The organism is Paenibacillus sp. SAFN-054 (genome assembly GCF_051966755.1).
Classification (GTDB): domain Bacteria; phylum Bacillota; class Bacilli; order Paenibacillales; family Paenibacillaceae; genus Paenibacillus_AQ.
Map to the genome: position 1 here is coordinate 346,028 of NZ_JBQCKS010000002.1, position 230,686 is coordinate 576,713.

A 230,686-nucleotide genomic window follows, 5' to 3' on the forward strand; every position below is an offset into this window, starting at 1 on the left:
TCTTCCGATTCGGACAAAATTTCGAGCTCGTCGATCGTCTCGATGTCTTCGCGCCGGACTTCAGTATGACGGGATTGGGGTACATAGAACACCTCGTCAAAACCGCGAAGCAGCTTGACATTCTGCTGATTCAGCGTGTGCGGGAACACGCCGAAGCATTTTTTCGCCAGATCCCATTTCGGTACTCCGAAGTGATGGTACAGTCCTGCCTGCGAGGCCCAACAGATATGCAGCGTCGAGGTGACGTTCGTCTTGGACCAGTTCATGATTTCCTGCAGCTCATCCCAGTAGTTCACGTCTTCAAAATCCATCTGCTCCACGGGTGCCCCCGTGATAATCATGCCGTCAAAACGGCGGTGCCTTACCTCGTCAAAGGTTTTGTAGAACGCCTCCAAATGCTCTTGGGACGTATTCTTGGACGTATGCGAACGCGGATGCAGCAGCGTGATTTCGACCTGCAGCGGCGAATTGCCGAGGAGCCGCAGCAGCTGCGTTTCCGTCGTTTCCTTGGTCGGCATAATGTTGAGGATGGCGATTCGCAGCGGGCGGATGTCCTGGTGATAGGCCTTGCTGTCATCCATTACGAAAATGTTCTCTCCGCCCAAAATCTCTTTTGCCGGAAGGGCGTCCGGAATTTTAATCGGCATGATTCAACACTCCTTTGTTTGAGGTGCGATAATCATTCGGGGAGCAAGGTGTATATAACAAAAAATGACCTTCTCCAGCATAGAGAAAGGTCATCACGTGTATTCATACGCCTCTCTCATCTGTCAGGATACAGCTGCATTGTGCCACAGCATGTTCCTGCAAGAATTAGCACCGTGCGTGTATACGCCGGTTGCCGGGTTTCATCGGGCTAGTCCCTCCACCTGCTCTTGATAAGATTTCGCAATATTTAGTTTTGTTGATCTTGTTCATTACTTTAAAGCATAATCCCATCCCTCGTCAAGAAGTACCGGGGCGATCCTTAACATATTTTTTCTCACGCATTTCCAGCCTTTGTCATACGCTGTAAGCGAGTAGATCCAGGCGCCATTTTCTTCTTGAAAGGTCCATGGCCCGGCGTTATACTAGACAAGTGTTTAAACCCGATATGACAGAGGTGACATGAAAGATGGAAGGCGACCCGAGCCCGAAGCTGAGTGCAAATGAACACAACTGCATAGCAACGAAATCAGCTTGCCGGCACAGGGAAGTTTTCATTGCGATTGTCTCCGAGGCCACCCGCTAATCCCCGCATTTACGACCGGTGAAGCTGATTTCTTTCCTATGCGCTTATCAAGCATATCCCTGAGCATGCCTCCCGCATGAAGGGACGGAGGAGTGAAATCATATGAAAATCCGGTTGGTGAACGACGGCGTTTTCAGCCCGATCGACGACATTCAAACCACACTGACTGCCCCGCCCGCAGGATTCTACTGGATCGATGCGGATGTAGACGACCTTGCGCTGCTGCAGCCTTTATTTTCCCTGCATGATTTGGCGGTTGAAGACTGCCTGAGCGACGAGGAGCAGCGTCCCAAGATTGAAATCTACGAAAGCCATTATTTTATCGTTGTGAACTCGATCCGTTTCGATGACGAGGAAATTTTCCTGCGTTCACTCAACATCTTCTTAGGCCGCCACTATATCATCACGGTCACGAAGCAAAAAATTCACGAACTGCGTTCGCTCAAGCCAATTTTGTGGGAACAGGAAGTCAGCACGCCCGACCGCTTTTTGTACCTGCTGATCGACCTTGTCGTAGACAATTACTTTACTGTAGGCGACCGGATCGAAGCCAAGATCGAAAAGCTGGAAGAGGACATTCTGATGCACACGAAGAAATCCCATCTGAACGAGATTATCGGTTTGCGAAGCGAGATTTTATGGTTGAAGAAGGTGCTGGGGCCGCAAAAAGAGCTCATCAACACCTTGAATAAAAGAGACCTCCGGCTGATTGATGATCAGCTGCAAAAATATTTCAGCGACATTTATGAAAATGCCGTAAAAATTTCCGAAACCTTTGACACATTCCGCGACCTGATGGGCAACCTTCGCGAGGCTTACCAATCCAGTATCGCGAACCGGGCCAACGAAATCATGCGCGTGTTCACCGCCATTACGACGATATTCATGCCGCTGACGGTCATTACCGGAATATACGGCATGAACTTTGATTATATTCCCGAAATGCATTGGAAATATGGTTATTACGCGATTATCGGCGTCATGGTGCTGCTGGGCATCAGCATGGTGCTCATATTCCGGAAAAAAGACTGGATCTGAGAGAACCGCGGGTCCGGATACAAAGGACGAAGGTGCGATTGCCCCAGGCTATCCCCCTCGTCCTTTTTGCGCTGCTCTCTCCCTTGGATTGGCTTCCCTTTCTCCGCAATCGCATGCTCTTAGATTAACTGCAGCTCCTCAATCTACCCCGCATTCCTACGGCTCTCTGCCTCCCTGCGAAAGCGCATCCGGATCAACCGGAGGCGTTCATACCGCTGCTCCATCACGGGACCAGCTGCTGGTTCCTGGCCGTATACCCGGTGAAGAATGGGCTTCAGCAGCGCATCCCCGAGCTCTTCGAAAGCGTTCCATACCTCCTCCTGCTCCGCCTTCGGCATATCCTGAAGCTCGCCGGCGATGAGAAGCTCCGCATCATAACCGTCCTTCTCCAGCTGCTCCAGCGATTCCACCAGCTCACGCCGCGTCAGACTGCTTTCCTGCTCCAGCTGTTCCAGCCGCTTCCCTTCAATAATGCCTCGAAGCAGCATCTGCCGGGTCCGGTATTTATCCAGATCCTGCTTGTATTTCGCTTCCTTCTGCTTGTACATCCAGGACTCATAGGCTTGTCCATCCAGTACATCCTGCACCCAATCCAGCGGGAAAGCATGGCTTCGCTCCGCGCCAGCCGTCATCGCAAGCACGTCCGCCCCATATTCGGCAGCTTTATTATCGCCGACGCCGGGAAGCTGCATCAGCTCCTCCAAAGTTACCGGTACAAACGTGCTGATCAGCCGCAGAAGCCTGTTGGTTGCGATAAAATAAGGTGCTTTCCGCTCTGAAGCCGCCCTTTTACGCCTCCAGGCACACAGCTCGTTGTACAGCTCTTCATTGGCGTTCAGCTCGCTGTAGCAGTAGAGCTTCTGGATGCGCTGCGCCCCTCCCTTGTGCTCTTCTTCTTCATGCAAAATGCCGTCGATCAGCGGCCGGAAGCCTTCCCCGAGCTTAACGGCAAGCTCATGCCGGTAAATATAAAGCATCTCGTTCCAGGAGCTGCCTTCGTACCAGGTGCTTTCGCCGATACCGCCGCCTTCATACATATCCCGCCATCCGAGCCTCCAGGCACCTTCCTCCTCGCCAATCCAGACTTCAGCCATGCTTTCGGCGCCTTCGATTTCTTTGACCAGACGATTCATGAATACGATCTGCATCCCTTAATAACCTCCACCACATAAATCAGCACAACAAAAAGCACCTCCCTTGATATGCAAGAGAGGTGCTTCCCCGAATAAGATTATGCTGTTACTCAAGATCATACCATATCACCGGAAATGGTCAATGATAATCTTTAAGTTTTCCTTTATAATATCAGGAAGAACCAATCGACAATCAAGGAGTGATGGGACAGCATGCCTCGAGATGGAGAACTGGATTTTTTAGCAGACAGCACGGAGCAGACGTCCACCCGATTCGTTACCTTTTTGGGTCCTTCCCTCAAGCGTTTCGATCTCGCCGTAACGACGACCGCGCTGTTTTACGGCAAAAGCCTGGTAGCCGATTTGCAGCAGGGAATCAGCGCCATCATCGGTGCCGATGATGTGGAGGAACCGGGATTTCTTGAATCGGCGTTCCGGCTTGGAGAAGCCGAGGCTGCCGAGCTGAGGGAATTTCTCGGCATGGTCGTCGGCATGCCGTATTTTACGGATTAAGGGACGTCTTTGAAAATAATGAAACCCAGTCCAGCACAGAGGTGCCGAACTGGGTTTCGATATTTTTTGAGCCTATCCCAAACCTGCGTTAAACCGCTGCTGCCAGCGCTTTCTTGGCCAAAGCAAGTGCGCCGCACAAGCCGGCATTGTCTCCAAGCTGCGGAGATACGATATACTCGGCAATGTTCTCGTTAATGGCAGGCAGCTGGACGTATCCGCTCAGCAGCTCCTGCAGCTTGCTGTGGATGAGCGGGAACAACTGCTGCTGCTTCATGACGCCGCCGCCCATCACGATTTTTTGCGGGGACAGAATCAAGATGTAGTTCATCAATGCCTGCGCCAGATAGTAGGCTTCCATCTCCCAAGCCGGGTGATCCGGCGTCAAATCCGCACCGGGAACTCCCCATCTCTTCGACAGCGAAGGACCTGCGGCAACGCCTTCAAGGCAGTCGCCATGATACGGGCAGAAGCCTTCGAATTTGTCTTCCGGATGACGGCGGACAAGAATATGGCCCATTTCCGGATGGGACAATCCGTGAATCAGTTCTCCGCCAACGACGGCGCCAGCCCCGATGCCAGTACCGACCGTAATATAGAGGCAGCTATCGTAACCTTGAGCCGCACCCCAGGTATATTCCCCAAGCGCTGCCCCGTTAACGTCCGTATCGAATTCGATCGGTACTTGAAAGTGCGAGCCCAAATGCCCCACGATATCAAAGTTGCTCCAATAAGGCTTCGGTGTCGTCGTAATACGCCCATATGTAGGACTTCCTTTAACGGGATCGATCGGTCCGAACGAACCTACCCCGATCGCCTCCACGCCTTTATTTTGGAAGAAAGCGACGACCTGTGCCATTGTCTCTTCCGGTGTTGTCGTCGGGAAGCTGACCCGTTCAAGCACGGTTCCGTCTTCCTTGCCGATTCCGCATACAAATTTCGTTCCTCCGGCTTCAATTGCTCCCAGAATACTCATCGTTTGTAACCCCTCCTGCACCATTCTCATTGTCTGTTCTTCATGAGGTTTCCAGTATGAATCCTATCCTTAACCACGGGCATTATAGCCCAGTTCATTCAAAAATGTCAATTCGTCAGCGCACTCTGCAGGTTCCCGAACCTGTAGCTGCATTATCACTTAAAAAAAGGATGCCGGCGTGATGCCAGCATCCCCAGCGCTTGAATCATACGGCCTGGAACGCCATTTAGACGACAACTCCGAGCAGATGGCAGAGGCTCTTCATTTCAAGCTCCTCAAATTTGTCTGCTACCGACCGTTCATCCAGCGACAGCTCACAAATGTCCAGCTCGCACGCTACAGGCACGCAGCAGTGGATTTCCGCTAATTGGCGGGACAGATGAAGCATATCGATATCCGCTTCGATCTTGGCGCGTATGCTATTCGATACCTGATCGAGATTGTCCAGAATGCCATCCACCGACCCGAATTCCTGGATGAGCTTATGGGCAGTCTTCTCACCAATGCCGCGGACGCCTGGGTAGTTATCGCTGGCATCGCCCATCAAGGCTTTGACATCGATAATCTGACGCGGATGAAGCTGCTTTTCCTCATACAAAGAATCCGGCGTATACACCTTGTAGTTGCCGTGGCCTTTTTTCATAATAATGACGGTCGTCTTGTCGCTGACGAGCTGCAGCAGATCATGGTCGCCGGACAGGATCATGACTTCCATGTCCTTACTGTACTGCGCAGCGAGCGTGCCAATGCAGTCGTCGGCCTCATAGCCCTCGGCGCCGATATTCGGTACCCCCATGCTGTCCATAACATCACGGATGATGGAAAACTGAGGCACCAGATCATCCGGAGCTTCCGGACGGTTGCCTTTATATGCTGAGAACTGCTGTCCCCGGAAGGTTTTGCCTCCAAGATCCCAGCAGCAAATGACATGGGTTGGATCAAAATTTTGAACGGCATCCCAAAAATAACGGATGAAGCCATAAATGGCATTGGTCGGAATGCCTGATTTCGTACGGCGGATATACCCGCTTGTCGCGGTCGCATAGTAAGCTCTGAATAATAATGCCATACCGTCGACCAGCATGACAGATGGGCGTTTATCATTAGGTATCAATCTTTGTTTCTCCCCTTGTCTGCCCTATTCCCTATTCAGGGTGGCAATTCTGCCTCTAGTATAACACAACTGAGGGGAGCATTTGGGCTCTTTCCTGTTATCCCCAAACGGATTCGTATTGATCTTCTTTGAAGCCGACCGTTACTTGATTGCCGTCTGTTACGATCGGGCGTTTGATCAGCATGCCGCTCGAAGACAACAGCTGGATTTGCTCTTGTTCGCTCATGCCGGGCAGCTTGTCCTTCAGTCCGAGCTGCTTGTAAACTTCGCCGCTCGTATTAAAGAACTTCTTGAGCGGAAGTCCGCTCCGCTGGACCAGCTCTGCCAGAACCTCCGGCTTGGGAGGTGACTCTGCAATGTGATGCAGCTCGAGTTCATGTCCATGGGCCTGAAGCCATTTGACGGCGCTGCGGCAGGTGCCGCATTTGGGATACTGATAGATTTCCAGTTTACTCATTTCAGTCAGCTCTCTCTTTGTTGGTATTTAGTCTTGAAGATGACGCAGGCCTCAAGCTTCCAGCTTGTCCCACAGCTTCTGCATATCCTCTGGCATCGATGACTGAAAGGTCATCTTCTCATGCGTCACCGGATGCTCGAAAGACAGCTCGAAGGCATGCAGAGCCTGGCGTTGGATAGAGTTATCCAGCGCTATAATATCAGAGGTGTCTTCCGAAAGATGGTGCGGCTCTTGGTCCGGCGAAAGCGAAGAAAGTTCAGGTTTCTCTCCCGCCTTCTCATAGACGACGTGGCGATACAGCTTATCCCCGATCAGCGGGTTGCCGATGCTTGTCATATGCACGCGGATTTGATGCGTTCTGCCGGTCTCCAGCTTCAACTGCACTAACGCCCCCTTCTCCCGGCTCTCCAGCACTTCGTATTTCGTCAGCGAGGAATAGCCGTCAGGCGTGACGATCCGGCGGTGAGGCTCATCGGGATCACGGTCGATGGGACCATCAATCTCGCCTCGGGGCGGATTCGGTGTTCCGTGAACGATGGCCAGATACCTTTTATCCACGGTTCCTGCGATCATCTGCTCCGAAATATGCTGGTGGACGTATGGATTCTTGGCGATCGCCAGCACGCCTGTCGTCTCCTGGTCCAAGCGGTGCACGGCGCGGAAGCGGAAGGATTCTCCTTTTTGAAGCCAGTAATCCACAACGCCGTTGGCAAGCGTGCCCGTGTAATGCCCGTGCGTCGGATGAACGATCATCCCCGCTTCTTTGTTCACGATCAGGATGTGCTCATCTTCATATATCGTCTCAAAAGGAATCGGCTGTGGCAAAATATCGTCCGAGGTTTCCTTTTCCATTCGGATCTCCACCACATCTCCCGCCTGAACCTGCACGCTGATATAGACCCTTTGGCCGTTCAACGTAATGCCCTCTTCCGTCAGTTTCAGGCGCGACTGCAGCTTGCGGGATACATGCATCCGCTTCGCCAGGATGGTTTTGAGAAGCCAGCCATCCTCGGCTGCGGGTATGGTATATGTTATTGGCGGATAGTAGGATGTCATTTCTTGTTGCCGAACACCTTTTTACTGCGGATGTATTCGATGTCGGACACCTTGCTGCGGGCATTGGCCGTGCGGGCAATCACGAAGAAATAATCGGACAGCCGGTTCAGGTAACGACGTACTTCCGGATTGATCTCCTTCTCTTGCCCCAGCGTAACCACCCGGCGTTCCGCCCGGCGGCATACCGTTCTGCACACGTGCAGGGTAGCCGACAGCATAGTTCCGCCCGGCAGAATGAACCGCTCCAGTTCCGGATTCTCTTCCTCGTAAGCATCCATCCATTGTTCCAGCCGCTCCACCATTTCGGCATTCACTTTATATCTGCTTTCGCTTAATTTCACGAAGGCCAGATCCGACCCGCAATCAAACAGCTCATGCTGGATTTCCAGCAGGTTCTGCCGCAAGTCTTCAAATGCCTCCCCTTCCATCAGGCTGACGGCCTGTCCCACGTAGCTGTTCAGCTCATCGATGGTGCCGTAAGCCTCTACCTGCAGATCATCCTTGAGCACACGTCCGCCGATAACTGACGTTTGGCCCTCGTCGCCCGTTCTTGTATATACTTTCATGATTCAAAAACCTCCCTCATCCGGATACGTCCTCATTATTCGGTCATGGCTTTGAGCGCTTTCAAAGCGTCGTCAATATGTTCCGAAGAGATCGGAATGGTCACGAACAGCTTTTCCGGCGTATACTTCAAATCCTTGAAGACCTTAAGGTCCTTCACCGGGATTCCGTATAAATGCTCGGTTTTATCGATCGTTTTGTCTTCTTTTTCCTCCTGGCTGGCAAATACGCCTTCCGGATAGTCCTTCGCATCGAAATGGTCATCGAGCACGACGTGGCCGCCGAGTTTTCCGTAATTCTTCATGTCGTCTTCAGGTAAAATCATGATATCATTTCCGCCTGCCGCGTATTCAACCATCAGCTTTTGCGGATTGTACATCGGACTTGCGACGACTTCTACCTTGATGTCTTCTCCAAGCTTGTCCTGAAGCGCCTTTTCCAGCGGCTCGGTAACCTGTGTCGGATCCGAATTTTGATCGATCATGAATACCTTCACGCCCGGTTTATCTTCTTTACCGCATCCAGCTAGCACAAATACAGCCAGCATAACTACCAGCATCCATTTCCCGTATGCCTTCAATCTCTGCTCCCCCTCTTTTTTCCCCAATAGGTTCAATATATCATACCTGGATGAGACAAAAAAGAAGAGTCCCGGCAACGAATGCCAGGACTCCGGTTTCAGCAAGATTCAGAGCGGATACGCTTTAAGAGCGAGCCTTACTGATTGGCTTCTCGGATCCGCTGAAGCTGGCGGATATGAGTCGATTCGTGAATCGCAATAAAATGCGCCCACTGCGCCGCATTCAGCTCAAACCCGAATGGATGCGTATATACGAGCTCGTTCGTATTCCGCTTGACCAGCTCGGGAATGAGCGTTTTCGTCGCGGCACGCACCTCGTCAAGCTTACGGAGCGCCTCCTCGTATGTCAGCGTCCCCGTAGGACGAGTCGGGGCAGGCGCCTCGATTTTTACGCCGATAATGCCGCTGTTCTTAAGAATATCCATAACGTCCGTTTTCTTTTCATCCAAAGGCTCCGAAGGAAGGACAGGGTCTGTGCGCAGCATTTGCTTGATCTGGTATTGAATGACGCCTTCAAGCTTGCCCAGATGCTCAACCACTTCCGTCACGTTCCAGCCGTCTGCCACCTCCCGTATTCCCTTTTCTTCCGGACCGAAAGAATTCAGTACTTGGTTTAACTGTGCGCGAACTTGATCCATATAAGGAACAATATCTTCAAATTTCACCATTTACGGTTGCCTCCCAGCTAAAAGCCATGTCATGTTGTACCTAAATCGTCTTTGGCCCTTATATTGTATCATGAAACTTATCCGCAATTCGACTGAATAGACACAACAAATCCCTTCGGCTGCAGGGACAAATTCACCAGTTGAGGTGCTCGCTGCTTTTATCCAAAGGGATTATTAGTCCATATGTATTTCATGCTTTATTTTTCTTGGGGCAAAGCTTCATATATTCGTTAATCTTCAGGTCCAGCAAACTGCTAATTTCGATGACAATCTCCGAAGTAAAGGACTGTTCCTGCAGAAAAATCTGTTCCATCTTCTTACGGAGCATCAAAATTTCATCTTCCAAGGAAATATTCCTTATAGAATCCGTCGTTTTGGTTGACCAGTCACCGCGCTGATCGCCTTCGGCAGTGTAGTCACCGCGATATGATGGTAAATCATATTCAGCACAAAACAAAGGTAATCCCTCCCTGGTTAGTCTTTTCTTGCTCCTAAAGCAAAATTATAACATACAAATCAATAAAATAAAGTGAATTTTTTGTTAAAAAATACAAAAAACAGAATAAACTCTAAAAGAATGAACGAACTGGAGCTCGTAACCCTGGCTCCAGTTCGTTTGGTTATATTATGATTCCTGTTTAAGCTTATAAAGAAACTCTCCGATCCGGTCCAAAGCCTCGGTCAACTGGGCGACGGATGTAGCGTAGGAACAACGGAGAAAGCCTTCACCGCCTGCGCCAAACGCCGTCCCCGGCACTGCAGCGACCTTCGCTTCAAGGAGAAGCCGCTGGGCAAACTCATCAGAGCTCAGTCCTGTCGAAGTGATGCTCGGGAAAGCATAAAAAGCACCTTGAGGCTCGTGGCACTGGAGTCCGATATCCTGAAATCCCTGCACGATCAACCGTCTGCGCTGGTTATAGGATTCAACCATGCGGTCTTTTTCCTCCATCCCGTTCTTCAGCGCCTCCAGAGCAGCAACCTGCCCCATAACTGGAGCACACATGACGGTATACTGGTGGATCTTCAGCATCGCTGCGATAATATCGGCATGCGCACAAACATATCCCATTCGCCAGCCGGTCATCGCGAATGCCTTGGAAAAGCCGCTGACAAGAATGGTGCGGTCCATCATGCCCGGAACAGCTGCAAAACTGACATGCTTCTGGTTGTAAGTCAGTTCGGCGTAGATTTCGTCGGAAATGACGATCAGATCATGCTTTTCCACGACTTTCGCGATCGGCAGCCAATCCTCGTAGGTCATCGTTGCTCCCGTCGGATTGCTCGGGTAACACAGAATCAGCACTTTCGATTTCGGCGTAATTTGCGCCTCCAGCGCTTCAGCTGTCAGCTTGAAGTTATCCTTGGCGTAAGTCTCAATGCCTACCGGCACGCCTCCGCCGATCGAAGTGATCGGTGAATAGGATACGTAGCACGGCTCCGGAATCAGAATTTCGTCGCCGGGCTCGATAAGCGCACGGAGTGCCAGGTCAATGGCTTCGCTGCCGCCAACCGTGACAATAATTTGGTTCTGCGGATCATACCCTACCTGAAAGCTTTCGTGCAAATAATTTGATATCGCCTCACGCAGCTCGATCATGCCCGCGTTGGACGTGTAAGCGGTAACCCCCCGTTCAAGGGAATACACGCAGGCTTCCCGGACATGCCACGGAGTCGTGAAGTCGGGTTCACCCACACCGAGTGTGATGATATCCTTGCTGCCATTCGCGAGGTCAAAGAATTTGCGGATCCCGGATGGCGGGATATCCCTGACCAGCGGCGCAAGATAAGAATTCATCGATTTGACTTGCTGCTGTTTGGTATCTTCATTCACGATCATGACAACATCTTCCTTTACGGTGAGACCATGAGACGGTGATCTTCCTCACGGTCTTCAAAAATAATTCCGTCTTGTTTATATTTTTTCAGAATAAAGTTGGTTTTCGTCGATAATACGGAGTCGATTGGCGAGAGTTTCTCGGATACGAAATTCGCCACTTCCCTCAGGTTGCGGCCTTCAACCTCGACAAGCAGGTCATAAGCGCCAGACATCAGATATACGGATTTCACCTGCGGATACAAATAGATCCGTTCGGCAATGCCTTCAAAGCCTCTCCCGCGTTCTGGAGTAATCTGCACCTCAATCAATGCCGTAACCGTTTCTTCCTCAATTTTGCTCCAGTTCACCACGGCCGCGTATTTTACGATGACATGGTCCGCTTCAAGCTCCGCAATCGCCTCCTTCACCGCTTCCTCATCCACGCCAATCAGCGTCGATAGAAGCAGGGGAGACCGTCTCGCGTCCTCGTTAAGCAGGTCGAGCACTTTCAATTTCAGTTCAGTCAGTTCTTTCATACAGTATCCTCCAGCTTTCGTTTCACGGGTTGCTTACAGCGTATGTGATACCCGGGAAAGAGATTAATACTAATATTACAATAATTTATGATGCATGCAAAGAAAAACCGTCTCCGCGGCGTGGGCCGAATTAGAGACGGTAAAAATGTGCCATGCTTCACCGCAGCATGCTGCGGGTTACTTTAATATAAAGGCAGTTAGGTGTCTGGAATACGGAAACCGCCCTGTTACATGTAATACGGATTCTGAATGTTCGGCTGATGAAGTGGAACATTCGGTGCCTGATTGTACGAGCCCATGCCGGACGTTTTTTGCTGAACGAACTGTCGGCACTTTTGCTGCGTGCTGTGCGCGCTCTGAATCTGCTTGTCCAATTCCTGACGGAGTGCTTTGGAAGCGGTGGAATACATATTGTTCTGTTTCATCAAATTGAATAATTCGCCCTGCAGGCGGAGCGTATCGCTAGTTAAATGATTGAACATCTGGCGTACGGAAGGGCACGAGGATTCGGTTGCTGCTGTCGTGTATTCTCTGACGGTTCTTTTCAGGTCGGCCAAAATCGTGTACAGCAGATCTTCCTCTTGCATAAATGCCGATGAGTTTTGGTTCTGGTACATGGTATGCATTCTCCTTTGCTGGTTTATTGTTGCGGCTGGGTGGGAGCGAGCGGCTGATGCTGCTGCAAAGCCTGGACGAGCGTATCCAGGTGGTGGTCCATCGAACGGATGTATTGATGGAGCGCCTGCTGAACAGCCGGGTTCTGCGTTACGGAAGCCGTAGCCGCACACTGCTTGATCAGCAGATCTTCATTGGAGATCGAATCGACAATGTACTCGAGCTCTTTGCTCGTGATGGGCTGCATTTGACCGGATTGCATATGTTTTGCCTCCTCTGGGATGTTAACCTCATTGCATATTATGTCCAGGGCATTTTTTTCTATGTGCTTACCTATAAACGGCTTTTCATTTGCGAATACTGAAATGTGGAATGAAGAAAAGGAGCGAAAAGCGATGATTTTGAACAGCGGAAATTTAGCCTGGCCTCGCATGCTTCATCCCGTTCCCGAATACCCTGCGCTGAACGAGAATCTACAATGCGACGTTCTTGTCGTTGGCGGCGGTATGAGCGGGGCAATCATGGCCCACAAGCTGACGGAACAGAATCTAAATACCGTTCTGATTGAAAAGAGAAAAATAGCGGAAGGCAGCTCGTCGGCCAACACCGGCCTACTGCAATTTTCCAACGATAAAACCCTGACCTCAATGATCCATACCTTCGGGGAGGACGTCGGCGTCGCCTTCTATAAATTGAGTGTACAGGCGATGCATAATCTGATCGCTCTTGCCGGCAGCCTGAATGACGATATTCAGCTCATCCCCAGAAAGAGTCTGTATTATGCAAGCCACGACAAAGACGTGACCATGCTTCAAGAGGAGCATGAAACGCTCCGCAAATATGGTTTTCACGTCGAATACTGGGACAGGGACCACATCGAGAGGCATATGCCCTTTTCCAAACCGGCCGCTCTCTATACTCATGGCGATGCCGAGGTGAACCCGCTCCGGATGGTGCATGCGTTGGTGAAAGAGGCTGCACGGCATGGGGCCCGCGTATTCGAAAATACGGAAGCCGTTCACTTCGATTACGACGAGGATGGCGTGACCTGCATCACCAGAACGCATACAATCCGTGCCAAAAAGGTCATTTTCAGCATGGGCTACGAAACCCAGGATATGAAAAAGGATCGGAATGCCGTGCTTAAGGTTTCTTACGCGCTCATGACCAGCCCGGTGAACGATTTGTCGAATTGGTATGAACGCTGCATGATATGGGAAACGGCAAGGCCTTACCTGTACATGCGAACCACGCCGGAAAACCGCATTGTCGTGGGAGGACTGGATGAGCATCCGCCGGCACCCGAGGATCGTGAAAGCCGTGCCCTCCATCAGAGCCAGGTGCTTCTGAGTGAAGTGCGCAAGCTGTTTCCAAACTACACGAATCTAACGGCCGATTATGCATGGGCCTCGATCTTCGGATCCACCCATGACGGGCTGCCGATGATTGGTACGCACCCGGACTATCCACATAGTTATTTTATTGAAGCATACGGTGGCAACGGAACGGTATACTGCATGATAGCGGCGGAAATGCTCGGCGACATCCTCGCTGGTAAGCAGCGTCCGGATATGGACATGTTCTCGCTGCTGCGGACCAGCAAACCGTCGCCGCATGCGCCTTTGACGCGGACTTGATCTCGAGCGGCCAAACGATTGGCCATGGCATATCACTTACACATTGATGAAAAAAACAGGCACCGTCCTTAGTGACGGTGCCTGCTTTATATACCATGCCAATCCAAATTCACCACTTTAAGCGTGGAGCTGCTTATGCGGATTTTTCACTCAACAGTCTTCTTACAAAAAACCAGCTTAAAACCGGCGAGGCGCCAAGCACCAGCATCACGATCGTGATCGTCAGGGGCGTTTTGCTCACCATCACGACGATAATGAACACAAACGCGCCAATCAGACGTCCCACCATCAGGCTCAGCTCGCGAAGCACGACAAGCTCGACCCGCTTTTCCACCGTTTCGTCGCTTAATCCCATCAGGTCGAACCCCGACGCAATCATCGGCAAAATGTAGAGCGGCATAAATATGGCGGAACCAATTCCAAGTATAAGCAGCGGGCCATACCCTGTTCTCCAGAACAGCGGAAGAATGACAATCCACAGCAATACCGCCCCGGCAAGCATGCCTGCGCTTCTGTACCTGGGCTTGTACCATTTCCCTGCGATCCAGTAGGTCAGCAGCGATATGGCGGACGTAATCAGCGAAAACTGTCCGAGCTTGGCCTCCTGCTTTGTAGCCACGAACACGAGCAGTCCAATCAAAAAAGCAAACACGCCTTCCCGGATCCCCTGAGCGGCCAGGCCCGGCGCCATGAGACGCCACGGACTTCCCTTGGCACGGAGCTGAGCAACCGGCTCCATCCAGTGATAGTTACTGCCTCGATCCCTTTTTTTGAGAAAGAAACTGAGGACGACGGCCAGGGCGTAGATCACCAAAGAAATCGTGAATATAAGCCGGTATCCTTTATCCCCTTTGAGCCACGTGATGAGCAGCCCCGAAAACCAAGGCCCGATAATTCCGGTAATCGACCCCAGCAGTCCAACCCATCCATTAAACAAATCACGGTTTTCCCGATTCGTCACTTCAAAATAAACGACATTGAACGCCAGCCAGAAAATCCCGATCGACACGCCGAGCAGAATGCCCAGCGGCCAAATCCAATGCACGACGTCCGTTCCGATCCATAATACAACGAGGTAAAACAAGCCCGACAGGACGATGCCTGCGCGCAGGGCGTTCATCTTGTTGTATTCCTTCACCCATTTGCCGCCTATCCAGAAAGTTAAACCCACAGCGATCTGCTGGGCCACGGTAAACCAGCCGATCATGACGTAATCCTGCTTGCTCTTCCATAAATACACATTCAAAAATGTGCCTGAAAGGGCTGCCGCCAAAACGATCAACCCATTTACGGCCAGCAAAAGCTGGGATTGGCGGTCTAAATGTGCCGTCGTTTTCATAAATACCCCCTTGCTTACCGGACATGTTCTGTCTTAACATGCCCGAAACAAAGGAATATCATTTTGAACAACAAACGTTTTCTATGGATCCGGGTCCGGAAGTTTAAGCTTTTTCCCGGCTCAAATGGTCGACCATCCGCAGACGGTCTTCCTCTGTCAAGTTGGTTTCCACATGGAAACAGCCCGTGCAAATATACATGTTGACGCGGAAAGGCGGCTGAATGACCGGAGCCTTTAAGGCGCTGAAGCGGGTCGGCACAAAGCCCTGGCCCGAAATTTCCTGCGTCCCGGCAAGGACCATATAATCGCGGCATTTCGGACATTCGGGAACTTCATCCTGCTCGTCCAGAATCTTCTCCACGCTCTCCTCGTAATTCATTAAATCATGGCTTTCCTCGAATTTGTCGAGCGTGCGGATGGAAGGTGGGAGTTGATGCTGCATATCCTCCTGTGCCCAGAACGATGATGCTGCACCTTCTTCGTCTTCAAGGCCCTCCTCTTCCCAATCCATCTGTTCTTCGGAGCCTTCCTCTTCCTCATCGCCAAGCTGAATACTGAGCGTCCGGTATCCTTTCAGCTCATTTTGGCAGTAAGGACAATTCTCCTCTGGCCCGATTTCCTCATCCCAGACGATCTCTGTCTGGCACCATGGGCATACGGTGGTTTCCATTACCCTTCATCTCCTCAATGTTTCATTAAATAAACGATGCCGACTGCAAAAAAAATGACAGCGGCCACGAATAGTATTCTGGTAAGATTTTTCATGCCTTCCTCCTGGAAAAAATCTTATCTAAAAAATACAAGCTCCTATCACATAAGACAGCGAAACCGAAATCAGCAGGGAAATGATCCCCACCGCCCGGTTGTCCTTCCGGATTTCTGCGTCGACCGAAAAGACGGGCGTCAAAAATTCAAACAGCAGATAGGCTGCGAACAGCAGGATGAAGCCGAAGAAAGCCCATTTCATCGTATCGTAAATGGAGGTTTCCGCCTCGATGCTGTACCTCAGCACGTTGCAGATGGCGAAAATTTTGCCGCCTGTCGCCAGGGAAGCCGCGACATTTCCGCGGCCGATCTCCTCCCAGCAGTTATATCTGGCAACCAGCTCGAACAAATATAAAAATACGATCAAGCCCAAGATGGCCACCGAAAAATAACCGATCAGCGTTCCCAGCGGATGGGTCAGCATCTGATCAACCCAGTTTTGCATATTGCCGCCTCCTTCGGGTCTGCCTGAGGCCTATTCGCAGCTTATTTCAGTTCGGCTACGGTTACGCCTGTACCACCTTCGCCGTAATTGCCCAGACGGAAGCTTTTTATATGCTTATGCTTGCGCAGGTATTCCGTAATACCATTGCGGAGTATTCCCGTGCCCTTGCCATGAATCAGGTAAACTTGGCCCAAATTTCCCAGAAACGCTTCGTCAATGAAACGGTCCACCTCAATGAGGGCTTCCTCAAGGTTGGCCCCCCGCAAGTCGAGCTCGCTTCGGACATTGTCGTCACGGGTCCGTTTCACCGTCGTAGCATGGCGCTGGGCCTGCTTGGCGACGGCTTCATGAGTTTGAACGAGCTCGAGATCGTCCAGGCTGACCTTCATCTTCATAATGCCCAGCTGGACAACCGCTTCCTTGGAGCCCGCAAGCTCGACCACGTTCCCCTTCTGGTTCAGGCTGTATACCATCACTTCATCGCCAGCTTCGATTTTGCGCGGCGTCTTCGCCTTGCTTCTAGCCGGCGTTTTCTTCTTCTGCTGCGGTTCCGCTTCATCCAGCATTCTGCGCGCGGCTATCAGCTTGTGCTCCTTCACCGATGCCCCTTCTTCTTTCGCAAGCTGGCGAAGATCGCTGATAATGTCCTCGGCCTCGCGCTTGGCTTTGGCAATCACCTCTTTGGCCTCAGCCTGAGCCTTCTCGATCAACCGGTCACGCTGCTGCTCAAGCTTCTCCAGCTCCTGCTGGTGGCGGCTTCGCAGCTGTTCCATTTCCTGTCGAAGCTTCTCGGCGTGTTCCCGCTCCACCTCGGCACCGAGGCGGTTCTCTTCAAGGGAGGCGATCATATGCTCGACGCGCTGATCCTCCTCATTGACCTCTCCGCGGGCAAAATCCAATATTTTATTCGGCAGTCCGAGCCGCTCGGCAATCGCAAACGCGTTGCTTCGACCCGGTACCCCTACAAGCAGCCGGTAGGTCGGGCTTAGCGTATTCACGTCAAACTCCATGCTTGCATTAATGACAGCTTTGCGTTCGTAGGCATATGCTTTCAGTTCGCTGTAATGGGTCGTCGCCACCATGCGGCAGCCCGTCTGATGAATATGCTCCAGAATGGAGATTGCGAGCGCCGAACCCTCCGCCGGATCCGTGCCTGCGCCCACTTCATCCAGAAGCACAAGGCTTTTCGGCGTCATGTTCTTCAGAATTCGAATGATGTTGGTCATATGGCTCGAGAACGTACTCAGGCTTTGCTCAATGCTCTGCTCGTCGCCGATGTCCGCATAAATGGCATCAAATACGCACAGCTGGCTGCCTTCCTCCGCAGGCACGAACAAGCCCGACATCGCCATCAGGCTTAACAGACCGATAGTTTTAAGCGTTACCGTTTTACCGCCGGTATTCGGGCCGGTCACGATAATGGAGGTATACGAATTGCCGAGCTCCACATCAATGGGAACGACCTTCTCCAGCTCGATAAGTGGATGTCGTCCCTTCTTGAGCTTGAGATACCCACGATCATTCATTCTTGGCAGCGTCGCCTTCATGACATGGGCTAAACGGGCTTTGGCAAATATAAAATCCAGCTGGCCCACCAAATCCAGATCGAACATCAACAGGTCCGTCTGATCTCCCACCAAAGCCGTAAGCTTTTGCAGAATCACTTCGATCTCGCGCTCTTCCTTCATCCGGGTCTCGCGCAGCTTGTTGTTCATTGCAACAATCGATTCCGGCTCGATGAACAAAGTAGCCCCGGAGCCGGACTGGTCATGCACGATGCCGCCGAAATAGGAACGGTATTCGGCTTTAACCGGAATGACGAACCGGTCGCCGCGAATCGTGACGAGCTGATCCTGCAGCATTTTGGCTACTGAAGAAGAACGGATCATGTTATCGAGCTTTTCGCGGATGCGAACTTCGCCGGAGCGCAGCTCGCGCCGAACCTGGGCAAGGCCCGGACTGGCCGAGTCCAACACTTCCGCTTCGTCGGATATGCACGCCTTGATTGCATCCTCCAGCGGTTTTTGTTCCGATATATTTTCGCTGATGCTTGTCAGCAGCTTCAGCGGCTCATCATCATTCATTTGGGCAATAAAGCGCTTGATGCGTCTTGCGCCGTTAGCCGTATTGCCAATTGCCAAAAGCTCATGCGGGCTTAGCGTGCCACCGATCTTGGCACGTTTCAGAGCACCTGAAACATCGGTGATGCCGCCAAAGGAAGGCGTTCCCTTCAGTCGGTCCACCGTATACGCCTCATCCGTTGCCTGAAGAAGGCGTTTGACCGATTCGAGATCGGTGTCCGGTTTCAGGTTCTCCGTGATTTGCTTGCCCATAGAGGTCTGGGTATAGCTGGCACATTTATTTAAAATCTTGCGGTATTCTAGTGTGTGCAAAATTTTATCGTCCAAAAATTTCACTGCTCCTCTCATACAATGCCTTTATTATATACGAAACCGCCGCGCCTTCGCCATTTGCGAAACTATTCCGCTAAAAACCGTCAAGCCCATACATAAGTTTTCTCAAATTGAATACAATAAACGTTGCATATAGAATCCATCATAATGATAAAGGCCAACGCATTAGGATGGATATAGAATCCATCCTAATGATAAAGGCCAACGCATTATGAAGGATATAAGAAGACGCATGATAAAGTGATGGATTAACGATCTTATTAGCAAAGGAGGCCGATTGCATGCATTTTCTAGGTCATGTCGTTCGATTTATCGTTTCTGCGATTGTGCTTATGATCGTCGGCTGGATCGTTCCCCAATTCTCTGTTGGCGGATTTTGGAGCGCTCTGCTGCTGGCCCTTGTCATTGCTTTGCTGGGCTGGGTTATTGAAGGAATATTCGGCAAAAAAGTATCGCCGTTCGGTCGAGGCATTGTCGGATTCATCGTCAGCGCACTGGTCATATACGTTGCCCAATTTATTGTGGGCGGGGTCGAAGTCACGCTTCTTGGTGCCGTACTCGCGGCTCTCGTGATTGGTATTATCGACCTGTTCATTCCGGTTTCGGCATTCAACGCCGGTAAAGACCATAAATAAAGCTTCCAGTGCACCGGAAAGCCAACTCTTCACAAACGCCCCCTGTTCCGCGGAACAGGGGGCGTTCACATGGTGAGACTGTCTTTTCGGATCTAGATCGAAGCGACCTTGCCTTCAAGCGATGGCTCCAGGTCTGCCGCCGAAGCCGTCACGACTTTGTTTTTGCCTGTTCGCTTCGCATGATATAGCGCGCTATCCGCCTTCCGGAATAAGGACTCCTTGTCATCCCCAGGCTGGTAATCACTTAATCCGATGCTGACGGTAACCGCCTTTCCCTTCAAATTCGAATGTTCCGCTCTCGAGATGCCTTGGCGAAGCTCCTCCGTAATCGATTGCGCCTCTTCCAGTGTCTTATCTGCAAAAATGACGGCAAATTCCTCTCCGCCATATCGGGCGGCAAAATCATTCGGCATCATGATGGACGTAATGGTCGAGGCCACCGTTTTCAGCACTAGATCGCCTACCCAGTGTCCATACGTATCGTTAACCTTTTTGAATCCGTCGATATCAATAATGGCCAGCTGCAGCGGAAGATGGTACTTTTCCGAATGCTCCAGCAGGGCATCGAGATACTCATGAAATGTTTTATGGTTGTATAGTCCGGTTAACGCATCCATTTTCAAAAGCTTGTCCGAGATCGTTTTCTCCACAAGCAGCTGCTGCTCGGACTTCATCACGGATTGCAGATAGCCGATGAATTCCTTGACACGGACCAGAATCGTACGGCCGATAACCAGACTGACAATGAACACACTTTCGATTTGAATAAATTCAGGGACAGGCTTGCCGTACCAAGGACGCTCGACCTGAAAATAAAGCATGCCGTACATGAATATGTTGAATACGCCAAAACCGTAAAGCATTTTGCGGTCAAAATAGACGATCGAGATCAGGACGGGAAGAAGCAGGGCCATCTGAGCCCCGTCGACCGTCGGTTCAATGATGAAATAAATCATATACGATAACAGAAATCCGCAGCCGGCTATAGCCTTTTTATGATGCACCTTCCAAACCTTCAGCCACACTTCGGTTGCTATCAGCAGCAGAAGCGACAAGGCGTTAGAGCCTGCCAGCCGGAGCCATGAATCCTCTTCCATTCCTCGGATATCGGGAAACATCCCGCCGGACACCAAAAAAACGGCTTGTGCCGTGAGGAACATAAACATGACGATCCAGTAAGCATTCAAAATATTGCGGTGCCACCGATCCTCCAAAATCACATTTTTGTTGTCCATTGAAATGTCAATCCCCTACTCTAGGAAAGATAAAGTTGCACTAGCAAGACGCCATGAACTGTGATTCTCATTATATCTTAATGAAAAGACAAATACATCCTTTTACATAAAATGATTGAAAGAAATGGAAAACAGAACGTCCGTATTCCGTAGGGAAACAAGTTGCTCCAAGTTCACCAATTATTCAAAACAGGCGTGTTCCGCAAATCCCTTTTTGGGGTATGATGACTACTAGAATCGTCACAAAAAATTAGTTTTTGAGGAGGATTACATTGAAAAAGAGCCTTGCGTTCATCCTTTCCTGTATGCTTCTCCTGGCACTTACCGCCTGCGGGGAGAAAAATAAGGAAGACGCTTCGACCGCGAGCAGCGGTGTCAGCGACACCGGCGTCGCCCCGAGCGAGGAGCTGGTCATCACAGCGACGAATTATGCTTTTGATAAACAAGAATACCACCTGAAAAAAGGTGTTCCCGTAAAAATTACGTTTGACAACAAGGAAGGCAACCACGGCGTGCTCATTCCGGGACTGGAACTGCAGCTCGATAACAAAAATAAATCCCAGGTCGTCACCCCCCAAAAAGCGGGCACCTTCGAAATGACCTGCTCCGTATTCTGCGGATCGGGACATACCGCCATGCTGGCCAAGGTCATCGTAGACGAATAGACCCTTGCCAGGCAAAACAGCGAATCCCCTCGAGCACTTTAGCGGGAACATGATCAACATGTTCCTCCCTAAGGTCTGCGAGGGGATTTGTTCTGTCAGACACCATCAGGTCTGATCCTGTTCAATCAATTCGATCCATTCGTTGTACTCCGTTTGCAGCTTGGCGTATTCATCCTGCAGCTGGCTGTGCTCTTCCTGCAACTTATCCGTCTTCTCCTGCTGCAGCTCAAGCTCGGCTTGCAGCAGCCGATATTGGTTGGCCATCAGCTCGAAGTTTTCGCCGACTTCACGAAGCTCTGCCGAAGCTTTCTCCTTCTCGCTTTGCAGCTTGCCCAGCTGATCTTCGCCAGCCGCGATTTGAAGCTGCCATTCCTCCAGCTCTTCCCTTAGCTCTTGTTCCCTGCTGTTCCAGTTTTGCTGGCGATCCATCATTTCTTCCAGCTGTTCCTGGTAGGACTGGATCGATAGCTCGCTGCTGCGAAGCAGCTCACGCTGTTCACTTTCTTTGCTTGCAGCCTCATCCAGCAACCGGGTAAGCTCGGTTACCTTACGCAGCGCCTGATCCTTCTCTTCCAGAACCAACAGGTACTCGATTTCGGCATCCTCCTGCTGGCGTTCCATTTCGGTGCCCTTTTGCTGAAGGTCGGCGTACTGCTTTTGCAAACCCTGATATTGCTGCTTCAACTGCTCGTAATGGGTCAGCTGTTCCCGATAGATTCGTTCCATCTCCGCATTCTTCTCTGCGGTTTCCTTGGACTGACGCTCTGCTTCACGATAGGCTTGTTCAAGTTCTGCCAGTTCCTCGCGAAGCTTGTCGCATTGCTGATTGCTCTTCTCCAGCGTGCCGAGCATTTCTTCATGCTCCAGCTGATGCATGTCGTACTGATCTTTCAGCACTTCATGCTGCTGCAGCATTTCGCCATGCAGGCGCTGAAGCTTCTTGTACTGCTCTTCTCTGTCTTCCATGGATTGCTGCAGCTTCAACAGCTGCGCTTCCTTGTTCTCGGCTGCCTGCATCAGCTCCAAGCATTGGTTCTCGGTCGTCTCCAGCGACTTCTGCAGCTCCGAGCATTGGGTTTCAGTCGTCTCCAGCGATTGCTGTAGCTTCACGGCACGGCCTTCGCTTGCTTCCAGCTCCTGTCTCGTCTCCTGAAGCTGAGATTTGCTTGATTCGATGGCTTGCTGAAGCTTAATCAAACGGGCTTCTCCCGATTCGAACGCCTGCTCGAGCTCCCGGTATTGCGCCGAGGCCGCCTCAAGCGACTGCTTAAGCTCCGACGTTTCGAGCTCATACATTTCAAGCTCGCTCTCAAGCAGCTTATGCCGATTGCCCTGCTCCTCCATTGACTGCTGTAGCTGCTGTATGAGCTGCTCATGGGATACAAGCTTGGCCTGCTGCTGTTGAAGCTGCTGCTCTTTCTCGGCCAGAAGCTCTCTCTGCTCTTCCATGGAAAGCTCCTGAAGCTGGAGAGTTTCGTCCATGTCTTTTAGTTTCTCATTTAACGAGGCAATCGTCTCTTGCTTGTTGCCCAAATCCTGCTCCAGATGGCCCGCTTTCTCCTCCGCAGCAGCAGCCTTCCTCGATTCCTCTTCCGCCTGTTCCTTCCACACGCTCAGCTCGTCGTGAAGCGACTTCATGCCGGCTTCAAGCGTATCATTCTGCTCACCCGCTTCTAGAACGCGCAGCTCAAGCTCGCCGATTTCTTCCTTCTGCTTGTCCACCTGGCTGCGCCAGGAAGCCGCTTCGGCCGCAAGCTTCTCCAGATCGGCCATTTGTTTGTCCGAAGAAGTGCTGTACTCTTCAAGCAGCTTTTGCATCCGGCGCTGTTCTTCTTCGGAGTGAACAGCTTCTTCCTTCAAACGGTTGATCTGTCCATTCAGGCGCACCTGCTGTTCCCGCAGCGTCTTTAGCTCGGTTTGGGAAACTTCCTCTTTCTTCAGAGCTTCCTGATGCTGCTCCTGCAGCTTGGCATAGGCATTCTTCGCTTGCTGCAGCTCTTCCTGCAGGCTTCGCAGCTTGCCTTGAAGCTGGGAGCTTCCGCCTCTCAGCTCATCCAGCTGTTTGTTAAGCCCGTCCAAGGCTGTTTTATGCTTGTGCTCCGCTTCCTGAAGCGCCGTCTCATGCTCCTTCTCGGACGCTTGGAGCACGGACTGATGCTTATCCTCGGCCGCTTTCAACAGCTCCTGCTGCTTCTTACGGGCAGACTCAAGCGCGGCGGCATGCAAGCGTTCAAGCTCCTGAAGCGCCGTTTTGTGCTTCGCCTCCTGAGCCTGCTTGTCGCGCAGCTGCTGCTCGGCATTTTGCTTTTCTTTGCGCTGCAGAGACTCCTTCATTTCCGTTTCCTTCTTCAGTGAAGCCCGGGTATCTTCGAGCTCCTTCCCAAGGGAAGTCCTGGTCTTCTGCAGTTCACCTGTCAACGAAGCCTTCGTGTCCTCCAGCTGCTTCAAGAGCCGGGTCTTCTCGGCCTCCAGCTGTTTCCGGAGTTCCTCCTTCTCCTTCAATCCTGCAGCATGCTCTTCCTTCAGCTTGGCGAGCAGTTCCTGCTGCTCCTTCAACCCTGCGGCATGCTCTTCCTTCAGCTTGGCGAGATGCTCCTGCTGCTCCGTCCGTGCGGCCTGCAGCATGGCCAGCTCGCTCCGAAGCTCGCTTCGCTCGCCGGTGAGCATTTTGACCTCGTTCTGAATTTCCTGCATCTGGATCGCTTCCTCAGCCATATGTACGGCAGCCAAGACGGCCAGCTTCGGCGTATCCAGCCGGGAATGGCTCTTGGAAATGATGTTCATCCGCTCATCGACATAAGTGGCAACCTTTTTCATATAGTCGGCACTGCTGCCTACCAGTTTATAAGTAGTCCCGTAAATTTCCACGGTGACACGTGTACGATCAGGTGTAGTCACAGTTGTGCCCTCCTTCATATGTGTGTTGACTCTGAGATGTCTGTTATTCTGCAAAAAAGCCACATCGAATCTTTATGTACATGGATTCGATGTGACTTCATTCAATTCCTGCTATTTTCTCAATTCCGCATGAAAAGTTTGCTCAAGCTGGCTGACAACGGCTGCATGTGCCGCGGAAACCTCTTCATCCGTGAGCGTGCGCTCATGGTGGCGATACACCGTGGAAATCGCGACGCTCTTCTTGCCTTCGCCCAGCTTGCTGCCTGTGAACACATCGAATACTTGTACGGACTGCAGCAATTCTCCCGCAGCCTCGCGAATGACGGACAGCATGGCTCCGGCTTCCACGGTTTCGTCAACGACAACGGCGATGTCGCGCTCGGAAGCCGGGAAACGAGGGAGCTCACGGTACCGGATGTCCCCGCTCGCATAATCATAGAGCGGTTGAAGCAGAATTTCTGCCGTATATACGTCGCCAAGATCGCGCTCTTGCTGAAGCTGCGGATGCACTTGACCGAGCGTACCAATCAGCAGCTGCTCCCCTCCTCCGTTCGTCAGATATATGGAAGCGGAACGGCCCGGATGATAGCCTTCGGGCTTGTTGGCCACGTAGCTCACAGACTCCTGCAGTCCGAGATATTCGAACAAGGTTTCGAGCGTTCCCTTCAGGTCGAAGAAATCGACCTTCTCAGGCGTTTGATTCCACTGCTTTTGCCCGCGGCTGCCGCACAGCAGCAAAGCCAGCACCGGGAGCTCCTTCGGCTGCGCCGTCAACTGCTCCTCTTGGCTGTAGAATACGTTGCCCATCTCGAACATCGCAAGATCATGCTGCTTGCGGTTCGCATTGTAGGCAGCGACGTCGAGCAACTGCGGAATAATACTGGTGCGGAGCACGCTGCGTTCCTCGCTCATCGGCATGGCCAGCTTAATCGCATGGCTGCCTTCCGTCAGGGCTGGGAAGAGAGCCGTCAGATCCGGATGCGTGAACGAGTAGCTAATCACTTCCTGCCATCCGCCATGCGTGAACAGTTTCCGGACATCGCGGCGCATAGCCTGCGGCTTCGTGTAAGCTCCCGGGGTCGTCGGTCCCTCGATTGCGGTCGTCGGAATGTTGTCATAACCGTACAGACGGGCGATCTCTTCAATGAGATCCACGTCGCTCGTAATATCGCCGCGGCGGGTCGGCACCTTCACTTCGAGAATGCCCTGCGCGGTATCTGCGCAGCTGAAATGCAGGCGGCTGAAAATCGTTTTGACTTCAAGCATCGACAGCTCGGTGCCGAGGAAGCGGTTGAGCTTCTCGAAAGAAAGCACAATCACCTTGTCTTCCGCAGAAGCCGATTCCGATTCCACGATTCCTTTATGAACGGCACCTGCCGCGTAACGGGAAATCAGCGCTGCCGCGCGGTTCAGTGCCGGAATGACGGCACCCGGGTCCACTTCCTTCTCGAAGCGAAGGCTCGCTTCGGAGCGGAGGCCGAGCTGTTTCGAGGTTTTGCGGACGGTTCCGCCGTCGAATTTGGCGGATTCCAGCAAAATGTTCACGGTGCTGTCCGTCACTTCGGAGCTCAGCCCGCCCATTACGCCTGCGAGTCCGACAGGCTTCGCGCCATCAGTAATCAGCAGCATGTGCGGCTCGAGCTTCCGCTCCTGGCCGTCAAGCGTCACGAGCGTTTCGCCTTCCTTGGCCAGGCGGACATCGACCGTTCCGTTCGTAAGCTGATCGGCGTCAAACGCGTGCAGCGGCTGACCGTACTCCAGCATGACGTAGTTCGTGATATCGACGATGTTGTTGATCGGGCGCACGCCTGCCGCCATGAGGCGATTCTGCATCCAGAGCGGCGACGGGCCGATGTGGACGCCTGTGATATATCTGGCAGCATAATGGCTGCACTGCTCCGGAGAGCTGATCTTCACGGAGATATGGTCTGCGGCTGCATCGACCACTTCCACCAATTCCTTCTCCGGATCAGGCAGCTTCACGTCACGGCCAAGAATAGCTCCGACCTCATAAGCCGCACCGATCATGCTCAGGCAATCCGAACGGTTCGGCGTCAAGTCGAATTCAAGCACTTCGTCGTCAAGTCCGAGCACCTGGCCGATCGGCGTTCCGATTTGCGTCGATTCGGGCAGCACGAGAATGCCTTCCTGCTGCTCTTTCGGCAGCAGCTTGTCGTTCATGCCAAGCTCCTTGGCCGAGCAGATCATGCCCTGCGAAAGCGCGCCCCGCAGCTTGGCTTTCTTAATTTCGAGTCCCCCGGGCAGCTTCGCTCCCACCAGAGCTACCGGCACCTTCTGGCCTGCATCGACGTTTTTCGCGCCGCAGACGATTTGGAGCTCTTCTTCCTGCCCTGCGTCCACGATGCAGATGTTCAGCTTATCCGCATCCGGATGCTTCTCTTTGCTTTTGACGTAACCGACGACGACTTTCGTAATCCCTTTGTTGCGGTTTTCGATCTCGTCGATTTCGATTCCCGCACGTGTAATTTTTTCAGCCAGATCCTCGGCCGTTACATTTTCAAGCGAAACATAGTCCGCCAACCATTCCGTAGATACCTTCATACCGGGTCCCTTCCTTCTTTCCTTTTTCGCTTATCCACTTCTCGCCTACATGCGGGCAAACTGCTTCAAAAATGCCAAGTCACTGCTATAGAAATGACGGATATCGTCAATGCCGTACTTCAGGATCGCGATGCGCTCCACGCCCATGCCAAAAGCGAAGCCGCTGTATTTCTCCGGATCGTAGCCGCCCATCTCGAGCACCTTCGGATGCACCATGCCGCAGCCCAGAATTTCCAGCCATCCGGTATGCTTGCACATCCGGCAGCCGCTGCCGCCGCACTTCACGCAGGTTACATCCACTTCCGCGCTCGGTTCGGTGAACGGGAAGAAGCTTGGACGTAGACGGATTTGGGTATTGGGACCGAACATCTCCTGAACGAACTGCAGCAGCGTGCCTTTCAGGTCGCTCATGCGGATGTTCTCGCCAATGACCAGGCCTTCAATCTGGTTGAACTGGAAGGAATGCGTGGCGTCGTCGTCATCGCGGCGGTAAACCTTGCCCGGGCAGATGACTTTGACAGGTACTTCGCCCTGCATTTTTTCCATCGTGCGGATTTGCACCGGCGACGTCTGCGTGCGCATCAGCAGCTCTTCCGTGATATAGAACGTATCCTGCATATCGCGGGCCGGGTGGTTCTTCGGAAGGTTGAGCGCTTCAAAGTTATAGTAGTCCGTCTCCACTTCAGGACCTTCCGCGATATGGTAGCCCATGCCGATGAAAATCTCTTCGATCTCCTCCACGACCTTGTTCAGCGGGTGAATGCCGCCCTGCGCCATTTTGCGCCCCGGGAGCGTGACGTCGATCTTCTCTGCCTGCAGGCGCTTCTCGGTTTCAGCCTTTTGAAACGCCTCCTGCTTGGATTCGATCACGGTCTCGATTGCTCCGCGCACGTCGTTTGCGACCTGGCCGATGACCGGACGTTCCTCCGCGCTTAAGGAACCCATGCCCCGCAGAATTTCGGTCAGCGCCCCTTTTTTGCCCAGATATTTGACGCGCAGGTCATTGAGCTGCTGTACATCCTCCACTCCCTGCAGCTGGTCCAGTGCCTCCTGCCGCAGCGCTTCGAGTTTTTCCTTCATCTTTACCTGCCTCCTTTTCAAAATAAAACGTACCGCCATCGTCTCCCTTGCACCGCCATATGCGAACTGCACGGGCACCTGCAAGCGATAAAGCTTCCGCGGAAAACAAAAAAGGCCTTTTCTCCCGAAAAAGGGACGAAAAGACCGTGGTACCACCCTTGTTAGAGCCGCATAGCTGCCCGATACGGGCACACAAAGCTTGCTCTCACTTCAGTCGTTGTAACGGCACGAGGACCGGTATCCCCTACGCACCTTTGGCGGGACTTGCCTGACCAAGGGTTCAAGGAACTGCTCCGGAGGGAATTTCGGCAGCCTGTAACTGTAGAAACGCTCTCAATCTGCGGCGTTTCCTCCCTGTAAAGTGGCACTGCTTACTTGTCTCCATCATGGCATTTCGAATTGTTGTTGAACATCATCTTATGACGTTATATTCATGATGCACACTATAGTCAACTATTATAAGTAAAAAAGGCGGCTCTGGCAAGTCACCCCGTGGTATGGGGGCCGGATGGGCGCAGGTCCTCCAGTTCCTTCCTCAGCAAACGGATTTGCTGTATCCGCTCCTGGCCGCCTTCCGGGTCCTCGATTTCCATCAGCCTGGCAATTTCCCATTCCAGCGCCAATCTCCGGTTTCCCTGCTCCGGATCTTCTTGAAGCATGCCGTGGTGCCTTGACAGCCGTTCCTCCTCTTCCTCCACCGTACCTTCGAATAGCTCCGGTTCCAAGCCGGGCGCGAGCGTCAGAAGGCGGTTAGCCAGCTTGCGGACGAGCATCCGGTCATGCGATACCGCAATTAAAGCCCCCGGATAGGCCGATAGCGCTTCCTCCACCACTTCACGCGTGTGAATGTCCAGATAGTTCGTCGGTTCGTCGAGAACAAGCAGATTCGCGCCGCTAAAATACAGCTGCACGAAGGCCGCACGGCATTTCTCGCCCATGCTGAGGTCTCCGATTCGCTTGAATACATCTTCCCTGGAGAACAGGAAACAGCCCAGAATCGTGCGGGCGTTCGTCTCCGTCATCTCCGGCAGACGAAGCAGGCTGTCAAGCAGCGTCTCATCCTCGCGCAGGCCTTCAAGCTCCTGCGAGAAGTACCCTATGCTGACGCCCGGGTGCACCCATACCCTGCCGCTTTCCGGCTCCAGCTCCCCGAGAACCAGCTTAAGGAGGGTGGACTTTCCGCTTCCGTTCGGTCCCCTGACCGCCAGCCGGTCGCCGCGGGACAGGAGGAGATTCAAGTTGTCGAAGAGCCGTTTTTCCTCATAACCGAAGGAGAGATGCTCAAGCCGCAGCAGTATGCGGGCCGCAAAGCCGCCTTCGCCAAGCTGCATGTTCACCTTGAGCGCGTCCTTCGGCTTCTGTACGCTGTCCCGTTCAAGCCGCTCCAGCTCTTTCTGTTTGGCGTGGTATCTGGAAATGTTTTTCTTGGCTTTCGCCTTGTAATAGGGTGTAGCGGCTTTGGTCTCCGTATTTTTATCGGCTGATTTTTCCGCATGGTGGAACCATTCCTGGTATCTGCGGATTGAATCCTCCAGTGCTTCCCTTGCCTGTTTTTGCTTCTTGTAGAGCGCCTCCTGCTCCCGCAGCTCGCGCTCCTTCTCCCGTTTATAATCGGAATATCCACCCTTGTAACGCTTGACGCCCTCAGCCGATAATTCGCAAATTCCCGTCGCGACATGGTCCAGGAAGGTCCGGTCATGGGATACAAACAATACAGTACCTTCATAGCGGTTCAGCCATTCTTCAAGCCAAGCCATGCTGTCCCCGTCGAGATGGTTGGTAGGCTCATCCAGCAGCAGGAACGCCGGGCGTTTGACTAGCAGCGCCGCCAGCCGGACCCTCGTCTTCTGCCCGCCGCTGAGTTCGGCAAATGGGATCTGCCACAGCTCGTGTCCGATGTTCAGCATCGTGAGCACCTTTTCGACTTCGACTTCCCACTGGAAGCCGCCGAGCTGTTCGTAGCGCTCCAGCGTGTGGCCGTAGCGTTCCAGAAGATGAGCGTCTTCGGAGGCTGCAGGCTCCGACAAGTCCTTCTCCAGCTGCCGCAGATCCTGCCGGACCTTCCACAGCTCTCCGCTTTCATATCCGGCGGCCTCGAGCGTCGCCAAGGACATCAGAGACTCGGAGCCCTGCTCCATCATGCCCCACTCCGATAGCGGCAAGCCCCGCTCCACAGAACCGCGGTCCGGCATCAGCTGTCCGGTCAGCACTTTGAGCAGCGTCGTTTTCCCCGCTCCGTTGGCTCCGAACAGGGCCAGTCTTTCACCTTCATAGATTTCAAAATCGACGTTTTCGAAGATGGCCTTGCCTTTGAATTCCTTGGTTATATGTTTCGTCTTCACGATATTTATCATAAACGCATCACCCTTTTTGAGAAGAAATTAGAAAAACCGCAGGCGGATAGCGCCTACGGCAGGGTTGAAGAATTTAGATGTCTAACTTGAAACAGCAGACCTGCGGCAAATGTAAATCCGGACGTCAGAGTCCGGCACAAACCGCAAATAAATGCCTGAAAACGCAAATAAAAGCATTTTCCACATCCCTAGAAAGGTCCACGAGTTTCCTGAAATAGACATAACAATCCTCTTCTTCCCTGCGCGAAGCGCAGAAACTGCCTGGTTGCAACATATGAATGTTGGCATGCAGATTAAAGAGAACAGTCATGTGTATCCATCGGTTATGTGGTTACCTCTTTTTCTTTAGGATGAAATGCTTGAGGCCATTCTAACAAATTATCCGTTAAAAGTGAAGCCCGGTTTTGGTTCCGCAACCAAATGCTGATTTCCTTGTCGCGTAATAAGCTGCGCATAGCCCTGACGGAGGGTCCGATATGAAAAAAAGGCATCCCTGCTGCAGCAGGGATGCCTTTATGTTGTGACCGCAACCTTCAAAGGTCACGCCTCTTCCAAAATCATGACGCCGCGGCCCGGAACTATCGCTGTGCCTTTAACGGTATTGCCCGTCAGAAGGTCGCAAAGTGCTGCTTCGCCGATATTAACGCTTGTATCTTCGGCATTGTGGTTCAAGAGAAACAGGAAGGAGCGTCCTCCCTTCACTCGTTTGGCGGCTTCGATTCCGCCCGGAATTTCCTTCAACAAAGGCTGGATTCCCTGATCCTCGCACAGCTTCGCTAGGAACGGCTGCAGAAATTCAGGACTGGCGCTTGTTGCCACATAATAAGCTTGACCTTTTCCGAAAGCATTGACCGTCAGCGCGGGCATGCCCTTGTAGAAGTCCGAGCCGTATTCGGCCAGCACTTCGGCGCTCTCCGCGTGGATCAGATCAAAAAGAAGCTCACAGTTATAGGCGCCCTCCAGGCTGCCGACAGGCTTTTTCATCACGATTTGGTTAAACTGGCCGGCAGGCAGCGCATCGATTTCCTCAGCCCAGATTCCGAGCAGATTGCGGAGTTCGCCCGGATATCCGCCGAGCGTCACGAGATCATTCTCGTTGACGATGCCGCTGAAGAACGTCGTCACGAAGGTGCCGCCTGCAGCCGTGAATTCCTCCACCTTTTGGGCAAAGCCCGTTTTAACCATATACATAACCGGTGCAATCACGATGTCGTAGCCGCTATAATCGGCCTCCACGCTGACCATGTCGGCCTGAATGCCCTGCTTGAACAGAGCGTCATAGTACTTATGCACTTCACCCGCGTATTGAAGTTCCACGGTGGGTCCGCTCGACAGCTCGATGGCCCAGCGATTCTCCCAATCGTATACGATCGCTACCTTGGCTTCCGTTCGGGCATCCAGCAGCGTATCTCCGAGCTTCTCCAGCTCCCGGCCGAGCCCGGCCACCTCGCGGAATACCCGCGTATTCTCGTGGCCCGCATGCTCGATAACGGCTCCATGATATTTCTCGCATGCCCCGATGGAGCGGCGCATCTGAAAGAACATCACCGTATCCGCGCCGCGTGCCACGGCCTGGTAGCTCCACAAACGCATGACGCCCGGGCGTTTCAGAGAATTGTAGGCCTGCCAGTTCTGCTGGCTCGGCGTCTGCTCCATCAGCATGAACGGATCGCCGTTTTTGAGTCCGCGCATCAGGTCGTGTACCATCGCCGTTTCGCTCACGGGCGTCGTCAGAGAAGGATAATTGTCCCACGAAATAATATCCATTTCTTTGGCCCAGTCAAAATAATTCAGCTGCGGGAACGTCCCCATCAGATTCGTCGTGACCGGCACGTCCTTGCTGTGCTCGCGGATGGCATCGCGTTCGATTTTATAGCAGTCCAGCAGGCTGTCTGACATAAAACGGCGGAAGTCCAGGGAGATTCCTTGAAACGCGCTGACATTGCCTTCGCCTTCCTCGCTCAGCCCGTTTGGGAGCACGATCTCGTCCCAATCGTAAAACGTATGCCCCCAAAAGCGCGTGTTCCACGCCTTGTTGACCGCATCCAGCGTACCGTAACGCTCCTGAAGCCAGACGCGGAAAGCCGCGGCGCAGTTATCACAGTAGCAGTATCCGCCGTATTCATTCGATACATGCCACAGCAGCAGCGCAGGATGATCCTTGTACCGCTCGGCCAGCTTGCCGGCGATCCGCCCGGAATAGGTCCGGTATGTCCCGCTGTTCGGGCAGGAATTATGCCGGCCCCCGAAGGTTCGCTTTCTTCCATAAAAGTCCACACGGGTTACGTCCGGATGACGCTTCGCCATCCAGGCGGGATGCGCGGCCGTGCTGGTCGCGAGCACGACGCCGAGTCCCTCGGCATGAAGCCGGTCCATCGTTTCGTCGAGCCAGGCAAAATCGTACGTATTCTCGCCTGGCTGATTCAGCGCCCACGAAAACACGTTGATCGTGACCACGTCAATGCCGGCCAGCTTGAACATGCGGTGATCCTCTTTCCATTCCTCCGGCCCCCACTGCTCGGGATTATAATCTCCTCCGTACCACATTTTGGGCAGTTTCTTATTGATCAAACTTCAGCACTTCCTTTCGCATATTCTGCAGCCGTTACCGGCCTGATAATGAACCGTTCTCCGGGCTCTGTCTCGAAACCGGCCGGGGCCGGTATGACGGTGCCGTCCGGCCGCTCCACCGTGAATCGTTCAGCGTTCAGAATGCGGCACGGCCGTCCATACATCGACGTAATGCTGGCTTGGATCAGCCTTCCCTCACCCCAGCTCAAATCGACTTTAAAGCCTCCCCTTGCGATGAGTCCTGCAGCTTCTCCGGTATTCCAGTCCTCAGGCAGCGCGGGCAGCAGCCTCAAACTGCCGCCATGGCTCTGCAGCAGCATTTCGGCGATGCCTGCGGCAGTCCCGAAATTGCCGTCGATCTGGAACGGCGGGTGGTTGCCGAACAGATTCGGGAGGCTCGAATCGGTCAGAATCAGGCGGATGCAGCGGTAAGCCTCCTGTCCGTCACCCAATCTTGCATAGAGGTTAATCAGCCAAGCAGCGCTCCATCCCGTATGACCGCTGCCTGATTCCAGTCTGGATGACAGCGAACGCGCAGCCGCCTCTGCAAGCTGTGGTGCATTCACCGGATCAATGGAGCTACCCGGATACAAGCCGTACAAATGGGAGACATGTCGATGTCCGGGCTCATGCTCGGCGGTATCCCCGCTCCATTCCCGCAGCCGGCCGTCGGGTGCGATACCCGGATGCGCCAGCCGTCCCCTTCTTGCGTTCAGTTCTTCTCGGAATTCCGAGTCTAAGCCCAGGACTTCAGAGGCTTCCATGCAGTGTCCGAACAGCTCATCGATCAGCGCCATATCCATGGCAGATCCTGAGCTTATGCTGCAGGGCTCGTCTCCGTCTGCTTCATACTGGTTCTCCGGCGATGTCGATAACGGCGTCGTCCACAGCCCGTCCGGCCCAAGAACAAGCCAATCCAGACAAAACAGCGCCGCTCCCTTTAGAATCGGATAGGCGGTATCCCTCAAAAACTTTTCATCCGGACGGAACACATACCGTTCCCATAAGTGCCGGGACAGCCACACACCGCCCATCGGCCAGAACGCCCACATGGCGCGTCCATCCGCCGGCGTCGACATCCGCCACAGGTCCGTGTTGTGATGCGCCGCCCATCCCCTGCAGCCGTAATGAATGGCCGCCGTACGGGAGCCGCTGATGCTGAGCTCTCCGATGAGGTCCAGCAGCGGCTCGTGGCATTCTCCCAGGCCGCAGACTTCCGCCGGCCAATAGTTCATTTCCGCATTGATATTCGTCGTATAGTTGCTGTTCCATGGCGGCTGAATATGCGGATTCCAGATCCCCTGCAGATTCAAGGCCTGGGTGCCCGGCCGGGAGCCGGCGATCATCAGATAGCGCCCGTAATGAAAGAGCAGGCTCTCAAGCGCCGGATCGGAAGCGCCACCGCCATATGCTTTCAACCGTTCATCCGTCGGGAGCTCCGTTCCGCGCTCAACCGCATGGTCTGCACCCAGAACGAGATCGCACCGGTCAAACAACTCCCGGTGATCAGCCACATGCCGTGTCCGCACCTCGGCGTAGTCGGTCGGTGCTTGCCGCAAAATGCGCGAGCAGATAGACGCCGGCTGAATGCCGTCTTCACCGGGCATGACGTCGTAACCGGCGAAATCGGTGGCAGCTGTCAGGAACAATGTCACAGCCGCAGCCTGCCGGACAGTCAAGCGTCCGTTGTCGAATGACGTGGCGCCCCCTTCCGCATGGACCTTCAGAAGGGCGGAGAAGCTCAGCCCCCATTCATCCTCATACAAGACGGAATAGGGATGGTCGCCTCCGTAATTATCGGCCACATGCGAAGGCGCTCGACCGGTCAGGATGAGCGCGGCATCTTGAACCGGGTCTACCCTGAAGGGATGCGGAGAAGACAGCCATGCCTCCATATCCGGAACGGGTGCCGGACCGCTTCCGTCGGTTTTCTCGGCACGGATATGGATTGCGATCAGGTCGTCGGGATGGCTGGCCAGAACTTCACGGATCAGGCGAATGCCCCCCGCCTCGAAACTGACGCTCGCGACGGCGTCCCCGAGCTTGAGATTACGGTAATAATTCGTGATCTCCCCGTCCACATGCCATGTGATATGAAGGTCTCCCAGCGGCTGATACGACTCGCTGCGCCGTCCGAGCATATGCGTTTCGACCAGCTTCTCGGCCTCCCGGAACCTTCCCTGTGCCGCCAGCTTTTTGGCCGGGGCAAGATACCGGACCGCTTCATAATTCATCGTATCGCGGGGAAATCCGGACCAAAGCGTATCCTCGTTCAGCTGGATGGTCTCTTCGCAGGCTCCCCCGAAGATCATCCCTCCCAATCTGCCGTTCCCGACAGGCAGCGCCTCTTCCCAAACTTCCGCGGGACGTGTATACCAAAGACTTTTCCTGTTCATGTTGTTCTCCTTCCTATGCGATTCACAAGCCCTGGTTCATCCCAGAGGTCCCAGAGGTTTTCCATAGGAGCTGAAGGTACTCTCCCCCGTTACAGAGGTGTTCTATTAAATGATCTACGCTTTGCCGATTGGACTAGTACGGTATCGTGAGTTCCGTAATTCCCGCCTGCGGAATAATACGCAGTCCCTGCTCCGTACGCTCTGTTTCAGCACCCTCTACCATCACTTCTTGTTTGGTGCCGCGAAGGAGCACCTTCCAAGCTGCGGTCTCCGATCCTTCCACCTTAATGGAGAGCTTGCCGCCTTCCAGCAGAGCAGTCACCGTCATTGCTGCCTGACCTTTCATATCAGGCACAACCACCTGCATGCGTTTTCCTTCTTCAGGCGCAAACACCTGAAGTTCAACGCCAGCAGCAAAATCGTAGTCCGGTCTGTCATCCACGGCACCGACCGGAATAATGCTTCCCGGACGCACATACAGCGGCAGGCTCATGAAGCCGTGCTGCTCAGATAGCCAGCGTCCTCCTTGAACGGCTTCGCCTGTCAGGAACGAGGTCCATGTACCGGCCGGCAGGTAAAAATCCACTTGCCCGTCTTCGCTGAACACCGGTGCAACCAGCAAGGAATCGCCGAGCATGTACTGGCGGTCCAGCGTATGGCAGCCAGGATCTTCAGGGAACTCGAGCACCATCGCGCGCATCGCAGGCAAGCCTAGAACGGATGCATCGACCGCGGTACCGAACAAATAAGGCATCAACCGGCATTTGAGCTTCGTGAAGAAACGCATGACATCCACGGCCTCTTCGCCGAACAGCCACGGAACGCGGTACGATTGATTGCCGTGCAGACGGCTGTGGCTGGACAGCAGGCCGAAAGCAGCCCAGCGCATGTATACATCCGCAGGTGCGGTACTCTCAAAGCCGCCGATGTCATGGCTCCAGAAGCCGAAGCCCGACAAGCCCAGGGAAAGTCCGCCGCGCAAGCTCTCCGCCATGGAATCATAATTGGCCGTGCAGTCTCCGCCCCAGTGAACCGGGAACTGCTGCCCGCCCGCAGTCGCGGATCTGGCAAACAGGGCCGCTTCGCCTTTGCCCAGCTTCTCTTCCAGCACTTCAAACACGACCTGGTTATACAGCTGGGTGTAATAGTTATGCATCCGGTGCGGATCCGAACCGTCGAAGTAAACGGCATCCGTCGGAATCCGTTCGCCGAAATCCGTCTTGAACGAGTCCACGCCGATATCGATGAGCTCGCGCAAATAGTCACCGTACCAGCGGCAAGCCTCGGGATTGGTAAAATCGACGATGGCCATGCCCGGCTGCCAGCGGTCCCACTGCCATACCCCGCCATCCTGCTTTTTAAGGAAGTAGCCATGCTTCTCCCCTTCGTCGAACAGCCGGGATTGCTCACTGATGTACGGATTGATCCAGACGCAAATTTTGAGCCCTTTCTCCTTCAATCGGCTCAACATGCCCTCTGGATCCGGGAACACCGCTTCGTCCCATTCGAAATCCGTCCAATGGAGCGCCTTCATCCAGAAGCAGTCGAAGTGGAATACATGCAGCGGCAGATCGCGTTCCTTCATGCCGTCCACGAAGCTCATGACCGTCTCCTCGTCATAATTCGTCGTGAAGGAGGTTGTCAGCCACAATCCGAAGGTCCAGGCGGGAGGAAGCGCCGGTTTGCCGGTCAGAGCCGTATAATTCTGAAGCACATGCCGCAGCGTTTCGCCGCCGATGATGAAGTACTCCAGCTTCTCGCCTTCGACGCTGAACTGCACCTTCGATACCTTTTCGGAACCGACCTCGAAAGATACGAGTCCCGGATTATTCACGAATACGCCGTAACCCTTGCTTGACAGGTAAAAAGGAATATTTTTATAGGCCTGCTCCGTTCCCGTTCCGCCGTCACGGTTCCAAATTTCGAGTGACTGGCCGTTTTTAACGAACGGCGTGAACCGCTCTCCAAGCCCGTAAATTTGCTCTCCGACGCCGAGGTCGAGCTGATCGCGCATGAACGTCTGGCCGTCCTCCCGCGTGATGTAACCCATGGACTTCAGTCCGCTGCCCGTCACCCGCTTGCCTTTTTGGTAAAAGGAAATGCCCCAGTCGCCTCCGCGTTCGATGCTTGCCTTCAATTGGCCGCTTTGGAGCCACAGCTCTTCCTCATCCAGTCCGGTTACAACGCTGACGCCTTCCTCCTCATGAATGCTGAATTCAGGCTTTAACGGCGCTCCGCCTTTATGATGATGCACGGAAACACGAATAACGTCCTGCATGGGTGAAGACAGCCGGACCGTCAACAGCGGCACATCGAGCATCGCCCAACGAGGCGTCAAATCCCGTGGGGATGCGTACACGCATATTTCCTTTTCCTTCGCCCGTGGATCATAGGCCTGCACAGGGCTCATAATTTCGAATCCGGGTAGGGTTAACCAGTTGCCGTCGCTGAATTTCATCGTCAAGTCTCCTCTAGTAATGAGCGGGAAGCTCCGGCGCCAAGCGCCAAAACTTCCCGCCATGTTTTTTTTATATCGTTCTTACGTCTAAAGCTTGAATGGTTATTCGTTCCACAGCTTCACGCGCTGCTTCACCAGTTCCTCGCGCATGGATTCCACTTTGGTTACGCCTGCTTTGTCCAGCTCTTTCATGTAAGAATCCCATACTTTATCGAAATCGGCCGGTTTCGCAAGAATGGCCTCAGGGATTCTCTTCCATGTGATGTCTTTCAGCTTGTTGTCCAGAACAACGATTTCACTGTCGCCCGGAACGTTGATATTCCATGCTGCGCCCCAAGGTCTGACCTTGAACTCGTCTTCTTTCGGGAACAACTCTCTCCAGGTCTTTACGTTGTAAGCTGCCAGCGTCTTCTTCTCGACATCATTGAATTCCGTCACGATTTGTTCAGGGTAGTTCGTGGTGTAGTAGTTACCTGTCGAATCCTTCACGCCATCGCCATAATGAACGCCCAGTGTTTGGTATAAGCCGATGCCTGTTTCTTTCGTGAAATTGGTCGCATCGTTTACTTTGCGATCAAGAATTTCTTGCGGAATGACGCGTTTGCCGTTTTCAACCTTGTAGTCCTTTCCTTCTACGCCCCAGTTCATCAGCACTTGAGCTTCGTCGGAAGCGAGGTAATCCAGGAACTTGATCGCGCGGACAGGGTCTTTGCAATCCTTGCTGATGCCGATGCCGTATCCAGCCATGAAGCCTGTAGGCCAGAATGAGGTTTCTTTATATTCCTTGGACAATGTAACCGGATAATGACCGTAGCCCTGATCGAATTTCTTCGCCGTCTTCAGCGCCTTCTCGGCATCTCCGTACGCCCAGTCCTGATCAATAAGGCCGATGACGCGGCCGGTGGCAATTTTAGCTTTGTACTGGTCATACTTTTGCACAAAGCTTTCCGGGTCAAGAAGACCGATATCGTTCATATGGTTCAGCCAGCGGAAGTATTCCTTCTCCACAGGGCGTTTGAAGTGATACGTTACCTTTTGCGTATCCACGTCGATAGCGTATTCGCCGTCATCCGGGGATCCGGTTGTATAGAAGGCCGGGTTCGTGACCGTAATGTACATGTACCAATCATCGGCGTTCAGGGTCAAACCGATGTTTTTGTTGCCGTTTTCGTCCGTTGGATGCTTCTCAATGTAGGATTTGATAACGTTCTCATAATCCTGCACGGTTTTGATTTCCGGATACCCGGCTTCGGCAACCGCACGATGCTGAAGCTCGAATCCGCCGCTGACCTTAAAGTTCTGCATATCCACGCCCGCATAAGTCGGGATCGCATAAATCGCATGGTCTTCGTCGCTGTAGCGGGCGCGCTTGATTTCGTCGCCCAGCACTTTTTTGATGTTCGGAGCATACTGGTCGATCAAGTCCGTCAGATCCAGCATGGCGCCAGCGTCGACGAGCTTATTGAGATCGTTCTTGGCGCTGATGAGATCCGGATATTGACCGCTCGAGGCAATCAAGGCTACCTTTTGCTGCGGATCGCCGACAGCGAATTCGGCATCCAGCGTGACGCCTGTTTTTTCGGTAATGATCTTGCCGATTTGGTCCTTCATGCCGGTCCAGTTCGGGCTCGGGTCGGCGCTGAAAAAGGATAATGTCATCGGCGATTTATCGTCTGCTGCCGTTTGGGCTGTTCCGCTTGCTCCTTTATCCTTTCCCGCCGTTTCATTGCCGCTTCCCCCGCAGCCGGCAAGCATGCCGACAAACAGTGCGGATACGAGCAGTAAAGCGGAGGCTTTCATCTTTCTTCTTCTCTTGCTTTCCATAACTTACACCCCTCCTGATGGATGATTCGTTCTCTTGATTCCCTCTACTACATTTTTCTATTTGTATAACAGGGGCCTCAAGAAAGCGCCCCTGGCAATACCGTTAGCTTTCGTGCAGCAATCAGCTTTTCACCGCTCCCAGCGTCATGCCTTTGACGAAATACTTCTGCAGGAACGGATATATCAGCAGAATCGGCACGGTCACGATAATCGTGATGGCCATTTTGATCGATTCCGGCGAGACCTGATTTATCGTTGAATTGACGAGATTGGTTCGATAGTCTCCTCCGCTGCCGGCGGTCGTGCTCTGAAGCACCTTCATCAGTTCGTATTGAAGCGTCGTGAGCGATTCACTTGATCCATTATACAGGTACGTATCGAACCAGGCATTCCACTGTCCCACCGCCAGGAAGAGCGAAATCGTCGCCAGTGCCGGCTTGGTCAGGGGTAAAATCACGCGCCAGTATATCGTAAAATCGTTCGCCCCGTCCAGTTTAGCCGATTCCTGCAGTGCATACGGGATACCATCGATGAAGGAACGGATGACGAACACGTTGAATGCGCTGACAATGCCGGGCAAAACGTACACCGCGAACGTGTTCATGAGGCCCAGGTCCTTCATCAGTATATAGGTCGGGATCATTCCCCCGGATACGTACATGGTCAAAGCGAGAAACGTGGATATGAATTTGCGGCCCTGAAAGTCTTCACGGCTGATCGTGAAAGCCAGCATTGATGCGCTGAGCAGTCCGAGCAGTGTTCCGATAATCGTCCGGAGCGCAGAAATTTTAAAGCCTGTAATCAAACCGCTGAATGTAAATATCTTAACGTAATTGTCCCAGGTAAATTTCCGGGGAAAAATGGTGATGCCGCCGCGCACGCTGTCGATCGAATCATTGAGCGAAATGGCGAGCACGTTCAGGAACGGATAGACGGTGATCACAACAACGAGCAGGATGGTCAAGTACACCAGCGTATCAAAGATCCGGTCGGACCAGGATTTGCCGTGCGCTAACGCTGTTTTGCCCACAATCACGTTCCCCCCTTTCCATGAATGTTGGTTCGTAGAAGCTGCAGGGATGCTGCCATCCCTTTACAGTAGACTCTCTTTGGTCGTGCGCTTGAATATGCCGTTAATGGTGAACAAGAGCGCTACACTGATCACCGAGTTGAAAATGTTGATCGCTGTACCGAAGGAATAACGTGCCATGCCGAGACCGTATTTCAAAGAGTACAGATCCAGCACCTGCGAGTAATCCGTGACGAGATTGTTGCCGAGCAGGAACTGCTTCTCGAAGCCGATGTTCAACAGGTTGCCGACGGACATGATGAGCAGGACGATGATGGTCGGCCGGATTCCCGGAAGGGTAATATGCCACATTTGACGCAGGCGGCTTGCGCCGTCCACGCGGGCTGCCTCATACAGCTCAGGTCCGATCCCCGCGATGGCTGCGAGATAAATAATGGCGTTCCATCCGGTTTCCTTCCACACATCCGACAAGGTGACGATGCCCCAGAACAGATGGCCTTGAGCCATAAACTGTATCGGCTGATCAATAAAGCCGAGGCCCAGGAGCAGATCATTGACAAGACCGTTATCGGTCGACAGCATCTTGGTTACGATGCCCGCTGCCACGACCCAGGACACGAAGTGAGGCAAATACGAAATCGTTTGTGCAAAACGTTTAAAAAAGCTGACCCGAACCTCGTTCAAAAGGATGGCGAACAGAATCGGGAAAACAAACCCTGCGATCAGTCCCATCGTGCTCATCGCCAGCGTGTTGCGCAGGGACAATAAAAACTGGTCATCGTGGAAAAGGGTTTTGAAATGATCGAATCCCACCCATTCCTGTTCAAAAAAGCTGCGTGCCGGCTTATATTTTTGAAATGCCATCGTCCATCCCCAAAGGGGAAGGTAATTGAACACAAACGCCCAAATGACGAACGGGAGTGACATCAAATACAAGTATTTCTGATTTTTAAAAGTTCTCCAAAAACGTTTTCGGGTATCGAGTGGCTTTCCGGGCTTATCTCTGTTGTCCGGAGCGCTGTCTAGTTTGTTTGTTGCCGCTTTCAATGGTAATGCCCTCCTCTCTATGCCCTTATTTTAAATTGTTGTAAGCGATTGCAGTACCCTCAAAATTAGATATAAAATCATATAAAAATTAGACATTTTACAGGGTGAATCAGCGCATAATCCCCTAAAAATCAGAAAAACCCCTTACCGTCATTTTCCCTTACGGTAAGAGGTTGGGGACACCCCGACATATTTGCGAAATTTCATATTAAAATAATCCGGGGTCACGTAACCGACCCTTTCAGCCACTTCGTATACCTTCATGCCCTGCTCCAGCAGCTCCTTCGCCTTCCCGATCCGCAGCTTGTCCAGATAGGTGTTAAAATACTCTCCCGTCGTATTCTTGAACATCTTTCCGAGGTATGCGCTGTTGTAATTGAACAGCTCGGCCAGCGTTTCTAGCTTCAGGTTTTCGTTATACCTGCGGTGGATGAGGTCAATCAACTTCTGTATGTCGTTCCCGCGGTGCCTCCGATTGATTTCATCGGAAATTCCCCTTAAATAGGACAGGATCTGTTCCGTTAGATCGTTGATATGATCGCTCTGGTATACCGCCCCTAAAGGCGCGGCATGTGCCGCCAGGAACGGGCGCAGTTCCGGATGCGAGGACTCCAGCCTTGCGAGAATGCTGCCCACAAGCCGGATCCAATGTTCCTTTAGCTTCAGCTCATCCATCCGTTTCGTTGCCATATGGCTGCAGATGGACGCAACCAGCTCCTCGAGCCTGAAGTCATTACCGGTTTCGACCATGAGCGTCAGCCGGTTCTCCGCTTCGGAGTAATCCATCTCCGGCGGTCCCTCCACGCCCCCGACTTCGTTCGATTGGCGGATCAAGGCTCCCTTCGGCATGAAAAAGCTCGATTGCAGTGCAGCGCAGGCCTCTGCCAACGACAGGTAGGCCAGCTCCACTCCGCCTACGGTTCCGCCTGTGGCTGCACTGAATTGAAGCTGCTCCTGCCGGAAGATTGCCTCAAGGCATTCATACAGCTTCCGTTCCCCCTCCTCACCCGGCATAGGCCTGGTGAGAAGCAGACCGATATGAGGAGGATACTGAAAAACGATTCCGAGCCCTTTCCGGCTTAGCATGTCCTGCAGCGTCTCCCGTAAGGCCGATGTATGCTCATCGCTGATCGTATCCATGCGTTTTAGCTTCAGCAGCACGACCTCGCAGGGGCCTTCGGGAATGCCGAGGGATGCCGCATAGCTTCTGAGCTTCGCGGCATCGGCATTAGCTGCGTCAGGCTGAAGCAGCTCCTTCAGCGTCGCCTCCCTGTTGCGGGACGGCTCCTCTTCCTTCCACTGGCTGAAACTCTGTTCTTTTACGATCGTGTCCTTCAGTTCATCGAGATAAGACATCATCTCATCCTCGTCCACCGGCTTCAACAAATATCCGTCAATATGATAGGAGATCGCCCGCTTGGCATATTCAAAATCGGCATAGCCGCTTAGGATAAGCACATGGCTGTCCGCTCCGCGGCTGCGGAGCTCCTGGATCAGTTCAAGGCCGTCCATGCCGGGCATCCGGATGTCTGCAATGATCAGCTCCGGTTTATGCACATCATATTTATCCAGAGCCTCATGGCCATTCGCCGCGGTATCCACCACCTCGTAGCCTTTTTCATTCCAAGGGATCAGACTTCGCAAGCCTTCGCGGAGCTTGGGTTCATCATCCACAATCAGCACTTTAATCATCCGGTATTTCCCCCTCCAGCGGAATGGTGAAGGAGATGTTCGTCCCCTGGCCGGGCCTGCTGTCGATGGACAAGCCGTGCATTTCACCATATGTGAGCTTCAATCTAACATGAACGTTGCGCAGGCCAATCCGTTCGCCGTCCCTTTCCTCCGGATCCTCCAGCGTATTCATGACTTTATTTAACCTTTCGGCTGTGATACCGATGCCGTTATCTGTAATGACAAACTTGACTTCACTGCCCGCCTGAATCACTTCGACCCTGACGAGAGCTCCTTCCGCGTTGTTGTCGAGACCGTGCACGACCGCGTTTTCCACCAGCGGCTGAATGATGAGCGGCGGGAGGTGGAGGCATTCCGTTGCCGGATCGACCTTGAACTCGTACCGGAGACGCTCTTCATAACGGAACTTCTGGATATCCAGGTAGCAGCGCACCATTTCCAGCTCCTGCTTCAGCGGAATTTTGTTGTTCCCCACTTCGAGGTTGTTGCGCATCATTTTACCAAGCAGACGGACGACCCGGGCAATCTCGGTTTGTCCCTTCATATGGGCCTCCATGCGAATCGACTCGAGCGCGTTAAACAGGAAATGCGGGTTAATCTGGCTGGCGAGCATTTTGAACCGGATCTCGCTTTGCTTTTGCTCCATCAGCCTGTTTTGTTCATTGGACTGGGTCACTTCTTCCATCAAGTCATGGATGCTTCGGACCATTGAGTTGAACTGCCTTGATAACAAACCGATTTCATCCTTGCCGTCGATCTGCAGCGTGGTATCGAAATCTCCGAGCCCCACCCGGTTAATGTGTCTGCTGAGCCGCAGCATCCGCCGCGAGAAGAGGGACGAAACGCCATAAATAAGTAAAAATGCCAAGACGATGCTGATCACAATGACCGTCAGCGCAAGTCCGATGACCCTGTTCGGCTCCTTCATGATGCTGTCAATCGAGAACATGGAGATGATTCGCACGCCATTTTCGCTGGAAACCGGCTTCACCTCGTCGATCAGGACTTTGGAAGACACCCCGTTGAGCGTAGCCTCGAACGTTCCGCTTTTCTGGGTCCGCATGTTGTTGCCGAGGGAGATGTCGGACAGTTTCTTGTCGTTCCAGTCCCCACGGTTGGCTGCGATAATATAATCCTGATCGTCCACGATCATCGTATCGAACGTTTCCTGGTTCAGGATTGAATTCAGCATATTACTGTTCACGTTCAGGACCAGAACACCGTATTTTTTGAGACTCTCCAGCTCAATGGTCCGGACCAGGCTCAAATATTTCTTGTGATCGCGCTCATCCTCGATGTACCGCCAGCTGACCATTCCCTCATTCTTGAGGGCGTCCTGGTACCAATCGCTTGCTTTGATCTCGTCCGACGCATTGATCAGCTCCCAGTTGTTCAAGAGGGTCGCGTTGTCCGTATACAGACGGATGTTGGTGATCTCCTTGTACAGACGCAGATACTCCCGCATATCCGGATAGTCGCGGTAGGCTTCGACCACATCATAAACGCTTTCATATTGCCGGTTGGCCAGCTTTTTCAGTCTGGCATCGTTGGAAAGGCGGTACGATATGTCCAAGGAGACGCGAATGACCTCTTCCGTTCTTTTCTTGATCCGGTCCACGTTCGTCGAGGCCTGTTCCATGGCATTATGAAACGCCATTTGCTTCATTTCGTTCGTAAGATATAAGCCGACCAGCAGAACCGGCAGCAGGGCCGCCAGCAGGAAAGATAGCAGCAGCTTGTTGCGTATTTTAATGTCATTCAGCAGCATTACGATCCGATGCCACATATCGATCTTCCCCCAGAGGCCTTATTCAGCCGGACAACAATCTGTAACCAGTGGATCACTCAGGCCCTATACATGGAACGAAGGAGAGTGAAGCACTATCTCAACTTTATATCTTATTTGCGGAAAGCTGCAAGTCTTTCGTTCATACCCCGGGTTTGAACATACACGTCCTGATAGATGGCAAACAAGGCAGAGTATGCTTTTGCCTGCTCCGGATTCGGTGAATAGGTCTTGGCTGGACGGATGAACACTTCGGCACATGCTGCCAGTGAAGAGAACCAGCCACAGCCGTAAGCGGCCAGCATGGCAGCTCCCATGGCGGGTCCCTGCTCGCTCTGCAGCTTGACGATCTTGGCTCCAAAAATATCCGCCTGCATTTGCAGCCACACCTCATTCTGCGCTCCGCCGCCGATCGCCGTCACTTCTGTAATCTCCTTGCCCGACTGGCGGATGATATCGATGGATTCTCTCAGCGAAAAGGTGATGCCTTCAAGCACCGACCGCGCGAAATGCTTCAGCGTGTGACCGGCGTCCATGCCGATGAAGCTGCCCCGGATATCCGCATCAGGATGAGGTGTCCGCTCGCCGGAGATGTAAGGCGTAAACAGCAGACCGCCGCTACCTGCCGGAACAGACTGTATGCCTTCGAGCAGGCTGTCAAAGCTCAGCTCTTTCGCAAAGGTATCCTTGAACCAGGAGAGGCTGTGTCCTGCCGCAAGCGTGACGCCCATGACATAGAACGCATTTTCTTCGCCATGGTTGAAGAAATGCACTTTTCCCTGCGGATTGATATCCTTCCGGCTCTCGTAGGATAGGACGACACCGGACGTTCCGATGCTGCACATCGTTTTGCCTTCACCGAGAATGCCCGCGCCGATCGCGCCACAGGCATTATCTGCTCCGCCTGCGAACACCTTCGTCGACGGCAGCAGTCCGGCGGCTTCCGCCACATCAGGCAGCAGCGTGCCTGTCAGCTCGGAGGACTCCACCAGCTTAGGGCACAACGACAGCGGCAAGTCAAAGGCGTCCGCGATTTCGGCACTCCATGCTTTTCCCGCTACATCCAGCAGCAGCGTGCCTGCCGCATCGGAATAATCCATCGCCAAGTTCCCGGTCAGACGGTATCTGACGTAATCCTTCGGCAGAAGGAACACCTCCGCCTGCGACAGTACCTCAGGTTCATGCTCCTGCACCCACAGAATCTTCGGAAGCGTAAATCCTTCAAGTGCACGGTTCCTTGCGATGTCGAGCAGCTTGCTGCCAAGCTTATTTTCGATGCGGCGGCACTGCGCAGTCGTGCGCGTATCGTTCCACAAAATGGCCGGACGCAGCACGCTCCCCTGTCCGTCCATCAGCACCAATCCGTGCATTTGCCCGGAAAAGCTGAGACCTTCCACTTCCGCGGGATCGGCCTTCGACTTCTCCATTAGCCGGCGCAAGCTGGTTATGGTCCGCTCTGCCCAATCCTCCGGATTCTGTTCGCTCCAGCCCGGTTCGGGCCTGTGCAGCGGATAGCTCTCCGAATGCTCGCACACGACTTGACCTTCCGCAGACACCAACACCGATTTTACCGCGCTCGTACCGATATCTATTCCAATAACATATTTCATATTTTGCCTCCTAAGGCTTAAGATCTGGTGCAGTCCACTTCCATTTGACCCTAAAAGGTCCCCTGGAACAAGCAAAGGCTGCCGAAGAACGCTGTCTTCAGGCAACCTCCGCTGCATGTGTTTGATGCGATGTTATTTTAGTCAGCCAAAATGTATTGGTTCAGCAGCGCTTTCAGCATTTCCTGGCGTCCGGATTCGTTCTTGCGCGGCTGTTGGTTATTCAGTGCATACTCAGCAAGGGAAGAGAGTGTCGCTTTGCCGGATACGATATCAGCGCCAATACCCTCCTTGAAGCTGCTGTAACGCTTATCCACAAAGTCGTCGAAGACGCGGTCCTCGATCAGTTTCGCTGCAACCTTCAATCCCTTGGCATACGTGTCCATACCCGCGATATGGGCGTGGAACAGATCCTCCGGCTCGAAGGATTGACGGCGTACTTTGGCATCGAAGTTGATGCCGCCTTTGCCTAGGCCGTCGTTTTTGAGCACTTCATACAACGTCAGGGTAGCGTCATAAATATCCAGCGGGAATTCGTCCGTGTCCCATCCGAGCAGCATGTCGCCTTGGTTCGCATCCAAGGAGCCCAGCATGCCGTTGATCCGTGCCACGCGCAGCTCGTGATTGAACGTGTGGCCCGCCAATGTCGCATGGTTGGCTTCCAGATTCAGCTTGAAGTGTTTATCCAAGTTGTATTTTTGCAGGAACGAGATGGTCGTAGCCGCATCGAAATCATACTGGTGTTTGGTCGGCTCCTTCGGTTTAGGCTCGATCAGGAACTGGGCCTCGAATCCGATTTCCTTCGCATAATCCACCGCCATGGAGAACAGGCGGGCCATATTGTCCATTTCCAGCTTCATGTCTGTGTTCAGCAGCGTTTCATAGCCCTCGCGGCCGCCCCAGAATACATAGTTTTCCGCTCCAAGCCGTTTGCCGACTTCAAGGCCTTTCTTGATTTGAGCTGCGGCATGCGCGTACACATCAGCGTTGCAGGTCGATCCGGCACCATGCATATAACGCGGATTCGTGAACATGTTCGCCGTGTTCCACAGCAGTTTTTTGCCGGAAGATTTCATGCCCTGCTCGATCAGGTCCACGATCGTATCGATGTTGCTGTAGAATTCGCTTAGGCTGCTGCCTTCTGGTGCGATATCCACGTCATGGAAGCAAAAATAAGCAAGATTCATTTTATCCATGAATTCGAATGCTGCTTCGACACGCGCCTTCGCCTTGTCCATGCCGCTGAGATGGTCCCAGCCGCGAACGGCTGTATCCGTACCGAACGGATCGCTGCCTCCGGCCGTCAGCGTATGCCAGTAAGCCATGGCAAAACGAAGATGCTCCTCCATGGTTTTGCCGGCTACCTTTTCCTCGGGATTGTAGTGTTTGAACGCAAAAGGGTTGGTAGAACGGCTGCCCTCGTAATTGATTTTACCGACGTTTTCAAAATATGCCATGTGTATGCTCCTCCTTCAAAATACCTTGATCGCAAACGTTTACAACAACATCCTAACACAACAATCCAACTTTGTATATTGGTTAAACAAAGTTTTTATTTTCCTTTTACTCCGTTCTTTCCCCTACCGGTCCTGCGAATGGCCGCCCGACAGCTCTGTATTGCATTTTACCCGAGAAGCCACTAGACTAGGGGGCATATGCAAAAATCGAATCGTTCTTGAAGGATGTGTTGTACGTGAATGTCACCGGGGATCAGGCGCTTGTTAAAAAAATCAACAAGTCTTTAATCCTGCATACGATCCGCAAGCACGCCGAGCTGTCCCGTGCCCGGATATCGGAAATGACAGGCTTAAACAAAGCGACGGTCTCCAATCTGGTAGCCGAGCTGTTGGAGGATCATCTCGTGCTGGAGGCCGGGCCGGGCGAATCGAGCGGCGGGCGCAAGCCGCTTATTCTGAATTTTCATGCCATGGCCGGCTGCGTGATCGGCATGGAGCTGCGCGTGAAGCAGCTCACGGCGGTTCTCTGCGATTTGAACGGATGCGTCCTGGGTGAAAGCGAGACCTCCCTGCTGCGGCATGATTATGAATATGTGCTTGGAGAAATGAAAACGGTGATAACCGGTCTGATCAGCCAAGCCCCTCCCACCCATTACGGCGTCGTCGGCATCGGAATCGGCGTTCCCGGCATGGTGGATGAACACGGCGTGGTGCTGTTCGCACCCAACCTGGCCTGGGAGAGGGCCCCGCTGCGCCAGCAGCTGGAAGAGGCGTTCTCCATGCCGGTCATTATCGACAATGAAGCCAACAGCGGAGCACTTGGCGAGCTTAACTTCGGAAGAGGCGAAGACGTGCGGCATCTGCTTTATGTCAGCGCCGGTTCGGGGATCGGCTCGGGAATCATCATCGGCGGCGAGCTCTATAAAGGATCCAGAGGTTATGCCGGCGAGACCGGGCATATGTGCATCGAAGCGGAGGGTACGCCCTGCAGCTGCGGCAGCCAGGGCTGCTGGGAGCTGTATGCGTCGGAAAAGGCCTATGACCTGACCTCGGTGGCCCTGCCGGCCTATCATACCCGGGATCTCATCGGCTTCGCAGCCGACGGGAATGCCGCGGCGCTCCAGCAATTTTCCGTGATGGGCACCTATCTTGGCATCGGCTTGACGAATTTGATCAACAGCTTTAATCCCGAGCTTATCGTGATTGGAGGCGCGCTTTCCGAAGCCAGGGAATGGCTCGAGAAGACGATGCAGCAGGTCGTGGCAAAGAGAACGCTGCCTTATCACAAGCAGCAGCTGGAAATTGCCTTTTCCACGCTTGGCAGCCGTGCGGCGATGATCGGTGCCGGATTCTCCGCAGCGATGCATTTTCTCGGACACACGCGGGTCATGGTCTGAATATGAAAAGGCCGGTGGATCATCAATCCACCGGCCTTTTCTGCGCGGGTTCTCTTCCGCACGTCCGCCCAACAAAAAAACGCCTTTCGGCGTTTGCTTTTTTTGTTAATGGAGCGGGTGATGGGAATACTCAACATCCGATTTAAAGGCGAGCCTGCGGCTCGCGGATAGAGGTGATGTTGACGCGCGTCCTCGGCGGGTTCAGACCTTGATGCTGGCTCGGACGGTCGCACCCACGCTGCGTGGGCCCTCTCCCCACGTCCGCCTAACAAAAAAACGCCTTTCGGCGTTTGCGTTTTATGTATGGAGCGGGTGATGGGAATCGAACCCACGCTATCAGCTTGGAAGGCTGAAGTTCTACCATTGAACTACACCCGCAATATGAAAATCGGGACGACACGATTTGAACATGCGACCCCCTGGTCCCAAACCAGGTGCTCTACCAAGCTGAGCTACGTCCCGCTGTTACTCACGACTTCATGGTAGTGAAGACAAGAAATAATATATCATGAGCAGGCGGGATTTGCAACTCTTTTTTTCGTTTGGCATTTGAGGTCGCGATTAATGAAGCAAAAATGTTTTTTCGAATACCTCCGGCAGGATCGGTTTACTGAAATAATAGCCTTGTCCTTCGTGGCAGCGCTGCTCCCTCAGGAAATGAAGCTGCTCCTCGTTCTCCACCCCTTCGGCGGTCACTTTAAGCTGCAGATGGTGTGCCATCGAAGCGATCGTGGACACGATAGCCGCATCGTTATGATCACTCATGACCTCATGCACGAAGGAACGGTCGATCTTAAGTCTGTCGATCGGCATGTTCTTCAGATAGTGAAGCGAGCTGTACCCCGTACCGAAGTCATCAATGCTGATAAAGACGCCCAGCTCCTTCAGGCGGTGAAGCTGCTCAAAGGCCGTCTCTTTGTCAAATGTCATGCTTTCCGTAATTTCCAGCTCCACATACTTAGGGTCCAGTCCGATCTCATCCAGGATGTGACCGATCTGTTCTGCCAGCTGCGGCTGCAGAAACTGGCGCATGGATAGATTGACGGACACGCAGATCGGCTTGTAACCGGCCTCCTGCCACTGTTTATTCTGCCGGCAGGCCGTGCGCAGCACCCACTCTCCAAGGGGGACAATCATTCCGCTTTCTTCTGCCAGCGGAATGAATTCCTGTGGGGAGACATTTCCCCGTTTGGGATGCTTCCAACGCAGGAGTGCCTCCATTCCGACGATTTCCGTCGTTTCCAGATGCACGAGCGGCTGATACTCCAAATAAAATTCGTCGAGTTCCAGCGCCTTGCGAAGATCATTTTCCAGCTTCAGTCTTTCTTTCGCCTTGCGCTGCATCGATGGAACGAAATGGCGCACATCGATTCCGTAATCTTTTGCGTGATGAACCGCCGTGTCCGCATGCTGGATCAACTGCTCGGCCGTGTCTCCGTCTTCAGGGTACACAGCCATGCCGGCGCATAGCGAAATATGATAGTCGTAATCATCGATCGTAACCGGCTTTTCGAACAGCTCCAGCATTTCTCGGATCCGTTTCATGGCGGACTCCACGCTGGCCAGGCTCGGAATAATCAGGGCAAACTCGTCTCCGCCCATACTGAAAATTTCTTCCTTTGGCAGCGAATTCCGCTTCAGCCTGTCGCCCACAAGCTGCAACAGCCGGTCCCCTGCCTGATGTCCCAGCGAATCGTTGATATTCTTGAAGCGATTGACGTTAAACACCACAATGCCCGGCGTGTCCTTGTCCCGTGTTTGCATCAGCTTGTCCAGGCGCTGTGTCAGTCTGCGCTTGTTGGGCAGGCCCGTCAAATCATCATGAAAAGCCAAATAGTTCATCTTGGCCTCGACCCGCTGCTGCTCCCGGAACGGATCCTCAATCGTCAGCCGGTAAACGCCTTTAAGCATCAGGTAGTAGGATATGCTGCCGCAAACGACTCCAAGCAAATAAGTGATATCATATGTATTCCGGGCGCTAAGGATCAACCCCTGCCCAATGGCTATGTAGAGCAAGGCACGGATAATAATGAGCAAAGATGGAGCCCGCTCCTTCCGTCCCCGGTAAACGATCGAAGCCATGCCGCCCAAGGAAAGTGCTACAATACCCAGCCCCATTAGCTTCATAAGGGGACTCAGTTTATCCTGGTTGGCCATTGGTGGTAAAAGGGGATGCCATAATGCAAAAACGGCCACAGACAAAACGATCAGCAGGCTTGTTCCCATGAAGACGATGCTTTTATGGGTAAGCGAAACCATCGAATCTTTCAGGCTGTAAATGCATAAAATGCCGCCTGCAAGCAAAAGCTTCGACAGGAGAAGCAGCCACAGGGCGTCATTCTGCGTCAGTGAAAAGCTATAAACAGGCACACCTACGAGACTGATGGTCTGCACAAGATCAATGACTGCCACACATAAAAACAATGCAGCCGTATAAAGTCTAAATCGGGACAGCTTGTGCGAAAACAACATCCACCCCTGCGAAAAGATGGCAAAGCTCACCGCTGCACAGCAGCAGCTCAGGAGAATCATTACTGTTCTTGATGCATCTTTATCCATGAATTGCAAATTAAAGACCGATTGGGCCCATTGGATGGCCGCAAATAATACGATCCCCCACAGGGCTGCTTTGATCGTTCGCTTCTCCTCTATCCTTGTACGCATAAAGCCATCTGACCCCCGGGTTATCAAAAATAAATGAAGATGGTTTCATGCTAAATAATTCCACGTATCTCCTTCTTTTCCTGCTAGGAAAAGACAATAATTTTCGTGCTCTGCCATACTTCGACAGCAGCCGTGGGTGCGTAAATATTTGAATCCTTTTGCATATTTAATCGTAAAATAAGTAATCACGGGAAGGAGTGTATGTGAATGATCATTACGACGACAGAAAATATACGCAATCATGAGGTTGTAGAAGTGCTGGGCACCACTTTCGGCGTTGTTGTTCGCGCGCGGGGAATCGGCGGGGACATTATGGCTTCGTTGAAAGGGCTGGTCGGCGGGGAGGTCAAGCAGTATACGCAAATGATCGAGGATGCCCGGCGGCAGGCGATGGACCGGATGGTGCAGAATGCCCACGCCATGGGCGGGGACGCCATCGTGATGATGCGGTTCGACAGCGGGGACATCGGTAATAACATGAGCGAAATCGTCGCTTATGGAACCGTCGTCAGAACAAGACCTGTCGGTTAACGGGGATCGACATGGGAGCGATCGTGACCGTCATTTTCGTGTATGGACTGCAAATCGTCGTCTTTCTGCTGCTGCTCTGGTTCAGCTGGCGTTATTTTGACCGCAGATATAAGCGAAAGGGTACGGATGACGTGCAGAGGGATCTGTTAAGCGGCAAATTCTCCCCTACCCCGGAGATCTTCGTAGACCCGCGCGACGGCTGCAAGTATCAGGTGTATTATAATAAGGAAACCGGCGAACGGGAGTACATACGTATATCATAGGAAAAAGGAAAAGCTTGGCCGCCTCCATCGCGGTCAAGCTTTTTGGTGTAGCTGTCTGCTCCATGGGAGCACAACATTAATTCGTATCGAAGTTTACTTCCGGCGTCGTCAGTTTATCATAAAATTCCACGTACTTATCCTTATCCTTCGATGCGCGCTGTGCCATCGCCGAACGCGGATGCTCGCCGAGCGTGCCTGTTACCATGTAAGGAATCAGGTAGCCCCACTCTTCCTTTTCGCGAAGCGGAATCATATAGCGCTCGATGATATCCAGCACCGGACGCAGCGTATAATGCGTATTTTTCAAATGCGTGACGAGCAGCTCGGTCGGGCAGTTGCCCGCAGCACGCCCCATGCCGTATACGGAAGCATCCAGCAGTTCGACGCCATACTCAGCCGCGATCAGGGTATTTGAGAACGCCAGCTGCATGTTGTTGTGCGTATGTACGCCAAGCCGCTTGTTAGGCAGATGGGCCTTGAACTTCTCAACCAGGTATTCGACATCCCTATGATCCAGGCTTCCGTAGGAGTCCACAATGTACACCACATCAACCACGCTGTCCTTGATCATCTCAAAGGCTTCCACCAGCTCATTCTCCATCACGTTAGACAGTGCCATAATATTCAGCGTCGTCTCATATCCCCGGTCATGGAACGTTTGGATCAGCTCAAGCGCCTTGTCCACATCCTTGATGTAGCAGGCCACGCGGATCAAATCGAGCATGCTTTCCTCGCGCGGCAAAATATCGTCCACGTCAACGCGTCCGATGTCCACCAGTGCGGACAGCTTGGTCTTCCCCTTTTGCGGAATCACTTGACGGAGGAAATCATCGTTCAGAAAACGCCAAGGCCCCGCTTGATCAGCGCCTTTAAGCAGCTTCGGAGAGTTTTTGTAGCCGATCTCCATATAATCAACGCCAGCCTCATTCAGACCGGCATACAGGTTCTGCACAAACTCAACGCTGAAGTCCCAATTGTTCACCAGTCCACCGTCACGAATTGTACAATCCACGATCTTGCAGGGATTTGTCTTCAACAAAAACTTCTCCTTCCGATATAAAATGAACTGAATTAGTCCAATTTATAGAGTTAAAATTTATTATCCAATCATACTTGATTTACAGTGCTAAAGTAAAGATGATTATATTATCAACCCAAGAAAAAGGCAGCGCCCGCGGTTTGAAGGAACCCGGCACTGCCCTTTCTTTATTTCCCATATGCTTCCTGGGCGAGGACCCACTCTGTAATCGTACGTACCATCACCCCCGTCGCCCCTTTCGGATTGACGCCTCGCTCTTTATTCAGAAACGCCGTTCCTGCGATGTCCAGGTGAATCCAGGGCAGGCCTTCCGCAAAAGTCCCGATAAAGAGCCCTGCCGTGATCGCTGCGCCCCTTGCACCGGTACTGTTGCTTAGATCCGCGACGTCGCTTTTCAACATATCCCAGAATTCCTTGTAGGCGGGCAAGGGCCATACCTTCTCACCAGAGCGCTTGGAAGCCAGAATGAACTCCTCCAGCATCGTATCATCATTCGTGACCGCGCCCGTCGCGACGTCCCCAAGGGCCGACAGCACGGCTCCCGTTAGCGTAGCCACGTCGATGAGCTTGACGGCACCCTGCTGCCTCGCATAGGTCATCCCGTCCGCGAGCACGACCCTGCCTTCCGCGTCGGTATTTAAAACCTCGATCGTCCTGCCGCTTAAGCTCCTGATGACGTCCCCGGGCTTAAAGGCATTGCCCCCGGGCATATTTTCAGCTGTAGGAATTACCATGACGACGTTGACGGCCGGCCGGAGAATCCCGAGCGCATTCATGACGCCGAGCACAGCTGCCGCGCCCCCCATATCGCTGATCATTTCCTCCATCCCAAGCCGCTTTTTCAGCGATATACCACCCGTATCGAACGTGATTCCTTTGCCGACAAGGCCGATCACGTCATCCCATTCGGCTTTTCCTTGGTACTTGATCATGATGAGCCGAGGCGGATGGACACTGCCCTGCCCGACGGCGATCAGTCCGCCCATACCGAGTTCTTCCAGCTGCTTTTCATTAAGCACGGTCGACTCCAGGCCGTGCTTTGCCGCGATGCCGACAGCTGCGGCCGCCAAATCCTCGGGCACCAGATAGTTCCCCGGTAAATTGGTCAGATCCCTTGCCAGACAGGTGGATTCGGCATACGCCCTGCCGCGCTGAATGCCACGCTCCCAATCCGCTAATTCAGCAGCCGAAACCTTGCCTTTACGCACAAAGGTCAGCTGTTCAATTCCCTTGTAGGAGGGGGCATTCTTTTTATACTGCTTATGTCGGTATGCGCCTAGAATCATCCCTTCCGTTAACGCCTGTGCCGCGATGGAGGCATTCTGTTCGGCGGTGAAAGCGACGAGAGGGGAGCTGAGCTCCCAGGCCAGCTTGTGGGCCCTCATTTTATATGCTGCCCGGGCAACTTGCGCTGACGCAATCCTCAGATCCTCAGACGTCAGAGGACGCTCGCCTGCGCCCACGAAGATCACCGTACGGTATTCTCCCCTGCCTTGAAGGGGAACCGCATAGGTTTGAAACGGTGCAGCCTGGAACAGGTTACTCTCCATCAAGGGCAAAAGCAGCGAAGTCCAGGCATGGCGCATGCTTCCATCCTGAATCCCCTGGGGTGATACCAACACAACGAACGCATCCACATCATAGTCTGCCGCGTTCAATTCCTCTTTCCAATCGATTGATATCTGTATATGTTCGGGACCGGAATGTCCATTCATGGGCGATCTTCCTTTGTCTTGAAGTTTTTCGGACGGTTAATCATATATATTATTCCACGTTTGTCCAAAGCAACTCCCAAGACGGGTTCTTTTGCCCAAAAAACGAAAGCTACGTCATTTCCACGATCGGAAGCGAAATGACGAATTCGGTCCCTTTGCCGACTGTGCTGTTTACAGCGATATATCCCTTATGATTCTTAATGATTCTGTAGCTTACGGACAAGCCGAGGCCTGTCCCGCTTTCCTTCGTCGTAAAAAAAGGATCGAAAAGATGGGATAACGTATTATGGTCCATCCCCTTGCCATTGTCCGAAATGCAAATATGTACGTTCTTGTTGTCGCGGTGCGTTTGGATTTCGATGAGCCCCCCGTTCTCTCCGCTCAAATGATCGATGGCATCCATGGCATTTTTGACCATATTCAAAATCACCTGCTTGATCTGCTTCACATCGACGGAAATATGCAGAGGCAGCGCATCATCGTGCAGCGTCACCTGGCAGCCCTTCATCAGCGCCTCGCTCTCGGTAAGCAGCACAACCTCTTTGAGCAGGGATGACACCGGTATAATCGTCGTCTGCGGTGCTGAAGGCTTAGAGGAATTCAGAAACTCATAAATGATGTCGTTGGCCCTGTCGATTTCCATCAAAATAATGCGGGCGTATTCGTCTTTTCCCAGCTTGATCAGATGGGGGCGCAGCAGCTGGATGAAGCCCCGGATGGCTGTAAGCGGGTTTCGGATCTCGTGCGCGATAGAGGCGGATATTTTCCCGAGCATGGCCAGCTTGTCATTCCGATAGGCCGTTTGTTCAATTTGCTTGAAGTCTGACACATCTTTGACGCTGAACAAGTAGTCTCCGTCCATCTGGTCACCGTACGTTACCGTAAGCAGCCACTGCCTTCCGGATTCATCCGTCAGCTCATGGTATTTTTTGCAGTGGAAAATCGTTTCGCGGTAAATCCGCAAAATTTTCTTGCGCTTGAATTTGCTGAGCTGCGGATGGCGCAAGATTTGCAGCAGCGTGCATCCGGTAAGGGATTTGCGGGAAACCTCCAGCAGCCGGGCCATCTGCACATTAATAAATGTCAATACGCCCTCGCTGTCGAACAACATGACACCGCTATCCAAATGCTCCAGAATATTCTCGTACTTGTTCTTTACCATCTGCGTGGATTGAAAAGCCTCAAGGGACTGTAACAGCGTCTCTTGGATATCGCTCAACACGATACTCCCCCTTTTCAAGAAAATGAAAGACTTATCCTCTCCCCCATCTCCTATATTCATCTATACAAAGTGAACGAAACTCTATCGTGTTTTCATGCAGATTTACGTTATCCTTCCATAGGTTCATTTTGTATTCATAGACAAAGAATAGAAAAGATAGTTTTATCATAGACAAGGTGACTGGAAAACTCAATCAGAGAAACTGTCGAAAAAACAAAATTACGGTTATTTTTCCTAAGAAGATAGCACTAAAGTTTCCCATTAGAGAAGAAACGTGTTTTTTTGCCATTGAAAAACTGCCTAAATGATTAAAACAAAAGCACCAAATACATGAATTCACATGTACTGATGCTTTATTAAAACCTATTCTGTCTAGGACAAACTTCCTAGTCTAGCCATCATACTTATGCCTTGTGCTGCAAACGCAGCCGCCGCTGGCTCATGACGGCCAATCTCTTCTTCAATTCGCCCTCCCATTTCTCGTCCTGCATCTGTTTCGCTACGGTCAACAAGTCCAGCGCCATATCGATTTGGCTTTGCACGATGTCCTTGGGATCCTCCTTTTCGCAATTGACGACATTCTCGAATATAGCCTCGTCATCCTCCACGACATAGTCCTGGAAGTCAATTTCCCCAGCTCCGTCACCATGCGCATATTCAGCTAAAATTTCATATTCGTTCTCAACCTTGTAATGAACTTCAACCCGGTGGCACACGGGACAGAACAGCAGGGGAACGTTGTGGACCTGGGTGCGGTAATGCTTAAGTGTTCCCTTTGTTCCAACCATACTCGCTCCGCAGCAATAACTCATTCCAGTTCACCCTCCTCTTGATTCCACCGTATTCTTCATAATGTATTCGCTTTATTTGGTGTCAATTCCTTTTTGAGTTTGGCCTTTCAGGATAAATTTCCTATACGTTCTTCTGGTTATATTTCAACGCAATTCGCTCGGCTTAAACGTATAATCCAAGGCTTGTCCTCAAGGTGTAAAAAGCCCCCGTTACCGGGAGAACAAAACATTCTCGTTCCCGGCAAAGGGGGCTTGTCCATATGAATAAAAATTAAGCAAGCAGGTTTTTGTCGCCTGGTTTCCAGTTCATGGCGCACAGTCCGCCGGATTGCAGAGCTTGAAGCACGCGAAGCGTTTCTTCTACGCTGCGTCCGATATCATTGTGGTTGACCACTTGATATTTCAGTTCGCCTTCTGGGTTAATGATGAAGAGACCGCGCAGAGCCACGCCTTCTTCTTCGATGTAGATGCCATAGTCTTTGGAAACGGTTCTAGTGATGTCCGAAGCCAGCGGGAAGTTGATTTTTCCCAGACCGTTCGCATCAACTGGCGTATTGATCCAAGCTTTGTGGCTGTGGATCGAGTCTGTGCTTACGCCCAGAATTTCAGCATCAAGAGCTTTGAACTGGCTAGCAGCTTCGCTCAGCGCCGTAATTTCAGTTGGGCACACAAATGTGAAGTCCAAAGGATAGAAGAAGAATACGAGCCATTTGCCGCGGTAGTCGGTCAGGCTTGCTTTACTGAAGTCGGAACCGTCACCCAATACGGTTTCCATTGTAAAATCCGGAGCTGGTTTACCTACTAAACGTTCTGCCATGTTAAAAAATCCTCCTTTAAGATATCTATAGAACGGACAAAAAAGAAGCTCTATTAGATCCGTTCTACATGAAAGAAAAACAGAAGTTTTTCTTGTTTCTGTGTACATTCGATCCCGGTGGAATCTACATTTAAGATGGTATCATTCGTCCATTTCAAAGTCAAGACTATAAAGGTTATTTATTTATAATAATTATAAATAGAGCATATTTGTGAACAAAAGCTTCCTATTTAAATATATAGCTCTCTAGATCAAATGAACGAAAGCTTTATATGCACCTTTCCCCAGCACTACAATCAGAAAGCGGGCACCCCATGATTGGTGGCACCCGCTTAAGACGAAAACGATGATCCGTCCGATTAATTCTTGATCGCAGCCACGATCAGATCGCCCATCTCGCGCGTTCCGATCGCCTTGCTCTTATCCACCGCGATGTCGCTGGTCCGGTGTCCATCGTTCAGCACCTGTGCTACGGCTGCTTCAATCGCATCCGCTGCATCGGCATAGCCGAAGGTCAGGCGAAGCATCATAGCCAGCGACAAGATCGTTGCGATCGGGTTCGCCAGGTTCTGTCCGGCGATATCCGGTGCGGAGCCGTGTACCGGCTCATACAATCCGAATGCGCCTTCACCCATGGAAGCCGACGCCAGCATACCGATCGAACCGGTCAGCATTGCGGCTTCATCGCTGAGAATGTCTCCGAACATATTCTCCGTTACGATGACATCGAAGCTGGCCGGACGGCGGAGCAGCTGCATCGCACAGTTGTCCACGAGTACATGCTCAAGCTCGACATCCGGATAGTCGGCCGCGACTCGAATCACGACCTCGCGCCACAACCGCGACGTTTCAAGCACGTTGGCTTTGTCTACGGATGCAAGCTTCTTGCGGCGCTTCTGAGCAATATCGAAAGCCTGACGAACGATCCGTTCGACCTCGGCCACGTTGTAAACGCAGGTGTCAACCGCTTCTTCCCCATGCTCGCCTTGGCGTCTGAACTTGTCTCCGAAGTAAATGCCGCCGGTCAATTCGCGAACAACCATCAGATCCGTTCCTTCAAGCACTTCCGGTTTCAATGTCGAAGCATCCTTCAGACAGTCGAACACGTTGGCAGGACGCAAGTTGGAGAATAACCCCAGTGCCTTGCGGATCCCCAGCAGGCCTGTTTCCGGGCGCAGCTCCTTCGGGTTGCTGTCCCACTTCGGGCCGCCTACAGCGCCAAGCAGGACCGCATCGGCGCTTTTGCAAACAGACAATGTCTCTTCCGGCAGCGGAGTACCCTTTTCGTCAATCGCGATTCCGCCGAAGAGAGCATGCTCTGTTTCAAATGCGTATCCGAACAGCTCTTCGGTGCGTTTAAGCACCTTCTCGGCTTCTGCCACGACTTCCGGTCCGATTCCGTCCCCACTGATTACGGCAATTTTCTTCACTTCTGGCATGTTTTCCGTCACTCCTTATGGTTACTTCTCTCACTGATCTAATTCTCTATCTACTGTTGTATCATATTCCAAAGGCGGTTGACCAAGATATAGAATCTATCACCTTTATAGCATTTTCCTATAAGAGGTTGTTCAAAGGTCTGCTTTTGAAATCGCGCTATAAACTGCTGCTGAAAGCAACCTTCTCGCCCCGAATCGTAATTTCTCACATTCCTATTCCCCTCTTCTCCGGTTAAAATGGTATTGTATGGATCCAAATCTGCGCTGAAGGAGTGAACGAATTTGCAATACACCTATCTCGGTAAATCAGGTCTCAAGGTCAGCCGCTTGTGCCTCGGCACGATGAATTTCGGCCCGGCAACGGATGAAAAGGAAGCGTTCCGCATTATGGATGCCGCTTTGGATGCAGGAGTGCAATTTTTTGATACCGCTAACATTTACGGCTGGGGCCAAAACTCCGGTCTTACGGAAACCATTATCGGCCGCTGGTTCGCCCAAGGCGGTGGCCGGCGCGACAAGGTCGTGCTTGCCACTAAAGTTCATGGCAACATGCATGATCCGGCAGACGGACCCAACAGTACGGAAGGATTGTCCTCCTACAAAATCCGCCGCCACCTGGAGGGCTCGCTGAAGCGCCTTCAGACCGATCATATCGAGCTGTACCAAATGCATCACGTGGACCGCAATGTATCCTGGGACGAGCTGTGGGGATCTTTCGAGCTCGCCGTGTCACAGGGCAAGATCGGATACGTCGGCTCCAGCAACTTTGCGGGCTGGCAAATCGCGCAGGCGCAGGGCGAGGCACAGAAGCGCCATTTTCTCGGTCTCGTCGCCGAACAGCATAAATATAATCTGAACTGCCGCCTGCCTGAGCTTGAAGTTCTGCCTGCAGCCAAAGCTATGGGTCTCGGGGTCATTCCTTGGAGCCCGCTCGACGGTGGCATGCTTGGCCGCAATGCGCTGAAGAAGCTCGAAGGCACGCGCAGCGGGAAGAACCCGAACAAGATCGAGAAGCACCGGACACAGCTGGAAGCTTTTGCCGAGCTCTGCAACGAACTGGGCGAGCCTCAGGATAACGTTGCTTTAGCCTGGCTGCTCACGCACCCTTCCGTTACGGCTCCCATCATCGGCCCGCGGACGCTTGAGCAATTCGAGTCGTCGCTGCGCGTCGTCGATATCAAGCTGGATGAAGCCGTACTCAAGAGATTGGACGAGATCTTCCCTGGTCCTAGGGGCGAAGCTCCCGAAGCTTACGCCTGGTAACGGGAATCACTGGTTTGACTGATATAAGCCGCATAAACAACGCAAAGGCAGGCCGCATTAAAGCGGTCTGCCTTAGTTGTCTGTACTGTTTCCGGTATTATTCAAGTTTTACAAACTTGCTTTTTCCCTTTTGCCAAAGGTTTTGCGTTTCTCGATCAACTGGTTCAGCGCATCCACGTATGCTCGTGCGCTGGCTTCCAGAATGTCCGTGCTGAGTCCGCGGCCCTGAGCGGAGACGTCGTTCTGGGTCAGAACGACATGCACTTCGCCTTGGGCATCCTTGCCGCGCGAAACGGATTTGATCGAGTAGTCGGACAAGGTGACTTCCTCTCGGGTCGCTTTATCGATCGCATTATAAATTGCGTCTACCGAACCGTTACCCTCCGCTTCCTCTTCGAGCTCCTGCTCCTGCTCCTTGATGATCCGCACCTGGGCCGTAGGCACAGAACGGTTTCCGTAGGTGACGTAGATCGTCTCAAGCTGATAAACTTCCGGCGTATCGACCAGTTTCTCTTCGACCAGCGCCATGATGTCATCATCCGACACTTCCTTCTTTTTGTCCGCCAGCACTTTGAACCTTGCGAATGCCTGATTCAGCTGCTGCTCATCCAGCTCGTATCCCATATCCATCAGTTTTTCGCGGAACGCATGGCGTCCGGAATGCTTGCCGAGCACCAGCTTGCTTTCCTTAAGGCCGATCGTTTCCGGTGTCATGATTTCATACGTCGTTTTCTCTTTCAGCATGCCGTCCTGGTGAATGCCGGACTCATGGGCAAAAGCGTTCGCTCCCACAATCGCTTTGTTGCCGGGAACGACCATGCCGGTCAGCTTGCTGACCAAACGGCTTGTGCGGGATATTTCGGAAAGATTCAGTGAGGTCTTCGCACCGAAGAATTCATTCCGGGTCTCAAGCGCCATGGCGATCTCTTCAATCGCGGTGTTACCTGCACGCTCGCCGATACCGTTAATCGTTCCTTCGATTTGGTCTGCTCCGTTCTGAATGGCTGCCAGCGTATTGGCCGTTGCCATCCCGAGGTCGTTATGACAGTGCGCGCTCAGTTGTACCTTCTCAATATCTTTAACATTCTCTTTCAGGTGTCTGAAAATCGCCCCGTATTCGGCCGGGTTCAAATAACCCACCGTGTCCGGAATGTTCACGACCTTGACGCCTTCATTGACCGCCATGGATACCATTTCCACCATGAAGTCCAGCTCGGTGCGGCCGGCATCCTCCAAGGAAAACTCAATTTTGGAAAAATACTTCTTCGCATAACGCAGTGCAGACTGCGCGGTTTCCAGCACCTGGTGTTTTTCCATCCGCAGCTTATGTTTCCGGTGAATCGGCGATGTGGCCAGGAAAATATGAATGCATGGGTCCTGCGCGCCGATGAGCGCCTCCCGGACCGCGTCGATATCCTGCTCCCTCGAGCGGGACAAGCCAATGACCGTTACGTTCTTCACGGCTTTCGCTACCGCATTCACGGCTGCCAAGTCTCCAGGGGATGCCGCCGGGAAGCCGGCTTCCATCCGGTCAATGCCCAGTTTCTCTAGCTGATAAGCGATTTCAAGCTTCTCGCGGGTGTTCAAGTTTACGCCAGGGGACTGCTCTCCGTCACGCAATGTTGTGTCAAATACATAAATTTTCCGCAAGTCCAAGGCACCTCCTTCATCGATCAAAGCCTTGCAAGTGCTCACTTCCCAAGCTTTGCAAGGTTTATAAATTTTACAGCTTCATAAATTGAACTAGAGAAAGGGAAAGCACTTCGCCTGTATTCCAGCTTGAAAACCTGGAGAAACGAAGTCAAACTTTAGTCCATTTTATATCCCTAAAGTTCTGATGCGGCTCACGCATATGCACGGCCGCATCAAAAAGGATCAATATCGTATAAATATAATTATTTCTTATTTTTTAATCCAATGCATCATTTCGCGAAGCTGCGCACCTACAACTTCAATCGGATGATTGGCTTCGTTGCGGCGTGTCGCATTCAGGAATGCGCGGTTCGACTGGTTCTCCAGGATAAAGTCGCGAGCGAATTTACCTTGTTGAATGTCGGAAAGAACTTCCTTCATCGCTTTCTTCGTTTCTTCGGTTACGACGCGCGGTCCAGTGACATAATCGCCATACTCAGCCGTATTGGAGATAGAGTCACGCATGTTAGCCATACCGCCTTCATAGATCATGTCGACGATCAGCTTCATTTCATGCAGGCACTCGAAGTATGCCATTTCTGGAGCATATCCTGCTTCTACCAGTGTTTCGAATCCGGCTTTGATCAGCGCCGTTACGCCGCCGCAAAGAACTGCCTGCTCACCGAACAGGTCGGTTTCGGTTTCTTCACGGAAGGAAGTTTCGATAACCCCTGCACGAGTACAACCGATACCTTTAGCATAAGCCAGGCCGAGTTGTTTGGCTTGTCCAGTCGCGTCCTGCTCAATGGCGATCAGTCCAGGTACGCCGAATCCTTCAACGTAAGTACGGCGAACCATGTGTCCTGGGGACTTTGGAGCTACCAGAAGGACGTCTGCGTCTTTAGGTGCCACGATTTGTCCGAAGTGGATGTTGAATCCGTGGGAGAACATCAAAGCTGCGCCTTTTTTCAGGTTTGGTTCGATGTCATTTTTGTACACGGAAGCTTGCGTTTCGTCCGGCATCAGGATTTGTACGACATCTGCTTTGCTTGTCGCTTCGGCAACGGAGAGAACTTCGAAGCCGTCGTTTTTCGCTTTATCAAAAGATTTGCCTTCACGAAGGCCGATAATCACTTTTACACCGCTGTCACGCAAGTTTTGTGCTTGGGCATGCCCTTGGCTGCCGTAACCGATGACGGCTACTGTTTTGCCTTTCAATACGCTGAGTTCTGCATCCTGTTCGTAATAAGTCGTTACTGCCATGTTATAAATCCTCCTTTGATTTTAAAAAAGAACCCTCATGAAGAGCGGGTGTTTCAAGAGACCCCTGCCCGTCTATAAAAAATGGTCTGATCTCCTCAAACCCCCGCTCTTTGCGGGTGTTTTCATTAATGCGTTTTCATTGCATGTTTATACATTTCCGCGAATCATCGCTGTGACACCGGTCCGGGAAAGCTCCCGGATACCGTATGGCTTCAGCAGCTCAATCATGGCATCAATCTTGGTCGTATCTCCCACAACCTGCACCATCAGGTTATGACTGCCGATATCTACGACGGATGCGCGGAACGTTTCAACGACTCCCATGATTTCCGGGCGTTCTGCCGGCTCGGCATTGACTTTGATGAGCGCGAGTTCCCTGCCTACCATAGGACTTACGCTGAGATTAATGACTTTGATGACATCGATCAGCTTATACAGCTGCTTCTCGATCTGCTCGAGCGTCTGCTCGTCGCCGATGGTGACGATGACCATCCGCGAAAGACCCGCTTCTTCCGATTGTCCGACGGTGATGCTTTCAATATTGAAACCACGGCGTCCGAAGAGGCCGGATACTCTTTGCAAAACGCCTGGCTGGTCATTCACTAAAACGGCAATGGTATGTCTCGTACTCATATTTATGCATCTCCCAACAACATTTGATCAATGGTCGAGCCTTGAGTTACCATCGGGTACACGTTTTCACCCTTGCTTACCACGAACTCGACAACGACAGGTCCCGGTGTTTCAAGCGCTTCCGCCCAAGCTTTGTGAGCCTCTTCCTTGTTCGTCGCCCGAAGCCCTTTGACACCGTAAGCCTCCGCCAGTTTCACAAAATCAGGACTACCCTCAAGATCGATATGGCTGTAGCGGTTGTCGTAGATCAGCTCCTGCCACTGCCGAACCATGCCGAGTACCTGATTGTTGATGATCACGATCTTGACCGGAATGTTGTTGATCGCGCAGATGGCCAGCTCTTGCGAGCACATCTGCATGCCGCCGTCACCATTGATCGAGATGACGAGGCGTTCCGGATGCGCCATTTGGGCACCGATTGCGGAAGGCAATCCAAAGCCCATCGTTCCAAGGCCGCCGGATGTGATCCACGAACGCGGCTGGTTGAATTTGTAATACTGGGCTGCCCACATTTGGTGTTGGCCGACATCCGTCGTAACGATCGCTTCGCCTTTGGTCGTTTCGTTCAGCATTTCGATAACCCACTGCGGTTTGAGCACGCTATCCGAATCCTGGTAGCGGAATGGCTGTTCCATTTTCAGCTGCTGGATTCGCGTTCTCCATGCGTCCGCTTTGGCTGCGCGTTTGACTTCCGGATTCAGCATTTCCAGAACCGTTTTTACATCACCGACGATCGGGATGTCCGTCGGAACGTTCTTGCCGATTTCCGCCGGATCGATGTCGATATGCACGATTTTGGCATGAGGGGCAAATCCGTTCAGATTGCCTGTAACCCGGTCATCGAAGCGGGCCCCGATGTTGATCAGCAGATCCGATTCCTGGATCGCAATGTTCGACGTATACGTTCCGTGCATGCCCGGCATTCCCGTCCAAAGCTCATGCCCGCTCGGGAAAGCGCCAAGTCCGAGCAGCGTCGTGGTGATCGGAATCTCGGTCCGTTTCACGAACTCATAAAGAGCCTCATGTCCGCCGGAATAAATGACTCCTCCTCCTGCCAGAATCATCGGACGCTCGGCATCTTCAATCGCCTGCACCAATTTGTCCAGCTGGAGTTTGTTTGGCACCATCCGCGGGTTATAGCCGCGAAGGTTTACCGCGTTGCTGCTGGGCTCAAACAAAGTCAATGCTGCCGAAACATCCTTCGGAATGTCGATTAACACCGGACCTTTGCGACCGGTCGAAGCGATGTGGAATGCTTCATGAATCACCCGCGGCAAATCCTTCACGTCTCTTACCAGATAGCTGTGCTTCGTAATCGGCATCGTGATGCCGGTAATATCCGCTTCCTGGAAAGCATCGGTTCCGATCAAGGTTGTGGCTACGTTGCCGGTAATGACAACCAGAGGAACGGAATCCATGTAAGCTGTGGCAATTCCTGTGACCAGGTTTGTCGCCCCCGGTCCCGACGTTGCTATACATACGCCGACTTTGCCGCTAGCTCTCGCATAGCCGTCTGCCGCATGGATTGCTCCCTGCTCATGACGAGTCAGCACATGCTTGAAATCCTCAAATCCATACATCGCATCGTAAATATAAAGCACTGCCCCGCCTGGATATCCGAAAACACACTCGACGCCTTCAAGTAAAAGGCTGCGAAGCAATATTTCCGAGCCGGTAATGACTTCCGGCTTCATCCATTTCTCACGTAGTTGTTCTGTAGACCGCACTTCAGGAATTTGCGCGCTCATCAGTCATCCTCCTCCTCATAATTTACATACATGTAACATGCTAAGAAAACAAAAAACCTTCCGTCCTCCGCGCAGAAATATTCTGTGCGAGGGACGAAAGGTTGTGCTTCCGTGGTACCACCCATATTTGCCATACATCTCACGATGCGAGGCCTCACCAGGTATAGAGATAAGGAGCGACTGTCGAAGCATCCGCTATTTCCCATACCCAAAGTCCGTAACGTGGACTTGACGATTCTCCCTAATAGGCTTTAACGCGTTTCAGGAGAACAGCTCCGAGGTGAGCTCGTATAAAAGGGATTTTGGTGGAGGTTGCAGCAGTTCCTCACACTCTCTGAGCAAAAGGGCCCTTTAAACTTCGTCCTCTTCATTGCCGATCACGATATATTCGTTAAAATGTTTAGACACATTATATGATCCATCGAACTTAAAAGTCAATACCCATATTTTTAAATCCACAATTTCGTCCTGGCACCGGACCACACACCGTCTCTCCCCCTCGCTCATATGATGTCAGTAAAAATATTTGATGAAGCCCATCTTGAAGGGAGGACAGACGTCATGATCAGGTACCGGAGGCCCAAACAAGACGACGCGTTCATTTTTCAATTAATCGATTCCCAGCTTGTCCCGCTTTCGCATTTAAACACAGTCCAGTTGGAAGCCGTCCGTAAGGATATTCCCAAAAGATTGGGACGCGGCATCACGCTGATTTCCTGCCAGAATTACGAGGATAATCCGCTTGGCTTTGTTCATTTCATGCTGCATGGCGACCTGCTGTATATCGATATGCTGGCCGTTGCACCCGAATCACAACGCAAAAGATGGGGCAATACGCTGATGGTTCACGCGGAAAAATTTGCGGCGTCACGCGGGTGCAAACGGTCCAAAGTGATGGTTGATGCCGGTAACGCCAGCGGCTTATCTTTTTATAAAAAGCTGGGTTATGTGACAGTGCGATATCACACGCAAAATCAATGTTATGAGCTGGAAAAAAACTTATGAAGCGGTGTTAGAAAAATCCGAATCCACCCGGATATCCAGGGTATCCGCCGCCGTATCCGATTCCCGGAGCGCCGTATGGATAAGGTCCGAGGCCATGACCAGGGCCGAATCCGGGACCATAGAAGCCGCCGGCATATGGAGCCGTGCCAATCGCAAGCAAGTCGAACAAGACGAGAGGAATGATCGCCTTGGTTTGTACGCTTTTCCCTTTGGAACGTTGAAGAATCAGGCGATTGCCGGAGATGCGAACCAGTTTGCCGGTAACGAGATTGCCGTCCTTCTTGACCGCCACGATCTGCTGACCTATCAGCTTTTGCGCTTGTTTGCGGGTTACAGTCTGTTGCATGAAATCCCTCCTCCAAGTATGTTCAATGACAGTCTATTCCGCAAATTACCGATGCGCTTGTTCCATAGCCCGGTGTACCTTCAAGTTGGGTGCCTAGCTCTCTATCGCAACAAAAAAGGCTGCATCCCAAATTGATGGAATGCAGCCTCTTTGACATGGATATATGTGATTTTCTACCGTTTGCCCGGATCGTACGGTTCCCCGAGTGCGGCAGGCGCGGAAGATTTCCCGACGGCAGCCACAAGCACGATGACCGTAAGCACGTAAGGCAGCATGTAAATGAATTCCTGCGGAATGTCTTTGGACCAGTCGAACAACTGGAAGTAGTTGCCAATGGCCTGGGAGAAGCCGAAAAACACAGCTGCACCAAAGGCTCCGACCGGATTCCATTTACCGAATATCATTGCCGCGATCGCGATAAAGCCCTGCCCGGAAATCGTATTATGAGAGAACGTATTGGTTGTGGTCAGTGTGATTGTTGCACCGCCCAGAGCCGCTAGCGCGCCGCTCAAAATAACGCCGATATAGCGCATGCGCAGCACCTTGACGCCCACCGTATCCGCAGCGCTCGGATGTTCGCCGACCGCGCGGAGACGAAGACCGAACGAGGTCTTGTACAGCACGTAGAAAGATACCAGCACTAAAATAATCGCCAGATACGTGGTCGGGTAGTTGTTAAAGATGCCTTCCCCGATAATCGGAATTTCCGACAGAAACGGAATTGCCCACTTTTCCAGACCAAAATTCAGAAGCGTTGTCTCACCAGCGCCGTCGAACAGCAGTTTAACCATGTAAAGCGTGCTGCCTGCCGCCAGGAAGTTGATCACGACGCCGCTGATTACCTGATCGGCCTTGAATGTGATGGACGCGACGGCATGAATCAGTGACGCAATAATCCCCATGACCAAAGCAGCCAGTAATCCGATATATGGTGAGGCTGAACCCATGCCCGCATCTTCAGCATAAAAGGACGCTACACCTGCAGCGAATGCGCCAAAGGTCATCAGACCCTCGATGCCGATATTGGTCACACCGGAACGTTCAGAGAAGATGCCGCCCATGGCAGCAAAGATGAGCGCCGTAGAAAATACGAGCGTCGTATTCATCAGCTGGCCGATTGTTGTCATCCAATCCATTTACAACACCTTCTCTTTCTTGCGCTTAAGATACAGGGGTTTGAGAACCCAGCGCACAATGCCTTGCGCAGCGATGAAGAATATGATCGAACCGATGACGATTCGAATGATTTCCGGAGGAACGTCCGCACCAAAGCTCATGCCTGCGGAGCCATAAGTCAGCACGCCGAACAGCGACGCCGACAGCAAAATACCGAACGGATGGTTCATGCCGATCAGTGCAACCGCGATGCCGTCAAAGCCAACACCAGGTGAACCTGTGAAGACCGCCTGATAATGGAAAACGCCCAGCACCTGGAATGCGCCGCCCAGGCCCGCAAAGACACCACTGATAAACATGGCTTTAACGATGTTTTTCTTCACGTTCATGCCCGCATATTTAGCCGCATCGCCATTATGCCCTACCGCTCTCAGCTCGTAGCCCTGCTTGCTTTTCCACATATAGATAAAGAAGAAGACCGCAGCCAAAATAGCAATGATCGTACCCCAGTGCATCCGTGCATTATCGAATGCCTCGGACAGCCAGCCAATGGAAATGGACGCAGTGTCCTTGATTTCTTCGGATTTTTGCTGACCTTCTTGAAGCAGGAATGTATTAACGATGTAGTTACTCAAATACAAACCGGTCCAGTTTAACATAATCGAAATGATAACTTCGTTAACGCCGCGTTTGGCTTTCAGGTAACCGGTAATTCCGGCCCAAATGCCGCCCGCAAGACCGCCGGCAATAATCGCCACAAGCGCATGCACGACGATCGGAAGACCTGTCAGCTTAATACCGACGGCTGTTGCCGCTGTCATCCCTACGATGTATTGACCTTCCGCACCAATGTTAAACAAACCTGCGCGGAATGCAAACGCAACCGCCAGACCCGTCATAATCAGCGGTGTAATTTCGCGAATTGCTTCTCCAAAATCATACGTATTGCCAAACACCGTTGAAAACAGGGAGCTGTATGCCAGCAGCGGGTCATAACCGCCAACCAGCATGATAATTGCACCAACGATAAGGCCGAGAATGATAGCTACGACAGGCACCAGGAGGTTGTTCACAGAAAAGATTTTGAATACTTTGCTCATCATGCCTTCCCTCCTGCGATTTTACTGCCTGCCATCATCAGACCGAGTTCCTGATCATTGGTTTGCTCCGGCAGTACCTCGCCGACGATTTGTCCTTCATAAATGACGGCAATCCGGTCGGATACGTTAATAATTTCATCCAGCTCAAAAGATATGAGCAGAACAGCCTTGCCTTGGTCCCTCTGTGCTACGAGCTGCTTCTGCACGAACTCGATCGCACCGACGTCCAGACCGCGCGTCGGCTGGGCAGCAATGAGCAGATCCGGATTTTTGTCTATTTCCCGGGCTATAATCGCCTTCTGCTGATTACCCCCAGACAGAGAACGGGCTTTCGTCTCAATGCTTGGCGTTCTGACGTCGAAATGCTCGATCAAACGCTTAGCCTGCTTGTCAATGGCGCTCTTGTTCAAGAACCCAGACCGATTGTAAGGCGCTTGATAATAGGTTTCCAGAACCATGTTTTCGCTCATGGAGAAATCCAGGACAAGTCCATGCTTATGCCGGTCCTCCGGTATATGGGAAACGCCGCTTTCCGTAATATGGCGTGGACTTTTATTGGTGATGTCCTTGCCGTTCAGTTCAATCATGCCGCCATCGACATGGGAAAGGCCCGTCAACGCCTCAATCAGCTCACTTTGGCCGTTGCCGTCAACTCCTGCTATTCCCAGAATTTCACCCGCGCGGACTTTCAGGTTCAGATTGTTCAATACGGCGATGCCGTCCTTGTTCTTGGAGGTCAATCCTTTCACCTCAAGCACCGTCTCTTTCGGCGCCGCAGGCTTCTTGTCCACTTTGAAGGAGACGCTGCGTCCGACCATTTTCTCCGCCAATTCATTTGGATTGGTTTCTGCCGTCTTCAAGGTATCGATCACCTTGCCCCGGCGAATGATCGTAACAGTATCCGAGATTTGCATGATCTCTTTCAGCTTATGCGTGATGAGAATAATTGACTTGCCTTCCTCGACGAGACGTTTCATGATTCCCATCAACTCGCTAATTTCCTGGGGTGTCAGCACAGCGGTTGGCTCATCAAAAATAAGAATGTCCGCTCCGCGGTAAAGCGTCTTCAAAATCTCGACGCGCTGCTGCATGCCAACCGAGATATCCTGGATCTTGGCATTCGGATTAACCTTTAAGCCATACTGATCGGATAACTTTTTGATTCTGGCAACCGATGTCTTGTAATCGACTTGGATTCCCATTTTCTTCGGCTCCATGCCCAGCACGATATTTTCGGTTACGGTAAAAGGCTGAACGAGCTTGAAATGCTGATGCACCATGCCGATCCCGAGCTCGATCGCCTTGTTCGGGCTATCGATGAGAACAGGCTTGCCGTTTATCTCAATGCTTCCTTCATCAGGCTGGTACAATCCGAAAACAATATTCATCAAGGTGGACTTCCCTGCACCATTCTCTCCGAGCAGTGCATGGATTTCGCCCTTATGCAGCTTCAAGCTGATAGAGTCGTTGGCAACGATGCCGGGAAAGCGTTTGGTTATTTGCTTTAACTCAACGACAGGGGTTGCTGCAGCCATGAGATCACCCTTATATCATTATTTTTGCTAAAGAACGTAAGACAAGGCTAGTTATATCAACCAGCCTTGCCGTTTAATAAACACATGAAATTCAGTGGATGAACAGAGCGAGAAATATTATTTCTCAGGAACTTTGATTTCGCCGCTGATGATTTTTTGTTTGTAATCTTCTACTTCTTTCAGTACGTCAGCAGGAACGTTTTTAGTTGAAGTTTCAGCCAGACCTACGCCGTTTTCTTTCAGACCCAGCATTTCGGATCCGCCTTTGAACGTACCGTCGATCACTTCTTTTGTCACTTTGTCAACAGCAGTCGTTACGCCTTTAACCATCGAGGTCAGCGTTACGTCATCGCCGAATTCCAAGGATTGGTCCTTGTCCACGCCGATAACCCAAACTTTGCTGCCGCCTGCTTTGTTGCGCGATTTAGCTTCGTTGAACACGCCTGTGCCGGTCGCACCGGAAGCGTGGAAAATGATGTCTACGCCGTCATTATACATCGTAGATGCAGCCGCTTTACCTTGGTCAGGCTTGTCGAATGCGCCAGTGTAGTTGATTGAGATTTTGGCATCCTTGTTGGCTGCTTTTACACCAGCTTTGAAGCCTGCTTCAAAGCGTTCGATAACTGGAATCTTCGAACCGCCGACAAAGCCGACTTTACCTGTTTTCGTCATTTTACCAGCAACGACGCCTACCAGGAAAGCACCTTCATTCTCGGCAAACGTGACAGAACGAACATTAGGAGAGTCTACAACAGCATCGATGATCGCCAGATGTGCTTCCGGATTTTGGTCAGCAACGGTTTTCATGTCCGCGCCAAGGTCAAAACCGATTCCCCAAGTGAGGTCGTATTTGCCCTTCACGTATTTGTTCAGGTTGGTTACATATTCTTCTTTAGACTTACTTTGCAGATATTGAGCATCAATGCCTTTGTCTTTCTTCAAACCTTCGAGAGCTTCCCAAGCGGATTGGTTAAAGGATTTATCATTAACCCCGCCCACGTCGGTTACCAGACCTACTTTAACAGCCGACTTTGCAGTTCCTGCGGAATCTCCACCGGATGCGCCTGTCTCTTCTTTCTTCTTGCCGCAACCAGCGAGTACCACTGAAAATGCAAGCAGCATGATCAGCGACAACTTGAACATCTTTTTCATTGAATTTTGTCCCCCTAGAATGAATTCTTTCCTCTCATTCGCACGAACTCTTCAGCAATTGATCTATGGTCAATTAATTGCAGTAATGAGCTTGTACAAATGTTGGACTTTTCACATTTCAGATTATACCTGCTCGAATCGTCAAAATCCAGCATATTTATATCACATTTGAAAACTTTTTTTGAATAAAAACGAAAGAAAGCGCTTTATTTCGTAAAATACTTACAGGGAAAGTGACTTACATGTCACCTATTGTAACAATATCCATTCATACTTTACTAGACTACCGCAGTATTACGGTACTAAACGCATTAATTCAGACGAAAAGAAGTATTTGATGTCAGTTTTTTTGGCATCAAACAGCGCCGGTCAGTTCGGGCGTTTTTACTCCAAAAAAAAACCGCCGGTTAAGGCGGTTTTTTCTATACGTTCACGCAATATTAAGCGTTGATTTTTTCTTTGGCAACGGTAGCGATGGAGTTGAATGCGTTGATGTCATTCACCGCAAGATCAGCCAGCATTTTGCGGTTGATGTCCACGCCAGCCAGTTTCAAACCATGCATCATTTTGTTGTAAGACAATCCGTTCATGCGGGCAGCCGCATTGATACGAACGATCCACAATCTGCGCATGTTGCGTTTTGTTGCGCGACGGTCACGGTATGCATATACCAGGGACTTCATCACTTGTTCGTTAGCTGTTTTAAAAATGCGGTGTTTGGAACCGAAATAACCTTTTGCAAGTTTCAATACTTTCTTATGTCTACGACGAACAACGAATCCGCCCTTTACTCTTGCCATAATAATAAACCTCCCAAAAATGTGTTGTTAACTATTTCAAGTTAGCCAAGCCTTGTTTCAAGCGTCTTACATCCCCCGGAGCCATTTCTGGGTTACCAGCGAGCACGCGTTTAGCGCGTTTGGATTTGTGGGAAAGCAAATGGTTTCTGTAAGCTTTGTAACGAGTTACTTTACCGGAACCAGTTACTTTGAAGCGGCCTTTCAGGCTGCTATGTGTTTTCATTTTAGGCATTGTACTTCCTCCTCAGGACTATTGGGCTTTTGGAGCCAGAATCATGATCATACTGCGGCCTTCCAATTTCGGTTGGCGTTCAACTGCGGAAATCTCGGCGACCTCTGCTTTGACGCGTTCCAGAATCTTTTGGCCAATGTTGGCGTGTGTGATCTCACGTCCGCGGAAACGGACGGAGCATTTCACCTTGTCGCCCTCTTTCAAAAACTTGACGACATTGCGAAGCTTGGTTTGGTAATCATGCTCCTCAATGTTAGCTCGGAACCATACTTCTTTGATATCAACGATTTTCTGATTCTTACGGGCTTCTTTTTCTTTTTTCTGCTGCTCATAACGGAACTTGCCGTAATCCATGATGCGGCATACCGGTGGTTTCGCCTGAGGCGCCACATTCACCAAGTCAAGATTCAGGTCAATCGCCATTTGAAGTGCTTCCCGAATCGGTTTGATACCGATCTGTTCGCCTTCCGCGCCGACCAAACGAACTTCCTTCGCCCGAATTTCGTCATTAATCATATGATCCTTACTGATAACCGTCCACCTCCATGTTCATATGGGTGATTCTCAAGAAAAAGCAAAATTAAAAGGGATACCGGTGTCAACTACCAGCATCCCTATGATCAATTCTTCATGAAATTTCGCATTCATAAATCATCGGATCAATAACCCGCCAACCTTCGTCAGTCAGGTGAGAAGCTGGTGCTTCTGCTTGAAAATCCATTTTGTTGTAACGTACTTGAATACAATATCACAGAAGCGCATTCGTTGTCAACCTAATTTTAAAGTTAACCCTGCTTGCTCTGCACTTCCTCCAAACGTACCACCCGAGTGTGCTCGGTATGGCTCCACTGCTTGTTGTTTTGCGTAAAGAAGGCATAGAACGTAATTGGATACCAGGAAATCAGGTAGATTGGGAAGAGTATCAGATAGAGATACACCTTCTTGTAAGTAACCTTTTCCAGGAACATGGCGGCCAGGAAGGTAAACACGTTGGCAGCTATGGCTGTAAAGCTGAGCCATACCGGCAGATATCCGTACAGGTTCGCAATATGCGGACCTTGGAAGAACGTGCTGTCCACCCACATCACGGCCGTCATCAGGAAAGTCAGGAGCACGATGTATACGTTCGCTCCATACAAGGCAAGGTCCAGTTTGACCAGGCTGCGTTCCTTGATGCTCTGCCACAGCAGCGGGAAGAAATAACGCCGTGCCACCGTGAAGTGTCCCTGCATCCAGCGCAGACGCTGTCTGGCGGAAGCCTTGAACGTCAGCGGCTTCTCATCGAATACTTTGGCGTCGTAGTTAAACTTCGGATACACACCGCGCTTAACGCTGCGCATCGTAAACTCCAGATCCTCAACCAGGCTTGTCGCGCCCCAGCCGATTTCCTTCAGCAGGTTCGTTTCAAAGCACATCCCCGTGCCTCCGAGAAAGTTGGCCATATTCATGTTATGGCGCGAAAGCTGCCATAGGCGGTTGATGTACCAGTAAGAAATACCGTAAGCGGCGGTGATCCAGGAATCCTCGGGATTCTTGGTATCGATGTAGCCTTGAATGACGCGTGCGCCGGAGCACAGATCGTCGTTCATTTCCTTCAGGAAGTTCACGTCCGCCAGGTTGTCGGCATCAAACATGACGACGGCGTCGTATTGGCGAGGCATCGCCCAGAGCTCTTTGAGCATCCATTCGATGGCATAGCCTTTGCCGCGAAGATTGTTATTCGTGCGGACGCAGGCGTTCATGCCGTGCTCGCGGACGATCTTCGCCGTATTGTCCGTGCAGTTGTCGCAAATCACGAAAACGTCATACAGCTCCTTCGGATAATCCAGCTGTTTCAGGTTCTCCATCAATGCTCCGACGACCTGCTCCTCATTGTGGGCGGCCACCAGCACTGCAAAGGACTTTGTTGCCGGGAAATGCTGTTTTTTCTTTTTTCTGTACAGACCCAATATCGAGAATACAAACTGGTATACACCGATCGCGGCAAGAACGACCTGCAGCGCGACGAAAATGGCGTCTAACATGTTTCTCGGAACCCCCCTTTTTTACCCCTCATAATCGATTTTTCTCTCTGTAGATTACGGATTCTTTTTTACGGTTCTTTTTCTATGACCCTTTAAACCCTTGACATTCGAACGTTTGATTATTGGTATGTCTTCGAACGACATATCGATTTTCCACGGTTTTCGGCTTTTTGTCAAAAGCTCAATAACTGCCCTTGCACCTAAAAAGCGGAAAAGAAGCGTTATCCTGACAGCCTGAGAGGCTTCAAGCTTATATTCATGACCGTTAGTTCTTATTTTCAGCTATTTACCTGTTTTTTATTTCTTAAGTCCCCCCTTTTTTTAATCATCATTTCACTTATCCAATGACATCATAACCGTATTCCATATTTATAAACGAAATAAGTACAAGAAAAGTTAAACGATAAGCTGCCTGTTCACAAATAAAAAAGCGATAGTTGCGAATTTAAGACTTTATGAACTCTTAAACGCAAAGCCGCTGTTTGAATCATTGTAAAGGTTCTGTAAAGTGAAGTCAAAAATACCTCATCTTTACTCGGAATTCAGGACTTTCGCCTTGAAAAAGACGCCGATAGAAAATATGATTAATTGAAAGTAGAAAGGCCGGTTCCGCCGAAAGTACAAATACAGCCTTGGACAGCCAAGGCATGAAAGCGGAGGAATGGTATGAGACGTTTGCTCACGAGATTCATACAACTGGACAGGATGCTGTTTCAATATATTAACGGACGTCTCCATAACCGGTTTCTTAATTTCTGGCTCTATTATATTACGCACCTGGGGGGCGCTACCTTCGCGATTGCCGCGAGCGTGCTGATCTGGTACTTCGGATCGCCGTCCTGGAGCAGGTCCGGTGCGCAGGCTGCCGTATCCCTGGCCGTGAGCCATATTCCGGTCGCTGCCGCCAAGAAGCTCTACCCGAGGCTGCGGCCCCATCTGGCACTTCCGGGAACACGGACCTTCCGCAATCCGCTTAAGGACCATTCGTTTCCATCCGGCCACACGACTGCCGCCTTTTCCGTGGCCATCCCTCTCATCATAGGACATCCGGAGTGGATATATTTAATCCTTCCTCTGAGTCTTATGGTAGGGGTTTCCCGAATCTATTTGGGACTTCATTACCCTTCCGACGTGCTTGCCGGTGCGATCATAGGCACATCTGTCGCTGCAGGAACAGTTGCATTGTGGCCCTAAAGCCGATAATGTTGGATTGTAGGAAAAACAAGCAGGAACAGGTGAACAGAGCGTGATAAAAAAAAGAGTATTGTTGTTATCTGAAGGCTTTGGGGCTGGACATACTCGGGCTGCGTACGCACTCTCAAGCAGTCTACGCAAACTCTCACCGAATGTTCAGACGAAAGTCCTTGAACTTGGAAGTTTTCTGAATCCGAAGGTTGCGCCTTTAATCATCACAGCCTATAAAAAAACCGTTTTATCCCAGCCAAAACTGGTCGGCATGATGTACCGCCATCAATATAACAAGTCGCTGAACCGTTTTACGACGCTTGCATTGCACCGCATTTTTTACACACATACGAAGAATGTCGTCAACCAGCTCAGGCCGGATATCGTCGTTTGCACGCATCCGATCCCGAGTGCCGTCATTTCGCGTCTAAAGCGCCTGGGAGAAAAAATATTGCTCTGCACGGTCATTACCGATTATGATGCACACGGCACATGGATCAGCCCGGAGGTCGACAGATATCTCGTTTCCACGCAAGAGGTGCGGGACAAAATGATCCAGCAGGGCGTTCCGCCTTCCAGAATCAGGGTGACCGGCATTCCGGTTCATCCCAGCTTTTGGGAGCATCCTGAAAAGGAAGAAATTCTTGAAAAATTCAGGCTAAAGGATATGCCGACCGTCATGGTCATGGGGGGCGGCTGGGGCATTATGAGCGATGAGGTCATCAATGATTTCCTGACCCGTTGGAGAGACGACGTCCAGTTTCTATTTTGCCTTGGAAACAACGAAAAGGCTCTTAAGAAGCTGGAGCAGGATCCGCGCTACAATCATCCCAACATCCGCCTGATCGGCTTTACGCTTGAAGTGGATAAGCTGATGGAGGTATCCGACCTGCTTGTCACCAAGCCGGGAGGCATGACGTGCACCGAGGGCTTGGCTAAGGGCATCCCCATGCTTTTCCATCATCCTCTGCCAGGTCAAGAGGAAGAAAACTGCCAATACTTTACATCCCAGGGACTGGGCGAGCCCATTTCCTCCCTTGAGGTCATCGTCAAATGGATGAACAAGCTGGGCACCGAGCTGGATGCCATCCGCCAACGCAGGGAAGAGCAGCTTAAGAGCATTGCCCGTTACCGTCCGATGGAAAGCGCGCAAAGCATCATTGATATGCTGGAATCAAAGAAGGTGCCTTCCTAGGAAGGCACCTTCTTTTTCTCATATAAAATCGTACAAATATTAACTCTAGAACTCTACTATTCCTGATCGTCCTGAGTTTGGTCCAGTGATTCACTATCGGTCCCGGACTTCTCTTGCATGCGGTAATGATCGAGGCGGTGTGCGTTGTAACGAAGCAGCGCCTCTTCCCCTACGATTGCCTCGCAGCGGTGAATATTGACGCCTTGCCCGAAAAACTTCGTTTCGTATTCCGTCATGACATGCGCTTCATTCGCTCCGTCCCGGTGCAGATGAAGCGAAATATTCGTCATCTGAAGACCATAATCGGCGAACGCATTCAAAGAGAATTCAAATAAGGTCTGCGAATCGGTTTTCAGGTGGATTTCTCCGTTTGAATTCAACAAACGACGGTATTTGTCCAAAAACCGCGGATGTGTCAGACGACGGCGTGCATGCTTCGCTTTGGGCCAAGGATCACTGAAATTCAAGAAAATCCGCTCGATTTCCCCCTCTTCAAACACTTCCTCCAAAAACTCGACATTGGCCAAAGCCAGGCGCAAATTCGGAGGAACTTCGACATTCCGCTCCGACCAAGCAATCCGCGCCTTCTCGCTCGCCCGGCGGATCAGTTCGTCATACATGTCGATCCCTATGAAATTGACGCCCGGATTCCGATAGCTCATCTGACTGATAAACTGGCCCTTGCCCATGCCAAGCTCCACGTAAATCGGATGGTCATTGCCGAACAGCGTATGCCATTTTCCTTTATACGACCGGGGATCGAGAATGACGAAGCCTTCCTGCTCCTCCAGACTCTCCCGGATTCCTTTTCTGCCGCGTAAACGCATGTTATACCTCCGCTTTCTACTGAACTGGATAAATTGAACTAAAGAAAAACGAAGGCTCTTCATCTGTTTCCGGATGGAATCAAGAAAACGCAAGGCTAGACTCTAGTTCATTTTATATAGCTACTGCAATATTGTGCCGAAGATGCGGCCAAATGTAAAGGGTCAATAAAAAGAAAAAGAATTCCGGCCTCCCTGCAAACAGAGGGGCGCAGAATTCCTTTTCCAAATCTATTTGGAATTGGGGTCCAACGAATTCATTGTTGCTAGTCTAACCTATCTTGGTACTGAAAATCAAATGTCTTTTCGAAGGCTTTCCGAATTTTGCGGCGTGCCTCCGCCTTGACTTCCGGATTCCCGTTGAATTTCACGCCGGTCAGCGCCAGCGCTTCCTCGGGAGTCAGTTCCACAGCGATTTTACCCTTCTCTGAAGCTTCCTTTGTTAAAGAATTCATCCTTATCACCTCACGGATCATATGGTTACCGAGACGTCATGCTTTTATGAATTCTGTAATGTAATTACCCAATCTGAGAGCGTTTGACGCTAAATTAAATATAACATTTCATGTAAGTTATTTCAATAAAGCATATGCCCGTTTTTGGCCGATCATGACTCATTCTTTCCCTTTCATACCCTTCGATGATTTTTTTTGCTACAATAGAGCAAGCGTAAAAGCACACCAAGGTTTAACCTTGCCGATATGCCATAAAGGAGTACCTGAAATGAACTTACAGACGGCTGATTCTCCGCTTTTATGGGGAGACAAAAGATTTCATACCTGGAATACCGAAATGCGTGCCGAGTTTAACGAAAAGGTTTTTAAAGTGATGCTCGACGCCGGCTTTACGTGCCCGAACCGCGACGGCACGATCGCCCGGGGCGGATGCACCTTCTGCAGTGCAAGAGGATCGGGCGACTTTGCCGGCAAACGGCGTGACGACCTTGTCACCCAATTTAACGATATCCGGGACAAGCAGCATTTGAAATGGCCGAACGCCAAATATATCGGTTATTTCCAAGCCTACACCAACACGTACGCGCCGGTGGAAGTGCTGCGGGAATATTATGAGACGATTCTGCAGCAGCCGGGCGTGGTCGGCCTGTCGATCGCGACCCGTCCCGACTGCCTCCCGGACGATGTCATCGAATATTTGGCCGAACTGAACAAACGGACTTATCTATGGGTGGAGATGGGACTGCAAACCGTCCATGATTCCACTTCCGAGCTGATTAACCGGGCGCATGATACCCAATGCTTCGTCGATGCCGTAGCGAAGCTGCGCAAGCACGGCATCCGGGTATGCGCGCACATTATCTATGGCCTCCCGCAGGAAACCCATGAAATGATGCTCGAAACCGGACGCGCCGTAGCCCAAATGGATGTGCAGGGCATCAAAATTCATCTCCTTCACCTCATGAAGGGCACGCCGATGGTGCGTCAATATGAAGCCGGCCTGCTGCGCTTCCTCGAACAGGACGAGTATATCAAGCTGATCGTCGACACGCTGGAAATGCTGCCGCCGGACATGATCGTTCACCGTCTCACCGGCGATGCGCCGCGGAAGCTCTTGATCGGCCCGACGTGGAGCATGAAGAAATGGGAAGTGCTGAATGGAATCGATGCGGAACTGAAATCACGGGGCACTTGGCAGGGTAAGTATTGGAGGAGAGCTTAACATGGGCTTTTTATCGGTACTCAGCTTTGCCCACAAGCAGATCGGAGAACGCCTCCGGGCCGGGGAAGCGGCGATCGACGCCACGGTCGGAACCGGAGCCGATACGGTATTTCTCGCGAAAGCGGCTGGCGCCAAAGGACGCGTCTATGGCTTCGACATTCAGGAACAAGCGCTTTCGCTTGCCGAAGAGCGTCTTTCCCGCGAGCCTGCCGGCAGCCTCGCTTCCATTTCCCTGTTCCTCCAAAGCCATGCCTTGATGAAGGACTGCATCCCGCCGGAAGAACATGGAAGCATCGGCGCCGTGATGTTCAACCTTGGGTATCTGCCGGCGCAGCTTGCCGACAAGCACATCATCACCGAGACGGAAAGCACCCTGCAGGCATTGGACTCGGCGCTATCGCTGCTCCGTCCCAAAGGCATCGTCACCGTCGTTCTCTACCCTGGCCATGCCGGTGGGGAAGCAGAAGCCCGCGCTGTCACGGCTTGGGCGGCAGAACTGCCCCAGGATTATCAGTCGGTTGTCTACCGGCAGCTCCAGCGCAGCGATGCACCCTACGTCATTGCCGTAGAAAAAAAGCGTTAACCGCAGTGCTACATACTTCATGTGCACCTTCACATATATAGATTACGCGGTTTGTTTCACCATCAGATTCTGGACCATGAAAGGAAGATGCAGCTATGACACAACCGTATCCATTACAATTTCAGCCTGAATTCAAAGAACGCGTGTGGGGCGGCCGAGCCCTCGAGCAATTTGGCCTAACCCCTCCAGAGGGACATATCGGCGAAGGCTGGATGATCGCCGACCATCCGAACGGTACAACCACAGTCGTTAACGGCGAGCTTGCCGGGCAAGGCCTGGATCAGATCCGCGAAAAGCTGGGCAAGGAATGGTTCGGCAGCAAAGGCTTCTCTGAGAAGAACGGACGCTTTCCACTCCTGATCAAGCTGCTGGACTGCAATGACAATCTGTCCGTACAGGTGCATCCGACCGATGACTACCAAGGACTTCCCCAAGGCGAGCTCGGCAAAACCGAGATGTGGTACGTGCTCGACGCCAAACCGGGGGCTACAATCATATATGGACTGAAGGACGGCGTAACCCGCGAAAGCATGAAGCAAGCTTTGGAGAATGGAACCGTAATGGACACGCTGCGCGAGGTACCCGTCGAAGCAGGAGATACCTTCTACATTCCTGCAGGTACCGTTCATGCCCTTTGTGCGGGAGTTGTCGTGGCGGAAATCCAGCAGAACTCGGACACGACTTACCGTATTTACGATTACGACCGTCCGGGGCTTGACGGCAAGCCACGCGAGCTTCACATCGAGGATTCGCTAAACGTAACCGCATTCGAAGGATCGGGCGCAACGACGATGAAGACGGACGGCCTTGCTTCCGGGCAGTGGCTGCAGCTTGCAAAATCCCCTTATTTCATCGTTGAAAAAGGGATTGTTGAGGGCAGCTGGGACCTCGGTACGACGCCTGAAAGCTTCACCATCCTTGTGGTCTGCGATGGCAGCGGCACGTTGAGCTGGAGCGGCGGGTCCCTGGAATACAAAGCCGGTCAGTGCTTCCTGCTTCCAGCCAACCTGGGCTCTTATACGCTGGGTGGCCAGGCAACGGTACTTCGTTCTTACCTGCCGGAATAATCCTCTGATTAAATGAAGCATAGATTGAACTATCCAAGTCACGAATGATGATGGGGAGTGAATGAAGCATGCTTGAGCAAACCTTTACGCTTTCTGGTCCGCACGGAGTGGAAATTCACGTATATGAGTGGCTCCCCGCTCCGGGAACCGACGTCAAGGCGGTCTTGCAAATTGCACACGGCATGTGCGAAACGGCAGAACGCTATCGGCGATTCGCCGAAGCCCTGACACAGGCTGGATATGCCATCTACGCTCCGGACCAGCGTGGACACGGGCTCACGGCAGGTTCACCAGAGAAGCTTGGCCATGTCGGGGAGAGCGGTTTTCAGTTGATGGTTCAAGATCTGGTCCAGCTCGGCATTCAGGCGAGGACCAATCATCCCGGCGTTCCCCTTTTTCTGATGGGACACAGCATGGGATCCTTCCTGGTCCAAAAGGTCATCCTGTCAAAATCCGAAGGTTTCGACGGCTTCATCTTATCGGGTACCAACGGCCCACGGGGCATGCTACGGGCAGGCAGAACCCTCGCTTCGCTGCAGAGCAAGCTCCTCGGGGAAGCTCATCGGAGCGTGATGATGAATGCGGTCGTCTTCGGCGGCTTCAACCGGTCCGTTCCGAAGCCCCGTACGCCTTTCGACTGGCTGTCCCGGGACCCGAACGAAGTGGACCGGTACATTGAGGACCCATTCTGCGGCGCGATTTGCACGGCATCCTTCTTCCGCGATTTCTTCGGGCTGCTTCAGGATATCCAGCAGCCCGCTGCTTATGAAGGCATTCCCAAGCATAAGCCTATCTATCTGTTCAGCGGTGCAAACGATCCGGTCGGGATGAATGGCCAAGGCGTCCGGCGCCTGGAAGCCGTGTATCGCAAACTCGGCCTTTCAGACGTGGAGTGCCGTCTCTATCCCGAGGGGCGCCACGAGATGCTGAACGAGACGAACCGCGATGAAGTGACGAGCGACGTGCTGGACTGGCTGGAACGCCATGTTCCACCCGAGGGTCCTTCCCAGTCTTCCGAATAATTTAAATGACTTTATCTGTGTTTCATGCAAAAACGCTCCCGGTCCAGCGGAGGATCATCCCCCACTGGCCAAGAGCGTTTTTGTATTCTCTAATGCATATCCTTCCGCGATACTTACACGGAAGCGGAATCCTTCGCAGCTAAATCCATCGTGTAGTATACCGGCTGTTCGCTTTCATCCTGTTGATAGAGCACCATAAGAAGCTGCTGCGCGCGCTCCTCTCCATCCCCCGCATCCCCCGTGCCGCCTGCCAGCACGTTCTCCAGCGAGAACGGAAGCACCTCCAGCACGGCATGCTTTTGCAGCTCGCGTTCACTGAGACGAAGCTCGGCAAAGCTGCCGGATACCGCCTCAGGATGTTCCAGAACCGTCCGCATGAACGAGCTCCAGTCATCCTTGCTGATCGGTGAATTCCACCAGATTTTACGCGGCTTGTATTTATGGTTCAGGAAGTAGTCCAGCTTCATCAGCCCCAGCACCACATCCATCCGCTTTACGCCGCGATCTGTAAGGAAGGCCGAAAGCCGCATGAACAGATCCTCCAGCTGATGGCCGATCTTCTGCCACCCCTGCCCTTCCCAGTAATCCCCGAACTCTTGGAAGAAGTCAAAAGGCGACTCGAACTCATGCTTCATCAAATAATTCAGGGTATGGTCGAGCCGGTGGGCGTTCCAGTACTTCTCCAGCACATCCTCGAGCCGCTTCAAGCGCACAATATCCCCAAAGGGCAGCTTATGGCTTCCGAGGATCTCGTAAGGCGCTTGATCCATATAGGTGTAATCGTATTTGTCCGCGTTCAGCCGGAGTCCGGTCCCCCGCAGCATCTTCAGAAATCCAAGCTGCAGCTCTTCCGGACGGAGTGCGAACACGTCGTTAAAGGTTTTGCGGAACGTATCGTAATCCTCCTCCGGCAGGCCGGCAATCAAATCCAGATGCTGTGCGATGCGGCCGCTGTTCTTGATGATATTCACGGTCCGGGACAGCTTCTCGAAATTCTGCCGGCGCTTCACCAGTACGTTCGTCGGATCATTCGTGGATTGTACGCCGATCTCGAAACGGAAAATGCCTTCCGGCGCGTTGTCCGCCAGAAATTGCAGCACCTCCGGCCGCATAATGTCGGCTGTAATCTCGAACTGGAAAATACAGCCGCGGTTGTTCTCGATCAGGAACTTGAACATTTCCATGGCGTACGTATGATTAATGTTGAAGGTACGGTCCAGGAACTTAATGACTTTGGCACCGTTGTCGATCAAATACGTGATATCCGCCTTTACCCGCTCGATATCGTAATAGCGTACGCCGTTTTCGATGCTAGACAAGCAGAACTGACATTGGAACGGGCAGCCGCGGCTCGTTTCGAAGTATACGATTCGCTTGCCCAGGTTAGGTATGTCCTCCTGGAAACGGTGCGGAGACGGGAGCGAGTCCAGCTCGCTTTTCGGGCGGGGAGGATTGATGATCACCTCTTCCCCTTTCCGGTAGGCGACGCCGTACACGAAATGGTACTTCTGGTCGCCTTCGATCACCTGCAGCAGATGATGCAGCGTCTCCTCGCCTTCGCCCATAACGATAAAATCGACGCCCCGGGCACGCTCCATCCAATAGCCCGTATCATAGGAAACTTCCGGCCCCCCGAGAATAATCTTCACCTCAGGCATGACCTTTCTCACGATATCGATAACCCGGAGGGTCTCTTCGATATTCCAGATGTAACAGGAGAAGCCGATCACGTCCGGTTTTCGCTGAAACAGGTCCGAGACGATGTTCATCACCGGATCCTTGATGGTGTATTCGGTCAGTTCAATATCAAACTCATGCTCGCTGTAAGCCTTCAGCAGGCGGATCGCCAGCGAGGTATGAATGAATTTGGCGTTCAGGGTCGTTAAAATGACTTTCATGGATTCACGTTCCTTCTGTTATTCATAATCGCTGTCATCACGGCCCTCGCCTTGCTCCTTGAAAAAATCAAGAAACGGCTTGCCGTATTTACGGAATTTCACTTCGCCGACGCCTTTGACGTTCAGCATTTCATTTTCTGTCTGCGGACATACCACGCTCATCTCCCGCAGCGTCGCATCATTGAAAATAATATAGGATGGGACATGCTCCTTGCCTGCGAGCTCACGCCGGATCAGGCGAAGCTGCTCGAATACCGTTTCGTTGACGGCCGACTGCGAATGGTCGTGACTGCGGGACCGGCTTGATCGGCCGCCGGTGGCTTCCGCCGCTCCTTTGGCGGGCATGCGCTGCATTACGCTGCGCTGTCCTTTCAGGACCTCCGCTGCCAGCGGCTGGAGCTTTAACACCGGATACTGTCCTTCGGACAGGAGCAGGTATCCTTCCGAAGCCAACACGTTGATGATCTCCGAAATCTCTTTTTCTGTCCGGTCCGACATGGCTCCATAGGTCGAGAGATCGTCAAATCCATATTGGAGCACCTTCTTGTTGCGGGAGCCCTTCAAGACCGACGCCACCATGGACACGCCGAAGCGCTCGCGCATGCGGTGGATGCAGGAAAAGATTTTCTGGGCATCAACCGTCATGTCGACCTGTTCCCGCTCATCCGTGCAGGAGCTGCAGATGCCGCAGGGCTGGTCCGCATGCTCCTCGCCGAAATAGTCCAGCATGGCGTTACGCAGGCATCTCGTCGTATAGCAATAATCAACCATCTGCTGCAGCTTGCGGTAATCGTTATGCTTGCGATCCCCGTCTTGGGGATTCTGTTCGATCAGGAATTTCTGCGTCATGATGTCCTGCGCGCTGAAGAGCAGGATGCATTGGCTCGGTTCGCCGTCCCGCCCCGCACGTCCGGCCTCCTGAATGTAAGCCTCCATATTCTTCGGCATATTGAAGTGGATCACGTAGCGCACGTTCGATTTGTCGATTCCCATCCCGAATGCGTTGGTAGCTACCATCACCCGGATATCATCGTACAGGAAAGCTTCCTGGCTCGCAGCCCGCTCATCGTCCGTCATCCCCGCATGGTAGCGGCCTGCCGAAATGCCGGCGCTTCCCAGCCGTTCATATAGATCGTCCACGTCTTTGCGGGTGGCCGCATAAATAATGCCCGGCTCATGTGCATGTCCTGCAGCGTACTTCAGCACGAAGTCACGCTTGTTCTCCCCGCGCAGCACCGACATGGCCAGATTATCGCGGCCGAGCCCCGTGACGAACACCTCCGGTTCCTCCAGACGCAGCAGGCGGACCATATCCCCTGTGACCTCAGGTGTGGCTGTCGCGGTAAAGGCCGCGACGATCGGGCGCTGCGGCAGGTCCTGCACGAACGGGGCAACGGACAGGTAGCTCGTCCGGAAATCATGTCCCCACTGGGACACGCAGTGAGCTTCGTCGACCGCAACGCAGGAGATGGACAAAGCGCTCATCTCATCCCTGAACCAGTCCACCTCAAGCCGCTCCGGCGCCACGTATAAAAGCTTCAACTCCCCGCGTTTCGCCGCCCGGATCCGTTCATTTACCTCTTTCCCGCTCAGCGTGCTGTTAATGTACGCCGCCGGGATGCCCATGGTCGTCAGCGCATCCACCTGATCCTTCATTAACGAGATGAGCGGCGAGACGACCAGCGTCAGACCCGGCAGCATCAGTGCGGGAATCTGGTAACAGATCGACTTGCCGCCGCCTGTCGGCATGATGCCGAGTGTATCGTTTCCTTCCAGCAGACTGAGGACGATTCTTTTCTGGCCCTCCCGAAAATCCGGATAACCATAGTAGGTTTGCAGCAGCTGCTGAGCCTGCTCCAACGTCATCATTTCTACACTCATGGATAATAGAACTCCTAACGAAATCTATGATTTATAGAGGTATGAACTCGCACTTTCATTCCAAATTTGCCGTTAATGATGCACGTTCGCTCCCTTTAAGTTTAACGGGCTTTACAGGAATGAGCAACCGCATGTACATTTTTTGGAAAATGGAATCCAAGCCGCAAAAAGCCGGCATGCGCAATATAAAATGAACTGAAGTTCAGCCTCGCTTCCCTTGATCCCATCCGGAATACAGACGAAGTGGTTTTCTCTTTCTTTAGTCCATTTATATAGCTGCCGGCTGCTTTCCGGTATGGCGAATCTATGCCTCTTCCTCAGGCAGACCGCGAACATCCCAGCGGCTGCGGTATTTCTCAAGCTGCGGATGCACATGCTCCGGCTTGTCCGCCAGAATGAGCCGCAGCTTTACGATCCAATCGGCAAACGAGGCATACGAAGCAAATAAATTGGCCGTCTCTGCAGTGAGGTAAAGGAAATGCGGAGAGGGAAACTTATCGGTCAAATGGCGAAGGGCCGTATCAAGCGGTGTATACTTTTTGCGCTTGGCTTCGAATCCCTCGATGACGGCTGCAGAGCCGCGATCCTGCTTCCAGCTTGCAAGCTGCTTCTCGCGCTTATACAAAGCCTGGACCGGCTGCTTGAGCATCCGTTTGGCCGTCTCTTCATGCAGCGGATACAACACGAATCGCGAAAAGCTGCGTTCCTCCGCGGTCTTTTCCGCCGCATCCAGCTCCTGATCGGTCGTATGTTCAAAAGTATCGTAGTAAATCAGCGTGCCTCTATGCGACTCTTCCGGCGGCTCGTAGCCAAAGGGTACGCTTGCCACGGTATGCTTCATTCTTCCGCATCTCCCAGGTGCTCGCGGCAAAACGTCTCAATCACCTGTACCTCATCGTCTTCCAGATCGAAGTCCAGGTACTGATCCGTCGTCTTTTCGTACAAATCGTATTTCACAAGGCTCCCGCCTTCTTCCTGATCGCTATAGATCGCCCGGACGTACAGTCCATTCTCGGAATGCAACTCGTCATCCTCCGGCACCTCGATATCCAATCGGTATTCATAACGCTTGCCTGTCAAAATGCGGAACGGGTCTTTAATATGCTCCACCTGAAATTCTGTGATCGTCAGCATGTTGTCATCCTTTCCTACTCGGTTCATTTATATATTATATCCATTGATGTACAGGCTATCGAATGCCATTACCTTTATTCTAACAGACAATGGGTGGAACATTCACGTATTTGGGCATCTGCGGCATATATTAACCTCAAAAAGATCAGACGGGAGCGCTTGAAATGATATACGCAGTCATGCAGCTGATCGGCGGGATGATCATGGCCGTGGCCTGGATTCCGCAGATTGTTCAGATTTTACGTACCAAATCCGTGAAGGATCTCAACAACAAAACGTTCTTATTTCTAGTGACCGGCATCGCCTTAATGGAGGTCTACGCCGTGCATATGGCTTGGGGCGGGGTGGGTTACGCCTTTCTCATCACCAATTCGGTTTCACTTCTCATCATGCTGATGATCCTGGGCTGCATTCTCCGGTTCCGATCATGAGGAATGGCACAGCGCACCTTCCCTTCCCGCAGGTATGATCAATAACAGATATAGGCGTCAGACTGTGGGAGGGATGCATCATGAAAAGAAAATGGATGGCGGGAGCCGCTGCACTGATCATCATCGTGGCCGTTGGCTCGATCATGTTGAACAGGGACAGCCTTGCGTTTCTTTCAGCTGACGATCAGCAGGTCAAGGCTGAGGCAAAAGTGACGGAGCCCGTCACGGAGACTTATATTATTTTCGACACCGTCGTGAACGTAAAGCTGTACGGAGAGCATGCCAAGCCGGAGCATCTCGAGCATATCAAGGATATGCTGGGGGACATGGACCATAAACTGAGCAGGACGCTAGAAGGAAGCGAGATTTCCAAGGTCAACCAAGAGGCAGGAAAAGCAGCCGTTCCCGTGTCGCAGGATACGTTCGACGTGGTCAAAAAGGCGCTCGATTACGCGGTGGATACAGGGGGCTTGTACGATCCTTCCGTCGGACCTTTGGTCAGCCTGTGGAATATCGGAAATGAAGGGGCGCATGTTCCGGCGAAGTCCGAGCTTGCAGAGGTGATGAACCGGATCGGCTATAAGGATGTGATCCTAAATGCAGAGAAGCGCACCATCCAGCTGGCACGGAAAGGCATGGCGCTTGATCTTGGAGGAATCGGCAAGGGATACGCCGCCGACCGCGTAGCCGACTATTTGAAGTCAGAGCAGGTGGACAGCGCGATCATCAATCTTGGCGGCAGCAGCATCATTGCGCTCGGGAGCAAGCCAGGGGGACAGGAATGGAATATCGGCCTGCAGGATCCCGATCAGACCCGCGGCACGTCGCTCGGAAATGTCCAGCTCATCAACAAAACGATCGATTCATCCGGCGTTTATGAACGCTTTTTCATGGAAAACGGGGTCAAATACCATCACATTCTGGACCCGCGGACAGGCTATCCAAGCCAAAGCGGGCTTAAAAGCGTGACCATTATCTCCGATTCGGCAACGGATGCCGACGCGCTTTCGACTGCCGTATTCATTATGGGGCTGGATGCCGGCCTCAAGTATATCGAGAAACAGCCCGGAGTCGAAGCCTTCTTCATTACGAGTGACAACCGCATTTACGAAACGTCAGGGCTTAAGGGCCTGATCCGCTTTAGCAACCCGGAATATACAGTTCGTTCCGAGTAGACCGGCATCAGGATATCCACCCGACCATGAGCGGCAGCAGAATAAACGAGGCCAATGTCGTCCATAAAATGCAGCGCGTGACCACTCTCGGCGCAGCATCAAACTGCTCGGCAAGGATGACCGCATTCACGGCAGCAGGCATCGAGCTGAGTACCAGAATGACGTTAAACAAGGTGCCCTGGACTCCCAAAATAAGAAGCAGCAGCGTGGACGCGAGCGGGGATATGACAAGCCGGAGCGACATGCCGGCGAAGAACGCCTTCTGAAGCGGCGCCGAATAGGACGCCTTCGTCCCGGCTCCCGTGTTCACGCTGACCATCTGCGCTCCCAGAATGAACAACGCGACAGAAGAATAAGCGCCTGATACCAGCGACACGCCTTCTTCGAGGCTCTGCGGCAGCGGCAGTCCCCCCGAACGGAGGATGACCGCCAAAGCGGCTGCATAAACCGACGGGAGCTTGAAGATGGAGAGCACGGCTTGCTTCATGGAGAAATGGGATCGTGCCGCGAAATAAACGCCGATCGTGTTGACGATCAGAATCTGCAATATCACGTAAATGGATGCCTTATCCATTCCGGCCTGCCCAAACGCCAACAGGACAAGCGGCAAGCCGTAGTTCACGCAGTTCGTGAACAAAGCCACCAGCGTAAGACCCGCGCGTTCCGCAGCGGGCAGGATCAACAGCTTGCCGAGTCCGGCCGCAATCCCCCACAGCAGCAGCATGTTCATCACCGTAAACAGAACGGTTTGGGTCACATCGCCATAGGAAATCTCCGCATGCATCAGCGTCTCGAAAATGAGCGCAGGACTGAGCAGATACAGCGACAGCGTGGATAGCGGTCTGGTTTCGATTCTTTTAAACCGTTTAATGAGCGCACCGCCGATCACCGGCAGTGATATGGGTAGAAACACTTCATAAATCGTATGTACAAACGCAGCCAGCATGATGACACACCTCCGGAGCAGAACTCATCAGCAAAGCGCTGAAGGGCTGCTACCATACTACAAAACCTCCTCCCTTTCGTCCAACAGTTAATTTCTATAAGCTTAATAGGCATAGGCAAAAAAGGTTCCTTGACCCATTTTGCATCACATTCCCTGGCAAAGAGCAGACTCAGTAGTGAACCGCGACTCCTCATTTTCGTCGATGTCTGCCAACTGGTCTGCATTTCGGCAGTCGGACGGTTGGCCATCCTTCCTTATCACCCTCAGTCAAAAACCGGAATGCGCTCCGGATGGCGTAGCAGCTCGAACATCATCCTGACCTGTTTCTCCGTATTGCGGGCCTCGGACAGCTGCGGCAGTTCGTCTTCCCCGAAAAACTGTACGCCGTTCGTCTCGAGGCCCTCCTTCGCTCCGCCCCCGGTAATGTCGCAGTGAATGAACAACTTATAGGCATGGTAGGGAGCGGGAGGATTATGCTTATGATTGTCCAGCACGGCCAGCAGCCTCAGCGCTCTCACCTCGAAGCCAGACTCCTCCCTGACTTCCTTCACCGCAATTTCCGATGGAGACAGCAGCAGATCGGCCCAGCCTCCGGGCAGCGACCATTCCCCTTCTTTCTTTTCCCTGACGAGCAGAATTTTCCCCTCTTGCACCACGACGCCGCGAATGTCCACTTTGGGTGTGGCATAACCATATTCACCTGCGAAAAGCTCCGCCAGCTTGCTGCTCTCCACTTCTGTATACTGCTCCATGATCTCCAGGCTAAGCATGCGCAGCTGTTCATATCGTTCCTTATCATATACATCCTTGCTATAGGCCAGACCTGTCTGTGCGATGCCTTGCATTTGCTTGGCCCAGTTCAGCCATTTCAGTGGTGCATCCATGGTATGCATGCTCCTTTCCAAAAAATTTTCACAATTTATACTGAGAAAGATTATCATTGAGAATCAGTTTGTGGTACAATGTTTCTCAGATAAGCAATTTACACCAACGGTTAAGGAGTCGACGAGCATGGTGAATATATCGGCGCAATGCGCAGAGATGCGAATTGATGATTATCTGGATCTTCTGAATCTCGCAAAAGAGCTCAAGGACATCAGATGGCAAAAAGAGATTATCCGCAAGCTGGAACGGCTGAACGATAGACTGCAAAGCCCTGCCCTGAACTAACAGAAATCGTCCCCCTTCATATATAATACAATGTATGCTCTTTTGAAAAGGCGGCTCCCTAAAGGTCGTCTTTTTTGCTGTGTTACGGTGCGGAATAAAGTCGACTGCTGACGCATGCTGTGATACCGTGTGTTGATTTTTTTTAAGAGAATACTATAGAATAGTCATATACGTTAAGAAAATATTGTAAATTCATGTCCGGAAGCTTGACTATCATACCCCCAAACAGGAGATGTAGATGGAAAATCAAGGGCCTCAGAGGCTTACCCGCCCACGCAAAAGAAAGAAAAAGAAACGCAAAGGAACCTGGCTGCTTGTTGCGCTTATCTGCCTATTGCTTATCGCCGGCGCTGGGTATCTGTTTAGAAAACAGGTCGTTTTATTCGCTTTTGACACCTTCATGAAAGAAAGCATAGCGGATACGCTCGATGAGTCTTACCAGGAAATTGACGAGGACGAGAACCAGAACGAACCTGAAGCCGTAAAGCCGGACAAGGTTCAGGATCCCTTCTCCATCCTCCTGCTCGGTACCGATGAGCGAAAAGATGAGCCCGGCCGTTCCGACACGATCATCTACGCCGTTGTACGCCCGGAGGACGGGAAAATTCTGCTGATCTCCATCCCACGCGATACATACACCGAAATTGCCGAAGAGAACAAGAAGAGCAAGGTCAATGCCGCCTATGCGCGCGGCGGGATCAAGCGAAGCGTGGATACGGTGGAGAATCTGGTCGGCAACAATATCGATTTTTATGCCACCATCAATTTTCAAGGTCTCAAGGATGTCGTCGATAAGCTTGGCGGCGTTCACCTGCCCATCACCAAAGTCATCGAGAACAAGCAAAAGATTCACGAGAAGCTGAGAATCGAACCGAACAAGCCCATATACAACGGTGAAGATGCGCTCAGCTATGCCCGGTACCGCGAGGATTCCGACTTCAACCGGACGATGCGGCACCGCGTTCTGATTGACGCCGTCATGGCGAGGGCGCTGGAGATCAAGAACATGACGAAAATACCTGATTTGATGAAGGTGGCCGGAAGTAATTTCAAAACGAACATGAACTCCTCGTTTATCATCGATCTTGCTAAATCCTTTTACGAAGGCAGCATGCCTGTCTTCAGCAACTATATGCTCAAAGGCGAAGGTGTCATGCGCGGCTCTGTCTGGTATTATGACCCGGACCCCAAGGATGTCGAGTATATTTCCAATTTGATTGCCAACTGGCATGATCCCCTTACGTCGTCAGACCAGCTGATGCAGCCAGCGATGGACGATGGCGCGAAGGCCGGCCAATAATGACATGAACTCATGATACATGAAAAGGCATCCCTCACCTCGACAGAGACGTGGGATGCCTTTTCATGTATCTATCTGACACGCTTGCCTGACCAGGAAGATATCCCCCCCATCAGGTTGTTGACTTCCGGATAACCGCTCTTCAGCAACATTTTCGCCGCCTGCTTGCTCCGCATGCCGCTCTGGCAGTATAGGAAGACATCGCTATCTTTTGGAATTTCCGCCAAACGGCCGCCGATTTGAGAGAGCGGAATATTCACGGCGCCGGGGATATGACCCGATTTGAACTCATGAGGCTCCCTCACATCAATCAGCCGCTTGCGCTTGGACTTCTCCATTTGTTGACGGAAGGGCTCGTCCCGCAGCTGCACAAGTCCCTTGACAGGCGCGAACATCCGGTAAAGCATCCAAACGACGAAAACCGCCAATATCACATAAAAAATCGTTGATGAATTCATTGGTTATCCCCTTTTCTCGGTTAGCTGTCAAAGCTGTTGTCTTCTCGCCAATACCCCCATGGGTATACAAGAAGGATAATGCAGATCCGATGAAAAGTCAATGAATATAACGAATGATGATAAAGCACAAAAAAGACCAGTCCGCAGTAACGCGGCCTGGCCTTGTGTTAAATATATCAGTGCGCTTGATTAGCCTTCAAGCAGCAAGGATTCCGGATCTTCCAAAAGCTCTTTCACGGTCACAAGGAAGCGGACTGCTTCGCTGCCGTCAACGATACGGTGGTCATACGACAAGGCGATGTACATCATCGGACGGTTCTCCGAGCGTTCTGCATCGATGGCAACCGGACGGAGCTGGATTTTGTGCATGCCCAGGATACCTACCTGAGGGGCGTTCAGAATTGGCGTGGACAACAGCGAACCGAATGTTCCGCCGTTGGTAATCGTGAACGTGCCGCCTTGCAGCTCGGACAATGCGAGGGAATTGCTGCGCGCTTTCGAAGCTAGCGAAGCGATTTCCTTCTCGATCTCGGCGAAGCCCAGACGGTCTGCATCGCGCACGACAGGAACGACCAAGCCTTCCTTGGCGGATACCGCAATGCCGATATCATAGTACTTCTTCACGATAATATCTTCACCGTCAATTTCCGCATTCAGATGCGGGAACTTCTTCAGAGCGCCGACAACAGCCTTCGTAAAGAAGGACATGAATCCGAGGCCGATCTCATGCTTCTCTTTGAAAGCATCCTTGCGGCGTTTGCGGACGTCCATGATGGCGGTCATATCCACTTCATTAAAGGTCGTCAGCATCGCAGCCGTGTGCTGTGCTTCCACAAGACGCTTGGCAATCGTCGCCCGGCGGCGGGACATGCGCGTGCGTTCTGCCGGCTTGCCCGGCTGGCTTACTTCAGCAGGCGCAGCGGCAGGAGCCGGAGCAGTCGGACGCGGAGCCGGGGCTTCCGTGTGGTTCTTTACGTTATCCTGGAAGATGCGGCCCTTCGGATCACGGTTCACTTGTTCCAAATCGATGCCTTGCTCGCGAGCCAGCTTGCGTGCTGCTGGCGAAGCGGCGAGGTAGGATTCGCCTTCCTTCGCAGGCTCGGCCGGAGCAGGAGCACTTGGCGCCGGCGCTGCCGGAGCTGCTTTTTCAGGAGCCTTCGCCTCTTCCTTCGCCGGAGCGCTTGGTGCTGCTTCGCCGCCCACGGACAATCTTCCGATTACTTCGCCGATTTGAACGTTGTCGCCGTCGTTTCTCAGAATTTTCTCAATCACGCCGGATTCCTCGGCGCTGATTTCAATATTGACTTTGTCGGTTTCAAGCTCCAAGAGTACATCCCCTTGGCTTACTGCGTCCCCTTCTTTGACATGCCACTTGAATATCGTTCCTTCTGTGATGGACTCACCCATTGCCGGTACTGTAATTTCGCTCACAGCCTGCTACCTCCCCAGTGCGATGTTATGCTTAATAGATTTTTGGTTCAATGCCGTAGATACGATTTGTTGTTGTTCAAAGCTGTGCACCTGTTGGAAGCCGCTGGCGGTACTCGAACGTTCAGGACGGCCGTTGTAATTGACAGGCACGCCTTGAGGCGCCACTTTGCGGAGATGAGGCTCGATGTAGCGCCAAGCACCCATATTTTCCGGTTCTTCCTGCACCCACAGGATTTCTTTGACATTCGCATAGCGTGCGATAATCTCGCGAATTTCCTGTTCAGGGAACGGATACAGCTGCTCGACACGGATGATGTGCAGCCAATCCTTCGCATTGTCCTCTTTATCCAATGCTTCCTCCAGCTCGACGGCAATTTTGCCGCTGCACAGAACCAGGCGTTCTACGCGCTCAGGGTTCTTGCCAAGTCCGGGCTGTTCCAGCACGCGCTGGAAGCGACCCTCGCTCAGTTCCTGGCCGCTGGATGCCACGCGAGCGTTGCGGATGAGGCTCTTCGGCGACATCACGATCAGCGGACGCGCATCTTCGCTCTCGGTCAATGCGGCTTGACGGCGGAGCAAATGGAAGTACTGGGCTGCGCTCGTCAGATTGACGACAGTAAAGTTCTCTTCGCCTCCAAGCTGAAGGAAACGTTCCAGACGCGCGCTGGAGTGCTCAGGTCCCTGTCCTTCATAACCATGAGGAAGGAGCATGACGAGACTCGATTTCTGTCCCCACTTCGAACGTCCCGCCGAAATGAATTGGTCGGTAATGACCTGTGCGCAGTTGGCGAAGTCGCCGAACTGGGCTTCCCAAATCACGAGCGTCTCAGGGGAATATACGTTATAGCCATATTCGAATCCGAGCACCGAAGCCTCGGACAACGGACTGTTATAGATCGCAAAGGATGCCTTAGCCTGTGGAATCTCATGAATCGGACAGAAGGTCGAGCCGTTCTTCGTGTCATGGAGCACCAGGTTACGATGAGCAAACGTTGCGCGTTCGGCATCCTGGCCTGTGATGCGGATCGGCTTGCCGTCAGCAACGATGCTGGCGAAGGCCAACGTTTCCGCAAGACTCCAGTCCACCTTTTCCCCGTCGTTCAGCGCTGACTCGCGGCGTTCCAGAATCCGCTGCAGCTTCGGATAGACGTTAAAGCCTTCCGGACGCTTCAAGAGATCGGAATTGATGGCGCGAAGCGTGTTCAAAGGGACACCCGTTTTGATCGCTTTGATCCGGTCCTCCGCAGGCGTTTGCTGGTGGGAATTCGCCGGCTCCTGCTCCAGGTCCTTGATCTTGTCGTAAGCTTCCTTCATCCGGTTCTGAACCTGCTGAATCATTTGATCGGACTGTTCTTTGTTCACGACGCCTTTTTGATTCAACACATCCGCATAAATTTTCGCGACGCGCGGATGGTTTTTGACTTTATCGTAAATGAGCGGCTGCGTCGTATCCGGATCATCCGTTTCGTTGTGACCATAGCGGCGGTAGCCCACCAGGTCGATCAGGAAGTCCTTCTTGAATTTGTTGCGGTATTCGCTCGCAAGGCGAATGGCGGAAATACATGCCTCCGGATCATCCGCATTGACGTGAACGATCGGAATCTCGTAACCCTTCGCCAAGTCGCTGGCATAATGGGTCGAACGGGAATCCCGGCTTTCGGTCGTAAAACCGATGTTGTTGTTGGCGATGATATGAATCGTTCCGCCGTTTTGGAAGCCTGCAAGCTTGTTGAAGTTCAGCGTCTCGGCGACGATGCCTTCACCCGGGAATGCAGAATCCCCGTGAATCAGAACCGTTGCAGCCTTATTCACGTCCTGCGCCGGATACCCCGGCTGTGTACGGTCTTCCTGAGCCGCGCGGGCAAAGCCTTCCACGACCGGATTGACGAACTCCAGGTGACTCGGGTTATTCGCGAGCGTGATGCGGGTCTGCACGACACTGCCGTCCTTCAGGACGCGCTTGGCGCCAAGGTGGTACTTCACGTCGCCGGTCCAGCCGAAGTTGATGCCCATCGAGCCTTCCGAAGGGAAGAGCTTCTTGTTCGGCGAATGATGGAACTCGGAGAAAATTTTATCATAAGGCTTGCCGAGCACATGAGCCAGCACGTTCAGCCGGCCGCGGTGAGCCATCCCCATCAGGACATGCTCCGCGCCTTCGTCCGACATGATGCGCACCATTTCGTCGAGCATCGGGACCAGCATGTCATTACCTTCAATCGAGAATCGTTTCTGTCCCACGAAAGTACGGTGAAGGAACTCCTCGAACTGTTCTACCTCAATCAGTCTTTCAAGCAGGTTCACTCTCTCGGTCTCGCTCAGCGGAGCCGGAAAAATGCCGCTTTCGACATGACGGTTCAGCCATACGCGCTCTGCCGTATCATGCACATGGCTGAATTCAAAAGCAATTGTTCCTGTATATGTTTGACGCAGCTTCTGGATGGCTTCCCAACCGGTTCTGACGTTCTCAGGCGCCCCGTCCCAAATCAGGGATGCAGGGAAAGCCGTCAGATCGGACTGGCTGAGTCCGTATTGTTCAGGTTCAAGTACGCGTGTGTCCGGCTTCGGAATGATGCCGAGCGGATCGATGTCTGCAGCCAAATGGCCGTATGCACGAATGTTCCACACCAGCTTGCCGGCGTCCACGCCTTTTTTCAGCATGCTGCTGTCCAAAGTACCGGATGCGGCGTTCACGGGAGCCAGATCGGCCTGCGCCATTGGCGGCGCTCCCCACAGCTGAAACACCTTGCGGAACGTTTCTTCTACAGACTCCGGATCCTTCACGAACCGTTCATACTGCTCCTGAACATATCCCAGGTTGGGGCCGTAATAATTCTCCCAGGCTCCCTGCGTTTGCATGTCGTTCTTATTGGTTATCATCGCTAAAGTGATACCTCCGCCTTGATTTTTTAATAGTCATATAGAATGAGTATCAAACCGAACCATTCTTCTATGCGTTGGACGGAAATCTAAAACTTGATTCTTGTAAGCCATTTCACCAAAATGTAAGCGGCTCAATTTCTATTATAAACAAATCCTCTCCATACCTGAAATAACCATTTAATATAGTTATGATCTAAAAAACAGATCAATCAGGACAAAAGTGCGTATTTCCTGAAATCCGAATATGACAATGCTTACACCCGCCTTCTTTTACGGGCAAATCCTGCACACCGACCTTTTCGACCTGCTCCAAATTATTCCGGAAACAGCGATAATTGGTCCGGAGGCAGCTCCGGCATATCCAAATGGCACAATTGCATCAGCTGCATGGCATTGTCAGCCGCATCGCCGCCGGAGTTATTGTTGAATACGATCCAGCAGGTTCGGGTCGACTCCAGCAGCCGCTCTATATTTCCCTTCCATTCCAACAGCTCCTGCTCGTTATACCGGTACAGATACCTGACCTCGCGCCAATTCGGCTGACCGCTGGAATGCCACCCCGATGCATTCCGGCCATGCAGCCGGACAAGCGTGCAATCGTCGCGGGTCGGCTCGAGAATAAGCGGCACGGAGCCTTCACCCGCTTGCGGTTCATCACATATGGAATGAATCCAGCCTTCCTCACGCATAAAGGCCAGCGTCTTCTCCCTCATCTCGCCATCAAACCAGCTTTGATTCCGGAACTCGAGCGCTAACGGAAATCCGTCCATCCATTCCCGTGTTCTGCGCAAAATTTCGACATTTTTCCGTTCGCAGTCGAACCATGGAGGATATTGAAACAACACCGCCTTAAGCTTGCCGGCATCCTGCATGACCTTCGCGGATTCCCGGAAAGCTTCGAACATCGACCTGGTGTCGGAGAAAGGAACCTTGCCCCGCGCATGCCCGGTCATCCCCTGATACGCTTTCACAATAAAGCCGAAGGAATCAGGTGTTTGCTCGCACCATTTGCGCATGCGTTCGGGGGAAGGAATGGCATAGAAGGAGCTGTCAAGCTCCACAACATGAAAACGGCTGCTGTATACATTCAGCTTGTCCCCCGCTTTGGTCCCCTTCGGATAAATATCGTCATGGTCGCCCCAGCCCGAAAGGCCGATTAGAATCTGCTTATCTTCCGTATAGTTAGGTTTCAACGGCAATCGTCCCCATCATCTTTTAGTATGACCAACTATTTTCTTCCAATAACTATCTTCGCCCATACTCTCCTTTAACCTTTTATCCCCCGAAAGGATCAGTACATCAAGAATTCACAATATCATAAACCTGAGCACTCCGCTCCTCATTTCACTCTCCAGGTCAACATATAATGCTAAAAATAAAACTTCGGAGGTGCCCGTGACATGGGCCATATGCTGAGCACAGTTGAAGACGAAATCGGGAGGATGACAGAATCCCTGATCCAGCAGCAGCGGCAAGACGGATCCTGGCATTACTGCTTTGAAAACGGGACGACGATCGATGCATTTATAATCATACTTTTTCGGATTTTGAACGTTCCGAATGAAGCCCTTATCAGGCAGCTGCATGATCGGATTCTTGCCGAGCAGCTGCCCGAAGGCTGCTGGAAGTTGTATGTCGATGAAGGAGAGGGGAATTTATCAGTCTCGGTTGAAAACTATTACGCCCTGCTCTGTTCCGGATACAGCCAATCAGCGGATGAACCGATTCAGCGGGCCAAGCGTTTTATACAATCCAAAGGCGGGCTTGGAAAAGTGACCAGCGTCTTGACCAAAGCCATCCTTGCCGCGACCGGGCAGCGCAAGTGGCCTGCCGGCGTTTCGATGATACCGCTTGCGATTTTGCTTTTCCCATCTTCCTTTCCGATCAACATCTTTGAGTTTTCCGGTTATTCAAGAGTCCATCTGATCCCGATGCTGGTGATGGCTGACCGGCATTTTTCTATAAAATCCGAGCTTATCCCAGACTTATCCGATCTGAACGATCCCCGAAATGATCCCGATGAGGAGCCCTCTATCGAATCCCGGCAGATACAGGCAGACATCCAAAGAGGCATGAACCGGCTTATTGGTACTCCCCGCTTCATCCATGAAGCCGCAACAGCAAGGGCTGAGGAATTCATGCTGAAGCGGATTGAGAAGGACGGCACCCTTTACAGCTATGCCTCCAGCACGATTCTCATGGTTCTCGCCTTCCTCGCGCTCGGTTACGACAAGGAACATTCCATTATAGTGGATGCCGTTCAAGGTTTAACGGGAATGCAGTACAGCTTCGATGGGAAAACGACGATTCAAAACTCCCCCTCTACCGTTTGGGATACCGCTTTAATTGCTTACGCCCTGCAAGAAGCCGCGGGGAATGATAACCACGCGGCTGTTCGACGTGCGAATGCGTATCTCCTCTCCAGACAGCAGAATCAACCAGGCGATTGGAGCATTCATAATCCCGGCATTATCCCCGGCGGGTGGGGATTCTCAGAATCCAATGCCATAAATCCGGATGTGGATGACAGCACAGCCGCTTTGCGGGCGATCCATACCTTGTCCCAAACCGATCCTATCTATCTGGATTCGTGGAATCGCGGACTGAGCTGGGTGCTGTCCATGCAAAATAAAGACGGCGGCTGGCCGTCATTCGAAAAAAACACCAACAAGGAAATACTCACTTGGCTCGCCATCGATGGCGCCAAATCCGCGGCAATCGATCCCTCGGAAGCTGATCTTACCGGACGGACCCTCGAGTTTCTGGGGAACTTCTGCGGGCTTGGCATCCGCCACGAATTTATCCAACGCGGAATGAAATGGCTTATGAAGCATCAGGAGAAAGATGGATCATGGTACGGCAGATGGGGAATTTGTTATATTTATGGCACTTGGGCCGCCTTAACCGGCTTAACGGCTGTCGGCCTCTCCACAGACGATGACACGTTGCAAAAAGGCGCAAAATGGCTGTTAAGCATCCAAAACCAAGACGGCGGGTGGGGAGAATCCTGCAGCAGTGACCGGAAGATGCACTATGAGCCTTTAGGGGAAAGCACCCCTTCGCAGACGGCATGGGCGTTAGACGCGCTTATCTCGGTTCATCCGCGGCCGACCGCTGCCATCAATAAAGGGATTCACCGACTGATTGCCTCGGTCAAAGAGCATCATTGGCCAACAGCCTACCCGGAAGGTGCAGGCCTCCCGGGCAGCTATTATACCCATTATCATAGTTATCGGCACATCTGGCCGCTGCTTGTGCTGAGTCACTACAGGAGGAAATATGGGGATCTATAGTGCCGGTTTAATCGTTATAACCTTACCCTGATATGAGCCCCAATTCCCACACATGATTCAAAATCTCATCCGCCGTCTGCTCCGGCGTCAACGGCGAAGTGTCCAGCCACATGCCAATCCGGGGCGTTTCGCTGCGCAGCACCTCGTCCAGAGACTGCACCGTCCACTCCCCATAGCCTTTCTTCGCTCGTCCTGCTTCCCTTTCTGCTACGACAGCCGGCTTTGGACATAGAACAACCATATAAAAGGGACGCGTGTCCAGGAACGATACAAAGACCTCCAGCATTTTGCCGATAATCACGTCCTGAACGACGACATGGAAGCCTGCCTGCAAATAGGTCTCTGCGGCTTGCGCAGTCAGTCGGTAACGAAGCCTCAGCTGCTCCAGCTCTGACTGATCGGCGCCCGGCCCTACCTCCCGCCGATCGTTGACGATCATTCTGCGGAACAGGTCGCCGCGCAGATGGACCGATCTTTCCAGACGCTCGGCAAGCAGCTGCGCGACGGTCGACTTTCCGCTGGCCATAATGCCTGTGACCACGATGATGGACGGCTTTTGCATGCTCATGTTTTTTTACCTCCTTCATTAAATCTAAGCTGTTTTATTCGTAGTATACCGTTTTCTTCCATCTGATTCATGGGGAATCATTCAATGCAGCACTGTATGATAAATCAGAGAGGCGACCGCTAACGCTTTTCCGGAAGCCGACACATTCTCAACTGGCTAAAGCCCAAATAAAAAGATGGCATTGCTGCCACCTTTCTAGACGGGTATCTTATTATTGAGTTTCCAGTAGTCTTGTAGTCCAATTCGAAAATATACCGTTTGGAATACCGCATTAATCGCTTACGTCCTGCATGAAGCTGAGGGGTGGATGATGACCATGCGTCTGTTCAGCGTGAGGGGTGCATCTTCTCTCCAGACAACAGAACTTATCATCAATAATTAATCCTGGACGCTGGACGCGCCCTTCTCGGCAGCATCCGGAACCGGAACACCGAAATTCGGCGTTCCGTCTACATTCCAGGCGAACGCCTGAACCCTCGTATGACGGTTCGGATCGTACAGCGGATCGCCCGTGATTTCTTTGTAATTCCGGGCATGGTAGACGAGGACATCCTCCCCGGATTCCGAGACGGTAAAGCTGTTATGTCCCGGCCCGTATTGTCCGTTCTCTTCCGAAGTCTGGAACACGGGCTCCGCAGACTTGGACCAGGAAGCCGGATCCAGCAGATCGGCGTTCTCATCCGCCTGAAGCAGGCCCATACAGTAGTGATGATCCGTCGCGCTGGCCGAGTAACTGATGTAAATGCGGCCGTTTCGTTTCAGGACGGCCGCCCCCTCGTTCACCTTAAACCCGATGACTTCCCAAGGATACTCTGGCGTGGAAATCATCGTTTGTTCTCCGGTCAGCGTCCAAGGATTGAGCATCTCCGATATATACAAATTCGAATTGCCTTCGATGTCCGGATCCTTTTGGGCCCAAACGTAATAACGGACACCGCGGTGATCGAACGTCGTCGCATCCAGCGCAAAGGATTCCCATCTCGTGCGGACCTGCCCTTTCTCCACCCACTGCCCTTCCAGCGGATTCTCCGAGGCATTCTCGAGCACATACATCCGGTGATCGAACAGGCCCTCCATGGTTTCGGTCGACCGCGCTGCAGCAAAATAGATATACCATTTTCCTTCAATATAGTGAAGCTCGGGTGCCCATATATTTGCGCTCAGCGCACCGGTTTCGTGCTTGCGCCATACCGTGACCGGCTCAGCCTCGCCTAAACCCTGAAGCAATTTGGATCTGCGGATTTCGATCCGGTCATATTCCGGCACCGAAGCCGTGAAATAATAATAGCCATCCTTATGCTTATACACCCAAGGATCGGCGCGCTGCCACACGATCGGATTACGGTATTCCCGGTTTCGGTTTCTCTCCATTCTAAGTTCTCCTTTATGTGAGTCAAGTTGTTATCATACATATTCATCTCCGCTATTGCAGTCCGTAGCCGCTACTCCCACCTGGATAGCAGGGGGTATGGACAAACGGAATCCTGCAGCCGCGCTTTGACGGCAACCAGACAGCCGCAATAACGGCAGGTTGTGCCGTATTGCAGCCCCGGACAACGGGCGCATTGCTGCATTCGCTGCGCATATATTTCATCGGCTGCCGTCTCCCTGCAGCGGGTGGCGATCTCCACGAGCCGCTGCAGTTTGTCCGGCGTCACGCGTACGCTCTCCGTGCAGCCCTTGCATAGGTTGTGGCGCTGCTGCATACCGCGCACCTAGAGAATCGCGAGCACGACGACAGAGGCTGGCGGCAGCTCGATATGCAGCTCCCCTGCTTCCAGGCGTGCTCCCGTGAACGGCATTGGCGCGACTACCTCAGGCTTGTCGAATGTGTTGTGGGCATTCAGCGAAGCATGCGACAGCACGGTGCCCGTAACCTGATTGCCTTGAGCCCCCTCCATCCGGCAGCAGACGGAAGCCGTCTCCGCATGATGCAAATTGCAGACAGACAGATGTATCACGCCGCTGGCATCGATGGATGCCGATACGCTCAGCTGAGGAATACTCTCGTTTCCATGCTTATACACCGGGCTCTCAATGCTGACGTCCAGCATTTTGGCGTCCTGATGTACTTTGTACATATCGAACACATGGTATGTCGGGGTCAGCAGCATTCGGTCTCCTTCCGTCAGCACCATCGCTTGCAGAACGTTGACCACCTGCGCGATATTGGCCATTTTGACCCGTTTGCTGTACTTATGGAACAAATTCAGATTAATGCCTGCGATCAGGGCGTCGCGGAGCGTATTTTGCTGATACAGGAATCCCGGATTGGTGCCCGGCTCGACATCATACCAGCCGCCCCATTCATCGACGATCAGCCCGACCCGGCCTTCGGGGTCGTACTTATCCATGATGGCCGAATGCTTGATAATCAGCTCTTCCATATGCAGCGTGTTTTTCAGGGTCCCGAACCACTCATCTATTCCAAATTCGGTTGCCGAGCCTTTGCTGCCTGACCAGTCGCCCGTCGGAAGCGTATAGTAGTGAAGGCTTAAGCCATCCATCAACCCTGCCGCTTCACGCATCAACACCTCGGTCCAATGATAGTCGGCGGTGTTAGGCCCGCAGGCGATTTTGTATACGCGGTTTCCGCCGTAATTGCGGACATAAGTAGCATAGTGACGATACAGATCCGCATAATATTCCGGTCTCATGTTACCGCCGCAGCCCCAGTTCTCGTTCCCTACGCCGAAAAAGGGCAGCTTCCAGGGCTCTTCGCGCCCATTCGACTTGCGCAGGCCGGCCATGGGGGATTCACCGTCAAAGGTCATATATTCGACCCACTGCTGCATTTCCCTTACCGTGCCGCTGCCGACATTCCCGCTGATATACGGCTCTGTCCCCAGCAGTTCGCATAAGCGCAGGAACTCATGCGTGCCGAAATGATTGTTTTCCTCCACGCCGCCCCAATTGTTGTTGATCATCCGGGCCCGCTGCGATTCGGGACCAATGCCGTCCATCCAGTGGTACTCGTCCGCAAAGCAGCCGCCCGGCCAGCGCAGCACCGGAATGTTAATGTTTCGGAGCGCCTCCAGCACATCCGTGCGGTAGCCTTCCGTATTCGGGATGGGAGAATCTTTCCCTACCCAAATGCCCTCATAAATGCATCTTCCAAGATGCTCGGCAAATTGTCCGTATATGTAACGGCTGATGGTTCCCTGGGGCTGCTTCGCGTTCATGTGCATGTTAATCATCATTCACGTCCTCGCTTTCCATTTCCACGTTGTAGTTATTCAGTAGCGTCATACTGACCCTTCATTTACCCCTTCACCGCGCCTGCCGTCATCCCGTCGATAAAATACTTCTGGAAAGCCATAAACAGGATAAAGATCGGAATAATCGAGAAGAACGAACCGACAATCAGGAGATCATAGTTGTTGCCGTAAGGCGTCAGCAGTGTCTTCAGACCGATCGGCAGCGTGTATTTGCGGTCGTCGCTCAGCACCATGAATGGCCACAGGAAGTTGTTCCAGCTGTTCATTCCATTCAGAATCGCCATAGCCGCAAACGACGGCTTCATGATCGGCAGAATCAAACGAAGATATATACCGTATTCGGAGGCGCCATCCACCCGGCCCGCCGAAATGATTTCCTTGGGAATACCGCTGAGATACTGCCGGAAAAAGAAAATCGTGGCCGCGCTCGCCACCCCCGGCAAAATAATCGCGGAATAGGTATTCATGAGTCCGATGTTAAAAATCAGCGTATACAGCGGCAGCAGCAAAATCTCAAATGGAACCATCATGATGAGAAGCACGCAAATGAACAGAATGTTTTTCCCTTTGAACTCATAGGCGGAAAAGCCGTAAGCAACCGTCGCGCTGACGATCAATGTCAAAGCCACCTGCACGACCGTCAAAAACAAGGAATTAAAAAACCATTGGAAATACGCATGATCACCGGTAAATAAATAAGCAAAATTATCGAAGCTCATCACCGACAGATCAAACCGCAGGTTCAGGCCATAACGGATCAGATCCTCTCCCGGCTTGAAGGACGCAATCGTGACCGCGTAAAAAGGAATCAGGATCAGGAGGCACACCACCGCAAAAAATAAGAAGAGGACGATTTTGGCTGCCGCATCTTTTTTCATGATTAATCCTCCTTCTTGAACATTCCGGAGAATGCCAGCTGAGTCAGGTTAATGATCATCGTGATCGCAAGCAGCACAATGCCGACCGCGGCCGCATATCCCAGGTTGTTCTTCTCGATGCCTTGGCGGTAGAGGTAACCCACGATGGTCAGACCGATATTTTTGGGGGAGTTGTTGCCGTTCCAAAGCATCATGCTCTCGATGAACATGGCCAGACCCGCATAGATGCTGATGGTCAGCACATATATTGACGTCGGCTTGAGCAAGGGCATCGTGATCCGCGTGAATTTCTGCCAACGGGAGGCTCCGTCGATCGAAGCGGCTTCGTAATAATCGTCCGGAATATTTTTAAGGCCCGACAGGAAATACAGCATGTTCACGCCGGTCCATCTCCATGTAGCCAGCGCGACCAAAGCGATGTAGCCCGTAACCTGGCCCTTCAAAAATTTCATCGGTTCGATCCCGAAGAGACCCAGTATGCTGTTGATCAACGATCCCTCCATTTCACCGAACATCAGCCGGAAAATCGTACCTGCGACCACGACGGAAGTCAGTGCCGGGAAGAAGAACGAGGATTTAAAAAACTCCTTCGCCCACATGAACTTGCTGTTGATCAGGACAGCAAAGAGCATGGGAAACGGGATCAGAATGACGAGCGTCAGCACCATATATACCGCACTGTTCGCGACCGCTTTAAAAAAGGTTTTGTCACCCATCAGCTTGGTATAGTTATCGAAGCCGATCCACTGCGCATCCTGCCCAAGCGTTACCTTTTGAAAGCTCATGCTGAGCGAACTGCCCAGCGGATATACCCAAAATATAAGAAATACCAGTATGAATGGCAGTACGAACACATAAGGAGCGACCTTTTGCGAATACAGAAACCTTTTGATCATAGCCTCCTACCCCTTTGGAAAGAGAGCCGCCCCTACGCCGGGCAGCTCTCAAGTTTTGGCGCCGTGACGGCTTATTTCAATTCCTGCTCGATTTGTGCCTGGGCATCGTCCAGCGCCTTTTTGATATCCTTGCCGTCCTCGAAAATCTCGTTCAGGGTCACCGTGCAGAGCACATTGTTAATGGTCGGGCTTGCCGGCGTGGATTTGATAAGCTGAATTTCGTCTTTTATTTCGTTCAGCACGTCAAAAGGATTGTTCACGAAATACTTCACGAACTTGTTATCCGGATTATGCGTCACGTCCTTCATGTTCCACACGTCCATGTTGATCGGATCGAATCCGAGCGTGTTCCAGATTTCAATGTTTGCATCCAGCGAGAGCTTCGCATAAGCGATGAATTCCTTGGCAAGCTGTATGTCCTTGGCCGTTTTGGTTACGACCGTCGCCGTTCCGCCCCCGCCATAAGAACGAGGCATGCCCTTCTCGATGACCGGAATTGGTGCAATGGCAATTTTGCCGGAAAGGTCCGCCATATAGTTGGTGTAACGGGACATCTCCCACAGCGGCATGAATGCCGTCGCATAATTTCCGGAGTTGAATTCTCCGTACGCCTCCTCGGTGTCCGGCTGTCCGCCCGCGATGGTTGCAATTACGTTGTTGTCCTTCAGGTCCTTCAGAATGGTCAATCCCTTGATCATTTGCTCGGAGTTTACCTTCGGATTGCCAGCCTCGTCGGTAAAATCGGCTCCCTGCTGGGCAAGCATCATGGATTCCTGCCATGTCGCGCTGGTGTCAGCCGTTCCCATGTATTTGCCGGTTTTCTCGTACACCTGCATGCCCGCCTTCTTGAAATCATCCCAGGTGACGATCGTCTTGTAATCCACGCCCGCTTCCTTCAAGATTTCCGTATTGTAAAAGGCTACGGAAGCGCCGACATGCGTGGACAAGCCGTATACGGTTCCATCCTTGCTGTACAGATCGAGCTGCGATTGAACAACCGTGTCTTTGTACTGCTTCACCACATCATCCAAAGGCTCAAGCTGCGGGGTTCCCTTCATGAAGTCCGGGTACTTGCCCAGCTCGATGTCCGCGATATCCGGAGCGCCGACGCCGGTCTGGACGGCGATCGACAGCTTGTTATGCATATCGTCGTAAGGCATCACCGTTACGTTCAGCTTGATTTGGCGATCCGGGTTCGCCGCGTTCCACTTTTCAAGCATTTTCTCGAAATGCTGTCCATGCAGTTCCACAAAGGTCCAATAGGATAATTCCGTTGCGCTTTCTCCCGCCCCGGCATCCAGCACCGAGGTTTCCCCCTGGGATGAAGACGACTTGCTGCCGCATCCCCATAAAAGCGTCGTCATCGTGAGCACCAGCAGCGTGACCAACCATTTTTTCTTCATTCTTGACCCTCCCGCATCGTTATTTTAGAAACGGCTTATTTACTTTTTTTCAAACGTATAACATTCCATGAAGCCTTGGATAAGCGGGCCTGGATGTAACCGTCCCGGCATACCGCCCCTCCTCTGGAATGAGGTTTGACTTGTTCTTCGGCTGCGGTGTTCACCGCTTTCAAATTGTCATGCTCAAGCACGATGTGTTCTACCAGCTCGTAGCCGGCAAAGCTGCGGACATCGCATTCCAGGTCAAGCGCCTCGGTCAGATGGCGGTTCAGCGCGAAGATGGTCAATTCATCTTCCGCTTCATTAAAGACAATGGCGCTGTCCAGATAAGGCACATCCGTGAAGTCCTGTGCGTCATATTTCGGCGAATCGATAATTGGTTGCAGTGATGTACCGCGTCCATGCAGAGAAGCATGAAGGTATGGATAAAAGATCGTTTGCTTCCAGGCGCGGCCTCCGGCTTCCGTCATAATCGGGGCGATCACGTTAACAAGCTGGGCCATGCATGCCATCTTGACGCGGTCGGCATGGCGGATCAGCGTAATCAGCATGCCGCCGACGAGCAGGGCATCCTCGAAATTGTACACATCCTCCAGCTGCGGCGGTCCGACGCTCCAAGGCTCGATTTTCGTATCCGCATCGTTGGAGTGGTACCACACATTCCATTCATCGAAGCTGAGATACATCGTTTTCTTGCTGCGCTTCTTCGCTTTGATGTAATCGCAGGTAGCGGTCACGGTCCGGATGAAATGTTCCATGTCCATCGTCCGGGCCAGATAATTCGCGCTGTCCCCGTCCCGGTTGCCGTAATATTGGTGAAGCGATATGTAATCGGCAACGTCATAGGTGTGGTCGAGCGTGGTCGCTTCCCATTCGGGAAAGGTCGGCATTCCGGTACTTGAGCTTCCGCAGGAGACAAGCTCGATATCCGGGTCCACGAGGCGCATCGCCTTGGCGGTTTCGTAAGCCAATCTTCCGTATTCAACCGGTGTCTTCTGTCCGATCTGCCAAGGTCCGTCCATCTCGTTGCCGAGGCACCAGGTCTTCACGCGGTGAGGCTGCTCATATCCGTGACTGCGGCGCAAATCACTGTAATAGCTTCCTGAAGGATGGTTGCAGTACTCCAACAGATTCCTGGCTGCATCCACGCCCCGGGTTCCGAGGTTGACAGCCATCATCACATCCGAGCCGACTTCCTCTGCCCAGCGCATGAATTCGTTCGTTCCGACTTCGTTCGGCTCCGTGGTCCGCCAAGCCAGCTCCAAACGCTTGGGACGCTCGTTCACAGGCCCAACGCCATCTTCCCAGTTATATCCCGAGACGAAATTCCCTCCAGGATAACGGATAATCGGCACTCCCAATTCCCGGATCAACTGCTTCACGTCTTCACGAAATCCGAGGCCGTCTGCTCCCGGATGTCCAGGCTCATAAATCCCTCCGTAAACTGCCCGCCCCAAATGCTCAATGAATGAGCCGTAAATGCGGTTATCGATATCTGCAATCTTAAAGGCTTTGTCAGCAATCACCCTTGCCTTCTGTGCTGCGGTTGACATTCATCCATCACCTTTCGCATTGTTTTATGTTTCTATAAATGTTTTTAAGTATTTACGTATGAATCCGCTTACAGTTATAAAATAACATATAGCAAACCACTTGTAAACGCATAAACCTAAATCTTTTTATATTTTATTAAAACTAAAGTTTGGTAGGATCATCATACTGCTTAAAACACTGAAATACATGCATTTAACAAGCTTATATAATCACAAATAAAAAGACGGATATCCCTTCAGAGGAGCTGTTTTTAAACATTATTTTTAATTAAAGTCGCTGGACTATCTTTCACGCTGCTATTGGTTTATAATTATCTAAAATAAAACATTCATTTCAATTTCCTACCGGAAGAGGGATACCTTATATGATTTACATCAAAGATTTAATGAGCGGAATCGATATTTTTAAAGCCCTAAGCTCAGAAATCCGGATTCAAATTCTGGAGCTGCTTGCCAAGAATCAGGCCCTCAATCTTAACGAACTGGCCGGCAGACTGGGCCTGAGCAACGGAGCCATTACGATGCATGTCAAGAAGCTTGAAGAAAGCGGACTTATTGAGATCAATACCAGTGTCGGCAAACACGGCATTCAGAAGATTTGTTACCTGAATAAAGACAAGCTGATGGTAGACCTGCGCAGCAAAGATGTGAACAATTTGTACGAAGTGGAAATTCAGGTGGGTCACTATAGTAATTATCAGGCCCTCCCTACCTGCGGGCTTGCAACGAAGGACAGCATCGTCGGCGACTTTGACGACCCGCGTTATTTTGCTGATCCGCAGCGGATTGGCGCGGAGATCATTTGGCTCACAGAGGGTTTTCTGGAATACCGGATCCCCAACTACCTGAAGCCGAACCAGACCTTCCGGGAGATTCAGTTCTCGATGGAGCTTGGCTCCGAAGCCCCCGGCTATTGCGACAACTATCCGTCTGACATTTACTTTTACGTGAACGGCATCGAGATCGGCTTCTGGACCAGTCCCGGAGACTTTGGGGATGCACGCGGCGCCTTTAACCCGGACTGGTGGCCGCCGCATTTGAACCAATACGGCATGCTTAAGCTGATCCGGATCAATCACGAAGGCAGCTTTATTGATGGCTGCCGGATTTCCGACGTTACCCTGGACCAGATCGATCTGGACTACAAGAGCGAACTGACCTTCCGGATCGCCGTCACGGAGAAGTCCGAGAATAAACGGGGCTTGACCATTTTCGGCAAAAATTTCGGCAATTACGGCCAGGATCTGCTCGCGCGCGTGCTGTATGACGTGAGTGAAAACTGAGTTCATAGGGACCTGAAGCATTCGTTTCATGCTTCAGGTCCTTTTCTGCTTCAGGCTTCGTTCAGCGCCCGCAGCAGCGTATGCCGGTCGCGCACAAGATGGGCTTCCCGCAAGCTTCGCTCGAACAGCTCGTCATTGATCCCGAGCTCTTCCCTGCTCACAGGTCCTCCGGCCCGCTCCAGCAGCAAGCGGATCTCCTCCTCAGCAGGCACTTCCTTAAGCCATTCGCGCACTGTGTCCCCATGCAAGGACAAGGCCTCAGGCTGCTTCCCCGGAAAGATCCCGCGGTAAGCGGCATCATGGTATATGCGTGATATTTCGGCGCAAGCGGCTCCCACCTTGGCTCCATGCAGAAGCGCGCGGCTGCCCCTGCGCAGGAACTCCATTTCCCAATAATGCGAAAGATGATGCTCCGCTGCGGAAGCCGGGTGGGACTGCCCGAAAATCAGCATGGCAATCCCGGATTCAATCAGGGCATTCATGAGAATCCGTATGCCTTCCTCTGTCCGCTGCCCGATCGCATCCGCATGCTCCACGCAGGAACGCAGGGCCTTCCCGGTTATGGCTGCCGCCTCCTCATGGTATGGCTCGCCTGCTGTCAAATGCGAGAACTTCCAATCGAAAAGCGAGGTGTATTTGCCCAGCATATCTCCAAATCCGGCAGCAACCAGCCGCTGCGGAGCTTGCGTCAAAATGTCCAGGTCAGCAAAGATGGCCGCCGGCGCACATGCGGGGAATGTCTTCTTCACGCCGCGAATGATTAGCGGAGCGCCTTTCGAGGTAAACCCGTCCACCGATGGAGCCGTCGGCACAGAAATGAACGGCTTACCCGTTTTATGGCAGACAAAGCGGACGATATCATGAATGGTGCCTGAACCGACCGCTATCACCGCTTCCGTCCGTCCGGGATCGACCTCAAGCAGCAGCTGCAGGATCGCCTGCTCATCCGCGACCACATCCCCTGCATGCCCCGGCTCGATGATGCACAGACTAGACTGCACGTTCATCGGCCGAAGCAGCTCCTCCAGCTGCCTGCCGGAAGCCTCATACGTATGTTCATCGGCTGCCAGAATGACGTGGCGATATCCTTGCTTCTCGAGATAGGAAGCTGCTTGCCCCAGTGCTCCTCTTTCAAGCACGATCCGGTCCAGACCGTGCTCCTTCCAGATCTTGTTCATGCTGATCCCTCCCATGATTATCCTTAAGCGGCCCTCCAGCCTATTCCGCAGACTTTTTAATGCTTTTCAGCCGTTTCATGACATCATTGGCCCCACGCCCGAAGTAATCGTGAAGGAGATGATACTCCTGATAAAGACGATCATAGACTTCCACATGTTCGGGAATGGGCTTGAATGTTTCTTCTTTCACCCTGGCCATCTTCTCTGCCGCTGCAATGACCGTGTCGTATCCTCCCGCCTTTTCCCCCGCTGCCACGGCTGCAAAAATAGCTGCGCCGAGTGCGGGCGTCTGCTTGGAGTCCGCCACGAAAATTTCGCGGTTGGTCACGTCCGCATAAATCTGCATGAGCAGCTTATTTTTCTGCGGCAATCCCCCGCATGCATACAGGACATCCACGCCCACGCCGCTGGAAGTGAAGGCATCAATGATCTTGCGTGTGCCGAAGGCCGTTGCCTCCAGGAGTGCCCGGTATATTTCCTGCGGTTTGGTCAGGAGCGTCATGCCGACCAGCAGACCGGTCAAATCTGTATCCACAAGCACCGAGCGGTTCCCGTTCCACCAATCGAGGGCCAGCAGCCCGGTTTTTCCCGGCTTATACAGCGCAGCTTCCTTCTCCAGCCATGCGTGAATGCCCAGGCCTTCGTTCACAGCGGTCTCTTTCACATAGGCCGGAAGCGCTTCCTCAACATACCATTCGAAAATATCCCCCACCGCGGATTGCCCTGCCTCATATCCGAACAGTCCAGGGATGATGCCGTCCTCGACGACGCCGCACATGCCCTCAACCTGCTTCTCTTCCGTTCCGAGCAGCATATGACAAATCGATGTTCCCATGGCCATGACGAGCTTCCCTGGTGTGACTACGCCTACGGCCGGCACGGCAGCATGCGCATCGACGTTCCCCGCAGCTACGGCAATGCCCGGTTTCAGCCCCATCACCGCTGCCATCGTCTCCGTCAGGCCTCCCGCATTCGTTCCAAGCGGAATCACTTCCCCGCGCAGCTTGGTTTCGGTTAAATCCTCAAGCCGTGGATCGAGCGCTTTGAAATACGCCTTGTCCGGATAGCCGTCCTGCTTGTGCCAGATTGCTTTGTAGCCGGCGGTACAGCTGTTGCGTACGATTCTGCCGGTCATTTGCGAAACCACCCAATCGGCCGCTTCCAGGAACAGATCCGTCTGCTCATAGATTTCCGGCGCTTCATCAAGGATCTGCCACACCTTGGCAATCATCCATTCCGAAGAAATCTTGCCCCCGTAACGCGGGAGGAAAGCTTCCCCTCGCTCCGCCGCGATCTTGTTGATCAGATCCGCCTCCGGCTGCGCCGCATGATGCTTCCACAGCTTCACCCAGCTGTGGGGATCGTCCTGAAGCTCCGGCTTCAGGCAAAGTGGCTGCCCGTCAGCATCCACCGGCAGCATGGTGCAGGCGGTAAAATCGATGCCGATGCCGATGATGTCCTCCGGGTCGACGCCTGACTCGCGGATGACTGCCGGCACGGAGCGCCGCAGCACTTCCAGATAATCCGCCGGATGCTGCAGGGCCCAATCATGGGCCAGCCTCCGGCCGGAACCAGGCAGCCGTTCATCAATGACATGATGCGGGTAGGGCGTAACATGATCCGCCACTTCCCTGCCGTTCGATAATTCCACCAGAACAGCGCGCCCGGACTGCGTTCCGTAATCCACGCCAATCGTGTACTTCTTGCTCATAAGAATCCCTCCACATCGATAAGTGCGAGTTATGACGATTGCTGACTAAGAGGTTGGACTGAAATAACCGGAAAAAGTTTCTGGTTAAAGCTTCTGGCCGTAATAAGCGCCGGCCCCATGCTTGCGCAGGAAGTGCCGGTCCAGCAAAGAAGAGTCCATCGGCTGACTGTCCGGGTTCAGCTGCAGCATGCGTGCCGTGATCTTCGCCACTTCCTCAAGAACGACCGCGTTATGAACCGCATTGCCCGCATCGCTTCCCCATACGAAAGGGGCATGGGCATGAACCAGCACACCCGGAACCTGCATCGGATCCAGTCCCAGCTCGCGAAAGCGTTCGACGATGACATGGCCGGTCTCCAGTTCGTAAGCACCCTCGATCTCCACTTTCGTCATGGGACGCGTCACGGGAATCTCACCGTAAAAGTAATCGGCATGCGTCGTGCCGGACGCCGGGAGCGCCCGCCCGGCTTGAGCCCAGCTTGTTCCCCACGGCGAATGGGTATGTACAACTCCGCCGATATCGGGAAATGACCGGTATAACACCATATGCGTGGGCGTATCGGAAGATGGCCGCAAGTCTCCTTCGACCACGTTTCCTTCCAAATCGACGACCACCATGTCTTCCGCCTTCAAATCCTCATAGGGAACTCCGCTCGGCTTGATGACGAACAGTCCTGCCTCCCGGTCAATACCGCTTACGTTCCCCCAAGTAAAAGTGACAAGTCCGTGTTTGGGCAAAGCCAAGTTAGCCTCAAGCACCTGCTGTTTCAACGCTTCCAGCATACAGACACATCCTTCTCTGATTTATTTGTACGTACAAGTTGTTGCATGAAAAGCCTGCCCAGCGGCAGACCCTCAGCCTTTACCCATCTGCTCTTGCGGTAACGGAGTCCCTTTCGATGAGTTCAGGCTCATACACCACATCCTCCGCTCCCTCGCCGCGCTCAATCATGGCAATCAGCCGGCTGGCTGCCGCCTGCCCCATCACCGTCTTGGGATGTGTCAGCGTTGTCAGCTTCGTCCCGGAAGCTGCGGCAAGGCTCGAATCGTCGAATCCGATGACGGACACATCTTCCGGAACCTTCAGACCGCTTGCGGACACAGCCTCCAACAGAATGACGGCAAGCTCATCGTTATAGCATACAAAGGCTGTTGGGCGGCCCTCCCCTTCTGCCAGCATCTGCAGTGCCATCTGGTATGGCAGGTCGTTTTTCTGTTCGGTCGTGTAGGTGACCACTCTTTTCGGAGAGGCGCTGATTCCGGCTGCCTTATGCGCGCCCAGAAATCCCTTCAGCCGGTTCACACCCTGCAGGTCGTCCCGTTTGAAAAAGCCGGCGATCTGGGTATGGCCCCGCTCCAGCAAGTAATTCGCTGCCTTATAACCTCCGGCTTCATCATCCACCTTGAGACAGGCACACTCCAGTTCCCTGTATTTTTCGTTGATCATCAGGTAGGGGATGCCCTTCTCCTGAAGCTCCAGGAAATAGGCCAAATTCGGGTTGCCCTCTGCACTCTTCGTCGGCTCGATAATAAGCCCGCTGAGCGGCTGGCTCGTCATCAGCTGAAGGCTCTCCATTTCCTTCTCCTTGTTGTTGTCCGTGCTGGACAACAGAAGCCTGTAACCCTGGCTGCGCAGCTCCGCTTCGGCTCCCCGCACGATATGCGGAAATATATAATCCGATATATACGTCGTTATGATACCGATCGTCTTGACCTGCTCGCTTTCGCGGCGTTCCGGGCTCCGGGCGAAGGTTCCCTTACCCTGAATCCGTTCCAGCCAGCCCTCCTTCTCCAGTTCGCCGAAGGTTTGGCGAACCGTCTGCCGGCTCATGCCGAACTGCTCGGCGATCTCGTTCTCCGAAGGTACCTGCTGGCCGCGCTGCAGCTTCCCCGATTCAAACCAGGACAGCAGTTCATGCTTCAATTGCATATATTTAGGAATTCGTCTGTTATTCATCATTCACCTCAGCTGAACGCTCAAAATTAAGAACTCTTCAGACCTGCGCGTTACGCTGGTAATGAAGCGATTCTTCATATGCATGTATTGTATCATAGGCTGGGCGAATGCAGACAAGCGTATATGACTAATCGACTATCGTAAACGGTACGCTGCATCGCTCCATAAAAGCTCGTTTTTGAAGCGCTGAACCGAGGTGTTTTTGTCAATAACGACTGCTTCGATGCCGGCCATTTCCGCAAAATCGGTCAGATGATCCACCGTAATCGCGTACGACAGCACGGTATGGTGCGCCCCTCCCGCCAGCATCCACGCTTCAGCCGATTCGCGCAGCGAAGGCTGCGGCTTCCACAAGACCCGGGCAACCGGCAGCTTCGGCATCGGCTTCTCCACCTTCACGCCGTCAACCACATTCACCAGCAGGCGGAAACGATGTCCCAGATCCACAAGGGATGCATTGACTGCCGGGCCATCCTGGCCATCGAATACGATGCGGGCCGGGTCCTCTTTGCCGCCGATGCCGAGCGGATGTACTTCTATGCTAGGGCGGGTGGCGGCAATAGTCGGGCATACTTCAAGCATGTGCGCGCCAAGGATCATATGGTTTCCGGGCTCGAAATGGTACGTGTAATCCTCCATGAAGGACGTACTCTTATTGTCTGCGAGCACTTTCAGCACGCGGGTCAGCGCCGCCGTCTTCCAGTCGCCTTCGCCGCCAAAGCCATAGCCTGCCTCCATCAGGCGCTGAACCGCCAGGCCGGGAAGCTGCTTGAGGCCGTGCAAATCCTCGAAGGTGGTCGTGAATGCACCGAATCCGCCGTCTTCCAGGAATCTCTTCAGCGCAATTTCAAGCCGCGCCTGGTAGGCGATCGAATCCCGTACCGGTCCATCCCCAAGTCCGGCCTTCGTTATCGTATATTGCTCCGCATAATCGTTCACCAGCGCCTTCACTTCCCGGTCGCTGACTTCGTTCACGATCTGCACCAGATCTCCAATGCCATATCCGTTAACCGACCAGCCGAATTGAATCTGCGCCTGCACCTTATCACCGTCGGTAACCGCTACTTCGCGCATGTTATCCCCAAAACGCGCCACCTTCAGGCGGCGGCTCTCGGCATATGCTGCAGCCGTCCGCAGCCATCCGGCAATGCTGCCGCGCACTTCGCGGTCTTCCCAGTGTCCGACCACGATTTTACGGGCGATTCCGAGACGTGCCCCAATATGTCCGTATTCCCTGTCGCCGTGCGCGGACTGGTTCAGGTTCATAAAGTCCATGTCCATCGTATCCCATGGGATATCGCGGTTAAACTGGGTATGTAGATGAAGGAGCGGCTTTTGAAGCTGCGAGAGCCCTGCAATCCACATTTTGGCCGGAGAGAAGGTGTGCATCCAGGTGATGATGCCTGCGCATTCCTCATCGCTGTTCGCCTTCACGATCAGGCTGTATATCTCATCCGCCGTTGTTACGATCGGCTTGAATACCACCGGATACGCGAGGTCCGGATCAAGGTCCATCTGCTCCGCGATGATTCGCGAGTGTTCGGCGACCTGCTCCAGCGTCTCGGGGCCGTATAAATGCTGACTGCCTGTTACAAACCAAAATGAGTGCGGTTTCAAATTCATCTGTAAGCGCCTCCTAAATCATATATATGCTCGATACACTTGTACATACATATACTGTAACATATAAAATATAACTTAATTGTACGTACAACTTGTATAGTTACATACTATTCCCGACGATCCAAAAAGGCAAGCGGAAATTTATCTTCTCCCATCTTCGTTTGTGGGATAATATGGTATTGTATCTTTACTAATTCCCCTCAGGAGAAATGTCCATGACCGATTCGTTTATCCTGTTCTCATCTTCGCACCTGCTGGCGCTCCTGCTGCTCGTGACTGCTTCTTTGCTGCTCTATTCATTCAGGCATAAGATTCTAAGTAACACCCGCGCCAAGCACCTGCTGCGCTGCTCTCTGGCCGCCCTCCTGGCTGGGTCGGAAGCCGTGCTCGATATATGGAATATTACGGAAGGGAACTGGAGCCTGCAATATACGCTCCCTCTTGAGCTCTGCAGTCTGACGCTGCTGCTCTCGATCGTCATGCTCCTGACCAGGAGCCGCCTGCTGTTCGGAATTCTGTTCTTCGCCGGAATCGGCGGTGCCATGCAGGCCATGCTCACGCCCAATCTCGCCTATGCTTTTCCGCATATCCGTTTCTACCAATTCTTTGCTGCCCACATCCTGATCATCCTTGCCTCTTTGTATATGACCTGGGTCGAAAATTACCGGCCGACGTGGAGGTCGATCGGGCACACGATGATTTTCCTGAACGCTGCTGCTCTCTGTGTGGGATTCCTGGACTATGTTCTTGGCGCCAACTACATGTTCCTGATGCATAAGCCTTCAACCGCGTCCATCCTGGATTTCCTTGGCCCGTACCCTCTCTATCTGCTGGCTGAAGAAGGCATCGCCCTGCTGATTTTTACGGTGATGCAGCTATTATTTTTTGTCCTTCCGGAAAAAATATCACGGAAGCGTTCCTCGCGCAGCTCCTCCGCACTGTGAAGCTATCGATCCTGTTAATTGTGTAATGAACCAATAAGAACTATAATAACGGAGAAGTCTATCGGTTTAGTGCGAATACCATCATAAAGGAGCGCTGTCCATCATGACACAACCAAAAGTGGTACAAAATATTACCGAGCTTATCGGCCATACGCCTGCGGTCCGGCTGCATCGCCTGACAAGCGATTCCGATGCGGAGGTATACGTAAAGCTCGAATTTTATAATCCCAGTAAAAGCGTAAAGGACCGCGCGGCCTTCAACCTGATTGCCCAGGCGGAAAAAGACGGGCGGCTGAAGCCCGGTTCGACGATCATAGAGCCGACGAGCGGCAATACCGGGATCGGCCTGGCCATGAATGCCGCAGCCAAAGGCTACCGCGCCATCATGGTCATGCCGGACAATATGACCAAGGAACGGATTAATATACTCAAGGCCTATGGCGCCGAGGTGGTGCTCACCCCCGCCGCCGAACGCATGCCCGGAGCCATCCGCAAGGCGGAAGAGCTCGGCAGGGAGATTCCGGACAGCTTCATTCCGCAGCAGTTCGAAAACACGGCCAATCCGGACATTCACCGCCATACGACGGCACTGGAAATTATCGATCAGATGGATGGACGGCTTGATGCCTTCGTCGCTACCGCAGGCACAGGCGGCACCATTACCGGTACTGGCGAAGTATTGAAGGAGCGAATTTCCGGCATCGGCATTTACGTCGCCGAGCCCAAGGGATCGCCGGTGCTCTCGGGGGGACAACCGGGGCCGCACAAGCTGGTTGGTACAAGCCCGGGCTTTGTCCCGCCGATCCTCAACACCGATGTGTACGACGAAATTTTTCAGGTGAGCGATGAAGATGCGATTGAAACGACGCGCAGATTGACGCGGGAGGAAGGCATTCTGGTCGGCCCGTCTTCGGGGGCTGCCGTTTGGACAGCCCTTCAGGTGGCCCGGCGGCTTGGTCCGGGCAAGCGGGTGCTGTGCATCGCTCCGGACACCGGAGAACGCTATCTGAGCATGGGGATATTCTGAACGGAACGTGCGAAGCAGAATTTGAAAAGGGAGCCGGGCAGGCTCCCTTTTTTATTGGGTCGGCGGCTGAACGGCTCCGTTGTTCGGGCTGCTGAGGTCCACTGCCTGTTCGCCTGCCTTCACCTTTTTCAGCTGCGCCACGATGATGATGCTGATTACCACGAGCAGGAACCAGGAGCTGATCTTGCTGATATGCACGATTCTCCAGGCACGCTCCTGGTCCGGATACTGCCATGCGCCGAAGAAGGTCGATATGTTCTCCGCCACCCAGATGAAAAAGCCGATTAAAATAAAAGAAAATACGAGCGGCATACGGTAGGTTTTACCTGCTACGTCAAAGTATACGAACGTTCTGAAAAAAATGATGGCCAAAAGCAGCGTCAGCCACCAGCGCAAATCCCACACATAATGGTGAGTGAAAAAGTTGAGGTAAATCAGGATGCTGATTCCCACTGTCCAATAGGCACGCGGCCAGTGGGTGATCCGCAGATTCATCTGCCGCCACGCCTGGCAAATATAGCTGGCTACGCTCGCGTACATGAAGCCGCTGTACAAGGGCACGCCGCCGATTTTGCTCCAGCCGGCTTCCGGGTACGACCACGAGCCCATATGTACTTTATATAACTCCAGCAGCAGTCCGATGATGTGAAACATGCAGATAACCTTAAACTCATCCCAGGTCTCCAATTTGAATACGAGCATGAGCGCCTGCGCCAGGATGCATACCATCAGGATGAAATCATACCTGGGCAGACCGGGAATATGGATCAGCTTCGAAGCGGCCAGCGTCAGGAAGATCACGGCCGGAAAGATGCAAGAGCGCGCTTCCAGCAAGCCGAATATGACAAATCTGCGGATCGAGTTCATAGGTTCCCCCGTCTATTCGTTCATTTTCAATGCTAAAATTGTACCTTCATTATCGCATATGCGCTTTTAAATTTCCTCCTCGCATATGCGAATTTACATTCCCCCCTACCCTAGCGCCTCGGTAACCGCCGGAATTAGAGAGCAACATTTCGATATTCCCCCTATGGTATAACTGTCTCAAACAGATGCGCAGGCTGTTAAAACCAAAGGGAGTTGAAGATATGGGCAAGTTAAATGGCAGAACAGCACTCGTAACTGGCGGAAGCCGCGGAATAGGACGTTCCATCTCGCTGCGCCTTGCAGAAGAAGGGGCTCTCGTCGCAGTACATTATGGGCGTAATCGTGCCGCGGGCGAGGCGGTCGTGAAGGAAATTGAACAGCGCGGCGGAGCGGCGTTCGCCATAGGTGCGGAGCTTGGTTTGACAAGTCAGATCGAGCGGCTGTTCGGTACATTAGATACGCAGCTGCATGAACGGACAGGAAATGGCCAATTGGATATTTTGGTCAATAATGCGGGGTTGGGCCTCCCCGTTACCATCGAGGAGACGACAGAGCAGGCCTTTGATGAAATCATGGCCGTCAACGTCAAGGCCCCCTTTTTTATAATCCAGCAAGCGCTGTCCCGTCTCCGGAATGACGGGCGGATCATTAACCTGTCATCCGCTGTCACCAGAATATCGCTCCCTGCTCTTCCTGCTTACAGCATGACGAAGGGCGCGATCAACGTCCTGACGCTGGCTTTGGCCAATCAGCTGGGACCGCGTGGCATAACGATCAATGCGATACTTCCGGGATTTGTTGAAACAGACATGAATGCCGGTACCCTGCAAAGCCCGGAAGGAAGACAGTACGGTGCCGAATTCTCGATTTTTGGACGATGGGGACAGCCGGGCGATATTGCGGATATCGCCGCTTTTCTCGCCTCGCCCGACAGCCGCTGGATTACAGGACAGCTGATCGATGCAAGCGGCGGATCGCATCTGTAAAATAAGGCGAGCGCTACCGCTTCTTCAGAACATTTCCGTTTTATCCGAACGAAATAATGCTGGTATTCATTTATTTCATTGGATGTACCTCCGCTGCTTTCTCTTTAGTAAAGCACTATTTGCGATGTTGAGCCAATATTTGGAGCATTCATTAGTAAACCATCCGATCCCCACCATATACGGTTGGGTATTTCCCAGGAAAGCCGCTCCAAACTAGAAAATCCAGTACTTATAAAGTACTGGATTTAACATTTCACATGATAGGTTAAGGGATATACTGCTGCACGATTTGCACCACTTTGCCGTCTCGAATGGTCAGGTGGTAAGGAAAGCCTTTCATGTCCATCAGCTTATCGTTGTTCATGATCGCCAGGTATTTGTCCAGCGATACGGGCTCGTTCCAGTTGATCTGCATGCTTTCGTAGGTACCGTCATGGTCATAAATCTGCATCAGCACTTTTGCATCCGGAGCAACGTCGTAGGTTTGCAGCGCATTGTCATCGTTGACGATGTAGTAGCCGTCCGGAGCTCCGCCAAGTTCTTCAGCGGCTTCCTTGTCGAATTCCATGAACTTCTGGTCGGCAGCGGCGCCCTCGTACCACTCGATAGGGTCGGCCTGAATGACCAGATGTCCGTCTTCGCTTTGCAGCGACGATATATAAGCTGTTACTGTGTCCTCACTCGGAGGAACCGGGGCATATTCCTTATCCGTTCCGACTGCACTGGCCGATGTCGTAAAGCTCAGCAGGGCGACGATCAAGAGGGTAGCAAACAGCGTCAATTTTTTCATTGAAAATATCTCCTTTATGGACAATGTATTTCATTTCCATATCATCCATTACCCTGCCGAGTTATTTTCAAACGGGACGATTCATAAAAATATCCCTGAAAACTCCCTCCGGGCGGGTGATCTTATAGCTCAACTATAAATCATCCCGCGGTCCAAATCGTCACAATAAGGTTACATAAGCGTCAAATTGTTGTCATGATCGATACGCTTTCATCCCTGGGAGCGGCTTCGCTCGAGGATCGCCTTCAGCTCGGCGAGATCATGAATCTCATACGTAGGTATGATGCCCGTGTCGTTCGTAACCCGGTCCGGGTTAAACCAGCAGGTATCGATGCCCGCGTTGATTCCTCCCTGGATGTCCGAGGTCAGGGAGTCGCCGACCATCAGCATCTTCTCCTTCTCGGTGCTTCCGATTGCGGCAAACGCATGCTCGAAAATACCCGGCTGCGGCTTTTGGAAGCCCGTGTCCTCGGATACGATGACCGCTTCAAAAAAATCCTTCAGCTCTGAACGGTTGATCCGCCCGAACTGCACCTGCTTGATGCCGTTGGTAATGATCGCCATGCGATAGCCGTTATCCTTCAGATACAGGCAAAGATCAAGCGCGCCTGCCAGAATAAAGGCCTGCTCCGAAAGCGATTGAATGTACCGGTCGCTGATCACCCCGGCATCTTCGTTCAACCCTTGTTCAAGGCAAAACCGCCGGAATCTTTCCACTTTCAGCTCGGTCGAATTGATCAGCCCCTGCTCAAGTTCCTTCCACAGTCCGCGGTTGATGCGGTTGTAGGAGTCCGTTATCGCGAGGTCCTCCGGATCCAGCTGCATGCTTGCCAGCACCGTGGACAACGCGCGTGACTCGGACATTCTAAAATCAAACAACGTTTCGTCTGCATCCAATAAAACCCACTCGTAAGACAATCTACAGGCCTTCCTTCTATGTAAATTTCCAGGCTGTCATGTGCCTGATGCTCTGATAAAACCCAAACGGGGCCAATCAAGGAACTCATGCTATTAGTGTAAGGGAAACACGGGGTTTTATCCACCTTACGTGCGATCGTTCCTTTCATCCGGAGGTTCGATATGCTTCTCAAGTTCTTCCTCGATCTCTTCATCACTCATGTAAAAGCCAACTCCCTCCCAAAAACAAGAATATGGCCACCAAAAAATAGCCCATGATTTCCCTCCTTCCTTCGTTCACTGAGGTCCATTTACAATATTACACGCGCGCGAAGCTCACTTGATTATCCCTTGATCCTAGACGGAAATAAAGCATATTAATCCATCATTAAGAAAAGTATAACGGGTATCAACAACACGCATTTTTACGGCTTTTTGTCTTTCAGAAGGACATTTGATTTTCCGAATTCGTTAATGATATAATACTTCACGGTTTTAGTTATTAGATATCTAATTTTAAAAATTTAAACTATATGAAGGGCGGAACGAAAATGGGACGCGTACAAGGTAAAGTAGCTATCGTAACGGGAGGAGCATCCGGCATTGGACTCGCATCGGCGCAGCTGATGGCCAAAGAAGGCGCAAAAGTCGTCATTGCCGACTTTAACGTGGAAGGTGCGGAAAAAGCCGCTCAGGAACTCGTCAGCCAAGGCTTTGAAGCCAAAGCCATGTTCCTCGATGCATCGAAGGAAGAATCCATTAAAGAAGTGGTGGACACAACGGTGGAAGCCTACGGCACCGTAAATGTGATGTTTAATAATGTCGGCGTGACCAATTTGAAAAAGGATCTCGATATCGTCAACATGGATATGGATGAGTGGGATCGCCAGATGAACGTGAATTTAAAAAGCGTCGTGTTCGGCTGCAGATACGCCATTCCGCATATGATCAAAGCCGGCGGCGGATCGATCATCAACACGGCCTCCATGTCCGCATTCGCCAGCGACTCCGTGCGTACTGCATACGGCGCCTCCAAGGCTGCTGTGGTGCAACTGACGAAATACGTGGCAACGCAATACGGCAAGCAGGGCATCCGTAGCAATGCCGTAGCTCCGGGCCTCATTCTGACTCCGGCTGCGAAGAACAACCTGCCGGAAGCGATGCTGCACATGTTCGAGAAGCATAACGCCGTATCCTATCATGGCGAGCCGGAGGATATCGGATATACCGTGCTGTTCCTGGCGTCGGATGAGTCGAAGTTCATCACTGGACAAACCATCGAGGTGGAAGGCGGCCATTATTTGGCAAATCCGACCGTTCCTGAAATGCGGGAATTAACCGCGAAACAACAACAATAGTTTTAAAATGAAAAACTAAGGGACAGCCACGCTGTCCCTCTTTCCATTTTCATGCAAACGATACGAAAGAGCTTCGGAAAACGGCTACTCAAGTAATTCTCGCAGCTTTTGAAGTGCTGATAACATATTTTTCATTTCTGCTGACGATACATTCGCATAATATTTTTCGGAAATGAGTTGATTGAATGCTTCCATTTCTTTTTGATAAAGCAGCCCCTTTTCGCCTAATCCAACAGAAAATGTTCGCTTGTCTTCTGCATGTTGTTTTCTAATAACATAGCCTTCCTTTTCAAGCTTGGCTAATTGCTGGCTGACGGCGCTTTTGGAAATATCCATTTTCTCAGCTAAATCTGTAGGCGTAGAAAACGGATGCCGAATAATTAATGTTAATAACACGTATTGTTGATTATTTAATTTAAAATTCGTATAGGCTCTTTCCTTTTTTTCAAGCTGAATCCATATGTCTTCAATGGTTTGGTTAATTTGCTCTGCTATATTCATACTACTCATTCTTTGGCCTGTCCCCTTTTTTCCGCCAGTTTTTAGGATTTAAATAGCTTTTAAATTTGGCAGCTACTTCTTTTCCGACAAGTAAAGCACCGATCCAAAACGTGATTTCCGCAAATATCAGGCTTCCTGTAATGAGACCAGTCTTCAGCTTTACGGAAAGGGGGGTAAACGGCGTAATAACCGGGATCAGCCAGACCAAAAGCGAAAGGACTAAAAGCACCATGCCAACTTTATAAAAAATTCGCCTTTTGGGTTTCACTTGAATCGATGTCATCTCTTTTTCCAATTTAAAACCGCCCCTACTATTTTAGTTTAGTTAACTAAACTATATATGAAGACAGCCTTAAAGGCAAATGTTGAAATTTGATGCCTGTCCGAGTTCTAGATAAAAAAATAGCAGATGCGCATTCATCACGAATGGCCCTGCTATTCCCTATCCTTCGTCCCTACACCTTCCGCTTGAAAATCGCAATGACGTCCCGGGATTGACCCTGGCTGTAATTGGTATCGAAGCAGGAAACCAGCTCCCAGCCGTCAAAGCCGTAGCTGTTCAGCAGGTTCTCAAATGCCTCTTCGTCAACCTTTCCCCCGAATAAACCGCCGGTGCTGTACTTCACGGTTTTGTATGCCCATTGATCCATGTTGCTTCCTCTAACCCCCTTACTTATTCATAGGTCATCGCCCGCGAGCAGTCCTGCCACCCAGCCGTAGCAGCGGTCCAGGTCTTCTTGGCTAATCAGCTCCGAACGATGCTCGAACTGGATTTTCACGTTCGGGTTCTCCTCCCGGATGATGGTGAGATATTCCCTGATTGGTGCCCAGCCGTCAGCATGCAGCTGCTCAGGCAGCACCGGATAGCGAAGCTTGACGAAGCCGTCGCCATACTGCAGATTCCACAGGTGGATGACTTCCGCGTACTTGGCGTATTTTCGCATGAGCGGTACGGACAGGAATGAAGGATCTCTTCGTTCCTGCAAATACAACCTGCCGGTATCCAGGCATAAGCGGATCTTAGGGTACTTCTGCAGCAGCTCCTCCAGAGCATCCGAATCATACACATACCTGTTCAGCGCGTCGAATTCGAGCACGGGTGTAAAGCCAACCCGCTCGGCCTGACCGCTCAGCCACCGGAAAAGCTCTTCTGTGCGGTCTTTAAAGGTATCAAAAGAATACTTGCTCTCGTAAACATACTCCTGTGGGCCACTGAAATGCCAAGTACTCCAGTCTACGCGGTCATCCAGAATGACCGGCTTCGGATAATGAAAAAGGATATACGCCGGATCCAGCCCCAGAGCATGCATCTCATTCAGATCCGTCTGAACGAACCTGTAGGCTTGCTCCCGTTCCCCGGGATCGTCGGAGAGAAAGAGCGCATCCCGGATGGTACGCCCGTTGTCCCGAAGAGGATAGTGGACACCGATCCGGAAGGAATGCTCCCGAGCGATTTTCTGCAATAAAAGCACATCTTCGTCGGCCTGAAGCAGGCAGGCTTCGATACCGTAAAATCCTTCGCGGAAATCCCTTTCAAATTTGCCGGTATCAAAGGAACCGTATTGGCCGATCAAAAAGCGATTTCCCCTCATTTTTTGTCCCACACCACGATGAACAAGGTTGCCAAAGGGCCGATCAGAAGCGAAATCAGAAACCAGTTCAGCCCGTTCCGATTTTTGCCCTGCGCAAGCCCGGCATTGATTAAAGCCAGCGTCCCCCATCCGACGACATAGCCGCCTGATCCGTTATCCATAGGTTCACGCCCTCCTTATAAAAGGTGATGCCGCCATCTCACTTCTCTGGAGCATGACAGCGGCATTCCCTGCTAATCCTTCTTGCCTGACCCAAAGCCGATGGAGTAGTTGTCCGGGTCTGCAATCGTAAATTCCTTCCACGCTCCCCAGTCCGCTTCGGTCAAAACCGGCTCTTGAATGAAGCGGGCTCCGTTCGCCTTCAATTCTTCATACAGCTGGTCCAAATCGCCATGCGTCTCCACGTATGCATATGTATCCCAGGCCAAGGGCTGGTCCTTGCCTTGCTTATTCGGCTCCACATCTCTAAGCTCGGCCGCCTGGATCAGCTTGAAACCAAGCGCGAACTCGTCGCGGACGGCCCAGAAGTCGTTCACCTCGCAGCCAAGCACCTTTTCATAGAATGCCTTGGATGCAGCCAGATCGGATACCAGACGAACCTGAACGGAAAACTCAACTTTGCTCATTCAATCATCCCCCAATAAAATAGTCAAAAACCGGGCAAGCAAGCAAATTCGCTTGTTTTTAACAAAATTATACACATTGCGACAAGGAGAATCTATCACTATCTGCGAGTCTTTTCGGCCAGATAAATATCCAGCGCCTTGATCGCGCGCGTGGCGAAGCGAATGAATAGAATCATGCAGGCGATGCCCAGCCCAAAGATAACCAATAGGATGATCATTGGAATCACACCCACCAATGAACCTCCCGCTGCCGCCGTTTCGCTCATAATCATTCCTCCTCTTCGTTAATTCAAGCTTGAGTACGCTTCCGTTACTTTCAGCGGAATATTCTCTGTATGCATTTCTCCCTGATTGTCTCTCCAACTCATCTCCATGTACGCGTTATCGAAATCCTGTACGGTTTCTGCAAGCTCCCAGGTGGAAGGCTCGCCTTCAATCGCACCCAACTGCTGGATACTGTCAAGAATGCCGACCGGACCGTTAACGGAAGTAGAGGTGTGGCTGTGTACGGAACACGACTCACCACTACTCTGGCGCTCGTATAGTGAGTAGCCGAAATACGTGGACTCATCAATCTCGCTTGGATTTCCCCGGTAACTTAGACTGCCTTTGCCGCGATAAATGGATGACGAAGTCCTGATAACTTTATAGTCACTCAACTGCCAATATTGTCCCTTCCCGCTAAGCGTGAATGCTTCCCAAGCCTTGCTGCGTTCGGGGGCCTGAACAGGGCCGTCACCCTTGCGAAGCAGCATTCCGAGCATGAGGCCACCCATTATCAGCAATACGGCAAGCGCTGCAGCGAGCCGTTTGTTCAATGTCATTCGCTCTCCTCCTTCAGCCCTTTTTACGAAAACGCAAAAAAAACCCGGCGATGTACGTGGCCAGGTTTGTCTCAGCGTGGGTGTTGCGGTCTGCGGCGGCAATCATCCACTATTTTACACGAAATCTAAATTCAGGAGTAGATTATACTATAAAATTGTCCCGAAAGACCGATCATCGCCGTTTTTCGGGCAGGGTCGCCCAGATCTTGCGCCAAAAAAGCCTCAAATGGCCTTTTCGTTAAGTCCATCTTCACGACAACATCATACAGCAGATTCATTCTTTGGACGTACGCACCGTAAATTTCCATAATTTCGTCCGGAAAAAGCTGCTGCAAGCACGCATCCTTTTCCTCAAAAAAACGGCGTGTCCTTTCCTTCGCTTCGGCGTCCACATCTTTTCTGGAAAGGATGGAATCCAGCCGGTCCCGCTGCACCAGCACGCGCAACGGCGCTCCCTCATCTTCCGTTTCCAGCACATGAATGATATGTTCGGCGGTGCTGTGTTCATCGATTTGGCTGCAGACCCGGACGTGTCCCTCATAGCTGCCTTCGAAATAGGGCGAAACGATCGCCTTTCCGCAATACGGGCATTCAGGGTGCGAATGGTCTTCACTCATGCTTATGTACCTCTCTTCGTTGGTTCGTCTGAGTATCATTGTATCATGTACATGGATCCAAGAAAAAACCCGAACTCCGATGAGTCGGAACCCGGGCTGCGGTGATTTCAAACGGATCAGAATGTTTCCTTCAAATAAAACGGTTTGCTTTGCCCTTCAAAATAGCTTTCGAGCCCCGATGTTCCGTTCAGCTCGATGAATTCCACCGGTGGGAACTGTACTTGTACGGACTCGGCCACTTTGCCGCACTCCTCGATAATCTTATCCCCTTTGCCGATGTAGCTGATCGCGATTAACGTGCGCGGCGCTCTGTCGGTACGCGGGTTGAACACCTGGGCATTGTAGGCGCAGATCACGTTTTTGAGGCGATCGCTAAACAGGGTGTTCAGTCCTTCGAGCAGCTCAGTCGGAGGCTCGGAAGGCGGACCGATCATGGTCTGCGTGTTTTTCTCCACGACGTAGGCTTCCTGGGCATTGAAAACGGATCCATCCAGAATCGACTCGATCTCCCGGGCGCTGAACTCTTTGCCGAAAGGAGAGCCCGGATTCAGCAGTACGTCGGCCCCTTTGGTCAGATTGAAGAAATGCAAAGCGTTGATGGCCAGGTATTGAACCGGCTCCTTGATAAAGTCCTGCATGCGGGTAAGCGATGAAAAAATGGGAAGATACCTTTTCCCGTCCATTTCCACGCTCAGCAGCTGCACGGACTGTCCCGCGGTCAGCTCGGTCTTTTCTTGCACGGGGCTTGGCCCGCCTTGAATCGTATAAATTTCGGAGTTACGGAGTTCGTTATAAAAGTCAGGTCTGGCCGAGGGCTCCGTGATCGCTTTGACAAGCTTCTCTTCCAGCGTATTGGCAGGCTCAAAAGACATGGTTGATGCTCCCTTCAGAATGTATCGTATAAAGGCCCATAAAGATAGTTTACCTCTCTTTGGAGATTAACTAAAGCAATATTTATGGCTCGAAGATCTGCTGAAGAGCTTGTTCAAGCGTCGGGTATTGGAAGGAATAACCCGCTTGCTCCAGCCTTTCCGGGATGACCCAGCGGCTCTTGAGAATCAGCTCGGTTTCAGTCTGAATCACCCGGGCGCCCATCTCAAGCATCCACGCCGGTGATGGAAGCCCGACGGGCATTTTCATCGTTTGGCGAAGTTTAAGCATCAGCTCCCGGTTGGTCACCGGGTTCGGGGACGAAACATTGAATACTCCGCTGAGATCGGATCGATCCCGGAGAAAGAGAATGATCCCCAGAATGTCATGCAGATGAATCCAGCTGAATTTCTGGCTTCCGGGCCCCTGAACGCCGCCGAGGCCGAACCTGACGAGATTCTGATAAGGAATCATCACCCCGCCGCCGCGGCCCAGGACAATCGCGATCCGCAGCGCAGCCTGACGGGTCTGTGGAAGGGCAAAGGAGAAGAAGCTCTGCTCCCAAGCTTTGGCGACGTCCACGGAGAACCTGGTACCGATTTCACCCTCTGCTTCGGTCATGGGCCGATCCTCGGCATGGCGGTAAATGGTGGCTGTACTGGAGTTGATCCACAGCGCCGGCGGGTGCTCGCAGTCCAGCACGGCTTGTCCCAGGATACCTGTCGTTTCCGTGCGCGAATTCATAATATCCGCCTTGTTCTTCTCGTTATAACGGCAGTTCACGGACCTCCCTGCCAAATTGATCAGCAGTTCCGCATGCTCCAGCGCATGTCGGATGCCGGCCGCGTCGTTCCATGCGATATGTCCGGATTTCCTAGAGATCATGAGGACCTCGTATCCCCGCTCTTTGAACTGCTCCTCCAGAAATGCCCCGATAAACCCTGTTCCACCGGCCATGACGATCTTTGGTTTCATCCTGATCTCTCCTTTTCCGTAAGGGACTACCTCTTGCTTATTCTGCTGCGATGACGGTGGTATAGTGCAAGGACGACGGCAAAGATCACAAGAGCGCTTCCGGCAAAGTAGATCCATCCTGCCGTTCCCGGTTCTTCTCGTCCGGCATACGGCCCCTGATATACGGCCTTCACATAGGTATCGGCATCCGCCTGAACTGCAATCTGCTGCTTGGGACTGATATTGTTGATTTTATAATAGACGGTCCCCTTCGGATATATGTTGGAAAAGTTACCGCCATAGGTGCCTTCCCGATCCGAGTAGCGGGTTACTTTTCCGATTGGTTTGCCAATTTGGTCCTTGCTTACCTGTTCATCCGACACGACATAGGTGCCGTGGTTATAAACAACGAAAGGATAAGCCCAACTGGCTGATGCCTCAGCGGGGAAGAACAGCACCGCTAAAATACAGCATATGGCCGCTATCCTTTTCATAAATACCGTCCCCTCCCTTTTGCAAGCCTACAGTTGATCCCTATGACTTGAAATGTTCCTTGATCTCATCCTCTTCATCCCATTTCGACCAGGCTGCCTCGAGCAGGTTGCCTTCGGGATCCTGGAAGTAAAAGTACTTGGCTTCGCCCTCTCCGAGCGTTTGCAGTTCCTGCACCTCGACGCCTGCGTTCGAGTCGTCGGGACATAGACGTAGCCAACGCGAAGGAAAGAAAATGGCTGGGTCATTCCAAAGCCTCCTATAGAATATTTTCATATCTACCTACATATCATTCAGTTTCAAAACCTTGAAGTTCTGAAGGAGATAGTTCACGCCTGAGATCAGCGTCATACCTACAGCGAGCAGCATCAGGATGTCATCCGCATGGATAGCGGCAACTCCCGGAATGGGGGCACTTCCCAGCAGCACGGCCGCTATGGCAGTGACCTGAAGCACCATTTTCCACTTCCCCAGCTTGTCCGCAGCCAAGGCAACCCCCTGCGCGGAAGCGATCATACGGAGTCCCGTAATGACGAATTCCCGTCCGATCATAATAACGGCTACCCATGAAGCAACCATATCCGCCTGCACCATCATAATGAGCGCCACGGAAATGAGCAGCTTATCGGCAAGCGGGTCAAGCAGCTTTCCCAGGTTGGTAATCTGGTTGTACTTCCTCGCTACATAGCCGTCCAGCTTGTCCGTCCCCGAAGCAAGGATAAAAATCGCAATCGCGATGTGCAGACCGTAACGGTTCAAGAATTGGAGGAGTTCGCTGTTCTCCGCCATCCATGCAGGCCATTTCGTGAAAAACAACATAAACAGCGGGATCAGGGCGATTCTGGCTAACGTAATCCGATTAGCGGTATTCAATTGAATTGCTTCTCCCTTCAAGGTTAAAATTTGGTGCAGCTTCTTTCTAAGCCTGGTGCGATGAATCCGAACCTTTGTGCACATTCCACTCGCTGTAGAACTGCTGCAAATACAGCTCCATAAACGCATGCCTCTGTTCGGCCAGTTCGCGCGCGTAAGGCGTGTTCATAAGGTCCTTCAGCTTCAGCAGCTTTTCGTAAAAATGATAGATCGACGTTTTGTTGTTGGAACGGTAATCCTCCTGTGCCTGTTCTTCATGGCTAAGTCCGGGATCATGGATGACTCGCCCCTTGGCACCCGAGTATGCGAATGTTCGGGCAATGCCGATCGCGCCCAGTGCGTCGAGGCGGTCCGCATCCTGGACGACCTGCCCTTCCAGCGTGGTCATCGGGGGATTGCCTCCCCCGTTATAGGACATGGTCGATATGATCTCCATCACCTCGCCGACCAGCTCCGTGTTGTCCGTATGGGCCTGCAGCCAGCTGCGCACCTTGCTAAGGCCCGCTTCCTTGCTCTCGTTCAGCTTTTCGTCCGCGATGTCATGCAGCAGCGCAGCGATCTCGCATACGACGCGATCGGCATGCTCCTTCTCCGCAATATCCAGCGCAAGATTCCGCACCCGCTCAATATGCCACCAGTCATGGCCGCTCGCTTCTCCGGCCAATTCCCCTTTCACATATTGCTCTGCCTGCCGTATCAGTTCTGTCTCTTGAGTCATTGTGTCTTTAACGTCTCCATTTCACGATTAAATTTCGGTCACGGCATCCCTCTCTCAGAGTGCCGCCCAAGCCTGCTATTCGCACAAGACACAGTGACCCGGCTATAAGAATTACGCCTATCTTAAGCCGGGTCACACGGGTGTCTATCATTCGGTTGGTTTCTATGATTATACAATAGGTTCGACTCAGGCAAAACCCATATACCAATTAAAAACACCGCCCGGCAGGATTGCCGGGCGGTGCTGATTGCGGTCGTTTGCCGCGGGTGTCCCGCGCTTGTGCCGTTATTCTTTGACGGCTCCCGCGCTAAGCCCCTTTTCCACTTTTTCCTGGAACAACAGATACACGATGATCGTAGGCACGATGGTCAGCATGATGCCCGCAAAGGTCGGTCCGAGCTGTGAAGAGCCCTGCTGGCCGACAAAAGACATCAGCGCCATCGAAATATTGTTCATATTCTGGTCCGATACGAGGATGACGTTCCATACCAGATCATTGTAGATATCGAAGAAGCTCAGGATGCCTGCCGTCGATACAGCCGGCATCGTTAACGGGGCGATGATGCGGAACAGCATGCGGATCGGCCCGCAGCCATCGATGATGGCCGACTCGTCCAGCTCCTTGCTGATGCCCTTCATGTAACCCGTAATGAGGAAGATGGCGAGCGGCATTTCGAACACGCCATACAGCACGATCATCAGCGGGTAGCTGTTGAACAAATGCAGCGCGCCGATAATTTTGGAAATCGGTATCATCAGGGAAAAGACGGGGATCATGAGGCCGATTGCAAAATAATTGTACAGAAACGCATTCAACTTCAGGCTGTACCGGGACAATACGAATGCAACCATCAGCGACAATACCAGACACAGGGCCGTTCCCGGAATCGCGTAGATAAAGGAGTTCAAGATCGCCCGGCTGATCTTGGCATCCACGAGCGCCATACGGTAGTTATTCCATCGCCAGACATCCGGCATCGAGAAGACCGAGTTGTTATAGATCTCCACATTGTCTTTCAGCGACGAGAAAAAGGAATAAAGCAGCGGATACAGAAATATAACGGCTGCAATGACCGAGAAAGCATAAAGCGGCGTTCTTCTCAGCTTGATCATGCCTGCACCCCCTTCTTCTTGGCGCGGCTTCTGGAGCTGGTCAGGAAGTTCATGATGACGGTAACGACAAGGGCAGCCACAATCATAAAGGTACCGATACTGTTGCCCACGCCAAAGTTATTGAACTTGAAGGCCTCATTATACAGCAGGGTCGTCGGCACATCCGTTGCACCGTTTGGACCGCCGCCCGTAATGACATAGATCTGCCCGAACACCCGGATCGATTGAGTGACAGCCAGCACGGCGAACACCTTGAAAATTTCCTTCATTAAAGGAAGCGTAATATGCATCAGCTTCTGAAGTCCGTTCGCGCCATCCAGCGACGCCGCCTCGTAAATTTCATCCGGGATGGCGACCAGTCCGCTGGCGAAAATAATCATGTTCTGCCCGCAGTATATCCAGGCATTCACGACCACCACCGTATAAATCGCAAGCGCGGGCTCTCCCAGCCAATCATGCGCCAACGAGCCGAGACCGAGCATTTCCAGCAGCTTGTTTACGAGACCGTCGCTCTTCAGCAGGAACTGCCACATCAGGCCGACCGACGTCAGCGGCAGGATCGAAGGAATGAAGAAAGCGACTTTGAAAAAGCGCTTGCCCCGCATCCGGCTCGTGACGATCAGCGCCAAAGAGAGGCCGATCGGCAATATCAGAACGAAGGATGCGACGATGAACAGTCCTACATTTTTCAGGGATCTGTAGAAGTTCGGATTATCCAGCATTTCCTTGTAGTTGTTGATGCCATCGAAGGTCAGGGGAACGTTGAAGATGCCGTTCCAGTCGAAAAAGGATTGATACACCGTCTGGATAGCCGGATAGATAAAAGCGATCGTATAGAGTAAAAGTCCGGGCAAGAGCAGCAACGCGATTGCCCCGTATGTTCTCCGTTTGTTCAAGCGATACCCCTCCGTTCGGATTTAGGCTGCGAATGACGAGCCGCCGGGCTCTCTCCGTAAAGGCTTCGAGCTGCCGGCGGCATGGTGATCCCGATCGTGCGACAACGATCAATGATTCGAATTAACGACCTTCTGGACGTTGTCCGCGGTCTGCTGCGGGCTTGAGCCGGCAAACATCCCCTGAATTTCACTGCGCAGCTTATCCTGAAGCGAAGGTATGGTATCATAGGTTTCGATTTCGGCCAGGAAGGTCTTGGCGCTCTTCTGCGCTTCCATGTACTCCTTCGTGACCGGATCGATCTGGGAAGGGTCCAGCTCGATGTTCACCGGATACGTTCCACCTTTGGTCGCTTGGGCAAAATACTTAAACGCGTCTTCGCTTGTCAAATACTTGAGAAGCTTGATCGTGGCGTCTTTCTCGGCGCCGGAAATCGACTTGGAAACCGAGTAACCGCCTGCCGTCCCGAACCAGACGTCCTTATTCTCCGGATGGTCCGCAAAATAAGGGAACGGAATCACGCCGATCTGATCCGCGATTGCCGAGGAAGAAAGCTGGGAAATGGCCCAGTTACCCTCGAACAGCATGGCGCTTTTTCCGGCAAGGAACTGTGCCGTCGTGCCGTTGGAATCGAGGGTGACGATATTCTCCCCCAGAACTCCGGCGGATTGCCAATCCTTCATCAGCTGGAACAGCTCCACCATGTCAGCGTCGTTCCATTTTGCCTTCCGGCTGACAAGATCCTCGGTTTTCTGGAATCCGAACCGCTTGAAGGACAAGTTGTTGATGAGGTGTCCGCCGCGGAAGTTCTCCTTGTCTCCCATGAGCATCGGAACGGCTCCGATTTTCTTGAAGGGCTGGACAAGGGCCGTCATCTCCTCAATGGTCTTCGGAGGCTCCACGCCAGCCTTCTTGAACAAATCCTTGTTGTAATAAATCGCTACGCTGCTGTCTTCCATCGGCACTGCATAGGTTCCTTCCAAGTCGCTGTACTGCCAGCCGCTGAACAGCGGCTTGAACGCGCCGCTCCATGCCTTGTCCTCATCGAGCAGCGGCTGAAGATCCAGCGCGATGTTCTTGGCGTAATCCTTGAAGGATTGTCCGCCGTAATTCATCCAGATGTTCGGGACGTTGCCTGTCGCAACGGCCGTTTTGAATTTGTTGTTATATGAGGTTTCGTCGTTGACTGATTCATTCACGACGTCAATATCAGGATTCTCCGTTTTGAATTTGCCGAGCAGCTCGTTAAAGGCTTTGGATTTGAGATCGGAGCCGGATAACCGCGTCATGATCCTCACCTGTGTCTTTTTACCGTTTTTTCCGCCGTCCGCCGAGCTCCCATCCTGACCCGAACCGCCGCATGCCGAGAGAACCAACGAACTTACAAGCAGTAACGCTAACGTCCAGTGGGCTTTTTTCATTACCTTCATCAGATTGCCGCTGCCTCCTTCAAAGTGCTGTAGATTTCTTTTTCTAGCTGAAATGAACGAAAGCTGACTCCACTGAATCCTTTCCTTCGTTCCATTCATCTTATTTGGAATTATAGTTGGTAGCGGTTTCAAAACGAATGTAATATCCCCACCTGACCGGGAATATTATGACTATTCGGTACACGCCTTGCTTTCGCCCAAGGCTTACACGGTAAATCGGGAAGGTGGTACGCGGTAGTGCTTCTTGAAGCACTTGCTGAAATAATGGGGATCGGCATATCCGGTCTGTGCCGCAACGTATTCCACGTTCCGGTGCCCGGCCACGATCAGCTCCCTCGCCCTGTTCATTCTGCAGTGCGTCACGTATTCGGTCACAGACAGGCCGCTTTCTGCCTTGAAGATGCGGCTCAAATAATTCGCATTGATGTGAAGATGGTCTGCGATCGCCGGCAGATCCAGTTCGACGTCCGCGTAATTGGCGTCAATATATGCCTTGGCCGACTCCGTCAGCCTGGCGGAGGCTGTACGCTTTTGTGACTCCGAACGGGTGTACAAGCTGTTCAGCCTCCCTGTAATCCAGGCTTCAATCCGGTCAGGCATCTCCAGGCGCTCGATGGCCGCCGCCGCATTCAATGCAGCCGCTTCGTCCTCCGTCATTTCGATCTGCTGCTCTTCCGCGAATACGTTCAGGGTAGCCGTCAGCTCATACACGATATAGTGAAGCTGGTCGAGATGCGTTGGTGCCGACATGAAACGAGTGAACAGTTCGCGGATTCGCCCTGCGGCCACCTCCGGATTGCCCAGCCTGAGATCGATGAGCAGCTGCTCCCGGAGGCCTCCGAGCTGAAACGGCTTCCATTCCGCGGGAAGCTCGTCGTACCGGATGACCCTTCCGCTTCCGTATACCGCTTTGTGCCGCATGGACAGCATCGCTTCCTTATATCCGCGGTCTGCTTCCGCAGGGCTGCATAAACCGCCGATCCCCGCGGATACCCATAAGCCTGCGGTGCTTCGCAGTCTCTTCACTGCTTGGCGCCATGCGTCCTCCAGCCCGGCAGAGGCAGAAGCGAGCACGACCAGCCGCCCGCTCGCATCATAACCGATCTCGGTTCCCGGCAGAGATTGGGCTGTCTCTGCCAGCACGGCTATGCCGCTGTTATCATCCTCAAAATCCCGTTCCATATATTTTTCAGGCTGGCTTGCAGCGGCCTCGGCCGGTTCACCCGGATGGTCGGCGCATGCTACGGCGACGAGCAGGTCACAGTCCGGAAGACGGGGACAGTACCGTCTCAGACCCTCCCGCCGCTGCTCCTCCGGGATGCTGGAGGAGGCATTCAGCAATCGCAGCAAAAAGCTGCTGCGGTTGCTCGCATGAGCTCCGGCAATCTCCTCTGCGACGGCCGCAGATTCGGCCAGGGTCCGTTCCTCCTCTTCGATCGCCGTACGCACCTTCGCCAGCGTCTCTGCCAGTTCATCCATATCGATCGGCTTGAGAATATAATTCGCCGCTCCGAGGCGCAGCGCCGATTTGACATAGCCGAAATCGCTGTAGCCTGTAAGGAAAATGATATGCAGTCCCGGATGGCTCTCTCTGGCCCTTTTCGCGAATTCGAGTCCGTCCATCATCGGCATGTTGATGTCCACAAGCGCAAGCCGGATGGGAATTTCTACACCATGCAGCAGCTCCAGGGCTTCTTCCCCATCCTCCGCCTCCCCGGCGAACGCCAAACCCAGCCGCTCCCATTCAACCGAGCGCTTCAGCCGTTCCCGGATCAAATATTCGTCATCGATGATCATCGTCTGTATCATTCGGATTCCCCCTCCATTCTGAGCAGCGGCAGTGTCGCCGTCACGGTCGTGCCTTCGCCAAATTCGCTGCTGACCTGCAGCCCGTACCCATTCCCGAAATGCAGCCGGATCCGTTCATCCGTGCTTTTGACGCCAAAGCCGCTTCCGTGAGCCGAATGCTCCCGCATAATGGCACGGAGCTTCTCGGGCTGCATGCCGATTCCGTTATCGGTCACCTTTAAAATCAGCTGGTCGTTCTCGCTGTAAACCTGAATCCCGATGACCCCTTTGCCCCGCTTAAAGCGCAATCCGTGGTAAACCGCATTCTCCACGAGCGGCTGCAGCAAGAGCTTGATGGATCTGTAAGGGAGCACCCCCGGCTCCACGTCGAATCGGCTGTCGATTCGGTCACCGTAACGCACCTTCAGGATATCCAGGTAATTGCGCGTAATGTTCAGCTCATCCTCCACCCGGATAATAGGACTCCCCTTGCTGAGCACCCCTCGATAAAACGCCGCCATCTGCTTGACAAGACTGACGATATCTTCTCCCCGGCCGAGGTCTGCCAGCGCGCTGATGCTTTCGAGCGTGTTGTACAGAAAATGGGGATTGATTTGCGATTGCAGCGCGGCGAGCTCGATCTCCTTGCGCTTTTTTTCGTCCTCCACGATCTGCTCCATCAGCTGCTTGGTCCGGTTCACCATTTTATTGAATTCGGACCCGAGCGCTCCGATCTCGTCCCTGGATTCCACGTCAAAGACGACGTCCATATTGCCTTCCTTCATCTTCTTCACGGTTTTCTTCATCGCAAGCAGAGGCCGGGTAATCGACTTTGAGGTCACATAGGTGAGTACGGCAGCCACCGCGATAAACAGCAGGCACAACGCCGTGAACTGCCGGATCAGCAGCTGGTTGTCCTTGGTCACCTCGCCTACCGGCACGATTCCGAGAATAATCCAGTCCAGTTTCGGAAAATACCGCGACACCACGATCTGCTTCCGGCCCTCAACCTGGAATATGCCGCCTTCCTGATGGCTGAGAGCCCATTCAAAATAAGGCGTGTTCGAAACCGATGCGTACAGCCGGCCTTTGCTGCCGTCCGAGACAATTTGGCCGCTGCGGTTCATAATAAAAATGCTGCCGCCACTCCCTATCGAAATGTTTCCGTACTGCTGGCTGATGCTCTTTTCATTGATGGAAAGCTGGATCAGTCCGATCGGCAGGCCGGTCCGCGCAGAATAAAACTTCTGGTACAGGGATACGACGTTCCGCGCGCCATCCTCCCGCTGATAGTTAGCCGGCATCGTATCTACCCAGCGTGAGGTACTCGTCTGCGCCGAAAATGTATTCATATAGGGTCCGCTCGTGTCCGTAATGCCTTTCTCCACGCCCGAGCCATAGATGCCGCCGATCCGGTCATAGATGATGACGGAATCGATCATCGTCTTCTCCGTCATGCCGAACAAAGCATTCTGAATGGCGATTTGATCGTTAAAGTGAGCCAAATAATCGGATCTCGGGCTGCTGACAATCTCCTGAACGTATTCATTGGTAATCGCCATTTGTGCGAAGGTCTCGGCCTCGCTTAATACCATGTCCAGCTTTTCGGATGCCAGGCGCAAGTTCTGCTCCATGTTCTCGATCGATTTGTTGATGAGGATTTTGGATGAAATGAAATACGTGGTGACCGCCAGCAGGACGATTAATAAGGCAAACAATCCGATATAAGCAAAGGTGATTTTAGTGCTGATCGAGCCGGGAAGCCGTTTGTGTGACCGTTTGCGCAGCATGAGACTTAACCCTCCCCTGATTCTTTTCTCATATATATCCGTTCCTCTTGATTGCCATCTGTGGCCTTTGCCTACTTCACTGGAACCGCTTGCAAGTATATTTTAAGGGGTTGATTGCTCTATTTCGACAAAAATCTACATATCCCAAGTTTTAGCTATTGTTATGCATGCTTTCTATATAAAACAGACTGCTTCCATACGAACGAATGCGTCCGCTTGAAAACAGCCTGTTTTCTTGCTATATACCTTTTGCCGTCCGTGACATTATTTCAGGTCAAGCACAACCATCTGGTGGCTTTCCAGCACAGGAACCGTGTATTTCACGCAGCTGCCGTTTTGTTCGAACGATAGCGGAGATTGCTGCGGAGCAAGATATACCCCTGTGATCTCCTCGCCGGGCAAGTGCAGTTCTACCTTCACGTCATGCACCTGGAGGATGTCCTCGATAATTTCCACATCCGTTCCGCGTTTGACCGGCGAAGCATAGAGCAAGTGATTCACGAGGCGGTTTTCTTCCGTCTGATGCTGAAGCGTCACCACACCCTGCGCCGGCAGGTTGGTGGACAACGTCGGCTGCGGAAGAAGCCTGCGGAGCGATTGATGGATCAGCTCTTTGACCGGCAGACTGCCGTTCACCGCATAATCCTCGCACATGTTCCACGCAATGTAGATTCCTGCATCGCTCTCGACGACCCCGGGGCTCTCATCCTTCGGATCGAAAGTGAACGGCGTATGCTGGTGGCCGCTGAACCGGAACGCATCCCGGTTGAAGTAAGGGTCCACCCGTTTCGCGATGACCCGGCCTCCTTCCGTGGTTTCGACACGCTGCCCGCGGGCTTGGATCAGGAAATGGGCTTGTCCCAGGTTCGGCAAATCGAATGCCGGACGGAAGTAATCCGGCTTGTACGGATTATCGCCCGTGCGGCGTACGCCTAAGTCAAGCACGAACTGCTCGCCGGCCGGATCCATGCCCGATTTGCCGGTGGCCAGGATTTTGCCGCCCTGAGCGATAAACGATTCCAGCTTGGCTTGCAGCTTGTCGTTCACAAGCACGTGATCCGGCATGAGGATCACTTTATATTCGCTGAAGTCGGAATCCATGTCGATCACGTTAAACAGGAATTTGCCCTCCAGCAGCAGCCGCACCGCACCAGCGTCAAACTGATTGGTATACATCGCGGAGGCATAATCCTGAAACCCCGTGCTTTCAACCGACAGCAGCGCGATATCCGCGATGTTGCGCGTGCCTCCGCACCAAGGCTCCTTCGCTTCAACCTCGCTGTAAGCCTTTCCGATTAAGTCATATGTGGCCGGATCCATGAGCCCCTCCGGATGGAGGTGATCCCCGATGGAGCAGTGCGCGCCGTGAGCCAGGCTCAGCGCCGTTTCGTATCGCAGGGCATTCGGATGCTTGTAGCCGCCGAACTCTCCCCAGAACTTGTGGAATTTCCCGGTCATGCCGAGGAAATCCACGCCCAGAGGCTGCACGTAGCGGGCAGAAAGTGGGAAATGATCATAGCCCCAGCCGGCCGTCGGCAGCGATTCCAGTTCCAGGTGCGTGTTCACGTCGATCAAATCGCGGCGCCCGTGCGGGAAGTGCCCCGAGTTCTGGGTCACGGGAAGCCCTGGCTTAATTGCGTGAATCGCATCACGAATGCGGTTCGCATAGTTCGCGTAGACTCGCTCGCCGAGCTCGACGACGCTTTCGATATCGCGCGGATCCTTGCCTTCCGCCAGCAGCTGATTCAGGCAGGTTGGGCAATAGCACTTGCGTACGCCGACAATGTCCAGGAAAATGCCGTCCGCATCGTATTTGCGCACAACTTCCTCCGTCTGGCGGATCACGTGGTCCAAATACGGGGTGTTGAGGCAGAATTGATGCCAGCCCGGTACCATGAAGCCGTCGACCCAGTTGGTGCGGTCCTTCTCGTCCCGCATCAGCCATTCCGGATGAATGCGGGCGATCTTCTCTTCAAAGCCGACGGACAAATATACGGGTGTCTTGACTCCGATCTCATGCGCCGCCTCAATCTGCGCGCCGAGAAGGTCGAAATCCAGGTTCGGATGCTGCTCATTCACTTCCGAAGGAAAGTAAGCCCAGCCATGATGGCATTTGGCGAATACGGTAATGGAATCGACGTGTCCCCGCTTCAGCATGTCCTGAAACTGCTGCTTGGAAAACTGCTTGCCGATATGCGGAATGTGCTCCGAAGTATGAAAATCAAGATGGATTTGTCTAAAACGCATGCGGTTCACTCCTTGTGCTGACGATGTCTGAATTTGTCCTTTAGTGTATCATGGGAATATGGAAGTGTATTTGAACGGCATTCCGCTGTTTGCACGCCATTCCACCAACATGTCAAAAGGATGATCCATCGATGAGCAGCTTGCTTGAACTGACGCCGTACGTACGCTCGGCCCACCGCTGGGTATACGACGGGGGTATCCATGAACATACGAGAACCGGTTATGCTTTTGCCATCCACTACTTCACCGCCGGCATGGGCAGCGTCTTCCTGGAAGGCACCGAATATAAAGCGGAAAAAGGCACGATGATGTTCATCCGCCCCGGACAGGTCCATTCTTTTCACCCGCTGCCAGGGCAGGCGCTTGTGGCATACAACGTTTATTTCGACTTATGGTCCGTACCGGGCCCCAATCAACCGCGTTTCGCCTTTGCACCGGATGAGGCCGATCCCCGGTACATGACGCGCGTGGAGCCTTGTCCGGAGCTGGAACAAATCCCTTCTTCCATAGGGATCGGGACCTCCTCCCTGCCTGCAGACTGCCTGCACCAGTTATGTCACATGGAGTATGTAACCTACGGCGACGAGATCGCATCCAGCCTCATGAAGGCCGTTCTGCTTCACGCAGCCGGCACGTCCCTCAGCCCGAAGGTCCGCGATTACCGGATCACGAGGCTGATGCAGCAGATCGAGCTGTACCCGGATGCCGAGTTTCAGGTCGAGCTGTGGTGCAGGCAAACCGGACTGCAAAAATCGCAGCTGTACAAGCTGTTCCGCGAAGAAGCCGGCATGTCGCCAATGGCCTATCAGTCCAAGATGAGGCTCAAAAAGGCGGCACTGCTGCTGCTCGAAACCACGCAGACGGTCACCTCGATCGCCGAGCTGCTCGGGTACAGCTCCATTCATCACTTTTCCAAGCAGTTTTCCTTCGAATATGGAAAGAGCCCTACCGAATACCGGCAAATGAACCGCATGGATACCGGGCAGGGGGAATCGAAATTCACGGCCAAACCGGAGCCGGATATTGTACCCCGCATAGAGTAAGCATCCACTTGCAACGGCTTAGCTTTGCGTATACAAAAAGAGGCCCCCTATATGATGGAGAGCCTCTTTTCTGATGCTGCATATGGATTCGTATGACTGCCTCATCCCAGTTCATTCAGGACCATTCTTTTTCGTACACGACAATGGTCTTGCCATCCTGATTGACCGAAGATTTTACCGGCAGCATGCCTTGTCTTTTCCAAAACCGGTGCCCCGGCTCATTCCCTTCGATAACCCCCAAACGGAACCTCTCCACCTCACGCTGCTTGATCATGTCATAGAATAAATTCATGGCCTTGCGGCCGTATCCTTTAGACTGAGCGTCCTTACGGATTTGCAGCAGTCCGAGCCAGGTGCAGCCGTCGTTTGGATTTGTCATCAAAAATTCGAGCACGCCTACATATTCGCCGCCCTCCTGAATAAGAAACCGCTCGGCCCCCATCCTTTTACCGTCCTCAATTTCTGCAGTAATGTCCAGTAGTGTAAGACATTCTTTGTCTTTGGATATCCGATTATAAAATGAATCCGAGTTTAAGATGGCCACTTCTTCATCCAGAAGATCCGGTGTCGACTCGATCAGCTTCATCATGCTCTCTCCCCTTTTTCCTTCGGACTGACTTTTCTTCTCATGACATCTATCGATGACGGTTCACTTTATTTAAACAGCTTGTAATGATGGTACTCCGCCTCATCGATCCGGATCGTACCCTTAAATTCAAATCCGCATTTTTGAATGACCTTGTTGGAGGCGTAATTATGCGTCAGGGCTATCGCGTTAAGCACGGTCACATCCGTATGTTCAAACAAATACCGTGCCAATGCCTGCACAGCCTGCGTCGTGTAGCCTTTATTGGTGTGCCGGTTGGACAGCGCGTACATGATTTCCCGGTTCGGCTCCGGCAATTCTTCCTTGATTCCCGTGTTGCACCAGCCGATAAACTCTCCGGTTGCTTTCTCGATGATCCCAAGCCGCAGCCTCATGTCGCCAATACGGCCATCGTCAACTGCCGCCTGAAGAAACTGCCGGTTCTCTACCGTTTCGTAATTCGTGATCCAGTCCACTCTCTGGGCTAGCGGTACATCCCAATCGGGAAGAAAACGCTTGATTTCCGGCTGCTGGGTTAATGCATATAAGGACTGGACATCGGATACAAGATATTCCCTCAGGATAATATCCTTGCCTTCAATCGTAAACGTTTGGTGCATATTCATCATATATCCTCTTTCGTTGGTAAAATAAGAAACTCCGCCAGATCAGGATTCCAAATAGGTAAGCACTCTGCCCGATTCCATGCGCGTATCGATGATTCTCATGATGTGCCCGGCGATTTCATCCGGGGTCTGCAGCAGCCCGGCCTGATGGGCGTGTTGGAAATGAGCGGCCATGGCAAAATCCCCGATGTCCTTGTTCCTGGCAATCGCCTGCATCGGCGTATCGATCATGCCGGGATCTACCGTCAGCATTTGCAAATCATCAGCAGGTTGCCGTCAGGGTCTTTAAAATTAAACCATTGATCATACTCGATTTCGGTTACAAGCTCGGCGTTTCTCTCTTTCAAATATGCATAGGCACCTTCAATATCATCGGTACGCAGCTGCACGGCCGGAATTCGGAACACCTTCTCGGGCGCGTAGATACGGCTGTCGAGAACGATTCCAGCGGTCCCGCGCATCGGCAATATGTATAGATGGCCATGGATAATCTCTCCATCTGCAGGTACTCCCAAGACGCTGCAATACCAGTCCCGCGCCTTTTCGATATCGCTCACAGGAATAAACACGGTTTGAATTTGATTTTGAATCGGACTACTCATTGCTTTTTTCGCTCCTTTACAGGTTCTTCATTGAATACATTGCAGGATTTTATTTCTGCTCTTCTTCGCATACCGTATACTGCATCGTTTCCGTATCCAGCAGCACCGTGCGCGTGTCGTTCTTACGGATAAAGACTTCCTTCCCGTCCGCATCGAAGCAATAGGCCATCGGAATGGAGATATCCGATCCGCGGAAAGAGCCGTCAGCATGGCTGGTGCCGATCATCAGCGCCTGATGCCGCTCAGCAATCCCTTGGGCCAGTTCCACCCACTCTTCAAACTGCTCCTCGCTGAACATGCCTACGCCGATCGGATGCGCGATCAGATCCACGCCGCCTTCCTGTTCTTCCAGTCCCTGCAGCACGAGTTCATCACACAGGAGATGGGCCGTCCGAAACCCCTTGACGTCGGCGATGTTTCCGGACTCGTACTTGGCCCTGTTCAGCAGAAGTTCTCCCGAAGCACCGATCATGACCAACCAATCCTTCGGATTTTTGTGCCCGGAGATGATTGCGGTCCCGTGCATGCAGGCCAGCCTGCGGGCCTCATCCAGATTGGCGTTCAGGTATCCTTCCGGAAAAATGACCAGATCCGCGTCCGGATGCGCTGCGAGCTCCCGCTCCAGCTGATGCAGTTCTTGTTCGAGCTTCGGCTGCCCGATCACGATTTTCATTTTATTCCCCCTCTTTCCGTGAATCCATGTGCTGACGATGAGGAGAAGGAAAGAATGATTGGCTCCCGACCCTGATCGCCGAGGTTTTTTGTATGTATTGCATAATCTCTTGATTGTTCTTCACGATAATTCTCTTGCGTTTATATGGCTCCGTAAGCTCAGCGATCTCCTTCATGGCCACCCGGTCAAAGCCCCGGTTCCACTCGAACGTCATGATGAGCAAATTTTTGAAGGACTGCTTGTAGTTGGCCCGCTCCATTCCAAGCCGGGTCCGCACGAATCTGCGGAACATCCGGAAATCCCGGACAAGCCTATTCGGGGAAATGATGAAAATGATATCGGCATGCTCAAAGCTTTCTCTTCCCCATTTGTGGTGGACGCCTTCGATAATCCAAGCTTCCGATTGGACCGCTTCCCGCAAAAGCCTGTCTCTGGTCTCGGGCGGAAACTTGCGCTGCAGCTCCCCGCGTTCCCACACGAAATTATCCGTTTCATAGTGAGGAATCCCGAGCATTCGTGAACACTCCCTTGCGATGTAGGTTTTTCCGCTGCCGCAGGAACCGATAATCCGGATTTTAATAGGTCACCCCTCCTTCCGGTATATGCATAATGCGAAAGGGTCGTCCAATTCCAATTTTAATCTATGTTGGTTGTAATTGTATATCCATTCGTGGGAAAATAGAGGACAAACAAGAGTATTCAAAAGGAGAGATGGGAAGATGAACAAATACGGAGCCTATGTGAAGTTTACGGCCAAACCGGGAGAGCGGGACGCCCTTGCCAGCTTACTGCTGGAGGTCGCCGCGGGTCTTCAAGACATGACGGAATGCGAGGTTTATATCATTAATACGTCTGACGCGGAACCCGATGCGATCTGGGTCACGGAAGTATGGAGCAGTGCGGAAGCGCATAAAGCATCGCTGGGCGATCCCGCAACCAAAGAAAGCATCGCCCGCGCCATGCCGCTGATCGCCGGAGTGGAATCCATTCCAGTGGTGCCTCTGGGAGGCAAGGGATTATAGGCGTCTTTTCTTATTGTGACGTGAATTCCTGAATAAACCGCCCATTCTCGAACCGATCGTGATAGGAACCGTACGTGTATGACTCAATGACTTTTCTCCAGAACCGCTGTGCAGGCACGTTGGCCTCAAGTTGGCAGAGTTCCCATCTACCCGCATAAGCCGTAAACAGCTGAGACGCAGCCTGCTTGCCGACGCCATGCAGCCGGTACTTGCGAAGCACGAAAAAATGGGAGAGGACATGCTGCTGGCTATCCTTCTCCCGCTTATGCTGCATCATCGCAAAACCGGCGATTTGTCCACTTACAGTGATCCACTGAATGCTGCGGTTGCCGATACCATCCCAGTACTCCTCGAAATCAGGCATAACGCGGTACAGCCCTGTATCTCCATCTACATCCGCGCCGGTAAACTCGCTGAAATCATAGGCGTACAACTGCAGAAGCTTCTCCATACGCCCAAAATCTTCAGGCTCTACTTGCAACAATTCAACGTTATACATGGTTTTCGCTCATTTCCGTCAATTTATAGCTACAGCTTAGCTCTGCTTAATTTTTAAGTTATTCAACCTTTGGATTTGCCGCTTGAGCTCTCCCAGCTTTTGCCGATAACTCTGATGGTACGGCTGTAGCTTGACAAGAACTACGTAAAAGAGCCATTTCAGGTAAACCCATGGATCCTCCTGTCGTTCATCGTGAACAAATCTTTTGCTCATAACCCCACTCCCCGGATCGATGATTTAACTCTCGCTACCACTCTCGCGACCGATGAATCGGCCCGGATATTCAGCGGCATGGCGATGATTTCGAACGACGCTGCGCCTTCAAGCGAGGCTAAGTTGGTTAGATTTTCGATAAGCAGAATATCGTGACTGAACAAATACTGATGTATTTCGAAAGGATACTGATCGGGCGAGGGCGTATCCATGCCGACCAGCTTTACCTTTTTACGAACGAATAGCTCTGCCAGTTCAAGGCTCAATACAGGATAATTGGAAAAGTAGCCGCTTTGGCCATACTTCTCGCCGTGACCCGTATGGAGCAGCACGATTTGATTGGGACGGATCCGTTCCTCATATGCTTGCTGATATCCGATGATCTGCTCATCCCGCACATCCAGCATGCAGCCATCCCCAATGAACTTGTCGATTGGATAGTCACACAAATACGCCTTACTGTCGGTCAGATGCATCGGACCATCGATGTGCGTACCGGCATGCATATTGATATGTAGCTGATGGTTGTTGTAGTAATGCTGCTGCCGTGTTTTATGCTGCCTTAGCTCTGTCAGGGAATCCCCGGGATAAGCCGGCAGTCCATCCTGGATGAGGTGGGAAAGTTCAATAAACATCGCTGCACCTTCTCCTTTTATTAATGTTGCTATTTATAGTCCACATTCCCAAATATTCATTGACGGGAATATTCCCCTAATGGTATATTTAACCCAATAAATCCAAATCATCCAAACAGGAGGTTAAAATGTATGAATCAGGAAGTTACGACCTTTATCGAAAATTTGCCGCAATGGCAGGTTGAGATCAGTGCAGCCCTCCGGAGCATGGTTCATGAAACCATTCCAGAAGCAGAAGAAAGAATTCAATATAAGAAACCGCATTTTCTTAAAAACGGACATTACGCGGCGGTCATTTCGCCTTCGAAAGGCGCGATTGCCTTTATGATCATGAATGCAGATAACACCGATTTCCCTTCGGAATTCGAAGGACCCGCCGAACGAAAATGGATCAAATTGCGTGAAGGTGATACTCCCGATCTGCCCCTTCTGTCAGAGCTTCTTAAACAAGCTTCCAGCACGCTGTAACCTGAAACGAAGCAGAGCGTCCCTAAAAATCAGAAGATAAAGCTAACGACAACTTTGAATGCGCTTGCTGAACCCAGCCGTCTGCGGATCTTTGATGAATTGCAAGGTTATTTTAAATCCAAGGAGGAATTTTAATGGAAAATCAACAAGGGCTTTTATTGAAACGCGAATTCAATGCTCCCAGAGAACTTGTATTTAAGGTGTGGACCGATCCGGCTCATTTTGGCAACTGGTGGGGGCCGAAGGGCTTCTCGCTTGAAGTGGCAAAGATGGATGTTCGCCCGGGCGGCATGTTCCTCGGATGCCAGAAGTCACCTGATGGACAGCACGCCATGTGGGGCAAGTTCGTCTATAAGGAAGTTCAGGAGCCGGAGAAATTGGTATGGATCCAGTCCTTCTCGGACGAAGAAGGACAAACCGTTCGGGCCCCGTTTAATCCGAATTGGCCGCTCGAGATTTTGAATGTGTTAACACTTGAAGAGAAAGAAGGCAAGACGATATTGACGCTGCAAGGCGGGCCGATTAACGCCTCCGCCGAAGAGCAAGAAGCATTCGACTCGATGGCTCCTATGGTTGCGCAAGGGTTCGAGGGCACCTTTGAACAGCTTGCCAATTACCTGGATAGTCAAAAATAAGCTGCTGCACATTGGCGGGACAGCCTCGGGGAATTCTCCGAGGCTTCTGCTCTTCTATAACCGATTCGCATGCTGAAACCGCCAGAGGGGGAACAGATCATGGACGCTGCCGTTTCAAAAAATCTGGCAGACACATTACTGCATTCTTTTGACACGGTACCAATAGGAATACAGATGCCTGTACCCCAGCTTCGCATACAGCCGATTGGCGGACCCATTATTCTGGACAACCTGCAAATACCCTTTTGCTGCCCCATTCTCCTTCGCCCATTTCAACATATTCAGGATCAGCTGCTCGCCATATCCCCGGTTCCGGTGCGGCTCGGATGTCACGATGTCATACAGACCGACGAAGCCGTCTTCCATTACTCCAAGCCCGCAGGCCACGGGGACAGATTCCGCGTACAGCGTAAAATACCCGGCTTGCAGCACGGTTTGCGACAGCATCTTCTGCATCGCTGTTTGGCTTCGTGCAGACAGGCCAGGGTTCATGGCAACAAAAGCATTCGTCCACTGAGGCGTCAGGGAATCGAAAAAGTCTACACTCGTCAGCTCCGGCTCGGCTGCTGCATTCAGATGATCCAGTATGAGGACAGAGGAGTCGTCCATGCGGGAATATCCGCGCGCTTCCAGCGCCCCGTCCAGCGCTTCGGGAACGAAAGGCGTAATTTTGAATACCGTGTCCAACCCTGCTTTCCCGTACATCGCTTCTGCCCTGTTCATCTTCTCTTCCATAAACTCCTCGCAGCATGGATAAATGGCATTCACGGAATTGGAGCGTTTCGTGTAGCCGTCCGCAAAACGGAGCAGCCAGCCGTCATCCACCAGCGTCTGCAGCGCAGGCCAGGCATTCAGGGCGTATTCCTCTATCTTCAAATTCAAAGCTACCAACCCCTTATCAGATAAATGGTTAGTATGAATATACATTCGTATTTATATTTATTCAATTATTATTTAAAGTTCCTATTCATGCCTACCAGTGCTTCTAATGGAAAAGGCGGATATGCCTGATCTGTGTCATGATGTTATCGTACTGCTTGCGCAGTCTCCCGCGCTCGTCCGGCACGAGCTGAATGTCCAGTGCAGCCGCGATGGTTTCAGCCACCTCGGATATCGACTGGTGATCGGTCTGCAGCTGCCGCTCGAACACGGGCTTGGACAGCCCCTCCATGCATCTGTCGATTTGCTGCGCAGCCCATGAACGCTCATTCTCGCCGCGGCTCCGCAATCTCTTCAGCAAGGTCTCCCTTGACGCACACAGCGCAAAATGGTGAATCACCATGCCATCCCGTCTCAGCCTGCCGACAATCTCATCAAAATAGAGCGGTTCCACGATCGTCATCGGAATGATCAACGTTCCGTCATACGCTTCGCCAATAGACTTGATCATGCTGTAATTCGTGTCGCGCCATACCTTATGGTCTTGAAAATCGCATTTTGCCATTACGGCGGGAATATTTTTCCGGATGAAATAACCGGCGTTCTCCGGATCGTATACAAAAGAATTCGGAATCCGCCGATGCAGCTCATGCGCCGTCTGTGTCTTCCCTGCTCCAAACGCGCCGTTTACCCAAATAATCATTCCGCTTCACCCCATCGTTCCATGCGGCCCCACTTCAGCCAGCATTGTAATGGATGTATCTACCATGCCGATCTCCCGGAACCCAAAGCGCCGATACAGCTTAACCGCTGCCGTATTATTGGGATCGACGCTCAGTGATACCCGCTCCGTCCCTTGTCTCCGGAGCTCATCGAACAATGCCCGCATCAATGCCGTTCCGACCCCCTGTCCCCGGTACGCCGGGGACAAGGCCATGCCGAGCTCCGGAATGTCTGCACCCACGAATCCATAACCTTTGTTTTCCTCGGAAAATAGCCTTGCGGTAATGGTCCCCATGGGGAGTCCGCCTTCGGTTACCGCTATCCAACCGATATCCCCTTCCCGTCCCCAATCCTCGGCATATTTGGCGATGGCGGGTTCCCGAAGAATATCTCTGCTGAACGGCTCTTGCCCTTCCGGAACATACATGGATTCATACAGCATATCCCACATAAAAGGGACATCTTCCTCGGTTAACTGCCGAACTGCGTAGTTCACGGTCATCCCTTTCCTTTCCTTCCCCTCCCAGAAGCTCCCGCCGCATGATGCTCACATTATCCTTGTGGCATTCCATCGTGGATTCGGATAAAAATCCGTGCTCTTGCCCCAGCTGCTCCAAGGCCTGCTCATCCCCTGCGAGTATCGCCTGCTTCATCCGTTCCAAGTGGCTGATCGCCATGTTCACCCGGCGTTCCATTTCGGCGCGGCTCGTGGTGCACTGTCCATGACCGGGAATCAGGAGCTGGACCGTGAGCAGAAGCCGGAATTGGAAAATAATTCTCTAAAAGTTTACCATAGGCTGCGAGCCTTGAGAACCGAAGTTGAACGTTTGGTCAGCCCCGTCGTCATTAGGCGGATGATCCACCACATGCAGGCCCATCATTCCGTACGAATACTGAGATCCATGCCATACGGGCGAAGTCCCAGCTTACGCGCGACGTTTTGCGAGCTCAAATTGTCCCATGACGTGCTGTACAGCGGGATGAGCCCCCTCCTTGATACCTCCTCGCACCAAGCCCTTACGACCAGCGGGGCCAACCCTTGCCCCCGGAAGGAGTCTGCTGTCTTCAGGCTCGCTTCCGCAGCCTTGGCCGATAGACGCGCGCTGCAGCAGACGGATACGAATTCCCCGCCCAGCACATAGCCTGCCGCAGGCAAATGCGCGGACAGCCCCTCGTACAGGAAAGGAAAGTGCTTCTTCAGCAGATGCCGGTTCGATTCATTGATCAGGTGTACGTCCGGATCACATTCGATGCGAGCCTCGCTCCCCGGATACACGTAAGCCGGTCCCATCCAGATATCCGATACTTTCCTGTACCGTTCAATGACGCTGCACAGCCGGACGATATTCAGCGGGTCCGGGGCCACTTCGAGAATTTCGAGAATCTCATCGATCGCCGTTTGGGGCAGGTCCTTGCGGAAGCGAGTGACCAGACCTTCCGTTGTTTTGCCGACAAACACCGCCGGAGGCTGCATGTCGAGCGGCTCATTTATCGCTACGATCCGCTGATGCTCATCCAGCACGTATAACGTTTCCGCTTGCAGGTTCATCAGTTCATGGTACGTAGGTTTCATATCTTCCCGCCTTTCTATGTCCTATCTAAGCGACAATTCTATTTTAACTCTGCCTTGAGAATGAACGGCCGGAACGCTTGGTTTAAAAAAAGAAAGCCGAAGGCTCGGCAGAGATGCATGGAGCAGCGGTTCGAACCCATCCGCCCTTGTCATATCCTTCTGCCGGCCTTCAGCCTTCTTCGTTTGTCATTTATACTCTAAGTTTGCGGTACATCGTATCCAGCAGGCGATGCGTCCCGTCGCAGCTGTATTCCCAGAACATGATGCCGGCCAGGCCGCTGTTCTTCACATACTCGCATTTATGACCGATCGATTCTTCATCGTCATAGGAAATGAGGCTTGTTCCGTTAAACAGATACGGCGCGCAGGCCTCGGCATCCCAATATCGGGTGTAGCCGTTTAGATTGATGTATTCCGCGGCAAGCGTTGAGAAGCTCGGACCGTATCCGCCGGTGGTACCCGCCATCTGGTGAAGCCCCTGATTCCGGTCCGGTACCTGATTCCATACGCGGGAATAGAAAGCAGCGCCGATGACGATCTTCTCCTTCGGCACGCCCGCACGGACAAACAGGTTCACGGAAGCGTCCGTGCTGATACGGAACAGATCCCCACGCGGTGTGTACAGGTTCGTATGATGCCCGGTCAGCACCTGGAATCCTCCGCGCATGTCATAGGTCATCAGCTGCACGAAGTCCAAATACTTCTGCGCCTGATCCATTTCGGTACCGTCGACATAATATTGGTCCGCGCCGGCAGCAATGGTAAGCAGGTAATGGCGTCCGTCCTGTTCCCCTTTGCGGTCCAGCGCTTCCCGGATCGTCTTCAGCAGCAGGGTAAAGTTCGTTTTGTCCTCCGGGCTGGAAGCAATTTCGGCCTCACCGTAGCTTGGATACTCCCAGTCCAGATCGATCCCGTCGAACGGATGACTCTCAAGCACCCGGACCGCGGACTCCGCCATGCTTCTTCTTCCTTCTTCGGTCGCAGCCGCTTCCGAGAAGCCGCCCGCGCCCCAGCCGCCTACCGACAGCAGGATGCACAGCTCCGGGTGCTCGCGCTTGATGTCGCGCAGCTGACCCGCATGCTTCAGATGATCCACCGAAATGCGGTGGTCGACCACATGGCCGAAGGCCACATTAAGATGCGTCAGTTTCTCCAGGTCCTCCCGGGTCATCTCGGGAAGCTTGGCATCAACGGCGTACCCGGCGACAACATAGTTCATCTTCGTCATTCATTCATCACTCCGATTCGTGGATTACTTCAGTACCTCGGATAACACCTGCAGGGCTTCCTTCCCGGTTCCGATCTTGTATCCGGAAGCCGTATAGCGAATCCGATCCTGCCCATCCAGCACGAACAGATGCGGGAAGCCCGCTTCATGGGCCGGGGTCTGCATCATGAGGTCCGGCAAAGCTGCATAGGCGGCGTCGCGGACAAATACGGTGCGCGGAGGCAAATTCGGAATATGGGCCGCATCGAACGAAGCCGTCCATTCCTTCTCACCGATGATCAGAATGATCGGAGCTCCGAGCTCCGCAAACGGCTCAGCCAGTTCGCCGATTTCGCGGAACAAATGCTTCGTCGGCTCCCGCTCCGGTTCGATCCATGCGACGATGGCCCCTCTTTCGCCTAGCAGCTCAACAAGCGTCCGGCTTGTGCCGTCCAGCGCGGACACTGCGGCGTTTCGATCCACGGTCCCTAGCACAGGGATTTCCTGTTCGGCCGGTCTGAACGTCAGTACAACCTCCGTTGGTTCGCCCGGATGCACCTCCGCATAGGCAAAACGCGCTTGTACGGTTCCATCCTTCAGGCGCACCCCGGTCGTGATCCGGTATGCGCCCGGCTCCACTTCGAAAGGCTCATCGTATACGTCTTTTTTCGCGTAAGGATAGATCAGCGTCTTATAGACGCCGTTCTCAAGCCGGGCGAACGTAAAGTTCTCTTCATACGAGGCGGCCGGTGCTCCCGGCGCCGCTTCGGTATCAGGCAGCAGGCGCAGCAAGCCTTGCGGCTTCGCTTCTTCCTGCCTTGGCGCAGCTTCCGCGAATATGGCATCATTCCAGTTGCCTTCCGTCATGAACTGCGGCTTCAGCTCACTCGGATGCAGTCTGGCAGGGACACCCAAACTGCGGCAGACGGCCACGAAGAGAATGTCCAGCGAGACCTGGTCTCCGCGCATCAGCTTGAAGGTGCCGACCGGGTTCCCCCGGCCTTTCAGGTTCTGAAGGTCTTCCCACAGACCGAACGCGGCATCCAGTCTTCGGGCAAGCAGCGCAGGGTCTTCCCTGAACGCTGCGGCTTCGGCATTCGTGAATGCCTCCTGGAAATGAAGCTTATACGGTACGATCATTTCGTGCAGCACCCGCGGGCAAAGCACGTATTTCTCGAACACATTCTCGGGAAGCGCACCGCGCTCCCGCAACGAACCGATCAGATGATCGTCCAGCGTCTTGCGGAACGTATCCACCAGATCCTTTTCGTTCAAGGTCTCTAACAGCCGCAGCGGCCATTCCCCGTGCTCGGCCGAGCGCTCCCGCAGAAATGAGGCAATCTCGCGGCCGTTGCCGCGCGCTTTGCGCAGCACATCCCATACGCGTTCCGCCGGCAGTCCGGTTTCGGCGGCAAGCTCTGCCGCCTCAGCTTCCGTCAGGAACGTCTCCTCGTAACCCGTTCGGATTCGGGTCCCTTCTTCGATCCGCTCGTTATGCCGCACGATCTTCTCTTCGGACAGAGGCTCCACCGCGTCTCCCTCGCGCTGCGGTGGAGGCACCATATCCACGTCCACCGTTCCTGCAGGCTGCCGCGATTGATTGATAACGATCTCAACACGCTCCTGGTCCGCCACCGTTATTTTCAATCCCCCCCACTTGCCTTCATGCACAGCACGGACGAGCAGATCACCGAGGCCGGTTTTAAAGGAAGTCTCCCCCTGACCATTCGTAGGAAGGATCGCGATCGGATAAAATTCGGCCATGTTGTACAGCTCGAAGCGGACTTCGGCTCCGCTGACCGGATTTCCATGCTCATCCTTTACCGCCACGGTAATGGTCCGCGCAGGGGCATAGTTCTCCAGCAGATTGATCTCCGTGAACCACTCATCGGCAAGGGTAATGTCCTCCGGTCCCGGATAATCCGCATAAATCCGCGTGTTGACCAGCATCGCCCTGCGGGCAGGCGGGCTGAACCATCCCTGGTTCAGACGGGCTTCGGGCTCGCAGGCACCGATATAATACCAGGTGCCGTCCGCCCAGGCTTCAACCCAGGCATGGTTATCATCGCAGTGCGCCCAGCGCGGCGTGTAAACCTGCCGGGCGGGAATGCCGATGCTTCGCAGGGCGGCCACGGCGAGCGTGGATTCTTCGCCGCAGCGGCCACGGGCACTGCGGATCATCGCGAGCGGCGACAGCGTCCGCAGGTCGCTGCCGATATAGGTTGCTTTTTCATGGCACCAGTAGTTCGTCTCCAGAATCGCATCCGCCATGGACAACGACTTCGTGCGGTCCGCCAACGCGTCATGCAGCGTACCACGGGAATCTTCAATATTCTCGGTGTTAACCCGGTACGGAAGCACGAAGTGCAGGAACAAGTGATCCGGCACCCGGTGGCCCCACGGCATCTCTTGGCGTGTCTCCAGCGTCCGGCGCACGTGGCTCAGAAACAACGCCCCGTCGTAATCGGCCAGGTCATTCACCGGCATATAGGCGAACAAATATTTAAGGGCCCACACTTCTTCGTCCGTCAGCTTTTCCTGAAAAACATCAAAAAGGTCATGCGCTTTGGCCTTGGCCAGCTGCTGCTTCTCGTGAAACTTGCGTTCGATCTGCTCCATCGTTTGGGAATCCAACGAAAATACGGAGGTCTGCATCGTCATGTCCACTCACTCCTTCCAAAGCTTTCCGTCTTCTCGAATACAAAATATGGCCGCTCCGTCGGATGAAGGAGCCGTCATCTGGAACATGCTCCGCGTCGTTTCGATTACCGGCTCGATGCTCCATGAATCCGTACCCATCAGGAGCTTCGCGTCCTTCGCGAATGTCCCTTCGGCTTCAAAGTAATTGCGCTGGCGGTAATACAGCTTCCGCAGCTCCCACTTGATGCGTTCGTCCCGCGGCAGTTCGAATCCGTGCGGTCCTTCCCGGTCCGCGAACGTCACATATCCCCACAGCTCCGGATAATGCATGTTGACGATGCCCATCGGCGACCACACCCAGTTGTCTTCCGGATAAGGCTTGCCGGTATCCGGGTTCACGACCTTCCGGTACTGCCCATCCTGCACTTCCGTCCGCCATTCGACGCGCGAGAAATTGACGCGCCAAAATTCGCCGACCGCCGGAGGACGGCTTTCAGGCGCACACTCCCTCAGGCTCCTCCACGGCATCGCCACCTCGACGCTCCACATCCGGTTCTGGGCATCCGGACGATTCAGCTCGCCGTCGATATGTACCGCAGTCTTCAGTCCGCTGATATCCCAGCCGTTGACGGGCGGTCCGCCATCCCGGTAAGGCTTCACGAGCAGCAAATCCCATACCGTATTCAGCGCGTTGATCTCGAACTCATAATACTGGTGGGTGTCTCCATCCGGATCGATGAAAATTTCAAAATCATTATCGTAAAAAATGACCGAGTCCCGCTCCGTCAGCGTTGCCCAAATTTGGTCTTCCATGAGCTCCGCCCCGAAGTAAAAATATTCGTCATCCCACATCATTTTGACGCGGGTCTGCTTGGCGGGCTTCGGCTTCAGATCGCCCTCGATATCGACGAAATCCTCGGTCCAGTCCGCCGCCTGCCAGAACGGCTTATCAAGCCGTCCATCCAACTGGAGCGGCTCCGCCGCGCGCTTGCATATATAAGCTTTCGGTGCATATTCGATATTTGGTTCAGGTACTCCGCTTCGGTTCATGCTGCTCCCTCCGGACATCCTTGAATTTTGGGGTTATTCCTAACGTTCTATCCTATGAAGCCTTGCCTGACACAATCCTATCTTTCATGCTGATACAAGGGCTTGGGAATAAGTTGAACCAGCTCTATGCCGCTCATCTTCATTTTAGGCAATCGGAATTGTTCCATGGTTCCATCCCCTTTGCGTCTTTCATCGCTAAACGGTTGGTGCTGACTACTCCATCATGCCAGCGGAAGCTGCAATTGTCCATCCAGGACTTGGGAAGCAGACACATGGTTTCCCAATCTTTATGTATGGATGGAAGTTCCACTTAATTATGCGTGACGACCGCGCCCGAGCCGCCGTACATGTCCAGCTCCTCGTCGAATTCCAGCTTCAGCACCGTTACATGCTCATGCGTATCCGCGGCGGTCATATGAATCCAGGTCGTGCCCGGAATGTTGAACCAAGGGACGCCGCCGTGAATTTCATGCGTCAGCTCCTTGCCTGAATGGAGCACCGTGATTTTCCGAATCGGATTGCATAATCCTTTGAGGCACACGTTCTCCTTCGGGTCATCGTATACAAACAGATACAGCGTTTTCCGGTCTTTGGATACCGTGCTGCCTCCCAGGTAATAACGGGTCATAATCCCTTCTCCGGTCTCATACACCGCTTCTTCATGCGTTCGGATCCATTCGCCGAGTCCGAGGAGAATAGCCTCCTGCCGCGGATCGATCGTTCCGTCCTCCCGAGGTCCGATGTCAAGCAGCATATTGCCTCCCATGGAGATGCAATCGCAGAACATGCGGATGATCTGGTTTAGCGTTTTATACTGATGGTCCGTCGGCACATAACCCCAGGATGTGTTGATGGTGGTACAGAACTCCCACGGTCCTTCCGGCCGCGTGATCGGGATGCCCTGTTCCGGCGTTTTGTAATCTCCATATCCTTGAAGCCGGGAGTTGATGATCAGGTCCGGATTAAAGGATTGTAAATAATGCTTGAATTCCGGCAGATTCCACTGCTCGGCGCTGCGCTCCCAATCCCCATCGAACCAGAGCAGATCCACTTGACCGTAGTCCGTCAAAATTTCCTTCAGCTGATCATTGTTGAACTGCAGGAACCTCTGCCATTTCTCCTCATCCTGGACACCGTCCATGGGACTCGAATAAGGGTTAGCCCGGCTTACATCCTCCGGCACCCGGCCGCCCTCATACACGCTAGGGTAATCCGGATGCGACCAGTCGATCAGCGAATAGTACATGCCGAGGCGAATTCCCCTTTTCGTGATCGCTTCGGCATATTCCTTGACCAAATCCCGCTTGGCCGGCGTTTTCTTCACGACGTTCAAATCGCTGTACTTCGTGTCCCATAGCGCCACACCGTCGTGATGCTTGGTTGTCAGCACGGCGTACCTCGCACCGGATTTCTCGATCAGCTCCGCCCAGTAGTCCGCGTCATACTTGGACGCCGTGAAGCCGTCCAGCTGCTTCATGTATTGTTCATACGAAATTTTACCGTTGTAAAAGGACCAGGATTCCGCTACTCCATCAACCGCATAAATGCCGTAATGGATGAAAATGCCGAGCTTCGCTTCCTCGAACCATTTTTGCATAGACTCTCACGCACCTTTCTTCCTGTTTCTGTTGATAAGTTCTTTACCATGTGCAATGGTGGCCGCTGCGGTTACGGATCGTTCTTCCGATCGCTGTTGTCTCCGAGACAAAGCACTATCTTCCGAAGCAGGCTTTCCTTTGGAAAGCTTTCAGGCGAACGCTGACGCTTCTTCAGAACAATTCCGTCCCCTTCGCTACATTTGCCTTTTATCAAAATAATTTCAAGAATAATTCGAGCCTAGATTTTAGCTGCACAATAGCCGGAAGACATGCGCGATCGGTGCTTCGGATGGATGAAGCTCCCCATCCGGCAGAACGACGATGATACCGTTCTCCGTAACGCGGTATTCCAAGCCTTCCTGACCTCCGATCAGATCGATCCGCTTGACCGCTTCCTGCAGCGGAAGATGAATCTCCTTCTGCACTGCCTCCTGCTCGTTATCATACAAACGGAACGCATAGACCGTATCGTCTTTGCGGGTAAAATGAACCTGACCGGCCGAGCAGGGCTCGCAAATCCGGGTCCCGTAAATGGCCTCTCCATGCACCTTCAGCCATGCCCCCATGCCCTTGATGCGGGAAATCGCGGTCCGGGATATTCTGCCGTCCGGCTGAGGGCCGACGTTCAGCGCCAGATTGCCGCCCTTGGCCACAATCTCCACGAGCAGATGAATCAGCTGGCGCACCGATTTATAGTTGTCCTCATAGCGGAACGAGAACGCCGATCCCATCGTGATGCAGCTCTCCCAAGGCACATGCAGCGCCCGCTCCGGCAGCGTCTGTTCGGGCGTAATCAGGTTCTCGTAAGGTCCGCCCACCGTGCGGTCCGCCGAAAGGAGCCAGGGCTGAACCTTGCGTGCCTTCTCGACCGCTTCCCCCAGCCGGATGTTCTGGTCCCGGTAATCGTTCACCCAGCCCGCATCCAGCCACAGTACGTCAATCCGCCCGTAATTCGTCATCAGCTCCATGATCTGCTCATGCGTAAACTGCACGAATTGCTCCCACAGCCACGGATATTCCTTGGGATCATAGGTCGGACCCCGCGATGTCGTCGTACCAGGCTTCATACCCGGCGCCCAATAATACGGCGTATGCCAGTCCGCTTTGGAGAAGTAGGCGGAAATGCCAAGCCCCTTCGCGCGGAAGGCGTTGAACAGTTGCTTCGTGATGTCTGCATATTTATGCGTGTGGAACGGACAGTCCGGACCCGTGATCCGGTAGTCGGTTGTACGGGTATCCCACATGCAGAAGCCGTCATGGTGCTTGGTCGTGAAATTCAGGTACCTGAAACCATTGTCCGCAGCGAGATCTGCCCACAGCTCCGGCTGAAAGCGGAGCGGATTGAAGGTCTTGTTCAGGTCAAAATACTGCCGCTTGAGCTCTTCTGCATCGATATCCCAATCGATTTCGTTGCGGGACCACTCTTCGTCGATGTCGCTGAGTGCCCAAGATTCGACGAGGCCCAGCTGCGAATACGGTCCCCAGTGCATCATCAGGCCCAGCTTTTGATCCTTGAACCACTCCAGACGTTCCAAGAGCAGCGGATCTTCCGGCTTGACCCAGTTTTCCTCGCTGCTGTAATGATGGACCCCTTGTTCCACTACATCTTCTTCATTCTCAAGGAGCTTATTCTCGCTCATGTGATCCCTCCATGTCTCAACGTTTCTGTCAATTCTACTTGCCGGATGCAAACGATCCAATCCAATGGACTTTTGCCTCCTCGGTTTCTTTTAAGCTCGTGTACGCGCGCGTTTCGACAAACTCCTTCTTGCTGTCTATGTCCAAACGGCTGTTTTGTTGTTATCATGAAATCAATGAAAAATCGAATAGGGGGCAGAGTCACTTGAGACTTAACTACTTTAAATCGAAGCTCTTCTTAAAATATATCTGGTCCTATTTGTTCATTCTGCTGATCCCTCTCGTGCTGATGACGATCTTTATTTATGAAAGCGCCGTCACCAATCTCAAATCGGAAATCGAGCAGTCCCGCCTCGCCCAGCTGACGCAGACCAAGGTAACGATTGACGGCCGGATGAAGGAGCTTAGCGAAATCGCATCCCGCATTTCCTACGACAAAAGGCTGACGCCATACCGCGTGCATGACCCGATCTACAGCGGGGAAGCCATCCAGGCGCTGGATCAGTACAAGTCCACCAGCTCCATCATCGGCGAAATTTACCTGTATTTTCATAAGGACGATAAGATTTACTCCAGCAAAGGATTGAACAATATCGATGTGTTCACGGACAATGTCCGCTTTCAAAGCTGGAAGAAGGACGCCCTGATACAAGATTTAAACGCTGTCCGCTATCCCATGATGCGCCCGTCCGATACGGTCAGCAGCCCTTCCGGAATGCAGGAATCGATGCTGGCCTACCTGATTCCGATTACGCCGAACAGTCCGACGCCTCACGGCACGGTCATGGTGCTCATCAAGGAAGCGGAGCTAACTAGCCTGATCGACTCGGTGCTCGGCAATTATCAAGGCATGACATACATCCTGGATAACGAAGGCCATATTCTGGTCGACAACCGGCAGGGCGAGGCGTTAACGAATGACGAGGCGAAGTCGCTCTTCAATAACCTGGCACCCGGCATTCACGACCGGAGCCTCAGCGGGAATGCGCATTCCATCGTTTCCGTGAAATCGGAAAATAACGGCTGGACTTACGTAACGGTCATGCCGACCGCCCAGTTCTTCAGCAGCGTTCTGCATGTACGCAGTCTGATTATCATGCTGTTCATCATCGTCGTGCTCGTCGGGGCCGCCATCGCGCTCGTATTGGCGCGGATGCAGTATCAACCGATCTCCATGCTTGTCGAATTTGCGTCCTCCAAGTCGGATGCGAAGCAGCAGGACCATGGGATGAAGCCTTCAGGCAACGAGCTTGACCGTATCCGGTCCACCCTTCAGGAATACAGTTCGCGAATCGACCTGCAGGAACCTTTTGCCCGCAACCATTTTTTGTCCATGATGCTCAAATACGGGAGCACCCAAAGCCTTACGCCGGAGCTGCAGGCAGCCTTCGATCTTCAATTCGACCGTTCCCATCACTTCGTCATGGTTATCGGCTGGGACACCGGTGAACATAGCGACCTGCAGGAACGGCAGGATATCATCGCCATGCTCGCCCAGATCGAGTTTCCGGAGCTGGACGCCCACGGCTATGGCGTCGAGCTGTCCCAGCTGGACCAGCTGGGCCTGATCATCAGCTTCAGCCCCGGCAGCCGGACGGATGCATTTTCGCATATGCGGCAAATTGCGGAGGCCGTCAGAACCACCATGCTGGAAACCTTTGATGTCGCTTCCGTGATCGGTGTCGGCACCTGTTATACAAGCCCGGACCAGCTGAATCAATCTTACATCGAAGCCTGCTCGGCGATTGAGCTGCGCGTCTCCGGTGAACACGGAACCATCAACTATTTCGAGAAGCTGTCAACCACAGCCGATTCGGCATTCTGGATTCCGGCCGCCACCCTGCTGAAGCTTTCGCAAAGCTTGAAGCAGGGCAGCTATGACGTCGCCGCACAGATGATCCATTCGGCAATCCAAAGCCTGCAATCCTCCGAGCTGTCCGCCCTGCTGACCCGTTGCATCTGCTTTGATCTGCTCAATACGATCCTTAAGGCCGCATCCGAGCTTGGCAACCATGGCCTGATGCAGCAGATTGCGCCGAACATGATGTACGGCAGCACGCTCGACGAGCTGGAGCGCAGCCTGCTGGATCTCGCTTCCCGGATCTGCAGCCAGGTCGAGCAGGACCATCAGCAGGAAGAGCAGTCGGTCATCGACCGAGTCGTTGCTTATATCGACGCGCATTATACCGATAACAGCCTGAGCCTAGAGTCGGTTGCCTTTGAATTCGGCATCTCGCCATCCCATGTCAGCCGCTCGTTCAAAGAAAAAATGGGCCAGAACTTCATTCAATATATTTGGCAAAAGCGAATGGGCGAAGTGATGCATCAATTGAAAACCACCCACGACCCGCTCAAGGACATTATCCTGAGGGTCGGTTACGTGGACACGCCCAACTTCATCCGCAAATTCAAGAAGGAAACCGGATGCACGCCCGGCCAATACCGCAAAATGTTCGCGGAGGGCGGCGGCTCCGCGGAAGACATTGATGATGAATAAACATGGAAAGCCAACATCCGGCCCTCCGGCCGGGACATGTTGGCTTCATTTTTTTATTCGCAGCAACCATGTGATCTAAACGCGTCTGCCCTGCTCAAGCAGGTTATTTCTCCGTATTCCAGCGGTCATATGCGCCTTGGTACAGCTCGACGATGCGGTCGCTGCCCATTTTCTTGAGCTGGTCCGCATACTTGTCCCAATTCGACATCGGCTCCTGGCCCGTGATGAATTTGCCTTCCATCTGCTTCACGTATGTTTTCAGGTCGGACAGCAGCGCCGTGGCTTCGCTTTGTTCCTCGTTCGTCAAATAAACGTTAGGGAATGGCGCCTTTCCAATCGGCACAAGCTTCTCTGCGTTTTCCTTATCAATCCAGGTGTCGAAGTCGCTCTTCAGGCCTTTCATCAGCTCGCCCGAGTTCATGCCCGGCGTCAGGATGCCGTAATTCGGCGTCACCGTGCCGCGGTATTCTTCACGGTCTTTGCCTCCCGGAACCGGCAGCCATTCCTTTTCATGCGCGTCTTTGTTTGTGTATTTCCACAGCAGATTCTCCGGTCCTTGGGCGAAGAGTGTGGCGCCGTCATATCCGTACAGATAGTCGATCCAGCGCATCGTCGCTTCCGGCGCCGGGTTCTTGCTCGTGATCGCAAAGGTTCCGTTCGCCGAAATGCCCGGATGCTTGCCGTATACCGGTGATTCCGGAATCTCGCTCTTGACTGGAGTCATCAGCGGATGATCCCCGCTCGGCTCGCCTCCCAGCGTAAAGTAAGGATAATAATCATTGAAGACGGCGATTTGGTTGTTCTGCCCTTTCGCCTTCTTCTGCTCCGGCGTTTGGGAGAACGTCTCATGGTCCAGCAGGTTGTCCTTCCATAGGCGGTTCATGAACGTCAGGTAGGATTTATAGCCTTCCTCCTGCGGCGAATAATGGACTTTGCCGGCCTTATCGGCGTAGACCTCTTCATCGTAAATGCCGAAGAAGCCCAGGAAATACATACGCAGGTCGTCCAGCTTCACCGATGTCAACGGAATCTCATCCTGTTTGCCGTTGCCGTTCGGATCCTCTTCCTTCACCCGCTTCAAGTAGGTATACAGCTCATCCGTCGTTTTCGGCAGCTCCTTGATGTTCAGCGCTTTCAGGAATTTGCCGTTATACCACATCGGACTGCGGTACCATACGGCGGATAGGTCGATATTGGGAAGAGCATACATATGTCCATCCGGCGTCGTGAACGATTTGCGGATATCCGGATGCTCGTCGAATATTTTTTTGATGTTCGGCGCGTAGCCTGCGTCAATGTATTTTTCCAGCGGGATCAATACGCCCTGCGAACCATAAGTGACCTGCTCGGCCGGTTTGAGATCCGCTGCATAGAAGACATCCGGCAGATCGCCGCTTGCGAATACCAGGTTTTTCTTCGTTTCGAAACTGTCGATCGGCGAGAGCTGGTACGTGAGCTTGATGCCCGTCAGCTTCTCCATTTCTTGAAGGACCGGCATCTTGTTCCAGTCCGCCACTCCGGCGTCCTGCGACATGACCCGCAGCGTAATCGGCTTGTCCACAATCGGAAAGCCGTCCTTCTTCACGCCTTCAGCCGTAGACGAGCCTGAAGAGGAGGAGACTGCTGCATCCTCCTTTGAGGAGCCGCATGCCGCAAGCAGGGACGCGGACAGCGTAAGACAGAGTAAAATGGTTGATGCCTTGCGTAATTTTTTCATGTAGAACAACTCCCCTTTATGATGTTTATGGCAAAGATCAGCCCTTTACGGAACCAATCATAACACCCTGAACGAAATAACGCTGCAGGAACGGATAGATGACAATCACTGGAAGCGTCGCGACGATAATGACCGCATATTTGACGAGCGCGGCGATTTCCGCTTTGCTGTTCATGGCGGCTGCGGTGGATGCATCAATGGCGCCGCCTCCTTGTGCGGACATCTCCTGAAGGACCAGAATTTGACGCAGCACCAGCTGCAGCGGGTATTTGAACGAATCGTTCAAATAAATGAGCGCCGAGAAATAGCTGTTCCAGTTCCCTACGCCGTAGAACAAGGCCATGACCGCGATGATCGGCATCGAGAGCGGCAGGATAATTTTGATGAACAGCCGCATATTGGTGCACCCGTCGATTTGCGCCGCCTCCTGCAGTTCTTTTGGAATCGAGCTTTGGAAAAACGTACGGGAGACGATAATGTTCCAGATCGATGCCGCCGAAGGAATGACGATGGCCCATATCGTGTTGATCATGCCAAGCTGCTTCACGAGCAGGTAAGAAGGCACCAGCCCGCCGCTGAAGAACATCGTGACCATGAACATCCCCATGAAAAAGTTCCGTCCGACGAAGTCCTTGCGGCTCAGCGCATAGGCCGCCGGCAGCGTCACGACCAGATTGATAACCGTACCTACCACCGTATACAAAATGGTATTCCCGTAGCCGACCCAAATGCTTGAGTTCTCGAACACCCGCTTATACCCGTCAAAGGTAATCCCCTTCGGCAGCAGCCACATTTCGCCGGAAGCGACGAACTTCGGATTGCTGATCGAAGCGCTGATCATATAGACCAGGGGATAGAACACAATAAGGAAAGCGATGAAGACGTAAATGTAATTGCATATCAGAAACACTTTGTCGCGTTTCGTTTCTTTGACTCCTGACAGCATTCGTGCTCCTCCTCTCTACCACAAACTGTTCTCGCTCGTCCGGCGTACGATCTGATTCACGACAACCAGCAGCACCGCGTTGATGACGGAATTGAACAAGCCAATGGCCGTCGAGAAGCTGTACTGGGCATCCACGAGACCGGATCGGTACACGAACGTGGATATGACGTCGGATGAGCTCATGTTCAGCGGATTTTGCAGCAGCAGAATCTTCTCGAAGCCTACGCCGAGCAAGCTGCCCATGTTCAGGATCAGCAGAATGGTCATCGTCGGAATCAGCGTCGGTATGTTGATATGCCGGATGCGCTGAAACCGCGAAGCTCCGTCAATGATCGCCGCCTCATGGAGTCCCGGGTCTACGCCTGACAGCGCTGCCAGATAAATGATGGTGCCCCAGCCCGCGCTCTGCCACACGCCAGATAACACGTACATCGTTTTGAACCATCTCGGGTCTGTCAGAAATTCCGGTGACTGGAAGCCCAGCGCTTCAATAATATGAATGACGAAGCCTGTGGATGGAGACAGGAACGAAATAATCATGCCTGCCATCACGACAACCGAAATGAAGTGTGGCGCGTACGTGACCGTCTGAGCCAGCTTTTTGAAAAAGCCGTTCCTCACCTCATTGAAGGCAAGCGCCAAAATGATCGGGATCGGGAATCCGATGGCCAGCTCGTACAAGCTGATGCTCAGCGTGTTCCAGAGCAAGTCCCAAAAATAATAAGAGTGGAAAAAACGTTCGAAATGATCAAAACCGACCCACGGACTTCCCGTAATCCCTTTGGTAGGAATGAAGTTTTTGAATGCGATCTGAATGCCGTACATCGGCCCGTAGGAAAAGATCAGAAAGTAGAAAAACGCCGGAGCGATGAAAATGTACAATTCCCAGTTCTGCGAAATTCTTTTCCATAACCCTTTGTCCGCCCTGCCCGGCTTCAGCATCGCTCTGCCCTTGACGGCTGTTCTTGATTCCTGCATAGGATCACCCCTTCCTGTTGTTAGGTTTGTCTTTGGTTTGCCCGGCCAGCCTCCCCGTTCCATGGTGCGGAAGGTTTGCTAGCGCTTACATTCCTAACGATAGATGACCGCCTCAATCACCGTAAATATGTCATTTCAGGGATATCATCGATTCCTTATGCAGCAAGGCTTGGCGCCCGATTGACAATGCATTTTGACAAGCGGACAATGTGTCGTTTTTGCTCGAAAGTAAGGGCTTTCATTGCTGACATCAATTATGACCAATCTGCTGAAAATCGAAAGATTTCATGCCAAACGAAAGATGTCAGGGACCGCCGGGCGAGCTCGAATCAGCTTTCATGAACGCAAAAAATAGACCAAGGGTTCTCCCCCTGGCCTTGTCGTTTCCTTCTAAAAAATCAGATCAATTACGATCTCATCCCAAATCTCTTCCAGTTTCCGTCCCAACATCGAGACGTCCAGATTTCAACTTCCCCTTCGAAAAATCAGGCCCGCCGCAGCGATGCCCAGCAGCATGCCGGAGATCGGCGCGACAACGAGAATGCCAAGCTTGTTCGCGCTCGAGGTCAGAACCAGCTTGAGCAACGTTGTTACCGCCGAAGTAGCGAGGACACTGCTCCAGTACATCCACTTCCTCCGGGCGGTTGCGCGCGGAAAGCTGGGATCCGAAAGGGATGCCTTAGCCAGAACCCGCCAAAGGATCAGCAGCTCAGCCGCCAAACCGAAAACGGACAGCGAATGCTGCAGTATTTTAAAGACGGGAAGACCGAAATAAATGTGCTGCAGCACCGACAGCCTCATGACGGCATAACCGGATGCGTGCGTGAACGCATCGATCGCGACGTGGCTGTAAAAGCCGATCACGACGGACAGCAAAAATACGACCCAGCTGCCAAACCGCCGGTGGTCAAACGATCGCCAAAGGCCATACGCCCTCGCGTCGAGATCATACCGGGACGGCAGATGCAGCGCAAAGGGTCTCATGATCACCTGAAGCAGCAGCATAATCACGATGCTGAGCGGAATGGCCGTAAGCAGCAAGCCCCATGGCGTGTGTCCGATCCGCTGGTACGGCTCCAGCGCGATAAAATATTCGAAATCCGGCGACATGCTGCCCAGAATCAGTCCGGTAAGACTTAAGTAACGCGGCTTGATGCATTTCACCGGAGCGATGTAGAACGGATGGGCGAATGTAAACGGCATAGCCTACTCTCTCCCTGCTGCTTCATACTTTTGCACTGTATGCGCTGAATTGTACGGCACCTACCCTATGAGCGCATTCCCTCTCTTACCAGCTCGAGCAGCTCTTCCTGGTGCTCCGGATGGCACGCGAGCAAATAAGGCTCCTCGCTCATCCCGTCAAACGGTTTTCCGTCAAAATCAATGACGACGCCTCCGGCCTCTTTGACCATCAAAATGCCTGAATACAGGTCGTCCCCTTCGGAATTATATAAAATAATGCCGTCCAGATCGCCCTTGGCGAGCATGCACCACTGCAAGGTCGGCGCCCACAGCCGCATCATGCGTTTAAACTTCAGATCGATGAAATGCCGCAGCTGCACCGCCGCCGGATCATTCTGTACCTTATGCCCCTGGATCCAGCCGACATTCCCCCTCCGAAAATTGGGGCTGCTTCGGACATGTACCGGTTGATCGTTGCAGAACGTGCCCTCGCCCGCTGAGGCAACAAACATCCGGTCCGTGAGCGGCTCGTACACGACGCCGAGCACAGGCTCTTTGCGGTACATCAGCGTGATGGATACGGAGAACACCGGCAGACCGATCGCAAAATTGTTCGTACCGTCAAGCGGATCAATAAGCCAGAGCCAATCACTCGCCGCCCCCAGTTCCCCCGCTTCCTCGCTATGGATCTGGTGATTTGGAAAGGCGGCTTGGATCTCTTGTAGCATGACCGCCTCCGCGAGATGATCCACTTCCGTGACGACATCCCCGAATTCGTCCTTGGTTTGCACGTCTGCGATGTCATCGAACTTCCCTTTGGCTATTTGCCCGGCCTCCCGGATGATGCGCACAGCGAGCCGTTTGGCCGTTTGAATGATCTCTGTTTCTGTTCCTGTGTACATGCTTCACCTCTTTAGTTCAATCTATAACGTTCGTAATAATAAGCCATCAGCTCTTCATCATACGTCTGCCCCTGCACCCTTAGCGCATCCTTTTCAATCCCGTAAGTCACAAAACCCAATTTCTTATATAGCGCAGCCGCCGAAAGGTTCGTCGTGACGACCGCCAGCTGAATCTGCCGCAGGCCTTCAAGTTCTTCGCCCCGGAGCAGTATTTCACGCATCAGCTTGCCCGCGATACCTTGCCCCCGGCTTCCCGGGGATACGTACACGCCCCAGATCATGCCTTTGTGGCGCATTTTGATGGCCTGTTCCCTACGGAATCCGGCTATGCCCACCAGTTCGTTCTTCCCGGTGAAAGCGCCCAATATGTAATTGCCCGGCTCGGTGTTAATCTTGAGTTCCACTTCGTGCATCGGCGTGCCCGCTTGCTCCTCATAGGAGGAGCCGAAAGCCTCCGGGTGTGATTTCAAAGCTTCCAGCCGCAGCTTCCAGAACGCTCCCGCCTGCTCGCGCCGTACCTGCTCTATGCGAATCATCTTGATAACCTCCTTCGAACTTTACGTCATAAAAACGTTGAAGTTTACGCGGTCGCGCATGCCTAACTCATAGTTTACTATAATTACATAATATAGGAAGCGGTGAGCTTGAAAATGATTAAAAAAGCCGCCGAGCCTAAAAAAAGCCGGCCCCATGTCTCTGCAGACATGGGGGCGGCTCCTATTTTTAGCGGATCATCCAAATACCTCTCCGTATTTATTTCACGGACTGAAACCGGTCATAGGTCTGCTGGTAGATTTGCAGGAACTCGTCGAGTCCGCTCTTCTTCAGCTGGGCCAGATAGCCGTCCCACTCCGCGTCGATGTTGCCGTCGATGACCCACTGCGCCTGCTTCTTTTTCACGAAGGTCGTGATATCCGTGCTCAGCACGCTCAGGCGGTCGGAATCCTCCACGGTAAAGAACATGCCCGCCGGAAGCGTGAATTTTTTCATGAATGGCTTATAGATGTCCAGGTACTCGAGCCGGGTTTTAATTTTCGGTGAAAGCTCGATCTTTTGGTACGTATCCCCAAGGATCGCGACAGAACCGCCATAGCATGGGCTCTCGGAGCAGCGGAAATCGTCATAGCTCATTCCCTCCGGCGTCGGCAGGAACTCGTATTTATCGCCGCTCGTTTCCTTGAAGTTCACGCCGACGGGCCCGAACTCCCATTCGACGGAATGACGCTCCTCATAGATCGTATCAATCCAGCGCATCGACTCCTCCAGATGCTTGTTCGCCGACGTGATCGAGAAGCCCGACTTCGATACGGCCAACTCCTCATACTTGTTGACCAGCTGCTGGCCCTGCGGGCCTTTCAGCGGTACGATCGGCACGTAATTTTTCGCATTTTCCGATCCGACGACGTTCTCCGCATTGTATCCCGTGAATGCCCCGAAGATCGGTCCGCCGGCGCTGTGGCCTTTAGAGAAATACAGATTGCGGTCCTGCGTATAAGCCTCGGGATCGATCAGTCCTTGTTTATAGAGCGAATTCAAATACTTGGTCGCTTCCTTGAACTCCGGCGTGATCGCGGTGTAAGCAACTTTGCCGTCCTGAACCATGACATGCGAGCCGTTATCCGGCAGCCCGAAGGCGCCGTAAAGGCTGAAGACGCCGTTCAACGTATTCCCGTTCGAGAAGCTGAACGGAATTTCGTCCTTTTTGCCGTTGCCGTTCAGGTCCCCCTTCTCCTTGAATGCCTTTAGCACCTGCTCGAATTCCGCCGTCGTGGCCGGAACGGACAAGCCGAGCTGGTCCAGCCAGGTTTTGTTGATGAAGTACACTTCTCCCAGCTCGTTGGCCCCTTCGGTAATGACGTTCGGTATCGAGTAAATATGCCCGTCCGGCGCGGTGACCACCTTCTTGATATCCGGGTTTTCCTCCAGCAGCTTTTTGATGTTCGGCGCATATTTGTCAATCAAGTCTTCAAGGGGAATTAATAGTCCCTGCGTGCCGTATTTGAGAATGTCCGAATCGCTCAGGCTGCTTCCGCCGAAGAAGGCGTCCGGCAGGTCGCCGCTCGCGAACATCAGGTTTTTCTTCTCCTCGTAGCCCTGCTCGGAAGCATCCCAGTCGATATGAATATTGGTCAGCGCCTCCATGTCCTGCACGACCTTCAGCTGATCGGTGCTCTTTTTTTGCTGGTTGGCCTTGCTGGTCACGAATTTCAGCGTCAATTTGTCTTTGACGATAGGATAGCCTGTCAGATTGACGTTGCTTGACGGCTCGGCGGCATCCCCATCACCGGAAGACGATTCTTTGCTGCATCCAGCCAGAATTACCCCCATGCTGACCGCAAGCGCCAGCGCGGGACGAACGATTCGTTTCATGTGCATCATCTTTTTCATCATTCCTTGAACCCCTTTCGATTTTCCATGGTTTGGGTACTTCCCTAGCCTTTGATGGAGCCGATCATGATGCCTTTGACGAAATACCGCTGCAAAAATGGATACAGCACAAGCACGGGCAGACTCGACACGATAATCGTCCCGTATTTCATAATGTCCGCGACCCGTAGCGAGCTGCCGTCGTCCGTTGCGCCCAGCGTGGATTCCGCCGGAGCCTCGTTGACGATCAGGATTTCGCGCAGCACCAGCTGCAGCGGATACAGATGCTCATCGCGCAGATAGATGAGTCCCGGAAAATACGAATTCCAGTGCGCAACAGCGTTGAACAGCACCATCACCGCGATGATCGGCGTGGATAAAGGCAGCACGATGCGGAGAAAAAAGCGCGTGATCGAGCTACCGTCGATTTCAGCCGATTCCTGCAGTTCCTTCGGAATGCTCGTTTGGAAAAAGGTGCGGGTAATGATGATGTTATACGCAGACAGGGCGCCGGGCACGATTTGGGACCAGATCGTATTGGTCATGCCCAGGTTTTTGATGAGCAAATAAGTCGGGACCAGCCCGCCGCCGAAAAACATCGTGAAGACGATCAGCAGCATGAAAGCATTGCGTCCCATCAGATCGGACCTGGACAGGGCATAAGCGCCGGGCAGGGTCAGCAGGACGCTGAGCAGCGTGCCGAGCGTGGTATAGATGAGGGTGTTCTTATAACCGTTCCAAATGTCCTTCTCCATGAAAATCCGGTGATACCCCTCAAAGGTGATGCCTTTCGGAAACAGCCAGACGCTCCCGGTATTGACGCTGTCCGGATCGCTGAACGATGAGATGACGACGAGGTACAGCGGATAGATGACGGCCAGCACGATGATTGTCATGAACGTATAGTTCGCGATATCGAATAACCGGTCGAAGCCGCTTTTGCGCGTATGTATGCTCATGATGCCCCCTCTCCTTTACCAAAGACTGTTCTGCTTCAGGCGCTTGGCCAGCTCATTGACCGTGATCAGCAGAACGAAGTTAATGACGGCGTTAAACAGCCCGACGGCTGCGCTGTAGCTGTATTGGGCACTCAGCAGGCCCGATTTGTACACGTACGTTTGAATGACTTCGGAGGCATCGAGGTTCAGCGCGTTCTGCATCAGATACACCTTCTCGAAGCCGACGTTCATGAAATTCCCGATGTTCAGAATGAGCAGGATCATGACCGTAGGCATAATGGAGGGCAAATCGATGTGCCAGATCCGCTGATACTTGTTCGCGCCGTCCACCGTCGCGGCCTCATGCAGGTCGGGGCTGACGTTCGTCAGCGCGGCCAGATAAATGATCATCGACCAGCCGGCGTTCTGCCATAAGCCCGAGAAAACGAAGATCGTCTTGAACCATTCCGGGCGGGCCATGAAATAAGTCGGTTCGCCGCCGAAAAAGACGATGAGCTCGTTGATCAGTCCGTTCCGCGGTGACAGAAACACGAAGAGCATACCTACGATGACGACCGCCGAAATGAAATGCGGCGCATACGTCACCGTCTGGATAAACTTTTTGAAGCGGACGTTGTTGATCTGGTTCAGCAGCAGCGCCATGATGATCGGGATGGGAAATGAAATCGCTAATTCGTACAAGCTTAGCAGCAGCGTATTCTTCAAAATCACCGTAAATTGCGGAGAGTTGAAAAAACGCTCGAAATGCTCAAGCCCCACCCAAGGGCTCTCCCAAATCCCTTTGACCGCGATGTAGTTTTTGAAGGCGATCTGCAGCCCGTACATCGGTCCGTAATTGAAAATCAAAAAGTAGGCAATCGTCGGCAGCAGGAACAGATACAGCTCGTAGGACCGGTGAATCCGCTTCCATTTTGATGTGCGTATGAGCGGCGCCCTCAGCTTTTCTTGTTGAGCCAGCTTCAATCCATAACCTCCCTTTCCGCATATTGTTTGGAACAATTCCACTGTACCCAGCGGGTCCTTTTCCGGTAAACATGTGAAAGCTCCTGGCAATCGGCGAAATGTCCTCAACTCAAAAAAGCCTTCGCATTCAAGGCTTTTTCGTTCACCGCAATGATCAACATCATAGCTGATTCGCATAGACGGCTGGTCGTTTCACTTATTTACCGAAGCATGCAGCTTGCGGTATTCACCGGGAGTCACCCGGAATCGCAGCTTGAACTTCCGGATAAAGCTGGATACGTCATAGTAACCGATCTGCTGTACCACATCCTTCAGAGGCAGGTCGCTGTAAACGAGCAGCTCCTTGGCTTTTTCCAGCCGATAGTAATCCAGAAAATCCATGATCGTCTGGCCCGTCCGTTTCTTGAAGGCTGCGTTAAGGTAGGAGCGCGATACGGAAAAATGCTCCGCCATGCGCTGAACTGAAAATTCATGCTCTGCGTAGTGTTCTTCGATATGGGCAATCCATTCCCCGGGCAATTCGGGAGCGGGCTTCTTCGTTTGCTGAACAAACGTGCAGATGCGCCGTACCAATGAGATCAGATCCTGCATCGTATCGAATTTGGCAAGGCTGAACACGTCGGGATAAGGCTCCTCGGGGTGTGGAGAGCTCCAGCCGAAATGGGTTTTGATCATACAGCCCACGACGTCGTAACAGATGCAGCGGGCGATATGAAGCGGAATCGGATTTTGCTGCATGTAGCTCTGCAGATTCTCCAGGATCTGTTCGACCTTAGCAGCGTCTCCCTGCTGCATGTACGGGAGAAGGAGCTCCATCTCCTCTTTCGGATACCAGTTGGACGAAATATTCTCCGCCTTGATGTCGCGGTAGGTGATCAGCGTGTTATGGCCTCTAATCAGCTTGTAATCCAAAGCGGTGGAAGCTTCGATGTAGGATTTGCCCACCTGGCTGATGTCGTCGTACAGGCCTCCCACCCCCATGGTTACTTGATGTCCCGAACTATCGTTCAGCCGCTCATGCAGGTCCAGCAGAAGCCGGTGCCGCTCTCCCTTCCCCTCTTCCGATATCGCGCATATGAACGTGCCTTTTCCTTCGTCCATCGTATCGACGTGATAGCTCTCAAAAGCATCGCGAAACATCGCCTCCAGCCACGGGGTATCCTGCTCGGTAATGAGGTCCATAGGAAACGGGGTTCTCCAATCGATCAGCACGACAAAATAAAAGGGCTTCGTAAAAGCCACGCCAACCTCAAGGCCGTCCCGAAGAAACCTGTCCGCATCAAAAATCCTTCCGCGCAGCAGCAACAGCAGCAATTGATTACGGGCCGCGGACCGGCTGCTCTGGAATTTGGTCTGAAGCTGCTCATGATCCGCGGCCAATCGGCCGATGATGCCATGAGCCTCGTGAACGCTGCGAGCCCCGCCTCCCCACTGCTTGCCGATGAATGCGAGCAGTTGGTCGATCGGCCTGTAATTCAGCCGCATCAGCAAAAATATGAGCACGCTTCCGATAAGCAGCAGCACGAGCACCGACACGAAAAACTGTGATTTGACGAGGCTGGTTTTATCCAGAAAATCATTTTCGGGAAGCAGGGTTACGTAAGTCCAGCCGTCATTCGGGGCTTGGAGCGTAGAGATTGCGTACGGACGGTGCTCCAGTGTTGTCAGCGCCATGCCATTTGCCGCCCCTTGAAGCGCCTCTTCGAACGCCGGGCTATCCAGGTAGGTGTCGTGATGCATGGCAGCCACGATATTTCCGTCCTGATCCAGGATGAGCGAATTCCCGTTTCTTTCTTCGAGCGTGCCCTCCAGCAGCTTCGTCACGGCATCCTCCTCCACGAAGAAAATCAACGCGCCGTATGGGGAAGCACTGTTATATGGGATTGGAACCATGTAAGTGAGCGTCCGTTCCGAATTCAGCTCCTTCGATGCCACCGGCTCGGCCGGGCGCAAAACCGGCTTGGTGATATGCTGCATATCAAACAGAAATTGATCGGAGGTCCAATTTTGATACTGGTATATCGTCTCGGCAAAAGCCGAAACCGGGTAAGTCGTATTGGCGGAATACATGTACGGATTGTCTTTCAAATATAAAACGACATTGTGAATGAACTGATTGGCAGCGGTATAGCGGAGAGCATCCTTGGCATCCAGCGCGTAGGACATGGATTTGTTGAGCTTGTACGGCGACAGCTCAGGCTTGGATGAGACTTCGATTGCGATTTTGTTCATTTCGTTGATTTTGGATTCGAAGGTGCTTCTGGCCTGCTCGAGGACGTGCCGGTGTCCCTGCGTAATTTCCTCCTGGAGGATTCCGATAAACCGTTGAACATTGAGAAGACCGATGAGAAGGATCGGTATCAGCAGCAGCACGACATACGACAGCAGGTAGCGGTAAAATAACGGAGTGATCTTTCTCCCCAATGGAACATCCCCTTTCCCATCGCGCTCTCCAAATGAAAATACCCGCATCGGATGCGGGTTATGGTGTTACAACAATTATATGGAGCCGTGCCTTAAACGCAATGATCTTTGGTTGGCTAGTTTTGACACTTTGTCAGGTAGGAAAAGCATTGATTACCCGCCGGCCGAACGGTGTTTCCTCGCCGTCACGATCGGCTGATAGTACCCCGACTCCAAAGGCATGTGCCACTGGATATCCCGAAAGCCGGCAGCTTCCAGGGCTTCGCTCAGCTCGGATCTGAGCAAGGCTCTATAAACGGTCTTGTTCACTTGGGTCAACCACTGGCCGTCCTCTTCCTGCATCATGTATTGATTCGTGACATAGCGGTTCCCCTCCTCGCTCCAATCCCACACCTGGAACACGATCCGCTTACCTTTATCCATTACCCTGGGTTTCGTCGCCCGCTGCTTATGCTGAATTTCGTGATCGTAGTCTCTGATGGATAAGAGCAGTAAACCGTCTTCTTCCAGCTTGACGAAGAACTGCGGCAAGCCTCGCGAACATCTTCGTCCGTTAGCAAATGAGGGATCGCGTTATCCGCCGATAGGATGACCTCAAACCGCCCGGCGATATCCGTATCAAGCGTCCGGAAATCGGCGATGCCGAATTGGATGCTTACGCCAAGCTCAGCGGCTTCGCGCCGCGCCCGCTCCACCGCCTGAGGGCTGAGATCTGTCGCGGTGACGGTGAAGTGACGCTGTGCCAGGCCGAGCGCCTGCGTTCCGATTCCGCAGGAAGCGTCCAACAGCCTGATGGCCGCCCCCTTTTCATGCGAAAGCCGGGAACGAATGAAGCGATCAAAAAACTCGCCCTGCTCTTGAACCGCCTGATCCCAGTCGGCGTACAGCAAATGGTATGCGGGTGCGAGTCCGTCATAAAATTCCAGGTTCGGGTTGGTTTCCATTGCAGTTCCTCCTCTATTGTTTCTTAGACGGCGATGATCCGCTGCCAAACCACCTCTTAAGCCTGTTTATACCCAGCAGCAGCGAAGCCTGAATGGCTCCGAAGAAAAGGGCTGCCAGCGTGACAAGCACTTCCTTATACTGATCGAACGGCATGAAAAAGGGCGCGGTTTCCGCAGGTAAATACCAATGAACGAGGAAACTTGATACAACAGAGTTAAGTAAAACAAGCAGCCCCAGGTACCTGTGCTTCCTGACCAAGAGAAGCGGAAATAAAATTACGATAAAATAGAAAAAAGCGTATTGGTAGTAGTAATCCAGATACATAGCAACGAAGACCAGTGGAGAGCACAACAGGCAGGCGAGCAGCTGGAGCAGATGATTTTGGCTCACTTTATACTCCTCTCTTTGTACAAATGTCCCAGTACTTCGTACTTACCGCAAGGCGCTGGTTCAGCACCTACAGGCTCGCTAACCTTTTTCGGATCATCCGGATCTGGCCCCGGTGATTGATCTCATCCTCAAACACGTGGAACCACATGAAGTAACGATTGGCCGACTTGTTATACCAGAACGGCTCCTCGGCATGCAGCCATTCATCATTCACCGTTTTGAATAGATCGAGGGTTCGGTTTCTGACTTCGTCCAAGACATTCAAATAGTAATCCAGATCATGCCCTCGAATATGCTCGCGTCCTTCATCACCCAGCATCAGGGCGGGCCGCCATTCCTCTATTTCCTGTTCGGTCAGTTCCCGTCCCTCAAAGGTTTCAACGCTATAGGCATTCTCCACGGCAGCAAAATGCATCAGCAGCATGCCGATCGAATTGCTCTCTTCGTCCATCCGAAAATCCAGCTGCTCCGCCGTTAAGCCTTGAGCGGCCTCCAGCGTCGTATATCTTGCATAATTCATCATCGACAGCAGACGTCCGACCTGGGGCGTATAGCCCGGTATATCGGTAATGAGATAGATTCTGTCCATATCCAGCATTGCGGTTCCTCCTTTAGAGTTCTTCTAGATATACTCACTGCGAGTATCAAAAAGGTCCCGGTCCAGCCTCGACCACGGCGTAAAGGTTGTCGATAGTGTATAACGCTTCCCGGTTTCTGCTGAACGATAAGCTCCGAACATGATTTCATGGACATGCAGCTGCTGCCTGGCTGATTGCAAAGGCTGCTGGCCCGTTCTCAAGCAGTGAGCAAAATGCTCGATCACACTTTCAGCCCTGTGAGCATCCATGCTTCCGTGCGGAACGTAGCAGTGATCCAATCCCCGCCAATTCACTTGCTCCGAACCTGGAGCCACCTCTAGCAGCGACTGAATAACTAATGGATAACCGCTATCACCTAGAGCAAGGGTACCTTTTCGTCCATAAATGATCGTATTGTTCTGCTTAAACGCCTGCCCCCATAAGGAACGGATCACTGCATGCTGCCCTCCGGCAAACTGCAAAATAAGCGTTGCATTGTCGTCCACATCGCTGCTTACTTTTTTGCCGCCACCGACGATCCGGTTCGGAATGAGATTATTCACCTCAGCTACAACGCTGACAGCAGGCCCAAGCAAGCCGATCAGGCGACTGACAGGATACACGAGGCAATCCAGAACAGCTCCTCCGTGGGATATGGACTTATCGTAGTACCAATTGTCGCGCCACGGTCCAGGGAGGGATAGCTGGGCTTCCGCACCGGTTATTTTTCCAAGATATCGTTCATCGATGAATTCGGAGGCAGCCAAGTAAGCGGGATGAAGATCAAACGGGAGGCACATAAAGATGGAGTTTTGCTCCTCTGCTAAAGTAACCATCCGTAGACAGTCCTCGAATGTCGTTGCCATCGGCTTTTCATTCAGCACGCTTAATCCCCGTTTCAGTGCTTCCATTACCGGCTCCGCATGCACGGAATGTGGAGTCGTGACGACGACCGCATCCAGCTCCTCGGTGTCCATCATCTGGCGATAATCATCGTACCAGCTTGGGATTCCATATGCGGCCGCTTTGGTCTCCGCGTTGTCCAAATTTCTGGAACAGGTAGCCACAAAGCGAACGCCTTCCAGCTGTGCCGCCTGTTCAAAATAACGGCTGCTCACATGCCCGCTTCCAATCATGCCTAAACGAATGGTTTTCATCGCATAGCTAGCTCCTTTAACTGTTACGTAATCTGCGAAGCAATTCTTTCTTCAGCTCCGGCTTCGAATCTGCCGTAATGTACGACTGCGGTGCTGCAAACAAATACTTCTGCTTGAGCTCCTCCAGCGGCAGCGGCTCGATTTCCCGAATGGAGCGGATGGGAATGGCGAATCCCTTTTTCAACCCTTTCATATATGAAGAAATACCTGAAACCGTGCCCGAGCCTTCCTCCTCAGCAATCAGACCAAGTCGTTCCACCTCGTCCACGATTGGCTCTCCGAATTCGATATAGCCCTGAATGGCTTTGACGGGCGAGCTCACATATATAAAAGCATTAACCGGTACGACCGGGAATTTCCTGCGAAACTCATGCTTCTTGATTCCCTGCAAAATCATCTCATAAGGCTCCGGCTGCAAGCTTAAGATGATAATTCGTTTATGATCCGCCGTTTCGGTTGGCATCCCCTGAATCCTGTTCATGTTGTAAGTCCTCCTTGCTCATCCGGGTGTTCGCGATACGGTTGCTAGATCGTATACAACAGCATTGCTTGCCCGCTGCCTGCCGCTTCAAGATAATAGTTCCTAACTTCCTTTAAGTATGAATAAATGTACTCCGGCTCTTCAGCTTGACTCCAATCCAAAGACGGATAAATGTCCAGATCGTTCATTTCCTCCGGGTCGAATCGCCGCTGAAGCTCCTCCTCACTTAGATCTGCCAAAGCAGCTGCTACTTCTTTGACTTCTGCGCCCGTTAAAAACCGAACCGGTCCATAGCCCATATCCTCACCGATCGGGGTCCCGCCCATAATGGTGTTAAACAGCGGGAGCTCCCCTTCCCAGGCACTTTTGTTCAAGACATAGTGGATTCCGTGCCACGCTTTATCGATATCCAGTTCCTTCTCCTCGCTATCCTCACTATAAATAAAATCGCTTATGTCCTCTTCATTCGCCTGCAACTGCTGCAGCTCAGCTTCAGATATACGCAGCAATTTCCCTATCATCCCCATGGTATTCGCCTCCTTATATTTATGGGGAATTTAAGCCCCCACGCGTTCACGATGAATCATCATGCCATTGTCCTATTCACCCATCTCATTCCCGGCGCCTCGCCCGGCCGCTCTTCGAAACCGAATTTTTCGTAAAAACCGCTCTTGCCCGCGGCTGCAAACAACTGCACCATGACGATTCCATGCTCACGGCATTTAGACAGCAGCTGTTTCAATATGGCGCTTCCCACGCCTTTTCCCTGATGATCCGGCAGCACGATCAGATCGCATATCACGGCCTGCAAAACACCATCGGATATAATGCGGCCCATGCCAACCAGCAAGTCCTGCTCATAGGCCGTCACAACGTACCAGCTGTCGTTCAGAGCCTCTTCCAATTTAAGGGGACCTACGTCCGTCATTCCCAACCACCCTGTACTCTCGATCAGTTCTATGAAACGGTTTCCTTCTGGCCGTGCTTCCTTTAATAACAAGGTCACTAACATCACCTCTTCTTATAAAAGATAGCCTGCTTACCGCTGAAGGCATTGATACAATGCCTCATTAAAATAGCGCTGGTCCTCCGCATAGTTATCCGTATACCGATTAAGCATCCGAACAGCGGCGTTATCTTTCGGCACGACCACGCAGTGCCTGGTTGAAGCTCTATTCTACTCTCTTATTCTAGCTGCCAATATCTGCTTCCACCAATCCTTGTTCATTATGTAATTCGTATGGACGGGTACGACCATGTAGTCTTCGCCAACCTCGATCGGTTCCGGAATGCCGCCATACACCAGATCCATGTTTAAACGGAACGAAAGGTACTCCCTCCCCAGCTCCTTTTTTAATTCATAGATGTAGCTATCGATATTAGGAACGCCCTCCCAATAATACATCGCGTTCTGTCCTCCAGCCGGCATGTACCACCACCGAATAAACGAGGGCCAGGCTTGCGTTAGCGCTTCCCTGAGTTCCGGTGAATCCAATTTATCGAAAGGAGGAGAAACAGCATTCGCAGCCGTCCTAATCTTTGCCCCCTGAGCTCTTTCCTTTAGCATGAGGTTCCACCAAGAGGTCCACTGAGCATGGAGCTTTTCCAGATAAAAAGCCGGCTGCTCGAACAGCTTCTCCGGCGGCCATTTGCTGTCTTTTTCAGCGAAGAGGCCATAAGCCGTCGCCGTGTAGATCATAAAGTTCAGGTCTATCTCGCCGGACAAGCATACACACCAATTGTCACGCGGATCCATGATCATAGCAATATTCCTTTCGGTTTGATTTATGCCGGGTGTTCTTGAAATGCAGCTATTTTATAGTGATGGAATGAACCGAGGGAGCCCCAATGCATATTTTGCCGCTATATTCGGTGCGAATCAGTGCTACTTCCGTCACCTCCGCCTGCAGGCTATCCATCCGGCTGGTGCAGTAATTGAAAGCCTCCAGCAGCTTATCAAGGCTCAAACGGTTGGCAATCGTACAATGAGGAATCCAGTTGCCAGGAGCATACAAAGGATCGCTTTTGGGGGCATATTGAATAAAATGCTCGTGATGCTGTTGATGAAAATGAACCAGCTCCGCGCTAACATTCGGCGTTAACAGCAGCGCCCCGGAGCGTATAAACGATCCCAGCGTACTGAAATTCAACTGTAACCGACTGCCTGAACGATATAATTCATCAAACTGATCTGTAAATTCGTCCAAGGCGAGGTCGCTGTAAGAAGCAATCGTCATATGCGGTCTTCTGCCCGGAACCTGCTCGGCATACCTGGAGATATTCCTCTCGCTCAGTTCAAGCCACAGCTTATTGATGTAAAGCTCGGTTGCTTCATCAAAATGCACAACGACGCCGTACATTGCCACACGACCTTTCTATTCTGAAAATCTAATAGAATACCTTCTTGCCATCCATTCCCTTCCGGATCAGCAGCGAATCAAACAGCCTTCCCTCTTGATCAATGCTGTTGATTTTCAATTGGTCCGGTGCGACCACGACCTGTACGAAATGCGGTACGGCAACAGACTGCGCGGTATGCCATTCTCTTTTGGGAAGCAGCCATTCGGGCATCGCCCCTGCTCCACCTGCCACGATGTAGACGATACCGTCGCTATAGTCGACCTTGCCTTCCCGAAGCGGATGGCTTCGTTCGTATACGATCGTGTGCGAATTGAACACCACGTCGACTCCATACTGCTCGAAGATCGGGTTCAGCTTCCTTAGGTCCTCGACCTGATAACCACCGGATACGTAGGGCGGATAATGAAAATAAACGATTTTCCACCGGGCGGTAGACGAAGCTAAATCGCGAATCAAAAAATCGATCTGTGCTTTTCCGGGGCCAATCGAATTGGCGCTATGCGGATAACTCTCTTTGGGAATCAGCTCCGTGCTGTCCAGACACGTGAAATGAACATCGCCGTAATCGAAGGCATAGTAATTTTTCGGCGGATCAAAAGCAAAATAGTCGTAATACCAAGTAGCGTTGTCTTCATGATTCCCGAGACAGCTGTAGGATGGCGTGTTTGCAAGAAGAGACTGCCCGGGGCCAAAAAAGTATGTATCCCAATCCTCGGCTTTTGTTCCGTCATTCACGATATCCCCAATAAATAATGCAACATCCGGACGGTACCGCTGCATTTGAGTGAAAATATTAACGTTAATCTGGCCGCCTGACGTATCGAATCCGCTGAATCCTCCCGTCTCGCTCGTTACCGTAAAAGAGAAAGGCACCCCGTTTTCTACCGCTGATTTCATCGGATGCGGTCCGGATTCGGCGGTATCAAGCCCGCTTTGCGAGTAAACACGATAAAAATAAAGGGTCCCAGGCTCCAAATTTCGTACGGTAACCTGATGGATCGTGCCCCTCCCTTCGTTCTCAAAAATGGCGATTACGTGTTCCGGCTTCTTGTAATTGCCTTGATAACCGCTATGGATGCGCTCCGCCACCAATACCTCGACTTTGGATGATGCAGGCTCCGACGTCTCCCACATGATGGTCATGGAGTTCAGCGTGGGCCACTGCAAATAAGGTCCTTTCAATATACGCAGCAATTATATCCTCTCCATATGCAAAAGGACCCTGCCATAGATTGCTATTATCTAGACCGGGTCCCATGTTGATTTATTCTCTTCCAATATTATACATGCACAAAGCCAGGGGCGGTAGCCTCGCCAAGTGACGAATCGAAGACAGGCTTCTATGAATGTAATCCTTCATCTCACTTTGTAAAAGTATAGCCCACCATCGTTTCATGCGTCTCGCGTTTAACTGGAACGATCAAGATCCTTAATCCTACGGAAAGCCGCGGATTAAGGATCTTTGGATTTACATCTCTACACTATTCCTCATGCTCAAGAATTTGAACCACGACCACATTAGAGCTGACCTGGAAGCTTTGGTTCGTACCCGCCGGTCGGAAAGATGCATTCGCGAGATTGTTAACCTTCCTCTTTGGCGGTACGATCACAGCCTTAACTGCGAATACTACATTCACCGTCTGGCTTGGAGCCAATCTTCCAAGCGAGATACCCGTCTCCGGATTCGCAGACGCCACCGGCTTACCGTCAATCGTAACACTGCCGGGCACAAACTGGAGGCCCTCCTGCAGTAGATCGGTGAGTACGGTATCCAACACAGGAACGCTGCCGTGATTGGTGACTAGCAGTGTGAAGTGGAATTCATCCTGTAAGAAGGCCAGGGTAGTGCTGGTCTCCTTCACGATGGTTAATGGCGGCGCAATCAATCGAAGCGTTGCTGAGGCCGATTGATTAATGCCTGGACCGGTAACCCGGAACGTATTGACGATGCTCTCTCCTTGGACCGAGTTCGGCGGTACGATGAACGGAACGACGAGCGCAGTGGTTTCCCCCGGATTTTGTGAGATCATCAGACCTTGTATCCTAAGCAGCGGGTCCGCTAACTGGATATTTCGCAGCGGGACGTTCCCCGTATTGGTAATGCTCAAAAGGAAGGTGACCCGTTGCCCTGGCAAGGCAGTCGACGGTCGGACCGTCTTTTTCAGATCTAACTTCGGCACTCCTAGTATTGTCACCGCAGCATTGGCTTCGAGTTCTCCGATCTCCAGAGATTCAAAAATGGCTGTATTCAATAGCCTTGTTCCGCCAAGCGTATTCCGCGGCACCGTGAAAGCCTGAGTTATGACCGTGGTGAAGCCCGCAGGCACTTCGTTGAAGATCGTCTCGATCCCGAGCAGTTCATCTGTGAATACCAGATTCGTCAGCGGCGCATTCGATAAGTTCTCGAAGGTGATCGTGAAATTTACCTTCTCTCCCGGAAGGGCCGCCTCGCGGTCTGCCGTCTTCGTTACCGAGGCACTAAAGGCCGGAAGCACAGTTAAAGTATCCGAAGCCGTCGTTTCACCGGTTTGATCCGAAGTCGCCGTTGCCGTATCCCTGATGACTGTACCTGCCGGAACTTCAGGCACGATAAACGGATAGATGACGGTTTGAAGCGTGCCGGCAGGAAGCAACGGAACCAGTGACTCAAAATTAAGCTGCGGATCGCTCAGAACGATGTTGGTCAGGTCCGTGTTTCCCGTGTTCTGCAATGTCAGAATGACCTGAACGGTTTGCCCCGGTTTAGCCTCCGGCGGCTCAATCGCCTTATTCAGCTGTAAGCCCGGAGCCGCCGCCACGGTCACCACGGCAGAAGCCTGAACCGGATCGGTCTCGTCAGAATCGGCGATGACTGTGTTGACGATGGACGTTCCTGCTAACGTTCCTACAGGTACGGTGAAGTTAGCGCTCAGCGTCCGGCTTTCGCCTGGGGCCAGTGTCCCAAGCGTCTCAATAAGGCTAAGGAAATTGTCAATCAGCGTCACATTGGTCAAGGAGCCGACGCTGGTATTCGTGACTATAATTGTATACTGCACCGTCTGCCCCGGAGCGGCGGTAGTGGGATTCGCGGTCTTCGTCACACTCATCGTAAAGGCCGGCGCATTGACAATCACCCTGGCAATCGCTTCAATCGATTCGGTCTGATCCGACGTCGCTGTACTGATATTCGTAATGATCGTTCCATCCGGAGTGCCGGGAGGAATGACGAAAGTCGGAGTAAACGTTTCAGACTGTCCAGGTGCAAGTACAGGAATGACTGCACTCAACCCGAGCAGCTGATCCCCGACTCCAACACTAATTAAATCCGTATTTCCCGTATTGGTTACGGTGATCGTATAGGTCACTGTTTCGCCTGGCATGGCACTGGCCACACTGGAGGTTTTGGTCAGCGTGATGGCAGGTGTGCCTAAGGTTGTAACGGAAGCTGAAGCACTCTGAGCTGCGGTTTCCAGCGGCGCTGCCGTCAGCACGTTAGTGAACACCGTGCCTTCAGCTGTATCCGCAGGGATCACAAACGGAATGGAGTCGCTAATTGAGGCACCCGGCGCCAGCGTTGGAATGGTGCTGGTGAAAGCCAGCAGCGGATCCGACAGCGCGATGCTGGTCAAGGGAACATTCCCTGTATTGGTCAACGTGAAGGTAAACACCACTTCTTCCCCGGGAATGGCTTCGGCTGGTGACACCGTCTTCGTTAACGTGAACGAAGGCAGGAGCACCAGCACCGTGGCACTGGCCTCAGCTGTAACTTCAACGGGACCGAAATGGCCGATGACAGTGGCTGTATTTACAAAATTAATGCCCGTATCCGGCGGAATGACGAACGGAATCGTGATTGTTTCGGATTCACCCACTCCTAACGTCCCCGCCAGCTCCCGGCTGATCCCCAGCACCGGATCCGTAAGCAGCACATCGGTAAGCGGCGTATTGCCGGTGTTGGTCACCACAAACGTATATGTTACGGTGCTGCCCGGTGCCGCTTCCGCCGGATTAACGGCTTTTGTCAGCGAAATCGCTGAAGCCCCGGTCACAATCACATCCGCATTGGCCGTCTCCGGGCCAACCTGATCCGACACCGCTGTCACGGTATTGCGAATGATATCTCCTTCCCTAGCGGTTGGTGGAATCACAAAAGGAGCGTCGATCTGCAAAGTCTCACCCGGGCTCAGGCTTTCCATAATCTGATCTACACCGAGCAAAGGATCGGTGACATGCACATTCGTGAGTGGGGCATTTCCCCCATTCGTAATGGAAATCGTATAACGCACGGTCTGCCCAGGCGCTGCTGTCGGTTGGTCGACCGTTTTGAAAACAAACAGAGCCGTAACGGTTCCCACAATAATGGCCGAGGTGGCCGACACCGCGCCTCTCTCCGCCGGGCTTGCAGTCGACACATTGGTGATGACGCTCCCGCCCGGAGCCTCGGCAGGTACGGTAAACGGAACTACAAAGGTTTGTGATTCACCTACCGCCATAAATGGCACAATTCTCGTGAAGTCGGTTAACGAATCGGCCACGACAACATTGGTGAGCGGGGCATTGGAGGTATTCGTCACGACGATGGTATAGTTCACGGTCTGACCCGGAGTGACGGAGAATTGATCCGGCGTTTTCGTGATTTGAATGTTGAATTCCGCCTGCACACTCACATCCGCTTCCGCGAAGACCGGGCCTGCCTCATCAGAAGCGGCGGTCACGATATTTTGAATAACGGTCCCCGCCGGAGTTTCTAACGGCACGATGAAATCCACGAAAAACTCAATCACCTCTCCAGGCTCCAGCCGAGAAACGAACTGATGGAGACCCAGGGTCGGGTCATCGATAATGATATTATTCAGGGGGGCTTCGCCGATGTTAAATACGGTGAAAGTATAATGAACGACTTCCCCGGGAAAAACACTGACCGGGAACGCAGTTTTGTTAAGGGCGATCTCCGCATTCAGGAAAGGCGTAATCACCGGGTTGGAAATGATGGTGCCACTCTCAAAGGGGCCGCCCGCGACGATTTGATATTCAAACTTAACTGCAGCCTCATTAATAATCGCATCGCCCGGTGGACGGAAAGCGACCTTAACTTGAAAGGTAAGAACACGTTCCTGACCGAGCAAGAGCCTTTCGAGTGGAATTCCTTCGGCCGGATTGGCCCCTGGCAAATGAAACCCATCCAGAAAAACACTGTCATCTACAAATACCGTTCCCTCAGGGATGTTGTCTACAAGGAAGGCAAAATCAGCTTCAGCCGTCCCGAAATTCCTCAGGAATATGGTATAGGTCAAAATTTGACCGATGACTGCCGTAGGTGTATCCACTTCTTTGAAGATATCAATCAAGGGAGCATTGAGATCGATTTGCAGGCCGAAAGCTGAGACAATATAAACATCGGCCGAAGTTCTGAATTCGACGGTTGCCTCTGTCTGATTGTTAACCAGCGTTGGAGAAACATCGACGTTGGTAATGTCCCATCCCTGTCTGCCGCCAACCACATTCGTCCCGGGAACGCCATTAATCTGGTTTCTTGTACCGAAGGTCCCGGATGTATCCAAATCACCATTATCATCATTAATTTGAGAGGCAAAGAAATTGTCAGCGAAGTTGTTAGGACCGCTTAATATGGTGAGAATGCCGGGAAAGGGACCGAATAACATCTGGTCTCCCGTCCCTTCAGCATCTCCTTCCTGTCCGGACACAGCCAGCCGGCCTGAGACGGGTCCCGAAACCGGCGTTCCGAATCCGCTGACTGTCGTTGTCACTGTACTGTTGCTGCTAACCGCAACACCGCCAACAAAAATGGATAGATTGCGAAAAGGGAATGAAAAATTTTGGTAAGCAACGCACAGCGTCCATCCGCAATAGTTAGCAGTTGAATCCGGAAACGAGATAAGTCCGGCGACTCCGCCGGTGGTATAGGTCCCTGCACCGGCCGCCTGAACGATCGAAGTCACATCTGCAGATCGCACATACCCATTGACACCTGTATTAATCGTCAAATTGTTCGTGGCTGTGGCCGGATCAGGGCCAACTTCAAACACACTTCCTTGGGGCGTTGTAAACGAAACCGATTTATCAATGAAATTACTGACATCCCCCGACGGGTTGGTATACGTAGCGCTCCAAACCAACTCTGCATAAAGCACGAAGCTGCCTGGAGGCATACGCAGCACAGCGCTGGAGCTGTTCAGGTTGAAATCATTGGTCGTACCCGGTGGATAGCTTCCGAATTGCAGCGACGTATCTGTTGTCGTAAACGCACCGATTGACCCTTCCGTACCAGGTGCACCAAGGGTATTAGACCGGCTGAGTCCCAGCGTATTTCCCGTAAAAGTAATCGCCCCCGGCTGATTTTCCACAAACCTCAAATTTAATGGCATTCCGTGCCTCCTTTACGTACTAAATCGTGCAAACTTATATAAGGTATGTCAATCCTTATCGGAATTTGCCTGTACATAACTAAACATAACTAATAACGAGGCCGAACAAGAAGATAGGTTAATACAGGAGGGTAAGCACATAGTCATCTTGTCTCTTTGCGGAATAACTTAATTAAAAGTAGGTACAAGTACAAGGAAAAGAAGGGATGGGGATGAGGATTGATCTCGGCTCAGGAAACCATAAATTCCGGGACTGCTTAGGCATCGATCGAATAGCATACCCGGACACGGATCTGGTGATGGACTTTAATGACAAGCTTCCTTTTGAAGAGGATACCGTTGATTTTGTCATGGCATCCCGAAGTCTTGAATACACAGATCATCTTCAATCCGTTATGCAGGAGTTGTACCGGGTATGCCGTCATAAAGCCATGGTCTGTATTGTGGCGCCTTACGCGCATGTCGCTTCTCATATGGTCCACCCGGAATATAAGCAGTTATTTAATGAGCATTCCCCCCGTTACTGGACTTCCTCCCCTGATACGATCATTGACGAGGATGAATTTATGCTGTCACGGCAGGATGTATGGCCTTTGTTGGAAAAAGAACAAGCTGCGATGGATTTCAGAGTGCTTCGCATGGAGTTCTTCTACTTTCCTGCGTATCACACGGGCTATGATCCTATTGAATTATCGTTATTGAGACAATCGCAGCTAAACGTCGCCTACCAAATCATGTTCCATTTGCTTGTCGTCAAAAAACCAATCTCGATACAGGAGCTGCTTCTCATAGGCCAATCGACGAAGTTCGAGGAGCCGGACTTTGTAACAGAGCAAAGAATAGCAGCGGAATCCAAAGAGGACGCTGAGCAATTATTTTACCCGAATCATATACCCCATTTGGAGCCGTATATAGAGCCGAGTAAATCAGTGCTGCCCAGGAAGCATGAGAACCGTTCCAAACGTATAAGAAGAAAGCCGATTGGTAGAAAACGGCGCCGCAGATAATTTAGAAAACATATAGGCTCGAAGATCTTTAACCTTCAGACAGGAAAAACGGCGGTCTGCCTCGTTTATCACGAGGCAGACCGCCGTGTCATATTCAGGTAATCTATCACCCGAGTACATCAAGGGCGATGTTTAACCTAACCAAACCGAACCGTTCCTAACCTGTAAATTGGCAAATGTCGTGCCCATGAATACACCTCGGTCTATGCTTTCCTGCACTTTATAATCATTGTAGCCGGAAAATAGCTTGCTTTGGCTACAGAATACCAGGAGTTCTCGTTCTGCGTGTCATCGAGCTCTACCTCTTCCATAACTTTTTCGATGATAAATCCCGTTTCGATCAAAGCGTTAATATATGTACTGATCTTGCGATGGTGAAAAATAGCGGGACGAGGCTTCCATGCCTCATGAAGAGCCGGTATCTCCTCGGTGTAAGGCATATGGAACTTGAGAATCTGGTCTTCATTGATGACCCGGTTATGTATGGGATGCTCCCAGCTAAAAATAAACGATCCCCCAGGTTTTAAATAGGAATGAATATGAGTCAGCGTGCGTTTCAGGTTCATGGTCCATCCCAGAGCATAAATGGAATAGACAACATCAAAATAATCATGCGGTATTCCCGGGTTCTCTTCCATCGGCGATTCCAGGAGCTTCACTCTATCATCCAACCCGCATACTCGACGGGCCGTTTCAATTTGCACTTCGGAAAGATCGATTCCCCAACATTCTTCAATGCCACGGTCCAGCATGTACAACAAAGAGTGCCCGCTCCCGCAGCCGATTTCCAAAGCTTTTTGGCCGGATAGCTCCCCGAAAAGATTAAGCTTCTCTTCTGACGGCGCATGAGGTCCATACTCTGGCAATGCCGTCCTTCCAAAGAATCTTTCTGCCGCCCCATCCCAGCTTTCCTTATTGATCCTCAAGCTTTCTTCCATCGTAAAATCCGCCATTACACATCCACCTTATCTTTAATCTATAATTCGTCCGCAGAGCAAGGATCCGTATAATATTGTAATAATATACTTGATTCTTCTATATTTTCTTATTTTTAATTCTATCATATCCGGTTGGTATGCCGAACCATTTTTGCTATGCTGGATTCAACCAAGTGGGAACAAGGAGGCAAGCACATATGCCCAAAATATTGATCGTGGATGATGAAGCCGATCTGCGGAAGCTGCTGACCGATTACTTTGAAATGAACGGATATGCCGTGATGACGGCTAAGGATGGCCAAGAAGCGCTGCGGAGAATCGAACACAAGCCCGACATCGTATTGCTGGATATCAACATGCCTGAGCAAAACGGCCTTGAATTATGCGAGAAAATCCGGAGCTACGTCTCCTGTCCGATCCTATTCTTAACCGCCCGCATCGAAGATGCTGATAAAGTCGCGGGTTTCCGGGCCGGGGGCGACGACTATATTCTCAAACCTTTCAGCATCCGCGAGCTGGGTGCCAGGGTTGAAGCGCATTTGCGCAGGGAGCAGCGGAGCCAGACGAAAGCCACTGTCAAATTCAGCGACGATCTGGTCATTGATTATACGGCGAGGGAGCTCTACTACAAGGATGCGCACATTCCTCTGGCCAAAAAAGAGTTCGATATTATCGAATTGTTGTCCACGCATCCCGGCATGGTGTTCGAAAAGGAACGCATGTACGATAACATCTGGGGCCTGGACGATGAAGGCAGCAGCAGCGTCATTCCCGAGCATATCAGGCGAATCCGTTCCAAGATGAAAGAGCATGGCTGCGATAACCGGATCGAGACCGTATGGGGAGTCGGATACAAATGGAAAAACTCATGAAACTGCTGCAGCTGAAACGATTGACCTTGCGGCAATCCTTTATCCTGCTCTGCTCCCTGACGCTCCTCGCCGTACTGGCTGTCATCACCTTGGAATTTGCATGGGCAGAGAGCCTGCAGACACGTTATGGCGATATGGATTGGGTACTGCCCTCTCTTGTCGCGGCCGTGCTGCTCACCGTGGCTGCCGGCATCATCACGATGGCCGTTCTTTTTTACCGCTGGAAGCTCAAGCGTCCGCTTGACATATTAAAACAGGCATCCCATAAGATCTCCGCAAACGATCTGGGATTTCGCATCGCCTACGATAGCCAGGACGAGATGGGCGAACTGGTTCGCGTATTTGAGCACATGCGAGCGCAATTGGAGAAAAATATCAAGACCCTTTGGCAGTCGGTCGAGGAGCGCAAACAGCTGAACGCGATTTTTGCCCATGACCTGAGAACGCCGCTGTCGGTGCTCAAGGGATACGCCGAGTTTCTCACCACCTATTTGCCAGAGAAGAAACTGTCCGATGAAAAGGTGCTGGACCTGATCCAGACCATGAACGTTCACATCATTCGACTCGAAGACTATACGGATGCGATGAACTCGATTCAGAGGCTGGAGGACGTTCCGGTGCAGCGCCAGCCGATCGAGGTCCATACGCTGATATCTCTGCTGAACGACAGCGGGGAACAAATCGCAAGGCAGTCCGGCAAGCACTATGTCTCTGACATCATCGAGGCTAAATCTAATGAGAACAACTCTAATATGAACGCCGATGTACATATTATCATGCAGGTTTTTGACAATTTGACGGCCAACGCTGCACGCTATGCAGCGAATCAGGTGCATGTCCGTTATGACATCCATAACGGATGTATGCATATGACCGTCACGGATGACGGGGAAGGCTTTTCGGACGAGGCCCTTCACAAAGCTGCACTGCCATTTTACCGGGGTGAGGTGTGGGATGCGAATGAGCATCGCGGGCTGGGCCTTTACGTTTGCAAAGTGCTATGCGAGAAGCACGATGGAAGCCTGCGAATCGATAACCGTCCCGAGGGCGGCGGAAGCGTAACGGCAAGTTTTGGGGGACCGTGTTGAAAAAAAGTTGAAAATCATGCGATAGCATATCCTTATCTCGAACAAACAAAGGAGTGCTATACATGCCAATACTGCATAAAAGAATGTATATCGTCATCGGCTGCTTGCTGCTGCTGTGCGCCGCTTGGGGGAAGCCCGTATCCGCCATGGAGGTCCAAAACCGCGCTGAAGTCCAGCGTGACATCGAAGAATACATGCTCCGGAACATGAAAGCCAATCACATCGAGGGGGCCTCCCTGGCGATCGCCAATAACGATGAGGTCTTCCTGGCGCAAGGCTACGGTACTTTTGGAGATGACCAGAACATCACAGGGAGTACACCTTTCCCCATTGCTTCGTTAAGCAAATCGTTTACCGCTCTGGCCGTGTTGCAGCTGGTGGAAAAAGGTCGAATTGATCTGGATACGGCGTATGCTTCCTATTTTCCCGACCTATCGCCCCGTGACCCGCGTGTCCGTGGCCTTACAGTCCGCCAATTGTTGAATCAGACCAGCGGTTTGAATGACAAAGTGAATCCCGATATGACGAGGACGCCGCAATTCCAATCGCTGCAGGGCGTAAACCAGATATTAAGCGAAGTCACGCTTGCCCATGATCCCGGCACATCCTACAGCTACCATAATCCCAATTATGTGCTGCTCGCGAATCTCGTGGAGAACGTCAGCGGAGAACGATTTTCGGATTACCTGAACCAACATGTTTTTAAGCCGCTGGGAATGAACCATACCTTTAGTGTCAGCTCGACGCAGCAGTTGAATGCGAACGAGGCGATTCCACGGGGACATTATTTGATGCTGGGAAAACCCATAAGCATCCCGGAGCCGCAATGGTTTGTTGAAGGTCCCGCGGGCATCGTTTCAACCGCAGAAGATATGGCCCGGTGGATGCGTGCCCAATACCAAGGAGATCTTCTCACGCCCTCGCTGATGGAGCAGTACCATTCGGCCGGAGCCACCGGTCCGTACGGCATGGGCTGGCTTGCAGGAAAGGATGAGGCCGCAGGACCAACGATCTCGCACAGCGGCATATTCTGGACATACAAATCGGAAGAACGAATTTATCTGGACCAGCAGCTCGGGATCGCCGTAATGTTTGATTCCGGAATCCATGCGTTTGTCAATTACGCAGCATTTATCGATGGAATCGCAGGCATTATGAAGGGCGAGAAGCCCGAAAGCTCCTTCCTGAACGGCAGGAACATGGAAACGATCATGATGATCCTGATCATCGCCACGCTTGCATGGGGAGTGTATGCATGTTACCGCATCCGCCGCAGAAATAAGCCTGTGACCGCCTTCAAGCTGGTCTGGATCACGGCCGGAAGACTGGTACCGCTCCTGATTCTCTTGTCTCTCTCCCCATTGGTGACGTTTGTCGGCGGAGGACGCGTACTGCCCTGGTATGGCATCTGGACCACCTTGCCATCGGTCATCATCTGGCTTGCCGCATGGTCGCTCGTCAATCTGGTGCATTTGGGATTCTATTTCAAAGCCTATCAGGAACACAAGAACACCCGCTTGGAAGCTGGCCACAGTTAAACCAGACTTAGAGCGCATGATCGAAAAAGAGAGCAGCCAGCCGGCCGCTCTCTTGTCCTTTAATCTTCCTCAAAATCCTTCATCTCCGGGTCCGATACATAGATCATCACTTCGTTGTCGCCTTCCTCCCGAAGCTGATCCGGATACCGGGCGGTACCCCGTACATGAAAGCTCTTCAGACCGGCAACGTCAAGGATGACCTCCCCGCCGTTCTCAAACTGCTCGTAGGCATATCGGGTCGTCTGATCCTGGATCGTCACGAACACGTCCAGTACTTGCCGCGACTGGACCCGGACGGCTACCTTCGACAAGCGCTGCCCGGGGTTCAGGGACCAGGAAGGGGATTCACTCAGAATGATATTCGTTTCCGGCTCCACGTAAAACAGGTTAGTACCGAAGCCGCTTGCACTGCCTGGAGTCAGATAAGAACCCGACATGGACTCCGATTCGTCAGGCTTCACATAAGCATAGTCCTCGCCCGCCGCCGCCAACATACGGTTCAGTATTGTGACCATCTCTGCACGCGTGACCTTGCGATCGGGGTAGAAATGACCCTGGGCGTCCGGCGTGATAATCCCCAGCTTCATAAAGCGGTACAGCGCTTGGGCTTTTACGTAATTCAATTCCCCCGCCCAATCCAGCGCGCTGCCCTCCTTGACCAATATCAATTTAGGCGTCATCAACGACTGTGCTTTATCGTTCTTCTCAAAATCTTTGTAAGAGCTAAACTGAGGCTTGGGAACATCCCTCACCTTGTTCAGAGCCTTTATGGCATCTGCAACCTTCATCGACGAGATGTCGGGACCTTCGATATCACTGAACAAGGCATGCAATGTCATGAGAACCTCCCAGCGTGTCATCGGCTTTTCCGGCTTGTAGGCGTAACTTTCGTCGTCGAAGTTTTGCACGTCCGCTGCATAAATCGGCCATGTCGTACTGTACAGCTCGGCGAATTCCTTGCTAGCCCAATGATTCTCCGGCACACCAGCGATGACAGCCGTCTCCGGATTTCGAAGCAGCGGGAACAGACGATAGACCATGACCGTAAACTCAGCTTTGGTCACAGGCTGGTCAGGCTTAAAAGTGCCATCGCTAAACCCCGTTAAAATACCACGTTCGTTCATCTCGTCAATGGAAGGCTTGGCCCATACATATTTGCGGTTACCATCGACATCCGAGAATCCGGCAAGCACGGGCGACAACCAGGAAGCGGACAACATAAGGCAAGCCATTGAAGTCACAAGCAGCTTTTTCAAATCGAGAACTCCTTTGCGTGTCGTGTCTGGATGTACGGTATGTATTGTGAAGCTCGTTCAATTCCAGCAGGAGTATTGTATCAAATAAACGTTGGGGGCTCATTGAAAAATATGGAATATCTCGGGATATTAAAGGAGCTCTAACAGCTCGCTTAAATGCTGGATGGCATGCAAAGGCTTGGCTGAAATATGGTCCGTCCAAGGCTGGTTGACCTTCATCCAAATGGCGGGTATCCCGGCCTTCACTGCACCCTCGACATCGTTCACGGGATGATCTCCAATAAAGAGGCATTCTTCCGGCAGGATATGCAGCTTGTTCAAGGCCATTTCGAAAATTCTCGAATCCGGCTTTTTGATTCCCGCCTCTTCGGACACGAGGATGAGATCAAAGTTCTCCCGGATGCCCAGCTGATCTATTTTGCCGTATTGGATGTGGGTTTTCCCGTTGGTGATGAGCCCCGTTGTATAAGTCTTTCTTAAATGGGTTACTACCTTCATCGCGCCATCCATCAGCACGGCATTCTTTACATACTGCTCAGCATAGAAATCCATGAGTTCCACGTGCTCCGGCCGTACCTTCCACGGCAATTCATCCAATAGCTCGGAGAAGAGCTCATGCTTATCCTTATAGCCGTCTTGATCCAGATCAATAATTCGGTCGAAAATCTCCTGCGTCGTTTCAACATGGCCGAAATATTGGTTTAAAAAGGCGTTGGTAAACTGACCAAACGTGCGGGTACGGTCCAGGATGGTGTTGTCCAAGTCGAATAGGACGGCTTTAAAAGAGTTCATGCAGCTTCACCTCCATTGGATACATACTTTATTTCATTCGCTTGGCAATAGGATGGTCTTCGTTCAATTGCAATAGATCCCACAGGTTCCCATAAAGATCCTTGAATACGGCGACGATCCCATAGGGCTGCTCTTGGGGTTGTCTCACAAATTCGATCCCTTTGGAGATCATATCGTGATAATCTCTCCAGAAATCATCCGTGTTTAGAAATAAGAAGACTCTCCCTCCGGATTGATTACCTATGAATGCTTCTTGCTCAGGTTTGGATGCTCTTGCCAGCAGTATGGTCGTGCCCATCGATCCTGGGGGAGAAACGACCACCCACCGCTTATCTTGCTCCGGCTGATAGGTATCCTCTATTAAAGTAAAATGGAGCTTCTTTGTATAAAAATCGATGGCCTCATCATAGTCTTTTACAACAAGCGCAATATGGACGATGGATTGTATCATGTTCACTTCCCCCTCGCATCATCAATCATTTGATTTTACCCTCATGAACTACCCCGAACATCCCTGTCATACCATCATGCTGCTGGAAACCGTATTGAGTGTAAAACTGCTCTTTCCCTTGAGAGGCAAACAAGCCCACAAACGATTTCTCCGGTGCCACTCTTCCCATCCGACTGCGACACAAACAGTTCGGTATTCCTCTAAAGTTGGAACTCTATTCAGTGACTTATGTGAGCATGTAGAAGATGCTGCCCAGCAGAGCAGCTTCCGTTCGTTCAAGCTAAAGCTATTCCTCCGGATACAGTCCCGTCGAAAGGTATCTCTCCCCTGTGTCCGGAAGGAGCACAACGATATTTTTGTGTGTATTTTCCTCCCTCTTCGCGAGCTGCAGTGCAGCATACACTGCAGCTCCGGATGAGATACCCACTAACAACCCTTCGGATTTAGCCAGAGAACGGGAGGTTTCTATGGCCTCCTCATTTCGGATCTGCAAGATTTCATCAACGACGGATCTATTAAAGTTATCGGGAACAAAGCCGGCGCCGATCCCTTGAATTTGATGAATACCTTTGCTGCCACCAGAAAGGACAGGAGAATGAAATGGCTCCACTGCCACAATCTGCACCGTCGGCTTTTTCTGTTTGAGGGCTTCGCCGACTCCGGATATGGTACCGCCCGTACCGACCCCGGCAATAAAAATGTCCACTTTCCCTTCTGTATCTCTCCAAATTTCTTCTGCGGTGGTTAGCTTATGTATTTGTGGGTTGGCTGGATTATTAAATTGTTGCGGTATATATGAGTTGGGGATGGATGCCGCAATTTCTTCCGCTCTCTTGATGGCCCCAGCCATCCCTTCCTGTGCAGGAGTAAGCACAAGCTCGGCTCCCAAAGCGATCAACAGTTTTCTGCGTTCTGCACTAAAGCTTTCAGGAAGCGTGATGATGAGTTTATATCCTAATGCCGCTGCTGCAAAGGCGAGTCCGACACCCGTATTCCCGCTTGTCGGCTCAATAATAATCGAATTCCTATCGATAATCCCTCTCTCTTCGGCGTCTTTGATCATAGCAAATCCGATTCTATCCTTTACGCTGCCGGCCGGATTAAAGTATTCCAGTTTGGCCATGATTGTGGCAGTCAACCCGTGCTTTCTTGCAACATTGCTTAATTCTAATAATGGCGTGTTTCCGATTAATTCGGTAAGATTCTTCGCTATTCTAACCACAATCATCCCTCCGGGAATCAATCCCAACTGTAATAGTTGGTTTTAGCTTCACCTTAACACGCATGGAAAAATAATACAACGAATCTTCTATGCCGCTTACACTTCCACAATTCCCACAGCGGTATATGGGTAATCGAGCTGCTTTTTCACAATATTCTTCGCTTCTGCTCCCGCAAACAACTCAATCATAAATAGGCCTAAGTCTATCGATGTCGCTACGCCGCCTGCCGTTATGATTTTGCCGTCCTTCACAATACGGGTTTGGATGACCTCCGAACAGTACGGTTCCAACAAATCATATGCATTCGGATGGGTGGTAGCCTTCTTATCCTTCAATGCTCCGGCAGCTCCCCATATCAATGAACCCGTGCAGACAGACACCTTATATTCCACGGATTCCGCCGTTCGGATCCAGTTGATGAACGCTTCATTCTCCTTCAGTTTTCTGGTTCCCATTCCCCCTGGGATAAAAACCAGATCATAATCCGATAAATCGGGCTCAATCACATTCACCTTAACCTTCATTCCAAGTTCATCTGTCACTTCTTCGCTCAGGCCGCAAATATCCCACGTGGTTCCTTTCGTTGCATCAAACAGGTTCAAGCGGTAAATGACATCATAGAATCCGACAAAATCCAGAAACGTGACACCGTTGAACAAAATGAGTGCGATCTTCATGAAGAACCAGCCCCTCTACTTTTTATACATACTATGTATTATTCATTTTTAAATGATGGGAACGTACTGCAATCAACCGGTTTATCTCCTCCATCATGACTTCAGCAAAATATAAAAGCTGTTCATGACCTAATTCAAGTTCATTCGCGGCACCCGTGTACTTATCCAAGCATCTACGAATCATATCTTTGAATTCCTCAGGCAGAGCCTTTAACCCCCACTCCCCGCCTTCTTTTTTGGAGGAAACGACTTCTTCTTTCAGGTAGTACAAGACTCTGCACAGATTGAGCACCACATATACCGGATTATGGAGGATGTCTTGGGCTGAATCCTTCACGTCATAATAAATGGAGGCTATGTAGTATAAGGGATCTATGGGGTCGCAAATTTCAGGCAGGGGGATGCCATACAAGGTTGTGCCCCGATGGTATGCAACCATGAACTGCGAAGCCAAATCTTCATCTTCAAACCCGCCGCATACATAGCCTTCATCCGCCCGATATCTCTCCCGGTGAAAATCACTGTAATGGAATTCAAACGGAGTCGGATATCGAAACGGTTTAACGTATTTTTGTAAAACCATGCTGAATTCGATGCCCTTTTTATATGGCATTTCATCATGCAGAGCTAAGACCAGCCGCGCTATTCTGCGGGACTGCTCTCTTTTCAATTCATTTTTGATCATGACGATAAAATCCATGTCGCTGCTTTCGGGGTTAAAACAATTCATCGCGAGCGAACCGTGCAGATACACACCGACTAGGTTATCTGAAAGCTCTTCTTTTAAAAGTTCAACAAACGCATCCATATAAACTTGAGGGTTCATGCTATTTTCACCTCTCGGGGCTTATGAGATCCTTCTTGAAATAATAGTGTCTGCTTCCTGTAGGCGCGTTCTCGATGACTGCCATGACCTCATAACCATATTTTTTATAAAAGTCGGGGGCTTGGAAGCTGAACGTGTTTAACTTGATGAATGTACCTTATCTGAATTAAATTCAATCAATTTCCTTCTGACATATTCGGCTTCGTCTTGCGTGCTTCTGTGGATCTGAGGGGTATGATCCATAAGGTCTCCTTTCCTCTTCTTTCAAAATGCCAGCTTATATTTTCCCGTTGTATTCCTTATCAAAACAATAAAGCTGCTGGTCTACTTCAGATAGAGGCATCTTGAAATGATCTCTTATTTCATACACCTTTTTAACGTAATCAATGTACGTATCATAACTATAACTTTGATAATATATTTTCTTACCATATATCGCTCGATAGGCTCTTACATCAATGATGGGAAAAACATCTGGTCTCAGAAATTTCAGAAAAGAGCTAACCATGGGCATTCCGATACCTGAACATTCAAGCAGCCTGTTAACCAGCGGCTTCAATTTTACATTGTCGATACTCAGATCCTCTTCCGACAAGAATTCGCGCAGCTCAAGCAATAAATCATCTGGTATATCGAGCACTCTATTGATTTTCCATAAAGCAACTCTCCTAAGATCATCGAGAGTGAAATCCTTATTGTTGTTCAATCTTTTGTTCAATTCATCCGTTTCGGCGTTGTTGTAATGAAATGAAAATCCTAAGTCATCTTTGGTTTGATCAAATCTCCTCACGGTTACGCCTCCAGAATTTTACTATCGTCTTATACAGATCATAACAATGTTTCCTCTACCTGTTAATATATGAATTCTTCTTGGGTCACCTTCAGCTGCGCCACTTTCTTATATCCGTAAAATCAAACGATTCCCCTGCTCCATTGGTTTATACCAATCTCGCAAAATTGCAATACACTATATCATTCTTTGAAAAGGAGTGATAGATTTGGCAAACAGCGATGTACGTCTTGCACTTTGGTCAGGCAACAATTTTACGGGGCGTCGAATTCTTTTCAGACGTGGAGGGATCGCGGTTCGTGATCTTGGAGCTTTCCGGTTCGACAATGTGCTTTCAAGCTTCCGGCTCAGAAATGTTGTGCAAAGCAATCAAGTAACACTGGTATTGTTTTCAGGGATTAACTTTCAGGGGTCCTTCCGGGTGTTCCGTGGCAGTCAAAATGTGGCTAACCTGAGCAACTTTAACTTCAACAACGTCACATCTTCGTTCATTTTGGTTGGCCGCAACCTGACAAATGCTCAAATTGCCCTCATTCAGAGCACGAGAATACCGCCTCAAGATATTATTGTAGTAAGACAATAGCTTATGAAGAAACTGCGATATAACCAAGGAAACTTCTAAACCATCGGCAGCCCGGAGCGGATTTACCGTTCAAGGCTGCCGATTTTGGGTATTGTGCAATAGGCGCAGAATCTGAAATTCCAGCATCCCATTTCGATAGGATAACGGTCTTGGCTTAGCCGCTAAACAATTGGTAGAATAAGAGTGAAGGCCCGTTTTTTGCATGAATCTTCGCAGTCCTTCCATCAACCATACATATCTAACGAAAAAGAGGGGTTCATTTGGCTACGATAGGTATTGATCTAGGAACTACGAACAGTTTGGTGGCGTATTGGTCTGACGACCGTCCCGTCATCATCCCAAACGTCCTCGGCGAGCATCTGACTCCGTCCATCGTCAGTGTGGAGGACCATGGCGAAATTGTCGTTGGCCGCATTGCACAGGAACGGCTGATTACCCATCCGCAGCGTACCGCTGCTACCTTTAAACGTTTTATGGGAACCGAAAAGGTGTACGAGCTTGGAGGTATGTCCTTCACTCCGGAGGAGCTGTCCTCCTTCGTCCTGAAGTCCCTGAAAGCCGACGCTGAAGCTTATCTCGGCGAACCGGTTACCGAAGCCGTTATCAGCGTTCCCGCTTACTTTAATGATACGCAGCGCAAAGCGACGAAACGCGCGGCCGAGCTGGCCGGCCTTAAAGTGGAGCGCCTGATCAGCGAGCCGACGGCGGCCGCGATCGCGTATGGACTTCATCAGGAGCTGCCGGAGACCAAGTTTCTGGTATTCGACCTCGGCGGCGGCACCTTTGACGTTTCGGTGCTGGAGCTGTTCGAAGGCATCATGGATGTTAAATCCATTGCGGGAGACAACTACCTCGGGGGTGAAGATTTCACCGAGCTTTTAGCCAATCGCTTTATGGAGCAGCACGGACTGGATCGAGATACGGCAGATGCCAAGCTTCTGTCCTCGATCTACAAGCAGGCTGAGCTGAGCAAGCTGGCGCTCGGTCAGAATCCCGCGGCCGTCATGAGCGTGCGGATTGATGAGCAAATGACCGAAATGAGCATCAGCCGCGCGGAATACGAGAAGCTTGCCCAGCCCCTCCTGCTCCGGCTGCGGCAGCCTATTGAGCGTGCCCTGCGGGACGCTTCGCTGTCCCCTTCCGATCTGGACGCCGTCATTCTGATCGGCGGCGCAACCCGGCTGCCGCTCATCAAGAACGTCATTGCCCGAATGTTCGGGCGCATGCCATATACGAACATTAATCCGGATGAGACGGTAGCGCTCGGGGCTGCCCTGCAATCCGCCCTGAAGCAGCGGAATGAGGCGCTGGACGAAATCATTCTGACGGACGTGTGTCCTTACACGCTTGGAACCGGTGTCGTGAAGGAATTAAGCGACGGAAGCTATTCCTCCGGCCATTTCCTGCCGATCATCGAGCGGAACACACCGATTCCTGTCAGCCGGGTTGAGCGTCTGTATACGATCAAAGATCACCAGAAAATTCTCAATGTCCATATCTATCAAGGGGAAAGCCGGATGGTCGAGAACAACATCAAGCTGGGCCAGCTGGCCATCAAGGTGCCGCCTGCTCCGGCTGGCGAACAATGCATCGACGTGCGGTACACCTACGACATTAACGGCATCCTCGAAGTCGAGGTTACCAGCGTTTCCACCGGCGAGAAAAAGCGTGAGGTGATTGAGCAGAATCCCGGCAGCTTGACACCGCAGCAGATCGAAGCCCGGCTGAAAGAGCTTGAAGCGATCAAAATTCATCCCCGCGACCGGACGGAGAACCGTCTGCTGATCGCGAGGGGAGAACGCATGTATGAGGAAGCCCTCGGCCAGCGGCGTGATTACATCGCCGATCTTATTCATCAATTCGAAGCGGTACTGCAAACCCAGATTGATAATGATATCCAAAAAGCGGCCGAGGCCTTAAAGGAACGTTTGGAACAACTGGAAGGATGGATGGATTTCACATGAGCATATGGAACATTCTAGAGATCGAATCTACAGCGGACACGTCCGCCATCAAGAAAGCTTATGCCAAGAAGCTTAAACAGCATCATCCCGAGGAAGATCCCGAGGGCTACCAACAGCTGAGAGAGGCCTTTGATGCGGCCATGAAATTTGCCAGGAACCGTTCGTCTGCAGCGGATCAAGCTTCTATTCCCCCTACATACGAATCCGGCGTGGCCGTGGAGAACACACAGACGGATATCCCGCAGAGCGACCGCGCGGAGCAGGTGGCAGGCGGCGCTTATGCCAGGGAAACAGAGCTGCAACCAACTCCTGTCCATCCGATTCACGAATTTATGGAGCGGGCAGCAGTCCTATATGCCGATTATCAAGCACGATTTAATCCGGCCCATTGGGAGGAACTGCTAAGATCGGACGTGGTATGGAATGTTGAACTTTCCGAAGAGCTTCAGTACGCGCTAATCTCTTTCCTGGAAGAGCATCATCATCTTCCACAGGAGGCTTGGGCTGAACTGGATACCATGTTTCAATGGAGCGGGCGCAGAAACGAACTGGTAACAATCCATGACATCGAGGCTGTCGACGTGCTGTTTAACGGGATTCAAGGCACTTCAGGACTCGGGTATTCCCAGTTTCAAGGGCGTAACTTTCCCGAAGACTTTAATCTGGAATACTACCTGGACCTGCGGGAGTGGGCTCAAGAAAGTTTAACCCATGGAGACCTGGAGACTGCCCGGGCTGAACTGGATGAGGCTCATGAACTGTTTGCCGAAGATCCGGATCTTGAGCTCATGCGGGGCAAATGTTATGAACAGACCGGAGAGCCGGATCTTGCCATTGCCTGTTATGGCGCATGTATCCGGATGAATCCGGAGCTTGAAGAGGCTAGACGCCAACGCGGCCGTCTTCTATATGATAAGGCGAACATGGCAGAGGCTCTGGAGGATTTCGAATGTATACTTGAGCGGAATCCGGAAGACGAGGATGCTCTTGTTAGAGCAGCGCTCTGCTTGGAAAGTCTGGGGAATCAGAAAGAAGCGGCAGAATATTTTAAAAAGGCCAGCCTGGTAAGGCCCAATTACATGCCTGCTTTTGCCCGCTGGCAGCGGTCTTTGACGCTGTACTTGAGAGAGAATGCCTCAGAAAATGAAATGAGTAAACCGAAGATGTTCTTAAACAATCTTTATTATTGCTTTTTCGTGTTCATTCGCTTGACCTGGCTTTATTGGGGCATCCTGTTGATCCTTTCTCTCGTCTTCGATCTTCATCCGATTGTCTATGCGTTGTTTGCCCTCATCTTCCTTGTGAACGGTTGGCGGGTCTATCGCACATTACGCTTTATTACCAATTAATAAGGAGAGTGACTTTGTGTACAACCAATACAGCCGGAAGCGCAGAAAGCAGCTGGAGCACTATTTCCGCGCCCTCTCCTCTTTAGGAATCAGCGGATTGCTCAGCAATCATTACATGAGGTATGAATTTCAGAAATATGAACGTTTTACCCGGAATTTCCTCATGAGATCCACACTGAAATCGATGAACATTACGGGCCGCGACAGTTTAAAGGACAAAATCCGCTGGCTTCTCGAGGACGGTCTGCGCGAGGAATATAAAGCGTTTTATAACCGGCTCTTTTTTCTCTCCGATGAAGCCAAAAGACACACCGTCGAAGCGGCCAAGGATGACCCGGATTATGGCAGGCTCGCTGTCGTATATAAGACCATGCGCGAGCTGCCTTCCGCAGAAATCGGCGCCATGGGAGGAGGCCAGGCGATCCTGCTGTGCCGGATTGGACAAGCATACGGTTATTTGACAAAGGAAGAGGCCTGGTCCTTAAAGATCGAGGCGGCTGCCCATCTGCAGTCCCTTTACGATAACTGGTCAGACTACTTCGTCGGCTTCGCTGTGGGGAGTCATTTTTCGATAAACGACCACGAATACAAACGCTTCGCAGATGTCCGGAACCAGGCGAGAAGCCTATTGGTGAGCGGAACTACTGCCGAAAGGCTGGTTTGGCATCAAGATTTAAACCCGGACCTGGGGGCAGCCCAAGACACACCAAAGAGCCAGTCGGTCTAAGCATTGATGAAACACGAATAAGGTATCCCGGGTCCGATCGACCATAGGGATACCTTTTTTTCGGTATCAGCCGCCTCATAAAGATAGCCTTCCAGTAAGCTTTCACATCGTTTCAATCAATGTATAGGAGATATTCCAAAGGCACTAATATATCCGATCTTTCAAAATCTTCGGTCTGATGGGATTCTTCCCTTCTCTTTCAGTTGAAAACTGCGATGATCACGCTTGTGACTAACATGAGGATAGAAACCGGTGCCCAGATTCTTCGCTCCCACACACTTCGCGTAATCAGGTTTAGAAGGGTCGCAACCGCCGAAAAAGCAACCACAAACCAAATTCCGATGTCTGCAAAAGAGGACCTGTCAGCAAGCCATACCCCAGATTTACTCATGACAATGGACGCTACCAAAATGAGAATGGCGATCTGGATCAAGCAAGCGAAACGCATCGATCGCGGGAATCTCCCGGGAAACTTGCCGCCCATGGCATACGCGCCCCAAGGCGTCCCTAGTGCCAAAGCGAATTGAAACAGAACTACGACCAGAATCGAAACCAAAAATATGATAGATGAGATATGAATAATCATGATCATGCAGCCTGCTTCCATTGAGGATTTTTACTTTCTTGCGGCATTCCGTGCTGGGGCTGTCTGCAAAGCATTGAAATGTCAGCCTGGATACTGGAGAGTATGTTGCATATTGAGTATATTTGTTCATTCATCTCTCCCCCAGAAAGCCAATTCTCTTTAAAAAATATTCGGAGTCTACGATCGTCTTCTCATAGGGTTTATGATCCAGGTTATCATAATTAAAGAATCCATGTCCTGCGCCTTCAAACGGTATTAATTCAGAATTATTTCCTTGCATTCTCATCTTGCTTGTAAAATCAATTACGTCTTCAATCGGAATGTTCTGATCTTCTGTGCCATGGAAAAATAAACTTGGCGGTAACCCTGCCCTCACCCTCTCTACAGGGGATGCTATGGATAAGGGTTCTTCCAGCTCGGGAAATAGGTTCAGAAGAAGTTTGGCATTCACGCCGCCGTTAAAAATGATCAATGCATCGGGTCTGGGACTGATAGTTATTTCATCCATGGGGTCATTGAACGATTCAACCATCGCAGTACATAGGCTTAGGTATCCTCCGGCGGATGCGCCTACCGAAATGATTCGATTTGGGTCAATGCCAAGTTCACTGTAATGCCCCCTAATCCATCGGATTGCGGATTTGGCATTCATTAAGCTTTCAATCGGAGAGAAAAGCCCTTCTAAAGCCGATGGACGGTATTCGACTAGAATACAAACCATTCCAAGGGACAGGAAGTGCAACGCATGTGGTTTAAATTGACTTGGAGTGACCTTGTTCCCCGTAAAACCTGCACCATGGAAGAAAACCATTGCGGTACAATGATGCCTGGGATTCTCAGGCTTCATCACAAAAAGTTTAAGATCGTTATAGGGTACTGATTTTTTATAATAATAAGTTAACGAATCTATTAATATCACCCTCCCTTATATCTCATCACGTCACAGTTTGGCTTGATACATCTTAGGGTCATTGACCCAGCTCCTTCGACAGGAATAACCGTTCATGCTTCATAATAGCCGTTCGCGGGAGCTTACCGATCATTTAATCCTTCTCCGTTGAGAATCTTCCCTACGCATTTTTCGATCCTGGACTCGCGCGTTTTGGATTGTTTGGGTGAAGAGAAGTACATCAAGTAGGCCTTTTGCCGTCCTGGTGTCAATGCGGTAAAAGCTCTTCCCAAGGCAGGATTCTTATCTAATTTAGCTTGAAACTCTTCAGGCATGCTGAGCTCCGGGCTCTTTTGAACATCCACTTTCAAACCGGATTTCTCCACCTCAATGGCTTCAGCTACATATTCTTTTAAGATGGATTCCATCCGGGAGATTTCCAGGGTATCGGTGAACCGAATCTGGCGACCCACAAGCGTATTCTCTCCGGTTTTGACCAGAACACCATGAGGATCCTGTAACAAAACACCTTTGAAAAACAGAAGCGCACAATAGGCTTTAAATCCTTGGATGATCACGATGTTTTTCCCTTGGGACGTATAACAAGGTTTGCCCCATTTCAATTCTTCGGTCAGCTGACATTCCAGAAGAATCGTTCTCAATTTCTCGATTTCCTCATGCCAATTTGTGGCCCTGCTGACATAGATGTCTACCTTAGGATTCATGTTCATGCTTGTTCCCCCTTAAAATTCAGATCAGAATCGTTTCGTTCTATTTCTTCTTGGTTTACAGAAAATCGTACTCTGATTCGCTATGCGGGTACTTCCAAGTACTCTGACACTCTCGATTTCAATATTTCTATTAATTCTTCATCCATAAATGTATAATCATCCGGAATATCCAGACAGATTAATTTCTTGGCGGCTAACTCGAATGGAAACTTATCCTTCAGCCTGCGTACATGCTTCTTCTCCATCACAAAAATCATATCCGCCCAGCCGATGTGTCCTGCAGTAACCTTAATTCTTGCTCCTTCTTCTGTCCCTGCCGAACGCACTTCATATCCGTTGAATTGATCAAAAATCTTCTCGGCCGTTAAACTCCGCCATTTATTTCGACTGCATACAAAAAGTAATTTGATATCGGGTCACCTTATTCTTCATTATGAGTTGCTGTTTATTATAGCATTGGTATCCTGGACGACAACATTGGAAAATGAGCGCCTACAAGTCTTGAAAAAAACCAGTTCCATGACTATAAATCGTTGTTATCAGATGTTCCTCTGATTCAAAGAATTATTTTCGGATGTATTATATCTTCCTAAGATACGCACTTCATGTCCTAGTGTCTCAAGAATCCTCGTTGCCTTGTTCATACTCACTTCACTACAGAAATGATTTGCCTCCAGAAAAAACCTATACACTCCCAGTTTTCGTGCTGTGGGACGTGATTCAATCCACGACAAATTTATAGATAAAGCTGTAAATACATTTAATATCGAGGATAATACACCTGGTTGATCTTGTCCGGGCGTTATGACAAACATGGTCTTCTCGAGTTCTGATTCATCATTCAAAGAGCTACTGATAATAATAAACCGCGTTTCATTATCAGGATTGTCTTGAATATTCCAATCTATGATCTTTAGATTTAGCTTCTGGGCTAATGCCTCTGATCCAATTGCAGCTGCATCCATTCTTCCGCTATTCTTTAATGTTGCAGCAGCTGACGCCGAACTATCATACTGCAAGCTTTTCATACTGCCCTTTTTTATGTATTTTCTGCACTGAGCTAATATAGGAGAGATGGACCAAACTTCTTTGATTTCCGAAAAATTCATTTGACCATTGGAAAGGAGATGCAGAGAAACAGGCAATGTGAATTCTCCCTCAATATACAATTGATGAAAAGGGAGCAACGAATCAATGGTCATATTTATTGTTCCTTCAATGGTGTTTTCCAATGGCACAATTGCTTTATCTACCCTATTTTCACCAACTGCGTCTATGACATCCGGAATCGTATCACACATATAAAATTCGGCATCTTCTTTAAAATATTGCTTGGCAGCTTCTTCAGAGAATGTTCCACTAGGCCCTAGATATGCCACTTTCATATGCTTTCCTCCTACCTTATTCATTCGCCTTCGACCTACAAAATAATAGGTTTGTAGCTCATCGCTTTATCGACGATCTCTTCTGGACTATATTCTATATCGCTCCAAAATATTAAATCTGAGACATGCGGGTCTGGCACATTCCGTTCAAGCAAATCCAACATTTCATCTATTTCGGGCTCTGATCCTTCCCCACTCATGATTTTACTTACAAGAATAATCAGTTCATCTCTACTTAATGGTTTATTCATTCTTTACCTCTCCAATGACTTTGGGGTTGTATTGGTCGCTTGTCTGCCGATTCATGAACATTCGTCAAGTTTCATCTTCCTGTAGTTAAAGTGCCAGGGCTAGCTGAGTAGCCATAAATGTAAATGGATTCATTGTCTTTTCTGTAAGGAATGGAGTACTCCAATAAGATCTTCATAAAATCCTCTGTTATATCTATGAGCTCGGGCGCAACCAATCTTCCCTGCTCTTTATAATATCTGGCCCTTACGCGAATCCACTCAACCTGATAAAAAGGCATCAGTCCTTCTATCCAATCCCCCCAATACCACACATCATTTTCGAAATCTTCAGGATAACGTGAATCGTCTAAAACATACTTAGCTTGATAGGGTGGCGGGAATAATAAAGTATTCAGCACAGCCCTCTGTAGTTCTTGCCACTTTGTATCATTCATGATGGCAGTAAGGTTTCTTTCCGTAATAGCTTCTAACACCTTTACCTTATGCTTATCAAGGGACATGAGCTTGCACCTCTCGGTTAAATAATCAAATCCGTTCTATATACCTTTAACACATAAGGCTTCTCTTCGGAGCCGTCAGGATATTCTTCAGTCGGTAATCCATTTAGAAAAGGATAGTTTAGAAACTCTTCTATTATTGAGTCGATGTTATCTAGTATTTCAAAATCACACTGAAAGGGTAACCTCTCATGGACATCTGAAATTAAATTAAATCTCAGCTGACTGGCCATCCTGTCAAACCATAGGTAAAAGATCATTCCGTGTTCTTGATTTGAATACTTAATCTGGTCTTGTCTGTTTCTTATTACCTTTTTGAAGAAATCAACATACTCATGTGTACTGATTTCTGTTGCCAGGTTCTGCTCCAAAGCGATACACCACATGTTGTTACTAATCTCTTGGTCCAAGTCTTCAGTGGATGTCCCGATGAACATCGGGTCTGTTATGATATCTTCCAAACTCTTAAAGTAATCACCTTTATTCATATGTTACTCCTTAATATAAATGGATGAAGTTTATGATGGCTCCGCCTAACCAAGAGGCTTTAGGGATTGTTTACGTTTTTTGCTGATCTTCCATCCATTCTTCCAGGGTTTCTTTAATCCAAAAACGATCTTTAGAAGAAATGCTTTTAATATCATTCCAATCCCCATCAACAAGCTGCAGATGGTAATGTCCATTAATATCTGAATCCGGGTACCACCCTAGATCGAAGAGTATCGTGTCTTCTCTTTCAGGAATGTACCATTTTCCATTATGGATTCCCAGTTTAACGATTTGTAATAAGTCTTCTGTGAAGAATCCCCAGTTCTCAATAAAGGTATCATTGCCTTCACTAAAAAGAGGGTCTATATCGTAGAATTTGTTATAGGTTACTGCGTAACCTGCTGGTATTTTAAGTTGCATTAGATTCATATTTCTCACCTTCCACTTCCAGTAGAACCGATAATATGTATTTGCCTGCTCCTCTCTTCGAAAGGTCTCGAACAGACCAAGGATCTAATGACCGCAGCTTGAATGCTTTGTTCTAAGATTTACTCGATAATTGATCCTATAATTTTTGGTATGGTTTAATAGGGATATGATTCTAATATGAGGCTAGAGATATAGCATCATAATTGATTAGTTTATTGTTTACTAATGTGCACTTATGCTCATAGCACTCCGGATTCCTCAACATTACGGGTAAAAACCTTGGAATCATCTCCCCAACTCCAAAATTCCCTTCTGATAAAATCCATTCAATATCCTTCCAATCAAGAATGCCTTCATCTACTCTCTTGGGGGTTGTATATTCATAATCGTTTGAAATTTCCGCAAAAAAAGCATACATTCCTCCCGAATAGGTATTATCTATATCCCAGCTTACAACACCTCTATATTCAGCTTCTTTTAATATGATTCCTGTTTCTTCAAAAGATTCTCTTAATACGCATTCCAAAGGAGTTTCATTTCCCTCTAGTTTTCCGCCTACTCCGTTCCATAGTCCTTTTGCTGGAGCATAATCTCTGTTCAACATAAGTAACTTATTACCTCTCTTAATAAAACACAGCGTGTATTTGTACATTCCTAACCTCCTAAATTACATTAAACATTCTGCTTTTTGCTTCAAAGATTGTAATCGTACATGCTGCTCTTCCTATAAATAATATCTTTGAACGGTACACTATAGAGCTTGGATTGCTTGAATACTAAACCTCTGGTTATTGAATAGCATTTTTTTGTATCCATTTATCTGATCCGTTACGGAACATCTAGGTAACCCTCCAAAACACGAATCGCAATTCTTTCGTAAAACGTTCCTGTATTCACGAACCTTACTGCCTTAAGTGACCGAAGGGAAAGGCCGCGACGCGGTTAGGCAGTGCAAGGTTATTCGCCTGTATAACTTCTAGGCATTCAACTTCAAGCGAATCAAGGAGCGCAGTGATGCGGTTTGAATACGATGTTAGGTGGAGTTGGCGCTTCTCCGAATAGACCCTAACCACATGTCACCTGTCCGTATAAAATATAACTTCTCCACTTCACCATGGACTAGGTGTTCATTTACTTGAAATCCGTTCTTAGAAATTAATGTCCGCTCTTCTTCAGATTCAATATCGCTTTCCCAAACATAGTATCCGTTTACACATCTCTCCCAAGTAAATTTGCTAACGAGAGGATGAACATCTTGGTAAGGAAATTCTTTATATTCATTATCCTTCATAAATAATTCTTCATAATATTCAATGTTATGTTCAGTAGCAGCAACCACTTGAGAGTCGATGAATTCAGGATCACCAATCCAAAGTCTTAAGTAATAAGGCTCTTCAATCTTCTCTAGTCTCTTCTCCCACTCAAGGTAAATCTCGATTAAGTGGTATAATATTTCTTTGCAAAATCTAACAGGCGGATTCTTCTTACCCACCTTATGATCATTGTACTTATACAAATGATTAAAAGGGCTGATCCATATCTTCACATAGTCCTTGTGATATTTATATAAGTACTCTAAATCTAATTCCTTATGTATATCTGCCCATGAACTAAGCTTTCTGGCTCTCCTCCGCATTCCTCTAACCTTTTTATGTATAGATATCAACTTCAAAGTACTTACCACCTTTATGACAATTTCATCTAACGTTGTTGCGTTCAAGAATCCGAGAGACTTAATACGATCAACGGGAACCGGCGCGAAGACTTAGCCTCGTATGAATTGTCTGGCTGAATCCACTTCCCCGAAATTCCTCGGTCCGGACCAAGGGCAAATGCCCGCAGCGTGAATAGGTTGTTAGTTACCTTGAGCTACTCACAAAATCCCTCATGCCCTCTCGTAACATGCTAACCCCTTCTTCTACACTCTTCATATTCTCATCGTCATTCATATTATTCCTTGCATGTAATAATGCCGGTCTTAATGATTCTACTGAATTTCCAAACTGGTACATCCATTCGTATCTAGGAACCATCCATAAATGAAAGTGATGTGTTGTATCTTCATTATAAAAATAATAGACCTTTTCAATTCCCAATCGTTTTCTTTGTTCACTTCTGAGCTTATGAATTAACGAAATAAATTCTAATCGCTCTTCATCTTTTAATTCATCCATGCAGAAAAAATGTCTCTTTGAAGCCAATATAACTAACCCTTTGATTGGGTAAGCAACATCCTGATGGACATGAAAGTTGCTTGATTCAAAAATTACTCCACCTGGTGGAGTAATCATACCACTTGTCAATGCACAGCTTATACATTCAACTTCTACTGTTCTTCCATCACCCAATGTAATTTGTCTTGGCATTATGCACCTCATAGTTTTTGATAAGAACTTGCATCGTAATTTCACCTAACGTCTTTGTATTCATGAACCCTCACTGGCTTAAGGGCCCCAGCCCGGGTCCAACGGACTTAGTCAGTGCAGGGTTGTCCGGCTGCCACCACTTCCCGAAATCCCCTGCCGGACCGAGGGCCCGATGGAACGATGTGTGAATATCGTGTTAGGTGATGTTATTGCCTTCTATGAATTACTATAGAAAACTTCCTTTCTAAATTATTTATAATTTTCAAACCAGTCCCAACCTGTGCCTACATGTTCAGGTTTGTGAGCATCTGAACCATAAATACATGCAATTCCTTGGCTTCTGCATTCAGCTAAAAACCATTCTGGTACATATGGTTTGCCGCATGTAACTACCCTTAGCCCTGCAGTATTTACATCAATTCCGACATTCGCTTTTATTAAAAGAGGGATAATTGCCTCAAGCCGTTTCTTCATCTGATATTCATCAATTTCAGGTAACACTTGTGAAAATTTTTCGATTAAATTTATATGTCCTATTCTTTTACGCATAGGCATTTTTGCAATCCATGTGATTGCCGCTTCTACTTGATCGTAATACGCATCTATAACACTCTTCATGGTCCCATAGAATTCTAGTATATATTTACGAAAATCATCTACTGAATTATCTATACATCGCATACCACCATAGCCAGGCAGATAATGTACAGAAAATACAACATCCTCTAAGTCATTATGAAAATCCTGTAGCATATTTTCTGTAAAAGATAATTGCCCGGGTAAAAAATCCATCTCCAGACCAATGGTAATTTCAATTTTATTTTCATAAAGTTTCTTCATCTTATGAGCATATTCAATATATTTAGGCAACTCGTCAATTGGCATAGCCAGGCTATTGAATAGCGAAATATCATCAATCCACCCAGTGGGTAAGGGAGAATGTTCACTTAGTGTATATCTTTGAAATCCCAATTCTATGGCCCTATCAATGTATAGTTCTTGTTCCTCATTGCTTCCATGATAGCAGTATCGAGTATGGGTATGTCCATCCCATTTCAACACCATGCAACTCCTCCATTGTTGTATTGGTAGTTCTATTGTTTTAAAAATCTTAAGCAAGAATTTCACCCAACTCGCATTCTACGAAACTCATACCATTTCCCATATAAACCCCACTTCATAACTACGACATCCTCATTCTACCATCAAAACAACTCACCCCACACTAAGTAAAAAGCCGCGTTTCCGCGACTTTTTTCGTGTCATGACCATAAAATCGGTTTTGGTTCATCATGCTGATCCATTACACTGCTTACTCTACTTCTACCACGAATTCGGCCCATTGCGTTTTACTCGGTCCATGCTCGATGAAAGGTATATAGGCGGGACTGATGACTCTGATCAGATAGCTGCCCTTTTCGCTTATTGTGAACGAGCCCGCAAATTGTTGGTCCTTTATGGGCAGCTCGATCCTTTTCACCATTTCATATATCTGATAGCTATCCTGGCTTGACGGTGTGTACCGCTCAACGCTCACGGTCAGCTTATCATACAGGTCATTATGCTGCAGGATTTGTCCCGATACATCTATCTTTTGCCCTGGTGTTGCTACAATATAACCTTGGGTCGGATTCGCGAAAGCGATATTCCCTTTCCCTTCATCCGACATCGTAACAGGTATGGTGGAGGGATCTGTAACCTTCCTTTTCACGGTGATGATCTTGCTTCCGGCCGACACTGCCGTGAGCATCAACGGGTTGGGCCCGGGTCGTAAATTGACCGTAAATTGCATACGGTTATACCGTCGTCCATCCATGGAAATATCCTTTTCGGTAACCTTGCCTGTTTCACCGCCCCAACTGCCGTTACCTAATGAATACATATACTGCGGAATGTACATGTCCTTCTGATAGAGCATGGTAAACGTGTCGCTGGCTTGATTCGTCTCCCATTCGGGCTGCACGACCTCGATCACTTTGTTGCTCCAGTTCCAACTTACCGTGTCCTTCACAGTGGATACAGCGATGCCAAGCCAGGATAATGCCCGGACTGGCACATAAGCTCTGCCCGATACAAGAATTGGAGCAGGAATCTTCTCGCCAATCGAGCTTCCATCCGGAAGATACGCATCCTCCGAACCGATTTGGAAGGTGAGCTTGGTAAACGCAGGCTGCAGCTCTGGGTGCATATTGACGATGACTTGCCGTTTCACGCCATTCCAGGTGACGCTATCTGCGGCGCCGGATTGCTGCAGGGTACGGAGCGGAACATATACTCTGCCTGCTTTTAGTATGGGTCTATCCGCCGTGATCGCCTTCCCGTCAAGCGTTGCGCTTTTCCCTTGGAGATCAAATCTCATTTCATGCTTCACTCTGTACATTTTGGCCACATCGCGATTCGGCTCAAGCACAGATGCGGGAGCGGCGTCTGCAAGAGCACTCGTGCCGAGGCTTAGTGCGGCGGCGGCTGATATGATTAGACTGAACCATTTCTTCATCGTCTTCCATCCTCTCCTGGACTCAGTTCCCTTTAAAGTACTTAACGCGGCATCATAGCGGTTTGTTGCATACGGATGCTGTAATCGCTTTTCAATACTCTCTTGAATAAATCGGCTGAACCAATGGAATGGGCCGCTGCTTTCTTTATTTCGCGGGATCAAATTCCGAGTTTGTCCATATAGATAATTATAATTAAATTGTAAGTTGATATATTTAAGTAAGTGATATATACTGAAAACAACAAATTTACTGCGAAAGGTGATCAACCGATATGAGCAACGTGCAAGCCATCGTCAATGAAATTGCGACAGAGGTCAAAGACCAACGTCATTCCGATTATCCGGTAAGCCCTGTCTTTCTGAACCGCTGGTCCACCCGCGCTTTCGCGAATCGCGAAGTCAGCGACCAGGATTTATATACCGTGCTGGATGCCGCCCACTGGGCTCCTTCTGCTTTTAATGATCAGCCTTGGCGCTTTTTCATCGCCAAAACCGGGGAACAGCTCGGCGTATTTCATCAATTCATCAATGAATTCAATTTGGCCTGGTCGTCCAGCGCCCCCGTTCTGATCGTGGTTGCTTCCGACAAGCTGAGAGCGAACGGCGATCCGAATGGTGCCCATTCCTTTGACGCAGGAGCAGCCTGGGCCTCGATGGCGATTCAAGCAACCATGCTCGGTCTGTCCACGCATGCGATGGGCGGCTTTGACCGCGAGAAAGCTCGTCAATTGCTGAATATTCCTGATCATTTCGATCTTCATGCCGTTATCGCCCTGGGGTATCAGGGAGATAAATCCGTATTGCCGGAGGCTCTCCAGCAGCGCGAAGTGCCGAATAGCCGTCGTCCATTGAATGAACTTGTTTTTGAAGGAAAATTTGAATAATACGTGCGTCTTTGGTGACATGAATATGAATCAAAGGATGTAAAAAAGCTGGCCGCTTGGCCAGCTTTTGCTATATCTCTTAGGTTGGATCAGGCTCACCGTTACGCTCATACCAATAACCGGGAACACCGCGTGCAAGACGCATGAGCGCCTCCAGGTAATAATAATCGCCCCAAATCATGTAATCATCAGGGGATAACCCACCGTGGACATGGTACGAACCATGCTTAAGGAAGCCCTCCGCTGCATCATCGCCGATCGTGGCGTAGTTGTCTATCAGGGATTGCATGCTTATGGCAAGCTTTTGCTCGAAATAAAGACGATCCGGATCCGCTGCCTCCAAATGCGAGATAAGCTCCGCCAGTCCGGCCGCTACGATCGCTGAAGCTGAGCTATCACGGTATGTATCCACCGCTGCAGGTGCGTTGAAATCCCAGTAAGCAACGCTGTCCTCAGGCAAATGCTCAAGGAAGTAGCGTGCCATGCGCTTGGAGGTTTCCAGAAATGCCTCCTTTCCAGTATAACGATAGGATAGCGCAAACCCGTATACACCCCAAGCCTGCCCCCGCGTCCAGGTCGAACCGTTGCTATACCCTTGATGCGTGGCGCCTCCGATCGGAACCCCCGTCTTCGCGTCAAAGAAAAACGTATGATACGAGCTATCATCCCCTCTTACGATATAGCGCCGCGTTCGCTCCGCCTGAATTTCTGCAATATTACGATATTTCGGATCACCCGTCTGCTCGCTTGCCCAATACAATAATGGAAGATTTAGCAGGCAATCAATAATAATGCGACCCGCTTCCTGCTCATTATCCTGCGCTCCCCAAGCTTGAATATAACCGCTGCCGTCGCTCGTATTCCGCCAGCGTTTCATCAATACATCCGCTGCCGCAAGAGCCAGCTCACGCGCACGCTCATCGCCGGTTACGATCCACTGGGCTTTGGCGGATAAGCTGTACAGAAAACCAATATCATGATGATCCAGCGAGACATGCTGCTCCAGCCGCTGCCGGAAGCTGGCCACCGCCCCTTCTGCCGCCTGAAGGAAGCGTTCGTCCTGCGAATATTCATAGCAAAGCCACAATATTCCCGGCCAAAAGCCGTCTGTCCAATCGTCGTTGTCATTCAGATGGTAGGTTCCATTCAGACTGACATGAGGAAAACGGGTTCCAAACCTTTCGATATTGTTTAGCGTTTTCGATAGAATGTCCTCGATCGCTCGGGTGTAAAGCTTTTGCGCTTGTTCTTCCGCGGTTTGCATTCTCTCTGCAGACATTGCATCTCATTCCTCTCTCGATTTGCATTTCACTCAGCCGAGTACGGTTAATTGTCCTCCCGGAATCTCTACGACATCCGCCTCCACGCTTACCCATACACTTTGGGCAGACGGATTATGAACCATCCGGTAGTCGGCTGAGAAACGGAGCTGCCGTAAGGCATGCATATAAGAGACAATTTCGGCGTTGGTAGCAAACCAGATGCCTTCATTACCGGCAACCATCTCTCCAAACCGGTCGATCAGCTCCCAATTGTTGTCATTCTCAAACTCATAGCTGTGCCCCCATACATACAGCAAAGCCATCTTGGTATGCCTTTGTTTTAAGGCCAATAATTGATTGCCGTAGTCCACCATTTCACGATAGTGGCAGGTCGGATGCCATCTGAGGAAGTCCGAAGGCATCTGGAACCCGAACCCGTTAGCTGCTGTCCGGGCATACTCGATCCCGAGCGAAGGCAACAGCGACACGAGCTGATCATTATATGTGCCAAAAGGATAGCTCATGCCGCGCACCGGATAACCTACCAGAGCTTCCAGGCCCTTCCGGTCCTCCGTGATTTCCTGAACCATCTGTTCCATCGGGGACTGTTCGAGAAAAGGATGATTGACGGTATGAGCCGATACCTCATGCCCCGTGAACAGGGGGCGCACCTCCTCGCGCGTAAGAAATCCCTCTTGTCCGAGCGTGCCGCTGTTTAAGTGAAACGTACCTTTGAGACCATAGGCATTAAATTTCTCGACCAGTCTCCTGTCATGAATCCGCCCATCATCAAAACTGAGGGTGATTGCCTTATGCACCCCACCCGGAAAGCGATCATATCGAATTCTCATCTGGGTTCCTCCTAATGATTGTTACAGACAAGTGTAAACGAGATTTCTCAAACGAGGATGCACATAGGGCTCTTGATTGTTCAACATATGCTGGGCATACATGACGGTCACCTGAGAGCCCGGATCTATGATAGCCAGAGATCCGGCTGCGCCGCTCCAGCCGAATTCACCGAGCGGGCTGAGCGATCCGCTAGTCTCCCTGGAACAATGTGTGCGAACACCCAGCCCATAGCCATAACCCGCAAGCTGCGACCAGGAGAAATGACCGCGTGTTGCCTCGGTCAAATGATCTGTTCTCATGAGATTCACCGTCTCGGCTGCCAGGATCCGGACACCTTCGGGGCTTGTGCCTTGATGGGTAAGCGTATTCAGAAAGACAGCATAGTCACTCACGGTGGAGAATAGCCCCGCACCTCCGCTCTCGTATTCCGAACCGAGCACGTAGTCGTTCCCATCCTTGCGAACCGGTTTGCCTGTGGGCTCGCTGTATTCATACTGCGGAGCCAAACGGCCCCGATCTTCTTCCGGTACATCGAAACCGGTATCCCGCATCCCGAGCGGGCCGGTGATTTCGTCCCGAACGTAGGCGCCGAACCGTCTTCCGTCCACCGCTTCGACTAATGCGGCCAGAACGTCATGACTCAAACTGTAACTCCACCTCGTACCCGGTTCGAACAGCAGCGGTTCTTGCGCAATCGCCGCCGCGATCTCGCGGGTCGGAGCTCTGCCGCTAGTGCGTCTTATGACTTCCTGGATCGAAGGCGAACGGATATCATAAGAGAGTCCGGACGACATGGTAAAGAGATCCCGGACCCGGATCGGTCTCTTGGCCTTCTCGAAGATTGCCTCACCACTCGGCAAGGTTTCCTTTACGGTCATTTCACTATATTCCGGCAGATAGTCCGACAGCGGATCATTTAACAACAGCTCTCCCTTTTCGAGCAGTTGAAGCGCTGCGGTGCAGGTCAGAATTTTGGTCAGCGAATACAGCCGGATGATTTGACTGTCGTGGACGGGAGTGCGTTCTTCCAGGTCAGCATAGCCGCTGCGGTAGCGGAACACCTCCTGATTACGGTACAGAACCAGAACCTCTGCCCAAGGAATACGCCAATTCGTGATCCGGTCGATAAAGTTTGATAGCGGTTTGAAGTCCATCATTTTGCTTCCTTCCTATACATCACTCGTAATCGATAACCACCATCTGATGGCACTCCAGCTTGGGAACGGTGTAGGCAACCGAACCCTCCTCACACGTAAAGGAAATGGACTGGTTTTGCGGCGCCAAATACACATTTTTCACCTGACGGGGAGTCCGGACAGACACTTCGACATCATATAGAGGGACGATATCCTCAATCACTTCGATATGTTTACCGCGACGAACCGGTGACGCGTACAGCAGGTGATGAACCAGCCTGTTCTCTTCCTTCTGATCCTGCAGGGTGGTCACGCCTTGGGCAGGCAGATCGGTGTTCATCGTCTTGTCAGGCAGCAGGCGGTTCAGTGCGTACAGGATCGTCTCCTTCAATATCAGACTTCCTTGGTCTGCATAATCCTCAAATATGTTCCAGGCCACATAAATTCCGCTGCTGCTCTCTACCATGCCCGGTCCTCCATAAACATCGCTGGATGGCGTATGCTGGTGCGAGCAGAAGGTAAAGACATCGCGGTTAAAATACGGGTCCTTCCTGCTTCCAAGCTCTGTTCCGCCGGCAAGCTCAAGCTTCTGTCCTTCCGAATACATCACAAAGTCGGCTTTCCCAAGGCTCTCAGGCTTGAACAATGGACAAAAGTAATCCGGACGGTATGGATTAACCCCCAGATACCGAGCTCCAAAGTCTAAGACGAAGGAAGCGCCGTCCTGGTCCAGACCCGACCAGCCTGTGGCGAGAATCCTGCCTCCCTGCTTCACAAACCTTTCCAGCTTAGTCTTCAGCTCGTCATTCACCGCCACATAATCCGGCAGGATCAACACCTGATAAGCCGAAAAATCATGCTCCATATCAATGACATCAAACAGGATGTTGCCCTCCAGCAGCATTCGCACAGCGCCTGCATCCGAGTTGGGCTGGCTTCCGTCGTTGTTGGCTTTCGGATGCACGCCCGTTGCTTCCAATGACAGAAGGGCTACATCCGCCACGTTCATGGTATTCACGCACCATGCTTCTTTGCTCTCGACCTCCCGATAAGCCTTGCCGATTAATTCATAGGTTGCCGGATCCATACGACCGCCCGGCTGAAGCTGATCTCCTATCGAACATTTTGCGCCATTGGCAAGGCTGAGAGCGGTTTCATAACGTAGTGCGTTCGGATGCTTATACCCGCCGAATTCTCCCCAAGCGGTATGGAATTTTCCGGTCATACCAAGAAAATCATATCCGAGTGTCTGTACATACCGGGCCGAAAGCGGGAAATGGTCATATCCCCAACCGCCCGTAGGCAGCGACTCCAGCTCCAAATGGGTATTCATCGCAGCCAAGTCGCGCCGACCGCGCTTGATATGTCCGCCGTTATGGAAGATAGGAAGGCCTGGTTTTACCGATTCTACGGTTTCTTTTACCCTGGCTGTGTAATTGGCGTAGGTGCTCTCCCACAGTCCTTTCATCGCTTCCTCATCCCGCGGGTCATGCCCCTTACGGCGTATGGCAGCTACGCAGTTGTGACAGTAACATTTGCGGATACCTACAATATCGAGAAACACGCCGTCAACATCATACCGCTGAACAACTTCCCGAATCTGTTCGATCAATATATCGAGATACGGAGAGTTCATGCAAAACTGATGATATCCTGGCTGCATGAAGCCTTCGGCCCAATTCGTCCGGTCGTTCTTGTCCCGGATGAGCCACTCAGGATGCCGCCGGGCCAGTTTCTCATCCAATCCGGCCGACAGGTATACCGGTGTCTTGACGTTGATCTCATGGGCAGCCTCGATCTGGGCCGCAAGCAAGTCGAAGCTTAAGCCCGGATGCATCTCATTGGCCTCCGAAGGATGATATGCCCAGCCATGATGGCACTTGGAGAACACCGTTATGGAATCGACATGCCCCAGCTTCAGCATGTCTTGGAACTGCTTTTTGTCGAAACGGTCCCCGATCGGGACGATGGCTTCCGAGGTGTGGAAATCCAGATGTACTTGACGGAATCGCATGATTTCTCTTCCTTTCCCATTCATATATCCCTAATATAGTCCTTCCAGCATAGAGCGAATAGGTGCAAAGACGACTTTTTATAGCACATTCTCGACCATTCATGATGCAGTTCATGATACAATGGGGACACCACAAATTCATGGAAAGGGCTGCCTGTTATGAAATGTCTTGAGCTGACCATCCCTCCGCTTCCGCAGTTAGTGACGATCGGCCACTCCATCTGGAGCCCGGGGCAGCAGCACCTGAGCCGTTCCTTTCATTTGTATGACATGCTGTTCGTGATCAAGGGCACTTTGTACATGTCGGAGGATGAGGTGCCTTTCGAGGTCACGGAGGGCTCCCTGCTTGTACTCGAACCGAACCGTCTGCATGTCGGGCATCGCCCTTGCGAGGAAGAAACCGAAATTTACTGGCTCCATTTGGCCCACCCTGCGCCTGTCCGGACGTTGGATAGCGGACAAATTCCATGGTCGATCCCTTTCACCAAGGGCTCCAACCTGGATGTCACTCCGCACCGGCAGGTCATGTATATTCCTAAATTTACGGGTCTGCACACCTCAAGCATTCTTTCATTCCTGCAGCGGATGATGGAGCTTCACCAAAGCTTGTCGCCCGCAACGTCCTTGCCGCTGCAGTGGCAGCTGATCGGCTTAATGACGGAGCTGCAGACGGCCGTGCGCCTGCAATATGCTCCCCGCTCAAGAATACTGTGCGATCAAACGATATCCTACCTCGAGCAGCATGTCACCCGACCCTTCGATGCGAAGCATATGGAAGAAACCCTTCATTTCCATTTTGACTATCTCTCCCGCTGCCTGAAGAAATACACGGGGCTGAGTCCGCTTCAATACCTGCACGAGCTGCAGATCAGTAAAGCGAAATCGCTCCTGGAAAATACGGGCCTTCCCGTATCTGAAATCGGTGTGCAGGTCGGAATCGAGAATTCCAATTATTTTATCCGCTTATTCCGAAAAAAGCTGGGGATGACACCCGGTCAATATCGAAGCACCCGACTGGGCCGGACATAAGAAAAACAGCAGGAACGCAATCGTTCCTGCTGTTTTGTTTTTGTTAAGACATCAGAAGGTATGATATTCGGATCATCTTATGAAGAAGCTCACATATATTTGTCCCGGTATTCCGTAGGCGTGCACAGGTAACTCTTCTTGAACTGGCGGGCGTAATAATTCTGGTCCCGGAATCCGCTCTCCTGAGCCACCTGCAAAATGGACAGGTCGGGATCACGCAGCAGCGTGCAGGAATAATCCAGCCTCCGCCGTATCACATAGTCCATGGGCGTCGTTTGGAAGTTCCTTGCGAATTCGCGAAGAAACTGCCGTTTGGATAAATAGGCTTTTTCCGCCAGCGTATCGAGGCTTAGAGGTTGCAGAAAGTGCTCCTCCAAGTATGTAATGGACTCGGCAATTCGCAGCGCCTTGTTCTGGAGCAACCCGTTATTAGCCACATAATAACGGGAGAGCAGACCTATGAGTGCCGTAAAATAGGAGCGGATCAGCATCCGGTAACCTTCCGGCCTCTGGTCATGCTCATTCAGAATGACATCAAGCAAACCCTCAACTTGCTGCAGCTGCTCCTTATTCAAGGTCAGCATCCCTTTAAAGTTCATTTCCTTCCGGTAGAACGGCTCGAAATAGAACAAGGCTTGAAAGCCCGGCATGAGCTTCAGCTCCTGCAGTTGAGCGATCTGGTCGGGATGAAACATGACGTTGACATACTGAATATGATCCACGTCCTTATAACCATGGGAAACATTGCCGTGGATGAAGAAAACCTGTCCGGCGGAGATCGGGTACTCCCTTCCTTCAATAATGTGGGTTGCGGTACCTCCAAGAATGACGACCAGCTCGGAATAGTCATGATGATGGACGCTAAAATCTTGAGTTAGAGGGCACTTCTCGATGCGAAAAATAAAGTCCGGTTCCAGCCCCAGGTCCAGGTAATGGCTTTTTCTATTCATGTCGCTATTATGCTAAAAAAGGTCACTATCGTCAAGGAATCCTGCAGCGGATTACAGTAAGATGGGGATAAAAGACATGAAAACGAGGTGGCTTATGTATCGCTATCATTTCCGTGCGCAGTGCCACGCAAATATCGACCCGAAGCGCGTATTCAATGAAGCTTTACCCGTGCTTCAGCTCCGGATGACAGAACTCAGCGCCCGTCAACTGAGTCTGTTCCATTTCGGGACCCAGCTGTTCCTTTATTATGAAAGCCCCGCCCCGTCGGTTGATCCCCATGAACTCTTCGCTCACTGCGAAGACGCGCTCGAAATCTGGCCCGGAACGGACAAACCCAGAAGGTGGGTGCCGATGATGGATATTTTTCATTACCAGCAGCCGACCGGCGAAAAGGACTGGCTAAGAACGAACGCTTCCGCCAGGCCTTATGCCAGAATCGCCCATCTTAAACCGGATAAAGTGGCCAGTTATGTGTTTTACCATTACCAGTATCAAGAGGAAAAGCCCGGCGATGGCGATAAATACGGCATGATTGCTCTTCATGAGAATCTGATGTTCTTCTACTCGGAGGATCCGGCAACCGTCGACAAGCCGTCCTATTCAGGCAAGCTTTCCACCTCCAATACGCCGCCTGACTGGGCCGGTACGATGGAGCCTCACTTCATTCCCTGGGATCAGTCTGCAGGACCATCCCGGATCTGGCTGGAAATTCCGCTGATGATCCGGGCCTAACCAAGGCCAAACGAAAGGAGTATTCCTCATATGCGAACAGAACATTGCTTAAACGGAGAATGGAATTTCATGCCCTTGTATGGGCAAAACACAGGCTTCGGGCTTCCAGATGAGCTGGTTTACGAAGAGCAGAAAGTTCAGGTTCCCTCCAGCTGGAGAAGCTCTTATGAAAGGCTGCCCGGGAAAAACTTCGGAGTCATTCCTGAGCACGAATATGCTCCATATGATTTATTTCGTTATCCGAAGGCGTGGGCGCGGGCGGATGCAGGAGTTCTTCACCGCACCTTCCGGGTGCCTAAAGCCATGGATGTTGCCGGGATGCGCATCTTTCTTCGGATGGACGGCATCATGCAAAAGGCTGCCGTTTATTTGGACCATCAGCTCGTAGCGATGTGGGAGGATGGTTATCTGCCGCTCTCGGTCGACATCACTGAATTCGTCACAGGGGATGCCGAGCATGATCTGCATGTGGTCTGCGGCAGCTTTGATAAGGTGGAGATTCCTTCCGGGCAGCAGAAAATAACGGGCCTTGCAGGCTCATGGTTCGGTTCACTTGCCAGAGGCATTTGGCAGGATGTGTATCTTGAAAGCCGACCGATGATTTCCCTAGCGGATGTAACCATCCGCACGTCGGTCCGAAAGAACAAGCTTGAGGTCGATGCCTCGGTGATCCATTCCTCGGAACACTCCCTGGGGAAACCTTATCAGGTCATCTTGAACGTGCGGGAGAATGGTGATCCGAACTCCTCCCCCGTTCTTCAGGCTCAAACGGATGCATTGGTCATGAGCGACGAAGGGGTCGCGAGCCGACTCACGTACCGCTTGGATTGGAAGGATGCCAAGTACTGGAGCCCCGAACACCCGACCCTCTACAAGCTGGAGCTGCTGCTTCTTGCCAGCGACGAGGTTATCGACCGGGTGGAGGAACGGTTCGGCTTTCGGGAAATCTGGACCGAAGGTTCGCAGTTTATGCTTAATGGCACTCCCATCAACCTGCGCGGCGACTCTTGGCATTTCCAAGGCGCGATCCAGCAGACGCACGAATACGTCCGGAACTGGTATGGCATGTGTAAAGAGGCCGGAGTGAACTGCGTTCGGCTGCATGCTGAGCCTCACCCGGCTTATTATCTGGATATCGCTGATGAGATGGGGATGCTGATCGTGGACGAAACGGCTATTTACGGTTCAAGCAAATCCATGCCTGCGGATCATCCCGATTATATCGCGAACAGCAAAGCCCATGTCCGCAGACTGGTGAAACGTGACCGGAATCATCCGTCCATCATCCTGTGGAGCTTGCAGAATGAGATGCGCTGGGTGGACGGACGCGATACATTCAAGCAGCATATGCCTTCGATGATGAACCTGATTCGCGAGATGGATCCTACCCGCCCCATCATCGCAGAAGGCGATAACCGTCTCCTCTCCAAAGACCTCACGGAGGTGGAAAGCCGGCACTATAACATTGACGGCACGATCGACGCGTGGGATCGGAAAGTACCTCTCGTATTCGGCGAACATGGCGGCTGGTGGTATGTCTGCCCGCAGAACAGCAGCATGTATGTAGGCTTGGCCGCATATCGAAACACGGATGAATGCATCAAAGGCCTTGCCGAGAAAGAGCGGCTGTTCGTGGAATATGCAAGGCGACAAGGCGTTTCCGGAATTTCCACCTTCAACTTCGCCCATTATTTCATGCGGGCGATGCCGGAGCGCGATATTGTGCTTCCTCCATCCGCTGTGAACACGGCGGGGCCGAAGCCGAAGGTCATTCCGAAATACTCTCTAACGCTGAATAACGGCCTTCTTCCGCAGGAATATCCGCCTTATACGAAGAATCCGTCTTTCCCGATCATGGAAGCCTCGTTCAAGCCGGCCACCATGATTGCGGCAGAATACAACCGTTCTTTCTTCGATGATGAGCCGATTGCCAGGAGCTTTGATGTCTATAATGATACGTTCCATCAAAGCAAGACCCGGATTGAAATTGAGGTGCGTCAAGATGGCAAGCTCCTGCACAAGGAATCCTTAGCGTTCTTTCAAGAGCCGGCGAATCGCGAAATCGTGACCGTAACCTGGAAACCTGAGCCTGTTAAGGATGTAAGGCCCGTATGCCTTCACGCCGTCATGTTTCACGATGACAACATCGTTCATGAGCTGGACTTGCAATATAAACTGTATCCCTCGCACATGAAGACCGCCCCTGTCCCTGTCGGGCGACCTGTGGCCTACATCGGCCGGGATGAGGAGCTCGATCTGCTGAACACCCTTGTACCGGGATGCAAGCGGGTTACGCTTGCGCAGATGGGTGAGCTTTCCCCCGATCATTTGGTCGTTGCAGGCAGCGGACTGGAGGATGAGGACGGTCGACTGGAGAGGGCCTTCCAGGATTATGTAAGACGGGGCGGACGTCTTCTGCTGCTGGAGCAGCTCCATCTGTCTCTTGGAAATCTGAAGATCTCTCGTCAAGATTTCATCAGAGCCCATTCGGGCAGCTATGATCATCCTGTCCTACAAGGAATGGACCATGATGACTTGATGTACTGGAATGCAAAGATTCATGAGAATGGCCCAACCCCCATCATCCATGCCGCTTTCGAGAAGCCGGTCAAGGGCAACTTCAATATGATTCTGGAATGCAGCGCAGGCGATTTCGGAGATGGCGGGGATTTATGGTCACCTCTTCTCGAATACCGGAGCGGGAATGGTCTCTTCATCGCGAATCAATTGCTGCTCACGGATTATTTTCACACCGTCCCTGCAGCTTGCTGCTTGCTGCGCAATATGCTGGCCTATGCAGGAAACGTCGATACCATATCGAAACGTACGGGAGCGTGGGTAGAGCCGGGAGGAACAGCTGAACATTTCCTGCGATCCCTTGGCCTATCCTTCGATGTGCTCGGCAATATCGCAGGCAACCTGGAGATATATGGTCTTCTTATCGCTGAGCCACAGCTTCTGTCAGATCCGGAATCTGAAGCGGTTATTCGTGAATATGTCCGGCGTGGCGGTCAGCTCGTGATCCTTCCCGCGGTTCCGGGTGATGAAGCCGCCATATCCACTCTATTGAAGCGTCCTGTCTCGATCCTGGAGCATGAAGCTTACCACTTGGAGGCGGACTACGATATGCCTGCGGTCCAAGGGCTAAGTCCCGTTGACCTGTTCGGTTACGACAAAGTGTTTCTCTCGCCGCGGGAGGTAACAAATCGGCCCTTGGCCTCTTACCGTCTGGATACAGCCGATGCAGCGGTACTGTGCACAAGCGTTGAGGGTACGGCATGGAAGGATTATTTTGTGAACGGGCAGACCTCCGAATACAGCAGGCTAGCACTGGTAGAGCTGAACCTGGACAATCAGCATCCGGCAGGCAGCTTCGTGCTGCAGGCTGAACAGGGACAAGGATGCATCGTGTTATCCCAGCTGCTCCTCCAAGCAGATGATGACAAGTTGATACGGTTATATAGCCGGCTCTTGGCCAATCTGGGTGCCGCCTTCGACGACGGTCTTCTCCTTAGCTCCAAGACAGATGCACACTGGTCCGTTGAGAAGGTGATGGCGCTGCCATGCAAGCCTTGGGTCAATTACGAAGAAATGAAGGCCTATTATACAGATCCGGAGTTCTCGCTGAACAATCTGGGCGAAGGACTCTACGGGTGGATGCTTAAGAAAGAACGAAGACCTTCAGACGGGACCTTTATTATACAGAATGCCGATGAGGAGCGCTGGTTCCTGAGCTGTTTCGTTGATGTACTGGACCCGGCATGCGATCCGGTCGATGGCACGGTTAGCGGAAAGCTTCAGGTGAACACAAACTGCGGATATGAGATTTATCTGAACGGGAGCCTTGTACCAGATCCGGAGAAGCACATCGAGCTGCGCGCCGGTCTCAATCGTCTGATTGCCATCCTGCAAGGATCCGGCGAGGACATCCGGTTCGGGTTGGTATTTAAGAATGCCGGCGATTCTTACATGAGGCACCTTCAATACCGCCTGACCCTGGATGAGGTGGAGCCCAAATAGTGTACTTTACCGTATCTGCTGCTGCAGCGATCATTCCATTCCAAGTGAGGTAGGTTGCATATGAAACATCCAACGGCAATTGAAATGCTTCTTCATGAAGCAAACGAGAGTCTATCCGCGGTCAGTCACGCGGTTTCAACGTGGGATATCCCCGGGTTTTACCAGGATAAGGAAGGCCATACGCTCGCAAAGCGGCGGATGGAGCAGGACGCCAGGGCTGCCTATACGACTGCGCTGGCCTACCGGCTGACGGGAACAGCTGCCTACGCGAATCAAGCAAAAGAAATCATGATGGGCTGGGCACAAGTCAATAACAAAATCACGGGCCCGGATGGGCCGCTTGTATCTGCTTATCTGGGAGTTGGCCTGATTCAAGCCGCGGACTGGATGAAGAATTTCGAGGATTGGAGCGAACGTGAAAGACATCAATTTACCGAGTGGTTGACGCAGGTGTGCCTGCCGGAGTGGGATCAAATCCCCCTCCGCAACAACTGGTGGAGCTGGAGCCTGTATGCCCAGTTAGCCCTGTACCGTTTTATGGATGATAAGCCCGGTTTTGCGGAAGAGGTAAAGGCGCTTAAGGAACATCTCGACCATTCCCTCTCCGTCGAAGGATTCATTCCGGAGGAAGCCGATCGGGGCAAGCATTCCATGTGGTATCATTATTTCGCCCTCGCTCCGGTTACAGCCGCCGCCAAGCTGGTTCTGGACACGACCGGAGAGGACTTATTCCGCTGGGTCTCTCCCGGCGGTAAAAGCCTTCAGCGTGCCGTCGAACAATTCTTTCATTATGCCAATGGTCATATGCAGGAATGGCCGTATGATGAAGATCCGATCTTCCCGGCAGAGCTCTCTGCCGGCACTTGGCCTCTCGATCTGTACGAGGCGATGTCTGTCGTGTACCAGAATCCGGACTTTGAACGCTTCGTTGCCCCATACCGTCCGATCAAGGGCAATATCAATGAAAATACCGGGCTTTATCATTCATATGCCTGGGTGTATCCGGAGCTTCAGTTCGAGATGATATAAAAAGAACTTGAGAAAGCAAATATAAAAAAAGCCTTTCCGAATCCGATTCGGAAAGGCTTCTTTCTTGTCGTCTATTCTTTCGCTACAGCCTGCCCATCCCGAAGCAGGTAGGCTGCGGCTTCCTCGGTAATATGCTTGCCGCTTTGGGCCTCCACCTCATGGAGGAAGGCTTCGGTATTCCCCTTGCTCAGCTTCTTGAGCAGGCTGTTCGCGATTCCTCCATTGTCGATCCAGGACTTTTCCCGGAAGAGCGTCACTAACGCTTCCAGCGAGCTGATGTCCGCATGCGTTGAGAATGTGACTGTAGATTCCTGTTGATTCCCCGCTTCATCCGTGGCGGTTACCGTGAAGGTGTGAGCTCCCAGAGGCAGCGTATAGAGGGGCACCACGGCTCCCTGCTCCACCTGCTGATCATCGAGCTTGGCTGTGCTCTTAGATCCATCGACCCCGGACGTTTCATCCGCAGCTGTCCATGACAGGTTCAGGGACTCCACTCCGGTATAGTCTCTTGCGGCCGGCTCTGTCACCGATATTGCTGGAGCCGAAACATCCAGTTTAAACTCCAGGGATTTGGCCTCCTCCGCATTTCCGGATGCACCCAGCGTACGGTATCGGACGGAATAACGGCCATCCTGACTGAAGGTCAGGGGGTCCTGATATGTGAGCCAGGTATCTCCTCCATCCAGGCTGTATTCCGTAGAGGCGGCCTTAGAGCCATCGGATGAACTCAGCGCGAGTGTTACCGGCCGTGTATACCATCCGTTCAAGCCGTCCGGTTCTGCCGGGCTCAATACGGCCGCGGTTTCAGGAGCGGTTCGGTCAATCTGAGAAAACTTGATATCGTCGAACCACATTTCACCGAACCCGCCGACATAGAACCCGACTGTTCCGGATGGATTGTGCTTCGTATCCGATCCTTCGAGCCGAAGCTCCCCGTTTACGTAAACGCGGATGTCCGCACCTTCGACCCGAATACGCAGGTTATATTCCGTGTCCGGCTTCAGGTCCTCACCAGGCAGGTTTGTCGTTTTCAAAACGTTCCATGTCCCGTCGTACAGAAGCCACTGCGAGCTTCCGTCTGCCAGCTTCTTGTAAGCAATTTTGCCTGAAGTGCTCGCGACGGAGCGATCGTACACATAGAGCGTTCCCGTATCCGGCATGACCGCCGGCGTCTTCAGCGTGAAAGTCAGGTCATAGTCCGTAAATGTCTTCGGATGAAGCGCCGAGGCACCTTTTACAATTTTATACTTCTTATTGCCGTTTACGGTTACGATGCCGCGGTTCGGGTCCACCGGCCAACCGTTCGCTCCCGAATCAAAATCCGTAAAGTGCATCACATCGGATACCTGAATGCGTACGGATGCCGTAGCCGCCTGATTGGCGACCGATGTGACGGTGATTTCAGCTTCGCCTTCCGCCAAGGCGGTTACCCGTCCACCTGCATCCACGGTGGCAATCTCCGGCCTGGAGCTGTGAAAGACGACTTCCCTGTTCTCGGCATCCGGCGGATCAAATTGGACCTGGAGCTGTTTTTGTTCCCCCATGACCATGTTGACCTGGCTCTCGGGCAGCAGCAAACCGGATACTTGCGTACTTGGAACCGTGAATTTGATATCATCGAACCAAAGCTCACTGAAGCCGCCGGCATAAAACCCGACCTTGCCGGATGCGTTGAATGTCGCGTCGCTAGCTTTCAGCTTCAGCTTGTTGTCGGCATAAACGCTGATCTCCGGACCTTTGACGATCACTTTCATGTTATAGACGGTGTCTGGCTGTAAGTCCGGGGCAGGCAGCGTATTCTGCTTCACCGTAGCCCAGTTCGAATTATACAACAGCCAGGAGGACGTGCCGTTCGCATACTTCCGATAGCCGATCCGGCCGCCGCTTCCGCTCGGATTCAGACGGTCAAACACATAGAAGGTAGCGTCATCCGCAATGACTTTCGGAGTCTTCAGCTTAAAGGTCAGCTCATAGTTGTTATAATCATTATCGTTTAACGTCGTTGCTCCTTTAAGCAGCTTATACATATGGTTGCCGCCCTCCACCTCGACAATGCTCCGGTTCGGGTCTGTCGGCCAGCTGTTCCGGCCGTTCTCGAAATCGGTATAATCGATGATCCCATCCCCGACTTCGACCGTAATCTGAACTTCATCCTTCAAGGCCGGATTGTCGGCAGAAACTGCAGTAACAGTCGCCTCTCCTAAACTGACACCCTTCAGCTTCCCGGCTTGATCCACCTTGACGACAGAAGGGTCGCTGGACGTGTACTGAATCGCAGGGTTGGTTGCGTTCCAAGGAAGTACGGCCGAATACAAAGCGTAAGACTTCCCGATGCCGAGCGTTACACTCTCGTCATACAATTGGATTCCCTCAACAGCAATTCGATCCGGAGCCGAGTAAGGACCGACTTTACCCGCGGTTCCCATCTCGCTGAAAGGAATCGCCTTGAAACCGGGGATCTTCTGGAACACTTCCGCATCCGCTTTTAAATTCAAGTCCCCGTTCGCCAGATTAACGAAACCGGGATCATGATCCGTAATCCAGTTGTTCGCATACTGGAGCAGGTTTCGTTTGTCGTTTGCCCCCTGATCATTCGTCGCGCCGTTTAATTTCCTCGTCTTGTTATAGATCACATTGTTCTGAAACGTATTGGTATCCGGATAATAACGGTTTTCCGTGAAGAAATCCGCCAGCTCCGGATATTTCTCCATATGCGGCGTCCCTTCGAAATTGTTGTTCTTTTCAAACAAAGCCTTCCATTTCGGCATATAGTTTTTGGATATCTGCTGGTCCGGTTTATCGCCCAAATACATGTCCGAATATTCATACGGCATGTTCGCATCAATAAAAAGGTTGTTCCGGGTCTTGATATGAGCGCCGCCGTTATTCAAAATGGCATCGTTGCCCATGCCTTTAAATATGTTCTCTTCGATGGTTATCCCCATGGTAAAGTTATCCGGATATACGCCTTGAACCCCGGCCTTGCCTTCCCCGATATTATGGAAATAATTCCGGCGGATCACCGATCCCCGTTCCTGAGGCGACTCGCCCAAATTCATATAGATGGCACCGAGGTCCGAGAAGGTTTTGCAGACGTCATAAATGTTGTTGTATTCCACG

General features: G+C 51.7%; 214 protein-coding genes, 2 tRNA genes, 1 pseudogene and 1 riboswitch (2 of these 218 cut by a window edge). Of the genes and pseudogenes, 44 read left to right on the top strand and 173 right to left on the bottom strand.

The features are described 5' to 3' along the window. A protein-coding gene (metA, locus tag ACTHPM_RS12985) for a homoserine O-acetyltransferase MetA (protein WP_440395946.1) crosses the window boundary here: on the bottom strand, positions 1–647 show its 5' portion. The gene continues 289 nt to the left of window position 1, outside the view; the window shows 647 of its 936 coding nt (coding positions 1–647); the start codon lies at positions 645–647; its stop codon lies beyond the left edge, outside the window. A gap of 113 nt (positions 648–760) precedes the next feature. Then, a riboswitch (SAM riboswitch) is annotated at positions 761–885 on the bottom strand. Positions 886–1,333: 448 nt separating this feature from the next. On the opposite strand from metA, the gene corA reads away from it, so the two are divergent. Beyond that, positions 1,334–2,269 carry a magnesium/cobalt transporter CorA gene (corA, locus tag ACTHPM_RS12990; RefSeq protein WP_440395945.1) on the top strand — a complete coding sequence of 312 codons (936 nt, stop codon included), beginning with the start codon at positions 1,334–1,336 and terminating at the stop codon, positions 2,267–2,269. 143 nt (positions 2,270–2,412) lie between these two features. On the opposite strand, the gene ACTHPM_RS12995 is transcribed toward corA, so the two are convergent. Next, the gene (locus tag ACTHPM_RS12995; RefSeq protein ID WP_440395944.1) at positions 2,413–3,417 is read right to left on the bottom strand and encodes an HRDC domain-containing protein; all 1,005 of its coding nucleotides are present in this window, start codon (positions 3,415–3,417) and stop codon (positions 2,413–2,415) included. 198 nt (positions 3,418–3,615) lie between these two features. On the opposite strand from ACTHPM_RS12995, the gene ACTHPM_RS13000 reads away from it, so the two are divergent. Then, positions 3,616–3,915: a DUF3055 domain-containing protein gene (locus ACTHPM_RS13000; RefSeq protein ID WP_440395943.1), complete on the top strand. Its 300-nt coding sequence runs from the start codon at positions 3,616–3,618 to the stop codon at positions 3,913–3,915. A gap of 88 nt (positions 3,916–4,003) precedes the next feature. Here the strand turns inward: ACTHPM_RS13000 and ACTHPM_RS13005 are convergent, their stop codons facing one another. The 12 genes from ACTHPM_RS13005 to ACTHPM_RS13060 all read right to left on the bottom strand — a co-directional run bounded on the left by ACTHPM_RS13005 (position 4,004) and on the right by ACTHPM_RS13060 (position 12,556). Further along, on the bottom strand, positions 4,004–4,888 hold the full coding sequence (locus tag ACTHPM_RS13005; RefSeq protein WP_440395941.1) for an ROK family protein: 885 nt from the start codon (positions 4,886–4,888) through the stop codon (positions 4,004–4,006). 226 nt (positions 4,889–5,114) lie between these two features. After that, on the bottom strand, positions 5,115–5,972 hold the full coding sequence (locus tag ACTHPM_RS13010; RefSeq protein WP_440396248.1) for a 5'-3' exonuclease: 858 nt from the start codon (positions 5,970–5,972) through the stop codon (positions 5,115–5,117). A 127-nt stretch (positions 5,973–6,099) separates the two neighbouring features. Next, positions 6,100–6,459 (bottom strand): arsenate reductase family protein, encoded by a 360-nt coding sequence (locus tag ACTHPM_RS13015; protein WP_440395940.1) that lies wholly within the window; start codon positions 6,457–6,459, stop codon positions 6,100–6,102. Positions 6,460–6,510: 51 nt separating this feature from the next. Continuing rightward, positions 6,511–7,515, bottom strand: coding sequence for an RluA family pseudouridine synthase (locus tag ACTHPM_RS13020; protein ID WP_440395939.1), 1,005 nt, complete (start codon positions 7,513–7,515; stop codon positions 6,511–6,513). Continuing rightward, complete coding sequence (locus ACTHPM_RS13025) at positions 7,512–8,081, bottom strand: cob(I)yrinic acid a,c-diamide adenosyltransferase (RefSeq protein WP_440395938.1); 570 nt, start codon at positions 8,079–8,081, stop codon at positions 7,512–7,514. The genes ACTHPM_RS13020 and ACTHPM_RS13025 overlap by 4 nt, the downstream gene beginning before the upstream one ends. A 35-nt stretch (positions 8,082–8,116) precedes the next feature. After that, positions 8,117–8,638 (bottom strand): hypothetical protein, encoded by a 522-nt coding sequence (locus ACTHPM_RS13030; protein WP_440395937.1) that lies wholly within the window; start codon positions 8,636–8,638, stop codon positions 8,117–8,119. A gap of 158 nt (positions 8,639–8,796) precedes the next feature. Beyond that, on the bottom strand, positions 8,797–9,327 hold the full coding sequence (locus ACTHPM_RS13035) for a DinB family protein (protein WP_440395936.1): 531 nt from the start codon (positions 9,325–9,327) through the stop codon (positions 8,797–8,799). Positions 9,328–9,517: 190 nt separating this feature from the next. Continuing rightward, positions 9,518–9,784, bottom strand: coding sequence for an aspartyl-phosphate phosphatase Spo0E family protein (locus ACTHPM_RS13040; RefSeq protein ID WP_440395935.1), 267 nt, complete (start codon positions 9,782–9,784; stop codon positions 9,518–9,520). Positions 9,785–9,952: 168 nt separating this feature from the next. After that, positions 9,953–11,164, bottom strand: coding sequence for an aminotransferase class I/II-fold pyridoxal phosphate-dependent enzyme (locus ACTHPM_RS13045; protein WP_440395934.1), 1,212 nt, complete (start codon positions 11,162–11,164; stop codon positions 9,953–9,955). Between the two features lie 14 nt (positions 11,165–11,178). Further along, positions 11,179–11,679, bottom strand: a complete 501-nt coding sequence (locus tag ACTHPM_RS13050; protein ID WP_440395933.1) for an Lrp/AsnC family transcriptional regulator — start codon at positions 11,677–11,679, stop codon at positions 11,179–11,181. Between the two features lie 227 nt (positions 11,680–11,906). Next, the gene (locus tag ACTHPM_RS13055; RefSeq protein WP_440395932.1) at positions 11,907–12,296 is read right to left on the bottom strand and encodes a spore coat protein; all 390 of its coding nucleotides are present in this window, start codon (positions 12,294–12,296) and stop codon (positions 11,907–11,909) included. Positions 12,297–12,319: 23 nt separating this feature from the next. Further along, the gene (locus ACTHPM_RS13060; protein ID WP_440395931.1) at positions 12,320–12,556 is read right to left on the bottom strand and encodes a hypothetical protein; all 237 of its coding nucleotides are present in this window, start codon (positions 12,554–12,556) and stop codon (positions 12,320–12,322) included. A gap of 133 nt (positions 12,557–12,689) precedes the next feature. Here ACTHPM_RS13060 and ACTHPM_RS13065 point away from each other — a divergent pair, with 133 nt between their 5' ends. Next, positions 12,690–13,931 carry an NAD(P)/FAD-dependent oxidoreductase gene (locus ACTHPM_RS13065; RefSeq protein ID WP_440395930.1) on the top strand — a complete coding sequence of 414 codons (1,242 nt, stop codon included), beginning with the start codon at positions 12,690–12,692 and terminating at the stop codon, positions 13,929–13,931. A 133-nt stretch (positions 13,932–14,064) separates the two neighbouring features. Here ACTHPM_RS13065 and ACTHPM_RS13070 read toward each other — a convergent pair whose 3' ends face one another. The 4 genes from ACTHPM_RS13070 to ACTHPM_RS13085 all read right to left on the bottom strand — a co-directional run bounded on the left by ACTHPM_RS13070 (position 14,065) and on the right by ACTHPM_RS13085 (position 18,888). After that, positions 14,065–15,270, bottom strand: a complete 1,206-nt coding sequence (locus ACTHPM_RS13070) for an MFS transporter (protein WP_440395929.1) — start codon at positions 15,268–15,270, stop codon at positions 14,065–14,067. 103 nt (positions 15,271–15,373) lie between these two features. Next, on the bottom strand, positions 15,374–15,940 hold the full coding sequence (locus ACTHPM_RS13075) for a hypothetical protein (RefSeq protein WP_440395928.1): 567 nt from the start codon (positions 15,938–15,940) through the stop codon (positions 15,374–15,376). A gap of 120 nt (positions 15,941–16,060) precedes the next feature. Further along, on the bottom strand, positions 16,061–16,480 hold the full coding sequence (locus tag ACTHPM_RS13080; RefSeq protein WP_440395927.1) for a DUF350 domain-containing protein: 420 nt from the start codon (positions 16,478–16,480) through the stop codon (positions 16,061–16,063). A 41-nt stretch (positions 16,481–16,521) separates the two neighbouring features. Next, complete coding sequence (locus ACTHPM_RS13085) at positions 16,522–18,888, bottom strand: endonuclease MutS2 (RefSeq protein ID WP_440396247.1); 2,367 nt, start codon at positions 18,886–18,888, stop codon at positions 16,522–16,524. A 287-nt stretch (positions 18,889–19,175) separates the two neighbouring features. Here ACTHPM_RS13085 and ACTHPM_RS13090 point away from each other — a divergent pair, with 287 nt between their 5' ends. Continuing rightward, the gene (locus ACTHPM_RS13090; protein ID WP_440395925.1) at positions 19,176–19,529 is read left to right on the top strand and encodes a phage holin family protein; all 354 of its coding nucleotides are present in this window, start codon (positions 19,176–19,178) and stop codon (positions 19,527–19,529) included. Between the two features lie 92 nt (positions 19,530–19,621). Here the strand turns inward: ACTHPM_RS13090 and ACTHPM_RS13095 are convergent, their stop codons facing one another. Then, positions 19,622–20,764: a GGDEF domain-containing protein gene (locus tag ACTHPM_RS13095; protein ID WP_440395924.1), complete on the bottom strand. Its 1,143-nt coding sequence runs from the start codon at positions 20,762–20,764 to the stop codon at positions 19,622–19,624. A gap of 272 nt (positions 20,765–21,036) precedes the next feature. Between ACTHPM_RS13095 and ACTHPM_RS13100 the strand changes: the two genes are divergently transcribed. Continuing rightward, complete coding sequence (locus tag ACTHPM_RS13100) at positions 21,037–21,429, top strand: cytochrome C oxidase subunit II (protein ID WP_440395923.1); 393 nt, start codon at positions 21,037–21,039, stop codon at positions 21,427–21,429. A 105-nt stretch (positions 21,430–21,534) separates the two neighbouring features. Here the strand turns inward: ACTHPM_RS13100 and ACTHPM_RS13105 are convergent, their stop codons facing one another. The 14 genes from ACTHPM_RS13105 to xylA form a co-directional block, all read right to left on the bottom strand. After that, complete coding sequence (locus ACTHPM_RS13105) at positions 21,535–24,327, bottom strand: hypothetical protein (protein ID WP_440395922.1); 2,793 nt, start codon at positions 24,325–24,327, stop codon at positions 21,535–21,537. 111 nt (positions 24,328–24,438) lie between these two features. Continuing rightward, positions 24,439–26,889, bottom strand: a complete 2,451-nt coding sequence (gene pheT, locus ACTHPM_RS13110) for a phenylalanine--tRNA ligase subunit beta (protein WP_440395921.1) — start codon at positions 26,887–26,889, stop codon at positions 24,439–24,441. A gap of 45 nt (positions 26,890–26,934) precedes the next feature. Next, complete coding sequence (gene pheS, locus ACTHPM_RS13115; RefSeq protein ID WP_440395920.1) at positions 26,935–27,969, bottom strand: phenylalanine--tRNA ligase subunit alpha; 1,035 nt, start codon at positions 27,967–27,969, stop codon at positions 26,935–26,937. Between the two features lie 485 nt (positions 27,970–28,454). Then, on the bottom strand, positions 28,455–30,323 hold the full coding sequence (abc-f, locus tag ACTHPM_RS13120) for a ribosomal protection-like ABC-F family protein (RefSeq protein WP_440395919.1): 1,869 nt from the start codon (positions 30,321–30,323) through the stop codon (positions 28,455–28,457). Between the two features lie 540 nt (positions 30,324–30,863). After that, positions 30,864–32,894, bottom strand: coding sequence for a beta-galactosidase (locus tag ACTHPM_RS13125; protein ID WP_440395918.1), 2,031 nt, complete (start codon positions 32,892–32,894; stop codon positions 30,864–30,866). Next, positions 32,891–35,290 (bottom strand): glycoside hydrolase family 95 protein, encoded by a 2,400-nt coding sequence (locus ACTHPM_RS13130; protein ID WP_440395917.1) that lies wholly within the window; start codon positions 35,288–35,290, stop codon positions 32,891–32,893. The genes ACTHPM_RS13125 and ACTHPM_RS13130 overlap by 4 nt, the downstream gene beginning before the upstream one ends. Before the next feature lie 133 nt (positions 35,291–35,423). After that, the gene (gene yicI, locus ACTHPM_RS13135) at positions 35,424–37,748 is read right to left on the bottom strand and encodes an alpha-xylosidase (RefSeq protein WP_440395916.1); all 2,325 of its coding nucleotides are present in this window, start codon (positions 37,746–37,748) and stop codon (positions 35,424–35,426) included. A gap of 102 nt (positions 37,749–37,850) precedes the next feature. Further along, positions 37,851–39,572, bottom strand: a complete 1,722-nt coding sequence (locus ACTHPM_RS13140) for an ABC transporter substrate-binding protein (RefSeq protein ID WP_440395914.1) — start codon at positions 39,570–39,572, stop codon at positions 37,851–37,853. 121 nt (positions 39,573–39,693) lie between these two features. Further along, positions 39,694–40,602 carry a carbohydrate ABC transporter permease gene (locus ACTHPM_RS13145; RefSeq protein WP_440395913.1) on the bottom strand — a complete coding sequence of 303 codons (909 nt, stop codon included), beginning with the start codon at positions 40,600–40,602 and terminating at the stop codon, positions 39,694–39,696. A 63-nt stretch (positions 40,603–40,665) separates the two neighbouring features. Further along, a complete protein-coding gene (locus tag ACTHPM_RS13150) occupies positions 40,666–41,649 on the bottom strand; it encodes an ABC transporter permease (protein ID WP_440395912.1) in 984 nt (327 codons plus the stop codon). A gap of 150 nt (positions 41,650–41,799) precedes the next feature. Next, positions 41,800–43,341, bottom strand: a complete 1,542-nt coding sequence (locus ACTHPM_RS13155; RefSeq protein ID WP_440395911.1) for a response regulator — start codon at positions 43,339–43,341, stop codon at positions 41,800–41,802. Next, on the bottom strand, positions 43,334–45,127 hold the full coding sequence (locus ACTHPM_RS13160) for a cache domain-containing sensor histidine kinase (protein WP_440395910.1): 1,794 nt from the start codon (positions 45,125–45,127) through the stop codon (positions 43,334–43,336). Before ACTHPM_RS13160 ends, ACTHPM_RS13155 begins: the two co-directional genes overlap by 8 nt. A 113-nt stretch (positions 45,128–45,240) precedes the next feature. Further along, complete coding sequence (gene xylB, locus ACTHPM_RS13165; RefSeq protein ID WP_440395909.1) at positions 45,241–46,737, bottom strand: xylulokinase; 1,497 nt, start codon at positions 46,735–46,737, stop codon at positions 45,241–45,243. Positions 46,738–46,874: 137 nt separating this feature from the next. Continuing rightward, positions 46,875–48,191 (bottom strand): xylose isomerase, encoded by a 1,317-nt coding sequence (xylA, locus tag ACTHPM_RS13170; protein WP_440395908.1) that lies wholly within the window; start codon positions 48,189–48,191, stop codon positions 46,875–46,877. Positions 48,192–48,427: 236 nt separating this feature from the next. On the opposite strand from xylA, the gene ACTHPM_RS13175 reads away from it, so the two are divergent. After that, complete coding sequence (locus tag ACTHPM_RS13175; protein WP_440395907.1) at positions 48,428–49,588, top strand: ROK family protein; 1,161 nt, start codon at positions 48,428–48,430, stop codon at positions 49,586–49,588. Positions 49,589–49,892: 304 nt separating this feature from the next. Here the strand turns inward: ACTHPM_RS13175 and ACTHPM_RS13180 are convergent. The 3 genes from ACTHPM_RS13180 to ACTHPM_RS13190 form a co-directional block, all read right to left on the bottom strand. After that, positions 49,893–49,966 (bottom strand) — tRNA-Gly (locus ACTHPM_RS13180). Positions 49,967–49,976: 10 nt separating this feature from the next. After that, positions 49,977–50,050, bottom strand: a tRNA-Pro gene (locus ACTHPM_RS13185). Between the two features lie 99 nt (positions 50,051–50,149). After that, positions 50,150–52,252, bottom strand: a complete 2,103-nt coding sequence (locus ACTHPM_RS13190; RefSeq protein WP_440395906.1) for a bifunctional diguanylate cyclase/phosphodiesterase — start codon at positions 52,250–52,252, stop codon at positions 50,150–50,152. Between the two features lie 207 nt (positions 52,253–52,459). Between ACTHPM_RS13190 and ACTHPM_RS13195 the strand changes: the two genes are divergently transcribed. Both ACTHPM_RS13195 and ACTHPM_RS13200 read left to right on the top strand, forming a co-directional pair. Beyond that, positions 52,460–52,783 carry a YbjQ family protein gene (locus ACTHPM_RS13195; protein ID WP_440395905.1) on the top strand — a complete coding sequence of 108 codons (324 nt, stop codon included), beginning with the start codon at positions 52,460–52,462 and terminating at the stop codon, positions 52,781–52,783. 11 nt (positions 52,784–52,794) lie between these two features. Beyond that, positions 52,795–53,046: an NfeD family protein gene (locus ACTHPM_RS13200; protein WP_440395904.1), complete on the top strand. Its 252-nt coding sequence runs from the start codon at positions 52,795–52,797 to the stop codon at positions 53,044–53,046. A gap of 76 nt (positions 53,047–53,122) precedes the next feature. Here ACTHPM_RS13200 and ACTHPM_RS13205 read toward each other — a convergent pair whose 3' ends face one another. The 6 genes from ACTHPM_RS13205 to leuB all read right to left on the bottom strand — a co-directional run bounded on the left by ACTHPM_RS13205 (position 53,123) and on the right by leuB (position 60,069). Beyond that, a complete protein-coding gene (locus ACTHPM_RS13205; protein ID WP_440395903.1) occupies positions 53,123–54,082 on the bottom strand; it encodes an aldolase catalytic domain-containing protein in 960 nt (319 codons plus the stop codon). Positions 54,083–54,252: 170 nt separating this feature from the next. Then, positions 54,253–55,800 carry a leucyl aminopeptidase gene (locus tag ACTHPM_RS13210; RefSeq protein ID WP_440395902.1) on the bottom strand — a complete coding sequence of 516 codons (1,548 nt, stop codon included), beginning with the start codon at positions 55,798–55,800 and terminating at the stop codon, positions 54,253–54,255. Positions 55,801–55,909: 109 nt separating this feature from the next. Continuing rightward, positions 55,910–57,022, bottom strand: a complete 1,113-nt coding sequence (locus ACTHPM_RS13215) for an ATP-binding protein (protein WP_440395901.1) — start codon at positions 57,020–57,022, stop codon at positions 55,910–55,912. 404 nt (positions 57,023–57,426) lie between these two features. Further along, positions 57,427–57,834 (bottom strand): hypothetical protein, encoded by a 408-nt coding sequence (locus ACTHPM_RS13220; RefSeq protein WP_440395900.1) that lies wholly within the window; start codon positions 57,832–57,834, stop codon positions 57,427–57,429. 250 nt (positions 57,835–58,084) lie between these two features. Continuing rightward, positions 58,085–58,630 (bottom strand): peroxiredoxin, encoded by a 546-nt coding sequence (locus tag ACTHPM_RS13225; RefSeq protein ID WP_440395899.1) that lies wholly within the window; start codon positions 58,628–58,630, stop codon positions 58,085–58,087. A gap of 359 nt (positions 58,631–58,989) precedes the next feature. Beyond that, a complete protein-coding gene (gene leuB / locus ACTHPM_RS13230) occupies positions 58,990–60,069 on the bottom strand; it encodes a 3-isopropylmalate dehydrogenase (protein WP_440395898.1) in 1,080 nt (359 codons plus the stop codon). A gap of 282 nt (positions 60,070–60,351) precedes the next feature. Here leuB and ACTHPM_RS13235 point away from each other — a divergent pair, with 282 nt between their 5' ends. Further along, the gene (locus tag ACTHPM_RS13235) at positions 60,352–61,332 is read left to right on the top strand and encodes an aldo/keto reductase (protein WP_440395897.1); all 981 of its coding nucleotides are present in this window, start codon (positions 60,352–60,354) and stop codon (positions 61,330–61,332) included. A gap of 108 nt (positions 61,333–61,440) precedes the next feature. Here ACTHPM_RS13235 and ACTHPM_RS13240 read toward each other — a convergent pair whose 3' ends face one another. The 4 genes from ACTHPM_RS13240 to ilvB all read right to left on the bottom strand — a co-directional run bounded on the left by ACTHPM_RS13240 (position 61,441) and on the right by ilvB (position 66,608). Then, the gene (locus ACTHPM_RS13240; RefSeq protein ID WP_440395896.1) at positions 61,441–62,982 is read right to left on the bottom strand and encodes a 2-isopropylmalate synthase; all 1,542 of its coding nucleotides are present in this window, start codon (positions 62,980–62,982) and stop codon (positions 61,441–61,443) included. A 252-nt stretch (positions 62,983–63,234) separates the two neighbouring features. Further along, positions 63,235–64,227, bottom strand: a complete 993-nt coding sequence (gene ilvC / locus ACTHPM_RS13245) for a ketol-acid reductoisomerase (protein WP_440395895.1) — start codon at positions 64,225–64,227, stop codon at positions 63,235–63,237. 147 nt (positions 64,228–64,374) lie between these two features. Then, positions 64,375–64,860 carry an acetolactate synthase small subunit gene (ilvN, locus tag ACTHPM_RS13250; RefSeq protein ID WP_440395894.1) on the bottom strand — a complete coding sequence of 162 codons (486 nt, stop codon included), beginning with the start codon at positions 64,858–64,860 and terminating at the stop codon, positions 64,375–64,377. 2 nt (positions 64,861–64,862) lie between these two features. Continuing rightward, positions 64,863–66,608, bottom strand: a complete 1,746-nt coding sequence (ilvB, locus tag ACTHPM_RS13255; RefSeq protein ID WP_440395893.1) for a biosynthetic-type acetolactate synthase large subunit — start codon at positions 66,606–66,608, stop codon at positions 64,863–64,865. Between the two features lie 561 nt (positions 66,609–67,169). On the opposite strand from ilvB, the gene ACTHPM_RS13260 reads away from it, so the two are divergent. After that, a complete protein-coding gene (locus ACTHPM_RS13260; protein WP_440395892.1) occupies positions 67,170–67,613 on the top strand; it encodes a GNAT family N-acetyltransferase in 444 nt (147 codons plus the stop codon). Positions 67,614–67,620: 7 nt separating this feature from the next. Here ACTHPM_RS13260 and ACTHPM_RS13265 read toward each other — a convergent pair whose 3' ends face one another. From ACTHPM_RS13265 to ACTHPM_RS13305, 9 genes are all read right to left on the bottom strand, one after another. Next, positions 67,621–67,959, bottom strand: a complete 339-nt coding sequence (locus ACTHPM_RS13265; protein ID WP_440395890.1) for a hypothetical protein — start codon at positions 67,957–67,959, stop codon at positions 67,621–67,623. 173 nt (positions 67,960–68,132) lie between these two features. Beyond that, positions 68,133–69,095 carry an ABC transporter permease gene (locus tag ACTHPM_RS13270; protein ID WP_440395889.1) on the bottom strand — a complete coding sequence of 321 codons (963 nt, stop codon included), beginning with the start codon at positions 69,093–69,095 and terminating at the stop codon, positions 68,133–68,135. Next, positions 69,096–70,175: an ABC transporter permease gene (locus tag ACTHPM_RS13275; protein WP_440395888.1), complete on the bottom strand. Its 1,080-nt coding sequence runs from the start codon at positions 70,173–70,175 to the stop codon at positions 69,096–69,098. Further along, positions 70,175–71,710, bottom strand: a complete 1,536-nt coding sequence (locus tag ACTHPM_RS13280; RefSeq protein WP_440395887.1) for an ABC transporter ATP-binding protein — start codon at positions 71,708–71,710, stop codon at positions 70,175–70,177. Before ACTHPM_RS13280 ends, ACTHPM_RS13275 begins: the two co-directional genes overlap by 1 nt. Before the next feature lie 117 nt (positions 71,711–71,827). Beyond that, entirely contained in the window at positions 71,828–72,862 is a 1,035-nt protein-coding gene (locus ACTHPM_RS13285; RefSeq protein ID WP_440395886.1) for a BMP family ABC transporter substrate-binding protein, read from the bottom strand. A gap of 440 nt (positions 72,863–73,302) precedes the next feature. Next, entirely contained in the window at positions 73,303–73,662 is a 360-nt protein-coding gene (gene rplT / locus ACTHPM_RS13290; protein WP_440395885.1) for a 50S ribosomal protein L20, read from the bottom strand. Between the two features lie 31 nt (positions 73,663–73,693). Next, positions 73,694–73,894, bottom strand: a complete 201-nt coding sequence (gene rpmI, locus ACTHPM_RS13295) for a 50S ribosomal protein L35 (protein ID WP_076173245.1) — start codon at positions 73,892–73,894, stop codon at positions 73,694–73,696. A gap of 18 nt (positions 73,895–73,912) precedes the next feature. Further along, a complete protein-coding gene (infC, locus tag ACTHPM_RS13300) occupies positions 73,913–74,410 on the bottom strand; it encodes a translation initiation factor IF-3 (RefSeq protein WP_440395884.1) in 498 nt (165 codons plus the stop codon). 269 nt (positions 74,411–74,679) lie between these two features. Beyond that, the gene (locus ACTHPM_RS13305) at positions 74,680–75,918 is read right to left on the bottom strand and encodes a glycosyltransferase family 2 protein (RefSeq protein WP_440395883.1); all 1,239 of its coding nucleotides are present in this window, start codon (positions 75,916–75,918) and stop codon (positions 74,680–74,682) included. A 666-nt stretch (positions 75,919–76,584) separates the two neighbouring features. Between ACTHPM_RS13305 and ACTHPM_RS13310 the strand changes: the two genes are divergently transcribed. Both ACTHPM_RS13310 and ACTHPM_RS13315 read left to right on the top strand, forming a co-directional pair. Next, the gene (locus ACTHPM_RS13310; RefSeq protein ID WP_440395882.1) at positions 76,585–77,112 is read left to right on the top strand and encodes a phosphatase PAP2 family protein; all 528 of its coding nucleotides are present in this window, start codon (positions 76,585–76,587) and stop codon (positions 77,110–77,112) included. 52 nt (positions 77,113–77,164) lie between these two features. Beyond that, positions 77,165–78,298 (top strand): MGDG synthase family glycosyltransferase, encoded by a 1,134-nt coding sequence (locus tag ACTHPM_RS13315; RefSeq protein ID WP_440395881.1) that lies wholly within the window; start codon positions 77,165–77,167, stop codon positions 78,296–78,298. Between the two features lie 56 nt (positions 78,299–78,354). Here the strand turns inward: ACTHPM_RS13315 and trmB are convergent, their stop codons facing one another. Continuing rightward, entirely contained in the window at positions 78,355–79,125 is a 771-nt protein-coding gene (gene trmB, locus ACTHPM_RS13320; RefSeq protein ID WP_440395880.1) for a tRNA (guanosine(46)-N7)-methyltransferase TrmB, read from the bottom strand. A 263-nt stretch (positions 79,126–79,388) separates the two neighbouring features. After that, the gene (locus ACTHPM_RS13325; RefSeq protein WP_440395879.1) at positions 79,389–79,577 is read right to left on the bottom strand and encodes a hypothetical protein; all 189 of its coding nucleotides are present in this window, start codon (positions 79,575–79,577) and stop codon (positions 79,389–79,391) included. Between the two features lie 268 nt (positions 79,578–79,845). Between ACTHPM_RS13325 and ACTHPM_RS13330 the strand changes: the two genes are divergently transcribed. The 4 genes from ACTHPM_RS13330 to ACTHPM_RS13345 all read left to right on the top strand — a co-directional run bounded on the left by ACTHPM_RS13330 (position 79,846) and on the right by ACTHPM_RS13345 (position 83,471). Then, positions 79,846–80,799 (top strand): TIGR01212 family radical SAM protein, encoded by a 954-nt coding sequence (locus ACTHPM_RS13330; RefSeq protein ID WP_440395878.1) that lies wholly within the window; start codon positions 79,846–79,848, stop codon positions 80,797–80,799. A gap of 1 nt (position 80,800) precedes the next feature. Then, complete coding sequence (locus ACTHPM_RS13335; RefSeq protein ID WP_440395877.1) at positions 80,801–81,382, top strand: class I SAM-dependent methyltransferase; 582 nt, start codon at positions 80,801–80,803, stop codon at positions 81,380–81,382. A gap of 95 nt (positions 81,383–81,477) precedes the next feature. Next, the gene (locus ACTHPM_RS13340) at positions 81,478–82,449 is read left to right on the top strand and encodes a type I phosphomannose isomerase catalytic subunit (RefSeq protein ID WP_440395876.1); all 972 of its coding nucleotides are present in this window, start codon (positions 81,478–81,480) and stop codon (positions 82,447–82,449) included. A 68-nt stretch (positions 82,450–82,517) separates the two neighbouring features. After that, a complete protein-coding gene (locus ACTHPM_RS13345; protein WP_440395875.1) occupies positions 82,518–83,471 on the top strand; it encodes a lysophospholipase in 954 nt (317 codons plus the stop codon). Between the two features lie 113 nt (positions 83,472–83,584). On the opposite strand, the gene ACTHPM_RS13350 is transcribed toward ACTHPM_RS13345, so the two are convergent. From ACTHPM_RS13350 to ACTHPM_RS13365, 4 genes are all read right to left on the bottom strand, one after another. Continuing rightward, entirely contained in the window at positions 83,585–85,369 is a 1,785-nt protein-coding gene (locus ACTHPM_RS13350) for a B12-binding domain-containing radical SAM protein (protein WP_440395874.1), read from the bottom strand. 18 nt (positions 85,370–85,387) lie between these two features. Beyond that, positions 85,388–87,250 carry a DNA helicase RecQ gene (recQ, locus tag ACTHPM_RS13355; protein ID WP_440395872.1) on the bottom strand — a complete coding sequence of 621 codons (1,863 nt, stop codon included), beginning with the start codon at positions 87,248–87,250 and terminating at the stop codon, positions 85,388–85,390. Between the two features lie 304 nt (positions 87,251–87,554). Beyond that, positions 87,555–88,091: a hypothetical protein gene (locus tag ACTHPM_RS13360; protein WP_440395871.1), complete on the bottom strand. Its 537-nt coding sequence runs from the start codon at positions 88,089–88,091 to the stop codon at positions 87,555–87,557. Next, a complete protein-coding gene (locus ACTHPM_RS13365; protein WP_440395870.1) occupies positions 88,088–88,411 on the bottom strand; it encodes a DUF6509 family protein in 324 nt (107 codons plus the stop codon). Before ACTHPM_RS13365 ends, ACTHPM_RS13360 begins: the two co-directional genes overlap by 4 nt. A 137-nt stretch (positions 88,412–88,548) precedes the next feature. Between ACTHPM_RS13365 and ACTHPM_RS13370 the strand changes: the two genes are divergently transcribed. Both ACTHPM_RS13370 and ACTHPM_RS13375 read left to right on the top strand, forming a co-directional pair. Beyond that, entirely contained in the window at positions 88,549–88,815 is a 267-nt protein-coding gene (locus ACTHPM_RS13370) for a PQ-loop domain-containing transporter (protein WP_440395869.1), read from the top strand. A gap of 80 nt (positions 88,816–88,895) precedes the next feature. Then, positions 88,896–89,990, top strand: coding sequence for an FAD:protein FMN transferase (locus ACTHPM_RS13375; RefSeq protein ID WP_440395868.1), 1,095 nt, complete (start codon positions 88,896–88,898; stop codon positions 89,988–89,990). Between the two features lie 7 nt (positions 89,991–89,997). On the opposite strand, the gene ACTHPM_RS13380 is transcribed toward ACTHPM_RS13375, so the two are convergent. Both ACTHPM_RS13380 and ACTHPM_RS13385 read right to left on the bottom strand, forming a co-directional pair. Then, a complete protein-coding gene (locus tag ACTHPM_RS13380) occupies positions 89,998–90,936 on the bottom strand; it encodes an AEC family transporter (RefSeq protein WP_440395867.1) in 939 nt (312 codons plus the stop codon). A gap of 263 nt (positions 90,937–91,199) precedes the next feature. Beyond that, on the bottom strand, positions 91,200–91,820 hold the full coding sequence (locus ACTHPM_RS13385) for an NUDIX hydrolase (RefSeq protein WP_440395866.1): 621 nt from the start codon (positions 91,818–91,820) through the stop codon (positions 91,200–91,202). Positions 91,821–91,947: 127 nt separating this feature from the next. Here ACTHPM_RS13385 and ACTHPM_RS13390 point away from each other — a divergent pair, with 127 nt between their 5' ends. Beyond that, entirely contained in the window at positions 91,948–92,106 is a 159-nt protein-coding gene (locus tag ACTHPM_RS13390) for a hypothetical protein (RefSeq protein ID WP_440395865.1), read from the top strand. Positions 92,107–92,506: 400 nt separating this feature from the next. Further along, positions 92,507–93,406 (top strand): LCP family protein, encoded by a 900-nt coding sequence (locus ACTHPM_RS13395; protein ID WP_440395864.1) that lies wholly within the window; start codon positions 92,507–92,509, stop codon positions 93,404–93,406. 71 nt (positions 93,407–93,477) lie between these two features. On the opposite strand, the gene ACTHPM_RS13400 is transcribed toward ACTHPM_RS13395, so the two are convergent. From ACTHPM_RS13400 to ACTHPM_RS13415, 4 genes are all read right to left on the bottom strand, one after another. Beyond that, entirely contained in the window at positions 93,478–93,864 is a 387-nt protein-coding gene (locus tag ACTHPM_RS13400) for a rhodanese-like domain-containing protein (protein ID WP_440395863.1), read from the bottom strand. 189 nt (positions 93,865–94,053) lie between these two features. Continuing rightward, on the bottom strand, positions 94,054–95,295 hold the full coding sequence (gene odhB / locus ACTHPM_RS13405; protein ID WP_440395862.1) for a 2-oxoglutarate dehydrogenase complex dihydrolipoyllysine-residue succinyltransferase: 1,242 nt from the start codon (positions 95,293–95,295) through the stop codon (positions 94,054–94,056). A 6-nt stretch (positions 95,296–95,301) separates the two neighbouring features. Then, positions 95,302–98,172 (bottom strand): 2-oxoglutarate dehydrogenase E1 component, encoded by a 2,871-nt coding sequence (locus tag ACTHPM_RS13410; RefSeq protein ID WP_440395861.1) that lies wholly within the window; start codon positions 98,170–98,172, stop codon positions 95,302–95,304. Between the two features lie 317 nt (positions 98,173–98,489). Then, a complete protein-coding gene (locus ACTHPM_RS13415; protein ID WP_440395860.1) occupies positions 98,490–99,374 on the bottom strand; it encodes a DUF72 domain-containing protein in 885 nt (294 codons plus the stop codon). A 201-nt stretch (positions 99,375–99,575) separates the two neighbouring features. Between ACTHPM_RS13415 and shc the strand changes: the two genes are divergently transcribed. Then, the gene (gene shc, locus ACTHPM_RS13420) at positions 99,576–101,468 is read left to right on the top strand and encodes a squalene--hopene cyclase (RefSeq protein WP_440395859.1); all 1,893 of its coding nucleotides are present in this window, start codon (positions 99,576–99,578) and stop codon (positions 101,466–101,468) included. Positions 101,469–101,490: 22 nt separating this feature from the next. Here the strand turns inward: shc and ACTHPM_RS13425 are convergent, their stop codons facing one another. The 8 genes from ACTHPM_RS13425 to arfA all read right to left on the bottom strand — a co-directional run bounded on the left by ACTHPM_RS13425 (position 101,491) and on the right by arfA (position 109,984). After that, positions 101,491–102,036 (bottom strand): AAA family ATPase, encoded by a 546-nt coding sequence (locus tag ACTHPM_RS13425; protein WP_440395858.1) that lies wholly within the window; start codon positions 102,034–102,036, stop codon positions 101,491–101,493. Between the two features lie 378 nt (positions 102,037–102,414). Then, positions 102,415–103,407 carry a glycoside hydrolase family 43 protein gene (locus ACTHPM_RS13430; protein WP_440395857.1) on the bottom strand — a complete coding sequence of 331 codons (993 nt, stop codon included), beginning with the start codon at positions 103,405–103,407 and terminating at the stop codon, positions 102,415–102,417. Positions 103,408–103,478: 71 nt separating this feature from the next. Then, entirely contained in the window at positions 103,479–103,742 is a 264-nt protein-coding gene (locus ACTHPM_RS13435) for a DUF6171 family protein (RefSeq protein WP_440395856.1), read from the bottom strand. Between the two features lie 9 nt (positions 103,743–103,751). After that, entirely contained in the window at positions 103,752–105,233 is a 1,482-nt protein-coding gene (locus ACTHPM_RS13440; protein ID WP_440396246.1) for an alpha-N-arabinofuranosidase, read from the bottom strand. 65 nt (positions 105,234–105,298) lie between these two features. Continuing rightward, positions 105,299–106,132, bottom strand: coding sequence for a carbohydrate ABC transporter permease (locus tag ACTHPM_RS13445; RefSeq protein ID WP_440395855.1), 834 nt, complete (start codon positions 106,130–106,132; stop codon positions 105,299–105,301). 2 nt (positions 106,133–106,134) lie between these two features. After that, positions 106,135–107,028, bottom strand: a complete 894-nt coding sequence (locus ACTHPM_RS13450; RefSeq protein WP_440395854.1) for a carbohydrate ABC transporter permease — start codon at positions 107,026–107,028, stop codon at positions 106,135–106,137. 71 nt (positions 107,029–107,099) lie between these two features. Continuing rightward, on the bottom strand, positions 107,100–108,431 hold the full coding sequence (locus ACTHPM_RS13455; RefSeq protein ID WP_440395853.1) for an ABC transporter substrate-binding protein: 1,332 nt from the start codon (positions 108,429–108,431) through the stop codon (positions 107,100–107,102). Positions 108,432–108,466: 35 nt separating this feature from the next. After that, positions 108,467–109,984 carry an arabinosylfuranosidase ArfA gene (gene arfA / locus ACTHPM_RS13460; RefSeq protein WP_440395851.1) on the bottom strand — a complete coding sequence of 506 codons (1,518 nt, stop codon included), beginning with the start codon at positions 109,982–109,984 and terminating at the stop codon, positions 108,467–108,469. A 365-nt stretch (positions 109,985–110,349) separates the two neighbouring features. Between arfA and ACTHPM_RS13465 the strand changes: the two genes are divergently transcribed. Further along, positions 110,350–111,267: an ArsR/SmtB family transcription factor gene (locus ACTHPM_RS13465; protein ID WP_440395850.1), complete on the top strand. Its 918-nt coding sequence runs from the start codon at positions 110,350–110,352 to the stop codon at positions 111,265–111,267. Positions 111,268–111,317: 50 nt separating this feature from the next. Here ACTHPM_RS13465 and ACTHPM_RS13470 read toward each other — a convergent pair whose 3' ends face one another. The 5 genes from ACTHPM_RS13470 to araA all read right to left on the bottom strand — a co-directional run bounded on the left by ACTHPM_RS13470 (position 111,318) and on the right by araA (position 117,736). Continuing rightward, positions 111,318–112,445, bottom strand: a complete 1,128-nt coding sequence (locus ACTHPM_RS13470) for a sn-glycerol-1-phosphate dehydrogenase (RefSeq protein ID WP_440395849.1) — start codon at positions 112,443–112,445, stop codon at positions 111,318–111,320. Between the two features lie 40 nt (positions 112,446–112,485). Beyond that, entirely contained in the window at positions 112,486–114,156 is a 1,671-nt protein-coding gene (locus tag ACTHPM_RS13475; protein ID WP_440395848.1) for a ribulokinase, read from the bottom strand. A gap of 84 nt (positions 114,157–114,240) precedes the next feature. After that, positions 114,241–114,939 (bottom strand): L-ribulose-5-phosphate 4-epimerase, encoded by a 699-nt coding sequence (gene araD, locus ACTHPM_RS13480; RefSeq protein WP_440395847.1) that lies wholly within the window; start codon positions 114,937–114,939, stop codon positions 114,241–114,243. A gap of 79 nt (positions 114,940–115,018) precedes the next feature. Continuing rightward, a complete protein-coding gene (locus ACTHPM_RS13485; protein WP_440395846.1) occupies positions 115,019–116,113 on the bottom strand; it encodes a GntR family transcriptional regulator in 1,095 nt (364 codons plus the stop codon). 135 nt (positions 116,114–116,248) lie between these two features. Beyond that, entirely contained in the window at positions 116,249–117,736 is a 1,488-nt protein-coding gene (araA, locus tag ACTHPM_RS13490) for an L-arabinose isomerase (protein WP_440395845.1), read from the bottom strand. Between the two features lie 215 nt (positions 117,737–117,951). On the opposite strand from araA, the gene ACTHPM_RS13495 reads away from it, so the two are divergent. After that, positions 117,952–118,680, top strand: a complete 729-nt coding sequence (locus ACTHPM_RS13495) for a YwaF family protein (RefSeq protein ID WP_440395844.1) — start codon at positions 117,952–117,954, stop codon at positions 118,678–118,680. A gap of 103 nt (positions 118,681–118,783) precedes the next feature. After that, entirely contained in the window at positions 118,784–119,707 is a 924-nt protein-coding gene (cysK, locus tag ACTHPM_RS13500) for a cysteine synthase A (protein ID WP_440395843.1), read from the top strand. Positions 119,708–119,758: 51 nt separating this feature from the next. On the opposite strand, the gene ACTHPM_RS13505 is transcribed toward cysK (ACTHPM_RS13500), so the two are convergent. Further along, positions 119,759–120,574 carry a DUF817 domain-containing protein gene (locus tag ACTHPM_RS13505; protein WP_440395842.1) on the bottom strand — a complete coding sequence of 272 codons (816 nt, stop codon included), beginning with the start codon at positions 120,572–120,574 and terminating at the stop codon, positions 119,759–119,761. 221 nt (positions 120,575–120,795) lie between these two features. Between ACTHPM_RS13505 and ACTHPM_RS13510 the strand changes: the two genes are divergently transcribed. Continuing rightward, the gene (locus ACTHPM_RS13510) at positions 120,796–121,560 is read left to right on the top strand and encodes an SDR family oxidoreductase (RefSeq protein WP_440395841.1); all 765 of its coding nucleotides are present in this window, start codon (positions 120,796–120,798) and stop codon (positions 121,558–121,560) included. 265 nt (positions 121,561–121,825) lie between these two features. Here the strand turns inward: ACTHPM_RS13510 and ACTHPM_RS13515 are convergent, their stop codons facing one another. Next, on the bottom strand, positions 121,826–122,350 hold the full coding sequence (locus ACTHPM_RS13515) for a hypothetical protein (protein WP_440395840.1): 525 nt from the start codon (positions 122,348–122,350) through the stop codon (positions 121,826–121,828). Between the two features lie 210 nt (positions 122,351–122,560). Further along, the gene (locus tag ACTHPM_RS13520; RefSeq protein WP_440395839.1) at positions 122,561–123,268 is read right to left on the bottom strand and encodes a YjjG family noncanonical pyrimidine nucleotidase; all 708 of its coding nucleotides are present in this window, start codon (positions 123,266–123,268) and stop codon (positions 122,561–122,563) included. A gap of 530 nt (positions 123,269–123,798) precedes the next feature. Between ACTHPM_RS13520 and ACTHPM_RS13525 the strand changes: the two genes are divergently transcribed. Then, entirely contained in the window at positions 123,799–124,605 is an 807-nt protein-coding gene (locus ACTHPM_RS13525; RefSeq protein ID WP_440395838.1) for an SDR family NAD(P)-dependent oxidoreductase, read from the top strand. Between the two features lie 84 nt (positions 124,606–124,689). Here the strand turns inward: ACTHPM_RS13525 and ACTHPM_RS13530 are convergent, their stop codons facing one another. From ACTHPM_RS13530 to ACTHPM_RS13630, 21 genes are all read right to left on the bottom strand, one after another. Next, a complete protein-coding gene (locus tag ACTHPM_RS13530) occupies positions 124,690–125,115 on the bottom strand; it encodes a MarR family winged helix-turn-helix transcriptional regulator (RefSeq protein ID WP_440395837.1) in 426 nt (141 codons plus the stop codon). Further along, positions 125,108–125,401 carry a transporter suffix domain-containing protein gene (locus tag ACTHPM_RS13535; RefSeq protein ID WP_440395836.1) on the bottom strand — a complete coding sequence of 98 codons (294 nt, stop codon included), beginning with the start codon at positions 125,399–125,401 and terminating at the stop codon, positions 125,108–125,110. Before ACTHPM_RS13535 ends, ACTHPM_RS13530 begins: the two co-directional genes overlap by 8 nt. Positions 125,402–125,561: 160 nt before the next feature. Next, positions 125,562–125,756, bottom strand: a complete 195-nt coding sequence (locus tag ACTHPM_RS13540; protein ID WP_440395835.1) for a DUF4177 domain-containing protein — start codon at positions 125,754–125,756, stop codon at positions 125,562–125,564. Positions 125,757–125,783: 27 nt separating this feature from the next. Then, positions 125,784–126,680, bottom strand: a complete 897-nt coding sequence (locus ACTHPM_RS13545) for a sugar phosphate isomerase/epimerase (protein ID WP_440395834.1) — start codon at positions 126,678–126,680, stop codon at positions 125,784–125,786. A gap of 14 nt (positions 126,681–126,694) precedes the next feature. After that, positions 126,695–126,859, bottom strand: coding sequence for a hypothetical protein (locus ACTHPM_RS13550; RefSeq protein ID WP_440395833.1), 165 nt, complete (start codon positions 126,857–126,859; stop codon positions 126,695–126,697). A gap of 72 nt (positions 126,860–126,931) precedes the next feature. Beyond that, complete coding sequence (locus ACTHPM_RS13555) at positions 126,932–127,324, bottom strand: VOC family protein (RefSeq protein ID WP_440395832.1); 393 nt, start codon at positions 127,322–127,324, stop codon at positions 126,932–126,934. Positions 127,325–127,422: 98 nt separating this feature from the next. After that, positions 127,423–127,590, bottom strand: coding sequence for a hypothetical protein (locus tag ACTHPM_RS13560; RefSeq protein WP_440421569.1), 168 nt, complete (start codon positions 127,588–127,590; stop codon positions 127,423–127,425). Positions 127,591–127,608: 18 nt separating this feature from the next. Continuing rightward, positions 127,609–128,148: a hypothetical protein gene (locus ACTHPM_RS13565; protein WP_440395830.1), complete on the bottom strand. Its 540-nt coding sequence runs from the start codon at positions 128,146–128,148 to the stop codon at positions 127,609–127,611. 131 nt (positions 128,149–128,279) lie between these two features. Continuing rightward, positions 128,280–128,765: a hypothetical protein gene (locus tag ACTHPM_RS13570; protein WP_440395829.1), complete on the bottom strand. Its 486-nt coding sequence runs from the start codon at positions 128,763–128,765 to the stop codon at positions 128,280–128,282. A gap of 116 nt (positions 128,766–128,881) precedes the next feature. Beyond that, on the bottom strand, positions 128,882–129,637 hold the full coding sequence (locus ACTHPM_RS13575) for an enhanced serine sensitivity protein SseB C-terminal domain-containing protein (RefSeq protein ID WP_440395828.1): 756 nt from the start codon (positions 129,635–129,637) through the stop codon (positions 128,882–128,884). Positions 129,638–129,719: 82 nt separating this feature from the next. Further along, positions 129,720–130,610: a TIGR01777 family oxidoreductase gene (locus ACTHPM_RS13580; protein ID WP_440395827.1), complete on the bottom strand. Its 891-nt coding sequence runs from the start codon at positions 130,608–130,610 to the stop codon at positions 129,720–129,722. 26 nt (positions 130,611–130,636) lie between these two features. Beyond that, positions 130,637–131,083, bottom strand: a complete 447-nt coding sequence (locus ACTHPM_RS13585) for a hypothetical protein (protein WP_440395826.1) — start codon at positions 131,081–131,083, stop codon at positions 130,637–130,639. 40 nt (positions 131,084–131,123) lie between these two features. Next, positions 131,124–131,258 carry a hypothetical protein gene (locus tag ACTHPM_RS13590; protein WP_440395825.1) on the bottom strand — a complete coding sequence of 45 codons (135 nt, stop codon included), beginning with the start codon at positions 131,256–131,258 and terminating at the stop codon, positions 131,124–131,126. A 105-nt stretch (positions 131,259–131,363) separates the two neighbouring features. Further along, the gene (gene pgsA / locus ACTHPM_RS13595; protein WP_440421571.1) at positions 131,364–131,954 is read right to left on the bottom strand and encodes a CDP-diacylglycerol--glycerol-3-phosphate 3-phosphatidyltransferase; all 591 of its coding nucleotides are present in this window, start codon (positions 131,952–131,954) and stop codon (positions 131,364–131,366) included. Between the two features lie 46 nt (positions 131,955–132,000). After that, on the bottom strand, positions 132,001–132,672 hold the full coding sequence (locus ACTHPM_RS13600; RefSeq protein WP_440395823.1) for an HD domain-containing protein: 672 nt from the start codon (positions 132,670–132,672) through the stop codon (positions 132,001–132,003). 285 nt (positions 132,673–132,957) lie between these two features. Beyond that, positions 132,958–133,785 (bottom strand): carbohydrate ABC transporter permease, encoded by an 828-nt coding sequence (locus ACTHPM_RS13605; protein ID WP_440395822.1) that lies wholly within the window; start codon positions 133,783–133,785, stop codon positions 132,958–132,960. Further along, positions 133,782–134,681: a carbohydrate ABC transporter permease gene (locus ACTHPM_RS13610; RefSeq protein ID WP_440395821.1), complete on the bottom strand. Its 900-nt coding sequence runs from the start codon at positions 134,679–134,681 to the stop codon at positions 133,782–133,784. The genes ACTHPM_RS13605 and ACTHPM_RS13610 overlap by 4 nt, the downstream gene beginning before the upstream one ends. A gap of 108 nt (positions 134,682–134,789) precedes the next feature. Further along, on the bottom strand, positions 134,790–136,109 hold the full coding sequence (locus tag ACTHPM_RS13615; RefSeq protein WP_440395820.1) for an extracellular solute-binding protein: 1,320 nt from the start codon (positions 136,107–136,109) through the stop codon (positions 134,790–134,792). A gap of 204 nt (positions 136,110–136,313) precedes the next feature. Beyond that, a complete protein-coding gene (locus ACTHPM_RS13620) occupies positions 136,314–137,918 on the bottom strand; it encodes a response regulator transcription factor (RefSeq protein WP_440395819.1) in 1,605 nt (534 codons plus the stop codon). Further along, positions 137,915–139,687: a sensor histidine kinase gene (locus ACTHPM_RS13625; RefSeq protein WP_440395818.1), complete on the bottom strand. Its 1,773-nt coding sequence runs from the start codon at positions 139,685–139,687 to the stop codon at positions 137,915–137,917. Before ACTHPM_RS13625 ends, ACTHPM_RS13620 begins: the two co-directional genes overlap by 4 nt. Positions 139,688–139,951: 264 nt before the next feature. After that, positions 139,952–141,934, bottom strand: coding sequence for a beta-galactosidase trimerization domain-containing protein (locus tag ACTHPM_RS13630; RefSeq protein WP_440395817.1), 1,983 nt, complete (start codon positions 141,932–141,934; stop codon positions 139,952–139,954). A gap of 131 nt (positions 141,935–142,065) precedes the next feature. Here ACTHPM_RS13630 and ACTHPM_RS13635 point away from each other — a divergent pair, with 131 nt between their 5' ends. Next, the gene (locus ACTHPM_RS13635) at positions 142,066–142,977 is read left to right on the top strand and encodes an AraC family transcriptional regulator (RefSeq protein WP_440395816.1); all 912 of its coding nucleotides are present in this window, start codon (positions 142,066–142,068) and stop codon (positions 142,975–142,977) included. Between the two features lie 115 nt (positions 142,978–143,092). Here ACTHPM_RS13635 and ACTHPM_RS13640 read toward each other — a convergent pair whose 3' ends face one another. The 6 genes from ACTHPM_RS13640 to ACTHPM_RS13665 all read right to left on the bottom strand — a co-directional run bounded on the left by ACTHPM_RS13640 (position 143,093) and on the right by ACTHPM_RS13665 (position 145,978). Then, positions 143,093–143,563, bottom strand: a complete 471-nt coding sequence (locus ACTHPM_RS13640; protein WP_440395815.1) for a GNAT family N-acetyltransferase — start codon at positions 143,561–143,563, stop codon at positions 143,093–143,095. Between the two features lie 68 nt (positions 143,564–143,631). Then, positions 143,632–144,189, bottom strand: coding sequence for a GNAT family N-acetyltransferase (locus ACTHPM_RS13645; RefSeq protein ID WP_440395814.1), 558 nt, complete (start codon positions 144,187–144,189; stop codon positions 143,632–143,634). 42 nt (positions 144,190–144,231) lie between these two features. Next, positions 144,232–144,441 carry a hypothetical protein gene (locus ACTHPM_RS13650; protein WP_440395813.1) on the bottom strand — a complete coding sequence of 70 codons (210 nt, stop codon included), beginning with the start codon at positions 144,439–144,441 and terminating at the stop codon, positions 144,232–144,234. Then, complete coding sequence (locus ACTHPM_RS13655) at positions 144,435–144,791, bottom strand: VOC family protein (RefSeq protein ID WP_440395812.1); 357 nt, start codon at positions 144,789–144,791, stop codon at positions 144,435–144,437. The genes ACTHPM_RS13650 and ACTHPM_RS13655 overlap by 7 nt, the downstream gene beginning before the upstream one ends. A gap of 49 nt (positions 144,792–144,840) precedes the next feature. Next, positions 144,841–145,464, bottom strand: a complete 624-nt coding sequence (locus tag ACTHPM_RS13660; RefSeq protein WP_440395811.1) for a hypothetical protein — start codon at positions 145,462–145,464, stop codon at positions 144,841–144,843. Between the two features lies 1 nt (position 145,465). After that, positions 145,466–145,978 carry a hypothetical protein gene (locus ACTHPM_RS13665; protein WP_440395810.1) on the bottom strand — a complete coding sequence of 171 codons (513 nt, stop codon included), beginning with the start codon at positions 145,976–145,978 and terminating at the stop codon, positions 145,466–145,468. Positions 145,979–146,183: 205 nt separating this feature from the next. On the opposite strand from ACTHPM_RS13665, the gene ACTHPM_RS13670 reads away from it, so the two are divergent. Continuing rightward, the gene (locus ACTHPM_RS13670) at positions 146,184–146,486 is read left to right on the top strand and encodes a putative quinol monooxygenase (RefSeq protein WP_440395809.1); all 303 of its coding nucleotides are present in this window, start codon (positions 146,184–146,186) and stop codon (positions 146,484–146,486) included. 10 nt (positions 146,487–146,496) lie between these two features. On the opposite strand, the gene ACTHPM_RS13675 is transcribed toward ACTHPM_RS13670, so the two are convergent. Together ACTHPM_RS13675 and ACTHPM_RS13680 are read right to left on the bottom strand one after the other, a co-directional pair. Continuing rightward, positions 146,497–146,937, bottom strand: coding sequence for a GNAT family N-acetyltransferase (locus ACTHPM_RS13675; RefSeq protein WP_440395808.1), 441 nt, complete (start codon positions 146,935–146,937; stop codon positions 146,497–146,499). Between the two features lie 257 nt (positions 146,938–147,194). Further along, positions 147,195–147,833 carry a cyclase family protein gene (locus ACTHPM_RS13680; protein WP_440395807.1) on the bottom strand — a complete coding sequence of 213 codons (639 nt, stop codon included), beginning with the start codon at positions 147,831–147,833 and terminating at the stop codon, positions 147,195–147,197. A gap of 132 nt (positions 147,834–147,965) precedes the next feature. Between ACTHPM_RS13680 and ACTHPM_RS13685 the strand changes: the two genes are divergently transcribed. Together ACTHPM_RS13685 and ACTHPM_RS13690 are read left to right on the top strand one after the other, a co-directional pair. Further along, positions 147,966–148,301 carry a DUF1801 domain-containing protein gene (locus ACTHPM_RS13685; protein ID WP_440395806.1) on the top strand — a complete coding sequence of 112 codons (336 nt, stop codon included), beginning with the start codon at positions 147,966–147,968 and terminating at the stop codon, positions 148,299–148,301. A gap of 134 nt (positions 148,302–148,435) precedes the next feature. After that, the gene (locus tag ACTHPM_RS13690; protein WP_440395805.1) at positions 148,436–148,936 is read left to right on the top strand and encodes an SRPBCC family protein; all 501 of its coding nucleotides are present in this window, start codon (positions 148,436–148,438) and stop codon (positions 148,934–148,936) included. A 135-nt stretch (positions 148,937–149,071) separates the two neighbouring features. On the opposite strand, the gene ACTHPM_RS13695 is transcribed toward ACTHPM_RS13690, so the two are convergent. The 10 genes from ACTHPM_RS13695 to ACTHPM_RS13740 form a co-directional block, all read right to left on the bottom strand. Then, positions 149,072–149,818 carry a GNAT family N-acetyltransferase gene (locus tag ACTHPM_RS13695; protein ID WP_440395804.1) on the bottom strand — a complete coding sequence of 249 codons (747 nt, stop codon included), beginning with the start codon at positions 149,816–149,818 and terminating at the stop codon, positions 149,072–149,074. Positions 149,819–149,921: 103 nt separating this feature from the next. Beyond that, positions 149,922–150,518, bottom strand: a complete 597-nt coding sequence (locus tag ACTHPM_RS13700) for an AAA family ATPase (protein ID WP_440395803.1) — start codon at positions 150,516–150,518, stop codon at positions 149,922–149,924. 6 nt (positions 150,519–150,524) lie between these two features. Then, the gene (locus ACTHPM_RS13705; protein ID WP_440395802.1) at positions 150,525–151,034 is read right to left on the bottom strand and encodes an N-acetyltransferase family protein; all 510 of its coding nucleotides are present in this window, start codon (positions 151,032–151,034) and stop codon (positions 150,525–150,527) included. Beyond that, a complete protein-coding gene (locus ACTHPM_RS13710; protein WP_440395801.1) occupies positions 150,970–151,233 on the bottom strand; it encodes a hypothetical protein in 264 nt (87 codons plus the stop codon). Before ACTHPM_RS13710 ends, ACTHPM_RS13705 begins: the two co-directional genes overlap by 65 nt. A gap of 182 nt (positions 151,234–151,415) precedes the next feature. Then, on the bottom strand, positions 151,416–152,111 hold the full coding sequence (locus ACTHPM_RS13715; protein ID WP_440395800.1) for a GNAT family N-acetyltransferase: 696 nt from the start codon (positions 152,109–152,111) through the stop codon (positions 151,416–151,418). Positions 152,112–152,301: 190 nt separating this feature from the next. After that, the gene (locus tag ACTHPM_RS13720) at positions 152,302–153,339 is read right to left on the bottom strand and encodes a glycoside hydrolase family 18 protein (RefSeq protein WP_440395799.1); all 1,038 of its coding nucleotides are present in this window, start codon (positions 153,337–153,339) and stop codon (positions 152,302–152,304) included. Positions 153,340–153,363: 24 nt separating this feature from the next. Further along, entirely contained in the window at positions 153,364–155,979 is a 2,616-nt protein-coding gene (locus tag ACTHPM_RS13725; RefSeq protein ID WP_440395798.1) for a transglutaminase domain-containing protein, read from the bottom strand. Positions 155,980–155,985: 6 nt separating this feature from the next. Beyond that, positions 155,986–157,008 (bottom strand): carbohydrate-binding family 9-like protein, encoded by a 1,023-nt coding sequence (locus ACTHPM_RS13730; RefSeq protein ID WP_440395797.1) that lies wholly within the window; start codon positions 157,006–157,008, stop codon positions 155,986–155,988. A 310-nt stretch (positions 157,009–157,318) separates the two neighbouring features. Further along, a complete protein-coding gene (locus ACTHPM_RS13735) occupies positions 157,319–158,605 on the bottom strand; it encodes an alpha-L-fucosidase (protein ID WP_440395796.1) in 1,287 nt (428 codons plus the stop codon). A gap of 246 nt (positions 158,606–158,851) precedes the next feature. After that, a complete protein-coding gene (locus tag ACTHPM_RS13740; protein ID WP_440395795.1) occupies positions 158,852–160,246 on the bottom strand; it encodes an alpha-L-fucosidase in 1,395 nt (464 codons plus the stop codon). Positions 160,247–160,449: 203 nt separating this feature from the next. On the opposite strand from ACTHPM_RS13740, the gene ACTHPM_RS13745 reads away from it, so the two are divergent. Then, positions 160,450–162,741 (top strand): helix-turn-helix domain-containing protein, encoded by a 2,292-nt coding sequence (locus tag ACTHPM_RS13745; RefSeq protein WP_440395794.1) that lies wholly within the window; start codon positions 160,450–160,452, stop codon positions 162,739–162,741. Between the two features lie 103 nt (positions 162,742–162,844). Here ACTHPM_RS13745 and ACTHPM_RS13750 read toward each other — a convergent pair whose 3' ends face one another. From ACTHPM_RS13750 to ACTHPM_RS13855, 22 genes are all read right to left on the bottom strand, one after another. Beyond that, positions 162,845–164,458: an extracellular solute-binding protein gene (locus tag ACTHPM_RS13750; RefSeq protein WP_440395793.1), complete on the bottom strand. Its 1,614-nt coding sequence runs from the start codon at positions 164,456–164,458 to the stop codon at positions 162,845–162,847. 37 nt (positions 164,459–164,495) lie between these two features. After that, a complete protein-coding gene (locus ACTHPM_RS13755) occupies positions 164,496–165,404 on the bottom strand; it encodes a carbohydrate ABC transporter permease (RefSeq protein ID WP_440395792.1) in 909 nt (302 codons plus the stop codon). A gap of 15 nt (positions 165,405–165,419) precedes the next feature. Then, positions 165,420–166,346 carry an ABC transporter permease gene (locus tag ACTHPM_RS13760; RefSeq protein WP_440396245.1) on the bottom strand — a complete coding sequence of 309 codons (927 nt, stop codon included), beginning with the start codon at positions 166,344–166,346 and terminating at the stop codon, positions 165,420–165,422. Between the two features lie 501 nt (positions 166,347–166,847). Next, entirely contained in the window at positions 166,848–167,585 is a 738-nt protein-coding gene (locus ACTHPM_RS13765) for a DUF4184 family protein (RefSeq protein ID WP_440395791.1), read from the bottom strand. Positions 167,586–167,650: 65 nt separating this feature from the next. Then, on the bottom strand, positions 167,651–168,466 hold the full coding sequence (locus tag ACTHPM_RS13770; RefSeq protein WP_440395790.1) for an inositol monophosphatase family protein: 816 nt from the start codon (positions 168,464–168,466) through the stop codon (positions 167,651–167,653). Positions 168,467–168,477: 11 nt separating this feature from the next. Continuing rightward, positions 168,478–169,002, bottom strand: a complete 525-nt coding sequence (locus ACTHPM_RS13775) for an N-acetyltransferase family protein (RefSeq protein WP_440395789.1) — start codon at positions 169,000–169,002, stop codon at positions 168,478–168,480. 217 nt (positions 169,003–169,219) lie between these two features. Continuing rightward, positions 169,220–170,836, bottom strand: a complete 1,617-nt coding sequence (locus tag ACTHPM_RS13780) for an ABC transporter substrate-binding protein (protein WP_440395788.1) — start codon at positions 170,834–170,836, stop codon at positions 169,220–169,222. A 62-nt stretch (positions 170,837–170,898) separates the two neighbouring features. Next, positions 170,899–171,792, bottom strand: a complete 894-nt coding sequence (locus ACTHPM_RS13785; RefSeq protein WP_440395787.1) for a carbohydrate ABC transporter permease — start codon at positions 171,790–171,792, stop codon at positions 170,899–170,901. A gap of 15 nt (positions 171,793–171,807) precedes the next feature. Next, positions 171,808–172,755, bottom strand: a complete 948-nt coding sequence (locus tag ACTHPM_RS13790) for an ABC transporter permease (RefSeq protein WP_440395786.1) — start codon at positions 172,753–172,755, stop codon at positions 171,808–171,810. 192 nt (positions 172,756–172,947) lie between these two features. Next, positions 172,948–175,179 carry a helix-turn-helix domain-containing protein gene (locus tag ACTHPM_RS13795; protein ID WP_440395785.1) on the bottom strand — a complete coding sequence of 744 codons (2,232 nt, stop codon included), beginning with the start codon at positions 175,177–175,179 and terminating at the stop codon, positions 172,948–172,950. A 153-nt stretch (positions 175,180–175,332) separates the two neighbouring features. Then, complete coding sequence (locus ACTHPM_RS13800; protein ID WP_440395784.1) at positions 175,333–175,602, bottom strand: hypothetical protein; 270 nt, start codon at positions 175,600–175,602, stop codon at positions 175,333–175,335. Further along, a complete protein-coding gene (locus ACTHPM_RS13805) occupies positions 175,602–176,123 on the bottom strand; it encodes a class I SAM-dependent methyltransferase (RefSeq protein ID WP_440395783.1) in 522 nt (173 codons plus the stop codon). Before ACTHPM_RS13805 ends, ACTHPM_RS13800 begins: the two co-directional genes overlap by 1 nt. Positions 176,124–176,136: 13 nt before the next feature. Beyond that, a complete protein-coding gene (locus ACTHPM_RS13810) occupies positions 176,137–176,514 on the bottom strand; it encodes a hypothetical protein (protein WP_440395782.1) in 378 nt (125 codons plus the stop codon). Between the two features lie 67 nt (positions 176,515–176,581). Then, on the bottom strand, positions 176,582–177,112 hold the full coding sequence (locus ACTHPM_RS13815) for a DinB family protein (protein ID WP_440395781.1): 531 nt from the start codon (positions 177,110–177,112) through the stop codon (positions 176,582–176,584). Positions 177,113–177,136: 24 nt separating this feature from the next. After that, positions 177,137–178,249, bottom strand: coding sequence for a Gfo/Idh/MocA family protein (locus tag ACTHPM_RS13820; protein WP_440395780.1), 1,113 nt, complete (start codon positions 178,247–178,249; stop codon positions 177,137–177,139). A 16-nt stretch (positions 178,250–178,265) separates the two neighbouring features. Next, positions 178,266–178,730, bottom strand: coding sequence for a hypothetical protein (locus ACTHPM_RS13825; protein WP_440395779.1), 465 nt, complete (start codon positions 178,728–178,730; stop codon positions 178,266–178,268). Between the two features lie 44 nt (positions 178,731–178,774). After that, positions 178,775–179,257, bottom strand: a complete 483-nt coding sequence (locus tag ACTHPM_RS13830; RefSeq protein ID WP_440395778.1) for a YfbM family protein — start codon at positions 179,255–179,257, stop codon at positions 178,775–178,777. A gap of 59 nt (positions 179,258–179,316) precedes the next feature. Next, positions 179,317–179,736: a GNAT family N-acetyltransferase gene (locus ACTHPM_RS13835; RefSeq protein WP_440395777.1), complete on the bottom strand. Its 420-nt coding sequence runs from the start codon at positions 179,734–179,736 to the stop codon at positions 179,317–179,319. A 171-nt stretch (positions 179,737–179,907) separates the two neighbouring features. Next, positions 179,908–180,492, bottom strand: a complete 585-nt coding sequence (locus ACTHPM_RS13840) for a hypothetical protein (protein ID WP_440421573.1) — start codon at positions 180,490–180,492, stop codon at positions 179,908–179,910. Between the two features lie 49 nt (positions 180,493–180,541). Beyond that, positions 180,542–181,090: a 2'-5' RNA ligase family protein gene (locus ACTHPM_RS13845; RefSeq protein WP_440395775.1), complete on the bottom strand. Its 549-nt coding sequence runs from the start codon at positions 181,088–181,090 to the stop codon at positions 180,542–180,544. A gap of 28 nt (positions 181,091–181,118) precedes the next feature. Then, positions 181,119–182,285, bottom strand: a complete 1,167-nt coding sequence (locus ACTHPM_RS13850) for a metallophosphoesterase (protein ID WP_440395774.1) — start codon at positions 182,283–182,285, stop codon at positions 181,119–181,121. Positions 182,286–182,572: 287 nt separating this feature from the next. Next, entirely contained in the window at positions 182,573–187,456 is a 4,884-nt protein-coding gene (locus ACTHPM_RS13855; RefSeq protein ID WP_440395773.1) for a DUF7507 domain-containing protein, read from the bottom strand. Between the two features lie 206 nt (positions 187,457–187,662). Between ACTHPM_RS13855 and ACTHPM_RS13860 the strand changes: the two genes are divergently transcribed. After that, complete coding sequence (locus ACTHPM_RS13860; protein ID WP_440395772.1) at positions 187,663–188,463, top strand: class I SAM-dependent methyltransferase; 801 nt, start codon at positions 187,663–187,665, stop codon at positions 188,461–188,463. A 203-nt stretch (positions 188,464–188,666) separates the two neighbouring features. Here the strand turns inward: ACTHPM_RS13860 and ACTHPM_RS13865 are convergent, their stop codons facing one another. Beyond that, a complete protein-coding gene (locus tag ACTHPM_RS13865; protein WP_440395771.1) occupies positions 188,667–189,416 on the bottom strand; it encodes a class I SAM-dependent methyltransferase in 750 nt (249 codons plus the stop codon). A gap of 182 nt (positions 189,417–189,598) precedes the next feature. On the opposite strand from ACTHPM_RS13865, the gene ACTHPM_RS13870 reads away from it, so the two are divergent. The 3 genes from ACTHPM_RS13870 to ACTHPM_RS13880 all read left to right on the top strand — a co-directional run bounded on the left by ACTHPM_RS13870 (position 189,599) and on the right by ACTHPM_RS13880 (position 192,899). Further along, complete coding sequence (locus ACTHPM_RS13870) at positions 189,599–190,273, top strand: response regulator transcription factor (protein WP_440395770.1); 675 nt, start codon at positions 189,599–189,601, stop codon at positions 190,271–190,273. Then, positions 190,258–191,361 carry an ATP-binding protein gene (locus ACTHPM_RS13875; protein WP_440395769.1) on the top strand — a complete coding sequence of 368 codons (1,104 nt, stop codon included), beginning with the start codon at positions 190,258–190,260 and terminating at the stop codon, positions 191,359–191,361. The genes ACTHPM_RS13870 and ACTHPM_RS13875 overlap by 16 nt, the downstream gene beginning before the upstream one ends. Positions 191,362–191,423: 62 nt before the next feature. Next, positions 191,424–192,899 carry a serine hydrolase domain-containing protein gene (locus ACTHPM_RS13880; RefSeq protein WP_440395768.1) on the top strand — a complete coding sequence of 492 codons (1,476 nt, stop codon included), beginning with the start codon at positions 191,424–191,426 and terminating at the stop codon, positions 192,897–192,899. A 59-nt stretch (positions 192,900–192,958) separates the two neighbouring features. Here the strand turns inward: ACTHPM_RS13880 and ACTHPM_RS13885 are convergent, their stop codons facing one another. The 8 genes and pseudogenes from ACTHPM_RS13885 to ACTHPM_RS13920 all read right to left on the bottom strand — a co-directional run bounded on the left by ACTHPM_RS13885 (position 192,959) and on the right by ACTHPM_RS13920 (position 198,914). After that, positions 192,959–194,155 (bottom strand): S-layer homology domain-containing protein, encoded by a 1,197-nt coding sequence (locus tag ACTHPM_RS13885; RefSeq protein ID WP_440395767.1) that lies wholly within the window; start codon positions 194,153–194,155, stop codon positions 192,959–192,961. Between the two features lie 129 nt (positions 194,156–194,284). Next, positions 194,285–194,947, bottom strand: coding sequence for an HAD family hydrolase (locus ACTHPM_RS13890; RefSeq protein WP_440395766.1), 663 nt, complete (start codon positions 194,945–194,947; stop codon positions 194,285–194,287). A 28-nt stretch (positions 194,948–194,975) separates the two neighbouring features. Next, positions 194,976–195,398: a VOC family protein gene (locus tag ACTHPM_RS13895; protein ID WP_440395765.1), complete on the bottom strand. Its 423-nt coding sequence runs from the start codon at positions 195,396–195,398 to the stop codon at positions 194,976–194,978. Positions 195,399–195,684: 286 nt separating this feature from the next. Next, positions 195,685–196,620, bottom strand: coding sequence for a cysteine synthase A (gene cysK / locus ACTHPM_RS13900; protein WP_440395764.1), 936 nt, complete (start codon positions 196,618–196,620; stop codon positions 195,685–195,687). A gap of 96 nt (positions 196,621–196,716) precedes the next feature. After that, positions 196,717–197,298, bottom strand: coding sequence for a DJ-1/PfpI family protein (locus tag ACTHPM_RS13905; RefSeq protein ID WP_440395763.1), 582 nt, complete (start codon positions 197,296–197,298; stop codon positions 196,717–196,719). A 31-nt stretch (positions 197,299–197,329) separates the two neighbouring features. Continuing rightward, on the bottom strand, positions 197,330–198,124 hold the full coding sequence (locus tag ACTHPM_RS13910; RefSeq protein WP_440395762.1) for an aminoglycoside adenylyltransferase domain-containing protein: 795 nt from the start codon (positions 198,122–198,124) through the stop codon (positions 197,330–197,332). Positions 198,125–198,131: 7 nt separating this feature from the next. Then, positions 198,132–198,278: pseudogene (locus ACTHPM_RS13915) on the bottom strand (GNAT family N-acetyltransferase); the annotation flags it as partial. Between the two features lie 123 nt (positions 198,279–198,401). Continuing rightward, positions 198,402–198,914, bottom strand: a complete 513-nt coding sequence (locus ACTHPM_RS13920) for a hypothetical protein (protein WP_440395761.1) — start codon at positions 198,912–198,914, stop codon at positions 198,402–198,404. A gap of 208 nt (positions 198,915–199,122) precedes the next feature. Here ACTHPM_RS13920 and ACTHPM_RS13925 point away from each other — a divergent pair, with 208 nt between their 5' ends. The 4 genes from ACTHPM_RS13925 (at position 199,123) to ACTHPM_RS13940 (ending at position 203,537) form a co-directional block, all read left to right on the top strand. Beyond that, the gene (locus ACTHPM_RS13925; protein WP_440395760.1) at positions 199,123–199,497 is read left to right on the top strand and encodes a hypothetical protein; all 375 of its coding nucleotides are present in this window, start codon (positions 199,123–199,125) and stop codon (positions 199,495–199,497) included. A 260-nt stretch (positions 199,498–199,757) separates the two neighbouring features. Further along, positions 199,758–201,461: a molecular chaperone HscC gene (locus tag ACTHPM_RS13930; RefSeq protein WP_440395759.1), complete on the top strand. Its 1,704-nt coding sequence runs from the start codon at positions 199,758–199,760 to the stop codon at positions 201,459–201,461. Then, positions 201,458–202,810: a tetratricopeptide repeat protein gene (locus ACTHPM_RS13935; protein WP_440395758.1), complete on the top strand. Its 1,353-nt coding sequence runs from the start codon at positions 201,458–201,460 to the stop codon at positions 202,808–202,810. Before ACTHPM_RS13930 ends, ACTHPM_RS13935 begins: the two co-directional genes overlap by 4 nt. A gap of 16 nt (positions 202,811–202,826) precedes the next feature. After that, positions 202,827–203,537 (top strand): DUF1266 domain-containing protein, encoded by a 711-nt coding sequence (locus ACTHPM_RS13940; RefSeq protein WP_440395757.1) that lies wholly within the window; start codon positions 202,827–202,829, stop codon positions 203,535–203,537. Positions 203,538–203,920: 383 nt separating this feature from the next. Here ACTHPM_RS13940 and ACTHPM_RS13945 read toward each other — a convergent pair whose 3' ends face one another. The 14 genes from ACTHPM_RS13945 to ACTHPM_RS14010 all read right to left on the bottom strand — a co-directional run bounded on the left by ACTHPM_RS13945 (position 203,921) and on the right by ACTHPM_RS14010 (position 213,657). Then, on the bottom strand, positions 203,921–204,253 hold the full coding sequence (locus tag ACTHPM_RS13945; protein WP_440395756.1) for a hypothetical protein: 333 nt from the start codon (positions 204,251–204,253) through the stop codon (positions 203,921–203,923). Further along, on the bottom strand, positions 204,254–205,042 hold the full coding sequence (locus ACTHPM_RS13950) for an alpha/beta hydrolase (RefSeq protein ID WP_440395755.1): 789 nt from the start codon (positions 205,040–205,042) through the stop codon (positions 204,254–204,256). It lies immediately after the preceding gene. 113 nt (positions 205,043–205,155) lie between these two features. Further along, entirely contained in the window at positions 205,156–205,737 is a 582-nt protein-coding gene (locus ACTHPM_RS13955) for a YdeI/OmpD-associated family protein (RefSeq protein WP_440396244.1), read from the bottom strand. A gap of 86 nt (positions 205,738–205,823) precedes the next feature. Continuing rightward, positions 205,824–206,153, bottom strand: a complete 330-nt coding sequence (locus ACTHPM_RS13960) for a low molecular weight protein tyrosine phosphatase family protein (protein WP_440396243.1) — start codon at positions 206,151–206,153, stop codon at positions 205,824–205,826. 129 nt (positions 206,154–206,282) lie between these two features. Beyond that, the gene (pheA, locus tag ACTHPM_RS13965) at positions 206,283–207,128 is read right to left on the bottom strand and encodes a prephenate dehydratase (protein ID WP_440395754.1); all 846 of its coding nucleotides are present in this window, start codon (positions 207,126–207,128) and stop codon (positions 206,283–206,285) included. A 35-nt stretch (positions 207,129–207,163) separates the two neighbouring features. Beyond that, positions 207,164–207,379, bottom strand: coding sequence for a bacteriocin immunity protein (locus ACTHPM_RS13970; protein WP_440395753.1), 216 nt, complete (start codon positions 207,377–207,379; stop codon positions 207,164–207,166). Positions 207,380–207,450: 71 nt separating this feature from the next. Beyond that, a complete protein-coding gene (locus tag ACTHPM_RS13975; RefSeq protein ID WP_440395752.1) occupies positions 207,451–207,879 on the bottom strand; it encodes a DUF6678 family protein in 429 nt (142 codons plus the stop codon). 17 nt (positions 207,880–207,896) lie between these two features. Next, entirely contained in the window at positions 207,897–208,364 is a 468-nt protein-coding gene (locus ACTHPM_RS13980) for a hypothetical protein (protein WP_440395751.1), read from the bottom strand. A gap of 70 nt (positions 208,365–208,434) precedes the next feature. Beyond that, positions 208,435–208,785 carry a hypothetical protein gene (locus ACTHPM_RS13985; protein ID WP_440395750.1) on the bottom strand — a complete coding sequence of 117 codons (351 nt, stop codon included), beginning with the start codon at positions 208,783–208,785 and terminating at the stop codon, positions 208,435–208,437. Positions 208,786–208,966: 181 nt separating this feature from the next. Beyond that, positions 208,967–209,446, bottom strand: coding sequence for an NUDIX hydrolase (locus ACTHPM_RS13990; RefSeq protein ID WP_440395749.1), 480 nt, complete (start codon positions 209,444–209,446; stop codon positions 208,967–208,969). Positions 209,447–209,827: 381 nt separating this feature from the next. After that, on the bottom strand, positions 209,828–210,514 hold the full coding sequence (locus ACTHPM_RS13995) for a hypothetical protein (RefSeq protein WP_440395748.1): 687 nt from the start codon (positions 210,512–210,514) through the stop codon (positions 209,828–209,830). A gap of 139 nt (positions 210,515–210,653) precedes the next feature. Continuing rightward, positions 210,654–211,160, bottom strand: coding sequence for an HIT family protein (locus tag ACTHPM_RS14000; protein ID WP_440395747.1), 507 nt, complete (start codon positions 211,158–211,160; stop codon positions 210,654–210,656). 249 nt (positions 211,161–211,409) lie between these two features. Continuing rightward, entirely contained in the window at positions 211,410–212,225 is an 816-nt protein-coding gene (gene hisJ, locus ACTHPM_RS14005) for a histidinol-phosphatase HisJ (RefSeq protein WP_440395746.1), read from the bottom strand. Positions 212,226–212,472: 247 nt separating this feature from the next. Beyond that, positions 212,473–213,657: a stalk domain-containing protein gene (locus ACTHPM_RS14010; protein WP_440395745.1), complete on the bottom strand. Its 1,185-nt coding sequence runs from the start codon at positions 213,655–213,657 to the stop codon at positions 212,473–212,475. A gap of 272 nt (positions 213,658–213,929) precedes the next feature. Between ACTHPM_RS14010 and ACTHPM_RS14015 the strand changes: the two genes are divergently transcribed. Further along, positions 213,930–214,541 carry a nitroreductase family protein gene (locus ACTHPM_RS14015; protein ID WP_440395744.1) on the top strand — a complete coding sequence of 204 codons (612 nt, stop codon included), beginning with the start codon at positions 213,930–213,932 and terminating at the stop codon, positions 214,539–214,541. Between the two features lie 79 nt (positions 214,542–214,620). Here the strand turns inward: ACTHPM_RS14015 and ACTHPM_RS14020 are convergent, their stop codons facing one another. From ACTHPM_RS14020 to ACTHPM_RS14035, 4 genes are read right to left on the bottom strand one after another with little or no spacing between them, the layout of a single operon-like run. Then, positions 214,621–215,820, bottom strand: a complete 1,200-nt coding sequence (locus tag ACTHPM_RS14020; protein ID WP_440395743.1) for a glycoside hydrolase family 88 protein — start codon at positions 215,818–215,820, stop codon at positions 214,621–214,623. Positions 215,821–215,853: 33 nt separating this feature from the next. Next, positions 215,854–216,654, bottom strand: coding sequence for a polysaccharide deacetylase family protein (locus ACTHPM_RS14025; RefSeq protein WP_440395742.1), 801 nt, complete (start codon positions 216,652–216,654; stop codon positions 215,854–215,856). A gap of 21 nt (positions 216,655–216,675) precedes the next feature. After that, the gene (locus tag ACTHPM_RS14030) at positions 216,676–217,809 is read right to left on the bottom strand and encodes a serine hydrolase domain-containing protein (protein ID WP_440395741.1); all 1,134 of its coding nucleotides are present in this window, start codon (positions 217,807–217,809) and stop codon (positions 216,676–216,678) included. Between the two features lie 22 nt (positions 217,810–217,831). Further along, a complete protein-coding gene (locus ACTHPM_RS14035; protein WP_440395740.1) occupies positions 217,832–219,805 on the bottom strand; it encodes a beta-galactosidase trimerization domain-containing protein in 1,974 nt (657 codons plus the stop codon). 159 nt (positions 219,806–219,964) lie between these two features. Between ACTHPM_RS14035 and ACTHPM_RS14040 the strand changes: the two genes are divergently transcribed. Next, positions 219,965–220,834, top strand: coding sequence for a helix-turn-helix domain-containing protein (locus tag ACTHPM_RS14040; RefSeq protein ID WP_440395739.1), 870 nt, complete (start codon positions 219,965–219,967; stop codon positions 220,832–220,834). An 89-nt stretch (positions 220,835–220,923) separates the two neighbouring features. Here ACTHPM_RS14040 and ACTHPM_RS14045 read toward each other — a convergent pair whose 3' ends face one another. Then, positions 220,924–221,784 carry a helix-turn-helix domain-containing protein gene (locus ACTHPM_RS14045; RefSeq protein WP_440395738.1) on the bottom strand — a complete coding sequence of 287 codons (861 nt, stop codon included), beginning with the start codon at positions 221,782–221,784 and terminating at the stop codon, positions 220,924–220,926. A 76-nt stretch (positions 221,785–221,860) separates the two neighbouring features. On the opposite strand from ACTHPM_RS14045, the gene ACTHPM_RS14050 reads away from it, so the two are divergent. The 3 genes from ACTHPM_RS14050 to ACTHPM_RS14060 are packed head-to-tail and all read left to right on the top strand — an operon-like array spanning position 221,861 to position 227,566. Further along, positions 221,861–222,517 (top strand): hypothetical protein, encoded by a 657-nt coding sequence (locus ACTHPM_RS14050; RefSeq protein ID WP_440395737.1) that lies wholly within the window; start codon positions 221,861–221,863, stop codon positions 222,515–222,517. Positions 222,518–222,547: 30 nt separating this feature from the next. Continuing rightward, the gene (locus ACTHPM_RS14055; RefSeq protein WP_440395736.1) at positions 222,548–226,537 is read left to right on the top strand and encodes a glycoside hydrolase family 2 protein; all 3,990 of its coding nucleotides are present in this window, start codon (positions 222,548–222,550) and stop codon (positions 226,535–226,537) included. A gap of 60 nt (positions 226,538–226,597) precedes the next feature. Next, on the top strand, positions 226,598–227,566 hold the full coding sequence (locus tag ACTHPM_RS14060) for an alginate lyase family protein (protein ID WP_440395735.1): 969 nt from the start codon (positions 226,598–226,600) through the stop codon (positions 227,564–227,566). Between the two features lie 71 nt (positions 227,567–227,637). On the opposite strand, the gene ACTHPM_RS14065 is transcribed toward ACTHPM_RS14060, so the two are convergent. Continuing rightward, a protein-coding gene (locus ACTHPM_RS14065; protein WP_440395734.1) for an Ig-like domain-containing protein crosses the window boundary here: on the bottom strand, positions 227,638–230,686 show its 3' portion. 1,460 nt of this gene lie beyond the right edge of the window; the window shows 3,049 of its 4,509 coding nt (coding positions 1,461–4,509); the start codon falls outside the window, past its right edge; it ends in the stop codon at positions 227,638–227,640.

Bases quoted from the DNA above. Each gene is read 5' to 3' on its own strand.
- corA (WP_440395945.1), top strand. From the start codon at position 1,334: ATGAAAATCCGGTTGGTGAACGACGGCGTTTTCAGCCCGATCGACGAC.
- ACTHPM_RS12995 (WP_440395944.1), bottom strand. From the start codon at position 3,417: ATGCAGATCGTATTCATGAATCGTCTGGTCAAAGAAATCGAAGGCGCC.
- ACTHPM_RS13000 (WP_440395943.1), top strand. From the start codon at position 3,616: ATGCCTCGAGATGGAGAACTGGATTTTTTAGCAGACAGCACGGAGCAG.
- ACTHPM_RS13005 (WP_440395941.1), bottom strand. From the start codon at position 4,888: ATGAGTATTCTGGGAGCAATTGAAGCCGGAGGAACGAAATTTGTATGC.
- ACTHPM_RS13010 (WP_440396248.1), bottom strand. From the start codon at position 5,972: ATGCTGGTCGACGGTATGGCATTATTATTCAGAGCTTACTATGCGACC.
- ACTHPM_RS13015 (WP_440395940.1), bottom strand. From the start codon at position 6,459: ATGAGTAAACTGGAAATCTATCAGTATCCCAAATGCGGCACCTGCCGC.
- ACTHPM_RS13020 (WP_440395939.1), bottom strand. From the start codon at position 7,515: ATGACATCCTACTATCCGCCAATAACATATACCATACCCGCAGCCGAG.
- ACTHPM_RS13025 (WP_440395938.1), bottom strand. From the start codon at position 8,081: ATGAAAGTATATACAAGAACGGGCGACGAGGGCCAAACGTCAGTTATC.
- ACTHPM_RS13030 (WP_440395937.1), bottom strand. From the start codon at position 8,638: ATGCTGGTAGTTATGCTGGCTGTATTTGTGCTAGCTGGATGCGGTAAA.
- ACTHPM_RS13035 (WP_440395936.1), bottom strand. From the start codon at position 9,327: ATGGTGAAATTTGAAGATATTGTTCCTTATATGGATCAAGTTCGCGCA.
- ACTHPM_RS13045 (WP_440395934.1), bottom strand. From the start codon at position 11,164: ATGATCGTGAATGAAGATACCAAACAGCAGCAAGTCAAATCGATGAAT.
- ACTHPM_RS13050 (WP_440395933.1), bottom strand. From the start codon at position 11,679: ATGAAAGAACTGACTGAACTGAAATTGAAAGTGCTCGACCTGCTTAAC.
- ACTHPM_RS13055 (WP_440395932.1), bottom strand. From the start codon at position 12,296: ATGTACCAGAACCAAAACTCATCGGCATTTATGCAAGAGGAAGATCTG.
- ACTHPM_RS13060 (WP_440395931.1), bottom strand. From the start codon at position 12,556: ATGCAATCCGGTCAAATGCAGCCCATCACGAGCAAAGAGCTCGAGTAC.
- ACTHPM_RS13065 (WP_440395930.1), top strand. From the start codon at position 12,690: ATGATTTTGAACAGCGGAAATTTAGCCTGGCCTCGCATGCTTCATCCC.
- ACTHPM_RS13070 (WP_440395929.1), bottom strand. From the start codon at position 15,270: ATGAAAACGACGGCACATTTAGACCGCCAATCCCAGCTTTTGCTGGCC.
- ACTHPM_RS13075 (WP_440395928.1), bottom strand. From the start codon at position 15,940: ATGGAAACCACCGTATGCCCATGGTGCCAGACAGAGATCGTCTGGGAT.
- ACTHPM_RS13080 (WP_440395927.1), bottom strand. From the start codon at position 16,480: ATGCAAAACTGGGTTGATCAGATGCTGACCCATCCGCTGGGAACGCTG.
- ACTHPM_RS13090 (WP_440395925.1), top strand. From the start codon at position 19,176: ATGCATTTTCTAGGTCATGTCGTTCGATTTATCGTTTCTGCGATTGTG.
- ACTHPM_RS13095 (WP_440395924.1), bottom strand. From the start codon at position 20,764: ATGGACAACAAAAATGTGATTTTGGAGGATCGGTGGCACCGCAATATT.
- pheT (WP_440395921.1), bottom strand. From the start codon at position 26,889: ATGAAGGTATCTACGGAATGGTTGGCGGACTATGTTTCGCTTGAAAAT.
- pheS (WP_440395920.1), bottom strand. From the start codon at position 27,969: ATGAAGGAAAAACTCGAAGCGCTGCGGCAGGAGGCACTGGACCAGCTG.
- abc-f (WP_440395919.1), bottom strand. From the start codon at position 30,323: ATGATAAATATCGTGAAGACGAAACATATAACCAAGGAATTCAAAGGC.
- ACTHPM_RS13130 (WP_440395917.1), bottom strand. From the start codon at position 35,290: ATGAACAGGAAAAGTCTTTGGTATACACGTCCCGCGGAAGTTTGGGAA.
- yicI (WP_440395916.1), bottom strand. From the start codon at position 37,748: ATGAAATTCAGCGACGGCAACTGGTTAACCCTACCCGGATTCGAAATT.
- ACTHPM_RS13140 (WP_440395914.1), bottom strand. From the start codon at position 39,572: ATGGAAAGCAAGAGAAGAAGAAAGATGAAAGCCTCCGCTTTACTGCTC.
- ACTHPM_RS13155 (WP_440395911.1), bottom strand. From the start codon at position 43,341: ATGATTAAAGTGCTGATTGTGGATGATGAACCCAAGCTCCGCGAAGGC.
- ACTHPM_RS13160 (WP_440395910.1), bottom strand. From the start codon at position 45,127: ATGTGGCATCGGATCGTAATGCTGCTGAATGACATTAAAATACGCAAC.
- xylB (WP_440395909.1), bottom strand. From the start codon at position 46,737: ATGAAATATGTTATTGGAATAGATATCGGTACGAGCGCGGTAAAATCG.
- xylA (WP_440395908.1), bottom strand. From the start codon at position 48,191: ATGGCATATTTTGAAAACGTCGGTAAAATCAATTACGAGGGCAGCCGT.
- ACTHPM_RS13190 (WP_440395906.1), bottom strand. From the start codon at position 52,252: ATGCGTACAAGGATAGAGGAGAAGCGAACGATCAAAGCAGCCCTGTGG.
- ACTHPM_RS13195 (WP_440395905.1), top strand. From the start codon at position 52,460: ATGATCATTACGACGACAGAAAATATACGCAATCATGAGGTTGTAGAA.
- ACTHPM_RS13200 (WP_440395904.1), top strand. From the start codon at position 52,795: ATGGGAGCGATCGTGACCGTCATTTTCGTGTATGGACTGCAAATCGTC.
- ACTHPM_RS13210 (WP_440395902.1), bottom strand. From the start codon at position 55,800: ATGAATGGACATTCCGGTCCCGAACATATACAGATATCAATCGATTGG.
- ACTHPM_RS13220 (WP_440395900.1), bottom strand. From the start codon at position 57,834: ATGAGTTATTGCTGCGGAGCGAGTATGGTTGGAACAAAGGGAACACTT.
- ACTHPM_RS13225 (WP_440395899.1), bottom strand. From the start codon at position 58,630: ATGGCAGAACGTTTAGTAGGTAAACCAGCTCCGGATTTTACAATGGAA.
- leuB (WP_440395898.1), bottom strand. From the start codon at position 60,069: ATGCCAGAAGTGAAGAAAATTGCCGTAATCAGTGGGGACGGAATCGGA.
- ilvC (WP_440395895.1), bottom strand. From the start codon at position 64,227: ATGGCAGTAACGACTTATTACGAACAGGATGCAGAACTCAGCGTATTG.
- ilvN (WP_440395894.1), bottom strand. From the start codon at position 64,860: ATGAGTACGAGACATACCATTGCCGTTTTAGTGAATGACCAGCCAGGC.
- ilvB (WP_440395893.1), bottom strand. From the start codon at position 66,608: ATGAGCGCGCAAATTCCTGAAGTGCGGTCTACAGAACAACTACGTGAG.
- ACTHPM_RS13260 (WP_440395892.1), top strand. From the start codon at position 67,170: ATGATCAGGTACCGGAGGCCCAAACAAGACGACGCGTTCATTTTTCAA.
- ACTHPM_RS13265 (WP_440395890.1), bottom strand. From the start codon at position 67,959: ATGCAACAGACTGTAACCCGCAAACAAGCGCAAAAGCTGATAGGTCAG.
- ACTHPM_RS13270 (WP_440395889.1), bottom strand. From the start codon at position 69,095: ATGGATTGGATGACAACAATCGGCCAGCTGATGAATACGACGCTCGTA.
- ACTHPM_RS13275 (WP_440395888.1), bottom strand. From the start codon at position 70,175: ATGAGCAAAGTATTCAAAATCTTTTCTGTGAACAACCTCCTGGTGCCT.
- ACTHPM_RS13280 (WP_440395887.1), bottom strand. From the start codon at position 71,710: ATGGCTGCAGCAACCCCTGTCGTTGAGTTAAAGCAAATAACCAAACGC.
- ACTHPM_RS13285 (WP_440395886.1), bottom strand. From the start codon at position 72,862: ATGAAAAAGATGTTCAAGTTGTCGCTGATCATGCTGCTTGCATTTTCA.
- rplT (WP_440395885.1), bottom strand. From the start codon at position 73,662: ATGGCAAGAGTAAAGGGCGGATTCGTTGTTCGTCGTAGACATAAGAAA.
- rpmI (WP_076173245.1), bottom strand. From the start codon at position 73,894: ATGCCTAAAATGAAAACACATAGCAGCCTGAAAGGCCGCTTCAAAGTA.
- infC (WP_440395884.1), bottom strand. From the start codon at position 74,410: ATGATTAATGACGAAATTCGGGCGAAGGAAGTTCGTTTGGTCGGCGCG.
- ACTHPM_RS13305 (WP_440395883.1), bottom strand. From the start codon at position 75,918: ATGTTAGACGCCATTTTCGTCGCGCTGCAGGTCGTTCTTGCCGCGATC.
- ACTHPM_RS13310 (WP_440395882.1), top strand. From the start codon at position 76,585: ATGAGACGTTTGCTCACGAGATTCATACAACTGGACAGGATGCTGTTT.
- trmB (WP_440395880.1), bottom strand. From the start codon at position 79,125: ATGCGTTTACGCGGCAGAAAAGGAATCCGGGAGAGTCTGGAGGAGCAG.
- ACTHPM_RS13325 (WP_440395879.1), bottom strand. From the start codon at position 79,577: ATGAATTCTTTAACAAAGGAAGCTTCAGAGAAGGGTAAAATCGCTGTG.
- ACTHPM_RS13330 (WP_440395878.1), top strand. From the start codon at position 79,846: ATGAACTTACAGACGGCTGATTCTCCGCTTTTATGGGGAGACAAAAGA.
- ACTHPM_RS13335 (WP_440395877.1), top strand. From the start codon at position 80,801: ATGGGCTTTTTATCGGTACTCAGCTTTGCCCACAAGCAGATCGGAGAA.
- ACTHPM_RS13340 (WP_440395876.1), top strand. From the start codon at position 81,478: ATGACACAACCGTATCCATTACAATTTCAGCCTGAATTCAAAGAACGC.
- ACTHPM_RS13345 (WP_440395875.1), top strand. From the start codon at position 82,518: ATGCTTGAGCAAACCTTTACGCTTTCTGGTCCGCACGGAGTGGAAATT.
- ACTHPM_RS13350 (WP_440395874.1), bottom strand. From the start codon at position 85,369: ATGAAAGTCATTTTAACGACCCTGAACGCCAAATTCATTCATACCTCG.
- recQ (WP_440395872.1), bottom strand. From the start codon at position 87,250: ATGAGTGTAGAAATGATGACGTTGGAGCAGGCTCAGCAGCTGCTGCAA.
- ACTHPM_RS13360 (WP_440395871.1), bottom strand. From the start codon at position 88,091: ATGAAGCATACCGTGGCAAGCGTACCCTTTGGCTACGAGCCGCCGGAA.
- ACTHPM_RS13365 (WP_440395870.1), bottom strand. From the start codon at position 88,411: ATGAACCGAGTAGGAAAGGATGACAACATGCTGACGATCACAGAATTT.
- ACTHPM_RS13370 (WP_440395869.1), top strand. From the start codon at position 88,549: ATGATATACGCAGTCATGCAGCTGATCGGCGGGATGATCATGGCCGTG.
- ACTHPM_RS13375 (WP_440395868.1), top strand. From the start codon at position 88,896: ATGAAAAGAAAATGGATGGCGGGAGCCGCTGCACTGATCATCATCGTG.
- ACTHPM_RS13380 (WP_440395867.1), bottom strand. From the start codon at position 90,936: ATGCTGGCTGCGTTTGTACATACGATTTATGAAGTGTTTCTACCCATA.
- ACTHPM_RS13385 (WP_440395866.1), bottom strand. From the start codon at position 91,820: ATGGATGCACCACTGAAATGGCTGAACTGGGCCAAGCAAATGCAAGGC.
- ACTHPM_RS13390 (WP_440395865.1), top strand. From the start codon at position 91,948: ATGGTGAATATATCGGCGCAATGCGCAGAGATGCGAATTGATGATTAT.
- ACTHPM_RS13395 (WP_440395864.1), top strand. From the start codon at position 92,507: ATGAAAGAAAGCATAGCGGATACGCTCGATGAGTCTTACCAGGAAATT.
- ACTHPM_RS13400 (WP_440395863.1), bottom strand. From the start codon at position 93,864: ATGAATTCATCAACGATTTTTTATGTGATATTGGCGGTTTTCGTCGTT.
- ACTHPM_RS13410 (WP_440395861.1), bottom strand. From the start codon at position 98,172: ATGATAACCAATAAGAACGACATGCAAACGCAGGGAGCCTGGGAGAAT.
- shc (WP_440395859.1), top strand. From the start codon at position 99,576: ATGGGCCATATGCTGAGCACAGTTGAAGACGAAATCGGGAGGATGACA.
- ACTHPM_RS13425 (WP_440395858.1), bottom strand. From the start codon at position 102,036: ATGAGCATGCAAAAGCCGTCCATCATCGTGGTCACAGGCATTATGGCC.
- ACTHPM_RS13430 (WP_440395857.1), bottom strand. From the start codon at position 103,407: ATGGAGAGAAACCGAAACCGGGAATACCGTAATCCGATCGTGTGGCAG.
- ACTHPM_RS13435 (WP_440395856.1), bottom strand. From the start codon at position 103,742: ATGCAGCAGCGCCACAACCTATGCAAGGGCTGCACGGAGAGCGTACGC.
- ACTHPM_RS13440 (WP_440396246.1), bottom strand. From the start codon at position 105,233: ATGATTAACATGCACATGAACGCGAAGCAGCCCCAGGGAACCATCAGC.
- ACTHPM_RS13445 (WP_440395855.1), bottom strand. From the start codon at position 106,132: ATGAAAAAAGATGCGGCAGCCAAAATCGTCCTCTTCTTATTTTTTGCG.
- ACTHPM_RS13450 (WP_440395854.1), bottom strand. From the start codon at position 107,028: ATGATCAAAAGGTTTCTGTATTCGCAAAAGGTCGCTCCTTATGTGTTC.
- ACTHPM_RS13455 (WP_440395853.1), bottom strand. From the start codon at position 108,431: ATGAAGAAAAAATGGTTGGTCACGCTGCTGGTGCTCACGATGACGACG.
- arfA (WP_440395851.1), bottom strand. From the start codon at position 109,984: ATGTCAACCGCAGCACAGAAGGCAAGGGTGATTGCTGACAAAGCCTTT.
- ACTHPM_RS13465 (WP_440395850.1), top strand. From the start codon at position 110,350: ATGATTTACATCAAAGATTTAATGAGCGGAATCGATATTTTTAAAGCC.
- ACTHPM_RS13470 (WP_440395849.1), bottom strand. From the start codon at position 112,445: ATGAACAAGATCTGGAAGGAGCACGGTCTGGACCGGATCGTGCTTGAA.
- ACTHPM_RS13475 (WP_440395848.1), bottom strand. From the start codon at position 114,156: ATGAGCAAGAAGTACACGATTGGCGTGGATTACGGAACGCAGTCCGGG.
- araD (WP_440395847.1), bottom strand. From the start codon at position 114,939: ATGCTGGAAGCGTTGAAACAGCAGGTGCTTGAGGCTAACTTGGCTTTG.
- ACTHPM_RS13485 (WP_440395846.1), bottom strand. From the start codon at position 116,113: ATGAATAACAGACGAATTCCTAAATATATGCAATTGAAGCATGAACTG.
- araA (WP_440395845.1), bottom strand. From the start codon at position 117,736: ATGAATTTGAAACCGCACTCATTTTGGTTTGTAACAGGCAGTCAGCAT.
- ACTHPM_RS13495 (WP_440395844.1), top strand. From the start codon at position 117,952: ATGACCGATTCGTTTATCCTGTTCTCATCTTCGCACCTGCTGGCGCTC.
- cysK (WP_440395843.1), top strand. From the start codon at position 118,784: ATGACACAACCAAAAGTGGTACAAAATATTACCGAGCTTATCGGCCAT.
- ACTHPM_RS13505 (WP_440395842.1), bottom strand. From the start codon at position 120,574: ATGAACTCGATCCGCAGATTTGTCATATTCGGCTTGCTGGAAGCGCGC.
- ACTHPM_RS13510 (WP_440395841.1), top strand. From the start codon at position 120,796: ATGGGCAAGTTAAATGGCAGAACAGCACTCGTAACTGGCGGAAGCCGC.
- ACTHPM_RS13515 (WP_440395840.1), bottom strand. From the start codon at position 122,350: ATGAAAAAATTGACGCTGTTTGCTACCCTCTTGATCGTCGCCCTGCTG.
- ACTHPM_RS13525 (WP_440395838.1), top strand. From the start codon at position 123,799: ATGGGACGCGTACAAGGTAAAGTAGCTATCGTAACGGGAGGAGCATCC.
- ACTHPM_RS13530 (WP_440395837.1), bottom strand. From the start codon at position 125,115: ATGAGTAGTATGAATATAGCAGAGCAAATTAACCAAACCATTGAAGAC.
- ACTHPM_RS13540 (WP_440395835.1), bottom strand. From the start codon at position 125,756: ATGGATCAATGGGCATACAAAACCGTGAAGTACAGCACCGGCGGTTTA.
- ACTHPM_RS13550 (WP_440395833.1), bottom strand. From the start codon at position 126,859: ATGGATAACGGATCAGGCGGCTATGTCGTCGGATGGGGGACGCTGGCT.
- ACTHPM_RS13555 (WP_440395832.1), bottom strand. From the start codon at position 127,324: ATGAGCAAAGTTGAGTTTTCCGTTCAGGTTCGTCTGGTATCCGATCTG.
- ACTHPM_RS13560 (WP_440421569.1), bottom strand. From the start codon at position 127,590: ATGAGCGAAACGGCGGCAGCGGGAGGTTCATTGGTGGGTGTGATTCCA.
- ACTHPM_RS13565 (WP_440395830.1), bottom strand. From the start codon at position 128,148: ATGACATTGAACAAACGGCTCGCTGCAGCGCTTGCCGTATTGCTGATA.
- ACTHPM_RS13570 (WP_440395829.1), bottom strand. From the start codon at position 128,765: ATGAGTGAAGACCATTCGCACCCTGAATGCCCGTATTGCGGAAAGGCG.
- ACTHPM_RS13575 (WP_440395828.1), bottom strand. From the start codon at position 129,637: ATGTCTTTTGAGCCTGCCAATACGCTGGAAGAGAAGCTTGTCAAAGCG.
- ACTHPM_RS13580 (WP_440395827.1), bottom strand. From the start codon at position 130,610: ATGAAACCAAAGATCGTCATGGCCGGTGGAACAGGGTTTATCGGGGCA.
- ACTHPM_RS13585 (WP_440395826.1), bottom strand. From the start codon at position 131,083: ATGAAAAGGATAGCGGCCATATGCTGTATTTTAGCGGTGCTGTTCTTC.
- ACTHPM_RS13600 (WP_440395823.1), bottom strand. From the start codon at position 132,672: ATGACTCAAGAGACAGAACTGATACGGCAGGCAGAGCAATATGTGAAA.
- ACTHPM_RS13605 (WP_440395822.1), bottom strand. From the start codon at position 133,785: ATGATCAAGCTGAGAAGAACGCCGCTTTATGCTTTCTCGGTCATTGCA.
- ACTHPM_RS13615 (WP_440395820.1), bottom strand. From the start codon at position 136,109: ATGAAGGTAATGAAAAAAGCCCACTGGACGTTAGCGTTACTGCTTGTA.
- ACTHPM_RS13620 (WP_440395819.1), bottom strand. From the start codon at position 137,918: ATGATACAGACGATGATCATCGATGACGAATATTTGATCCGGGAACGG.
- ACTHPM_RS13625 (WP_440395818.1), bottom strand. From the start codon at position 139,687: ATGCTGCGCAAACGGTCACACAAACGGCTTCCCGGCTCGATCAGCACT.
- ACTHPM_RS13630 (WP_440395817.1), bottom strand. From the start codon at position 141,934: ATGCGTTTTAGACAAATCCATCTTGATTTTCATACTTCGGAGCACATT.
- ACTHPM_RS13635 (WP_440395816.1), top strand. From the start codon at position 142,066: ATGAGCAGCTTGCTTGAACTGACGCCGTACGTACGCTCGGCCCACCGC.
- ACTHPM_RS13640 (WP_440395815.1), bottom strand. From the start codon at position 143,563: ATGAAGCTGATCGAGTCGACACCGGATCTTCTGGATGAAGAAGTGGCC.
- ACTHPM_RS13645 (WP_440395814.1), bottom strand. From the start codon at position 144,189: ATGAATATGCACCAAACGTTTACGATTGAAGGCAAGGATATTATCCTG.
- ACTHPM_RS13650 (WP_440395813.1), bottom strand. From the start codon at position 144,441: ATGCTGACGGTAGATCCCGGCATGATCGATACGCCGATGCAGGCGATT.
- ACTHPM_RS13655 (WP_440395812.1), bottom strand. From the start codon at position 144,791: ATGAGTAGTCCGATTCAAAATCAAATTCAAACCGTGTTTATTCCTGTG.
- ACTHPM_RS13660 (WP_440395811.1), bottom strand. From the start codon at position 145,464: ATGAAAATCGTGATCGGGCAGCCGAAGCTCGAACAAGAACTGCATCAG.
- ACTHPM_RS13665 (WP_440395810.1), bottom strand. From the start codon at position 145,978: ATGCTCGGGATTCCTCACTATGAAACGGATAATTTCGTGTGGGAACGC.
- ACTHPM_RS13670 (WP_440395809.1), top strand. From the start codon at position 146,184: ATGAACAAATACGGAGCCTATGTGAAGTTTACGGCCAAACCGGGAGAG.
- ACTHPM_RS13675 (WP_440395808.1), bottom strand. From the start codon at position 146,937: ATGGAGAAGCTTCTGCAGTTGTACGCCTATGATTTCAGCGAGTTTACC.
- ACTHPM_RS13680 (WP_440395807.1), bottom strand. From the start codon at position 147,833: ATGTTTATTGAACTTTCCCACCTCATCCAGGATGGACTGCCGGCTTAT.
- ACTHPM_RS13685 (WP_440395806.1), top strand. From the start codon at position 147,966: ATGAATCAGGAAGTTACGACCTTTATCGAAAATTTGCCGCAATGGCAG.
- ACTHPM_RS13690 (WP_440395805.1), top strand. From the start codon at position 148,436: ATGGAAAATCAACAAGGGCTTTTATTGAAACGCGAATTCAATGCTCCC.
- ACTHPM_RS13700 (WP_440395803.1), bottom strand. From the start codon at position 150,518: ATGATTATTTGGGTAAACGGCGCGTTTGGAGCAGGGAAGACACAGACG.
- ACTHPM_RS13710 (WP_440395801.1), bottom strand. From the start codon at position 151,233: ATGGAACGCCGGGTGAACATGGCGATCAGCCACTTGGAACGGATGAAG.
- ACTHPM_RS13715 (WP_440395800.1), bottom strand. From the start codon at position 152,111: ATGAAACCTACGTACCATGAACTGATGAACCTGCAAGCGGAAACGTTA.
- ACTHPM_RS13720 (WP_440395799.1), bottom strand. From the start codon at position 153,339: ATGACGAAGATGAACTATGTTGTCGCCGGGTACGCCGTTGATGCCAAG.
- ACTHPM_RS13725 (WP_440395798.1), bottom strand. From the start codon at position 155,979: ATGACGATGCAGACCTCCGTATTTTCGTTGGATTCCCAAACGATGGAG.
- ACTHPM_RS13730 (WP_440395797.1), bottom strand. From the start codon at position 157,008: ATGAACCGAAGCGGAGTACCTGAACCAAATATCGAATATGCACCGAAA.
- ACTHPM_RS13735 (WP_440395796.1), bottom strand. From the start codon at position 158,605: ATGCAAAAATGGTTCGAGGAAGCGAAGCTCGGCATTTTCATCCATTAC.
- ACTHPM_RS13740 (WP_440395795.1), bottom strand. From the start codon at position 160,246: ATGAGCGAGAATAAGCTCCTTGAGAATGAAGAAGATGTAGTGGAACAA.
- ACTHPM_RS13750 (WP_440395793.1), bottom strand. From the start codon at position 164,458: ATGAAAAAATTACGCAAGGCATCAACCATTTTACTCTGTCTTACGCTG.
- ACTHPM_RS13755 (WP_440395792.1), bottom strand. From the start codon at position 165,404: ATGCTGTCAGGAGTCAAAGAAACGAAACGCGACAAAGTGTTTCTGATA.
- ACTHPM_RS13760 (WP_440396245.1), bottom strand. From the start codon at position 166,346: ATGCTGAAGCCGGGCAGGGCGGACAAAGGGTTATGGAAAAGAATTTCG.
- ACTHPM_RS13765 (WP_440395791.1), bottom strand. From the start codon at position 167,585: ATGCCGTTTACATTCGCCCATCCGTTCTACATCGCTCCGGTGAAATGC.
- ACTHPM_RS13770 (WP_440395790.1), bottom strand. From the start codon at position 168,466: ATGTACACAGGAACAGAAACAGAGATCATTCAAACGGCCAAACGGCTC.
- ACTHPM_RS13775 (WP_440395789.1), bottom strand. From the start codon at position 169,002: ATGATTCGCATAGAGCAGGTACGGCGCGAGCAGGCGGGAGCGTTCTGG.
- ACTHPM_RS13780 (WP_440395788.1), bottom strand. From the start codon at position 170,836: ATGAAACGAATCGTTCGTCCCGCGCTGGCGCTTGCGGTCAGCATGGGG.
- ACTHPM_RS13785 (WP_440395787.1), bottom strand. From the start codon at position 171,792: ATGAGCATACATACGCGCAAAAGCGGCTTCGACCGGTTATTCGATATC.
- ACTHPM_RS13800 (WP_440395784.1), bottom strand. From the start codon at position 175,602: ATGGATAAAGGTAAGCGGATCGTGTTCCAGGTGTGGGATTGGAGCGAG.
- ACTHPM_RS13805 (WP_440395783.1), bottom strand. From the start codon at position 176,123: ATGGAAACCAACCCGAACCTGGAATTTTATGACGGACTCGCACCCGCA.
- ACTHPM_RS13815 (WP_440395781.1), bottom strand. From the start codon at position 177,112: ATGCTGGATATGGACAGAATCTATCTCATTACCGATATACCGGGCTAT.
- ACTHPM_RS13820 (WP_440395780.1), bottom strand. From the start codon at position 178,249: ATGAAAACCATTCGTTTAGGCATGATTGGAAGCGGGCATGTGAGCAGC.
- ACTHPM_RS13825 (WP_440395779.1), bottom strand. From the start codon at position 178,730: ATGAACAGGATTCAGGGGATGCCAACCGAAACGGCGGATCATAAACGA.
- ACTHPM_RS13830 (WP_440395778.1), bottom strand. From the start codon at position 179,257: ATGGGGATGATAGGGAAATTGCTGCGTATATCTGAAGCTGAGCTGCAG.
- ACTHPM_RS13840 (WP_440421573.1), bottom strand. From the start codon at position 180,492: ATGATCATGGATCCGCGTGACAATTGGTGTGTATGCTTGTCCGGCGAG.
- ACTHPM_RS13845 (WP_440395775.1), bottom strand. From the start codon at position 181,090: ATGTACGGCGTCGTTGTGCATTTTGATGAAGCAACCGAGCTTTACATC.
- ACTHPM_RS13855 (WP_440395773.1), bottom strand. From the start codon at position 187,456: ATGCCATTAAATTTGAGGTTTGTGGAAAATCAGCCGGGGGCGATTACT.
- ACTHPM_RS13860 (WP_440395772.1), top strand. From the start codon at position 187,663: ATGGGGATGAGGATTGATCTCGGCTCAGGAAACCATAAATTCCGGGAC.
- ACTHPM_RS13865 (WP_440395771.1), bottom strand. From the start codon at position 189,416: ATGGCGGATTTTACGATGGAAGAAAGCTTGAGGATCAATAAGGAAAGC.
- ACTHPM_RS13870 (WP_440395770.1), top strand. From the start codon at position 189,599: ATGCCCAAAATATTGATCGTGGATGATGAAGCCGATCTGCGGAAGCTG.
- ACTHPM_RS13875 (WP_440395769.1), top strand. From the start codon at position 190,258: ATGGAAAAACTCATGAAACTGCTGCAGCTGAAACGATTGACCTTGCGG.
- ACTHPM_RS13880 (WP_440395768.1), top strand. From the start codon at position 191,424: ATGCCAATACTGCATAAAAGAATGTATATCGTCATCGGCTGCTTGCTG.
- ACTHPM_RS13890 (WP_440395766.1), bottom strand. From the start codon at position 194,947: ATGAACTCTTTTAAAGCCGTCCTATTCGACTTGGACAACACCATCCTG.
- ACTHPM_RS13895 (WP_440395765.1), bottom strand. From the start codon at position 195,398: ATGATACAATCCATCGTCCATATTGCGCTTGTTGTAAAAGACTATGAT.
- ACTHPM_RS13905 (WP_440395763.1), bottom strand. From the start codon at position 197,298: ATGAAGATCGCACTCATTTTGTTCAACGGTGTCACGTTTCTGGATTTT.
- ACTHPM_RS13910 (WP_440395762.1), bottom strand. From the start codon at position 198,124: ATGAACCCTCAAGTTTATATGGATGCGTTTGTTGAACTTTTAAAAGAA.
- ACTHPM_RS13935 (WP_440395758.1), top strand. From the start codon at position 201,458: ATGAGCATATGGAACATTCTAGAGATCGAATCTACAGCGGACACGTCC.
- ACTHPM_RS13945 (WP_440395756.1), bottom strand. From the start codon at position 204,253: ATGAACAAATATACTCAATATGCAACATACTCTCCAGTATCCAGGCTG.
- ACTHPM_RS13955 (WP_440396244.1), bottom strand. From the start codon at position 205,737: ATGAATCCTAAGGTAGACATCTATGTCAGCAGGGCCACAAATTGGCAT.
- pheA (WP_440395754.1), bottom strand. From the start codon at position 207,128: ATGAAAGTGGCATATCTAGGGCCTAGTGGAACATTCTCTGAAGAAGCT.
- ACTHPM_RS13970 (WP_440395753.1), bottom strand. From the start codon at position 207,379: ATGAATAAACCATTAAGTAGAGATGAACTGATTATTCTTGTAAGTAAA.
- ACTHPM_RS13975 (WP_440395752.1), bottom strand. From the start codon at position 207,879: ATGTCCCTTGATAAGCATAAGGTAAAGGTGTTAGAAGCTATTACGGAA.
- ACTHPM_RS13980 (WP_440395751.1), bottom strand. From the start codon at position 208,364: ATGAATAAAGGTGATTACTTTAAGAGTTTGGAAGATATCATAACAGAC.
- ACTHPM_RS13985 (WP_440395750.1), bottom strand. From the start codon at position 208,785: ATGCAACTTAAAATACCAGCAGGTTACGCAGTAACCTATAACAAATTC.
- ACTHPM_RS13990 (WP_440395749.1), bottom strand. From the start codon at position 209,446: ATGTACAAATACACGCTGTGTTTTATTAAGAGAGGTAATAAGTTACTT.
- ACTHPM_RS14000 (WP_440395747.1), bottom strand. From the start codon at position 211,160: ATGCCAAGACAAATTACATTGGGTGATGGAAGAACAGTAGAAGTTGAA.
- hisJ (WP_440395746.1), bottom strand. From the start codon at position 212,225: ATGGTGTTGAAATGGGATGGACATACCCATACTCGATACTGCTATCAT.
- ACTHPM_RS14010 (WP_440395745.1), bottom strand. From the start codon at position 213,657: ATGAAGAAATGGTTCAGTCTAATCATATCAGCCGCCGCCGCACTAAGC.
- ACTHPM_RS14015 (WP_440395744.1), top strand. From the start codon at position 213,930: ATGAGCAACGTGCAAGCCATCGTCAATGAAATTGCGACAGAGGTCAAA.
- ACTHPM_RS14020 (WP_440395743.1), bottom strand. From the start codon at position 215,820: ATGTCTGCAGAGAGAATGCAAACCGCGGAAGAACAAGCGCAAAAGCTT.
- ACTHPM_RS14025 (WP_440395742.1), bottom strand. From the start codon at position 216,654: ATGAGAATTCGATATGATCGCTTTCCGGGTGGGGTGCATAAGGCAATC.
- ACTHPM_RS14030 (WP_440395741.1), bottom strand. From the start codon at position 217,809: ATGGACTTCAAACCGCTATCAAACTTTATCGACCGGATCACGAATTGG.
- ACTHPM_RS14035 (WP_440395740.1), bottom strand. From the start codon at position 219,805: ATGCGATTCCGTCAAGTACATCTGGATTTCCACACCTCGGAAGCCATC.
- ACTHPM_RS14040 (WP_440395739.1), top strand. From the start codon at position 219,965: ATGAAATGTCTTGAGCTGACCATCCCTCCGCTTCCGCAGTTAGTGACG.
- ACTHPM_RS14045 (WP_440395738.1), bottom strand. From the start codon at position 221,784: ATGAATAGAAAAAGCCATTACCTGGACCTGGGGCTGGAACCGGACTTT.
- ACTHPM_RS14050 (WP_440395737.1), top strand. From the start codon at position 221,861: ATGAAAACGAGGTGGCTTATGTATCGCTATCATTTCCGTGCGCAGTGC.
- ACTHPM_RS14055 (WP_440395736.1), top strand. From the start codon at position 222,548: ATGCGAACAGAACATTGCTTAAACGGAGAATGGAATTTCATGCCCTTG.
- ACTHPM_RS14060 (WP_440395735.1), top strand. From the start codon at position 226,598: ATGAAACATCCAACGGCAATTGAAATGCTTCTTCATGAAGCAAACGAG.